A 229522-nucleotide genomic window follows, 5' to 3' on the forward strand; every position below is an offset into this window, starting at 1 on the left:
GCGACCCCGGACCGCAGGGTGGCGCCGGCGCGCTCCCGGGCGGCGATCAGCTCCGCGTCGTCGGCCCGGTACAGCTCGGGCCGGAACATCACCTCGAAGTGCGCGCGGTGCCCGACGGCGAAGTCGACGTACGCGACTCCGGCGGCCAGCAGGTCGTCCCCCGCCGCGCTCAACGTCTGGGCCAGCAGGTCGAAGCCCTGAGTGGCGAGGGCGGTGAGCAGGCCGGCCTTGTCGCCGAAGTGGTGGGCGGGCGCGGCGTGCGAGACACCGGCCCGACGCGCCAGGTCGCGCAGGCTCAACGCGGCCGGCCCGACCTCCTCGATCGCGTCGAGCGCCGCCGCGAGCAGGGTGCGACGGAGGTCGCCGTGGTGGTAGCCGCGCGTCTCGGTCATGCCCGGATCTTATCTTGTCATTGACAAGATGCCAGTCCGTCGCGCAATCTTGTCATCGACAAGATTGCGCTGAGGAGGATTTCGATGGCACCCCTGATCGCGCTCGTGGTCGGCACCACCCTGGCCCGACTGGCCGGCCTGGCCGGCGTCGCCGCACTCGACGGCTGGCACCCCGCGCTGCGGGTCGGGCTGGCACTGCTGTTCCTGGTGACCGGCCTCGCGCACTTCGTCGGCCAGCGCCGCGCCGGCCTGATCGCGATGGTCCCGCCCGGCCTTCCCCGGCCGGATCTGCTGGTCACCGTCACCGGCGTGCTGGAATTGGTCGGCGCCGTCGGGCTGCTGATCCCGGCGATCGCCCGGCTGGCCGCGGCCGGGCTCGGCCTGCTCATGCTCGCGATGTTCCCGGCGAACGTCTCGGCCGCGCGCCGGAGGCTGACCCTCGCCGGACGCCCGGTCACCCCGCTCAGGCAGCGCACCGTCCTGCAACTCGTGTTCGTCGCCACGGCTTTTGCTATTTCGTTTGGCCCCTGACTATCAGGGGGCTAATGTACTCCCGTGGAACTCGTCACCCTTCAAGATGTGCCGCTCGGTCGGCTGCTGGTGGTGGCCGGGCACCTCGTCGGGCAACGGTGGAACCGCTACCTCGCCGAGGAGCACGGCCTCACCCAGGCCGGCATGATCACCCTGATGACGCTCGCCCGACACGGCGAGCTGCCCCACCGCCAGGTCGCCGAGAAGGGGTTCGTCCGCCCGGCGACCCTGACCGGCATCGTCGACACGCTCGAACGTGACGGTCTCGTCGAGCGGCAGCGCGACGACAGCGACCGGCGCAGCATCCGACTCGTTATCACCCCCGCCGGGCGGGAGCGGGTGGCCGCGCTCGGCGCCCTCATGCATTCCGGACGCCCGCTCACCTCGGTCGACGCCGACCCGGCGAAAGCCCAGGTGATCCGGGAGTTCCTGCTCGAGGTCATCAGCAGTGGGGACGACCCACGGATGACCGGACGACCTACCGACGCGAAGGAACCGTCGTGCTGATCAGACTTCTGCGCGGTCAACTGCGCCCGTACCAGAGACCGCTGCTGGCGGTGGTGCTGCTCCAGTTCGTGGGCACCATGGCCTCGCTCTACCTGCCCAGCCTCAACGCCGACATCATCGACAAGGGCGTGGCCCGGGGCGACACCGACTACATCGTGCAGACCGGCGGCTGGATGCTGCTGGTCAGCCTGGTCCAGATCGTCTGCTCGATCGCCGCCGTCTACCTCGGCGCCCGGACCGCGATGGGCTTCGGCCGGGACGTCCGCGCCCGGCTGTTCGCGCACGTCAATCTCTTCTCCGCTCGTGAGGTGGCCCGGTTCGGCGCACCGTCGCTGATCACCCGCAATACCAACGACGTGCAACAGGTGCAGATGCTCGTGCTGATGAGCTGCACCATGCTGGTCGCCGCGCCGATCATGAGCGTCGGCGGCGTCTTCATGGCACTGCGCGAGGACATCGGGCTCTCCTGGCTGATGCTGGTCAGCGTGCCGGTGCTGGCCGTCGCGCTGACCGCGATCATCCGGCGGATGGTGCCGGGCTTCCGGCTGATGCAGACCCGGATCGACACGGTCAACCGGGTGCTACGTGAGCAGATCACCGGCATCCGGGTGGTCCGCGCCTTCGTCCGCGAGCCGTACGAGACGGACCGTTTCGGTGTCGCCAACGCCGACCTGACCGCCACCGCCCTGCGTACCGGACGGTTGTTGGCGTTGATCTTCCCGGTGGTCATGCTGGTGCTGAACGTGTCAAGCGTGGCGGTGCTCTGGTTCGGCGCGCAGCGGGTCGACTCGGGCGCGATCGAGATCGGTGCGCTCACCGCGTTCCTGCAATACCTGATGCAGATCCTGATGGCCGTGATGATGGCCACGTTCATGCTGATGATGGTGCCCCGGGCCGCGGTCTGCGCCGAGCGGATCGTCGAGGTGCTGGACACCGACTCCTCGGTGGTCCCCGCCGCCGCGCCGATCACCGAGCTGCCCAGCCGGGCCGAGCTGGAGCTGCGCGGGGTGCGCTTCCAGTACCCGGGCGCGGTCGAGCCGGTGCTGCGCGACATCTCCTTCACGGCCACCGCGGGCACCACCACCGCGATCATCGGCAGCACCGGCGCGGGCAAGACGACACTGCTGTCGCTCGTACCCCGCCTGGTCGACGTCACCGGCGGCGCGGTGCTGGTCGACGGGGTGGACGTCCGCGAATTGGAACCGGACGAGCTGTGGCGACGCATCGGCCTGGTGCCGCAGCGGCCGTACCTGTTCACCGGCACGGTCGCCAGCAACCTGCGCTACGGCAACCCGGACGCCACCGACGAGGAACTGTGGACGGCGCTGGAAATCGCGCAGGCCCGCGACTTCGTGGCCCAGATGCCCGGCGGCCTGGACGCGCCGATCGCCCAGGGCGGCAGCACCGTCTCCGGTGGACAGCGGCAACGCCTGGCCATCGCCCGGGCCCTGGTCCGGCAGCCGGAGATCTACCTCTTCGACGACTCGTTCTCCGCGCTCGACCTCGGCACCGACGCGCGGCTGCGGGCGGCACTGCGCCCGGTCACCGCGCAGTCGGCAGTGGTGATCGTGGCCCAGCGGGTGTCCACGATCGTCGACGCCGACCAGATCATCGTGCTCGAGAACGGAGGGGTCGTCGGAGTGGGACGACATGCGGAGTTGGTGCAGACCTGCCCGACGTACGCCGAGATCGTGGCTTCCCAGCAGACGACGGAGGTGGCGGCATGAGCGAGCCCGACGAGTCGCGGACCGCGACCGTACCCAGTCAGAAGCCGGGCGGTGACACGCAGCAACCCGGCGGCGGCGCGGCGACGCCGAAGCGGCTGCCGCCCGGCCGGCCGGCTGGCGGCCCGCCCTGGATGAGCGCGGGGATGCCCGCCGAGAAGTCGATGAACTTCGGGCCGTCGGCCCGACGGCTGCTCGGTCGGCTGCGCCCGCACCGGCTGCACCTGACCGCGATCATCACCCTCGCCGTGGTGAGCGTCGGGTTCAGCGTGGCCGGCCCGAAGATCCTCGGCCACGCCACCGACCTGATCTTCAGTGGGGTGATCGGTCGGCGACTGGCCCCGGGCACAACCACCGAACAGGCCGTCGCGGCGGCGCGGGCCAGCGGCAACGAGAGCTTCGCCGACATGCTGGCCCGGATGGACGTGGTGCCCGGAGTGGGCATCGACTTCGGCGCCCTGGGCCGGGTGCTGCTGTTGGCGCTCGGGCTCTACCTGGCGGCGAGCGTGCTGTCGTGGTGGCAGGGCTGGCTGCTCAACGGGGTGGTCCAGCGCACCGTGCTGCGGCTGCGCGCCGAGGTGGAGGAGAAGCTCAACCGGCTGCCGCTGCCCTACTTCGACCGGCAGCCCCGCGGTGAGCTGCTCAGCCGGGTCACCAACGACATCGACAACATCTCGACGAGCCTCCAGCAGACCCTGAGCCAGCTGCTCACCTCGCTGCTGACCGTCATCGGCGTGCTGGCCGTGATGTTCTGGATCTCCCCGCTGCTGGCCCTGGTGGCTCTGGTCGCCGTCCCGCTGTCGGTGCTGGTCACCCAGCGCATCGCCAAGCGCTCGCAGAAGCAGTTCATCGCCCAGTGGAAGCACACCGGCGAGCTGAACGGCCAGATCGAGGAGGCGTACACCGGTCACGAGCTGGTGAAGGTCTTCGGCCGGCAGCGCGAGGTGGAGGCCGAGTTCCACGCGAAGAACGAGGAGCTGTTCCGGGCCAGCTTCGGCGCCCAGTTCATCTCCGGGATCATCATGCCGTCGATGATGTTCATCGGGAACCTGAGCTACGTGGCCATCGCCGTGGTCGGCGGGCTGCGGGTGGCCTCGGGGACGATGAGCCTGGGCGACGTGCAGGCGTTCATCCAGTACTCCCGCCAGTTCACCCAACCGCTGACCCAGCTCGCCTCGATGGCGAACCTGCTCCAGTCCGGGGTGGCGTCGGCCGAGCGGGTCTTCGCGGTGCTCGACGCCGACGAGCAGAGCCCCGACCCGGCTGAGCCGGCCCGGGTCGTCGACCCGCACGGCCGGGTCGAGTTCGAGCACGTCTCCTTCCGGTACACGCCGGACAAGCCGCTGATCGACGACCTGTCGCTGGTCGCCGAGCCCGGGCACACGGTGGCCATCGTCGGCCCGACGGGCGCCGGCAAGACCACCCTGGTCAACCTGATCATGCGGTTCTACGAGCTGGACGCCGGCCGGATCACCCTCGACGGGGTGGACATCACCACGATGCGCCGCGACGACCTGCGCGGACGGATCGGCATGGTGCTCCAGGACACCTGGCTCTTCGGCGGCACCATCCGCGACAACATCGCGTACGGCCGGCCGGGCGCGACCGAGGAGGAGATCATCGCCGCGGCCCGGGCCACCTTCGTGGACCGATTCGTGCGCAGCCTTCCGGACGGCTACGACACGGTCATCGACGAGGAGGGCAGCAATGTCAGCGCCGGTGAGAAGCAGCTCATCACCATCGCCCGGGCGTTCCTCGCCGAGCCGTCCCTGCTGATCCTGGACGAGGCGACCAGCTCGGTGGACACCCGCACGGAGGTGCTGCTCCAGCGGGCGATGGCGGCGCTGCGCTCGGACCGGACCAGCTTCGTCATCGCGCACCGGCTCTCCACCATCCGCGACGCGGACCTGATCCTGATGATGGAGAACGGCCGCATCGTCGAGCAGGGCACCCACGAGCAGTTGCTCGCCGCCCACGGCGCGTACCACCGGCTCTACCGCTCGCAGTTCACCGGTGCCGCGGTCGACGAGGAACCAGCCGCTCCCGCCGGGGCCCAGCCGGCGTCGGTCTGAGGGCGGACCGCCGTGCGCGCCACACGATCGACGACGGTCCACCTCAGCCCGGTGGGCGGATCAGTCCGCCGGGAGCAGGTCGGCGGCGCGGGCGGCGACCTGCCGGCCGATCAGGGCGAGCGCGGCGGCGGCGGGCATCGGGGCCAGGGCGCGACCGTCGCGCAGGCGCAGCGCGAGTGCGCCGCCGGCGGCCTCCCGGGCCCCCAGCACCCCGAGGTACGGGACGCGGCGGCGAACCGCGTCCCGTACCCGGGCACCCAACGAGCCGGCGGTGTCGACCTCGACCCGCAGGCCGGCGTCGACGGCCAGCCGGGCCAGTTCCGCCGCCGCGTCGGCCTGCCCGTCGTCCACCGGCAGCACCACCAACTGGACGGGCGCGTACCAGGCCGGGAACGCGCCCTCGTGCACCTCGATGAGGTACGCGAACAGCCGCTCCATGCTGCCGACCAGGCTGCGGTGCAGCAGGACCGGGCGACGCCGGCTGCCGTCGGAATCGGTGTACGACAGGTCGAACTTCTCCGGTTTGTCGAAGTCCACCTGGATGGTGGAGATGGTCGACTCGCGGCCGGCCGCGTCGACGATCTGAATGTCGATCTTCGGGCCGTAGAAGGCGGCCTCTCCGGGGGCCTCGACGTACTCCACCCCGGCCAGCGCGCCGCGAAGCAGCTCCTCCGCTCGGGCCCACTGGGCGTCGTCGCCGACGTACTTCTCACCCGGCCCGCGCAGCGACAGCCGGAACCCCGCCGGACGGACGCCGAGCGCGGCGTGCGCCGAGCGCATCAGCCGCAGGATCTCGACGACCTCCGCGCCGACCTGGTCCGGGGCGCAGAAGGTGTGCGCGTCGTTGAGCGAGATGGCACGTACCCGGGACAGCCCGCCGAGCACTCCGGAGCGCTCCGAGCGGTACATCCCGCCCAGTTCCGCGATCCGCAGCGGCAACTCCCGGTAGGAGCGGCCCCGGGCGCGGAACACCAGCGCGTGGTGCGGGCAGAGCGCCGGGCGGAGCACGAACTCGTCGTCGGCGCTGAGCCGCATCGGCGGGAACATGTCGTCGGCGAAGTAGCCCAGGTGGCCGGAGAGTTCGAAGAGTTCCCGCTTGCCCAGCGGCGGCGAGTAGACGTGCTGGTGGCCGGAGCTGCGCTCCAGGTCCCGGACGTACTCCTCGACGGCGTGCCGGGCGGCGGCGCCGGCCGGCAGCCAGATGGGCAGGCCGGCGCCGGCCAGCGGATCGGAGACGAACAGCTCCAGCTCACGGCCGAGCTTGCGATGGTCGATCATGTCGGGCTCCTGGATCGGGGACGACCCGGAGGCGACCTGGACACCGAACGCCGCGCGGCCCTCGGGGGCGGATCGCCCCGGGGCCTGGTCGACGGTGGTTACGTCAGAGCGGCACGCCGGGGACACCCGGCGTCGTCGTCATCACTACCGCGCTGCGCATATGGCGACGTTATTCCTCGGGCGGTCGAGGACGCACCCGGATTTGCGGCGGTGCGGGAGGGGACGGGCCGCCGGCGCGGGACCCGCCGGCGGCCCTGGGCGACCCGAATCGTCAGGAACGGGGGACCCGACGTGCTGGGCCGCGCCGCCCACGGTACGCCGAGGGACGCCGATCCGCCGACCGCCTCGGGCTGCCGTGGGACAGCCGCCGAGCCGTCACCCGAGGGCGGTTCGCCTCGTTGGAACGGGGTGGCCCCGTGGTGTCGACGGTCACGACGGGACGGGGCTGTCCACGGTGACGCCGGACACGCCGTCAGGCTCGAGACACCCAATCGGCCGCATCCGGCGAGGTGGCAGGCGTGCCCGAACTACTGACTGACGTCGCGTCGCCGACGTGGGCGTACCTGGTGCTGCTCGGCCTGCTGATCGCGGACGCCTTCGTGCCGGTGATCCCCACCCAGATCGTCATGATCACCAGCGGCGCGCTGACCGTGTACGGCGGCCTCAGCCTGCCGGTCACCATCGCCGTCGGCGCGCTCGGCGTGTTCGCCGGCGACCTCGCCTGCTACCTGCTCGGCCGTGGCGCACCGGACCGGCGGGTGCCCCGGCACGCCGAACCCAGCCGGGCCCGCCGGATGGCGAGCCGGGTCACGCAGGGATTACGCCAACCCGGCCCGCTGGTCATCCTGCTCTGCCGGTTCGTGCCCGGCGGGCGCATGGCGGCCTGCTTCTCGGCCGGTCGCAGCCGATACCCGTACCGGCTGTTCGCGCTCTACGAGACGATCGCCGCGCTGGGCTGGGCCACCTACGGGGCGCTGGTCGGGCACCTGGGCGGCACCGCGCTGACCGAGTCGGCCTGGCGGCTGGCCATCATCGCCACCGCCGCGGCGGCCGGCTTCGCCGCAGCCGGATGGGCGATGACAATGGTCAGCGCCCGCCATGCCCGCACCGCCGCCGGAACCGACATCCCGATCGACCGAACGTCGCCCAGGGCCCATCCACGCGGGCCGACCCGACCAGTGGTCCCGTCACACCACGACGGCGGCCGGCGGTGACCCTCGGTCACCTCCGTGGGGGCGGACGCGGTCGTGAGCGGTATACCTCAGAGTCATATTCATACCTCTGAGGTATACCGCTCAACAGCACATCGAGATGGCGGGCAACCAAAGGGGATGACCGACCGCCTCTAGGGGTGGGTTTTGGGGGGCAAGTCGGTGGCGGTCCCGGATCTGGCTGGGGTGTTCGCGGCGACAGGCTGAGGCATGCCTGGAACCCGGAACACCGGTGTGCTGGCCCTCGGCGGGATCGCCGTGGCGGCGCTGCTCACCGTGATCGGCCACCTGGAAGTCAACGACGACCTCAACCCGTGGGCGCTGACAATCAGCGACTTCGCCGTCTCCGACCGGGGCGGTGTCATCGACGTCGCAATGGTGGTGCTGGCGCTCGCCACCGTGGCCCTGCTGTACGGGCTGCGCCGCACCGGCCCGCCCCGACCCGGCGCCGGTCGGACGGCAGAGCTGCTGCTCGGCGCATGGGTGGCCGGACTGCTGCTCGCCGCGATGGTGCCGACGAACGAGCCGGGCACCGCCATGACGCCGGCCGCCTACGTCCACCGGTACGCCTCGGTGGTCGCCTTCCTGGCACTGCCGGTTGGCGGCTGGCTGCTCGCCCGCCGGCCCGACCTGGACGCGGCCGCCCGGACGCTGCGCGCCCTGGCCCTGCTCAGCCTGACCCTGGCGGCCGCGATGGTCTGGTCCGCCTACCCCGGTGACCGGGTGCTGATCGGCCTGGCCGAACGCCTGCTCATCGTCACCGAGGTCGCCGTCCTCGGCACCGTCGCCGTGATCCAGACCCGGCGGGTCACTCCAGCTCGTGGAGCATGAGCTGGCGGGCTGCCTCGGTGATCGAGCCGGACAGACTCGGGTAGATGGTGATCGTCTGCGCCAACTCGTTGACCGTCAGGTTGTTCTCCACGGCCATGGTGATCGGCAGGATCAGCTCGCTGGCCTTCGGCGCGACCACCACCCCGCCCACCACCTGGCCGCTCGCCGGCCGGCAGAACAGCTTCACGAAGCCGTCGGAGAGGTCGTCCATCTTGGCCCGCGCGTTGCCGGACAGCGGCAGCATCACCTGCCGGGCCGGCACCTTGCCCGCGTCCACCTCGTCCTGCGAGACGCCCACGGTGGCCAGCTCCGGGTCGGTGAAGACGTTCGCCGCGACGGTCCGCAACCGTAGCGGACGGACTGCCTCGCCGAGGGCGTGCCACATCGCGATCCGGCCCTGCATGGCGGCCACGCTCGCCAGCAGCAGCACGCCGGTGCAGTCACCCGCGGCGTAGATGCCGGGCACGTTCGTCCGGGAGACCCGGTCGACCGTGACGTAGCCGCCCCGGCCCAGCTCCACGCCGTACTCGGCCAGGCCCAGGTTCGCGGTGTTGGGGATCGAGCCGACCGCGATCAGCGCGTGCGAGCCGGCGACCTTGCGGCCGTCGGACAGCTCCACCTCCACCCCGTCGGCGGTACGCCGGACCGCGTCGGCGCGGGAATTGTTGAGGATGTTCATGCCCCGGTTGCGGAACACCCGCTCGATGGCCGACGCCGCGTCGGCGTCCTCGTGCGGCATCACCCGGTCCCGGCTGGAGACCAGGGTGACCTCGACCCCCATCGCCAGGTACGCGCTGGCGAACTCGGCGCCGGTCACACCGGAGCCGACCACGATCAGGTGCTCGGGCAGCTCCGGCAGGTCGTACACCTGACGCCAGGTCAGGATGCGCTCGCCGTCGGGCACGGCGGTGGGCAACTGGCGGGGCGTCGAGCCGGTGGCCACCAGGACGGTGGACGCGGCGATCGAGTACTCCTCGCCGCCGTCGGCGGGGGTGACGACGACCCGGTGGGTGTGCCCGAGGGCATCCTCGCCCAGTCGGGCGGTGCCGGCGACGAAGGTGACCCCGGCCTTGAGCAGCTTGGCGTGGATGTCGGCGGACTGCGCCAGCGCCAGGCGCTTGACCCGCTCGTGCACGGCCTGCGCGTCGACGGTGACCGCCTCCAGGCCGTCCGAGTGCACCCCGAACTCCTCCGTGTCCCGGTAACCGGTGACCACCTGAGAGCTGGCGATGAACGTCTTCGACGGTACGCAGTCGGAGAGCACGCAGGCCCCGCCCGCGCCGTCGGCCTCGACCACGGTGACATCGGCGTCCAGTTGGGCGGCGACCAACGCCGCCTCGTACCCGGCCGGCCCACCGCCGATGATCACGATCCGGCTCACAGCGTTCGCCCTTCGTTGATGCTCACAGTGACTTTCTTCCCTCGAACGCGTCCGACACGCACGGTCGTATTCTCCCCCACCGGCCCGCCGGGCTATCGTCATCGCCGTGCGTCATCACGCCGCCTACGGCTCAAACCTCGACCCGGCTCGGATGCGGGCCTACTGCCCGCACTCGCCCATGGTGGGCACCGGCTGGCTGGAGGGGTGGCGGCTGACCTTCGCCGGAGCCGACGTGATCGGCTGGGAGGGCGCGGTGAGCACCGTCGTCGAGTCCCCCGGCGACCGGGTATTCGTGGCGATCTACGACATCCACCCGTACGACGCCGCCCAGCTCGACGAGATCGAGGGGGTGACCGCCGGCACGTACCGCAAGCTGCACGTGCGGATCTCGACCCTCGACGGCGACGTGACCGCGTGGGTCTACGTGTTCGACGGGTACGAGGGCGGCCTGCCGACCTCGTGGTACCTGTCCGAGATCGCGAACGCCGCCGAGAAGGCGGGTGCGCCGGACGACTACGTCACCGAGCTGCGGTCCCGTCCCACCGCCACCGCGTCCCCGTAGCGCGTATCCCACGCCCCCAGTCTGCAACCGTCGCCGACCCGAGTGCCCGTCGGGCCCAGCCGGCGTCGTCAATCACACACCGGCGGCGGGGACGACCCGTTCGTACATGTCGGTCCACAGGGTTTCCCGCAGGCCCACCGACTCGTACAGCGACAGCGGGGTGGTCGGGTTGGTGAGGTCCACCCCCAGACCGGCCGACTCTCGCCCCTTCTGGGCGTAGCGGGCGAACGCGCGGCGCAACAGCGCCGCACCCACACCCCGCCGACGGTACGCGGGCAGCACCGACACACTCTTCACCCAGCCCTGCTGCTGGTCGAGCGCCTGGTCGGAGGACTGCAACGCGCCCGCGAGCACCCCGTCGACCTCGGCGACGAACCACTCGTCCCAGGCGGTCACGTCACCGATCCGGGCCCGCCACCGCTCGTACGACAGCGGCTCGTGATCCGGGGTGTCGCCGAACGCGACGTCGTGGATCCGGTGGAACTCCCGCAGCTCGGCCTCGTCGTCCGGGCGGACCGGCCGCACCGTGACCCCGGGCGGCGACGACGGCTCGGTCGGCAGATCGGCCAGCGGGCGGCGCATCCGGACGTACCGCTTGGCCACGGTGAACCCGGCGGCGCGCAGGTCCCGGGCCCAGTCGCGTTCCGGGGCGAACACCGCGCACCGGACGGTGAGCGCCGGCAGTCGCCGCTCGGCGGCGCGCTCGGCGACCCGGTCGAGCTGACGGGCCAGCAGTGGCGCGCGGAGGGTGGCGGCCCGCTCCGGGTCGACGTAGACCTCCACGAACTCCCGGCCGACCCCGGTCGGGTTGTCCACCGTCGCCCAGGCGACCACGGTGCCGTCCGGGTCGAGCGCCAGCCAGGAGTCCCGGGTCGGGTCGACGTAGGGGGCCGTCAGCGACTGCTCGACGTCCTCGGCGTCGAAGTCGGGGTGGCCGATGGCGAAGGTGTCGGCCGCGTGCACCACCGCGAGGATCGCCGGCACGTCGTCGAGGGTGGGGCGGCGTGTGGTCCAGCCAGCGGGAAGAGTCACGGCAGAAGATCCTGGCAGCCGCCGGCCGACGACGCCGCCCATTTTCGCCCCGGGACGCTCAGCCGGCGAGGTCGGCGCGGGACGCTCAGCCGGCGAGGTCGGCGCGGGTGCGGTGCAGCAGCTCCACCAGCTCGGCGCCGTCGGCGGGGCCGAGCGCCGCGAACGCCGGTGCGGCCAGCCGGTTGGTCACCGCCTCCGCCCAGAGCCGCCGACGCACCAACGGCCCGACCGGCGGGTACGGCGGCGGCCAACCGCACGCTACCGCGCCGGCCTCCCTCTCCGGCCCGGCCAGCACCGCCTCCAGCGGAGTCATGCCGGCGGCGCGCACCGCCAGCAGGTAGGCGCCGGTGAAGAGTTCCCGCAGCAGTCGCAGCCCGGCGGCGCTCCGGGCGCCCGGGGAGAGATCCGGCAGCGGCATGGCCCGCCACGCGGCGAAGAGCGGCATGCCGCTGGTGTCCGCGGCGGCCACCGCCCGCTCGACGAGGCCGGCCAGGCGCTCGGCCTCCGGCAGCACGGCCAGCTGCTGCGTCCCCCACCGGCAGCACTCGACGAGACTCGCGGCGGCCACCTCGGCCGGCCTCAGGACCCGGGCGGCGGCGTCCCAGCCGTCGGCGACGGCGTCCGGTGCGACGAAGCCGATGGCCGCGGCGGCCGTCTCCGCCCGTACGTCACCGAGTGCGCCGGCCCGACCGGTGATGTAGAAGGCCCAGCCGGAGATGCCGAGCTGCCGGGCCCGGCGCAGCGTGCTCGGGCACCTGCTGAACCCGTCGCCGAGATCGAGGATGACGGGCTTGCTGGCGGCGGCGATCTGCTCCGGCGTCATCGAGGCGCCGCCTGCGGGGGTCGCGGCACGGCGGCGGCGCTCCGGTCGGGGACGGTCGGCCCCGGACGGCCCGCCCGCTCGTCGTCGTCCATCGATGGTCAGTCTGCCGCGCCACCGCCCGCGTCCGCATCCCCCTCTTCGGCCGCCAGTGCCTCGACGGCGGCCTCGACCTCGCCCGAGCGCCGCCGGGCCACCGTCACCGCCCGCTCGGCCGCCCGCCGGGCCAGCTTGGCCCGGCTGAGGTCCTGCTCGGCGACCGCCCGCCGTCGCTCCAGCTCGGCCAGCTCGGTCTCGATCCGGTCGAGTACGGCGGCGCCGTCGCGCTCCTGCCCGGTCGCCTCGGTCAACTCGTCCTCGGCCCGCTGCTGGTCGGCTCGGGCGCGGTCCAACTCGCGGTCCAGTGCCCGGCGGCGTCGGGCTCGCTCGGCCCGAGCCGCCCGCTGCGCCGCACGCTCGGCCTGCGCGGCCCGCTCCCCGGCTCGGTCGGGGGCCGGCTCGCGGCCCTCGCGCTGGGCGCCCGGCCGGCGGGCGGGGCGCTTGGCCTCCGGCTCCTCCTCGTCGCCGGTGACCAGCCGCAGCTGCGGTCGGGGCACCTCACCGAAGCCGGCGTAGGTCGCCGAGCGGAGCAGGCGCCCGGTCCGGACCTGCTCGGCGACCTCGGCGTCGGAGAGCGCCGCGTTCAGGGTCGCCTCCACCTCGGCCAGTGGCAGTCGGCCGGCCGGAGGGGCCTCCGGCTCCGCCGCGGCGAGCTTGCGGACCTCGGCGACCAGGGCACCGACCACCGCCCGGCGTTGGGCGGACAGCTCCCGCAGTCGGGGCCCGCGCAGCTCCCGCTGGGCGGCTCGCAGGGCGTCGGCGAGGTGGACCAGGTCGGCGACCAGCTCGGGGCGTCGGATGGCGAGCAGGTTCACCAGCCAGGCGGCGACCGTGGGGCGACGCAGCCGGGCCAGCTCCCGGGCGGTGGTCGGGTCGCCGGCCCGGCGGGCCTCGGCCACCGCGGCGTCCCGGGCGGCCACGAACCGGTCCGGTGGAGTGCGGTAGAGCTGCTGCACCAGCTCCGCGGAGGGGCCCGGCATCGCGTCAGACGTCCACCCGGCTACCGGGCTCCAGGCGCTGGTAGTCGGCGCCGGACAGCGCGGCGTACTGCCGGTCGAGCACGGCCAGCCCGTTGTCGTTGAGCAACGCGTCGTGCAGGGCGTACGCGCGCCGCGGCGCGACCGCGCGGATGAAGTCGACCACCTCGGAGAACTTCGACCAGGGGGCGTGGATCGGCGCGAACAGCGTGTCGACGGGCGTCTCGTCGGGCACCACCAGGGAGTCTCCCGGGTGGTAGACCACGTCATTGATCAGGTAGCCGAGGTTGTCCACCACCGGGATGTCGGGGTGGATGACAGCGTGCCGCCCGCCGTACGCGCGGATGGCGACCCCGGCGGCGGTGAACGACTCACCGGGGCTGACCGGGCGCAACGCCTCGGCCGCGTCGCCCAGGGCCTCGGCGAGCGAGGCGGGCCCGAAGATCGGGAACGGCTGCCGGTCCAGTTGCAGGCGCACCGCGGCGAGGTCGAGGTGGTCGGGGTGTTGGTGGGTGATCAGCACCGCGTCCACACCGTCCAACGCCGTCGCGGGGTCGCTGAACAACCCGGGGTCGACGACGAGCACTCCCCCGTCGTGTTCCACCCGCAGGCAGGAGTGGGCGTACTTGGTGAGCCGCATCGTGACTCCTCGGCTGTCGAATCGTGATGTCCTCAGCGCAGTCTGCCGGAACCAGCCGGCGGGCGCGTCGCGTCCGAGCTATCGCCACTGAAGCTGACGACGATGGGAGCGGGGATGGACGGACGGACAGGACGACGCCGCGGCGCACTACTGGCGGCGGGCACACTCGTGGCGGCGCTGGCCCTGGCGGGATGCGGTGCCGGCGACAGCGGGTCGGCGGACTCGGCGGGCCCGGCGGCCGAGGCCCCGGCCGTGGACAGGGCGGTCGACAAGGGCAGCGGCGCGGACGCGGCGGGGGCGGCCGGCGCCGGCGCTCCGGACCTGCGGGTCGACCAGCGGGCGATCATCTACACCGGATCGATGCGGGTGCAGGTCGCCAATGTGGACGACGCCGCCCGCGAGGTCAGCGCCCTGGTCACCCGGGCCGGTGGTTTCATCGGCGGCGACCAGCGGCGCAGCGCCGACGCCGACGCCGTGGCGGAGTTGCAGCTGCGAGTGCCGGCGGCGAAGTTCGCCGGGGTCGTGGAGGAGGTCGCGAAGCTCGGCCGGCAGGAGAGCCGGGAGATCAACACCCAGGACGTCACCGAGGAGACCGTCGACCTGGAGGCCCGGATCATCACTCAGCGGGCGCGCGTGGACAGCGCACGGCGGCTGCTCGCCCGCGCCAACTCGATCACCGACCTGGTGTCGCTGGAGAACGAGTTGGGTCGCCGGGAGGCGGACCTGGCCTCGCTGGAGGCCAAGAAGCGGCGGCTGGCCGACCTGACCGCGTTGTCCACGATCACGGTGTCACTGGCGGGGCCGGCGGCGAAGACCAGCGAGGAGAAGGCCGAGACCGGCTTCCTGGTCGGGCTCAAGGGGGGCTGGGAGGCGTTCGTCACCTCGATGACGATCCTGCTCACCGTCCTGGGCGCGCTGCTGCCGTGGCTGGTGGCGTTCGGCGTACCGCTGGCGGTCCTGCTGGTGGTGCTGAGCCGGCGACGGAAGACGCCAGCTCTGGTCGCTGGAGTCAGCGCGCCGCCGCCAGTGCCCGCAGCGCGGTCTGCACCATGACGCGTACGCCGGCCGGGATGGCCCGCTCGTCCACGTCGAAGGACGCGCGGTGCAGGTCGACGTTGGGCCCGGTACGGCCCACACCGAGGCGGGCGAGAGCGCCGGGGACGTACTCCAGATACCAGGAGAAGTCCTCGCCGCCCATGCTCTGGGGCGTCTCGGCGATCCCCTCCGGCCCGAGCGCGGCGCCGGTGGCGGCGGTCAGCACCTGGATCGCCCGGGAGTCGTTGCTCACCGGCGGCCGGCCACGCAGGTACTCCAGGTCGACGGTGGCGCCGGTCGGGGCGATCACGTCCCGCACCACCTGAGCCACGATCTTGGGAGCCTGCTCCCAGGTGTCGCGGTCCATGACGCGCAGCGTGCCCGAGGCGGACGCCTCGGAGGGGATGACGTTGTAACGGGTGCCGGCCGAGGCGTGGCCGAACACCAGCAGCAGCCCGCTGTTGGCCGGCACCCGGCGGCTGACCAGGGCCGGCACCTCGGTGATCAGCCGGCCGAGGGCGTCGACCAGGTCGACGGTCAGGTGTGGGCGCGCGGTGTGCCCGCCCGGCCCGGAGAGCCGGACGGTGACGTTGTCGGCGGCCGCCGTGATCGGGCCGACCCGCAGGCCGACCTGGCCCACCGGCAGGTTCGGGTCGCAGTGCAGCGCGAAGATCTGCACGACGTCGTCCAGGCCGCCGGCCTCGATGACCTCCAGCGAACCGCAGGGCAGGATCTCCTCGGCCGGCTGGAAGATGAGCCGGACCCGGCCGTCCAGCTCGCCGAGGTCGGCGAGCTGGGCCAGCAGCATGCCGACGCCGAGCAGGATCGAGGTGTGCACGTCGTGGCCGCAGGCGTGGCAGACGCCCTCGACGGTGGAGCGGTACGGCACGTCCTTGGGGTCGTCGAGCGGCAGGGCGTCGATGTCGGCGCGCAGCGCGATGATCGGGCCGTCGGGACGGCCGTTGACGTCGCAGATCACGCCGTTGCCCTTGGGCAGCAGCCGAGGGTGCAGGCCGGCCAGGGAGAGCTCCCGGGCGATGAGAGCCGCCGTCTCGAATTCCGTACCGGACAACTCGGGGTGCGAGTGGAGGTGACGGCGCGTGGCGATGAGCCCCGGTACCCGAAGGGCGAGGAGGTGGTCCAGGTCGCGGGGCAGGGGCTGGGACCCGGGCGGAGTCTCCGGCCAGGACGACGCCAGCTGGCCGCCCGTGGGCAGCGTCAACGCACTCGTCACGTCGAATTCTCGATCACTAGAGATGGATGGATCATCGGGGACAGCAGACAGCCTAGACCTCCGGCGGTGACGCTGCGCAACCTCGTTACGGTGATGATCGGACCGCGTAGCGTCACGTATGCCCTGCTGAGGGCGTACGTCAAGGTGCGGGACCGCAGGTAGATCGCGTTCGAACGCCGTCATCTGCCCCCTCACCTCCTACAACGCGTAACCATCCCGGGCGGCCACGAATCGCGCTGCGGCGCATGGACCACTCTGCGAATTGTCGCATTAGTCGGGGTGATGAACTGACACTCCGACAATAAGACGACCACGCTCCGCAACGGGCCGGACAAGGACGCTCACATACGTCCGCCCATCCCGACCGCACACCGTGTGCGTTGCGCACGCATCCCGTCGGCGTACCCGCAAAGCCGGGTGGACACACCCGGGGGCGTTTCGGTCAGGACCGGTCGGTCAGAACCGGTCGGTGGGGCGGTACAGCCCCCACACCTCGCGCAGCGTCCCGCAGACCTCGCCCACCGTGGCCCGGGCCCGCAGCGCTTCCTTCATCGGGTACAGCACGTTGTCCGAGCCCTCGGCGGCGGCCCGCAGCTCGGCGAGGGCACGCGTCACCGCGTCGGCGTCCCGCTCGGCGCGCAGCCGGGCCAACTTCTCGGCCTGCGCGGCCTCGATCGCCGGGTCGACCCGGAGCGGCTCGTACGGCTCCTCCTCGTCGATCGTGAACCGGTTGAGCCCCACCACCACCCGCTCGCTGGAGTCGATCTCCTGGGCGATCCGGTACGCGGACTGCTCGATCTCCCGCTTCTGGAACCCGGCCTCGATGGCGTCGACGGCCGAGCCGTGGTCGGCCACCCGCTCCATCAGCTCCACGGCGGCGGCCTCGAGCTCGGCGGTCATCGCCTCCACCACGTACGAGCCGGCGAACGGGTCGACGGTGGCGGTCAGGTCCGTCTCGTACGCCAGCACCTGCTGGGTGCGCAGGGCGAGCCGGGCGGCCTTCTCGGTGGGCAGCGCGATCGCCTCGTCGAAGCTGTTGGTGTGCAGCGACTGGGTGCCGCCGAGCACCGCGGCCAGGCCCTGCACCGCGACGCGGACCAGGTTCACCTCCGGCTGCTGCGCGGTGAGCTGCACACCTGCGGTCTGGGTGTGGAACCGCAGCATCATCGACTTCGGATCCTTGGCGCCGAAGTCGTCACGCATGAGCCGGGCCCAGATCCGCCGGGCGGCGCGGAACTTCGCCACCTCCTCCAGCAGCGTCGTACGGGCCACGAAGAAGAACGACAGCCGAGGCGCGAAGTCGTCCACCGCGAGCCCGGCGGCCAGCGCGGCCCGGACGTACTCCACGCCGTTGGCCAGCGTGAACGCGATCTCCTGCGCGGGCGTCGCGCCGGCCTCCGCCATGTGGTAGCCGGAGATGGAGATCGTGTTCCACTTCGGCACCTCCTTGCGGCAGTACGCGAAGGTGTCGGCCACCAGGCGCAGCGACGGCTTCGGCGGGAAGATGTACGTCCCGCGGGCGATGTACTCCTTGAGGATGTCGTTCTGGATGGTGCCGTTGAGCGCCGAGCCCGGCACCCCGTTCTCCTCGGCGACGATCTGGTAGAGCAGCAGCAGCACCGAGCCGGGAGCGTTGATCGTCATCGAGGTGGACACCTTGTCCAGTGGGATGTCGGCGAAGAGCAGCCGCATGTCCTCGATGGAGTCGATGGCCACCCCGACCTTGCCGACCTCGCCGTGCGCGATCGGGTCGTCGGAGTCGTACCCCATCTGGGTCGGCAGGTCGAAGGCGACCGAGAGACCCATGGTGCCGGCCCGCAACAACTGGTGGTAACGCGCGTTGGACTCGGTGGCGGTGCCGAAGCCGGCGTACTGGCGCATGGTCCACGGGCGGGAGGTGTACATCGTGGGGTAGACCCCTCGGGTGTACGGGAACTCGCCCGGGCCGCCCAGCCGGGAGTCCAGGTCTTCCGGAAGGTCGGCCGCCGTGTAGACGCCCTTGATCGGGAAACCGGATTCGCTTGACCGCCGTTCGCTCATCCCCGGATGGTAGGACGCGCCGGCTCATCCTCGGGTGAGGGATACCGCACAGTGCGTCCCGACACCTCGACGGGAGGTGAACGGTTGGGCACGATCTGTGGACTTCGGTAAACGTCCGCCGCGTCGGCTTTCGCATCGGGCGTCGGAACCAGCAAGATAGGGGGGTTGTGTCCCAGCCCCCCTCGATTTCCCCCGGTGGCTTTTCTGTGACTCAGATCCCGACGTGGAGCGGCGGACAGGTAAGTCCCGCCAGCGGACGAGCAGCGCCCGGCACCACCATCGGTGGCCGGTACTCGCTGCGGTCCGCGGTGGGCAACGGCGGCATGGGCACGGTGTGGCGTGCCACAGACACCCTGCTGCGCCGCGACGTGGCGGTGAAGGAGGTCGTCCTTCCCCCGGGCCTGGCGCCCAGCGACCGCGACGCCATGTACGAACGGACGCTGCGCGAGGCCCGCGCCGCCGCCGCCATCCAGCACCCTGCCGTGGTGCAGGTGTACGACGTGGTCACCGAGGCCGGTCGGCCGTGGATCGTCATGGAGCTGCTGGACGCCCGCAGCCTCGCCGACATGGTCATCGAGGACGGTCCGGTCGCGCCCCGCGCGGTGGCCAAGATCGGCATCGCGCTGCTCGGCGCGCTGGAGGTCGCGCACGCCATCGGTGTGCTGCACCGCGACGTCAAGCCGGCCAATGTGCTGATCTGCTCCGACGGGCGCTGCGTGCTGACCGACTTCGGTGTCGCCCGGATGCCCACCGACGTGCAGCTCACCACCCCCGGCATGGTGCTCGGCTCACCGCACTTCATCTCGCCCGAGCGGGCCATGGGCCAGGAGTTCGGCCCGCCGAGCGACCTCTTCTCGCTGGGTGTGACGCTCTACACGGCCGTCGAGGGGCGGCCGCCGTTCGACAAGGGCGACCCCATCGAGACCATGCACGCCGTCGTCGAGGACCCGCCAGCCCCGCCGCAGCGCAGCGGCGCCCTGACCCGGGTGCTGATGGGTCTGCTGGAGAAGGACCCGGCCCGCCGACTGGACGTGCACACCTCCCGGGCCATGCTCCGCGAACTGCTCGCCGGCCCGCTGGGCAGCACCGCCACCGCCGTGCACTCGGTCACCGACCCGTACGCCGTGGTGCCCGTGCAGCAGCGCCCGGCCCCCGTCCACCCGCCGGCCCAGCCGGAGCCGAAGCCGGAGGACCAGATCGGCGGTCGGGCCATGCTGGCCCCGGGTGAGTCGCTGACCGACCGGCTGGCCGCGCTGCGCCGGGGCGAACGCCCGCAACCGGACAGCGCAGCCGCCACCGCTGCCGCCGCGCTGGACGAGACCAGCGCCGACGCGCTCGCCGGTCCGCTGCACACGCCGACCGGCGCGATGCCCACGTCGGGCCGTCCCGCCGCCGGGCGCACCTACGGCGGCAGCGCGGACGCCACCCAGCGGGTGGACGCCGGCGCGCACCCCGACGCCACCCAGCGGGTCACCTACGGCAGCCGGCCCGACGCCACGCAGCCGGTCGGCTACGGCACGCCGGACGCCACCCAGCGCATCGGCGGCAGCACCTACGGCGGCGGCAACCAGTGGTCGGTGCCGGGCACCGGCCAGCCCTGGACGACGCCGTCCACCGCGGCGAGCGGCGGCGCCCTGGACAAGGTCCGCGCCACCGGGGGCCAGCTCGTCACCACCGTGAAGGGCTGGCCGCGCAAGGTGCAGCTCGCCGCGGCCGGCGGCCTGGCCGTGGTGCTGCTGATCAGCATCGTGGCGCTCTCCGGCGGTGACGACCCCGCCCCGAGCACCCCGCAGGCGCAGCCCACCCCGTCCGCGCCCGCCGCCTCGGGCATCGAGATGCAGGAGCACGCGGCCCGCGGCATCCAGGTCATGGTGCCCAAGGGCTGGAAGAAGGCCACCGGCGGCTCGTACACCGACTACATCGACCCGGAGGACAGCGGCCGCAAGGTGCGCATCATCACCGAGAAGTGGTCCAGCAGCTCCACCCGGTGGGCCGAGACGGCCGAGAACGGCCTGAAGACCCGGAGCACCTCCTGCGTGAAGCCGTACGCGCAGGTCGCCTCGACGGAGACCGAGCTGGCCGACAAGCCGGCCGCCGAATTCGAGTACACCTGCGGCGCGGGCGACACCATGCGGCACGGCATCTGGCGCGGCGTGGCGCAGGACGGCAAGGCGTACTCGTTCTACCTCACCGCGAACGACGCCAAATTCGCCGAGAGCAAGCCGATCTTCGACGAGATGGTGCGCACGTTCCAGCTCACCGGCGACGGCTGAGCCGAGGGAACCGACAGCGGTGATCCGCCGCCGTGCTATCAAGGGGCATGGCGGCGGACACCACTGACATCGACGACATTCGCGAGCAAGCCCGACGTTGGCTGGCCGACGACCCCGACCCCGCCAGCCGGGACGAGCTGACGGCGGTGCTCGACCGGCTGCCGGCGAGCGCGCCGGAGCTGGCCGACCGGTTCGCCGGTCCCCTGACCTTCGGCACCGCCGGCCTGCGCGGCCCACTGCGCGCCGGCCCGAACGGCATGAACCTCGCCGTGGTCACCCAGGCCGCCGCCGGGCTGGTCGGCTGGCTCGCCGCCCAGGGCGGCACCGGCCCCCTGGTGATCGGGTACGACGCCCGGCACGGCTCCCGCCAGTTCGCCGAGCGCACCGCCCAGGTGGCCACCGGCGCCGGCCGACCGGCGCTGCTGCTGCCCCGCCCGCTGCCCACCCCGGTGCTGGCGTATGCGGTGCGTCAGCTCGGCGCGGTGGCCGGTGTCATGGTCACGGCCAGCCACAACCCGCCGCAGGACAACGGCTACAAGGTCTACCTCGGGGCGGAGCTGGGCGGCGAGCTGGGCGCCGGGGCGCAGATCGTGCCGCCGGCCGACGCCGGCATCGAGGCCGCGATCCGGGCGGTCGGTCCGCTGACCCAGGTGCCGCTGGGCCGGCCCGGCGAGGTGCTCGGCGACGACCTCGTCGCCGCGTACGTCGAGCGGGCCACGGCGGTCATCGAACCGGACGGGCCGCGGGACCTGTCGGTGGCGTACACCCCTCTGCACGGGGTGGGTGCGGCGGTGCTCACGGCGGCGTTCGCCCGGGCCGGTTTCCCGATCCCCGGCGTGGTGCCCGACCAGGCCGAGCCGGACCCGGCGTTCCCCACCGTGTCGTTCCCCAACCCGGAGGAGCCGGGGGCGGTGGACCGGCTGATCGCGCTGGCCGACGCCACCGGCGCGGACCTCGCCATCGCCAACGACCCGGACGCGGACCGCTGCGCGGTGGTCGTCCGGGAAGGCGCCGACGGGCAGGGCTGGCGGATGCTGCGCGGCGACGAGGTGGGCGTGCTGCTCGCCGACCACCTGATGCGACGCGGGGTGACCGGGCTCTACGCCACCACCATCGTCTCGTCGTCCCTGCTGCGGGCGATGTGCGCGGCCCGGGGCCTGCCCTACGACGAGACGCTCACCGGGTTCAAGTGGATCGTCCGGGCCGGCGGTGGCAGCGCGCCGCTGGTCTTCGGCTACGAGGAGGCCCTGGGCTACTGCGTCGCCCCGGAGCACGTCCGGGACAAGGACGGCATCACCGCCGCGCTGACCGTGGCCGAGCTGGCCGCCGGCCTCAAGGCGCAGGGTCGTACGCTGACCGACCGGCTGGACGAGCTGGCCGCCGAGTTCGGCGTGCACCACACCGACCAGCTCTCCGCACGGGTGGACGACCTGCGGGAGATCGCCGACGCGATGGCCCGGATCCGGGCGGCCACCCCGACCACGCTGCTGGGACAGCCGGTCGACAGCGTCCGGGACCTGCTGCCCGAGTCGGACGTGGTGATCCTGCGTACCGCGTCGGCCCGGGTGGTGATCCGCCCGTCCGGGACCGAGCCGAAGCTCAAGGCGTACCTCGAGGTGGTGGAGCCGGTGCCCGACGGCGATGTCGCCGCCGCCCGGAGCAGGGCCGGGGCGGCGGTCGCGCGGCTGCGCACGGAGATCGCCGCGGCCCTCGGCATCTGACCGCGATCGACCCCACCCACCTGCCACGCTCCCTTTGCTCTGCTTCAGCGGAGGCAACATTCGGCGGCCGATTGTGTTGCGCGGGTTGAAGCAGAGCAAAGGGCGTCAGGGGGGTGGGCCGCCCCCGACGGTCAGGCGCGCTTGCCGAGCGCCGCGTCGACCGCCGAGGCCAGGGCCGCGACGACCAGACCGACCGACGGGCGGACAACCGAGTCGTCGGTGCTCACCTGACCGGAGAAGCCCGCGCCGGTGGCGATCTCCTCCAACCGCCGGCGGGCGGTGGCGGCCTCCTCGCCGCTCACACCCAGCGCGGACTCCATCCGCAGCACGACGACCAGGGTGGCCAGCGCGGCGGTCCGCTCGTCCGGGGCAGCCGCGCCGGTCAGCGCCTCGGTCAGCCGCCGGCGGGTGTCCGCCTCGACGGAGGCGTCCACCACCGGATACCGGTGTACGTGGATGAAGCCCAACTCGGTCTCGTCGACGTCCTGCACGACGCCCTGGGCGCACAGGTCACCGAGGATGCGGTCGCGCAGGCCGTGCCGCAGGCGCTGCACCCACGAGGCCGGGGTGTGCGGGGTGTCGGCGGCGATCCGGCCGAGCACCTCGTCGGTGACCGGCTCGCCGGTGGGCGTCGAGTCGACGACGGTCAGGTTTCCGTCGGCGTACGCGACCCGGCCGGCCAGCGCCAGCTCGACCAGCACCGCGGCCGCCATGCCCAGGTCCAGGCTGATCCGCGGCATGGTCGCCTTGCCGGTCGAGTCGTCGTAGGCGAGGAGCAGCAGTTCCTCGGCGAGCGCAACACCAGTCATGGCCCGAGACGCTAGCGGGTCCGCGCACCACCGCGCGCGGACCCGCCGTTACCCGGCACCGACCGGGCAACGCCTCAGAAGCGGGGCATGCCGCCGAACTGGCGGTCACCGGCGTCACCGAGCCCGGGAACGATGAACATGCTGTCGTTGAGGCCCTCGTCGATCGCGGCGGTGACCAGGCGCAACGGCAGGCCGGAGCGCTCCAGCCGCTCGATGCCGACCGGCGCGGCGAGCACGCAGAGCACGGTGATGTCGGTGCAGCCCCGATCGGCGAGCAGCCGGCAGCAGTGCTCCAGCGAGCCTCCGGTGGCCAGCATCGGGTCGAGCACCAGCACCGGCAGGCCGGTCAGGTCGCGCGGCAGCGACTCCATGTAGGCGCGCGGCTCGTAGGTCTCCTCGTCGCGGGCCAGGCCGACGAAGCCCATCGAGGACTCGGGCAGCAGGCCGAGCGCGGCGTCCGCCATGCCCAGGCCGGCCCGCAGCACCGGCACCAGCAGCGGCGGGTTCGCCAGCCGGGTGCCCTCGGTGGCGGTGACCGGCGTCTGCACCGGGTACCGCTCGACGGGGAAGGTGCGCGCCGCCTCGTACACCAGCATGGTGGTCAGTTCGTGCAGCGCCGCCCGGAACGTCGAGGAATCGGTGCGCGCGTCCCGCATGGCGGTCAACCTGGACTGGGCCAGCGGGTGGTCAATGACGTGTACGTCCACGATCGCTCAACCTACCGGGCCGTTCGGTGCGCTGGTGCGGGTGCGGTCGGACCGGCGACGCCGCTCACGTCGAGCCCACCGTGACCAAGATCACTCAGCGGTTCCGTGCGTAGACTTCTCGGCATGACGGCGACAACGACGTCGGCCCGGTCGGACCTCTCCGAGCTGGGACGATCCGAGACCGCTCTGCGGACCTTCCTGCACGGCCTGCCCGGCGTGGACCAGGTCGGCGCGGAGCAGCGGGCGGCACAGCTCGGCACCCGATCCATCAAGACCACCGCCAAGGCCCAGGCGATCGACCTGGCGATCCGAATGGTCGACCTGACCACCCTGGAGGGGGCGGACACCCCCGGCAAGGTGCGCGCGCTGGCCGCGAAGGCACTGCGCCCGGACCCGGCCGACCCGTCCTGCCCGCACGTGGGCGCCGTCTGCGTCTACCCCGCGATGGTCCCGTACGTCGCCGAGGTGCTGCGCGGGTCGGGCGTGCACCTGGCCAGCGTGGCGACCGCCTTCCCGTCGGGCCAGGCGCCGCTGGAGATCAAGCTGGCCGACACCCGGGCCGCCGTCGCGGCCGGCGCCGACGAGATCGACATGGTGATCAACCGGGGCGCGTTCCTGGCCGGGCGCTACAAGGAGGTCTACGACGAGATCGTGGCCACCAAGGAGGCTTCCGGGGACGCCCACCTCAAGGTGATCCTGGAGACCGGCGAGCTGGCCACCTACGACAACGTGCGCCGGGCCTCCTGGCTGGCCATGCTGGCCGGCGGCGACTTCATCAAGACCTCCACCGGCAAGGTCCCCGTCGCGGCGACGCTGCCGGTGACGCTGGTGATGCTGGAGGCGGTTCGCGACTTCCGCGCGGCGACCGGGCGGCAGGTCGGCGTGAAGCCGGCCGGTGGCATCAAGACCACCAAGGACGCCATCAAGTACCTGGTGATGGTCAACGAGACCGTCGGCGCGGACTGGCTCGACCCGGACTGGTTCCGCTTCGGCGCGTCCAGCCTGCTCAACGACCTGCTCATGCAGCGCACCAAGCTGACGACCGGGGTCTACTCCGGTCCCGACTACTTCACCCTGGACTGATAGCCGATGTTCGAATACGCCCCCGCCCCCGAGTCCCGCTCGGTGGTGGACCTCAAGCCCTCGTACGGGCTGTTCATCGACGGTAGGTTCGTCGACCCGACCGACGGCGGCAGCTTCAAGTCGATCAACCCCGCCTCCGAGGAGGTGTTGGCCGAGATCGCCGAGGCCGGCGCCCAGGACGTGGAGCGCGCGGTCCGCGCCGCCCGTCAGGCGTACGACAAGGTCTGGGGTCCGATGCCGGGCCGCGACCGGGCGAAGTACCTGTACCGGATCGCGCGGCTCATCCAGGAACGCTCCCGCGAGCTGGCCGTCCTGGAGTCGCTGGACAACGGCAAGCCGATCCGCGAGTCCCGCGATGTCGACCTGCCGCTGGTCGCTGCGCACTTCTTCTACTACGCCGGCTGGGCCGACAAGCTGGAGCACGCCGGCTTCGGGCCCGACCCGCAGCCGATCGGCGTGGCCGCGCAGGTCATCCCGTGGAACTTCCCGCTGCTCATGCTCGCGTGGAAGATCGCCCCGGCGCTCGCCGCGGGCAACACGGTGGTGCTGAAGCCCGCCGAGACCACCCCGCTGACCGCGCTGCTGTTCGCCGAGATCTGCCAGCAGGCCGACCTGCCGGCCGGCGTGGTCAACATCGTCACCGGCGCCGGCGACACCGGCCGCGCCCTGGTCGAGCACCCCGGCGTGGACAAGGTCGCCTTCACCGGCTCCACCGAGGTGGGCCGGGCCATCGCCCGGTCCGTCGCCGGCACCCGCAAGAAGCTCACCCTGGAGCTGGGCGGCAAGGCCGCCAACATCGTCTTCGACGACGCGCCCATCGACCAGGCCGTCGAGGGCATCGTCAACGGCATCTTCTTCAACCAGGGGCACGTCTGCTGCGCCGGCTCTCGCCTGCTCGTTCAGGAGAACGTGGCCGACCGCGTGCTGGAGTCGCTGAAGCGGCGGATGGCCCAGCTCCGCGTCGGCGACCCGCTGGACAAGAACACCGACGTCGGCGCGATCAACTCCGCCGCCCAGTTGGACCGGATCCGCGAGCTGTCCGACGCCGGCTCCGCCGAGGGCGCCGAGCGCTGGTCACCGCCGTGTGAACTGCCCGACCGGGGCTTCTGGTTCGCGCCCACCATCTTCACCGGCGTCACCCAGGCCCACCGCATCGCCCGCGAGGAGATCTTCGGCCCGGTGCTGTCGGTGCTCACCTTCCGCACGCCGGCCGAGGCCGTCGAGAAGGCCAACAACACGCCGTACGGGCTGTCGGCGGGCATCTGGACCGACAAGGGCTCGCGCATCCTGTGGATGGCAGACCGGCTGCGCGCCGGCGTCGTCTGGGCCAACACGTTCAACAAGTTCGACCCCACCTCGCCGTTCGGCGGCTACAAGGAGTCGGGCTACGGTCGCGAGGGCGGCCGGCACGGGCTGGAGGGGTACCTCAATGTCTGAGCGGGTCGCCGTACGCAAGACGTACAAGCTCTTCATCGGCGGGAAGTTCCCGCGCAGCGAGTCGGGACGGTCGTATCTCGTGCAGTCCTCGAATGTGTCACTGGCCTCCCGCAAGGACGCCCGGGACGCGGTGGTCGCCGCCCGCGCCGCCGTCAAGGGCTGGGCCGGCGCGACGGCGTACAACCGGGGTCAGATCCTCTACCGGGTTGCCGAGATGCTGGAGGGCCGCCGCGAGCAGTTCGTCGCCCTTGGCGTCCCCGGCGACGAGGTGGACGCGGCGGTGGACCGCTGGGTCTGGTACGCCGGCTGGGCCGACAAGCTCGCCCAGGTGTACGGCGGCGCCAACCCGGTGGCCGGCCCGTACTTCAACATCTCCGCGCCCGAGCCGACCGGCGTGGTCGCCGTGGTCGCCCCGGAGCGCCCGGCGCTGCTCGGCCTGGTCAGCGTGATCGCCCCGGCGATCGTCACCGGCAACACCGTGGTGGTGGCGGCCTCGCCGTCGGAGCCGCTGGCGGCGGTGACGCTGGCCGAGGTGCTGGCGACCTCCGACCTGCCCGGCGGGGTGGTCAACATCCTCACCGGCGCGATCACCGAGACCGCGCCGGCGCTGGCGGCGCACATGGACGTCAACGCGATCGACCTGACCGGGGTGACCGACGCGTCGCTCGCCACCGAGCTGGAGGTCAAGGCCGCGGAGAACCTCAAGCGGGTGCTCCGACCGGCCGAGGCGGACTGGTCCGCTGATCCGGGCCTCACCCGGATGACCGCGCTGCTGGAGACCAAGACGGTGTGGCACCCCAAGGGGGTGTGATCCTCTGTCCTCGGCCTTGGGGGTTTTCCGGGGGAGCCCGCCCACTCCGGGCGGTCAGGCTTGATCCCTGCGTGGGCGGGCTCCCCCGGAAAACCTGACGTGGGCCAGGCCCGTACGGAGGCTTCGTCTTGCGGGTCCCGCCCGACGTCGGGTCGCCGGTCAGCGGGGCGATCGGGCGCGGGGGCCGGGAGGTCTACTACCGGGGGTAGGATTGGGTTTGTGACTCGGTTGGGCGATCTTGAGCGTGCGGTGATGGACGTGCTGTGGGACGTGGTCCCGGGCACGTCGGACGGTGTGACCGTGCGCGAGGTGGCCGACGCGCTCGACGGCCGCGAGCTGGCGTACACGACGGTGATGACCGTTCTCGACCGGCTCGCCGGCAAGGGCATGGTGCAGCGGGAACGGGAGGGCCGCGCCTGGCGGTACCGGCCGGCGGCCAGTCGTGAGGCGCACATCGCCCAGCTCATGCTCGACGCCCTCGACCTGGGCGGCAGTCGCGACGCCGCGCTGGTGCGCTTCGCCCGCTCGGTGACCGGCACCGAGGCCGAGGTGCTGCGGGCCGCCCTGGGCAGCGAGGCCGGGCTGAGCCCTGCTGGCACCGACACGGGCGGGGCCGACGCCCTGACCGACCGGGTGGATCCGCCGGCGGGCCGGCGGCCGGCCGGCGAGGCAGCGGAGCGGTAGGGCGCGCGCCATGGCCTACGCCGTGCACTTCGCCGCCACCATGCTGGCCTGCTATCTGACCGCGCAGGTGCTGGCCCGCTCCACCTGGACGTGGCGCAGCCCACGGGTGGCGATCGTCTGCTGGCAGGCCGTCGGGCTGGCGTTGGGCCTCTCCGCGATGGGCCTGCCGATGGCTCTCGGACTGACCGCGTACGACCTGCCGACCGGCAGCGCACTGCTCGCCCTGACCACCGACCTCGCCCACGGCAGCCTGCCGATCGGCGTGACCGCGTTCCACCTCGCCGGCGTCGGGGTGGGCTTCGGCATCGGAGCGGTGCTCGTCACCACGACCGTCCGCAGCATCCACGGGACCATCCGCGCCCAGCGCCGGCACCGGGACCTGCTCACCCTGGTGGCCCGGGACGACCCGGCCGCGCCCGGGGCGCTCGTCCTGGACCATCCGAGCGCCGCCGCGTACTGCCTGCCCGGGGTGAAGCCGCAGGTGGTGGTCAGCGCGGGCACGCTGAGCCTGCTGGACCACGCCGAACTGGCCGCCGTGCTCTCCCACGAGCGCGCGCACGCCCACGAGCGACACGATCTGGTGCTGCTGCCGTTCACCGCCCTCTGCCGGGCGCTGCCGTGGTTCGGCTGGGTCCGCGACGCGCACGAGCGGGTCGCCCTGCTGGTCGAGATGCGCGCCGACGACAAGGCACGCGAGCTGCACGCCGATGGGCCGCTGGCGGGCGCGCTTCGTCGTTTCGCCGCCGCCGGGCACCGGGTCACCCCGGCCGGCGCCCTGGGCCTGGGCGACCGCGACCTGGACGTACGCGTACAGCGCCTGCTGGTCGCCGACCGGCCGCCCCGGGCCCTCGGCGCCACGGCCCTCGCGGTGGCCACCACCCTGGTCGCCCTGCCGATCACGCTCTTCCTGAGCTGACGCGCCAACCCGCCCCACTCGCCTGCACTGTCACTGCCCAGGAGTGACGGCGTGGTGTCGCCGGCGGGGTGCCTCCCGACAACCACACCTACTACGTCTCGTCGTAGCATCGTCTACGACGAGGCGTAGTAGTTTTATGTAGCCAGGCTACGTGTAGGGTTGCTACGACAAGGGAGCCAACAGCTAGGGAGAGCCGGCCATGGACACGCTGCTCCTCGCCCGCCTGCAGTTCGCCACCACCACGTCGATTCACTTCCTGTTCGTGGTCGTCACGCTCGGGCTGGTCACGCTGCTGGTCGGGATGCAGACCGCCTGGGTGCTCACCGGCAATCCGAAGTGGGAGCGGCTGACCCGGTTCTGGGGCCAGCTCTACGTGATCAACTACGTGCTCGGCATTGCCACGGGCATCGTGATGGAGTTCCAGTTCGGGCTGAACTGGAGCGGCCTGTCGCGCTACGTCGGCAACGTGTTCGGCGCGCCGCTGGCGATCGAGACGCTGGTGGCGTTCTTCCTGGAGTCCACGTTCCTCGGGATGTGGATCTTCGGTTGGCACCGGCTCGGCAAGGGCGTCCACCTCGCGCTGCTGTGGGGCGTGGCGCTCACCGCGTACGCCTCGGCGTTCTGGATCATGGTGGCCAACTCCTGGCTGCAACACCCGGTCGGGTACGAGGTCCGCGACGGGATCGCCCACCTCACCGACTTCGGAGCGCTGCTCACCAACCCCAGCCTCGGCATGGCGTTCGGGCACGTGGTCTCCGCCGCACTCCTGGTCGGCGGGATGCTGATGGCGGCCGTCAGCGCCTGGCACCTGATCCGGCGTACGCCCGACTTCGCGCTCTTTCGCACCTCGCTGCGGATCGGCCTGGTCACGGCGGCACTGGCGATCACGATGGTGCAGGGCTTCGGCTTCGCCCAGTTCGGCCCGGTCGGCGCGGTGCAGCCGACCAAGTTCGGCGCGGACAGCCCCGAGGCGCAGGCCCTGATCGGCGAGTGGACCACGCGGTTCGGGCCCGGCGACTACACCCCGCCGGTCCTGGCCAGCGTCGGGCTGGGCTTCATGATCCTGGTCGGCTTCACCCTCGGCTGCGTGTGGTTCCTGCTACCCCTGCTCTACCGGGACTGGATCATCCGGCTGCGTTTCCCACTCTGGCTCGTCCTGCTCGCCGTGCCGTTGCCGTTCGTCGCGGTGATCCTCGGCTGGCTCGCCCGCGAGGTCGGCCGCCAGCCCTGGGTGGCGTACGGCCTGCTCCCCACCGAGCGGGCGATCTCCCCCGTCGGCACGCCGGTGATGCTCGCCTCGCTGATCGGCTTCAGCCTGCTGCTGGGCACCCTCGCCGTCACCAACTGGGTGCTGCTCGCCCGGCACGCGGGACGCGGGGCGACCGACCCGGCTCTCGGCCGCCCACCGGCGGCGCCCGGCGAGCCGGCCCACCCCGAACCCGCCCTCGCCTGAGCGACTGAGGAGACTCACCCGTGGATCTCGCCTGGTACGCCCTTCTCGGCCTCTTCTTCGCCTGCTACCTCGTGCTCGCGGGCTACGACTACGGCGTCGGGTTGCTGCTCGCCCGGGGCGGCGCCCCGGCCGGGCGGCGGGCCGCGCTCACCGCCCTCGGCCCGTTCTTCCTCGGCAACGAGGTCTGGCTGGTCGCCGCCGTGGGCATCCTGTTCGGCGCCTTCCCGGTGCTGGAGGGTGAACTGCTCGCCGGCTGCTACCCGGCGGTCGCCGGCGCGCTGGTCGGCGTCGTCCTGGTCACCGCCGGGGTGCAACTGCGCAGCCGGCCGAGCGACGAGCGGGTCCGTGCCCGCTGGGACCGGGTCATCGTGGTCGGCAGCGCGCTCGCCGCGCTGGGCTGGGGCGTGGTGCTGGCCGCCCTGTTGCAGGGCGTGCCCCGCCAGGCCGACGGGCACGTCGCCGGGGTGTCGCACCTGGCCACCCCGTTCGCGGCGACCGCCGGGCTGACCATGGTCGCCCTTGTCGCGGTGCACGGTGCGACCTTCCTCACGCTGCGACTGCCGGCCGACGCCGCCGCCGTGGCCGGCCGCACGGCCCGCCGGCTGGTGCCGGTGGCGCTCTGCGCGGTCGCCGTGGCCACCGTCGTGGGCCTGCTCTCCTCTCGGGTACGCGACGCCATCGAGCGACCGGCGGTGGCCGTACTCCTGCCGGTGTTGCTGGTGGTGGCGTTGCTGGCGGCCCGCGCGGCGCTGGCGCGGCGGCGGCCCGGGTGGGCCCTGATCGCCACCGGCGCGGCAATGGCGCTGCCGGTGGCGCTGGTCGGCGCGGCTCTCTGGCCCTACGTGCTGGTGTCCACGACCGACCCGGGCGCGTCGCTGACGGTGGCCGACGCGGCCGCCAGCGCGCCGACGTTGCGGCTGCTTGGCTGGGTGGCGCTGCCGCTGCTGCCGGCCCTACTAGGCTTCCAGGCGATGTGCTGGTGGGTTTTCCGGGGACGGACCGACGGCAGGGCACCGGTGTACTGGTGAACCGCCGTCCCTTCGACCCGCGTCTGCTGCGTCGGGTCCCCGCGGCCCGGCGCGATCTTGCCGTGCTCGCGCTCCTCGGCGTGCTCGCCGCCGCGTTGATCGTCGCGCAGGCCACCGCGCTGGCGGCCGTGCTGGCCACCGCCTTCGACGGGCAGCTCAACCGGCCGGCGCTGGCGGGTCTCGTGGTCGCGGTCGCCGCCCGGTCGGCGCTGGTCTGGGCACAGGGCACGGTCTCCGCGCGGGTCGCCGCCACGGTCAAGGCCACGCTACGGGCCGACCTGCTCGGCGCGGTGGGGCGGCACGGGCCGGGCTGGGTGGCGGGGCAGCGGGCCGGCGAGCTGGCCACCCTGGCCGGGCGTGGGCTGGACGCGCTGGACGCCTACTTCACCGGGTACCTGCCGCAGTTGGTGCTCAGCGTGACGGTGCCCGTGGCCGTGCTGGCTCGGATCGTGTTCGCCGACTGGAGCTCGGCGCTGATCATCGCGTTGACGCTGCCGCTGATCCCGGTCTTCGGCGCGCTGCTCGGCTGGCAGGCGCAGGCCGCCACCGAGCGGCAGTGGCGTCGGCTGGCCCTGCTGGGTGGCCACTTCCTGGACATGGTGGCCGGTCTGCCCACCCTGCGCGCGTTCGGCCGGGCCCGCGCGCAGACCGAGGTGGTCCGCCGGATGGCCGACGGGCACCGGGTCGCCACCATGAAGACGCTGCGGATCGCGTTCCTCTCGGCGCTGGTGCTGGAGCTGGTCGCCACGCTCTCGGTGGCCCTGGTCGCGGTGCCGGTCGGCATCCGGCTGCTCGGCGGCGGGCTGGCCCTGCACACCGCGCTGCTGGTGCTGCTGCTCACCCCCGAGGCGTACCTGCCGCTGCGGGCCGCCGGCAGCCGCTTCCACGCCAGCATGGAAGGGCTCACCGCGCTGGACGAGGCGCTCACCGTCTCGGCCGCGCCCGCCACCCCCCGCGCCGCCGAGGGCGCGACCATCCCGGACGGTCGCGGTGAGATCCGGTTCGAGGCCGTGACCGTGGCGTACGAGCGGACCACCGCGCTGCGCGACGTGACCCTGACCGTCCGACCCGGCGAACGAATCGCCATCATCGGGCCCAGCGGCGCCGGCAAGAGCACCCTGCTCGGTCTGCTGCTCGGCTTCGTGACCCCGACCAGCGGCCGGATCACCGTCGACGGCGTCGACCTCGCCACCGCCGACCCGGACGCCTGGCGTCGACAGCTCGCCTGGGTGCCGCAGCGCGCCCACCTCTTCGCCACCTCGCTGGCCGACAACATCCGGCTCGGCGCACCGGACACCCCGCCCGAGGCGCTCGCCGCCGCAGTGCGCGCCGCGGCCCTGGACGACGTGGTGGCCGGCCTGCCCGACGGGCTGGACACGCCGCTCGGCGAGCGCGGGCACGGCCTGTCCAGCGGCCAGCGACAGCGGGTCGCACTGGCCCGGGCGTTCCTGCGCGACGCCCCGGTGGTGCTGCTCGACGAGCCCACGGCGCGGCTGGACACGGCCGCGGAGGCGGTGGTGCTCGACGCCACCCGCCGGCTGGTCGCCGGACGGACGGCGCTGCTGGTGGCCCACCGGCCAGCGCTGCTGACCGATGCCGACCGGGTCCTGCGCATCGAGGACGGCCGGGTCACCGAGCTGACGCCCGAACCGATCGGGAAGGCGGCCCGATGAGCGCGGAACACGGGCCGGAGGTCGCGGCCGGGGTGACATCGTCCGGCGAGGCATCGGCCGGGCGGGCCGGCGCTGAGCGGGCGGTGCTGCGGCTGGCCCGCCCGTACCTGGGTCGACTGGCCGGCGCCGGGCTGCTCGCCGCCGCCACCGAGTTCGCCGGGATCGCCCTGATGGCCACCGCGACGTGGCTGCTGATGAGCGCCGCCGGGCGGCCTCCGCTGGACCGGCTCACCGTGGCGATCGTCGCGGTCCGGGCGCTGGCGATCAGCCGGGGCGTGTTCCGCTACACCGAACGGCTCGCCGGGCACGACGCGGTCCTCCGCATGATCACCGACGTGCGGGCCCGGGTCTTCGCCACCCTCACGGCCCGCCGCGACACTCGACACCGCTCGGGGGACGTCCTGAGCCGGCTGGTGTCCGACGTCGAGGCGGTCCAGGATCTGCTGCTGCGGGTGCTGGTGCCCGGCTCGGCGGCGGCCCTGGTCGGGGTGCTGGCGGTGGCCGGGGCGGCGCTGATCTCGCCACCGGCCGCCGGTGTGCTGGCGCTCGGGCTGGTGGTCGCCGGTGTGGCGCTGCCGGCGCTGGCCACCGCGGTCACCCGGCGCAGCGCGGCCGAGGTGGCACCGCTGCGCGGCGCGCTGGCCACCGACGCCGTCGACCTCACCCACGGCGCCGCCGACCTGGCCGCGTTCGGGGCGACCGACGCCGCGCTGCGCGCCGCCGAGCAGCGGGCCGGCCGGCTCGCCCGGCTGGAACGCCGGCTGGCCGCCACCGGCTTCGCGGTGGACGCCGCAGGGGTGTTGACCGCCGGCCTGACCGCCGCCGCGGTGGTGCTGGTCGCGCTGGCCTCCGACGTACCGGGCGTCCTGGTCGGGGTGCTGGCCGTCGGCACCCTGGCCGCCGTGGAGGTGGCGCTGGCCCTGGTCTCGGCCGCCCGGCAGTGGACCCAGCTGCGGCCCGGCCTGGCCCGGGTGGCCGCCCTCCTCGACGTCGACACGCCCGTTGCCCCGCCCGCTCCCCCGGTGACCGACCGGGCCGACCCGCACGACCTGCGCTTCGACGAGGTGAGCGTGCGGTACCGGACCGGCGCCGCACCCGCGCTGGACCGGGTGAGCCTGGACCTGCCCGCCGGCCGGCGCATCGCCGTCGTCGGCCCGAGCGGCGCCGGCAAGAGCACCCTGGCTGCCGTGCTGACCGGGGCGGTCCGACCCACCTCCGGCCAGGTCACCCTGGCCGGCCGCGACCTGGGGACGTACGCCGAGGAGGAGCTGCCCCGCAACGTCGGCGGACTGCTCGCCGAGGCGTACGTCTTCCATGCCACCGTCCGGGAGAACCTGCTGCTCGGGCGGGCCGGAGCCGACGAGGACGAGTTGACCGCCACCATGACGGCCGCGGGCCTGCTGGACTGGGTACGCGCCCAGCCGGCCGGCTGGGACACCCTGGTCGGCGAGGAGGGCGGCCAGCTCTCCGGCGGCCAGCGGCAACGGCTCGCGCTCGCCCGGGCCCTGCTCGCCGCGCCGCCGGTGCTGGTGCTCGACGAGCCCACCGAGGGGCTGGACCCGGCCGCCGCCGACGCGGTGCTCGCCTCCGCCCTCGCGGCCACCCCCGCCGGGCACTCGGTCCTGCTGATCAGCCACCGGCTCAGCGGGCTGGCCGACCTCGACGAGATCGTCGTCCTCGACGGCGGCCGGGTGATCCAGCGCGGCCGGCACGCCGAGTTGGTCGCGACCCCCGGCTGGTACCGGGACCAGTGGCTTCTCCAGGCAGCCGCCGAGCGCGGGTACCTGGCCCTCGCTCCCTGATCCGCTTCGGGGACGGACCAGGGTTCTCCCCGACGTGGGGGCGCTCGCGTCCGTGGCAGGGTGGTGCCATGCGGCATGCCGAGGACTTCCTGGTCGAGGAGCACCTGCGGGCGCTGGAGTCCCGGTTGCAGGGGCCGGCGCGGCTGAAGTCCGACCTGCTCACCGAGGCGCGGCACGACCTGCTGGACGCCGTCGACGCGTACCGCTCCAGCGGTGTGCCGCCCACGGAGGCGCAGCTGCGGGCGGTGGCCGAGTTCGGCTCACCGGCGCAGTTGCTGCCCTCCTGGCAGGCGGAGTTGGCGGTGGCCGCCCTGCGCGGCCTGTCCCTGCGGATGCTCGCCGTGGCCGGGGTTCTGGTGGCCGCCGGCGACCTGACATGGCGCGGGTCGAGCTGGAGTGCGGGTCCGCAGCCGCCGGCGCTCTACCGGCTGCTGTCCGCCTCGGTCGACTGGATCTGGCTCGGCGCGCTGCTGCTGGCCGCGACCGGCCTGCTGGTGGTCTGGGCGAGCGCCCGGTCGTCGCGACCGGGCCTGGCGGCGGCGCAGCGCGCGGTGGGCGCCGCCCTGATCGGCACGCTGGTCCTCGGCATCGTGGCCGGCGGGGCTCTCTTCGTCTGGTCGATCGATCTGTGGAACGCGGCGCTGACGTGGCCGCCGATGATCGTCGGCATGGTGGTGGTGGGTGGGGCGTACTTCTCCCTGACCCGCGCCGCGCGCGGCTGGCTGCGGGCCGCCGTCCGCTGAGCGGGCGTCCAGTGCTCAGGCGGGGGTGACGGGCGGGCTGCCGGGGTCGAGGAACCGGCCGACCGTCGCGCGGAACTCCTGCCAGCCGGCGCGCTCGCCCGCCAACGCGCGGCGGCCGGAGTCGGTGAGCTGGTAGGTCCGCCGCTCCCGGCCGTTGACCGTGCTCCAGGTGCTCGCCACGTGACCGGCGCGCTCCAGCCGACGCAGCGCCGGATAGATCGTGCCGGTGGGCAGGTCGAGATTGCCGTCACTGCGCGCCCGCAGGGACTCGATGATGGCGTACCCGTGCAGCGCGCCCTGTTCGAGAACGGCGAGCAGAAGGGCGTCGAGGTGGCCGTGCAGCGCCTGGGCCTTCATGCGTAGTTACGCTACTTGTCGAACGCCCGGATCGCCACCGTCGCGCCCGCGCAGGCCCGAGACGTTTCTCGGTCGGCCACCGGGGTGCGGGCTCCGGGCTTCCCGAGCCGCCGACTAGGGTATGTGCCCAGAGTCACTCGCCGGTCGGAGACGCCGGCGGGTGGGCAACCCGAAGCACACGGAGGTCAGCGTGGCCCGCCAGTCGCCCCAACGGCCCGACGCCGACGAGCCCGAGCTCGACGACACCACCGGCCCGGCCGAGCCAGACGAGGCCGACGAGGCCGACGACACCCCCCGCGCGTCGGCCGACCGGTCGCTCTGGGACGAGCTGCGGATCGACCCGGTGGAGATCGCCCTGCCCGCCGGCACCGGCTTCACGCTGCGGGCGTACCGGCCCGCCGGGTCACTGACCCCGACCGACGTGACCGAGCGCGACCAGGACGACCCGTTCCTCGCCCGCCGGCAGGTGATCGAGGAGGAGGAGGACGACGAGACCGTCGTCATCCTCGACGAGGAGTTGGCCGAGGAGTTCGCCGACAGCGACGAGGACGAGCCGTCCCGCCGTCGCCGCGACAGCGCCACGGACGCCGACGCGACCGCGGACGACGAGGCCGAGGACGAGGACGCCACCGACGAGGCGGACGACGAGGAGGTGCCGGTCTTCCTCAGCCACCGGGGCAAGCTGCTGCTGTTCAAGACGCCCGAATCGCTTGTCAGTTTCATCCGCTCCGGCGCACCCAACGATCTGTCCCAACTGGACAGCTGGAATGAATTGTCCGAACGGGTGGAGCCGGCCGACATCGCGCCGCTCGACGAGGACACCTACGAACTCGACCTCGTCGTGGAGAACCTGCGCGGCGGTCACGACAGCTGGGATTCGACGCTGCTGATCGAGGCCGGCGAGGTCGCCCGCGACCTGTCGTACGCGTTGCGCCTGCCTGCGGTTCTGGACATGCTCTCCGCCGGCTCCAGCCTCGACGACCTGGACGAGGCGCTGCGGGCCACGGCCAACGGCGGGATCGGCGCCTTCATGGGCCGGCGACGGTTGAAGAAGATCGGGGCACAGACCGCGAGTTTGGGTTGGCGCACCATTGTCGGCAAGATCTCTGCGGTGGTGGACTGGCGCGACTGACCCGTACCGGGGAGCATCAGTTGCTGGCAGTAGGAAGACCTGTCCCGGGAGGAGGACGACGCCGTGGCGCTCGTGCGCGTGTACTGCGGTCTGGCCTCGGCGGATCCGGCTGACCGACCGGCCTCGGCCGGTTCGACGCTGACGTCCGCTGTGGTCGACGACGCAGGCCGTCTGCTGCATGTCAGCGAGATCGGCGACGACGCGGCTGGCTACGCCCAGCTCGTCGCGCTGCTCGTGGAGCGGTCGGGCGGGCCGAGCGGTGCGGCCATCGCCGCCGACAGCGACGACCACACGGTCACCTCGCTGTTGAGCGCGGCGGGTCGTCCCCTGGCGATCGCCGACGACGACTCGGTGGACGACTTCGCCGAGCGGTTCGCCGACGACGACTCTCTGGAGGAGATGCAGTCACCCCCGGCCGAGCGCCGGGCCGTCGGTCTGGCCCGCGCGTTGCAGGCCGGTGCGCTCTCCGCCGTCACGCTGCCGGCTCCCCGGGACCTCGCCGGCTACAAGCAGGTGCTCGCCGCGCACGCCGCCCTGGCCAGTGGCCGGCACTCCGCCGCCGTGGCGCTGCGCGAGGTGCTGCGGGAGCTCTACCCGGCGGCGCTGCGCGCCTATCCGGATCCGGCCGAGCCGGTGTCGCTGGCCGTGCTGGACGCGCTGCCCGAGCCGGGCATGCTCGGCGGCACCATCGCCCGTGGCCGCGAGGTGTCCGTCGCCGCGGACGCCATCGCCGCGCATCTCGCGGCGGACGGGGTCGCCGACGCCGAAGAGATCAACGAGGCGGTCACCGCGCTGCGGGTCGCCATCTCGGAGACGCCGCGCCGCGCCGCCGTCAACCGGGCGCTCACCTCCGCCGTGGCCGAGACCGTCCGGCAGGCCGTCGCCTCCGTACGGGCCTGTGACGCCGGCTGCGAGGCCCTCGTCAGCGCGCTCAGCGCGCGGGTCAGCACGCCCGCCCCGGCCCCCGGCCGACGGGCCGCCGCCCGTCGTGGCGAGTCGGTCGGCGAGCTGACCGGCCTCGCCGGCACCGGCGCCGGCCTGCGCTCCGTCCGACCGAACCCGGTCACCGCCGAGCCCACACCCGTCACCGGCCGACGCAGCCGACCCGAGCCGGCACCGGGCAGCGCTCCGCTGGCATCGCCGCGCCCACTCGGGCCGCCGCCGGTCGCCCCCGCTCCGGTCACCCCTCCGCCGATCGCACCCGCGCCGATCGCACCGGCCGCGGTCGCCGGCCCGCCGGTGTCCGCGCCTCCCGGGCGTGCCGAGCCGATCCCGAGCCGGATCGACGGCCCGACCAACCGGCCGGTCTCGTCGCCGCCGCCCCCGCCGCCGGGGATCACCCCCATCGCGCCGGCTCAGCGGGGCACCGTGCCGCCGGCCGAGGCGGGCGAGCCGTTCCGGCCGACCCTCACCACCGCTGCGATCAACCACGCGCGGGCCGAGCGGCAGCGTACGGTCATTCCGCCCCGCCCGAAGACCAACGGCGAGCGGCAGAGTCACGTGCAGCGGCCGGTCGAGGAGCCGCCCACCGGCGGGTTCAGCGCCACCGACCTCAGCATCCCGGTGCCCGCTCCCCGGCCGGGTCAGGAGCCGGCGGCCCCCCCGGGTTCCCGGGCGAACTGGCCCTTGGTCAACAACCCGGAGGACCCGGCCGACAGCTCGCCGAACAACCCGGTCGCCTACTCGTACGGCGGCAACCGCGTCGACGCCCCGACCGACCCGGGCCGGGCCGATGGGCGGGTCACGCCGCCCTGGCTGGCCGACGACCTGCCCCAGGAGCCGCCCATGCTGCGGCTGGTCGAGCCGCCGCCGCTGGCGGACCGGGCACTGCGGGAAGGGCTCAACCCACCCGCCGGTGACCCCCGCCTGGAGACGCCGCCGCTGCGGCTTGTCGACCGGGAGCAGGCCGCCCGCAACAACCGTCCGGCGCCCCGCGTCGAGCGGGCCGCCGAGCACCGGCCGCCTCCCCCGGTCGAGCACCGGCCGCCGCCGGTCGAGCATCGACCGCCGCCGGTGGCGGACGAGGGCGACGGCGATCTGCTGATCTTCGCGCAGGCCAAGTCGGCGTGGTTCGTCGGGCACACCGAGGAGGAGTCCGACCTGGACTGGTCGACCACGGCCGACACCGGGTGGCAGGCCGCCGAGCAGGCAGCCCGCCCCGCGGTGGGCGCCGAGACCAACGCCGGGCTGCCGAAGCGCGTCCCGCAGGCCAACCTGGTCCCGGGTTCCCCGCTGCGCGAGGAGCGCCCACTGCGGATAGTGCGCGACGCGGCGAGCCTCGCGGAGAACACCACCGGCTACTTCCGCGGCTGGCGTCGTGGGCAGGAGATCGGCGGGTTCGCGGTGGGCGGCCGGCCGGGCCGGGAGGCCGCCGGCGGCTGGGACTTCAGCCGCGACCACGGGGACCGCGACGACGACCGGGAGTACGAGTACCGCTCCGCCGGCTACCAGTCCTGAGCGACTCTCTCCCGTACGCGTTCCTTCCGCCCTCAGCCGTACACCGGCTGGGGGCGGAAGTGCGTTCAGGGGCCAACCAGACCGGCCCGCGCACACGCGGGTAGGGCGGCCCGACCGACCGCACGCCAACGCAAGAGATCTTGGAAGGTGTCCTGCCCTTCGGGGCGGGTTCCTTCCAAGATCTCTTGAGGCGAAACCGTTCCTGCCCGGGCAGCATTCAGCGCCCGGTGGCGGCCAGGGCCACCACCGGGCGCGAGAGCGTCCCGATCAGGCCGGGGCGACGGCGCGCGTACGGCGCATGGTGAGCACGTACTCGACCAGTGAGATCAGCACGTGCTTCGTCGACTCCCGGTTACGGGCGTCGCAGGCCACCACCGGCACGTCGCTCGAGATCGCCAAGGCGTCCCGGACGTCCTGCGGGTCGTGGTACTGCATCCCGTCGAAGCAGTTGATGGCCACCAGGTACGGCAGCCGCCGGTGCTCGAAGAAGTCGATCGCCGCGAAGCAGTCGGCCAGCCGGCGGGTGTCCACCAGCACGACCGCACCGATCGCGCCCCGCACCAGTTCGTCCCACATGAACCAGAATCGGGTCTGTCTGACCCGGCGTACCGAACAGGTACAGGATCAGGTCACGGTCGATCGAGATCCGGCCGAAGTCCATGGCCACCGTGGTCGTCGTCTTGCCCGGCACCTGCCGGGTGTCGTCGACGCCCACGCCAGCGGAGGTCATGATGGCCTCGGTGGTCAGCGGCGTGATCTCCGAGACCGAGCCGACCAGCGTCGTCTTACCGACGCCGAATCCACCGGCGATAACGATCTTCGCCGACGTCACGCGCCCACTCGGGTTCGGTGGGCGGTGCGACATGTCAGAGCCTGCGAAGTCCACTCAGCACCCTCTCCAGCAGTTCAGTGCCCAACGCGTCGTCGGAGTCGTCCAGGATGGTCGGCTCGTGGACCGCGACCAGGCCGTCCGTCGCCATGTCGGCGATGAGCACCCGGGCCACACCGAGCGGGAGCTGCATCCGCGCCGCGATCTCGGCGAGCGATTGCACGCGTCCGTCACACAGCGCGGCGATGTACTGGTGTTCGCGGCCGCCGCCGTTGCCATTGGCAGCGGCCCGACCGCGCACCGTCGTCTCGACGAGCGCCTCCAGCGCGATGTCGAGCCGGGGACGGGTTCGACCACGGGTCACGGCGTATGGACGGACCAACGCACCGGTCGGTTCGTCACGATCGGCCATGTCGCCGCTCACCTCCTTCGCACCCCGTACCGGCTCCCACCGGTGGAACTCGTCGTTCTTGTCGTTTCAGTTGCGCCGACCACACGATCGGCGAGGCGTCAGCCCAGCATGCCCGCGGCCGCACGCGGCTGCGGGGTCAGGGCGTCGCCCACCCGGTCGACCAGTAGTGCCATCTCGTAGCCGACCTGCCCGACGTCGGAGCTGCGGGCCGCCAGCACGGCGAAGGACGAACCATCCGAGATGGACATCAGGAACAGGAAGCCATTGTCCATCTCCACGACGGTCTGGAGCACCGCGCCTCCCTCGAAGCAGCGGGCCGCCCCCTGGGTCAGGCTGACCAGACCGGACGCGATCGCGGCGAGCTGGTCTGCCCGGTCCCGCGGCAGGTCCCGTGACGACGCGAGGAGCAGGCCGTCCGCCGAGACGGCGACCGCATGTGCGACACCGGGCACCCGGTCGGCGAAGTTGGCCAGCAGCCAACCAAGATCCTGCGTAGTTGTCATCCTTCTTGCTCCTTCTGCCCGCTCCCGGCCGCTGGGCCTGAGCCAGACTGCGAGGATTGCTGCCCTCCCGGAGTCGCCTCCGGGCTGGTCGGGTTGTCCGAGGTGCTACGCCCTCGCTGCACGCCCCGATGGTAGGCGGAGAGCAGGCCACGGACCGCCTCCGGGGAACGTCGCTGGACCGAGGTGGTGGGCTTCTCCACCGCGCCCGGCACCAGCTGCGCCATCGGCTTGCGCTTCGGCAGACCGGTCGTGGTGGTCTCGTTGACCGGCACCGCGGTGGCAGCTGCCGAGGCGGCACGCCAGCCGTCGTCGGCGGCGGTCTGCCAGCCGTTGGTCTGCGATTGGGGCCGGCGGTTCGGCAGGCTCTCGGCGAGGCCGGGGCGTGCGCCCCCGTTCGCTGTCGACCCGTTGTCCCGCGGCGCTCCTCCGGCCGTCGGAGTGTCTGCCATCGGCGTGTTACCTGTCGTCCCGGGTGATGTCTTGTGGACTGCCCGACCGGTGGCCTCGACCGCCGCGAACTGCTGGGTCGCGTCACCGCCACCGCCGTTCGCCTTCGGCTTGTCGCCGGCCGCGGCCTCCTCCGGACCCGGACGGCGGGTACGGAACCAGGCGGACTCGAGCTCCCGGAAGATCGGCAGCTCCATGGTCTCGTCCGCGTACCGCTGGCGGTTCTGGGCCTGCGGCTGCTGCGGTGCCGGGCGGTTCTGCGCCGGCGGACGCGACGCCTGGGCCTGGGCCTGCTGAGCCTGGGCCTGCGGAGCCGGAGCCGGCTGAGCCGGGGTCTGCGGGGCTCGGGCCTGCTGAGCCTGGGGCGCCGGAGCCGGCGGCTGGGCCGCGGTGCTCGGCTGGTCGCCGGGGCGCGGCACCCGGGGCAGCTCCGTCGTCATGTCCAGGGCGGCGGCGAGCCGCTCGGGCACCGGCGGGGTCTGCGTGTCCCGCTCGCCGCCGGGCACCGGCGGCCAGGCCGGCGGTGCCGGGGCGCTGGGCGCCGGAGCGGGCGGGGCGGACCGGGGCATGAAGCCGCTGAACGACTGGCCGGAGGCCGGCGGCGCCGAGTACGGCTGGCCGGACGCCGGGGAGGCCGAGACCGGCGACGCGGACACCGGCGGACCGGCGTACGGCTGACCGGAGGCCGGAGCGGCGGACACCGGCGGGCTGCCGTACGGCGCACCCGAGTAGGGCTGGCCGGAGTACGGCTGACCGGACGCCGGCGAGGCGGAGACCGGCGCACCGGAGTAGGGCTGCGCGGAGACCGGCGGCGCGGAGTACGGGTGCACCTCCGGGCTGCTGGGCAACTGCCGGGGAATTGCCGGCTGCTGGCCGGTGGTCGTCGGCTCGTCGCCGGCCCGCCGCTGCGGCAGCGGGTCGATGGGCTGGCCGTTGGCCGTCCGGGGGGTGAACCCGTCGCCGCCGTTGACCCCGTTGCTCGCGCTCGCGCCGGTCAGGTCCGACCAGGCGGGCATCGAACGGTACGCACCGGTGTTGGCGGGCGTGCCGGCGCCGTTGCGCGAGGCCGGGTCGAACGGCCGGCCGCCCAGGGTGACCTGGTTGCCGGACTCGCCGGGGCGGGCTCCGTTGCCCAGCGCGGGCAGCGCGCCGAGGACCGGCGCGGGCCCACCGTGCTGCGGGCCGGCCGCGGGCAGGGCCGGCGGCTGCTGCACCCGGCCGGAGAGCGCGCGGGGCACCAGCACCGAGGTGGGCAGGGTCACGTCGGCGACCGTGCCGCGGTCGGCGCCGGGGCGCAGCTCGACGCGGACGCCGTGCCGCGACGCCAGGCGGGCGACCACGACCAGGCCCATCATCCGGGAGACCGCCACGTCCACCTGCGGCGGCGTCGCGAGCTTGTCGTTGAGCTCGTGCAGCTGCTCGCGGCTGATGCCGATGCCGCGGTCCTCCACGTACAGCGAGGCGCGGTCACCGACCCGGCGGGCCTCGACCATGACCTGCGAGTCCGGAGGAGAGAACGCCGTGGCGTTGTCGAACAGCTCGGCGACGAGGTGCACCAGGTCGTTGACCGCGTGCGCGGCGACCTCGATGTCGCGGTCGATGACCCCGAACTCGATCCGGGTGTAGTGCTCGACCTCGGACTGCGCCGCGCGCAGCACGTCGATGAGCGCGGCCGGCTCGCGCTGCACGCGGGTGGAGTCGGCACCCGCGAGGACGAGCAGGTTCTCGTCGTTGCGGCGCATCCGGGTGGCCAGGTGGTCGAGCTGGAACAGCTCGGCCAGCCGGTCCGGGTCCTCCTCGCCGCGCTCCAGCCGGTCGAGGTGCCCGATGAGGCGGTCGACCAGGATCTGCGAACGACGGGCCAGGTTGACGAACATGGTCGCGACGGAGGCGCGCAGGGCCGCCTGCTCGGCGGCCGTCCGGACGGCTTCCAGGTGGACGGCGTTGAACGCCTCGGTCACCTGGCCGAACTCGTCCTTGCTGCGGACCGGCAGCGGCTCGGCGATCTGGTTTGCCAGCTGCACCGGGGAGAGCTGCCCGACGACCTGCGGGTCACGGAGTCGGGCCACCGCCTGCGGCAGCCCGTACTGGGCGACGGAGAGGGCGCCCTGGCGCAGCTCACGCAGCGAACGGGCCATCGAGCGGGCGACCAGGTACGCGAAGAGGATGGCCAGCAGCAGCATGCTGAGCAGCAGGCCGGTCTCCAGGAACACCTGGCGCTGGACGTCCGAGCGGAGGTTGTCGGCCTCGGCGACCACGTCCCCGTCGAGCTTCGTCTCGACGGCGCGGATCAGCTTGGCGTTGGCCGTCATGGCCGAGTCCCACTGGTCGGGGCCGAACGGGGCGCCACGCATGTCGCCGGTGGTGTTGCCGTCGATCCAGCCGGTGTAGTTCTGCGCCTCGCGGCGGTCACCGCCGGCGACCGTCTGGTCGTGGAACTTCGCCTCGTCAGGGCTCGCGACCGCCTTGAAGCTCTGCAGAGCCTGCTGCTGGCCGGTGCCGCTGGCGATGTAGTCGGTGCGCAGCGCCGGGGTCAGCCTCTGGCCGCCCTGCACGCCCAGCGCGCGGTGGACGACGACCCGGCGGACGGCGAGGAACTCCTTCTCCCGGGCGACCGCCGCGGCGGCGCGCATCCGGTCGCTCAGGTCGTTGTCGCCGGCGAGCTGGGTGGCCGAGTCACGGATGGCGAGCAGGTCGTTGATCAGACCCTCGTACGCCTGGATGGCCTCGGCGAGCTTCAGCTTGCCGTTGAACACCTGACTGCGGACGCCCGGCAGCTCCTGCAGGTTCTGGTCGATGCCGTCGAGCAGACCTTCGAGGCTGCCCGGCAGGTCCTCGATGTCGCCCCGCTGCTGCCGGTACGGGCCCGTCGCCTGGTCGACCCGGGAGTTGACCCGGTTGTAGGCCTCCTGGTACTGCGCCTTCGGCTGCGTCCCCGTGGCCTGCAGCAGCAGCACGGCGGTGGTCCGCTCGTCCTGCAGCGTGTCGACCAGGTCACCCGAATAACTCGACAGGTTGGCCAGGTCGCCGGCTCGGTTGGCATTGTTGAGCGTATCCAGGTGGTCGACCAGACCACTGGTGCCCACAACGACCGTGGCGATGGTCGGCACGATCATGATGAGACCGAGCTTGGACCAGATCGGCATGTCCCGAAGCCGACTGGCCGGCCGGCGCAGCCGCGACAGGAAGGAGCCCGCCGTCTTTGGCCGTTTGCTCACGTCACCGCCCTCGCGATTACAGCTTGAACGCGTTGCCCCGGGCAACGCCCAGCGACCGACCCGGCGGGTCGGACCCCCGAGATTCCATCACGCCGGTCGGCAAGAAGAAAGCCCAGGTTGTCACCGGCTGAAGGTGTGATGAGATGTTGATGCGATTTGATAGCAGTCCGTCTGGCCGGAGTAACTGAAGGTAATGGAACATCCCCACCGCGTTGTCCTGCTCGCCGGCCCCTCAGGCTCTGGAAAGTCGTACATAGCGCAGCAAACCGGGTTGCCGGTGCTGTGTTTGGACGACTTCTACAAGGACGGCGATGACCCTACGTTGCCGCGCCAAAACGGCCAGGTCGATTGGGAATCACCGCAGTCCTGGGACGCCCTGACCGCCGTCGAAACGATTGCTCGACTTGCCCGCGAGGGCCGTGCCGATGTGCCGGTTTATGCGATCGGCGCGGATCGACGGGTGGCCACCCGGCCATTTGATGTCGACGGATCGCCACTTTTCGTGGCCGAAGGGATTTTCGCCGCCGAGATCGTCGAGGAGTGCCGCCGCCGCGGGCTGCTCGCCGGGGCGTACGCGCTGCGCCGTCCGCGCGGGGCGACCTTCCTGCGCCGGCTGGCCCGCGACCTGTCCGAGCAGCGCAAGGCGCCCCGGGTGCTGGTCCGGCGCGGCGTCGCCCTGCTGCGGGCGGAGCCCGCGGTGCTGCGCCGGCAGATGGGGCTGGGCGCCGAGGCGGCCCGCGCCCGGGAGGTGCTGCGCCGGGTGGCCGGCCTGCTCGCCGGCCACCACCCGCACGGCCGCGAAGGCCACCCACAGGGCTGAGGATGCCCCCGCAGAGCCGGGAAGGCCGCCCCCAGGGCGGAGACCCCTCAGGGCAGCAGCTTGGCGTACGCCGGCTTGATCACCTCGTCGATGATCCGCAGTCGCTCGTCGAACGGGATGAAGGCGCTCTTCATCGCGTTGATGGTGAACCACTGCAGCTCGCGCCAGCCGTAGCCGAACGTGTCCACCAGCAGCGACATCTCCCGCGACATCGAGGTGCCGCTCATCAGCCGGTTGTCGGTGTTGACGGTGGCCCGGAACCGCAGGTCGCGCAGGAGCCCGATCGGATGGTCGGCGATCGAGGCCACCGCCCCGGTCTGCACGTTCGACGAGGGGCAGAGCTCCAACGGGATCCGCTTGTCCCGCACGTACGCGGCCAGCCGGCCCAGCGCGCCGTCGGGGGCGATGTCGTCCACGATCCGTACGCCGTGACCGAGCCGGTCCGCGCCGCACCACTGGATCGCCTGCCAGATCGACGGCAGCCCGAACGCCTCGCCGGCGTGGATGGTGAAGTGGAAGTTCTCGCGCTGCAGGTATTCGAAGGCGTCCAGGTGCCGGGTGGGCGGGAAACCCGCCTCGGCGCCGGCGATGTCGAAGCCGACCACCCCCGCGTCGCGGTGCCGCACGGCCAACTCGGCGATCTCCTGTGAGCGCGCCGCGTGCCGCATGGCGGTGAGCAGGGTGCCCACCCGGATGGTCAGGCCGGCCTCGACGGCCTGGGCGGTGCCCTCGGCGAACCCGGCCAGCACGGCCTCGACCACCTCGTCCAGGCTCAGGTCCCGTTCCAGGTGCTGCTCGGGGGCGAACCGCACCTCGGCGTAGACGACCCCGTCGGCGGCCAGGTCCAGCGCGCATTCCCGCGCCACCCGGCGCAGCGCCGGCCCGGTCTGCATGACCGCCACGGTGTGCGCGAACGTTTCCAGGTAACGCTCCAGCGACCCGGAGTCGGCGGCTTCGACGAACCAGCGTCCGAGCGCCTCCGGGTCGGTGGTGGGCAGTTCGTGCCCCACCTCCGCGGCCAGCTCGACGATCGTCGCCGGCCGCAGCCCGCCGTCGAGGTGGTCGTGCAGCAGCGCCTTCGGGACCTTGACGATGTCCTCGTACCGGATAGTTGCGACCATGCTCAGACCCTAGTCAGCGGCCCTGGCCGGGCGAAGCGGGGCGGCTCGCTAGGCTGCCCGGTATGCGCGCACCACCCGAGTTGGCGGCCTGAGGTGGACCCGCGCATCCTCGACCGGCTGCGCTGCCCGGTCTGCGGCGAACCGCTGGCCGAGGCGACCGCCGGCACCGCCCGGGCGCTGCGGTGTCCGCGCGGGCACAGCTTCGACGTGGCCCGGCAGGGGTACGTCAACCTGTTCGCCGGCCGCGCACCGCACTCCGGGGACAGCGCAGAGATGGTGGCCGCCCGCACCGACTTCCTCGCCGCCGGGCACTACGACCCGGTCTCGGACGCCCTGGCCGCCGCCGCGACGCAGGCCGTGCAGCACCTGCGCGACGTGTCGTCGCTCGACGCGTACCCCCTGGTGGTGGATGCCGGCGCGGGCACCGGCCGATACCTCGGCGCGGTGCTGGCGGCGCTGCCGGACGCCGTGGGTCTGGCCCTGGACGTCTCCAAGCCGGCGCTGCGTCGCGCGGCCCGGGCGCACCCCCGGGCGGCCGCGGCGGTCGCCGACACCTGGCAGCGACTGCCCCTCGCGGACGGCTCGACGGCCGTGCTGCTGAACGTGTTCGCCCCACGCAACGGCGCGGAGTTCCACCGGGTGCTCGACCCGGCCGGCACGCTGCTCGTGGTGACGCCCGCCGCCGACCATCTCACCGAGCTGGTGGACGCCCTCGACCTGCTGCGGGTGGACCCGGACAAGGCCGACCGGGTGGTCGCCAGCCTGGGCGGGCACTTCACGCCGGTCAGCTCGACGGTGCACCGCGCGGAGCTGGCCCTGACCCGGCCGGAGGTCGCCACGCTGGTCGGGATGGGTCCGAGCGCCTGGCACACCAACCCGACCGCCCTCGCCGAACGGCTGGCCGCGCTGCCCGAGCCGGTCCGGGTGCGCGTGGCGGTCCGGCTGGACGCCTACCGACGCCGCTGAGGCTCAGGTGGAGAGGTCGACCTCTTCCCAGCCCGGCGGCTCGTCGTGGTACGGCCCGCGCAGGATCACCGCCCACTCCAGCGCCCAGCGTCGCTGCCCGATCGCGTTGGCGTCGACCAGCCCCGGCGCCCGCCGGCCGCTCCGCTCGGTCTCCAGGTAAGCCCAGTCCAGGCAGTAGTGCAGATCGAGCAGGGCCGCCGCGTCGGCCGGGTGCTGCGGCGCGGCGAGGATCCGGGACTGCCAGCGGCCGAAGGTCTCCCCCTCGGCGATGTGCGGCAGCCGCTCGACCAACCGCTCATCCACCGCCAGGGTGGGATCGAGCTGTTTGCTCAGCCCCAGCACCCAGGCCAGCGCGAAGAGCGCGTCGTGGTGCAGCACGAACGACCGGTGGTCGCCCTTGCCGCCCATCACGAACTGCCACTCCGGCGGGGTGACCATCTCGACCAGGTGCGAGCCGAGCAGCCAGCTCATCGCCGCCTGCGGGGGCATCCCGAAGCAGCGCGCCAGGATGAGGTGCAGCACGGCGATGCGCGCCTCGATTTCCGCCCTGGGTCGCAGCTCGATCGCATCACCCGGCTCCCACACGAGCGGGAACGCCGCCGGCGGCAGCGGCAGGCCGAGCCGGGACAGCTCGTCCAGGCTCGCCTCGCGCACCTCGCGCGGGTCGGGGGCAGGTACGGTCACGGGGCAACTTCCTGTCTGCTCGCGACGGCTCAACGCCGGCTGTCCCCCCTTGGCCTGCGAGAATAGCGCTCCCAGGTGACGGGCACCACGCCGCCCCGACCTCCGCCCCGGTCAGCCGATCCGCTCGATGACCAGGGGCGTCGCGGTGGGCGCGATCGGTGCAATGTGCACCGCGCGACTTGCCTCCGCCAGGGCCGCCGGAATCCGCGACGGGTCCTCGGCGCGCAGCTCGTAGAGGGCGTCCCCGGCCCGCACCGGATCGCCCGGCCGCTTGTGCAACACCACCCCGGCCGGCACGCTGACCGGGTCCTCCTTGCGGGCCCGGCCCGCGCCGAGCCGCCAGGCCGCAACCCCCATGGCGTACGCGTCGACGGCCGCGACGTGCCCGTCCTGCTCGGCGCGGACCACCTCGACCTCCGGCGCGGTCGGCATCGGGGCGTCCGGGTCGCCGCCCTGCGCGCGGATCATCGCCCGCCAGGAGTCCATCGCCCGCCCGTCGCGCAGCGCCGCCTCGGGGTCGGCGTCGGGCAGGCCGGCGGCGTCGAGCATCTCCCGGGCCAGGGCGAGCGTCAGCTCCACCACGTCGGCCGGCCCGCCCCCGGCCAGCACCTCGACCGACTCGGTCACCTCGACCGCGTTGCCGATGGCCAGGCCGAGCGGGGTGGACATGTCGGTGAGCAGGGCGACCGTCCGCACTCCGTGCGCACCGCCCAGCTCGACCATCGTGCGGGCCAGCTCGCGGGCCTGGTCGACGGACTTCATGAAGGCGCCCGAGCCGACCTTCACGTCGAGAACCAGCGCCCCGGTCCCCTCGGCGATCTTCTTGCTCATGATCGAGCTGGCGATCAGCGGGATCGCCTCCACGGTGCCGGTCACGTCGCGCAACGCGTACAGCTTGCGGTCGGCGGGGGCGAGCCCGGCGCCGGCCGCGCAGATCACCGCGCCGACGTCACCGAGCTGGGCGATGAACTCGTCGTTGCTCAGCGAGGCCCGCCAGCCCGGGATGGACTCCAGCTTGTCCAGCGTGCCGCCGGTGTGCCCGAGGCCGCGCCCGCTGAGCTGCGGCACCGCGGCACCGCACGCGGCCACCAGCGGGGTGAGCGGCAGGGTGATCTTGTCACCGACGCCGCCGGTGGAGTGCTTGTCGACGGTCGGGCGGCGGACCGACGAGAGGTCGAGCCGCTCACCGCTGGCGATCATCGCGGCGGTCCACCGGGCGATCTCCGGCCCGGTCATGCCGTTGAGCAGGATCGCCATGGCCAGCGCCGCCATCTGCTCGTCGGCGACAACCCCCCGGGTGTACGCGTCCAGCACCCAGTCGATCTGCGCGTCCGACAGCACACCCCCGTCCCGCTTCACCCGAATAACGTCAACAGCAGCAAAACCACTCACCTTGCGGTTCCTTCTCACGTCGTTGTGCAGATCCAGACCGGCGGCCGTGCCCAGGTCGGGGCGGGGGCCGACCGTGCCCGGCGGAGGGATCAAGCCTGACCGCCCGGAGCCGGGCACGGTCGGCCCCCGCCCCCAAGCTCAACCCCAGCGCACCGGGATCTCAGCCGGCGGCTCCCCCTCGCCGGCCCAGAAGATCGTCCCGGTCTCGTCGACCACGACAACGCGGGGCGTGCGGGCCATTCCCCAGGTGATCGCCTCGGCCGGATCGTCCCAGCTCGGGGCCTCCTCCAGCACGCCGGTCTCGGCGCTCGCGTCGTCTCCCGCCGAGCGCTCCCAGTACGCCGTCCAGACCTGCTGCCCGTCCGAGAGGTCCGGATGCACGAAGACGGTGCCGCGTCCACGCCAGGCGGCCAGCCGCTCCGGCACCACCGGCACCGGAGTCTCCCCGGTCACCGCCTCCAGGTCCTCCACGCCGAAGGCGTGCGGCAGCAGTTCCGCCATCCGCAGCGGGCGGGTCTTCGTCTCGATCAGGCACTCCGGCCCGCCGTGCTCCCAGAGCAGCTGCCGGCACCGGCCGCACGGCATCAGCGGCTCACCTGTCGCGTCGACACAGGAGAGCGCGACGAGGCGGCCGCCACCGGTGGCGTGCAGGCTGGAGACGACCCCGCACTCGGCGCAGAGCGTCACCCCGTACGCGGCGTTCTCCACGTTGCAGCCGACCACCACGCGGCCGTCGTCGACAAGCGCGGCCGCGCCGACGGGGAACGTCGAGTACGGGGCGTACGCGTGCCGCATCGCCTCGGTGGCGGCGGCCCGCAACCGCGCCCAGTCAATGTCGGTCATCCCATCATTCTGCCGAAGCAGCCCAGGTCAAAAGCAGGCAGGGCGGCAACCCCACCCACCCCGCCGCCCCAGCGCGGTGATCAAGAGGTTTGCGTCAGGAAAGTCGTCGATCCTGACGCAAACCTCTTGATCACCGAAGGGGTGGGTAGGGGTCAGCCCTTGATGTAGGGCTTGCCGTCGGCGGCGGGTGCCCGGACCCGGCCGACCAGGCCGGCGACGGCCAGGATGGTCGCGAGGTAGGGCAGCATGGCCAGGAACTGGCTCGGGATCACACTGTTGATGGCGCCGAGGTAGGTGGCGAGCTGGTCGGCGAAGCCGAAGAAGAGCGCGGCGAGCAGCGCCCCGGTCGGGTTCCACCGACCGAAGATCAGCGCGGCCAGCGCGATGAAGCCCTTGCCGCCGATCATGTTCTTGGTGAACGAGTAGAGCGCCAGCGTGTACGACGCGCCACCGATACCGGCGACCACACCGGCCAGCAGCACGTTGCGGTAGCGCAACCGGAGCACCTTGACGCCCAACGTGTCGGCGGCGATCGGGTGCTCGCCCACCGACCGGGTCCGCAGCCCCCACCGGGTACGGAAGAGCCCGATGTGGATCACCAGCACCAGCAGCAGGCCGAGGTAGAGGAAGATGTTGCCGCGGAACAGCGCCGGCCCGAGCACCGGGATGTCCTTGAGCAGCGGGATTTCCCAGTTGCTGAAGCGCGGCGCGCTGTTGTACTTCTCCGCGTCGGTCTGCATCAGCCGCTCGTAGAGGAAGCCGGTGACGCCGACCGCCAGCAGGTTCAGCACGATACCCATGACGACCTGGTCGACCAGGTAGCGGATGGCGAAGACGGCCAGCAGCAGCGAGATGAACGCGCCACCGATGGCGGCGGCGACCAGGCCCACCCAGACGCTGCCGGAGATGCTGCCGAACAGCGCGCCGCTGAACGCGCCCATCAGCAACTGCCCCTCGATGGCCACGTTGACCACGCCGGACCGTTCGCAGAGCACGCCGGCGAGCGCACCGAAGATCAACGGCAGGGCCAGGATGAACGTGCCCCGGATGATGTTGACCAGCGGCATGAAGTTCTGCCCGGCGGGCGCGGCGGAGACCTGCCAGCAGAGGAAGGAGAGCACGAAGGCGACCAGCCCGACGCCGAGCACCGGCAGGAACCAGCGCTTCGGCACGCCGGCGAGCAGGGCCGCGCCGGCGGCGATCGCGATGATCCCGAACAGGATCGCGCCGATCGTGCCGTTGATCTCCAGCGCGGCACCGGCCGCGTCGTCGCTCAACGTGAACCGGGCCTCCTGGTCGGTGGCGAGCGCCCCGAACAGCACCGCCGCCAGCAGACCGAGCGCCGTCAGCGTGAGGCCGACCTTGCGGGTCCGGGTCCAGAAACCCTCGTCGACGCCGACCGCGACGTCGGGGACAGCCATGGTGGACATGCGTTACCAGCCCTTCGCCAGGCTCGTCTGCAACCGGGCGGCCCGTGCGGCCCGGAGCTGGAAGATCGCCTTTACCAGGGCGGGTGCGGCGATGAAGATGACGATCAGCGCCTGGAGCACGGTCACCAGCTCCAGCGAGATGCCGGAGTACGACTGCATCCGGTTGCCGCCGGCCTGGAGCGCACCGAACAGCAGCGCGGCGAGCAGCACCCCCCACGGCTTCACCCGGCCGAGCAGCGCCACCAGGATGCCGTCGAAGCCGATCTGCGCCACCACCAGCGGCGTCAGCGCGCTGGCGGTGGAGCCGAGCACCATGTTCGAGCCGCCGAGACCGGCCAGGACCCCGGAGAAGACCATGATCAGGATGTACGTCCGGGTGACGCTGATGCCGGCCGTCCGCGCGGCGTCCGGGTTGGCGCCGACAGCGCGCAGCTCGAAGCCGAGCGTCGACCGGTTGAGCAACCAGGCGACCGCCCAGGTGGCCAGCACGGCGAGCAGGATGCCGGCGTGCACCCGCAGGTTGTCGCCGAGCAGGCGCGGCAGCTGGGCGGAGGTGTCCACCGCCTTGCTGATCGCGTCGGTCCGGGTCGGGTCCTGCACGCCGTTCTGCACGATGAGCCAGGTCAGGAAGTACGTGGCGACGTAGTTGAGCATGATCGTGTTGATCACCTCGTGCGCCCCGGCGCGAGCCTTGAGGATGCCCGGGATGAAGCCCCAGATCGCCCCGCCCAGCGCGCCGGCCAGCACCGCCACCAGCAGGTGCAGGCCGGGAGGCAGCGGCAGCAGGAAGCCGGCCAGCGCGGCCAGGATCACGCCGATGGTGGCCTGACCCTGCGCGCCAATGTTGAACAGGCCGCCACGGAAGGCCAGCGCCACCGCCAGACCGGTGAAGACCAGAGGCGCGGCGTACGTCAGCGTCTCGGAGATCGGCGCGAGCACCGCCTGCCAGCCGTTGCTGCCGTTCACCCAGCCGGAGAACGCCTCGGGGTCGAAGATCGAGCCCTTGAACAGGTTGGCGTACGCCTCGCTCACCAGCGTCCAACTCGAGTTGAGCGCGTCGGCCGGACGGGCGGTGATGTAGGTGTAGGTGTGCAGCACGTCCGGGTCAGAGACGATCATCAACACCGCGCCGACGACGATCGCCAGCACCAGCGACAGCAGGGTCACCGTGAAGGTGTTGGCCGCCCAGAGGTTGTCCAGGAAGAGCCGGCCCAGGGACGGCTTCGGCTGCGGCTCGGGGGCCTTCGGCGTGATGGTCGTGCCGGCCCGCTCGGTGTTGCCGAGCGCGTTCTGCGCCGCCTGCGCCTCGCTCGCCGGCTCCTTGTCCGGAGAGCCCGACTGCGGATTGGGGTTGGTGGTCATGCCTCGTCCTCGCTCGCGGGGCCGTCGGCGCGCGCCGGACCCCCGTCGGCCGTGCCGGCCGCGTCCGGGTGGATGCCGGCCATCAACAGGCCGATCTCCTCACGCGGGGTGTCCGGGCCGACGATGCCGATGATCCGTCCGCGGTACATCACCGCGATCCGGTCGGCCAGCCCGACCACCTCGTCAAGCTCGCTGGACACCACCATGACGGCGGTGCCGATGTCCCGCTCGTGGATGATCTGGCTGTGGATGAACTCGATCGACCCGACGTCCACGCCACGGGTGGGTTGGGCGGCGATGAAGAGCTTCAGCGGCCGGGACAGCTCCCGCGCCACGATCACCTTCTGCTGGTTGCCGCCGGACAGGGTGCCCACCGCCGCGTCCGCCGATGAGGTACGGACGTCGAACTGCTCGATCCGCTCCCGCGCCGACGACGCGATGGCGTCCGGCTTGAGGGCGAGCCCGGCACCGAACGGCGGCCGGTCGTAGATGTCCAGCACCAGGTTCTCGGCGACGCTGAACTCCTTGACCAGGCCGTCCACGCTGCGGTCCTCGGGCACGTAACCGACGCCGGCGCGGAGCACCTTCTTGGTCGTCCAGCCGTCGATCCGGTCGCCGCCCAGGCTGACCGTGCCGGCGAGCACCGGGCGCAGGCCCATGATCGCCTCGATCAGCTCCGTCTGGCCGTTGCCCTGCACGCCCGCCACGCCGAGCACCTCGCCCGCACGGACGGTCAGGTCCACGCCGTCGACCGCCCGGACCTGCCGGTCGTCGTCGACGACCAGCCCGGCCACCTCCAGCACCGGCTCGCCCGGTGTGGCCGGCGACTTGTCGACGGTGAGCCGCACGCTGCGGCCGACCATCAGCGCGGCCAGCTCGTCCCGGCTCGTCTCCGGCGAGGCCGTGCCGACCGTCTTTCCGCGCCGGATCACCGTGATCCGGTCGGCGATCGCCTTGACCTCGCCGAGCTTGTGGGTGATGAAGACGATCGACTTGCCGGCCGCCTTCAGCGACCGCATGACCGTCAGCAGGTCCTCGGTCTCCTGCGGGGTGAGCACCGCGGTCGGCTCGTCCAGGATCAGCAGGTCGACGTCGCGGGTGAGCGCCTTGACGATCTCCACGCGCTGCTGGATGCCGACCGGCAGATCCTCAATCACCGCATCCGGGTCGACTCGCAGGTTGTAGCGCTCGGACACCTCGGTGACCTCGCGCCGGGCCCGCCGCCGGTCCAGGAAGCCGGCGATGCCGCCCCGGACCTGCTCGGCGCCGAGCATGATGTTCTCGGCCACGGTGAAGACCGGCACCAGCATGAAGTGCTGGTGCACCATGCCGATCCCGGCCGCGATGGCATCGGACGGGCCCTTCAGCTTCAGCGGCGTGCCGTCGACCAGGATCTCGCCCTCGTCGGGCTGGTAGAGCCCGTAGAGCACGTTCATCAGGGTCGACTTGCCCGCGCCGTTCTCGCCGAGCAGGGCATGAATCTCTCCAGGCTCCACCGTCAGGTCGATGTGATCGTTGGCGACCAGATCACCGAACCGCTTGGTGATGCCGCGCAGTTCGAGTCTCAGCGCAACCTCCTGGAGTGCGAGCGATGGTGCAGCGTAGCTGCCGGTCGACCGGGCCGGACCAGGCCGGTCACCGTGGCGCGCGATCGGCCGCTCCGGCCCCACGGGTAATCACCCGCGGGCCGGAGCGGCCGGATCGGTCGTACCTGTACCCCGCCGCTCCTGCGATGATCTCACCGGAGGGGCCGGGCGGTTGTCACTTGGTCGGCTGAGCCTGCGAGGTGACGGTGATGGTGCCGGCGGCGATGTCCGCCTTGATCTTGTCGACCTCGGTCTTCAGCTCGGCCGGAACCTTGCCGTCGAAGTCGTGGTACGGGGCGATCGAGACACCGGTGTTGGCCAGGGTGCCGACGAAGCCCGGCTTGGCCTGCAGCTTCTCGCCACCGGCGGCCTTCACCACAGCCTCCTTGACGGCCTCCGGGATGTTCTTGACCACGGTGGTGATGATCGCGGCGCAGTCCGGGGTGCTCTCGCAGCCGTCGACGTCCACCCAGATGGTGTTGTACTTGCCGCCCGAGGCCTTCGCCGCGGCGGTGGTGCCGAGGCCGGAGCCGCCGGCGACCGGCATGATGATGTCCGCGCCCTGGGCGACCAGCGCGTCGGAGACCTTCTTGCCCTCGTCCTGCTTGGCGAAGTCGTTGGTGAAGGAGCCCTTCTGGGTCTCCTTGTTCCAGCCCAGCGCCTGGACGTTCTTGCCCTTGGCGGTGTTGTAGTACTTCACACCGTCGACGAAGCCGTCCATGAAGATCGTCACCGGCGGGATCGGCAGACCACCGTAGGTGCCCACCTTGCCGGTCTTGCTCATCCCGGCGGCCAGGTAGCCGGCCTGGAACGCGGCCTGGGCGGTGTCGAACTGCATCGGGTAGACGTTGGCGTCACCCGGGTTGGCGTCGACGATGCCGAACTGCTGGTTCGGGTTCGCCTTGGCGATCTTCGAGGTCGCGTTGGCCATCAGGCCACCGACGGCCAGGATGAAGTCGCACTTCTGGTTGACGTACTGCGTCAGGTTCGGCTCATAGTCGGCCTCGGCCTTCGACGCGACGTACTTGATGTCGATGTTGTCGTTGGCGGCCTTGGCCTCCTGCAGGCCCTTCCAGGCCGAGGTGTTGAACGACTTGTCGTCGATGCCGCCGACGTCGGTCACCATGCAGGCGCTGTACTTCTTGGCGCCACTGCCGGCGTTCTTGTCACTATCGGGGGCCTCGCCACACGCGGCGGCGCTGAGCACGAGCCCACCTACCGCGAAGATCGAGGCGATCCGCATCCCACGCACCGAGCGCAAGACGTCTCCTTCCCATTGCACACCGCGCCTAGTGCGGTGGCAGCCCATCAGCCGACCTGCGGGTGTGCCGCCGGCTGTCCCACGTTACGGACGGGAGCGTACGCCCGCGCCCACCCACCGGCCGACAATCGTGCACGACTGTTGAGCGCCTGTTACCCGGGTGTAACCCTTGCGTGGGGCACGTCACTCTTCGTGCTGGTAACCGAGCATCGAGGCGTCCCGAACGTCCGGTTCGCGGAGGTCATCCCCTCCGCCGGACGTTACCGCCAAAAGACCGCGACCGCCGCGTTGACCAGGGTCAGGCCGACGATCGCGAGGAAGTGGCCGCGGTTGACCACGTCCCGCTTCCGAGAGAAGAAGACCATGACGAAGATCAGCAGCGCGATCACCAACTTCGTCACAAGTTTTGCCGGGTCCGGCTCGTCGTCACCGCCGCCGCGCAGGGGCGCGGAGAGACCGAGCCCGGTCAGCAACTGGATCACGGCGCCCCAGAGCATGGCGGAGTTGATTCGCAGCTTCCCGCTGACGTACTGAGCGATCGAGCCGCCGAGCAGCAGGGCGAAGCCGATCAGATGGACATAGAGGAGAATGAGTCGCAGTGCTTCCACGCCGCCCATCCTCCCCCATCAACGACAGTTCGTAGTAGGGGGTCGGCCGGTCGGCGCGTCGACGGGCTCACCCCTTCACCGCGCCGGAGGTGAGGCCGGAGACGATGAAGCGCTGGAGGAACTGGAACACCAGTACGGTCGGGATCGCCGTGAGCAGGGTGCCGGCCGCGAAGATCCCGAAGTTGGTGTTCCGCTCGGCGCCCTGCAGCATGCCCCGCATGCCGACCGCGAGGGTCTTGGCGTCCGTGTCGGTGAGGAAGACGCTCGCCATCAGGAACTCGTTGATGGTGTTGATGAAGGCGAGCAGCCCGGTCACCGCGAGGATCGGCGCCACCAACGGCAGCAGGATCCGGAAGAACACCTGGGCGTGCGACGCGCCGTCCATGGTGGCCGACTCGTCCAACTCCCGGGGCAGCGTGTCGAAGAAGCCCTTCATGAGCCACGTGTTCACGCCCAACGCGCCACCCATGTAGAGCAGCATCAGGCCCCACGGAGTGTTGAAGCCGATGGCCGGCCACAGGTCCGTGATGGCGCCGAAGATCAGGAAGATCGCCACGATCGCCAGGAACTGCGGGAACATCTGGATCAACAGCAGCGACAGCAACCCCACCCGTCGCCCCTGGAACCGCATCCGGGAGAAGGCGTACGCCGCGAGCGCCGAGAGGAAGACCGAGGCGAACGCGGCGCCACCGGCGATGAGAAGCGAGTTCAGGAACCAGCTGGCGAACTCGGTGCGGGCGAAGAGGTCCCCGAAGTTCTCGAACGACACCCCGCCGGTCGGCACCAGCTCGGTGGAGGAGAGGGTGCCGAGCGGGTTGAGCGCCGCCGAGACGACGAACACGAGGGGAAAGAGGCTGAACAGCACGCCGAGCAGGCCGACCAGGTGCCGCCAGCCGACCTGGGCGAACCAGCGGTTCCTCCGCCTCCCCGCGTTGCGGTCGACCGCCGTCGGGCGGCTCGCGCCGGTGAGTGTGGTCACGCGTACACATCCTCCTGTTGCCGGGTCCGCCGGAAGCTGACCGCCGAGACCACCGCGACGATGGCGAAGATGAACAACGAGATGGCCGCAGCGAAGCCGAACTGTGCGGCCTGCCCACCGAACGCCAGCCGGTAGGTGTACGTGATGAGCAGGTCAGTGGCCCCGTTGCTGGGGTTGTCCGCCGGGAACGGCGCACCCTCGGTGGTCAGGTAGATCGCGTTGAAGTTGTTGAAGTTGAACGCGAACGACGAGATCAGCAGCGGCGAGAGCGCGACCAGCAGCAGCGGCAGGGTGACCGCCCGGAACGACTGCCAGGGTGAGGCCCCATCGACCGAGGTGGCCTCGGTCAGCTCCCGCGGGATGGCCTGGAGCGCGCCGGTGGCCACCAGGAACATGTACGGGTAGCCGAGCCAGAGCTGCACCAGGATCACCGCGGCGCGGGCCGTCCAGTCCTGACCGAACCAGTCGACGCCGAGCCCGAACAGGTTGTTGATCAGACCGAAGTCGGTGTTGAACATGTCCCGCCAGACCAGCAGCATCGCGAACGACGGCATGGCGTACGGCAGGATCAGCAACATCCGGTAGAGGTTGGTGCCCCGCATCCGGGGCGAGTGCAGCGCGAGCGCGATCAGCATGCCGAGGATGAACGTGCCGCCGGTGGAGCCGATCGCGAAGGCGAAGTTCCAGATCAGCGTGCTGAGGAACGGCCCGGAGATCCGCTCGTCGGTGAGCACCCGGGTGAAGTTGGACAGCCCGACATCCACCTTCCAGCCCTGGGCCAGCCGCTCACCGTCGGTGGCGACGAACGCGCCGACCTCGCCGTCCGCGGTCCAGGTCCGGCCGCTGTCGCTGTCCTTCACGCAGTCGCAGCCTGCGTCGTACGCCCGCACGGCCTTGCCCTCGTACACCCGGGACAGGCCGGACGAGCGCAGCGCGCCGCCGGCGGTCGGCACCACCAGGTCGGTGATGTCCTTGCTGCGGGCGCTGGCCTGGCCGACGTTCAGCACCGTGTAGCCGTCGGCGGCGGTGACCTTCCCGCCCGGGGCGACGGTGGCCGCGCCCGGGTCGAGCGGGCGCAGGCCCCGCGCGTCACCGACGGAGACCGTGCCGGTCTGCGGGTCGGTGATCAGAAAGACCAGGACGCCGGTGGCCGGGTCGCCCTTGGTGGCCACGGACATCGGGTACTGGGCGGAACCCGGGACCTGCTTGACCGAGGAACTCTGGATCGCGACGATCGCGTCGTCCTTGCTGCCGCGGTGTCCGTCGCCGAAGTTGGTGAAGGCCGTGCTCGCGGTGTAGAGCACCGGCAGGACCTGGAAGGCGATCAGGAAGAGCGTGCCCGGGACGAGGTACTTCGCCGGCACGTGGCGACGGCCCAGGTACAGGTAGAACAGCGCGGCGGTGGTCAGCACCAGCACCGTCAGCCAGACCCACTTCTCGGCCTCGACGAGCGGGAAGGCCGCCCAGATCGCGATGCCGGCCACCAGGCCGAGCAGGATCACCTTCGCGGCGAGGCCGGCCGCGGTGATCGGCGCGTGGTTCCGCGCGGTACGGGACGTGCGCGGGGACCCGGTGCCCACGGGCCCCCGGCCCGGGGCCTGCTGGGCAGACCCCGGGCCGGACAGCGGTGTGCTCATTACTTGATCGAGCCGGCGATCGTCTTGCCGGCCGCGGTGACCGTGCTGGTCGGGTCGGCGCCGCCGATGACGGCGGCCTCGGCCTTGCCGAACGGGTCCCAGATCGCGGCCATCGCCGGGATGGCCGGGAGCACCTGGCCGTTCTTGCCGGCCTCGATGAACTTGGCGAGGTCCGGGTCGCTGCCCTTGACCTGGTCCAGCGCGGCGGTCAGCGCCGGTGGGCGCGGGTCGGCCTGGTAGAGAGCCACGGCCAGTTCCGGCTTGGCGACGTAGTTGACGACGAACTCCTGGGCCAGGGCCTTGTTCTTGCCCTTGGCGGCCACGTAGAAGGACTGCACGCCCACGAACGGCGCGGCCGCCTTGCCACCGGCGAAGCCGGGAACGGCGGAGACGTCGTACTTGATGCCGGCCTTCTTCACGTCGGCGGTGGCCCACGGCCCGGAGACCAGGAAGGCGCACTTCTTGCCGGTGAAGGTGGCGGTCGAGTTGGTGTCGGCGATCGAGCGCTTCAGCACGCCCTCGCCCTTCTCACCGAGCGCGGCGATCTTCTTGAACGCGGCGATCGACTCCGGCTTGCCCACGCCGAGGTCCTTCGGGTCGTAGTCGCCGTTCGCGGTGGTGCCGAAGAGGTAACCGCCGGCCGAGGCGTACAGCGGGTAGATGTGGTACGCGTCGCCCTTCTGGCCGACCTGCAGGCACAGCGTCTCGGTGACCTTCTTCTGGGCCTTGAGCTGCTTGCCGGTGGCGACCAGGTCCTCGATCGTCTTCGGCGCCTCGGGGGCCAGGTCGGTGTTGCGGATCAGCGCGAGGTTCTCCTGCGCGTACGGCACGCCATAGAGTTGGCCGTTGAAGGTGACGGCCTTGATGGCGGTCTCGTTGAAGGCGGCCTTCTGCTCGTCGGGCAGCTGCACCGGGTCGATGGCACCGTTCTGCACCAGGTTGCCGATCCAGTCGTGAGCGCCGATCACCACGTCCGGGCCGCCGCCCTGGCTCGACACGGTCACGAAGTTGTTCTGGAGGTCCTCGTTCGGGACGGCCTGGACCTCGACGGTGACGCCGTTCTCCTGGCCGAACTTCTCGGCGAACGGCTTGAGGGCAGCGGTGCGCTTGTCGTCCGCCCAGATCACCAGTTTGCCGCCGGCCGCCTTGGGGGATTCCTTCGCGGCCGGCTTGTCGCTGTCGCCACCACAGCCGGAGGCGGCGAGCGCCAGGGCGAAGAGGGCGACCACACCCGCGGTACGGATGCGCATCGGTACTCCTGTCGTCATGGCGGATCCGCCGGGGGAAGGGACGGTCCGCCAGTGGGAAAGCTGAAAGTTTTTGCTAACCGGCGCAGCGATGCTGCGCCGCTGCTCGCGTATGTTGCGGGGACGTTAGCAAGACGTTGCAGATAATGGAAGGGTTTGCAGAGAGCCCCGCAAGAACTTGCCGGTGGGCTAAAGTGCCGCCATGCGCGCTCGACTGTCCGACATCGCCCAGCAGGCCGAAGTCAGCGAGGCCACGGTGTCGCGGGTGCTCAACGACCGCCCGGGCGTGGCCCCGGAGACCCGACAGGCCGTCCTGACCGCCCTCGACGTCCTGGGCTACGAGCGTCCGGCGCGACTGCGCAAGCGCAGCGCCGGCCTGGTCGGCCTGGTGGTGCCCGAGTTGGACAACCCGATCTTCCCGGCGTTCGCGCAGGTCATCGAGTCGACGCTGGCGCAGAGCGGGTTCACCCCGGTGCTCTGCACCCAGACCGCCGGCGGCGTGACCGAGGACGAATACGTGGAGATGCTGCTGGACCGGCAGGTCTCCGGGATCGTCTTCGTCTCCGGCCTGCACGCCGACACCGCCGCCAACCACGACCGCTACCGGGCGCTGATCGCCCGGCCGCTGCCGGTCGTGATGATCAACGGGTACGTCCCCGGCATCGGCGCCCCCTTCGTCTCCTGCGACGACCGGGAGGCCGCCGACCTCGCCGTGGCCCACCTCGTCGCGCTCGGGCACCGGCGGATCGGCCTGATCACCGGCCCGGACCGGTTCGTGCCGGTGCAGCGCAAGGTGGCCGGCTGGCGGGCGGCGATGACCCGCCTGGCCGGCGTCGCCGAGGCCGACCTCGGCCCGCTGGCCGAGCTGACACTGTTTGGTGTGGAGGGTGGCGAGGCGGCGGCCGGCCGGCTGCTCGACCGGGGCGTCACCGGCCTGGTCTGCGGCTCCGACCTGATGGCGCTCGGTGCGGTGCGGGCGGCTCGGCAACGCGGTCTGACCGTTCCGGGCGACCTCTCCGTGGTCGGCTACGACGACTCACCGCTGATGGCCTTCACCGATCCGCCGCTGACCACGGTGCGGCAGCCCGTCATCGCCATGGCGGTGGCCGCGGTCCGGGCCCTGGTGGACGAGATCAACGGGCACGGCGCCCCGAACTCGGAGTACCTCTTCCGCCCCGAGCTTGTCGCGCGGGGCTCGACAGCGGTCGCCCCGGCCGCCGTGCGGTTTCCTTACGCAAGATCTGCTTGACTCTTGCAAAGGCGGCCGGCATATTGCTCAGACAGCCGCGCCCGAGCCTGAGACAGACGGGGAAACATCACCAATGACCGTCAGCACCATCACCCCGCCCCGCACCGACGACGACTGGTGGCGCTCCGCGGTCGTCTACCAGGTCTACGTGCGCAGCTTCGCCGACAGCAACGGCGACGGCGTCGGCGACCTCGCGGGCATCCGGGAGCGGCTGCCGTACCTGCGCGAACTCGGGGTGGACGCGCTCTGGCTGACCCCCTTCTATACCTCCCCGATGATCGACGGCGGGTACGACGTCGCCGACTACCGCGACGTCGACCCGATGTTCGGCACCCTCGGCGACTTCGACGCGATGATCAGCGACGCGCACGCCCTCGGCCTGCGGATCATCGTCGACCTGGTGCCCAACCACACCTCCAGCGCGCACCGCTGGTTCGTCGACGCCCTCGCCGCCGGCCCCGGCTCGCCCGAGCGGGCCCGCTACCTCTTCGCCGACGGCCGGGGCGAGCACGGCGACCTGCCCCCCAACGACTGGGAGAGCATCTTCGGCGGCCCGGCCTGGACCCGGATCGCCGACGGCCAGTGGTACCTGCACCTGTTCGACCCGGCCCAGCCGGACCTGAACTGGCGGCACCCCGAGGTCCGCGCCGAGTTCGAGGACGTCCTGCGGTTCTGGCTGGACCGGGGCGTGGACGGCTTCCGCGTCGACGTGGCCCACGGCATGATCAAGGCCGAAGGGCTGCCGGACGTCGGCTTCAGCACGGCGACGACCGGCCAGCGCCAGGTCGACCTGCTCGGCAAGGCCCGCCTGCCCTACTTCGACCAGGACGAGGTGCACGAGATCTACCGCGCGTGGCGACCCATCCTGGACAGCTACCCCGGCGGTCGGATGGCGGTCGCCGAGGCGTGGGCCGAGACGCCGCAGCGGCTGGCCCGCTACATCGGTCCGGACGAGCTGCACCAGGCGTTCAGCTTCGACTTCCTCGACGCCACCTGGTCGGCCGACTCGTTCCGCAAGGTGATCGACACCGCCCTCGCCGAGGCGACAGTGGTTGGCGCACCGACCACCTGGGTGCTGTCCAACCACGACAAGCAGCGGCACGTCACCCGCTACGGCGACGGCGCCGAGGGGCTGCGCCGGGCCCGCGCCGCCAGCCTGCTGATGCTCGCCCTCCCCGGCAGCGCCTACCTCTACCAGGGCGAGGAGTTGGGCCTGCCCGAGGTTCTCGACCTCCCCGACGAGCTGCGCCAGGACCCGGCGTTCCTGCGGACCGGCGAGAGCCGCGACGGCTGCCGGGTGCCCATTCCGTGGAGCGGTGAGCTGGCGCCGTACGGCTTCGGCCCGGCCGGCAGCGAACTGAGCTGGCTGCCCGCCCCGGCGACCTGGGACGCCCTGTCGGTCGCCGCGCAGGCCGGTACGCCCGGCTCGACGCTGGAGCTGTACCGGGCCGCCCTGCGCATTCGGCACGAACACCCGGCGCTGGCCGTCGACGCCGGCGAGGTCACCTGGTTGCAGGCCGAACCGGGCGTGCTGGCCTTCTCCCGCACCGCAGGCACCACCACGCTGACCTGCGTCGTCAACCTCAGCGGAGCGCCCGTGGCACTCGACGGGTACGGCGATCCCATCGTCGCGAGCGCGCCGCTCACCGACCACCTGCTGCCCGTCGACGCGGCCGCCTGGTTGGAACGGCGCTGAACGGGTAAGCCCAACTCGACCTGGTCGTCCGTCGTGCCCCGCGCCAACGGGCGACTGGGCTACCGGCCCCTTGTGGTGGGGGGTGAGGTGCACCGGCGTCACGCGGAGTTTGCTCCGCGCGGCGCCGGTGTCCGTGTGCGGCAGGTGGTGTGCCTCGCCGCCGCCGGGGACACCGTCGTGACGGAGGTGACCCCCAATGGTGGTACGGATGGCGCAGTACACGATCGATGTCGAGGACCTGGACGTGATGGTCGCGTTCTGGTCGGCGGCGCTCGGCTACGAGGTCGAGCAGGGCGACGACGGCAGCGCCAAGCTCTGGCCGCCGGAGCAGCCGTCCACCGCCGCGCCCACCATCTGGTTGCAGGGCTCCGGCACCACCAAGCAGGGCAAGAACCGCGTCCACCTCGACCTGGTCGCGGACACCGACCCGCAGGCGGAGGTACGTCGGCTGGTGGGCCTCGGCGCGCGGCACGTCGACGTCGGCCAGACCGGGAACGAGCGGTTCACCGTGCTCGCCGACCCCGAGGGCAACGAGTTCTGCGTGCTGGACGGGCCGCCGACCCGCTGAGCGGTCGCGTCACTTCGCGGTGAGCAGCGCCGCGATCCGGGTGAAGCCGGCGCGCACCTCGGCCTCGTCCGGCGGCTCGGCGGGCTCACCGTGGCCCGCCTCGTCGGCCGCCGCGTCCAACTCCTCGTCGATCACGTCCTCGAAGTCTCCGTACAGGTCCGCCCCCTCGACCTGCCGGGCCTCGTCCTCGGCGGCCACCTGCGCGGCGGCGATCTCGCTGCGGATCTCGTCGGCCGACAGCGCCGGCAGCAGCGGCTCGACCACGGCCATCAACTGCTCATCGGCCACCACCGCCTCGGCCAACGCCAACGCGTGCGGCCGTTCGTACGGCCCGCAGACCACCGGCTCCCACTCGTCGAGGTCGCCCAGCGGCCCGAAGGTGATGATCCACGGCAGGCCGAGCATCGGCGAGTCGGCCGGCAGGTCCAGTGTCATGAGTGCGCCCACGGGCTCATCATGGTCCGCGAACGCGAGCATCGGTGCCGTTCTGTTCAGTTACCGCCCGTCCGGCGCCCGATCGGCGGCCGTTCAGCGGCCCGGCGGCGCACCGCCCCGAATCAACGCGCGTACAGGGTGAGCGCGAAGTTCTCGTCGGAATTGTGGTTGGCGTTCAGTTCGTACTCAGAGGTCCGCCGGAGCTGATAGGTCGGAGCGGAGAAGTCCACGCCGACCAGCCAGTTGAGCACCGCCTTGCGTTCCTCCGCCTTGAGCACCGGACCGATGCAGCCCTCGACCAGCGACTGCAACAACTGCCGCTGCACGGCACCACCCAGCTTGACCATGCAGAGGACCTGTGCCACCTCGTTCTTGCGGTCCTTCGAGGGCTGACCGACCGCGGCCGACAGCTGGCCCTGCTTACCGGGCAGGGTCACCTGGATGATGTGCAGCGCGCCGTCCGCCGTGACCGGGACGCGCCACCGCTCGGCCCAAGCGTCCGTGACCTTGCTCGGTGTCATGCCGGGGAACGCCGCCATCGGTCCGGAAGGAGTGACGGCGGGTGAGCTGTTCACGTCCTCCCCGGGGTTGCCTCTGGTGCCCTGCGAGGCGACGGAAGGCGCTCTCCCATCCTGGTCGCGCGACACCACGACACCCACGAGCGCCGCCAAGATCAGCGCCACCGCAGGCACCACCAGCAGGAGCCAGCGTCTCGATGTCGTTCCACGACCCGTCGGAGGAGATCCAGCTTCCCGTTCGGTAACGCTCACGTCGTGCTCCCCCGTGTCACAGCTGAACGGCTGTGGCGTCGCCGCCCACCGCTGGCCGTCTCGCAGGGTACTCAGAGATGCAACGCCGGTCAATATTGCGTATTCATCGCTGCCTCTGTAAGCCTGTAGCCTGCGGCAACAAACGCAACAACCACGGGGAGGCACATGTGAGGAAACTGCGAACAGCTGCGCTGATCGCGCTGACCTGCGCGAGCATCGTCGGAACCCTGTCGCCGGCGATATCGGCCTCAGCGGCGCCGGCCTGCACCCGCACGGGATGCAACGGAAAGATGGCGTCCGCCAACGGTTGCCTGAGCGGAGCGTACGCCATCTCCACCTTCAGCCGCGTGGACGGCAATGATCCGAACGGCAACGTGGCGCACGGTGACCTCTGGTACTCGCCGGCCTGCGCAGCCATGTGGGGTGAGTACAACACCGCGTACTTCGGAGACGGCTCCACCGTGCGGCTGGACTTTCAGCCCACATATGGGGGCATGAATCAGACCGCGACGTCGGTGCGCGTGAACGGTTCCGGCAATTACATCACCACGATGGTCAGCTGGGAGCATTCCGTGGCATTCTGCGCCTCGTCAGCCACCGGTAATCCCGACGGCAATGACACCTGCAGCACCTGGCGCTGACCGGAACACTGGCACGACAAATTGCGGCACCCATCGGTGTCGATTGTGAACGGGGGAAAATTGAAAAGAACGAGCCTAAAAGCATGCGCGGCGATAGCCGCGCTCATCACACTCACCGGCACCGTCGACGCGATACCGGCGACGGCGAAACCTCGACCGGCGGGCGTCTCCCCGACAGCCCCGTCAGCGGTGCGGGAGCCCGACGCGGCACTGGGCAAGGACTGGTCCGACTCCTCTGACGTCCTGGTCACCGGAGCGGGTGACAGCAACGGCTTCCACCTGTACGTGGCACGGGAGCGGGACGCGTTCGCCTGGTCGACGCTCGCCACCCTGTCCGCCTCGTCGCTCGACATGGGCCCCTGGATGGGCGAGACCTGCGTGACCGGCTCCGGCCGGTACGCGGTGGTCGTGTTCGCGCCGAAGATGGCGGCCAACAAGCCCGCTCTGGTGCGCGGTGGAGGAATCGCCGCGGTGGTCGACATCGCCAGCGGCAAGGCGACGAGGGTGGCGACGGGCCTGCAACTGGCGTACTTCAACCCCGCCTGTGGACCGGACGACCGGGCGCTGCTCACCCGGGCCATCGGCGAGGACATGCAGGCGACGGAACTGCTCACCGTCGACGCGGCCACGCAACGGGTCACCCAGACCCGCCGGATCGCGGCCCAGCTCACGACCCCGACCGCTACTGCGGACGGCGACTACGGCATCGCCCGGGGACGGCTGGTGAAGGTCGGCCCCAGCGGTGGGCTCACCGAAGTCGCCCGGCCGGCCGGACCGGTGTCCACCTTGCGCGGCACCGCGCACAACGGCGTCGACCTGGTGGCCATCAAGGGTGAGCAGGCCGTGGCGCAGCGGTACCGGGCCGGTCGGCTCCAAACCGTCGTCGTCGGCCAGAAGGGCCACCTGCAACTGATGGGTCAGGCCGGAGGCCGGAACGCGCTCGTCGGCACCGCACCGGCCCTCAAGGGGAACTGGCCGGAGCTGGCGACGATCCAGTCAGCCAGATCGGTCCGGGCCGTCTCCGCGCAGGGCCATCTGTTGGCCGAGGAGGTCGTCACCGCTCAGGGCGAGAAGGCGGTCCGCGAGCCGTTGTCGCGCGCCGACCGGGCCGACGCCGGTCAGGTCCGGGTGTCGGTGCAGGCGACCGCCAGCGCCCGCCGCTCCACCGTCACGTTCGAGACGGCGCGGACGGCACCCCGGCTGGACGCGCTGCCGACCAGCGCGGCTGCCGCGCCGACTGTCGGCACGCTGGCGGTCGACCCGAAAATCTCGAACCCGAAGTGCGCGGTACGGCGCAACGACCCGAAGGTGCAGGCGCAGCAGCCGAGCGCCAACATGGTCGAGTGGGCGGTGGACCGGGCGGTGCACGGCACCCTCACCACGTCCCGGCCGGCCAACTACCTGAAGTCCGGTCTGCCCGCGTACAGCCCGCAGGGGCTCTTCAAGAAACTGGATGTGGCCGGTGGCGGTGACGTGCCGGCGCAGCTCATGTTGGGAATCCTGGCGCAGGAGACGAACCTTTCGCAGGCGTCCTGGCACGCCGTCCCCGGCGACCTCGGTAACCCGCTGATCGCCGACTACTACGGCAACGCCGGGGGCAGCGTCGACGTCATCGACTACTCGAAGTCCGACTGTGGCTACGGCGTCGGTCAGGTGACCACCGGGATGAGCGTCGGCGACACGGTCTACAGCCGCAATCAGCAGATCGCAATCTCGATCGACTACGCGGCCAACATCTCCGCCGGGCTCAACATCCTGATCGACAAGTGGAACCAGATCTACAACGAACCACTCGGTCGGAGCACCCTCAACAACAACGACCCGGCCTGGATCGAGAACTGGTTCCTGGCGGTCTGGGCGTACAACAGCGGCTACCACCCGAGCAGCGAGGCCGGGCAGAACAACGGCCGGTGGGGCATCGGCTGGCTGAACAATCCGGCCAACCCGTCCTACAACCCGGCCCGATCGGGTTTCCTGCGGGACACCTACGCCGACGCGGAGACGCCGAACGAGTGGTCGTACCCGGAGCGGATCATGGGGTGGGTGGAGACGCCTCAGTTGAAGGGCTTCCCCATCGCGACGGAGGCGTACTCCCAGCCGACGTACGGCGCCAACTCCCCGGACTACCCGAGTCGCTTCACCAAGGTGCTGTCCCTGCCGGGCGTCTACACGTTCTGCGATCCGAACATCAACAGCTGCACCCCGGACATCTGGTGGCCGTGCCCGGCCGACAGCGAACTCTGCTGGTGGCACGGCAACGCGACCTTCGCCAACTGCCCCGGTGGTGAGTGCGCCAAGGAGAAGCTGACCTACGGTTCGTCCTCCGCCGAGCCGGGGGTGCAACGGATCTACGACCGGGACTGCTCGGTCTTCACCGGCAACTCCGACCCGGACAAGGACGCGACCCGCAAGTCCAGCATCGTCTACACCACGATCGACTCCTCGCAGTACGCACTGGGCTGCGCCAGCGATCCGAACGACGGCAAGTTCACCCTGCGGGCCGGTTATCCCACCGGGAGCACGAACGCGCTCTACGCCGACATCGACCTGCACCAGGTGGGCGCCGGCTACCAGGGGCACATGTGGTTCAGCCACGTCTACCCGACGGTGAACGGAAGCCCCAACCCCAAGCACCACCTGGTTGGCGCCTGGACCCCCAACCTGGACCTCAACCCCGGGGAGCGGATGAATTTCGATGTCGTCGTGCACCTGCCGAGCCACGGCGGCGAGTACGACGACGCGGAGTACGTCATCCGCGGCGGCAACGACGGCAGCGAGTACACCTGCGTGCTGGACCAGAGCACCGGCCAGGCCGGGCTCAACGGCCACGACAAGTGGGTCTACCTGGGCGCGTACAACATGGGCCGCGGATCGCAGGTGCTGCTGAACAACATGGGCAACTCGAACGACAACGGCAGCGTCGACATCGCCTGGGACGCCATGGCGTTCGTCCCGATCGGCAACCGCGGCGGACACGACTGCGACGAAGACTACTAGCGGCAATCCGAGCGCTGGCCTTCCGAAGCGCCCCCTGTCACCGCGCAGTGCGGTGGCGGGGGGCGCTTCCCGTTCTCGGCTCAGTCGTGCCGGGTGGCGTCGACGGCGGCGCGGACGAGAGCGACAGCACGGTCCGGGGCTACGCCCAGCCGCCGGGCCTCGGCGGCGTACTCGACGGCGGCGCGGTGCAGCCGGTCGACGGCGTCGTCGCGGCCGGGCGAGACGAAGGTGCCGTTGCGCCCCCGGGTCTCCAGCAGCCCCGCCCCCTCCAGTTCCCGGTACGCCCGCGCCACCGTGTTCGCGGCCAGCCGCAGGTCGGCGGCGAGCTGTCGGACGGTGGGCAGTCGGCTGCCCACCGGCAACCGGCCGTCGCCGATCAGCTCGGCGAGCTGCACCCGCACCTGCTCGTACGGGGGCACCGGCGAGTCGGGATCGACCGTGATCAGCACGTCAGGCACCTCCGCCATCAGCCCGCACCGCCCGGCACACCGGGATCGGTGTCCTCGTCGAGATCCACCGGAGGGGCGCCCTCCGCCAGATCCACCACCCGCCCGCTCGTACTGGTCGCGAGCAACGCCGCCCCGAACAGCACCAGTTGGTTGAGCAGGTAGAGGTAGAGCAGCAGGCCGACCGCGCCGGCCACCACCGTGTACGCCGGGTTGCGCTCGGTGCGAACCACGTAGTACCGCCCGACGGTGTTGAGCAGCGTGATGCCGATCGCCACCAGCAGCACCACCGGGCGCAGCCGGGACCGGCTCATCCGCAGCCGGGGCACCGCGAGCAGCAGCGCGGTGGCGAGCACCGCGTTGACCAGCACGCTGAGCACCGCGCTGACCGTGGTCAGCCCGACCGATCCGGTGCTGCGCAGCAGGAAGCGCAGCAGTGACTCCAACGCGTCCACCGCCGCCACCGAGAGGCCGAGCAGCACGAAGACGCCGATCATCACCCCCAGGTCGACCAGCCGCCGCACCACGAGGTTGCCGGGTTGCTGGTTGAGCGCGTACATGAGGCGCTGGGAGGAGCGGATCGCCTCCACCCAGCCGATGCCGGTGAAGACCAGGATGACCAGGCCGACCACGCCGACCGTGCCGCTGGAGTTGGCGATCTGCTGCGCGTCCAGGAACGGCAGGTTCTCCTTCAGGAACCCGGCCGCCGCCGTGGAGACCTCGTCGTTGTCCTCCAGGATCGCGCCGAAGATGGAGTACGCGACCAGAGCCAGCGCGAAGACGGCGAAGAAGCCGTAGTAGGCGATCGCCGCGGCGAGCCGCCCGGCCAACACCTCGGCGTAGAGCGCCCCGGCACGCCACACGTGGTCGAACAGGCTCGACCGGCTGCGCGCGGCACCCACCCAGCGGTCGATGCCCGCCTCGATACGGCCGATCACGTTCACGCGATCATCCTCGCCGATCTTTCACCGCCGCCGTCGCAACCGGCGCAAGAGTGCTCGCCGCCCGGCGGGTCGCCGACCGTCAGTCGCCGAGGCGGAAGTCCCGGCGGGGTTGCCACCGGGCCTGCCCGCTGTGCGAGAAGAGGGTGAACCCGTCGACCTCGAACATCGCGGAGAAGTCGGCCAGATCCTCGTACACCTTGTCCAACGCCTCGCCAGGGACGTCCTGCGCCACGGTGACGTGCGGATGGTACGGGAAGCGGGTCTGGCGGTGCAGGCCCGGCGCGGCCGCGATCGCGGCCGCCAGCAGTTCGCATTCGCTGATCCCGGCGGCCACCGCGACGAACACCACCTGCGTCACCGGCCGGAACGTGCCGGTGCCCCGCAGGTGCAGCGTGAACGGCAGATGCGCGGCCGCCACGGCGGCAAGGTGCCGCTCGACGCCCGGCAGGATGGCGGTCGGGATCTCGGTCGGACCGAGCAGCGTCACGTGTGCCGGCACCGCGAGGGGATCGCCCGCCTCGACCCGGCGCCGGGTGAGCTGGGCCCCCCACGGCTCCGGGATGTCCACCGCTATGCCGATCTGGACGGTGTCGCCGGACGGCGGCACCCCGCCACTGCGATCCACGCTCCGTGCCGCCACGTCGGCCACCGACCCGCCCACCTGTCCCGCAGCGCTATTCGCCGCGCACCGGCGGGAAGAAGCCGACCCGCTCGTACGCGGACCGCAGGGTCGCGCCGGCCACCGACCGGGCCTTCTCCGCACCGGCGGCGAGCAGCTTGTCCAGCTGCGCCGGGTCGTCGAGGTAGGTGCGCGTACGCTCCTGGATGGGGCGGACGAACTCCGCCACGACCTCGGCCAACTCCTTCTTGAGGTCTCCGTAGCCGCGGCCGGCGAACGCAGCCACCAGGTCGTCGATGCCACGCCCGCTGAGCGCCGAGTAGATGGTCAGCAGGTTGGACACGCCCGGCTTGGTCTCGGCGTCGAAGACGATCTCCCGACCGGTGTCGGTCACCGCGGAGCGGATCTTCTTGGCCGACCGGGCCGGATCGTCCAGCAGGTCGATGATGCCGGCCGGCGAGGACGACGACTTGGACATCTTCGCCGTCGGGTCCTGCAGGTCGGTGATCTTCGCGGTGTCCTTGACGATGTGCGGTGCGGGCACCGTGAACGTCGCGCCGAACAGCGAGTTGAACCGCTGGGCCAGGTCGCGGGAGAGCTCCAGGTGCTGACGCTGGTCCTCGCCGACCGGCACCGCGTTGGCCTGGTAGAGCAGGATGTCGGCGGCCTGCAGGACCGGGTACGTGAAGAGCCCGACGCTCGCCCGCTCGTTGCCCTGCTTCTGCGACTTGTCCTTGAACTGAGTCATCCGGCTGGCCTCGCCGAAGCCGGTGATGCAGCCGAGCACCCAGGCCAGCTGCGGATGCTCAGGCACCTGCGACTGCACGAACAGGGTGCTGCGCTCCGGGTCGAGACCGACCGCGAAGAGCTGGGCGGCCGCCACCCTGGTCCGCTGGCGCAGCAGCGCCGGGTCGTGACCCGCGGTGATGGCGTGCAGGTCCACCACGCAGTAGAACGCGTCGTGGGTGTCCTGCAGGGCCACCCAGTGCCGCACGGCTCCCAGGTAGTTGCCGAGGTGGAACGAGTCGGCCGTCGGCTGGATGCCGGAGAAGACGCGGGGTCGCTCGGAAACGTCGGGCATGGCGATAATTCTGTCAGCAAGCAGGCGGGGCCGTCATGACGGGCCGGCGCGTCGGCCCCGGCCGGCCGGTGTCGGGGCGCTGACCTCGCGTGGCACGCCCGCGCGCCGCTGCTCCGGCACGCGGAGCGCCGACACCGCGAGCCGGGCGACCCGACGTCCGTCCAGCGCCAGCACCCGCAGCAGCCAACCGTCCGCCGGCTCCACCGGATCGGGACCGCCGTCATCGGGCGGCTCGGCGGGTACGGGCACCTCGTCCCCGGGCAGCGGCAGCCGGCCCAGCACGGCCATCACGTACCCGCCGACCGTCTCGTACGGCCCGGCGGGCAGCGCCACGCCGGTCCGCTCGGCGAAGTCGGCGAGGTTGAGCCGGCCGTCGACCACCGCCGGCAGGCCGGCGTGCGGCGGGTCGGGGGTCGTGTCGTACTCGTCGTGGATCTCCCCGACGAGTTCCTCGATCAGATCCTCCAGGGTGACGATCCCGGCGGTTCCGCCGTACTCGTCGATCACCACCGCCAGGTGGTGACCCTCCCGGCGCATCTCGGTCAGCGCGGCCAGGACCGGCTTGCTGCCGGGCACCTGCTTGACCTCACGGGTCAGCTCACCGACGGTGACGCACGGGTCGGCGTCCGGACGCAGCAGCACGTCCCGCAGGTGCACGAACCCGATCACGTCGTCCTGGGTGCCATCGGTCACCGGGTAACGGGTGTGCGTCTCGACCCGCACAAGCCGGGCGGCCTCGGCGATGGTCAGCCGGGCCGGCAGGAAGACCACCTCGGTGCGGGGCATCATCACCTCGCGGACGAGACGCGCGCCGGCCACCAGCACCTCGTCGATGATCCGCCGCTCGTCCGGGTCGAGCACCGTGTTCACCGCGAGCAGGTCCCGTAGCTCGGCCTCGGAGATGCGTTCCCGCCCGGCCGCCGGGCCGGCCCCGAGCAGGTCGGTGACGAGGCGGGTGGCGCCGTCGGCGGCGCGGACCAGGATCCGGGCGACGGCTCGGGCGAGCGGGCCGGGGTCGCGGCGGGGCTTGCGCCGCACGCGTCGCCGGAGCCCGGAACGGGCCGCTTCCCGCATGACAGAGATGGTAGACACCGGGTGCCCGCCGTACCGGCGATCGCGCGGAGTCACCGGCGATGTGCGGCTCTGTTTAAACGTGAGAGATTATGATGGAATGGGTTGGCGGCGTGCTCGACTCCGGTCTTATCCGCCGCCGTAGGGTGATCACCAAAGGCCACGTCCCGGCGGGCCAGGCAGGAGGCAACGACGTGAAACTGCTCGTCACCGGGGGCGCCGGGTTCATCGGCAGCGTGGTGACCCGGATGCTGCTCGACGCGGGCCACCAGGTCGTCGTCCTGGACGACCTGCGCACCGGTCACCGCGAGGCGCTCGCTCCGGACGCGACCCACGTCGAGGCGTCCATTCACGACGCCGCCCAGATCCTCACCCCCGACGCCGGCTTCGACGGGGTGCTGCACTTCGCCGCCCTCATCGCCGCCGGCGAGTCGATGGTGAAGCCCGAGCTGTACTGGCAGACCAACACCGTCGGCTCGCTCGCCCTGATCAACGCCGTCCGCGCCGCCGGGGTGCCCCGGATGGTCTTCTCCTCCACCGCCGCCGTCTACGGCAACCCCACCGAGCTGCCGATCACGGAGACCGCGGTCAAGGCGCCCACCAACACGTACGGCGCCACCAAGCTCGCCGTCGACATGGCGCTCACCTCCGAGGCCATCGCGCACGGGCTGGCCGCCGTCTCGCTGCGCTACTTCAACGTCGCCGGCGCGCACCTCGCCGGCGACGTCGCGCTCGGCGAACGGCACGACCCGGAGACGCACCTCATCCCGATCGCCCTGGAGGTCGCCGCCGGCCGGCGGGAGAAGCTCCAGCTCTTCGGCGACGACTACCCCACGGCGGACGGCACCTGCGTCCGCGACTACATCCATGTCGCCGACCTGGCCCGCGCCCACCTGTTGGCACTGGACGCCGCCACCGGGGGCCAGCACCGCATCTACAACCTCGGCAACGGCAACGGCTTCACCAACCGGCAGGTGGCCGACGTGGTCCGCGAGGTCACCGGCCACCCGCTGCCGGTCGAGGTGGCGCCGCGCCGCGAGGGCGACCCCGCCGAACTGGTCGCCTCCTCCGCGCTGGCCCGTGACGAGCTGGGCTGGGTGCCGCAGAAGCCCACTCTGCACGACATGGTCGGCGACGCCTGGGCCTTCTACCGCACGCACGTCCTGGAGAAGTCATGACCAGCCCCACCGGCGACGTCGTCGAGCGGGCCGCCGCCGGCTTCACCGACCAGTACGGCGGCCAGGCCGCCGGCCTCTGGGCCGCGCCCGGCCGGGTCAACCTGATCGGCGAGCACACCGACTACAACGACGGGTTCGTGCTGCCCTTCGCGCTGCCACTGCGTACCGTGGTCGCCGCCGACCGGCAGGACGACGAGCGCTGGACGGTCTGGTCCGAGCTCTCCGACGAGACGATCACCTTCGGCGCGGACGACGTGGCCGAGCCCGGCCGGGTGACCGGCTGGGGCGCGTACGTGGCCGGGGTGGTCTGGGCGCTGCGCGACGCCGGCCACGCGGTGCCCGGCGCTCGGCTGGCGATCGCCTCCGACGTGCCGCTGGGTTCCGGGCTCTCCTCGTCGGCCGCGCTGGAGTCGTCCGTGCTCGCCGCCCTGCTCGACCTCGGTGGGGTGGACCTGTCCCCCGAGCGGCAGCCCCGGCTGGCGCAGCGGGCGGAGAACGTCTACGTGGGCGCGCCGACCGGCATCATGGACCAGTCCGCGGTGATCCGCTGCCGCGCCGGGCACGCGCTCTTCCTCGACTGCCGCGACGAGTCCGTCGAGCACATTCCATTCGACCTGGACGCCGCCGGGCTGGCCGTGCTGGTCATCGACAGCCGCGCACCGCACCGGCACGCCGACGGGGAGTACGCCGCCCGCCGCCGGTCCTGCGAGGTTGCCGCCAAGGCGCTCGGCGTCGCCGCGCTGCGCGACGTGGCCGTCGACCAGCTCGACAGCGCACTGGCCCGCCTCGACGACGAGGAGACCCGGCGGCGCGTCCGACACGTGGTCACCGAGGACCAGCGTGTGCTGGACACGGTGGCGCTGCTGCGCGCCGGCCGGGTCCGGGACATCGGCCCGCTGCTCACCGCCTCGCACGTCTCGATGCGCGACGACTTCGAGATCACCGTGCCGGAGATCGACACGGCAGTCGAGGCGGCGCTGTCGGCCGGCGCGCTGGGTGCCCGGATGACCGGCGGCGGGTTCGGCGGCTGCGTCCTCGCCCTGGTGGAGACCGATCGCGTCGAGGCGGTGGCGGCAGCCGTCACGGCCGCGTACGCCGAACGCGGTTTCACCGCCCCCACCACGCTCCCGGTCCTCCCCGCCCCCGGCGCAACCCGCCTGCACTGAACCCCCGGTCGACCATGTTGATCAAGAGGTTTGCGTCAAAATCCGGGCTCGGACTGACGCACACCTCTTGATCACCGGTCGAGGCGGCGGGCGGGGGGTGGGTGGGTTAGCTGGTTTCGACGATCATGGCGGCACCTACTGTGCGGTTGGTGGCCTCGTCGATGATGACGAAGCCGCCGGTGGTGCGGTTGCGGCGGTACTCGTCAGCGAGGAGCGGCACCGTCGTGCGCAGCCGCACCCGGCCGATCTCGTTGAGTCGCAGTTCGTCGGCCGACTCGTCGCGGTGCAGCGAGTTGATGTCCAACCGATAGTGCAGCCCTCGCACGATCGCCCGTGCCGACCGGGTGGTGTGCTTGATCGCGTACCGGCCGCCGACCCGCAGCGGGCTCGTCTCGTCCATCCAGCAGACCATCGCCTCGATGTCCTGGGCGACCGCCGGCGCGTTGTTCGGCCGGCAGATCATGTCGCCCCGGGAGATGTCGATCTCGTCGGCCAGCCGTACCGTCACCGACATCGGCGGGAACGCCTCCGCGACCGGCCCGTCGGCGGTCTCCACGGCGGCGATCCGGCTGGTAAAGCCGGACGGCAGCACCATCACTTCGTCCCCCGGCTTCAGCACACCGGAGGCGACCTGACCGGCGTAGCCCCGGTAGTCGGTGACGGTCGTGGACTGGGGGCGGATCACGTACTGCACGGGGAACCGGACGTCGACCAGGTTGCGGTCGCTCGCGATGTGCACCCGCTCCAGGTGGTGCAGCAGCGACGGACCCTCGTACCACGGCATGTTCTCCGACCGGGTGACGATGTTGTCGCCGCGCAGCGCCGAGATCGGCACCACGGTCAGGTCCGGTACGTCGAGCTTCGCGGCGAACGCGGTGAACTCGTCGGCAATCCGCTCGTAGACCTCCTGCGACCAGTCGACCAGGTCCATCTTGTTGACACACAAAACCAGGTGCGGCACCCGCAGCAGCGAGCAGAGGAAGGCGTGCCGGCGGGACTGCTCGACCAGGCCCTTGCGCGCGTCCACCAGGATCAGCGCCAGGTCGGCCGTCGAGGCGCCGGTGACCATGTTGCGGGTGTACTGGATGTGCCCGGGGGTGTCCGCGATGATGAACTTGCGTCGGGGCGTGGCGAAGTACCGGTACGCCACGTCGATGGTGATGCCCTGCTCCCGCTCGGCGCGCAGGCCGTCGGTGAGCAGCGCCAGGTTGGTGTACTCGTCGCCACGGGCCGCGCTGACCGCCTCCACCGCCGCCAACTGGTCGGTGAAGAGCGACTTGGTGTCGTAGAGCAGCCGGCCGATCAGGGTCGACTTGCCGTCGTCCACGCTGCCGGCGGTGGCGAACCGCAGCAGGTCCATCGCCCGCGTCTCGGTCGGCGGAGCCAGGGTTTCGGTGCTCATCAGAAGTAGCCCTCCCGCTTGCGGTCCTCCATGGCGGCCTCGCTGACCCGGTCGTCACCACGGGTCGCGCCCCGCTCGGTGATCCGCGTGGCCGCCACCTCCTCGATGACCTTCTCCACGGTGTCCGCGTCCGAGCGGACCGCCGCGGTGCAGGAGGCGTCGCCGACGGTGCGGTAGCGCACCTGCGCCTTGAACCGTTCCTCACCCGCGCGGGGACGGAAGAACTCGTTGACCGCGTAGACCATTCCGTCCCGCTCGATCACCTCGCGCTCGTGCGCGTAGTAGATCGACGGTAGCGGGATGCGCTCCCGGGCGATGTAGTGCCACACGTCCAGCTCGGTCCAGTTGGACAGCGGGAAGACCCGGATCGACTCGCCCGGGTGGTGCCGGCCGTTGTAGAGCGACCACAGCTCCGGGCGCTGGTTCTTCGGATCCCACTGGCCGAACTCGTCGCGGAAGCTGAACACCCGCTCCTTGGCCCGCGCCTTCTCCTCGTCGCGGCGGGCGCCACCGAACAGCGCGTCGAAGCGGTGCTTCTCCACCGCGTCCAGCAGCACCGGCGTCTGGATCCGGTTGCGCATCCCGTCACCGGACTCGCGGACCAGCCCGCTGGCCAGGGCCTCCGGCACGCTCGCCACCACGAGGTGCAACCCCAGCTCGGCGACCCGCTGGTCGCGGTATTCGAGCACCTCGGGGAAGTTGTGCCCGGTGTCGACGTGCATGACGGGAAAGGGGATGTTGGCCGGAGCGAACGCCTTCTGCGCCAACCGCAGCATGACGATCGAGTCCTTGCCGCCGGAGAAGAGCAGCACCGGGCGTTCCATCTCGGCGACAACCTCGCGCATCACGAAGATGCTCTCCGCCTCAAGGGCGTCCAGGTGGGAGACCCGGTAGGCCGCGGGGGACGTCATGACACTCGCTCGCTCATCCGATTTCCAGACCTTTCCGGTCGGACATGTCAAGAAGTGCGCTCAGGCTACCCGGAATGCCTCTGCAGCGCTGCAAGCAACCGGTTGGCGAGATCCTTGCGACAGACCAGCAGGTCCGGCAGGCGCGGATCCGCCTCGTTGTATCGAAGCGCAGAACCGTCGATCCGGGAAGCGTGTAGTCCGGTGGCCGTCGCCACAGCCACCGGGGCCGCCGAGTCCCACTCGTACTGCCCACCCGCATGGATGTACGCGTCCACCTCGCCGGTCACCACCGCCGCGATCTTCGCACCGGCCGAACCCATCGGCACCAGGTGCGCGCCGACGTCCTCGGCCAGGTCGGTGAGGAACACCGGCGGTCGGCTCCGGCTCGCCGCCAGGCGGATCTTGCGCTCACCGGCCGTCGCCGCCTCCACAGTCATCGGCGGGTACGCGGGCGGGTAGTCGGTGCCCAGCACCCGGTGCTGCGCCGGCAGTCCCACCGCCCCGGCGACCAGCCCGTGCGGGCTCGGCGCGCTCCGCGCCCAGAGCGCGACGTGCACGGCCCAGTCCGAGCGGCCCTCCTCGGCGAACTCCCGGGTGCCGTCCAACGGATCGATGATCCACACGCGGTCCGCGGTCAGCCGGGACACCGCGCCGGTGTTCACCTCGGCCGCCCAGGCCAACCGCGAGCCCTCGTCCTCCTCGGAGAGCACCGCGTCGCCCGGGCGCCACCGCGCCAACTCCGTGCGGATCAGGTCGTGCGACACCTTGTCCCCGGCCGACTTCAGCGCGCCCGTGTCTGCGAAGCCCAACTCCGCACGCAGGTCGAGCAGCGCCTGACCGGCCCGGGAGGCCAACCACCGGGCGAACGCCCCGTCGATCATCGGAGGACTGCCCATCTGCCCGCTCCCGTCGCCTCGCCGCGGCCCGTGCCCGCACGCACCGATCGGCCGCGACCCGCGTCGCCGGTCACGGCACGCCGAAAGGCGCAGACTACCGGCCAACCATTTCCGATCCGGTACGCCCCGCCCGGCTCAACCGCCGTGATACAGGTTCTGGGTCGGCTCCACGCCCTTGACGATCACCGACTCCACCACATCGGCGGCCCGGTCCACCAGGAAATCGAGTTCCTTACGCTCCGCCGCGCCGAAATCCGACAGCACGTAATCCGCCGGATCCTGCCGCCCCGGCGGCCGACCCACGCCGAACCGCACCCGGACGTAGTCCTTGGTGCCCAACGACTTGGACATCGAACGCAGGCCGTTGTGCCCGCCCTCACCGCCGCCGAACTTGATCCGCACCTGGCCGAAGTCGATGTCCAGCTCGTCGTGCACCGCGATCACCCGCGCCGGGGGCACCTTGTAGAACTGCGACAGCGCCGCGACCGGCCCGCCGGACAGGTTCATGTACGTCAGTGGCTTCACCAGCACCAGCTTCGGACCGCCGAACCCCAGCCGCCCTTCCGCGACCTCGGCCACCGCCCGCTTGTGCCGACCGAACCGCGCGCCCAACCGCCCCGCCAGCAGATCCGCCACCATGAACCCGACGTTGTGCCGGTTACCGGCGTACTCCCGGCCCGGATTGCCCAGGCCGACCACCAGCCACGGCCCCGCCTCGTCCGTCACGACCCGCCCCTCCCGCCGTCTTCACCGACTCCCGATACGCCGGCAGGCGCCCCCGAAACTCGGGGACGCCTGCCGCACGATACGAAACGATCAGGCTTCGGTACGCGCCTCGGTGTTCTCCGCGCCCTCGGCGGCCGGGGCGGCGTCCGCACCCTCGGAGCCCTCGGTGACCTCGCCGGTCTCGGCCTCGGCCTCCTCGGTGGCCTCCTCGACCTCGGGCAGCGTCGCCTCGAGCTGCTCGGCGGTCGGCGCAGCGGTCACCGCGGCGACCGGCAGCGTCGGGTCGACGGCCAGCTCGACACCGCTGGGCAGCTCGACATCGCCGGCGGTCACCGAGGAGCCCGCCTCCAGGCCCTCGATCGACGCCTCGAGGTGGTCCGGCACCTTGGTGGCGTCGGCGGTCACCGAGAGGGTGTCGTGGTCGTGCACGATCAGGGTGTCCCGCGCGGCCTCGCCGGTCAGCTGGACCGGCACCTCGACGGTGACCTTCTCGCCCCGGCGCACCAGGATGAGGTCCACGTGCTCGAAGGTGTCCCGGATCGGGTCACGCTGGATCGCCTTCGGCAGCGCCAGCACCTGGGTGCCGTCGGTGATGTCGATCGCGAAGAGCTGGTTGGCGCCACCCTTGCGAATCGCGGCGGCGAACTCCCGCGACGGCAGCGCGATGTGCTTGGGCTTCTCGCCGTGGCCGTACAGCACGGCGGGCACCTTGCCGGCCCGGCGGGTACGACGGGCACCACCCTTGCCGAACTCGGTGCGGGGCTCGGCGCTGATCTTTACCTCGGACACGGGGAAACTCCTGATGCTTCGCTGCGGCGGCTTGTCGTCTTGCGGTGCTGGGGCGAGGGGCTCGCTGGGGCTCATGCGTCATGAACGACTGCCCGGAGCACCGCGTCGATGACGGTGCCTCCGTGCGGCGCTCTTCAGCGGCCCGCCGGGCACCCTCGCCGTGGCAACCGCACCAGTCTACCCGAGCTGTTTCCCGGGTTACCGGCAGTCCCCGATCACGGCTCCAGGCCGGCCCGCCGGCGGTGTTTCCCGCCGGCGCGCCAGCCCGTTTCGACCAGTTTGTCAGATCCGGCCGGCCGACTCGGCCATCTTCAGCTCAGGCCACCGAAGAGGGTGGTCACCGAACCGTCGTCGAAGACCTCCCGGATCGCCCGCGCCAGCAGCGGCGCGATCGACAGCACGGTCAGCTTGTCCAGCTGCTTCTCCGGCGGCAACGGCAGCGTGTTGGTCACCACGATCTCGCTGATCGAGCTGTTCTTCAGCCGCTCGGTCGCCGGGTCCGACAGGAGCGCGTGGGTGGACGCGACCACGATCTCCGCCGCGCCCGACTCCTTGAGGATGTCCGCGGCCTTGGCGATGGTGCCACCGGTGTCGATCATGTCGTCGACGATCAGGCAGACCCGACCCTCGACCTCGCCGACCACCCGGTTCGCCACGACCTGGTTCGGCTTCATCGGGTCACGGGTCTTGTGGATGAACGCCAGCGGGCAGCCACCCAACCGGTCGGTCCACCGCTCGGCCACCCGCACCCGGCCCGAATCCGGTGCCACCACGGTCATCGGGCGGCCGGCGTACTTGTGCTCCACGTACTCGGCGAGGATGTCCATCGCGAAGAGGTGGTCCACCGGGCCGTCGAAGAAGCCCTGGATCTGCGCGGTGTGCAGGTCGACGGTGAGGATGCGGTTCGCGCCGGCGGTCTTGAGCAGATCCGCGACCAGGCGGGCCGAGATCGGCTCCCGACCCCGGTGCTTCTTGTCCTGGCGCGCGTACGGGTAGAACGGCAGCACGACGGTGATCCGCTTCGCCGACCCCCGCTTCAACGCGTCCACCATGATCAGGGTCTCCATGACCCAGGTGTTCACCCCGTGCGTCACGGACTGCACCACGAAGGCGTCCGAACCACGCACGGAGTCCTTGAACCGTACGAAAATCTCGCCGTTGGCGAACTCGTACGCGTCGGCCGGCGTCGGTGCCACACCGAGCACCTCGCCGATCTCCTTTGCCAGTTCCGGGAAACCCCGTCCGGAGAAGAGCATCAGGCTCTTGCGGTTTTCGGCGACGATGCTGCCCATGGGCCCGTCTGCTCCCGTTTGTCGGCGGTACCCGGCCCGGTGGTGGTGGGTCGGGGACTATTCGGTTGCAGTATCTCCCGCGCCGGACGCACCGCCCACCGTCTCGGCCTGCCCGTGCATTGCCTCACTGTCGCTTGCGGTGCCGCCAGTTTCCGACGCACCCTTCGCGTCGCCGGCGCGCTGCGCGGCCTCGGCCGCCGCCGTACCGGCCCGCCGCTTCACCACCCAGCCCTCGATGTTGCGCTGGCGCGCGCGGGCGACACCCATCGCGCCGGCCGGCACGTCGTCCACGATCACCGAGCCGGCCGCCGTGTACGCGCCGTCACCCACCTCGACCGGCGCGACGAACATGTTGTCCGCCCCGGTCCGGGCGTGGCTGCCGATCACCGTGCGGTGCTTGTTGACCCCGTCGTAGTTCACGAACACCGACGCGGCGCCGATGTTGGTCTGCTCGCCGATCGTCGCGTCACCCACGTACGTCAGGTGCGGCACCTTCGAACCGGGCCCGATCTCGGACTTCTTCACCTCGACGAACGTGCCGACCTTCGCCTTCTCGCCCAGCCGGGCCTCGGGCCGCAGGTACGCGTACGGGCCCACGCTGGCGCCCGCGCCCACCTCGGCGCCCACCGCGTGGCTGCGCACCACCGACGCGGCCGGACCGACGATCGTGTCGATCAGCGTCACGTCCGGCCCGACCAGCGCGCCCGCGCCGACCACCGTGGCCCCGCGCAGCTGGGTGTTCTGGTCGATGACCGCGTCGCGGTCCAGCGCCACCGTCACGTCGATCCAGGTGGTCGCCGGGTCGAGCAGGCTCACACCGGTGCGCATCCACGCCTCGTTGACCCGGTCGCGCAGCAGCCGCCGCAGCGACGCCAACTCCACCCGGTCGTTGCAGCCCAGCGTCTCGACGTGGTCGACGGCCACGTGCACCGCGACCGGCTCGCCGACGGACCGGAGCAGGCCGAACACGTCGGTCAGATACTCCTCGCCCTGGTCGTTGTCGGTGGAGAGCTTGCCCAGCGCGTCGCGCAGCCGCACCGCGTCGAACGCGTAGATCCCGGCGTTGATCTCCCGGATCGCGCGCTGGGTCGCGTCGGCGTCGCGCTCCTCGACGATCTGCTCCAGCCGGCCGTCGGCGTCCCGGACGATCCGCCCGAGCCCGGTCGGGTCGGGCACCTCGGCGGCCAGCACGGTGGCCGCGGCGGCGGCCTCCTCGTGCGCGGTCACCAACGCGCCCACCGTCTCCGGGCGCAGCAACGGCACGTCCCCGTTGATCACCACGACCGTGCCGGCGCCCTCCGGTACGGCGTCCAACGCGATCCGCACGGCATGCCCGGTGCCGAGCTGCTCGGCCTGGAGCACGGGCGTGGCCTCGGGGGCGATCTCGGTCAGGTGGGCCCGGACCTGGTCGGCGCCGTGGCCCACCACGACGACGGTACGGTCGGCGGCCAGCGGCGCGGCCGCGCTCAGCACGTGGCCGAGCAGCGTACGGCCGAGCAGGGGGTGCAACACCTTGGGCAGTGTCGACTTCATCCGCTTGCCCTCACCGGCGGCGAGCACGACGACGGTACGAAGGTGGGGCTGGGGCACGACGTGGCTCCCGTCGGGACGGCGGACACTCTCGCGGCCATGCTAACCACGCGGCCCGGCAGCGGTCCCTCTTACCCCCACCAGAACCCAAAACGGACTTGTTGGGACAGCTCGGCCGCCAGGGTTCGAACCTGAAATACGGGTACCAAAGACCCGGGTGTTGCCAATTACACCACGGCCGATTGCAACGTCAAGAACACCGTCGCCTCAGGACGAGCATCCTGCCGGTACACCTTAACGCCCGACGGCCGCGACGCCAGCACTCATGCCCTTCATGATCCCCTCGACCTCGCCGACCACCGCGCGTGGCTCATGACCGTGGCGGCGGTGACACCCCCGCGCGGGAGACCGGCCGGTTGGCGCACCACGGCGAGTGAAGGGTGGGCCATGAGCAGGGCTTTAGAACGTACGTACGGGACCTTTTTCAAACTTCCCCGTGCGATCTACCGAGCCGTAAGTTACGGTGACGTAGGCGTAGGTTCGTGATCGTTTCCGTCCCCTCTGCGAGGTGCCATGTCCACTACCATGCTCGAACCCAACACCGCCGGCCCCGGCCCGAAGCCGCTCACCGACGGCAGTCAGTCCTCCGGGATCCTGGCCGCCCTGTGGGCCTTCGTCGTGATCCCCTTCGTGGCCCTGCTGGTCGCCGTGCCGATCGCCTGGGGCGGCTGGCTGGGCTGGAGCGACGTGATCATCGGCCTGGTCTGGTACGTGGTTTCCGGGCTCGGCATCACGGTGGGCTTCCACCGCTACTTCACGCACGGCTCGTTCAAGGCCAAGCGTTGGCTGCGGGTGACCCTGGCGGTCGCGGGTTCGCTGGCGGTACAGGGCGAGATCATCCAGTGGGTGGCCGACCACCGGCGGCACCACGCCTTCTCCGACCTGGAGGGTGACCCGCACTCGCCGTGGCGTTTCGGCACCAGTTTCTGGGCGCTGACGCGGGGTCTGTTCCACGCACACGTGGGCTGGCTGTTCCGCCGCGAGCTGTCCAACCGGGAGCGGTTCGCACCGGATCTGATCGCCGACCGCGACATCAGCCGGGTGGACCGACTGTTCCCCGTGCTGGTGGCCGTCTCGCTGCTCGGCCCGGCGCTGATCGGGGGCCTGGTGACCTGGTCGTGGCAGGGCGCGCTCACCGCGTTCTTCTGGGCCGGGCTGGTCCGGATCGGCCTCCTGCACCATGTCACCTGGGCGATCAACTCGGTCTGCCACGTGTACGGCGAGCGCCCGTTCGCGATGCGCCAGGGCGACCGCGCGTCGAACTTCTGGCCGCTGGCGATCCTGTCGTTCGGTGAGAGCTGGCACAACCTGCACCACGCGGACCCGACCAGCGCGCGGCACGGTGTGCTGCGTGGTCAGGTGGACATCTCGGCCCGGGTGATCTGGCTGTTCGAGAAGGTCGGCGCGGCGTCGCAGGTGCGCTGGCCGAAGCCCGAACGCCTCGCGGCCAAGCTCGTGAAGCCGGTCGCACCCCGGTAAACCGGGCGGTGCCGCGGGGTGCCGCCTGGCAGGATGGCCGGATGACCGGGCGGAGCGGGGGAACCGGACGGCTCGGCGGACGGGGGGCCGAGCCCGATCCGGGTACGGTCGGACGGCACGGCAGGCCGGTCGGGCCGCCCGCCAGTGAGGCGACGACGTGAGCGGGCACAGCGGAGGCACCATTCCACGGCAGGGCGTCACCGAGCGCCAGCGAGGCGGCGACATGCCCGAGGTCAGTGACGAAGCCGGCGGCCGGCGTGCAGTGCCGGCTGCGGCGGCGAAACCCAAGCCCCCCTCACGGGTCCGCATGTCGGCCGCGCAGCGGCGGGAGCAGCTGATCGCGATCGGCCGGCAACTGTTCGCCGAGCGAGGCTTCGACGCCACCTCCATCGAGGAGGTGGCGGCCCGCGCCAAGGTCTCCAAGCCCGTGGTGTACGAGCACTTCGGCGGCAAGGAGGGGCTGTACGCGGTCGTGGTCGACCGGGAGGTCCGCGCCCTGCTGGACCGGATCACCACGGCGCTGACGGCGGGGCATCCGCGTGAGTTGCTGGAGCAGGCGGCGATGGCCCTGCTGGGCTACATCGAGGAGGAGACGAGCGGGTTCCGGGTGCTGGTCCGCGAGTCGCCGCTGATGTCCGGCACGGCCACCTTCAGCAGCGTGATGAACGACGTGGCCCACCAGGTCGAGCACATCCTGGGCGCCGAGTTCAAGAGCCGCGGGTACGACCCGAAGCTGGCCGAGCTCTACTCGCAGGCCCTGGTGGGCATGGTCGCGTTGACCGGCCGCTGGTGGCTGGAGGTGCGCAAGCCGCGCAAGGAGACGGTGGCGGCGCACCTGGTCAACATGGCCTGGAACGGGTTGTCGCACCTGGAGGCGAAGCCCACGTTGATCACCGCCCGCCGCCGCTGACCGTTCAGCGGCGGTGCACCTCGGCCACCGGATGTTTGCGGCGTTCCAGCTCCGCCTCGGCGTGCTCCGACGGGCCGATCTTGTCGTAGAGGCCGGTGCCGAGCAGGATCAGGCCGAACAGCATCGACACGATCACGGTCGACATCGAGAAGTTGAGGAAGTTCGCGTCGGTCTGCAGCACGGACATCATGAGGATGCTGGTCACCAGGAACACCGCCCCGGCGGTGAGGTTCATGTAGTGGCCGAGGTTGCTGCGCCGCGACGCTCCGATGATCAGGACGACTCCAAAGACCACCGAGGCGAGCGAGAAGGCCAGGTTGGTGCGGAGCCCGAGGGCCCAGTGGCTGCCCCGGTCAAAGAGCGGGTCGCCGATCGTCTCGGCGACTCCCCAGACGCCGAAGACCAGGATGTAGACGCCGATCAGGCCGGAGAGGACCCGGTAGAGCGGCCGTGCCGGATGGTTCACCGGAAAGTGCGGCATACTCCTGACCCCCTGACGTGACTGGTTCAGGGGAATTGTCGCCCAAAGAAACGGGCATGTCAGGCAAACCACCGATGGCTGCGCGGCCCGCCGCATGGCTGGACCAGGTCAGGTTTTCGCCGGAGCCCGAGCTGCGCAGGGATCAAGCCTGACCGCCCGGAGCAGCTCGGGCTCCGGCGAAAACCCACGACCGCAACCAAAGACCAGACTCAGAGCACGAGACGAGCCTTCTGGAACGCCTCCGCCTCATCCTCCGTGCCGACCTTGCCGTACATGCCGGCCATGAGCAGCACCAGGGCGGCCGTCATCACGACGATCACGGTGAAGATGCTGAAGTTGAAGAAGTTGGCGTCCGTCCGGATGAAGGCCAGGCCGGCCAGGCTGATCACCATCAGGGCGTACGCCAGCCACTGGTTGATCGCCACGTCGATGTTGCGGCCGAGCGCGGTGCCGACCAGCACGACGAGCCCGAGCAGCACGCACAGCAGCGAGAAGCCGAGGTTGGTGCCCTGGCCGAGGACGCGGGTGTCGTCCTGGGCGAGGATCTCGTTGCCGGCGCTCGTGATGATGCCGAGCACGCCGAAGACCACCAGGTACAGACCGGTCAGCCCGCCGATCGCCCGGTAGATCGGCCGCGCGGGGTGGTTGATGGGGGTGTGGGCCATGTCTGGGTCTCCAAGGGTGAGGTGTCGCCGACGATTGTTCCGCATGTGTCGGTGTGACGCCGCACACGGCCCCCGCGCCGGCGTGCCCGGCCCGCTCAGCCCTCGGGCAGCTCCTCGGCGAGGGTCATCCAGGTCTCCTCGATCCGTTCCCGTTCGGCGCGCAGATCCTTGAGCTGGGTGTCCAGGTCGGCGACGCGGGCGTAGTCGGTGGCGTCGGCGGCGAGTTGGTCGAGCAGGGTCACCTCGCGCTGGTCGAGCTTGCCGAGCTGCCGTTCCAGCCGGGTCAGCTCCTTGCGGGCCTGGCGCACTTCCGCGGCGGACATGCCACCCGCGGTGGGCCCGGCCGGCGCGACCGGGCCGGTGCCGCCCACCCGGGAGGCGCCGGCTCGCTCGGCGGTCCGGGCGAGGTATTCGTCGACGCCACCGGGCAGGTGCACGAGCCGGCCGTCGCCGAACATCCCGTACGCCGTGTCGGTGACGCGTTCGATGAGGTAGCGGTCGTGGCTGGCCACGATGATCGTGCCGGGCCACGAGTCGAGCAGGTCCTCCAGCGCGGCCAGGGTGTCGGTGTCCAGGTCGTTGGTGGGCTCGTCGAAGAGCAGCACGTTGGGCTCGCCGGCGAGCAGCCGGAGCATCTGCAACCGCCGACGCTCACCGCCGGACAGGTCGCTGACGGGCGTCCAGAGCCGGCGGTCGTCGAACCCGAAGACCTCGGCGAGCTGGGCGGCGGAGACCTCCCGGTCACCGAGCTGGACCCGGCGGGCGACCTCCTCGACGGCCTCCAGCACCCGCAGGTGCCCGGGCAGCTCGGCGAGTTCCTGGGAGAGGAACGCCGGTCGCACCGTCGAGCCGGTGCCAAGGCGGCCACCGTCGGGGCGGGTGATGCCGGCGAGCATCCGCAGCAGGGTGGTCTTGCCGGCGCCGTTGGCGCCGAGGATGGCGATCCGGTCGCCGGGGCCGACCAGCCACGTGACGTCGCGCAGGATCTCCTTCGGCCCGGCGTGCAGCTCGACGTTCTCCAGCTCGTACACCTGCTTGCCGAGCCGCGAGACGGCCATGCGCTGCAACGACATGGTGTCCCGGGCCGGCGGCACGTCGGCGATCAGCGCGTTCGCGGCGTCGATGCGGAACTGCGGCTTGGAGGTGCGGGCCGGCGGCCCGCGCCGCAGCCAGGCGATCTCCTTGCGGAGCAGGTTCTGCCGGCGGGCCTCGGTGGCGGCGGCGACACGTTCACGCTCGGCGCGGGCGAGGGTCCAGGCGGCGAAGCCACCCTCGTACGCCCGGACGGTCTGGTCGCCGACCTCCCAGGTGGTGGTGCAGACCGCGTCCAGGAACCACCGGTCGTGGGTGACCACGACGAGGGCGCCCTTGCGGCCGACCAGGTGCCGGGCCAGCCAGTCGACACCGCCGACGTCGAGGTGGTTGGTGGGCTCGTCGAGGATCAGCAGGTCCGAGTCGCGGACGAGCAGCGCGGCGAGCGCCACCCGCCGCCGTTCGCCACCGGACATCGGGCCGACCGGCTGGTCGAGGCCGAGGTGCGGCATGCCGAGGCCGTCGAGGATGTTGCGGACGCCGGCGTCGCCGGCCCACTCGTGCTCGGCGCCCATGCCCTCACCGAGCCAGGCGGTGCCGAGCACGACGTCCCGGACGGTGGCGTCCGGGGCGAGGGTGAGCTGCTGCGGTAGCCAGAGCACGCGCAGGTCGCGGCGGTGGGTGACCCGGCCGTCGTCGGGCTCCTCCTGCTTGGTGAGCAGGCGCAGCAGGGTGGACTTGCCGGCGCCGTTGAGGCCGACCACACCGATCCGGTCGGCGTCGTCCAGGCCGAGCGAGACGTCCGTGAGCAGCCGCCCGGCGGCGCCGTACCCCTTGGACACCCGGTCCAGATTGACGATGTTGGCCACGTTCCACCCTTCAAGATCAAGGCGTCCGGGTGCCGGCGGGCACCTCGGGACGCCTGAACCAAGGGTACGCGGACGTTCCGGCCACCCGCGCCGCGCGGGCCGGCCGGGACGCGACGTCAGCCGACGCGCGCGCCCGCCACGGGCCCGTGCGCGACCCGTGCCTCCCGACACACCCCGGCGCTGGTCAGCTCGGCGGCGATCCGCTCGGCGTCGGCGGCGTCCGCGGCGAGGAAGACGCAGGTCGGGCCGGAGCCGGAGACGATGCCGGTGAGCGCGCCGGCCGCCTCGCCGGCCTTGAGGGTGTCGGCCAGCGCGGGCCGCATGGCCAGCGCGGCGTCCTGCAGGTCGTTGCCGAGCGTACTGGCGAGGACCCGGGGGTCTCGTTGACGCAGCGCGCCCAGCAGGGCATCGGTGCTGCCCAGCGGGGCGCCCGCGGCGCCGGAGTCGCGCAGCCGGTCCAGCTCGCGGTAGGCGGCCGGGGTGGACAGGCCGCCGTCGGCGATCGCCACGACCCAGTGCCAGGAGGTGGCTCGGGCCAGCACCGGGCTGACCGCCTCACCCCGGCCGGTGCCCAGCGCGGTGCCGCCGTAGATCAAAAACGGCACGTCGGAGCCCAGGTCGGCGGCGATCCCGGCCAGTTCGTCGCGGGACAGCCCGGTGCCCCACAGCGCGTCACAGGCCACCAGCGCGGCGGCCGCGTCGGCGCTGCCGCCGGCCAGCCCGCCGGCGAGCGGGATCTGCTTGCGCAGGTGCAGGCGGGCGTGCGGCAGCACCCCCGCGTACCCGGCCAGGGCGTGCGCGGCGCGGATCACCAGGTTGGAGTCGTCAAGCGCCAGCTCGCCGGTGCCCTCGCCCTCCATGGTCAACGCGAGCGTGTCGCCCCGGCGGGCGGTCAGCTCGTCGTAGATGGAGATGGCGTGGTAGACGGTGTTCAGCTCGTGGTAGCCGTCGCGGCGCAGCGGGCCCACCCCGAGGTGCAGGTTCACCTTGGCGGGCACCCGGACCTTCACCGGACCGATGGCCCCGCGTCGCTCGTCCTCGTCGTCCGGTCGCCAGGCCTCGGTCACGGGGTGAGGTCCCGCGTGCGCAGGCGAATGTCGAACGGCTTGCTCAAAATCAGCTCCTCGGCGGAGTCGGCGGACACGGCGTCAGCCTACTTCGGGGCCACCGTACCGGCCGGGGCCGACGCGGCGATGGCGGCGAACTGCTCGACGGTCAGTGACTCCCCCCGGGCCCCGGGGTCGACGCCGGCGGCGGTCAGCGCGGCGGCGGCCCGGTCCGGGCCGCCGGCCCAGCCGGCCAGCGCGGCGCGCAGGGTCTTGCGGCGCTGCGCGAACGCCGCGTCCACGACGGCGAAGACCCGCTCGCGCGGCACGTCGGCGCGGGGCGGTTCGTGGCAGGTGAAGGCGACCAGACCGGAGTCGACGTTCGGCACCGGCCAGAACACGTTCGGCGGCACCTTACCGGCGCTTCGGGCGTGGGCGTACCAGGCGAGCTTGACCGACGGGATGCCGTACACCTTCGAGCCGGGACCGGCGACGAGCCGGTCGGCGACCTCCTTCTGCACCATCACCAGACCGTGCCGGAGGGTGGGCAGCTCGGCGAGGAGGTACAGCACCACCGGTACGGCGACGTTGTAGGGCAGGTTCGCGACAAGCGCGGTCGGCGGCGGGTCACCCAGCTCGGCGGCGCTGACCCGGAGCGCGTCGGCGCGGTGCACGGTGAGCCGGGCGGCGTCCGCCCCGGCGTGCCGGGCGACGGTCTCCGGCAGCGCACCGGCGAGCGTCGGGTCGATCTCCACGGCGTGCAGGTGCCCGGCGACCGGCAGCAGCCCCAGGGTGAGTGAGCCGAGCCCTGGGCCCACCTCCAAGGCCACGTCGTCGGGGGTCAGGCCGGCGGCCGTGACGATGCGCCGCACCGTGTTCGGGTCGTGCACGAAGTTCTGGCCGAGCTTCTTGGTGGGCGCGACGCCCAGCCGGGCGGCCAGCTCCCGGATCTCCGCCGGGCCGAGGAGGCTCACCACGGGCCGAAGGCCCGGTCGCCGGTGGCGGAGATGGCCGCGCACAGCTCGTCCAGGTCGCTGCCGGTGGTCGCGGCGAGGGACCGGACGGTGAGCGGGATGAGGTACGAGGCGTTCGGCCGGCCACGGTGCGGGGTCGGGGTGAGGTAGGGGGCGTCGGTCTCCACCAGGATCTGGTCCAGCGGGGTGAGCGCGGCGGCCTCGCGCAGGGCGGTGGCGCTGCCGAAGGTGACGGTGCCGGCGAAGCTGAGCAGGTAGCCCCGGCGCACGCACTCGCGCGCGAACTCGGCGTCACCGGAGAAGCAGTGCAGCACCACCGTGTCCGGTGCGCCCTCGTCGTCGAGGATCCGCAGCACGTCGGCGTGCGCGTCCCGGTCGTGGATGACCAGCGTCCGGCCGTACCGCTTGGCGATGGCGATGTGCGCCCGGAAGCTCGTCTCCTGCGCGGCGCGCCCCTCGTCGCCGGTACGGAAGAAGTCCATGCCGGTCTCGCCGATCCCCCGGACCCGGTCGCGGGCGGCCAACGACTCGATCTCCCGCAGCGCCTCGTCGAGGTCGCCCAGCCGGGGCGCCTCGTTGGGGTGCAGCGCCACGGTGGCCAGCACGGCGGGATACGCCTCGGCGATGTCCGCGCCCCACCGCGAGGAGGCCACGTCCACGCCCACCTGGACCAAGCGGTCCACGCCGACCTTGGTGGCCACCGTGATCGCCGTGGCGACCGGGTCGTCGGACGGCCCGCCACCGGGTACGCCGGCCTCGCTGACGGTGATGTCCAGGTGGGTGTGGCTGTCCAGCACCGGCCGGGGCAGCGGCTCGGGGGCGGGCGGGAACTCTCCGGCCCGCCGGGCGGCACGCTCGCGGCGGGTTTCAGTCGGCTCGCTCATCAGCGACAGCATCACACACCGGGGCCGTCCATCCGCCCGCCACCCGGCGTTCACCTCGACTACGCCGCGCGACTCTACCGTCGCCGGGTGAGCGAGCGCAGCGAGCGAACCATGAGGCACAGCAGCGTGGCGTCTCACGCCGCTGCCGAGCGGAGCGAGGCGGCGGGGTGAGCATCACACCGCACGCGAGCGACGCCGCCGGCGAACGGACCGGCCTGCGCGTGGCGTTCGGCGGCGGCGTCTACCCGGCTGAGGAGATCGCCCGGGGCGCCGCGTACGAGCTGTTCAGCGCCGAGGAGGTGGCCGGCTTCGAGCGGGCGCCGCGTCCGGGCAGCGCCCTGCCGTGGCGTCGGTTCGTGCACGTCACCGAGGTGAGCGCGGTGCACGGCGCCGCCGTGCCGGCCGAGGAGCCGGAGACACCGCTGATGATGCCGGCGCACCGGGAACACGGCTGGTCGCACGTACACCAGCTCAGCCAGCAGCCGTCCGCGGCGGGTGACCCGGTGTTGGCCGCGGTGCGTGCCTCGGCGGTCATCCGGCGCGGCACCCGGATGGTGAAGGTGCTCTCCGCCCGGCAGCTCGCCGGGTATGTGCGGGGCTGGCTGCCGCACGGCTTCTGCTACCGCGAGCACGACGTGGCGCACCTGCGTACGCCGTCGACGACCACCGTGCTGCGCACCGACGGCGACGTCGGGCGGGACGGCTCGGACGTGGCGTACGCGCTGCGCTGGCGGGCCGCCGACCCGGGCGACTACGACGTGCCGGTGGGCGAGGCGCACCGGGGGCTGACGGCGCTGGCGTCCCGGGACCGGCTGGGCCCGCCGGTGCTGGGCACCGGTTTCGTGCCGAGCAACGGCCAGCTCATCCCCGAGTTCATCACCCGGGACTTCGCGGACCTGCCGATGCCGGCGAACGCGACGCTTGTCGCCTATCCCGTCGAGGGCGTCGAGGTGGTGCTCTACAGCTACCAGGCCGAGCAGCGCGCGTGGCTGCGGATGGTGGGCCCGCAGTGGCGACACCTGTTGGCCGCGGTGCCGGGCCTCTCCCCCGACCAGGAGTACGTGCCGACCGGCGACGCCCCGCGATCCACCCAGCTGGTCGGCCTCTATGGCGACACCGAGTACGAGGCGGTGGCCGACCTGCCCGGCGGGTTCCGGGTGCTGGCGATGACCCGGGCGGCCCGCTATCCGGTGGACGCGGTGGCCCGCCGGGTCCGGTTCGCGCAGTGGCGGGGCGTGTCGTGCCTGGTGCTGCGCGAGGAGGCCGGCTGGCTGCGCCTGCGGCTGCGCTTCCCGGACCCGGACGCGGTGATCGCCACCGGCGCGCAGTGCCACGACCGGGGCATCTACGAAACCTGGGCGCCGGGCGCCGAGGTGAGCAACGACCAGGTCATGGACACCCGGTACGTGATGTGACGGCGCACGGCGGTCAGATGGCGCACCGCCGCGCGCCGTTTGCTGATCAGCCGGCCAGTCGGGCCAGCTCCTCGTCGACGATCGACGGGTCGAGCTTGCGGAACACCGGCTTCGGCGAGGCCAGCGGCCGACCGGCCTCCAGTGGCACCGACTCCCAGCGCGCGCCCACCGTGTAGTCCCCGGTCAGCACCGGGTACGCCGGCCCGCCGTCCAGGTCGTCGACCTGCTCGATGACCGGCATCGGCGCGTGCACGCCGGTGCCGCCCAGCAGCTCGTGCACCTGCTGCGCGGAGTGCGGCAGGAACGGGGTGAGCAGCGTGTTGGCGTCGCTGACCACCTGGAGGGCGACGTGCAGGATGGTGCCCTGGCGGGGCTTGTCGGCCTCGGCCTTGAGCTTCCACGGCGCCTGCTCGGAGAGGTACTTGTTGGCCTCGGCGACCACCTTCATCGCCTCGCCGATGGCCTGCTTCTGCCGGTGCCGGCCGATCAGGTCGCCGACCGTGTCGAACCCGGCGCGGGCGACGGCGAGCAGCGCCTCGTCGGCCTCGGTGAGGCCGGCCGGGTCGATCGACGGGATCGCCCCGAAGTTCTTCGCGGCCATCGAGACGCACCGGTTGACCAGGTTGCCCCAGCCGGCGACCAGCTCGTCGTTGTTGCGGCGCAGGAACTCGGCCCAGGTGAAGTCGGTGTCGTTGCTCTCCGGGCCGGCGGCGGCGATGAAGTAGCGCAGCGCGTCGGCGTCGTAGCGCTCCAGGAAGTCGCGGACGTAGATGACCACCTTGCGCGACGAGGAGAACTTGCGCCCCTCCATGGTCAGGTATTCGCTGGAGACCACCTCGGTGGGCAGGTTGAGCCGGCCCAACTCGCCCGGCTCGCCGTCGCGGGCGCCCTCGCCGGAATATCCGGAGAGCAGCGCCGGCCAGATCACCGAGTGGAAGACGATGTTGTCCTTGCCCATGAAGTAGTAGGACCGGGCGTCCTTGCCCTCCCCATCGGCGGACCACCACCTGCGCCATGCCTCCGGGTCGCCGGAGCGGCGGGCCCACTCGATCGAGGCGGACAGGTAGCCGATCACCGCGTCGAACCAGACGTAGATCCGCTTGTCGGAGCGGTCCCGCCAACCGTCCAGCGGGATCGGCACGCCCCACTCCAGATCCCGGGTGATCGCCCGCGGCTGGAGGTCGTCGAGCAGGTTGCGGGAGAACCGCAGCACGTTGGGCCGCCACCCCTCCCGGGTGTCCAGCCACTGGCGCAGCACGTCGGCCAGGGCGGGCAGGTCCAGGAAGAAGTGCTCGGTCTCGACGAACTTCGGGGTCTCCCCGTTGATCCGCGACTTCGGGTCGATCAGGTCGATCGGGTCGAGCTGGTTGCCGCAGTTGTCGCACTGGTCGCCGCGCGCGCTGTCGTACCCGCAGATCGGGCAGGTGCCCTCGATGTACCGGTCGGGCAGGGTGCGCCCGGTGGACGGCGAGATCGCGCCCATGGTGGTCTTCGGCACGATGTAGCCGTTGCGGTACATCCCCTCGAACAACTCCTGCACCACCGCGTAGTGGTTGCGGGTGGTGGTGCGGGTGAACAGGTCGTAGGAGAGCCCGAGGCCGTGCAGGTCCTCGACGATCACCCTGTTGTACCGGTCGGCCAGCTCGCGCGGGGTCACCCCGTCGGCGTCGGCCTGCACCTGGATGGGGGTGCCGTGCTCGTCGGTGCCGGAGACCATGAGCACGTCGTGGCCGGCCATCCGCATGTACCGGGCGAAGACGTCGGAGGGAACGCCGAAACCGGAAACGTGGCCGATGTGGCGGGGGCCGTTGGCGTACGGCCAGGCCACTGCCGCGAGAACGTGACTCATGAGCAGCAAGCCTAGTGACCCGCCCGGGGCGTCCGCGAACCAATGGGGGTGCCGGGCCGCCGGACCGGATCGACCACCCCGCCCATTGGTCCGATTTGTCGTCGACACGCGGTCCAGCTGCCCGATCTGCCTCCGCTACCGGTGTGCAATGAACGTCGTGACTGGCAGAGGAGCGGCCCGGGACCACGACGAGCGTCCCACCGGGCCGACCGGCGGCGACGAGCCCGGCTCGCCCGGCGCACCCCGGGCCGCCGGGGTCGCGCCACAGCCCCGGCCGGTCCCCGCCGCCGAACCCGATCGGCCCGGCCACCAGCGGCCCACGCCGTCCGGGCGGGCGGCCGCGCCACGGCGGGACACCTCGACGGAGCTCGCCGCCACCTCGGCCCGGCCCACGCCGGCCGCACCGGCCCCCACCCCGGCGCGGCCCAGCCCGACGGCGCCCGTGCCCAGCCCGGCCCGCCCGAAGCCGCCGGGCCCGTCGGCCGCCGGCGCGCCGGCGGCGCGCGAATCGACCCGAACGGCGGTCGAGGCGCAGCCGGCAACCGGGGCCCCGGTCGAGGTGGAGCCGACCACCGGTGCGCCGGTGGACGCGGTGCCGCGTCGGGTGCCGGTACGCCAGCAGAGCCGTCGCCGAATTGCTCACCGAGTCGACGGGGACCGGCCACCGGACGACGAGGGCACGTTCTGGGCGCCGATCGAGCAGGTGCACTGGGACGGCACGCCCGTCCGCGAGGTCGCCGCCCCCCAGCGCCGGGCTCGCCGTCCCTCGTCGCGGACGACCGCGTTGCCGGACCCGCTGCCCGGACTGACCGCGCTGGTGCTGCTGAGCCTGGCCGCGGCCTTCTTCGCCTGGGTCAGCGCCGGCCCGTTCTGGCTCGCGGTCGGGCACGCGCGCGACGGCACGGTGGTGATCGACCACTGCACTGGAGGCGGGCTCACCCAGCGGTGCCGGGGCATCTTCACGGCCGACGACGGGCGGTTCCTGGCCCACGGGGTACGGGTCAGCGGCGTACCCGCCGGAGGTGGCGCGCCCGGGGCGGCGCTGCGGGCACGGATGACCGGCCCGGACAGCGACACCGCGTACGCCGACACCGGCGCGGGCCGACACCTGCGCTGGCTGCCCGGACTGCTGGCGGTGCTCGGCTGCGCCGCCGGCATCGTCCGGTGGACGGGGTCGGCCCGGCTGCCCGGCCGGCGACACCGCCGCTGGGCGGTGGCCACGGCTCTCGCCGGCCCGGCGCTGATCACCCTCGGCTTCCTCGCCGCCGCGTGGTGAACGCGCCGGTGGGTCAGCTGTGCACGATCGTGTAGACCTCACGGCGGCGCAGCGAGTATTCGGTGGCGACGTCGGTGATGGCGTCCCGGCGGGACCGGCCGGCGGCCTCCCGCTCGGCGACGGCCGCGCGCAGGGTGTCGTCGTCGGGGCGTTCCGGCGCGGTCACCGGCGAGCCGGCCACCACCAGGGTGATCTCCCCGCGCGGATCACCCTCGGCGGCCCACCGGGCCAACTCGCCGAGGGGGCGGCGGAGCACCTCCTCGTAGGTCTTGGTGAGTTCCCGGCAGAGCGCGGCCGGCCGGTCCGCGCCGAACGTCTCGGCCAGGTCGGCGAGCGACGCGCCGATCCGGTGCGGCGCCTCGAAGAAGACGAGGGTGCGCTCCTCGGCGGCGAGCGCGCGCAGCCGGGACCGGCGGGCACCCCCGCTGCGGGGCAGGAACCCCTCGAAGCAGAACCGGTCGCAGGGCAGCCCGGAGACGGCGAGGGCGGTGGTCACCGCGCTGGGCCCGGGGGCCACGGTGACCGGCGCCCCGACGTCCAACGCGGCCCGGACCAGCCGGTAACCCGGGTCGGAGACGCTCGGCATGCCGCCGTCGGTCACCAGCGCCACCACGTACCCGCCGAGGATGACCTCGACCAGTTCGGGCGTACGCCGTTCCTCGTTGCCCTCGAAGTAGGAGACGATCCGGCCTCCGACGGTGATGTCGAGGTCGCGCGCCAGCCGGGTCAGGCGGCGGGTGTCCTCGGCGGCCACCACGTCGGCGCTGGCCAGCACTTCCCGAAACCGCACCGAGGCGTCGGCGGGGTTGCCGAGCGGGGCACCGAGCAGGATCAGGCGCCCAGCTTCGGACATTTCACCCACGACATCGTCTCCTTCATCGACAGCGAATACCGGTATCAGGGACGACGGGCGCCACAGGACACCCTGGCAGCCTACGATCGCCGGGTGACGAGTGCGTCGACAGCGCAGAGCCCGAGCGCCGACCCGGCAGACACGGTCGAGGTGTCCGGCGAGCCCAGCCCTCACCAGGAACCGACGGCACCACGTGCCGACGGCGGGGGCATATCCGCCGTGGTCCGCCGCCGGTTCGCCACCGTCGACACCCGGATGGACCCGTATTCGTGGCTCGCCACCGCAGTGGTGGTGGTGATCGCGGGGATCCTGCGCTTCGTGGGCCTTTCCAGCCCCAAGGGCAAGATCTTCGACGAGACGTACTACGCCAAGGACGCGTACGGGCTGATCAGCCGGGGCGTCGAGTGGAACTACAAGGACAACGGCCCGTCGTACGTGGTGCACCCGCCGCTGGGCAAGTGGCTGATCGGCGTCGGCGAGTGGGCCTTCGGCTATCAGGACGCGGAGTCGAAGGTCTCCGTCGGTGGGCACCTGTTCACCACCGCGCCGGAGTTCGGCTGGCGGTTCTCGGCGGCCGTGATCGGCACGCTGTCGGTGCTGCTGCTGGTCCGCATCGGTCGCCGGCTGTTCCGCTCGACGGTGCTCGGCTGCGCGGCCGGCCTGCTGCTCGCGCTGGACGGCTTCCACCTGGTGCTGTCGCGCGCGGCGCTGCTCGACATCTTCCTGCTGTTCTTCGTGCTGGCCGCCTTCGGCGCTCTGGTGCTCGACCGGGACGCTCGCCGCCGGCGCTGGGCGCGCGCCCTGGACGACGGGCTCGACCCGAGCCTGCCGGGGCGCGCGGGTCGGCCGCCGACCGGCTGGCGCACGTGGCCGTGGTGGCGGCTCGCCGCCGGGGTACTGATCGGCTGCGCCTGCGCGGTCAAGTGGAGCGCGCTCTACTTCGTGCCGGTGTTCGCCCTGTTCGTGGTCCTCTGGGAGGTCGGGGTCCGCCGCTCGGCGGGCGTCCGCCGGCCCTGGCGGGACACCCTGCTCGACGAGGTCCCCTGGCTGGTGCTGGCCGGCGTGCTGATGGTCGGCACCTACCTCGCCACCTGGTCGGGGTGGCTGCTCAGCGACGACGGCTACTACCGGCTCGCGTCGGCCTACCCGAGCGCCCCGCTCAGCGACACCCCGGTGATCGGTCCGCTGGTCAACCTCTTCGAGTACCACCGCGCCGCGTACGGCTTCCACGCCCAGCTCGACGATCCGCACAAGTACCAGTCGTGGCCGTGGCAGTGGCTGCTGCTCGGGCGGCCGGTGGCGTTCCACTGGTCCGGCGACGGCGCCTGCGGGGCACCGACCTGCGCCTCGGAGATCCTGCTGCTCGGCACCCCGCTGCTGTGGTGGTCGTTCCTGCCCGCGCTGGTGGCGCTGGTCTGGCTGGGCATCGCCCGACGGGACTGGCGGGCCGGCGCGATCCTGCTCACCGTGGCCGCCGGGCTGCTGCCATGGTTCTGGTTCGCCCTCGACGGCCGGACGATGTTCTCGTTCTATGTCGCGCCGGCGCTGCCGTTCCTGGTGCTGGCCGTGGTGTACGTGCTGGGCGCGCTCATCGCTCCGCCCGGCGGTGACGTGGGTGAGACGGCAGCCCTGGTGCCCGGCGACGCGGGCTACGAACGCCGGCTGGTGGGCAGCATCGCGGCCGGGGCGTACGTGCTGCTGGTGGCGTTGTGCTTCGCGTACTTCTATCCGATTTTCGTGGGACGGCTGATCCCGTACTCGGACTGGCTGTCCCGAATGTGGCTCGACGGCCGCTGGATATAAGCGCCGGCAGGCGACGCGCCGCACAGCGCGACGGAAATCGGGCCCGCACGCGTCACGCGTGCGGGCCCGACCTCTTACACGAAGACGCGCGCCCCGATCGCCTGCCACGGGGGAAGCGGGCGATTGGGGCGCGCATGAAGAGCTTAACCACCGCGCACCACCGGCACAACGGGTCAACTTGGGTCAGATTTCCGACGGATTCCACCCGGGCCGACGTCTCCCCTCCGACCGTTGACCGAGGGTGACCTGGCGTGGACCCAGCGCCCCCGAACCGGCCGTCTCGACGCCGACGGAGGCCGCCGCGAGGGCTGCCGGCGACCCGGCCCGACGCACTAGGCTCGCCGTGGTGAGCGTCGCGATCGTGACGGGAGGCGGGGTGCCGTGGAGCTGTTGGAACGGGTCCGGGCGATCTGCGTCGCACTGCCCGAGGTGACCGAGCGCCCCAGCCACGGGTCACCGACCTGGTTCGTCCGGGACAAGAGCGTGTTCGTCACCCTGCACGCCGACGGGCACCACCAGAACGACTTTCCCCACCTCTGGTGCGCCGCGCCGACGGGCGCCCAGGCGGAGCTGACCGCCGCCGACCCGGCCCGCTTCTTCCGCCCGCCCTACGTCGGCGGTCGGGGTTGGGTCGGCGTACGGCTGGACGGCGCCGTCGACTGGGCCGAGATCGACGAGTTGTGCCGGGACGCGTACCGGGAGATCGCGCCGAAGCGCCTGGTCGCACTGCTCGACCCGCCCGCCTGACCCGGCCGCGTCCGCGCGTCCCCGACCATCCGGGACGACCACCACCCCGATGATCATCCAAAGTGGATTTCACTACACTGCCCGCCGTGATCAACTTCAGACGATCGGCGGCCGTCCTCCTTGGACTGCTGGCGACCACCGCGCTGACCGGGCCGGTCCCGGCGGCGGCCGACGAGGAGCAGGCGGCCGAGCCGCCCCGGGTCGAGCTGGTGCTCGACGTCAGCGGCTCGATGCGGGCCGCGGACATCGACGGGCGCAGCCGGATCTCGGTGGCCCAGCAGGCGTTCAACGACGTGGTGGACGCGCTGCCGGAGGAGACCCAGCTCGGCATCCGGGTGCTCGGCGCGACCTACAAGGGCAAGGACAAGAAGGTCGGCTGCCAGGACACCCAGCAGATCGTTCCGGTCGGGCCGGTCGACAGGACCCAGGCCAAGGCGGCGGTCGCGACGCTCCGGCCGACCGGGTTCACACCGGTCGGGCTCGCGCTGCGCTCCGCCGCGCAGGACCTGGGCACCGGCGCCACCACCCGGCGGATCGTGCTGATCACCGACGGGGAGGACACCTGCGCGCCACCGGACCCGTGCCAGGTGGCCCGGGAACTGGCCGCGCAGGGCACCAGCCTGGTCGTCGACACGCTCGGTCTCGCGCCCGACGAGAAGGTACGCCGCCAGCTGCTCTGCATCGCCGGGGCGACCGGAGGCACCTACACCGCGGCGCAGAGCGCCGACGAGCTGACCGGCCGGATCAAACAGCTCGTCGAGCGGGCCGGTGACACCCACACCCGGGCCCCGACCGTGGTCGGCGGCGCGAACGCCTGTGACTCCGCGCCGCTGCTCGCCCCGGGCGTGTACGCCGACCGGGAGGCGTTCTCCGAGCACCGCTACTACCGGGTGCCCGTACGCCCCGGGCAGGAGCTGCGCGCGTCGGTGAGCATGGCGCTGGACCGGCCGGTGAACCGGGACTACGGAGTGCTGCTGCGGGCCACCGCGGCGGATGGCCGGGAACTGGTCCGTGGCGCGGACGCGGGCAGCGGCCGGGCCGACGTGCTCTCCGCCGGTCTTCGCTGGTCGGCCACCGCCGACGACGAGGACGCCGACGACGACGAGAACGCGACCGCCGGGACCTCGACGCCCGTCGTCGAGCCCACCACCGTCTGCCTGGTGGTGAGCAACTCGTTCGCCGCACGCCCGGGCACCGCGGCGACGCCCGGCATGCCTGTGGAGCTGACCATCGACGTGGTCGCCGCCGCGGGGGCCCCGGACGGGCCCGATCTCGGCCGGGGCTGGGTGCTGCTCGCCCTGCTCACCGTGGCTGGCCTGCTCACCGGCCTGATCGCCGGCCTGCTCACCCGCTGGTGGGTCGCCACCTGGAGGGAGAACTGATGCGTACCGCACTGTTCCGGTCGCTGGCGGCGCTGCTCGCCGCCGGTGGGGCCGCGCTGCTGCCCGGGGCGGCCGTGGCCGCCCCCACCCCGTCTCCGGGCGCCACGCCGGTGACCCGGGCCGGCACCTCGTTCCTCACCGCCACCCCGATCACGGCCGGCCAACCGGTGCGGGTGGACGCCTCGGTCGGCGACCACCTCTACTGGTCGTTCCCGGCCACCGCCGGGCAGGTGCACGAGATCAGCGCCACCGTCACCTTCCCGAAGGCACGCAGCGGCGCCTCCACCTGGACGGTCGACGTGTTCGACGGGCTGCGCCGACGGCAGGCGTGCACCGCCGGGGCGCAGACCCCGACGGTGGACGGCAAGGCGTCGAGCGTGGCGCTGGGCTGCACGCTGCGCGAGGTGCGGCCCTGGGCCGAGCCGTGGTCGGCCGACCCGCTGCCCGGCACGTATGTGGTCCGGCTCTCCGTCATCGACCTGCCCGAGCCCGACCTGGGCGCACCCGTCGACGTGGACCTGCTGGTCGACGTCCTCGCGGACCGGGGCGCCTCGGCCGACGACGGTGAGCTGGCCGCGCCGCTGGTGGCGAACACCAGGGCGGGGACGGTGCTCAACGCCGTACCGACGCCCGACCCGGAGGCCGACGACGAGGGCGACTCGCTGACGGACTGGCTGCCGGATCTCGGCTCGCGGTGGATCTGGACCGGCATCGGCGGCGTGCTCGCCGCGGTGGCCGGGGTGTTCGGCTTCGCGCTGACCCGCCGGCCCCGCCGGGCCTGAACCCGCCCGGCCAACCGGTGGCCCCGTCCACGTCGGGCGGGGCCACCGGCGGGCTCAGCGGCGTCGCGCGCCGCGGGGCAGCCAGCCGATGAACCGGTCCTGCAGCGACATCACCGGGGCCGCGCGCAGGTCCTCGGCGGCGGCGGCGAGACACGAGCCCAGGTAGACGCTGAGCATCGCCCGATCATCCCCGTACTCCGCGAGCAGCCGGCTGCGCTTCGTCGCGCACGGCCACTCGTCGCCGCAGGAGCCGCAGCTCCAGCCCGGGGTCGTCGGTGCGTGGTCGTCGGCCCGACCCCCCGGCGGTTCGGTGCCATCGCTCATCGCAGGTCCTCTCAAGATGTTCGCGGGATTGGCCAGGTGTTGATGGTGGTCCCCCCGGAGCCATCCTGGATGGCGCGACGCGTCCCTCCGGTGTTACATCTTTGCGGTACCTTCTCCCGTCGTGGGAGTCGGAAATCTGACGGTCGAGCGGATGCCCCTTCGCTACCCGACGGTAGGTGGCGGCCGTGCGTGACCTCCTGCCGCCGACGGTCGCCGTGGCCGTCGCCGCACCCGACGACTGGACCGGGGAACTCCTCACCGCCGAACAGGCGTGCCTCGGCGAACGGGCGGTGCAGACCCGTCGACGGGACTTCACCGCCGGCCGGGTGTGCGCCCGCCGCGCGATGGTCGACCTCGGCCTGCCGGCGGTGGCCGTGCCGGCCGCCGCCGACCGCGCGCCGATCTGGCCCGCCGGGGTGGTCGGCACCATCACCCACACCACCGGCTACTGCGCCGCCGCGGCGGCGCGCGCCACCGACCTGCGATCGGTCGGCATGGACGCCGAACGGCACCGCGAGATCAATGCGGGAGTACGCCGACTCGTGCTGCTGCCCGAGGAGGAGGAGAGCCTTGCGCGGCTACCCTCCGACATCTCCTGGCCCGTCGTGCTGTTCAGCGCCAAGGAGACCGTCTACAAGGTCTGGCACCCCGTCGTCGGGAGCTGGCTGGACTTCCACGACGCCCACCTCACGCTGGACCCGGACTCCGGTACGTTCACCGCCCGGATCGCACCGGCGCGGGTGGACGCCGCCGAGGTCGCCGATCCCCCGAGCACGATCACCGGCCGGTTCGTGGTCGCCGACGGCCTGGTCCGCACCGCCGCCGTCCTCACGCTGCGCTGACCTCCGCACCGTCCATGCTGGCCGGTGCGTCGACGACTCGCTGGCGGTGGGACACGAGCCGGCGCGGCGACCGGCGGGTCGGCGACGCACGGTAGCGTCGGCGGGTTCCCGAACCGCACGTACGAGGCGTCAAGGAGTACGGTGACCCACCCCCAGCCCTCCGCCGGGCCGCAGGACCCTCAGCAGCCGAACCCGGAACCGCCGACGCCACCGTTCGCGGCGACACCGCAGCCGCAGCGGTCCGCCGCCGACCCGACGGTCCCGCAGGCGCCGGTGCCGCCGAACCCGTGGTCGGCAGCGGCGAACCCGTCGCAGCCGCCGTTCTCGGGCGACGCGTACCCGCAGGCCGGCGGCGCTTACCCGCAACCCGGCGCGGGCGCCTACCCGCCGCCCGGTGGGCCGGGCTACCCGCTCATGCCGCCGCCGCCCGTGCAGACGAAGAACTCCAAGAAGACCGTGGTGGCCATCGCGGTGACCGCGGCCGTGCTCACCCTTTTGTGCTGTGCGGGCGGCATCGTGGCGGTGGTCATCGGCGCGAACCGCGCCGCGAACGAGGTGACCGACGCGCTGCCCACCCCGGCAGTCACCCGTGGTGTCGGGCAGCCGCCGGCCAGCACCGCGCCGTCGCCCCGGGCGTCCGCCGACGGCGAGACCCGCAACATGTCCGCCGGGGACACCCTGGTCATCGACGACAACGGCGGCACCGTCGAGATCACCGTGACGAAGTTCAGCACCGCCACCAAGCCCTGCACGTCGTACGGCCTCAAGCCCGACGAGGGCATGTACGTGATCGCCGACGTGACCGTGGCGGTCACCAAGGGCACCGGCTCGGCGAACCCGCTCTACTTCCAGTGGGTCGCCGCCGACGGCACGGAGACCAACGCGATCGCCGGCGCCTTCTCCGGCTGCGGCAAACCGATGCCGGCCGCCAACGACCTGGCCGCGGGCACCAAGCGCACCGGCAGCGTCGTGTTCGACGTGCACGACACCTCCGGAGTGCTGGAGTACCAGCACAAGTTCGCGACCGCCGGCTCCTGGAAGCCGTGACGTGCCGTGGGGCCGGCCCGATGATCGGGCCGGCCCCACGCACGCGAGATCGAGTGTCAGCAGCCAGTCCAGCGCACCGGCGTCACCCGGTCGGCGTTGCGCCAACCGACGATGGTGCCGGTGTCGGAGATGGCCCGAGCGCCGATGTTGATCCGCTCGCCGCCGCCGGGCAGGACCCGGGAGGTGGCGCCCCGCGCGACCCGGTCACCGCCCACCACGACGCCCTTGGCGTTGACGTCGTCCAGCCCCATCTCCTGGTCGAGGAACGTGTACGAGCCATCCCGGAGGTCCCACCGCACGATGTCCGCCTGGGCGTCGACCATGCTGACCCGGCCGACGGCCCAGTGACCCGCTGCCGCGTAGACCTCGGTGGACCCGCCACCCGGAACCGCGAGCGGCTTGATCCGACCGTTCGGCCGGCGGACCCAACCGGTCCAGTTTGCGAATTCCCCGGCGGAACCCACGATGGTCCCGTTCGGCGTGATCCCGCTCGGCCTGGCGTTGACCGGCGCGTCGAGCACCTCGACAGTGCCCGGCCGGTCGGCCGGCCAGCGCAGCGCGACGTACTCCCCGGACGCGTTGTCCGAGCCGACGCCGACGATGTCGCCTGCCTTGTTGATGGCGCTGACGGAGACGTCGACTGACGGCGGCGACGGCAACTGCACGAACTGACCGTCGCGGTACCGCCAGGCCCGAGGGCTGCCGTTCTCCCAGCCGTTGCCGATCACGATGCCGCTCTCGTTGATGTCGGCGGGATCGAATCCGCTGACGCCCGGGGCCTCGACCTCCGTGAGCCGCTGCCCGTCCCAGAGCAGCATCAGGTACTGGTTGTCGTTCTCCCCGACCCGCAGGGCGGCGCCGGCGACGAAGCGGCCCGACGGGTCGATGGCGTTCGCCTCGGCGCGGTAGGTGTCCGCCGGGTACGGCAGCGTGCTGATCGTGCAGGCGCTGGTGGCCGAGGTCCTGGGCGCGGCGGTCGCCGTCGAGGACAGGGCGACGCCGAGAGAGGCGGCCAGCAGGCCGGCGGCGGTGCCGGCGAGCATCCGGTGTCGAGCGGTGTGCGTCATTCTGTTCTCCCCGTGTGGGCGGCCCGGGTGCTCCCGGGCGTCAACTGATGCCAGAAGCACTCCTGAACATGCCTCTCGGTTGCGGCGGGTCGGATGGGCGACATGATCGACGTCTGCGGGCTCACCGTCTGGTATGGACGGGATCACTGTTGCCCGGTGTGCGGCGTGGCCGGAGGATGGGGCCGGTGAGCACGGATCGGCCCCGCTCGGGGCCTTCGCTGGATTACCACCTGGTCCGGTCCGCGCAGGGCGATCATGAGGTGGAGGGCATCCTCGTCGAGGAGTTCACCCGGCACGACGACTTCACCACGACGGGTCTGCACAGCGCGGGCTGGACGCCGACAGCCGGCTGGTGGAGTTCCGCCTCGCTGAGTCGCGGCCTGCGCACCGATCCGGCCGTGCTCGCCCGAGTCGTTCCCATCGCACGCGCCGAGGCCGTAGCCGCCTACCGCCGCCTCGCAGGCGGGCACCTGCCCCCCGAAACGGTCCTGCGCACACACTTTCGTGACCATCAAGCCTTCGCGACCGCCCCGCCACTGCGGCTCGGCCCGACACAGCCACCGGAGGGCTTCCACGAGCGACGCGTCTACCGCGTCCTCTTCGCCAAGGATCTCCGGCCGGATCAGGTGGCGACCCTGAGAACAGTCTGGCGGACGCCGGACGGCGGCACCGCCGGATCCGCCGCCGGTGGCCACCACGAGCGAGGTGGCCACCAGTTCGTTTGGGACCTGCGACGGGTCGGCCACACAGTCGCCTGGGGCCTCGACGTGACCGTCCTGATGAGAACCGGCGCGGCCGAGGCGGTGCGCTCGACCCTGACCGACCTGACGAACCTGCTGCGGCAGCACGGCCTGATCGCCCTGACGACCGAACGGTTCTGCTAGGGCCTGATTCATAAGGGCGGCCGAGCCGAGGCGGAGTCCGAACGGCGATCCGGCAAGGCGCGGTTCGGTCCGGATACCGGTGTTGTATTCGGACCAAACCGCTACGCCGCCGGGCGTCGTTCGGGCCCGCCGCAGGCCGGGCAGTTCTTATGAAATCCGGCCCTTAATTGTTCAGGAGGTAGAAAAAGAGCGTGTGGTGCTCTACATCGAGGAACACGGCCCTCAGCTCCGCGACGTGACTTCCCACGCTGTACGACGAGCTGTACTGCCACCGGGGTTTGTCGGGCAGATACGACGCGAGCGCCGGCCATACGTCCGCCGGGCTGTTGGACAGAGGCAGCTCAGCCGGCTCCAGAGTCGCGTACGGCACGAAGTCGTACTCGTCGGCCAGCGCCCGTGCGTCCTCCGGGCGCAGGTTGACCACGCCCTGGTACGCCCAGTCAGTCGGCCCCGGCACCAGCGAACAGGGGTTGCTTAACGGCCGCACCTGCCAGTGGATCTCCGGTTCCGTGCCGACGCCCGGAAGGTCCGCCGGTGGGTCCCACGCATCGGTGCGCACCTTCGCCTGCGAAGCGTTCACCGACTCCTGGCAGGTACGTCGGTCGGCCGCGTCTTTTCGGATCAGGAGGAACCCGGCTCCGGCACACACGATGGCCACCACCGGGATCGTCCAGGCCGCCGCGATCAGGAGCTTGCGCAGGTTCACGGACATGAGGGTAGGTGGTCGTCAACCCGCCGGGCAGCACGGACGAGGCGGGCGCTATCCGGTACGGATGGTTCTCGCCCGGGTGCGGTGTCGCCCCGCGCCGGTGAACCGCCCGGGGGTGCCCTCCGGCCCGATCGCGCCGGAGGGCACCGCGCCGAGATGCCAGGGGATCAGACGCTGGCGAATTGCTCGCGGTAATCGTGGACGAACTCGGCAAAGGGCCGCGGCTGCCGACCGAGGATTCGAGCGACATGGTCGTTGGTGAAGTCGCCCCACCCGGAGCCGTAGGCGACCCGGTATTCGGCGAGAACCTCAGCCGACCACTGGTCGAGGCCGGCCTGGAGCAGTCCGTCGCGTGCCTCCTCCGGGCTCTGCGGTACGTAGATGTCCCGGGCGTCGATCAGGCCGACCCGCGCGGCGCCGAAGAGTCCGTAGAGGTGCTCACCGGCCTTGGCAGCGAGCAGGTTCTGCATGAAGTAACCGGGCTGGACGCCGAGCGCCGGCTGGTGGAGTTCCGCCTCGCTGAGTCGCGGCCTGCGCACCGATCCGGCCGTGCTCGCCCGGGTCGTTCCCATCGCACGCGCCGACGCCGTCGCCGCCTACCGCCGCCTCGGAGGCGGGCACCTGCCCTCCGAAGCGGTCCTGCGCACGTACTTCCGTGACCATCAAGCCTTCGCGACCGCCCCGCCACTGCGGCTCGGCCCGACACAGCTACCGGAGGGCTTTCATGAGCGACGCGTGTACCGCGTCCTCTTCGCCAAGGATCTCCGGCCGGATCAGGTGGCGACCCTGAGGACAGTCTGGCGGACGCCGGTCGACGGCACTGTCGGATCCGCCGCCGGCGGCCACCACGAGCGAGGTGGCCACCAGTTCGTTTGGGACCTGCGACGGGTCGGCCACACAGTCGCCTGGGGCCTCGACGTGACCGTCCTGATGAGAACCGGCGCGGCCGAGGCGGTGCGCTCGACCCTGACCGACCTGACGAACCTGCTGCGGCAGCACGGCCTGATCGCCCTGACGACCGAACGGTTCTGCTAGCTCTTCTACCGCACGAAGAAGAGCGTGTGGTGCTCCACGTCGTTGCGGCGCGACGGCGTTCCTGTCGCTGATCGCGGCCCGCCTGCTGCTCGCTCGACGCTTCGCGGCCCAGGGGGACCGGAACTGGGCGCTCTACAGCGCCGTGGCGTTCTCCTGGCGAAGACGCGACGAGGTCGCCTGACCGTTGAGGCGATTCTCGTCGTAGGCAGGTGACAGCATCACGTCATGGCCACAGCGAAGCAGCCGGTAACCGTTCCGACCGCGATCAGCGTCGATGACTTCCTGGCCGGCAACCCCGACGAACGTAGGCGGGCCGACGCGGAGAGGCTCCGCGCGATCATGGCTGAGCTGACCGGGGAGCCGGCGGTTATGTGGGGCCGGAGCATCGTCGGCTTCGGCAGCTACCACTACACATACGAGAGCGGGCGTAGTGGCGACGCGCCCCTGGTGGGGTTCTCGCCGCGCAAACAGAACCTCGTCCTCTACCTCACCAGCGGCGGTTTCGAGGAGCGGGACGACGCGCTCCTCACCCGGCTTGGCCCGCACCGCGCCGGAAAGGGATGCATCTACCTGAGGCGGCTCGACGATGTCGACGAGAGCGTGCTGCGGCAGCTGATCGAACGCACCGTCCAGGTGCACAGGGACGTCGACCGGGCCAGCCGCCGATGAACCGCCAACGTCACTGGCCCTTCGAGACCGCCTTCGCGGAGTCGCCCGTGCGCATCACGTAATACACCGTGACGGCGGCGGCCACCAGCGACAACACCTGCAACGCCAGCGCCAGGGCCACCACCCCAACCCCGCAAACAGACCGGACCGCGACGCGCATCGCCGGGGCACAGGTCCACTGCAACCCCCGCGCTGGGCCACCTGCCGTGGAACTCAGCCGTTCGGCTCAACTTCTGCCGCCCTCTGCTGCGGACTGGGGCTCCGTCCTGCTGACGAGACGCTGACAAATGATCAAGGGCGGGTTCCCGTCATCCGGAAACCCGCCCTTGACCTGCTGTTTCTTGGTGGAGCTGAGGGGATTTGAACCCCTGACCCCCTCGATGCGAACGAGGTGCGCTACCAGTCTGCGCCACAGCCCCCCACCGGCGAACCGGCTTCGGTCCCACCCGGCTTACACCGGGCGGGCCGGCAGCAAGGCTAACAGGTCGCCGGCCTCCACCGCGAATCCGCCCCCGGTGCGGCGCTGTCACCGGCACGGAGATCGACTCGACTTCCAGGAAACCGGGGCATCCCGGACGCCTCGACACCCCGCCTTCCAGGAACTCGAGTCGATCAAGCACCCGCACGCCCTTGATCGACTCGACATCGCCGATGTGGCGGCATCATCTCGCGGCCATACCCCCACTTCGGCGAACCGGAGTCGATCAAGCGCCGCGACACCGGGGCAGCGCGCGGCCAGGCAGCGCGACACCGAGCACCGTGACACGGGCACCGCGAGGCCGGGCGCCGCGACACCGGGCGCCGCGAGGCCGAGGCAGCGCGGGGTCAGGCGCCCCGTCCGGCCTCGTAGGGGCGGCCGCGCAGCCCTCCGGAGCGACGGTACGAGACCGAGCCGCCGTTGACAGCCGCCGGCAGGTCTCCGGGCCGGTCGAGGCCCATGGCTGCTCGGCGTACCCCCTCGCGCTGGGCCGCCAGGCGGCGCTGCGCCTCCCGGCGGGCCGCCGCGCGGCGGGCCTGCTCGCGGCGGACCTCGGCCTGGCGGGCGGCCAGCCATGCCGCCTCCCGGGCGCGGGCGCGGCGGCGACGCCGGCCGGCGAGGGCACGCCCGCGCAGGTGTACGACGTACAGGGCCAGCAGCAGGAAGGTGACCGAGAAGCCGATCCAGAAGCCGGGGCTGACGAAGAGCACGCCGATCAACTCGACGACGTTGAGCAGCAGCAGCGCGGCGAGCACCCGGCGTCGGCGGTACACGGCGGGGGTGTGCTGCCGGCGCGGCGGACGACGGCGGGAGCGCTTCGGTGCCGGCGGTACGGCGCGCAGCCGGCCGGAACGGCGTGCCGCCGGGGGCGCGGAGACCGGCGCAGCCAGCCTCCCTGTAGTCGCGTCCTCACTGAGGGTGACGATCAGCGAGCGGGGCGGGTGCACGGGCTGCCGTCCTGGCACAGTGCGGCGCCGTCGACGGCGTTGGAGCACCCGCGCCGTCGACTGCGCCCGCTCCGCCACCAGCCGCTCGGTGGCGTCGTACCGGCGAACCAGCGCCGGGGCCAGGGCGAGCAGGCCGGCGGCGGCGAGGACGGCGAGGAGCACCGAGGTCGGCACCCTCACCCCTCCCGTCACCGAATTCGGAGCAAACGCTGCCCGACCGCAGGATCTTCCACCGATCGTGCCTGGGTGCGTAGATCGTCCGGGCGGTGAGCGCTTGCCGCAGCTTGCAGTTACTTGAGGTTACGGCGCACCGACCGTGATGCCGCCGCGCCGCGCCGATCCCGTGCGTGGGACGGCTCACCGCGCGGTGGCGCGTACCCGGTGCCAGCGGGCCAGCAGACCGCCCTCGGCGGCGACCTCTTCGCTCGTCATCGCGTATCCGATGTGGTCCCGCCAGGCGCCGTCGATGTGCATGTAGCGCACGTGGTACGACTCCTCGCGGAAGCCCAGCTTCTCCACCACCCGCCGCGACGGTCGGTTCTCCGGCCGGATGTTGACCTCCACCCGGTGCAGCCCACCCGGGCCGAACGCGTGGTCCACGGCGAGCGCGAGCGCCGTCGGGATCACGCCCTGCCCGGCGACCCGGGCGTCGACCCAGTAGCCGACGTAGCCGGAGCAGAAGGCACGGCGCACGATGCTGCCGACGTTGAGATGCCCGACCAACCGGTCCCGGTCGGCCTCCCGCAGGCAGACCGCGAACGGCATCCCCTCGCCCTCGCGGGCCGAACGCCGCTGGTCACGGTGCACCCAGCGGAACGCGGCCGGCGAGTTCAGCTCGTCCCAACTGCCCGGCAGCGACGACTCCCACGGTGCCAGCCAGGCCCGGTTGGCCCGGCGCACCTCCGACCACGCCGCCGCGTCGGAGCGCCGGTAGGGCCGCAGCAGCACCGGGCCGTCGACAAGCACCGCCGGCCAGCCGGGGGCTCGCGCGGGTCCGAAGAGGCTCACCCGCACAGTCTCCCGCGCGGGACCGGATCGTGCGCAAGTGGACCCACCACGCGCACCGTCGAAGAACAGCCGAGCGCACTCACCGGCGCCGGTCGAGCAGCAGGACGTCCACGGTGGAGCCCGCGGCTGCGGTGGTGACCCGCTCGCCGAGAACCAGCAGCCCGTTCGCCTCGGCCAGGCCGGAGAGGGTGAACGGACCGCCGCGCAGCGGCTGCACGGTGTAACCGCCGCCGCGCCGCTCCGCGACGTGCGCGGGCCGGAACTCCCGCAGCCCGCCGGGGGACGACACGGTCTCCAGCAGGTGCGCCCGGACGCTGGGCCGGAACACCGGCTCGGCGCCGGCGAGCAGTTGGATGGCGGGGCGGGCCAGCACCTCGAAACCGATCAGCGCGGCCCCCGGGTCACCGGGCAGGCAGACCACCGGCACCTCCTCGGCGCCGACGGTGCCGAACCCGAGCGCGGTGCCGGGATAGAGCGCGACGTCGGTGAAGGTGACCGGCCCGGCGCGACCGCCCTCGCGGCGGGACAGGATCCGCCGCACCATGTCACCGGGGCCGGTGCCGGTCCCCCCGGTGGTGATGATCAGGTCGGCGCGCAGGGTCTGGTCCTCCAGCAGCCCGCGCAGCCCTTCCGGGTCGTCGTCGCAGATACCGACCCGGTACGCCAGCGCGCCCACCTCGGCGGCGGCGGCGGTCAGCGCGTGCGAGTTCGCGTCGACCACCTGACCGGGCTGGCTGCCCCGGCCCACGTCGACCAACTCGTCGCCGGTGGCCACGATGACCACCCGAGGGCTGGGCCGGACCACCACATGCCCGATGCCGGTCGCGGCGAAGACTGCGACGAGCGCCGGGGAGACGTACGTGCCGGCGCGGGCGAGCAGGGTGCCGGCCGGCAGTTCCTCACCGGCGCGGCGTACCCCGTACCCCCGTTTGGGGGTGCGGAAGATTTCCACGGCGGCCATGCCCTGGTCGGTCCACTCCACCGGGACCACGACGTCGGCGGCGACGGGCAGCGGCGCCCCGGCGGCCACCGAGAAGCACGAGCCCGGTGTGAGCCGCACTGGCCGCCAGCTCGCCGCGCCGAGGTCGCCGACCACATTGAGCCGGATGGTCCGGCCGCCGGGCGTGCCGGAGGGGGCCGGGACGTAGCTCGGGCCCCGGCCCCCTCCGGAAATGTCCTCCCACCGGGCCGCGTACCCGTCCACGGCCGCCTGGTCGAAGGCCGGGAAGGCGTGCGGCGCGACGACGTCCTCGGCGAGGACGTTGCCGTGCGCCTGGGTGAGGTCGAGGTCGAGTGGCGGCAGCGCTCGTAACCTGCGCAGCACGCTGCCCAGGTAGTCGGCGAGCGGCGTCAACTCGTTCGCGGCCGCCTCGGCGTCGGCCGTCGCGGTCATGTACCAGATCCGCCTGCCGCGTCGGCCTTGACGAACTCGGCCAGCCAGGAGCGGAACTCGGCGCCGAGGTCCTCGCGCTCGGCGGCGATCTGTACGACGGTCTGGAGGTACCCCAGCGGCATGCCGGTGTCGTAGCGGGTGCCCCGGTAGACGATCGCGTGCACCGGTGTGCCCTCGGTGCGCAGCAGCTCCATGGCGTCGGTCAGCTGGATCTCGCCACCGCTGCCCGGCTTGGTCCGCCGGATCGCGTCGAAGATCTTGCCGGGCAGCACGTACCGACCCAGTACCGCGAGATTGCTCGGCGCGTCCTCCGGCTGCGGCTTCTCCACCATGCCGGTGACCTTGACGACCTCACCGATGTCGGTCAGCTCCGCCTCGGCCGGCTCGACCGAGGCGATGCCGTACCGCTTGGTGTCGGCCGGGTCGACCTCGAAGAAGGCCAGCACCACGCCACCGGTGCGGGCCTGCAGCTCCAGCATCGCCGGCAGCAGCGGCTCGGACGGCTTGACGAACTCGTCGCCGAGCAGCACCGCGAAGGGCTGGTCGCCGACGTGGGACTCGGCGTACCCGACGGCGTGGCCCAGCCCGAGCTGCTCCGGCTGCCGGACGGTGTAGATCTCGGCCAGTTCACTGGGCCGGCGCACGGCGGCCAGCCGCTCGGCGTCGCCCTTCTCCTCCAGCCTGGTCTCCAGGTCGGGGCGTCGATCGAAGTGGTCCACCATCGACGTCTTACCCCGGCCGGTGATCAGCAACACGTCGCCGATGCCGGCCTGGGTGGCCTCCTCGACGATGTACTGCAGCACCGGCCGGTCCACCACCGGCAACAGTTCCTTCGGCACCGCCTTGGTGGCCGGCAGGAAGCGGGTGGCCAGTCCGGCGGCCGGGATAACGGCCTTGACCGCCACGGGACGGCCGGTTGCGGCGACCGTCGATGAGGGGTTCGCTGAGTGCTCCGACATGCCGCGAGACTATCGGCCACGGCTCTGCCGCGGCGGGTGTGGCCCAGAAGACGCGCCGCCGCCCGACCCCGGCCGGGTGACGTCGGGGCCGGCCCGCGCGGCGTCCGCGGCGGTGGCCGCCGGCTCGTCCGCCGGATCCGGGCGGGCGTGCGCGGGCCCCGACCGGTTCGATTCCGGTACGCCAGCAGTCGACTCCGACCGGGCGTGCCCGCCCGGCTCCCGCGGCGCCTGCACGGGCCGGCCGGCACGCGGCAGCCCGTCGGGTGGGCTGACGGCGCAAGCGGGCACCGGTATCTCCCGCGTCGGCACGTCGGGGCGGGCCTCGGCCACGCGATAGGTGTCCCGGCCGGCCGCCTTGGCCGCGTAGAGGGCGTCGTCGGCGGCCTCCAGCACCTCCCGTCCGGTGCTGCCGTGGTCCGGGTAGACGGCGATGCCCACCGACACGGTGACCACGATCGGCCCCGCGTACGCCTCGACCGCGATCGGTGTCTCGCGCACCGCCGCGCCCAGCCGCTCCGCGACGATCGCCGCACCCCGGGCGTCGGTCTCCGGCAGGAGCAGCACGAACTCCTCGCCGCCCTGCCGGAAGGCCAGGTCGACCTCGCGGATCTCACCGCGTACCCGCCGGGCGAACTCGGCCAGCACGGTGTCCCCCGCCGCGTGCCCGTACGTGTCGTTGACGTCCTTGAAGCGGTCCAGGTCGAGGGCGAGGACGCTGAGCATCCGGCCGAACCGGCTGGCCCGCTCCACCTCCCGCCGGATCGACTCGCGCAGGTAGCGGTAGTTCCACAGCCCGGTGAGCGGGTCGGTGAGGGAGAGCCGCTGCGCCTCCTCGTGCACCCGGACGTTCTCCACCGCCACGGCCGCGTGGCCGGCGAAGGTACGCAGGGTGACCAGGTCGTCGTCGTCGAACTCGTCCGCGCCCACCCGGTCGTAGAGCGCCAGCACACCGAGCGCGGCCGCTGCGGCGCCGGCCTCGTCGAGACTCCTCTCGCCTCCCGTTGTGGTCGTGCCGCCCGCTGTGGTCGTGCCGCTCGGTGTGCTCGTGCCGCCCGGGGTGGCGAAGGGGACCGCGACGTAGGTGCGGCAGCGGGGTTCGTCGGTCGGGGCCTCGGTCGGTTCCACCCGGCCCCGCTGTGGCTCGCCGGTCGCGGCCACCGCGCCGACCACGCCCACGCCCACGGGCACCCGCAGTCCCTGCGACCCGTCCGGGTCCCCCGCCGGCCAGCGCCCGTCCAACCCCTCGCTGCACTGCGCGACGAGCACCCCGCCGGCCTCCACCAGCAGCACCGCGCCGGCCCGCGCCCCGGTGGCCGCGATGGCGCTGTGCAGGATCACCCGCAGGATGCGTTGCAGGTCGTGGGTGCTGGCCAGGGTGTCGCCGAGCACCGCGAGGTGCCCGCGTAGCTGGTCGCGGCTGCTGGTCAGCGCCGCGACGTACGACCCGGTCTCGCGGGTCATCCGGTTGAACGCTGCCGCCAGCCGTCCCAGCTCGTCGCGGCTGCGCACCGGCACCCGGGCGGTCAGGTCGCCGTGCGCCACCCGGTCGACCGCTCCGGCCAACTCCACCAGGGGCCGGGTGGTCACCCGGGCCAGACGCCAGGCGGTGAACACGGCGAGCAGCCCGGCCAGCACGACCACGCCGGCCAGCGTGACGTGCAGCCCGGGCGGCCGCTCGCTCGGCACCGACAACACCAGCGGCAGCGGCTGGCCCGCGGACGGCCCGATCCGGCGCACGTACCGACCCTTGGTGCTCTCGGTGACGCGCTCACCGCTGGTGGCCCCGGCGGCGGCCAGCACCGCGTCGCGTACCTCCCGGGACTCGGTGGTGTGGGTGACCCGGGCGGCGCTCGCGCCGCCGTCGAGCAGGGTGACCGCGACACCGGTCACCGCCGCCAGCCGGGCCACGAAGGCCGGGTCGACCAGTTGCGCGGCGGCCACCGTGCCCAGCAGCGCGCCGGCCGGGTCGCGGCGGTCCACCCGGGCGGCCAGCGCGCGGACCGGGCCGGACGACGCGGTGGCCGGCTCGGAGCAGTCCCGCCAGGGGGTCGGCGGAGCGCCGGGCGAGGCGTACGTGACGCGTCCGTTCACGTCGGTGACCAGCACCGCTGCGGCCAGCCCACGGCCGACGAGCTGGCTGGCGGCGACGGCCGGGTCACCGGTGAGGGCGACCGCGTCGGCGGCGGCGCGCAGTTGCTGGCAGAGCGCGTCGACCGAGGTACGCACCGTGGAGGCCGCCACCGCGAGGCGTTCGGTGGACCGGCTGCGGTCGACGGCCGTGACGGTGGAGGCCACGAAGAACGCCCCGAGCAGGACCGGGCCGAGCACCACCACGAGGAAGGCTGCCGTCAACCGCCCGCGTAGCGTCACTCGGTCCCCCCGGAAGTTCCGCCTCCGTTGCTTGCGATGCTGACACAGAGCAACCGTGGGAGTGGCGTTGCGTCAGGAGTGTTGCGTGCCGGAATTTTCTGATGAAGCGGAAGTGACCCGAGTGGCGAAGCGGGACACCCGCGTCGACCTGCTCGCCCGCCGCCGGGCCCTGACCGCTCCGGCGCGGGCCGAGGCCGCCGGGCGCGTCCAGGCCGAGCTGGTCGCCCTGGTACGCCGGCTACGCCCGCGCCGGATGACGGCGTACGTCCCGGTCGGCTCCGAACCGGGCGGGGCCGACCTGCCGGAGGTGTTGCGGTCGGCGCTGCCGCCCGACGCCGAGTTGCTGCTGCCGGTGCTCCTCCCCGACCTGGACCTGGACTGGGCCGCGTACTCCGGGCCCGATGCTCTAAGCGCGGCCGGTCGGGGTATGCGAGAGCCGATCGGCCCCCGCCTGGGCGTGGCCGCGGTCACCGGAGCGGAGCTGGTGGTCGTGCCGGCGCTCGCCGTCGACCGACGCGGCCGACGGCTGGGCCGGGGCGGCGGCTCGTACGACCGGGCGTTGGCGCGGGTGCCCAGGGCGACCCTGACCGTGGTCCCGCTGCACGACGGGGAGCTGGTCGAGGCGCTGCCGGCGGAGCCGCACGACCGTCCGGTCCGCGCGGTCGTCACTCCCGCCGACGGGATGCGTACGCTTGACGACGGCCCGGGTGCGGCGCAGGGTGTCGCGCCCCACACGTCCGCTGGACGAACCCGGGGCGAATGACGCACCATTGGCACTCGAATACGTCGAGTGCCAACTGACCGAGCCCAGATACCGGAGGAGAACGTGCCCACGTACCAGTACGCCTGCACCGCGTGCGGTCACCAGCTCGAGGCGGTGCAGTCCTTCTCGGACGAGCCGCTGACCGAGTGCCCGGCGTGTCAGGGGCGGCTGCGCAAGGTCTTCAACTCGGTCGGCATCGTCTTCAAGGGCTCGGGCTTCTACCGCACCGACTCCCGCGCGTCCGGCTCCGAGACCTCCGCTGGCGGCACGCCGAGCAAGCCGGCCAAGTCCGAGTCGTCCTCGTCGTCCTCCTCCTCGGGTGGGGATTCCGGATCGTCGTCTTCGTCCTCGTCGTCCGGGTCGTCGTCCGGTGGGTCGTCCGGGTCGTCGTCGTCCGGTGGGTCTTCGTCCGGTGGGTCGGGCGGCGGCAAGGCTCCGGCGGCCAGCTCCGCATCCTGACCTCAGCCTTCCCCAAGCTCGCCAACAGCGCCGCCCGCGATCGCCCGGGCGGCGCTGTCCATCCTTGATCCACTCGGGTTCCCGAAAGTCGGCCGGTCCGGGCCGGATTGATCGCCCGGATTCCTGGAACCCAAGTTGATCGGGGTCTTTCCGTGCCATAGCGGGTCCCGCCGGGTGCGATAGCAGATCCGGCCGGTAGATGGGCGTTATCCACAGGCCGGTCAGTTGTCCACAGGCAGGCACGAGGGGTCCGCAGTGCCGGCCGTTGCCGGCCTAACGTGCCGCTCTACGGGTGTCACCACGCCGGCACCCGGGACGGAGGCGGCAGATGCTCACCCGCAAGTTGGATTCCGCGCGGGCGTTGCGCCCGCTCCGCCGGCCGACCCTGCCCGGCGGTCGCACCCTGCTGCGGGCCGGGCTGGTCGCCGCGCTGCTCGGCCTCGCCGCCGCGATCCTGCACACGCCGACCGGCATGGACTCCCCGACCGGCGGGCGCACCGCGACCGGCTGCCCGGCGACCAACGGCGCGGTCAGGGCCGCGGCGTCGGGGTCAGTCCCAGTGTGGGGGGCGTTGGGCGAGGAGCCAGTCGTCGTTGCCGCTGCTCCGCTCGCCCCAGCCGTGGTCGGTGTCGTCCGTGGTCTGCTCGGGCAGCACCACGAAGTCGTCGCTCAGGTCGACGGTGCGGTCATCATCGCCGCGCGCGCCCTGCGTGCCGGGGTCCTCGGTGCTCACGAGCGGCAAGACTAGCGCAGGCGACAGCTCGCCGACGGTTGGCACATCGACCAGAAGCGACCGGGCCGCCGGCTCCGTTGGTAGCGTCGGACGCCGTGACGACCCCCAGCGGTGGCAGCACCCCGGACGACGACTACTGGCGCCGGCCCGGGACCGGCGACGGCGGAATGGCGGACCAACCCCCACCCGCCACCACACCCACGAGCGGGTACGCGGGGCCACCCCCGAGCGTGCCGCCCCCGGCCGGTTGGCGTCCCCCGGTGCACCTGGAGCCGGCCCCGCCCCGACAGCTCCCGCCACAGGACATGGCCGTCCTGGATGCGGCCGAGCAGCGTTCCCAGCGGGTCACCTACGGCTTCGGCGCCGCAGCCGCCGTGGTGCTGGTGGCTCTTGTCTGCCTGCTCTGCTCGCGCCTCATCTTCTAAAGCGGCGTCGATCGCGCCCACCCGGACCGGCCGTCAGAGGGTGGTGCCCCAGACGGCCTCGGCGCCGGAGTGACCGGTCAGGTAGACGTAGATCAGGGCGGCGATGGCCAGCGCGACGGTCGCCACCGCGAGCACCGGCGTCACCAGTGCCGGCAGCCGCGGCACCCGCGGGTGCCCACTGGTCGCCACGAGCAGCGCGATGGCCACGATCCCCAGGGGCACCACGATCCGGAACAGGATGTCGCCGTAGCGGGAGTGCTCGAAGATCTGGTCGAGAATCTGGCCCTGGTAGCCGCGGGCGACCAGAGCGTCGGTGAAGGCCTCACCGGATTCCACGGCCACGAACGCGGTCACCGGCGCGACCACGGCGAGGATGGCCAGCGCCCAGTCCAGTCGGTGCCGCCAGCGCGGCAGCCCCACGTATCCGATGGCCAGCACCGCCAGCAGTGGGACGATGACGACCACCGCGTGGACCACGAGGACGTGTACCGGTAGACCCAGGATCTCCTCGAACATCGACACCTCCAGGTGGATCACGGTGAGGGATCGCCAGCGTACGGGCCGCCGGTCGTCCCCGAGCTCTCGCCCGGAGACACGCGTGCGGCGGCGATCAGGTTCAGCACGGCGCGACCCCGCAGGTCGGTCCTGCGGCTGTGTCCGTGGCCACCCCCAGCGGGCGACGGTTGTCGCTGCTGGTCGTACGTGCTGTCATTGGCGCATGTCCGGTGGCGAGGAGCTGTTGCGGTCGAGGGGCCTGCGCGTCACCCGACCGCGCCTCGCGGTGCTCGACGTTCTCGCCGACGGCGGTCACCTGGAGGTCGACGAGATCACCCGTCGGGTCCGCGAACGCCTCGACTCGGTCTCCACGCAGGCGGTCTACGACGTGCTGGGGGCGTTGAGCCGGGCCGGGTTGTCCCGCCGGATCGAGCCGGCCGGCAGTCCCGCCCGGTACGAGGCCCGCGCTGGCGACAACCACCACCACGTGGTCTGCCGGGGCTGCGGCGAGATCGCCGACGTCGACTGCACTGTCGGCAGTGCCCCGTGCCTGGAACCGGGCACCGCGCACGGCTTCGAGGTGGACGAGGCAGAGGTGACCTTCTGGGGCCTCTGCCCGAGCTGCCAGTCGCGCCGCGCCGCCGACAGCTGACCGGCCCGCACCACCGGCACCGACCGGTGGGCCGTGGCACGCTTGGTCGGTGGACTCCGATGACCTCGGCCTCTTCGGTCCGGGTTCGGTCACGTGGAAGGTGCACGAGGAGCCGATCCTGATCGTCGCGGGCCTGCGCTCGCTCTACCTCCAGGCGTTGCACCCCCGGGCCATGGCCGGGGTCGCGCAGAACAGCAACTACCGCACCGACGCGTGGGGGCGACTGGTGCGCACCGCCACCTACGTGGCGACCACCGTCTACGGCACCACGGCTGACGCGGAGCAGGCCGGGGCGCGACTGCGTCGCCTGCACGCCCGGCTGCGGGCCACCGACCCCGACACCGGCGAGGACTTCCGGATCGACGACCCGGACCTGCTGCGCTGGGTGCACGTCACCGAGGTCGAATCGTTCCTCAATACGGCCCGGCGGGCGGGTCTGCCGCTCACCGACGACGAGGTGGACGGCTACTACACCGAGCAGCGTCGGTCGGCCGGCCTCGTCGGGCTGGACCCGGCCACGGTGCCGGGCACCGCCGCCGAGGTGGCGGCGTACTACCGCGCGGTGCGGCCGGAGCTGCGGATGACCCGGGAGGCGGCCGAGACGGCGATCTTCCTCACCGCCCCACCGCTGCCGTGGAAGCTCAGCCTGCCGGCTCGGCTGGGCCTCACCCTCGGCCCGCCGCGCTGGGCGTACCTGGGCATCGCCGGCACCGCGCTCGCGCTGCTGCCTCCGTGGGCCCGACGGATGTACGGCGGGTTGGGGCTGCCCACCACCGAGCTGTCGGCGGACCTCACCGTGCGCGCCCTGCGCCTGGCGCTCGCCGCGGTGCCGCGCCGCTACCGGGAGGGGCCGTTGATGCAGGCCGCCAAGGAGCGGGCCGAACGGCACACCGCGACCCCGCTGGCCGGCTGACCAGCCGGACCCGCTCGGGGCGAGGTGCGGACAGACTGCCTGCGGCCTGTCGCGGGCGGGGCGCACTGGGTCAGGTGCGGACAGGCTGCGCAGGGTCAGGCGTCGGCGGACCGGTCCACGGCCGCCCACGGCTCCTGGCCCGGCGTCTGCGCCCCGGTCGGGCAGTGCCGCCGGAAGTCGCACCAACCGCACCGCGCGCCGGGCGCCACCGGGAACGCCTCGTCGGCGTCGCCGCCGTCGGCGACCGCCCGCTCGGCGGCCATGATGTCGCGGGCCGTGTCCTCGGCCCGGGTCAACTGGCGGTTCAGCGACTCGACGGTGTGGTCGTGGCCGGCGACCGTGCCCGTCGGCAGGTGGTGCAGTTCGACCCGGCGACACGGCCGGCGGAACACCCGCTCGGCCGCGTACGCGTAGAGCGCCAGCGCCTGCGAGCCCCGGGCGTCGTCGGTGTCCAGCCCGGTGCGGCCCGTCTTGTAGTCGACGATGACCAGCTCCGGACCCTCCGGCCCGGGGCGCGAGTCGATGCGGTCGGCCCGGCCGTTGAAGGCCAGCACTGCGGTCTTGACCGCCACCACCCGCTCCACACCGAGCGGGTCGGACTCCGGATCCAGCGTCTCGACGTACGCCTCCAGCCAGCTCAACGCTCGCCGGTAGGCGGCCCGCTCCTGCTCGTCGTCGCGGTAGCCCTCACGGACCCAGGTGCCCTTGAGCAGGGTGGCCAGCGCCTCGGGGCGGCGTCGGTCGGCGGGCAGCGCATACCAGTTCTTGAGGGCGGTGTGCACGCTGGCGCCGAGCGAGTTGTGTGCCCACGGCGGGCCCTTCGGCGGTGCGGGCCGGTCGACGTAGGAGTAGCGGTAGCGGCGGGGGCAGTCCAGGTACGCGCCGAGCTTGCTCGGGGTGCAGACGAACAGCCGTTCCGGCATCCCCTCGAAGCCGAGCTGCTCGGCGCCACCGGGGCGCTGCTGAGGGGCCCGACCGCCTGCGGCGGGTCGTCCGGCTGAAGAGGCTCGTCGCACGCCTGCGATCCTGCCATCCACCGCCGACATTCCGGGTGTGCCGGTCAGGCCATGTTCACGTACTGGGTCACGAAGGCCGCCACCGCGTCGGCGATGAGCTGTACGGCGATCGCGGCCAAGAGCAGGCCGGCGATCCGGGTCAACACCTCGATGCCGCCGGGGCGCAGGATCTTCACGATGCCGCCAGAGAAGCGCAGCACGATCCAGACCGCGACCATGACGGCGAGGATGGCCGCGGCGATCGCGGTGAAGTCACCCAGCCCGTCGGCCTGCTGGACGAAGAGCATGGTCGCCACGATGGCGCCCGGGCCGGCCAGCAACGGGGTGCCCAGCGGCACCAGCGCGATGTTCGAGGTGACCTGCTGGCTGGGATCGTCGGCCTTGCCGGTCAACAGCTCCAGAGCGACCAGGACGAGCAGCAGCCCGCCGGCGGCCTGCAACGCGGGCAGGTCGACGTGCAGGTAGTCGAGCAGGGTCTGCCCGGCCACCGCGAAGATCACGATTACGCCGAGAGCCAGCGCGACGGCCTGCCAGGCGGCCCGATTGCGGTCCCGTGCGGGCAACGGCCCGGTCAGCGCCAGGAAGATCGGCATCATGCCCGGCGGGTCGGTGATCACCAGCAGGGTCACGAAAACCTCGCCGAACAGCTTCAGATCCACGTGATCAACCTAGCCGCGTCCAGGTGGGCGAAATACCCGGATCAGCCCGAAGCGACCTCGGTCACCCCGGCGGCGACGATCCGCTCGTACGCCTCGACGCCGGTGGTGAACGCGCCGAGCTGGACGCTCTTGTGGGTGCCGTGGAAGTCGGAGGAGCCGGTGACCAGCAGGCCCAACTCGGCGGCGAGCGCGCGTACGTGCGCCTGCTCGGCCGGGCTGTGGTCCTCGTGGTCGGCTTCCAGGCCGGCCAGCCCGGCGGCGGCCAGCTCGGCGATCAACTCGTCGGGCACCACCCGGCCGCGTCGGGTGGCGCGGGGATGGGCGAAGACCGGCACGCCCCCGGCGGCCCGGACCAGCCGGACCGCACGGAAGACGTCGATGTCGTCCTTCGGCAGCCGGTACCGCTCGCCCAGCCAGTCCGGGCCGAACGCCTCCCGGGTGCTGGCGACCAGACCGGCGCGGATCAGCGCCTGCGCGATGTGCGGGCGACCCACCGTGCCGCCGGCCGCCCCGGAGAGGATGTCCGGCCAGCTCACGTCGATGTCGTCGGCGCGCAGCAGCGCAACGATCCGTTCGCCGCGCGCCTCGCGGGCAGCCCGCACCCGGGTCAGCTCGGCGACCAGCTCCGGGTGGTCCGGGTCGAACAGGTACGCCAGCAGGTGCAGCGGCACCGGCGGCTGCGCGCCCGACCAGTGGCAGGACAGTTCGGCCCCTCGGATCAGGCGCAGACCGGGCGGCAGCGCCCGCACGGCCGGCGCCCAACCGGCGGTGGTGTCGTGGTCGGTGATGGCCAGCACGTCCAGACCCGCGTCGGCACCGGCGCGGACCAGGTCGGCCGGGCTCAGCGTGCCGTCGCTGGCGGTCGAGTGGGCGTGCAGGTCGATCCGCGGCGCGGGGCCGGTGGGCGAAGTCACCTCCCGACGCTACCCAGCAGACCCGAATCCGGCTCGCGTAGGTGCCGGCCAGCCGTAGGGCGCGGCCCTCAGCACGAGTCGGGCCGTGGGCCCGCCCGCGGGCCTGGCCCCCGCGGCGCAGGGACGGGAACGCCGGCGAGGGGGCCGAGGCGGTCGTTCGCAGCGCGGGGACGCCGCGACCACTCCGGGGAGCGACCCGGGTGCGGATCAGGAGCCGGTGACCAGGACGGGCCGGTCACCGGGCTGAAGGCCGGCCACGGGCACCGGTTCGGCCGGTTGCCCGGCACGCACCCGTTCGACGTCGACCTGAACCAGCTTGCCGGCGCTGTCGACGTAGGAGACGTCCGTCCGGGTCGTCCAGGCGACAGCGCCACTCAGCGTCGGGCCGGCCGGCATGGCGTTCAGCGTCGTCCCGAGCCGCTGCAGATCGACCAGGAGGGCCCGGTCGCTCGCGCCGACCTTCCCGTTCACCAGAAGCCACCGCCCGTCGTCGGACACGCCGCCCGCGCCGTCCAGGCTCAACCGTGCGCCGCAGGCGGTGCGTACCGGTTTCAGAGCCCGGTTCGGGTCGAGCGCCGCCAGGCAGGTCCCACCCGGCCCGCTCGCGGACACCTGACCGATCAGCCGCCCGTCGGGCAGCGCACCGTAGACGTTCAGGGTGCCCCGCCCGGACACCGCGGTCAGCTCCCCCGCGCCCGGCCGCCACAGGGCGTGGGCGGGCCCGTCCCGGTCGAGCCGGACGAGCACGCTGTTTCCGACGAACCGGACGGGTTCCGCGCCGTCCGGGACCGGAATGCGCACCGTGCCGATGAGCTGGCTCCCGACCACTCCCGCCACGAGCAGGTCCTTGCCGTCTCGCCAGGCGACCTGGCTGGCGTCCGGCGCGAGAACGATCTGGCCCGCGCCGGCCAGCAGCACCTGCACCAGGCCGTCGTTCTGCGCGACCCAGAGGGAACGGCCGGCGGTGGTCGGGGCACCGACCACCAGCAGACCGGCGCCGCTGGACAGGCTGTGGGCGCGCTCGGCGGGACCGACGCCGGGCAGCGCCAGCCGCTTGCCGTCGGCGTTGATCAGGGTGCCGTCGAGGAGCAGATCGGCGGGTGTTCCGGGCGACGGCGCGGGTGGAGCGACGGCGGCCGAGGGGAGCGGCCGGACCGACAGATCCGGATCGCCGATCACGACGATGGGCGAGCCCTGCCGGCCGGTCTCGTCGGCGAGCTGCGTCATGCCGGCGCCGATCAGCACGGTGGTGACCATTCCGAGCGCGACACCGACACCGGCACGCCGCCGCCGGATCCGCTTGGCCCGGCGGATGGCCTGACCGGCCGGGTCGGCGGTCAGTGGACGGGTGACGGCGACCTGGTGCGAGAGAGTCTCCCGCACCGCACCTTCCAGCTGGTCACGTCGCACCTGGTTAGGACGCTGCGGGCCGCCCGTCAGGTTGTCGGGCCGCCGGGCGAATGCGCTCACTGCTGGTCCCCGGCGCCGGTGCCGACGGGCACGGCCGCCGGAGCGGTGGGCAGCTCGACCGCAGGTGCGATCGGGCGGGGCACGGCCGGCCGGGGTGCGACCGCTTCCGGCCCGGCCCGACCGGCCGCCGGACGCGGCGTCACCGCGGCACGGCCCCCCGAATCCCTCCCGGCCGAGCCAGGTCGGGCAGCGTCGGCACCTCGGCCAGCTCGCGCGGCGTCGCCCCGGCCGGAGCGGGCAGCGCCACGGTCCCGACCCGGGAGAGCGGCGTCGCGGCTCCCGCCGGAGAGGCCAGAAGCGGTGTTGGCGCTCCGGTCCGTACCGGGGGCGTCGGCCAGGTCCGGGGTCGCGGTGCCCATCCGTCGGCGCAGCGTGGCCAGTGCCCGGGATGCCTGGCTCTTCACCGTGCCCGGCGAGATGTCCAGCAGCGCGGCCGTCTGTGCTTCCGACATGTCCTCGTAGTAGCGCAGGACGAGCACCGCCCGCTGCCGGTTGGGCAGCTCCCTGAGGTGCCGCCAGAGCAGGTCGCGGTCGAGCTGCTGCTCGATTTCGTCGACACCGGGCCGTTCGGGCAGCACCTCGGTGGGGCGCTCACCGTGCCAGCGTCGCCGCCACCAGCTCGTCGAGGTGTTGACCATGACACGACGGGCGTACGGCTCGACCGCCTCGATCCCGCCGAGCCGCTTCCAGGCGAGGTAGGTCTTGGTCAGCGCCGTCTGGAGCAGATCCTCGGCTGTCGCCCAGTCGCCGGTGAGCAGATAGGCGGTACGGAGAAGGGCGGCGGAGCGAGCCGCGACGAACTCGCGAAACTCCTCCTCCAACGGGTCCCTGCTCGCCACCGCACACCTCCGCACCCACACCGTCCTGGCAGAGTGCCACGTCAGAGGCGTGCCGGTCCATGACGAAAGGTGCGCACTTGCTCCGATGTTCGGACGAAAACTTTCACGCCCCGTCGTCGGCCTTGGCCTCGTCGGCCTCCTTGCCCAACCGCGCCTCGACCGCCTGCGGCTCGTACATCTCTTCCACAACTCGCAGGTACAGCTCGTTCGGGTTGGGCAGATTCTTGATCTCGCGCAGCGCCTGCTCCTGGCCGGCGGACTCCAGGACGAAGGTGCCGTAGTTGAGTGCGCGGCCGGTCGGCGTCTGCTCGTACTTCATGTCGGTGACCCGGACCAGCGGCATCATGGCCACCTTGCGGGTGACGATGCCATTGACCACCATGACCCGCTTGTTGGTCAGGATGAACCGGTCATACCACCAGTCGGCGACCTTCCAGGCCACCCAGCCCATGACGGCGAACCAGAGCAGCACCGCGATGGTCGTCAGGGCGCCCACGTTGTTGCCGGCGAGGAAGCCGGACAGGTAGCCGAGCACGAACGTCGCCGCGATGCCGATCAGGAGCGGGTTGGTGAGGTGGATCCAGTGCCGCTTCCACTCGCCCCGGTAACGCTCGGTGGGGAAGAGGTAACGGGCGACCAGCGAGCTGGGCTCGTCCTCCAGCGGAAGCACCCGCCGGGGAGTCGCCCCCGTCGCGTCGGCACGCAGCCCCGCGAGCTCGTCCTCGGAGATCTGCGGTGGCTGGTAGGCGGCCTCGGGATCACGGATCCAGCCCCGGCCGGACCGCCCTTCGCCGGCATAGCCGGGCCCTTCGCCATAGCCGACGTCGTCCGAAAGGGACGGCCCGTCGGACAGGCCAGGACCGGCTCCGTAGCCCGGGCCGTCATCCGGCCCGATCCGCGGTATCGGCTCGGTGTCGCGCTCGCGACGTTCCCGGTCGGGGTCGTCCGGGTCGAAGGGTGGACCGGAGGGGCTGCCCATCGACGGTTAGGCGACGAGGCTGGTGAAGAAGTCGCCGAACCCCTGGGCGATGTCCATGATCCCGCCGCCCAGCGACTTGAACACATCAGCCGCAGAGTTTGGCCGATAGGCGACGAAGAAGATCAAGAATGCGATTCCGGCCCAGGTGAGGACCTTCTTGACCATGGCGGGCCATCCTCTCGCGCGGCGCCGGGTCCCATTACCGCAGCGGCACCCAGAGTATCAGTGTGGTGTCGTACAGTGAAGATCTGCGTCCGTTCTCCGTCAAACCCGGAAGGTTGTCAAGCCCTCCCGGACAGGTACGGGGATGGTGCGCCGTACACGAGCTCGGGCGGAGTCCACTCGGTCAGGTCGTGCAACACGACGTCTTCCGCGAGGAGGTGACCCGCACTCGCCGGCCAGGCTATCGCATGCAGCCACATTCCCCGAGCTTCGCCGGCGTACGCGCTTCGATCCGTCGGAGAATTAACCAGCCACAGTGGAGTCGGGTGCCCGCCGACGCGGATCCTGGCCTGCCCCACGTGCTCGGGATGCCCCGGTCCGGGGTCGGTCAGCGCGTCGACGAGTTCCGGTCCGGGATCCGGGCCGGCCAGGCCGGCGAGCCGGGTGCCCAGGCCGACGCCCGGCTCCTCGGCCACGAAGACCAGATCCGCCGGACCGTCGTCGAGCGGCGCCGGCCCCGCGCAGGCCACCGCCGTCGCCCGCACCCCGGTGCGGTCGTCACCGGCGTACGCCACGCCGGTGAGGGTCCAACCTGGTGGCAGCGGCCACGGGCACCACAGCGGCGTCCCCGGTGGACCCGCGGTCGCGGCGATCCGCTCCACCACGCTCGCGACGATCTCCGCTCCGATGTGTTCGGGCACGTGCAGCGGCGGCACGGGACCGCAGCGCAGGCACCTCGACTCGGTGTGCATCAGATCCGGCGCCCGTACCGGGCCCCCGCATCTCGGACAACTCACCGCGACACTCACAACCCCACCGTCACCCGGCATCGCTGGCACGTCAAGCCGGAAACGCCCGATTGCGCCGACGGGGCGAGGGTCAGTCCGGCGGCGGGCCGGCGTGCGTACGGATCCACGCGTGCATGGCGATGCCGCTGGCCACACCCGCGTTGATGGACCGGGTCGAGCCGTACTGGGCGATGGAGTAGAGCGCGGCGCAGGCGGCACGCGCGGGCTCGGACAGGCCGGGCCCCTCCTGGCCGAAGAGCAGCACGCAGTCCCGCGGCAGGACGCCGGCCTCCAGCGGGCGGGAGCCGGGCAGGTTGTCGATGCCGAGCACGGGCAGCCGCCGCCCCGCCGCCCAGTCCACGAACTCCTCGATCGTCGCGTGGTGCCGGACGTGCTGGTAGCGGTCGGTGACCATCGCGCCGCGCCGGTTCCACCGTCGCCGTCCGACGATGTGCACCTCGGCGGCGTTGAAGGCGTTGGCGTTGCGCACCACCGTGCCGATGTTGAAATCGTGCTGCCAGTTCTCGATGGCGACGTGGAAGCCGTGCCGGCGCCGGTCCAGGTCGGCGACGATCGCCTCGTGCCGCCAGTAGCGGTAGCGGTCGACCACGTTGCGCCGGTCGCCCTCGGCCAGCAACTCCGGGTCGTAGCGCGGGTCCTCGGGCGGGTCCCCCGGCCAGGGGCCCACGCCCACCTCAAGCTGGTCGTCGGTCACGGTCATCAGAGGGTACGGGCCACCTCGGCGTCCGCCGCGACGGCCCGCCGACCTCAGCCGAGGCCGAGCGCGTCACCCAGCCGGTCCAGGAAGCGTTGGTCGGCGGGGCTGGCCGGACGTCCGCCGGGGCCGGGCACCGCCCGGCAGACGCGGGCCGCGACCGACTGCACCCACTGGCGGTACGCGGCCGAGTCGGCGGGATCGGCGCGCCGGCGCAGGACCCGAACCGCCGCCCGGCACGCGACCAGCAGGTCCACCAGGTCGGTGAGTCGCTCGACGGGCGCCGGGGCCCCGTCGTGGCGGGCGTAGATCGCGGCGACCACGGCACGGACCAGATCACTGTCGAACCCGCGGCCGGCAGCCACCGCGTCCAGACCCGCGAGGCCCGCCATCACCCCCCGCTCCGGGCGCCCCGCGCCGGGCGCTGCGGCGGCCACGAGCACCCGAGCGGGCAGGCTGGTGAGCAGGTCCCACTCGGCGGCGGAGTAGACGGCGGTGGTCAAGGGTGCGGCGCGGCGGCCGGCAGAGGGCGGCTCTCCGGCGACGGAGTGGCTCATCGGAACCTCCGGCGCCAGCATAAGCCCCGAAACGGGCGACGGGCCCCCTCCCCGGCAGAACCTGCCGTGCGGGATGGAGGCCCGTGCCTCGGCGGCGACTCCTGCTCAGCGCCGCCGGGGGTTCAGCGCGGGTTCGGGAAGCTGGGCCGCTCCGGGTCCACTCCCTCGGCGACGGCGTTGGCCGCGTACTCCCGCTTGGGGACCATGACCTTGCGGCGGAACACGCAGACCATGGTGCCGTCCTGGTTGTAGCCGCGGGTTTCCACCGAAACGACGCCCCGGTCCGGCTTGGAGCCGGACTCGCGCTTGTCCAGCACCGTCGTCTCGCCGTAGATGGTGTCGCCGTGGAAGGTGGGCGCCACGTGCCGCAGCGACTCGACCTCCAGGTTGGCGATGGCCTTGCCGCTGACGTCCGGCACCGACATGCCGAGCAGCAGCGAGTAGATGTAGTTGCCGACCACCACGTTGCGCTTGAACTGGCTGGCCGTCGCGGCGTAGTGCGCGTCCATGTGCAGCGGGTGGTGGTTCATGGTGAGCAGGCAGAAGAGGTGGTCGTCGTACTCGGTGACGGTCTTACCCGGCCAGTGCCGGTAGACCGCGCCGACCTCGAACTCCTCGTAGTAGCGGCCGAACTGCATCCTGGTCCCCTTCGACGGGTGGCGATGGAGTTCGGCACAGCATGCCTTACCGATGGTTAAGGCGACGGCCGGGGCGGGACCCCGGCGGAAAAGTCACACCGGTCACTCACCCGAGGGGAGACGCAATGAGCGGCGGGGCCCTCCCCGGCACCCGCCGCCCACGCTCTGATGTGAGGAATTCTGCCCTACGACGGCGTAGGTTCGACAGAGATCGACGTCACATTTATCTTTTTGTAACATTACCCTGCGTGACGAAGAGCGGGGTGATCAGCGATCTCCGCAGGCCGGATACCTCCTCGTCAGGGCTCAAGTTACCGATTCGTAGCGCTCGATCGGGTGGATCTCCTTGGAACCGCTCCCATCACCGCAGGTCACGCAAGTGCGTCATGCACTTGCGTTCCGCAGGACGGGATGAACTGACGCAGTTCGATGGCCGCCGAGGGCGCCGGGCAGCCCTGCGCACGTTTCGTGCTGGACGGCCCGGGAATTCGATACGGTCAGCCCTGGTTCTACGGGACGCAGACAAACCGCGGTGATCGGAGAGTGCAATGGCAACCGTTGAGCTGACCTCGGCGAACTTCGACGAGGTGACCGGCAACGACGGCATCGTCCTGGTCGACTTCTGGGCCGACTGGTGTGGTCCGTGCAAGCGGTTCGCCCCGGTCTACGAGCGCTCCTCGGAGAAGCACCAGAACATCGTCTTCGGCAAGGTCGACACCGAGGCCCAGCAGGAGCTGGGTGCGAAGTTCGACATCCGGTCGATCCCGACGATCATGGCGATCCGCGACGGCGTCATCGTCTTCGCCCAGCCGGGCGCGCTTCCCGAGTCCGCGCTGGAGAACCTGATCGAGCAGGTCGAGGCGCTGGACATGGACGACGTCCGCAAGCAGCTGGCCGAGCACAACCACTGAGCCGTCCCCGTGACGGCGCGCGAGGGCCGGGCCCGGTTCGGGTCCGGCCCTTCGTCGTACCCGGGCGCCCGCGCATGATCATCGACCTGGGCAGGCGGAACTGACCGTCGGTGGGACCCGGCGCGGCCGGTACATCCCGTATCGTCACGACCCGATGGACACCCTGACCACCCGCGGGCGCGTGACCCGGCTGGGCGCGACCGCCCTCGGTCTCGTCCTGCTGCTGCTCGGCACCTTCTGGGGCAGCGACGACGACTTCCCGTTCGGCCCGTTCCGGATGTACGCCACCTCCAACCCGCCGAACGCACCCGCCCCGGACACCCGCGTGGAGGGGGTGAACAGTGCCGGCGCGGTGGTCGACCTCGACCAGGGCGCCACCGGCATCCGCCGCGCCGAGATCGAGGGCCAGCAGGACCGGTACGCCGCCGACCCGACGCTGCTCGCCGAGGTGGCCGACGCGTACGCCGAACGCCACCCGGACGCCCCGGCGCTGGTCGAGGTCCGCATCGTCATCCGCTGGCACGGCATCCGCGCCGGCCGACCCACCGGGCAGCACACCGACGAGACCGTGGTCCGCTGGCAGGTCCCCCGATGAGCGGCTGGCTGACCGAGGCGGTGCCGCGCGGCCGGATCGCCGCCTTCCGCACCCTGATCTACCTCTTCGTCGCCGCCGACCTGGTGGTCTTCACCCCATGGGTACGCACCAGGGCCAGCGTGCCCGGTGAGCTGTACCAACCCCTGCTGATCGGCCGGCTGCTCCCGCTGCCGACGCCGACTCCGACGGTGGTGGCGGTGATCTTCTGGGCGCTGCTGCTGCTCACCCTGCTCGCCGCGACCGGCCGGGCGCCCCGACTGCTCGGCTGGTCGGTCTGCGCGCTCTACCTCGAGTGGATGATCATCGCGATGAGCTACGGAAAGGTCGACCACGACCGCTTCGGGCTCCTCGTCGCACTGGCCGTGCTGCCCACCGCCGGCCGGGCCCGCCACGGCGACGCCACCCGCACCGAGGCCGGCGGCTGGGCGCTGCGGGTCACCCAGATCGCGGTGATCTGCACGTACTTCCTGGCGGCCTGGGCCAAGCTGCGCTTCGGCGGCCTGGACTGGCTGACCGGCTCGGTGCTGGCGCGGGCAATCATCCGACGTGGCACCGACCTGGCGGACCTCATCGCCCAGGTGCCGTACCTGCTGATCGTCGCCCAGTTCGGCATCGTGGCCTTCGAACTGTTCAGCCCCGTGGTGTTCCTGCTGCCGGCCCGCTGGCGACTGGCCATGGTCGGCTTCTTCTACTCGTTCCACGCGGTGACCATCGCGACCATCACGATCTCGTTCGCACCGCACCTCGCCGCGATGACGAGCTTCCTGCCGCTGGAGCGGGTCCGCCCGCTGCTCTGGGCCCGCCGGCTCGCCGGCCGCGAGACCCCCGGGTCGGCGACGGACGCCCCGGCGCACGTCGACACCGAGTCGACGCCGCCCGACCCGGCTCCGGTGGGAGCCGGTGCGGAGCCGGCACCGCCCGGGGATCAGGCCCCGGCGCTCGGGCGGCCGGCCGGCCCGTAGAGCCGCTCCCGGGCCTCCTGCGGCAGCGAGCACGCCGCCGTGCCACCGGGGAGCCGGTGCCGGTTGCGCGCCACCCAGCGGTACGCGGGCCAGGCCACGGCGCGCGCCGGCGGAAACCGCAGCCCCGCTCCGGCGACCCGCCAGAGCGGACCACTCGCGGCGAGCAGCTTCGCGATGGCGTCCGGCCCGGCGGCGCGTGAGCCGTCCGCGCCGACCCACTGCACGGCCTCCTCGCACTGGGCGGCCGTGAGGCCGAGTGCGTCCAGATCGGCGAACTGCCAGGGCACCACCCGGGCGGCGGTGGGGATGCGGCGTTCGATGAACTCCGCGCAACTCGTGCAGAACGCGCAGTCCCCGTCGTAGACGAAGGTCGACCTCTCCATGGCGTCCATCCTCCCCCGCGCGACCGCCCGGTGGGCTCCGGTGTCCGGCGAGTCACTTGCGCCCACCTCGTACACGTGTTCGAATAGTGGCCATGCGCTGGGACAACCTCACCGCTCCCCCGGCTGAGGGAGACCCCGAGCGGGCAGCGCCAGCGACGCCACCCCTGCCGCTGGCGCTGCCCGGCGCCATCGTGCGCACCTTCGACACCCCCGAGTTCGCCGGGATGACCTTTTACGAGGTGCAGGCCAAGTCCATCCTCAACCGGGTGCCCGGCCAGTCCCGCGTGCCCTTCGAGTGGACCATCAACCCGTACCGGGGCTGCTCCCATGCCTGCCGCTACTGCTTCGCGAGAAATACTCACACCTATCTCGATCTCGACTCCGGTGCGGACTTCGACCGGCAGGTGATCGTCAAGGTCAACGCCGGTGAGCTGGTGCGGCGGGAGCTGGCCGCGCCGAAGTGGCGGGGCGCGCACGTGGCCATGGGCACCAACGTGGACTGCTACCAGCGGGCCGAGGGGCGTTACCGGCTGATGCCGCAGATCATCGCGGCGCTGCGGGACTTCGCCAACCCGTTCTCGATCCTGACCAAGGGCACGCTGATCCTGCGAGACCTGCCGCTGCTGCGCCAGGCCGCCGAGGTGACCAGGGTCGGCATCTCCTACTCGGTGGCCTTCGTCGACGAGCAGCTCTGGCGTGGCGTCGAGCCGGGCACGCCGCACCCGAGCCGCCGGCTGGACGCGGTCCGCCGGCTCACCGACGCCGGCTTCGAGGTCGGGGTGCTGATGGCACCGATCCTGCCCGGGTTGAGCGACGACGACGTGTCGATCGACGCCACCGTGTCGGCGATCGCGGCCGCCGGGGCGACCAGCGTGACTCCATTGGCGCTGCACCTGCGCCCGGGCGCCCGGGAGTGGTACGCGCAGTGGCTCGCTCGGGAGCACCCGCACCTCGCGCCCCGCTACCGGGAGCTCTACCGGGCCGGCGCGTACGCCCCGCAGGCGTACCAGCGGGAGCTGACCGCCCGGGTGCGGATCGCGGCCCGACGGCACGGGCTGCACCGGGGCGAGGTGGGTGACAACCGTCGGCTGCCCGAGCCGCCCCCACCGCCGGCCGCCGAGCAGCTGACCCTGCTCTAGGGCGCAGGCGGCGCTACAGTCGGCGGGTGCGTACCGCCCAGCAGATCCTCGCCGACTCCGCCGTGATCGCCGTCGTGGGCGCGTCGCGCGACCCGCGCAAGGCCGCGCACGGCGTGCCGTTGCAGATGCAGCAGTACGGCTGGCGGATCATCCCGGTCAACCCGACCGTCGACGAACTCTTCGGCGAGCGGGCGTACCCGACGCTGGCCGACATTCCGCACCCGGTGGATCTGGTGGACGTGTTCCGGCCGGCGGCCGACGCCGTGCAGGTCGTGCGGGACGCGGCGGCGATCGGCGCTCCGGCCGTCTGGCTGCAACTGGGCATCGTCTCGGCCGAGGCGCGACGGATCGCCGAGGAGGCCGGGATGGACTACGTCGAGGACCGCTGCCTCATCGTCGAGCGCGCCGCCGCCGGCCTGACCCGGCTCGGCTGACCCGGCTCGGCTGATCCCGCGTCGGTCCGACGGGCTCGCCGTTCGTGCTGGCTGCCGGCCGGACGGACTGGATCCGCCGAGGGTGGCTCGTCGGCCACCACGAGGAAGGCGCAACGAACGTCCGGCTGGCCGCATGCAGTCCGGCGACCGCACTCCCGCGAAGGCGTTCCAGTCCCGGCAGTACTGCTGCGATCGTGGGCCCAGCTCGTGCCACACCCGACGAAGGTCGAAGCCCCGATCTGCCGCGGCCAGTAAGGATTCGAGGAAGCCGGTTGCCACGGCGTCCCTCTCGGACTGGTAGCCGTCGGCTAGTTTCCCGGCGGTCGTACGCTGCGGGCATGGTCATCCCGCGGCGCGGCCGCGTACCGGCGCTGGGCGACGGGCTCTGGCCGCGCCGGATCCTGGCTCTGACGGCCGGGTTGCTGGTGACGGCCGGGGTCGCCGGTGGGCTGCTTGCGCTCCCTCGGATCAACCCGTCCACCGCCAGCCTGGCGGTCTGGTCGGCCATCGGCATGCGGTGGCTGACCGGGCGGTGGTGGCCACGGCGGACCGGGCATCTGCGCTGGCGGGAGCGTGTCTCCGGCCTGGACGCCGTCGAACCGGGCCTGGTGGCACGCCGGTCGCTCGCCGGGTGGGCCGACCTGGCGGCCGGTGCGACCACGCTGATCGCGATCGGCGGGTGGCTGATCACCAGCCTGCCCCCGCACGGCCGGTGGGTCGACCTGACGCGGCCGGTGCTCGCCGTCGGGGTCGCGGCCTGGCTCGGTCGTGGGGTCTACGAGGAGACGCGCTTCACCGGAAGGCTGGCGCTGACCGCCAGCGCGATCCGGCACGGCCGCCAGATCGTCGACTGGACGAACATCGACCGGGTCAGCCCGCACCGGCGCGACGGCCGGCTGAACGGAGTACGACTGCGGCCAGCGGTCTGGCAGTCGCTGCGGCCGGCGCCGGTGGTCGGCGGCCGGGACACGGCGGTGCCGGAGGACCGGCTGGTCGCCGTGCTCGAGGACTACCGGTTCCGACCGCGGGAGCTGGGCGTCGAGCCGGACCAGGGACAGCTCAGAGCTTGTACTCCTTGAGCAGGCCGCGGGAAATGATGGTCTTCTGGATCTCCGAGGTGCCCTCGCCGATGAGCAGGAACGGGGCCTCGCGCATCAGCCGCTCGATCTCGTACTCCTTGGAGTAGCCGTAGCCGCCGTGGATGCGGAACGCCTCCTGCACGACCTCCGCGCAGTACTCCGAAGCGAGCAGCTTGGCCATTCCGGCCTCGACGTCGTTGCGCTGGCCGGCGTCCTTGAGGCGGGCGGCGTTGACCATGAGGGCGTGCGCGGCCTCGATCTTCGTGCCCATCTCGGCGAGCTTGAACGCGATCGCCTGGTGCCTGGCGAGCGGCTGGCCGAAGGTCTTGCGCTGCTGGGCGTACGCGACGGCCAACTCGAAGGCGCGGATGGAGATGCCGCAGGCGCGGGCGGCCACGTTGACGCGGCCCACCTCGATGCCGTCCATCATCTGGTAGAAGCCGCGCCCCACCTTGTCGGCGCCGCCGAGGATGGCCGAATCGGGCACGGTCACCCCGTCGAGCACCATCTCGGTGGTCTCGACGCCCTTGTAACCCATTTTCTCGATCTTGCCGGGGATGGTCAGGCCGGGGGCGGTCTCGCCGAAGCCCGGCTCCTTCTCCAGCAGGAAGGTGCTCATGTTGCCGTACACCGACTCGGCGCCGGTGTCGGTCTTGACCAGGGTGGCCACCACCGAGGAGTACGCCCCGTTGGTCAGCCACATCTTCTGCCCGTTGAGCACGTAGCTGTCGCCGTCGCGAACGGCCCGGGACTTGATCGCCGAGACGTCGGAGCCGGTCTCCGGCTCGGACATCGAGAACGCGCCGCGCACCTCGCCGGTGGCCATCTTCGGCAGGAGGCGGGCCTTCTGCTCGGCCGAGCCGTGCTGGGAGATCAGGTACGCCACGATGAAGTGGGTGTTGACGATGCCGGAGATCGACATCCAGCCCCGGGACAGCTGCTCCACCACGAGGGCGTACGTGAGCAGTGACTCGCCGAGCCCGCCGTACTCCTCGTCGATGGTGAGGCCGAACAGCCCCATCTCGCGCATCCCGTCGAGGATGTCGGTGGGGTACTCGTCGGCGTGCTCCAGCCGCTGGGCGTGCGGGATGATCTCCTTGTCGGCGAACTCCCGGACGGTCTCCAGGATCGATCGCTGCACATCGGTCAGGCCGGGCGTCTGGGCGAGTCGGGCCATCTCAGCCTCCGGGGATCAGCGCACTACTCATGGGTAACTGAACGCTCGGTCAGTATCGGCCTCCGGGTCGGCAAGGCCAAGATGACCAGTCCACACAACCGCTGTGAAAAGGTTCACCGCTGCGGGTACCGTCCGGCAAGAAGGACTTTTCCGGCACCGGCAGGAGGAGGACAGCCGTGAGCTACCCGCCACCGTCGGGCCCCCCGGGGGACGAGCCGCCGCCGTCACCCTACGAGCCACCCCGGGACCAGTCGCCGTACGCGCCACCGCCAGCCGGCCAGTCGCCGTACCCGCCGCCGCCGGACCAGTCGTCGTTCGGGTCGCCGGAACGCTCGCCGTACGGGCCCCCCGCCGACGAGCCGTCGCCGTACGAGCAGCAGAAGCCGCACCCGCCGCACTGGGGGCAGCAGCCGCCGTACCCGCCGCAGGGCCCCTACGGCCAGTACGGCCCGCCGCCGTCCGGCCCCGGTCGGGGCACCAACGTGCTGGCGATCCTGTCGCTGGTGTTCGCCTTCGTGTTCCCCCCGGCCGGCGCTGTGCTCGGCCACGTGGCCAAGCGACAGATCCGCACCAGCGGCGAGGACGGCGACCAGCTCGCCACCTGGGGGCTGATCCTCGGCTACGCCTTCACCGCGCTGACCCTGCTGGCCTGCTGCGGCTGGCTGGCGCTTGTCATTTTCAGCAACACCGGCGACAGCGGCGGCTACTGACCCGCCCGGCCGATCAGCGGAAGCGCGCCTCCCGGACGCTGTTGCCGCCGTCCACCACCAGCATCTGGCCGGTGATGTACGAGGCGGCCGGCGAGCAGAGGAAGCTGATGGCCGCGGCGACCTCGTCCGGGGTGCCCGGTCGACCGACCGGTGTGCCCAGGCCCTGCTTGATCTCGGCCATCGTGGACGCCGCCGTGTAGATGGTGCCGGGCGCGACCGCGTTCACGGTTACCCCGTCGGCGATCATCTCCATGGCCAGCGCACGGGTCAGCCCGACGACACCGGCCTTCGCGGCGGCGTACGCGGCCTCGGTGGGCAGGGCGTTGACCGGCCCGGCGGTGGCCGCCAGGTTGACGATCCGCCCCCAGCCCCGCTCGGCCATCCCGCCGATGAACGCGCGACTGCACAGGAACGCGGTGGACAGGTTGCGGTCGATCTCGCCGCGCCACTCGTCGTAGGTCAGCTGCGCGACGGGACGCAGCACCCCCTGACTGGCCCGGCTGGCCAGCCCGGCGTTGTTGACCAGCACCTCGACGTCACCCAACTGCTCGGCGACCGCGTCCGCCAGCGCGCCGACCTCGGACTCGTCGGTCAGGTCCGCGACGAACCCGGTCGCCCCCAGCTCACCGGCCCGCTCGTGGATGCGCCGGGTGGTGCTGACGATGGCCACCCGCGCCCCCAGGTCGGCGAGCCGCCGGGCGGTGGCGTAGCCGATGCCGTCCGGGCTGCCGGCCCCGGTCACCAGGGCGACCCGACCGTCGAGCCGCATGGTCACCGGGTCCGCGAGTGCGACCGGTTCGTCGGGGCCGGGTGCGCCGGCCGGCGTGGCCGCCCGACCGCGGCGGCCCGCACCCGGACGGCTCACGTCCCGTCGCGGTCGGCTGCCGGAACGGTCCGCGGCGCGCGCGTCTATTGCCATGCCAGGGATCCTGCCCGTTACGACCGGCCCGAGCAACGCGGCACCCGGGAGCGGGGGCATCGGGTTTGGGCACCCCTGGCTACTCTGACGGCGCACCCGAGCCGACGGAGAGTTCGCATGACCAATCCCCCACCCCCCGGCGGTTGGACCGACCCCACCTGGTCGGCTCAACCGTCGAGCGCGCCGCCGGACCCGACCCTGGTGGCCGGCCAGCCGATACCGACCCAACCCGGCCCCGCAAACCCGTACGCGCCGGTCGACCCGTACGCGGGTGGGCAGCTGCCGCCGGGCGCGTACGCGCCACCCGGCTACCCGCCGCACCCCGGTTACGGGTACCCGCCACCGCCGAAGACCAACGGGCTGGCCATCGCGGCGCTCGTGCTGGCCCTGGCCGGCCTGACCACCTGCGGCATCACCGCGCCGATCGGGGCGATCCTCGGCCATGTGGCGCAGAAGCAGATCCGGGTCAGCGGCGAGGGCGGCGAGGGAATGGCGAAGGCCGGCATCATCGTCGGCTGGATCGTCACCGCGCTGATGGTGCTGGGGATCGCGTTCTACGTCGTCGCGATCGTCTTCGCGGTCACGACGGGCGCCGGCAGCGACAGCAGCTACTGACTCGGTCGTCGGGTCCGCGTACCGCCGGCTGGTGGGCCGGGTCGGCAGCCGGCGGCGACCGACCCGGCCCGAGGCGTCACTGCGCCGGTGGGGTGAACGAGGAGGTACGGCTCATCCCGGCGGCCCGGCCCTTCGCGGCGATGACCAGCGCCATCTTGCGGGACGCTTCGTCGATCATCTCGTCGCCGAGCATCACCGCACCGAGCTTGCCGCCGGCCTCCGAGGTGTAGTGCTCGTACGCGTCGAGGATCAGCTCGGCGTGGTCGTAGTCGGCCTGGGCCGGCTGGTAGATCTCGTTGGCGGCGTCGATCTGGCCCGGGTGCAGCACCCACTTGCCGTCGAAGCCCAGCGCCGCCGAGCGCTTGGCCACCTCGCGGAACGCGTCGACGTCGCGGATCTGCAGGAAGGGGCCATCGATCGCCTGCTTGTCGTGCATCCGCGCGGCCATCAGGATCCGCATGAGGATGTAGTGGTACGGGTCGCCCGGGTAGTCCGGGATCAGGCCACCGACCACCAGCGACCTCATGTTGATCGACGCCATGAAGTCGGCCGGGCCGAAGATGATGGTCTCCACGCGCGGCGAGGCGGCCGCGATGGCGTCCACGTTGACCAGACCCGCCGCGTTCTCGATCTGCGCCTCAATGCCGATCCGGCCGACCTCGAGGCCGATCGTCTTCTCGATCTGGGTGAGCGTCAGGTCCAGCCACTGCACCTGGGCGGCGTTCTGCACCTTCGGCAGCATGATGCAGTCCAGGTTCGCGCCGGCGCCCTCGACCACCTCGATGACGTCCCGGTAGGTCCACGGGGTCGTCAGGTCGTTGACCCGGACCACCCGGGTCTTGCCGGCCCAGTCACCGTCGTTGAGGGCGGCCACGATGTTCTTGCGCGCATCCGGCTTGGCCAGCGGCGCCACGGCGTCCTCCAGATCGAGGAAGACCTGGTCGGCGGGGAGACCCTGCGCCTTGCCGAGCATCTTGACGCTGGAACCCGGCACGGCGAGGCAGGACCGGCGGGGACGACCGACTGCGGCCATGAATGCGCTCCTCTTCCAGCGATCGGCGAGCACGCCGACGCCACCTGACTCCGAAGAAAACTTAACGATCCCAAAGGGCGTGGTGACGTCACGGTAACCTCGCGCCATGACCGGGGTGAATGGACCTGTGGAAGATCTCACTGGGCGTCGGCTGGTGGTGGTGACCGGAGCCAGCTCGGGCATCGGGTTGGCCGCCGCGGTGAGCTTCGCGTGCCGCGGCGACGAGGTGGTGCTGGTCGGACGGGATCCGGCCCGTCTGCAGGCCGCGGCGGAACGGGTACGGGAGACCTCGGGCGCGCGTCCCGAGCTGTTCCGGGCCGACTTCGCGGTGCTCGACGACGTACGCGGGCTCGCCGAGCGGCTGCGCGACGCGTACGACCGGATCGACGTGCTGGCCAACAACGCCGGGGCCATCGCGCTCCAACCCCTCACCACCGTCGACGGCTTCGAGCTGTCGATCCAGGCCAACCACCTGGCCCCCTTCCTGCTGACCAACCTGCTCGCCGACCGGGTGGGCCGGATAGTGGTGACCGCCTCGGGCGCGCACCGCTACGGCGGGCTCGACCCGGCCGACCTCAACAAGCCGCTGCGCCGTTACCGGTCGATGGCCGCGTACGGCACCAGCAAGCAGGCCAACATTCTGTTCGCCGCCGAGGCGGCCCTCCGCTGGTCGCACATCCCCACGCACAGCTTCCACCCCGGCGTGGTGCGTACGCGGTTCGCCAACGACAGCCGGATGGTCGCGTTCGGTATGCGGTTCCTGCCGTTCCGCAGCCCCGAGAAGGGCGCCGAGACGCTGGTCTGGCTGGCCAACCAGGATCCGGCCCGGCTCATCAACGGGGCGTACTACTACAACCGCCGGCCACGCCGGCCGTACCGCAAGGCAGCCGACCCGCGGCTCGCGGCCCGGCTCTGGGAAGCCAGCGCCACGGCCGTCGGCATCGACGGATAGCGTGGCGTCATGCTGACCCTTGTCGCAGTCGTCGAGTATGCGGCCGGGGCCGAGGCCGCTGGGCAGCGCTACGAGGACAATGTGCTGGCGCTGCTCGACCGGCACGGTGGCCGGCTGGAACGACGGCTGCGCGGCACCGACGGGCGGGCCGAGGTGCACGTGATCCGGTTCGACGGGCGGGCCGGCTACGAGTCGTTCCTGGTTGACCCGGAGCGGGCGGCCCTGCGCACCGCCCTCGGCGAGGCCGCCCCCACCACCCGCGTCATCGAGGTGCACGAGGGCTAGGCCGGCGACGGCGGCCGCGCCACCACCGCAGCCACGCCAGCACGGGCCGCGCCACCAGGACCACCAGCACGAACCCCGCCGCGAGCGCCCAGAACGGCAGCGGCCCGTAGTCGGGGCGACCGGATTCGCGTACCGCCCCGTCGATCGCCAGGTCGGCGGCGACCGACAGCTCAGTGATGCCCTCCGGGGTGCGGAAGAGCACCTCCGGCGCGAGCGCGCCCCGGCGCAGCGCCACGAGTTCCACCGCCTCCGTTCCGGGCTCGTGATACGGCCCCCAGGCCACGTCGTGCTCGTCCGGGCGGTCCACCGCCGCCGGACCCGGCACCCCGACCAACGCGACCGCCTCCTCCGCCGAGCGCCACCCGAGCAGTTGCACGAACGTGCGGGAAGGCAGCGGGGGGAACGCCGCACCGGCCAAGGGCGAACCGTCGACGGTGGACCGCAACGCCAGCGTCCAGGTGCGCCGGTAGGACGGCACCGGGCAGTCGTCGCAGGTGGACCGATCCAGGACCGCCACCGATCCGCCGTCCGGCGACCAGGATCCGGCCCCGGCGAGCCGGCCACCGGCGAGCGGCAGCTTCCGGTACGGCTCGGCGACCCGATCGGCGCCCGCGTCCGCCACCCGAGTGAGCCAGACCTCGTCGCGGACCTGGAGGGCCAACTCCCCGCCGTCGGGCGAGAGCGCGGCTGTGCGTCCGGGCGGAATCCAGGCCGTCCCGACCCGCACCCGCAGCACATCCGCGCCGAGTTTGCGGTCGTAAACACCGACGTACGGGGTGCCGTAGCTGTTGGGCGGGGTGAACGTCGTGTCGTCCTCGGCGTAGACGAGACGCTCCCCGTTCGGCGCGAACGCGAGCGGGTAGCCGCCCGTGCGATCCGGGGTGAGCTTCCCGGTCCGCAGGTCGAGCAGCGTCGCACCGATCGAGGCGTACCGGCCGTCCGGGGACAGCATCGCCTCGAAGCCCGCGACGGCCGAACCGGCGTCCAGCACCCGGTAGCGGTCGGCGTCCGCGGCGAGCACACCCATCCGGTTCTCGGACCAATCGGTGCGCACGGCTGGACCGCCGAAGAGCATCGCCGCCGAGCCAGGTGCCGAGGCCCGCACCGAGGCGGTTCGCAGCGGCGGGTCGACGAGTCTGGTGGGCAGGCCAGGGGCGTCGTGCCTCGGGCCGGCGGGGATCGGCAGGGCGACCGGGTGCAGCGCGTACCCGGTGCCCAGGAGCAGGACCAGGACGGCGAGCGCTCCCGCGACGGCGGCCCGGCGACGGCGGTGCCGGGTCCGCGCCGCGTCGAAGAAGCCCGCCGGTACGCGCGCGGGCGGCACATCGTCGGCGAGGCGCCGCAGCGCTTCGGAGAGCCGGGCGGTCACCGTGCCACCTCCTGCGGGTCACGGCCGACAAGTTCGGCCAGTTCGGGGGCGAGTACGCGGAGTCGGCCGAGGGCGTGGCGGGTCTGGCTCTTCACGGTGCCGACCCGGCAGCCGAGCAGTTCAGCCGTCTCCGTCTCGGTGCGGTCCTCGTAGTAGCGCAACACGAGGACCGCGCGCTGCCGCACGGTCAGCCGAGCCAACGCCGCCGACAGCATCAGCCGTAGATCGGCGTCGTCACTTGGACCGGATCGTTCCGGCAACGCCCCGCCCAGCTGCTCCGCCGGACGGGCCCGCCGCCAGCGCCACCAACTGGCGGCCTGGGTGCAGAGCACTCGGCGCAGATAGGCGGGAGGATCCTCGATCCGCTCCCAGCGCACCGCGACGCGAGCCAGCGCCACCTGGACCAGGTCCTCCGCATGGTGCCGGTCACCGGTCAGCAGGTATGCAAACCGGGTCAGCCCGGCGGTCTCGGCCCGGACGAAGTCGGCGAAGCCGTCCCGGGCGCGGTCCTCAGTCGTCAACGGATCGCCCTCCTCACCCGGACAGACGCCGGGCGACCCCGCCGCGGAGGGAACCCGTGTCCATGTTCCTCACGTCGTCGCGGCACGGTCTCCGGGATCAGTCGGCCAGCGGTGTCGGGTCGGCCGGCAGCGCGGTGGGTTCGCTGCGCCGGCCGCCGAGCACCACCACCGCGACCCCGACCAGCAGCAGCGCCATCCCGAGCAGCGCGTACGGTCGGGGCAGTTGACCCAGCCAGGCCCATCCGAGCAGGGCCGCGCCGGGCGCCTCCAGCAGGATCAGCACGCTCACCGTGGTCGCCGGGATCTTCTGCAGGGCGTAGTTGAACATCGAGTGCCCGAGCAGTTGGGCGCCGGCCACCAGGGCCAGGATGGCCAACCACGTACGCCCGTCGAACCCGGTCAGCCGAACGCCGCCGACCAGGCAGATGGCCAGCAGGATCAGCGCGCAGATCCCGTAGCAGATGGTGGTGTAGGTGGTGGTGCTGATGCTGGTCCGCGCGCGCTCGCCGAAGGCGGTGTAGACGGCAGCGAACAGGGCGCCGGCCAACGCCAACACGTCGCCGAGGACGGCCCGGCCCGAGACGCCCACGTCCACCCCGGTGGCGACCGCCGCGCCGCCGACCGCCACCGCGATGCCGATCCAGACCACCCGGGGCAGCGGACGCCCCTGGGCGCGGGCGATCAGCCCCTGCCAGACCGGCTGGGTGGCGACCAGGGCGGTGGACGTGGCGACCGAGGTGAGCTGGGCGCTCGGCACCCAGGTCGCGAAGTGCCCGGCCAACGCGACCCCGGACAGTACGCAGAACAGCCCCTCCCGCCGGCCCGCGCCCACGGTCAGCCTGCGGAACTCGGCGCGCCGCCGGGCCAGCGAGAAGGGGCTCAGCACGGCCACCGCGAGCAGGTTGCGCCAGAACGCGATGGCCAACGCGGGAGCGGCGGCGTACGCGATCAGCGGCGCGGACGACGACACGGCGACCACGGCCAGCCCGACCGCGCCGGTGGTCAGCGGATCCAGGGTCGGCCGATGTGAAGGTGGGGGCACGGGACGTAATCCTCACACGTATGACGGTCAGCACCGAGGGTCATCACTCCGTTACGATCACGCGGTTCCGCGCCGGCGAACCTCGACCGCCCGGAGGCGTTCCCCCATGTCCAGCTACCAGGCGGTGCTGTTCGACTTCTTCGGCACCCTGACCCGTTCGGTGCAACGCGGAGTCGCGCACGTCGACACCGCCGAGTTGCTCGGCTGTCACACCGACACGTTGACCGAGGTGCTGGACCGCACCTACTACGAACGGGCCAGCGGCCGGCTCGGCAACGCGGAGGCGACCCTGCGGTGGGTGTGCGCCCAGGCCGGCGTACACCCCAGTGACCGTGCGCTGCGGGCGGCGGTGGCGTCCCGGCACCGGGCGATCCGCGCGGACACCCGGCTGCGGGCCGACGCGGTGCCCGTCCTGGCGGCGCTGCGCCAGCGGGGCCTGCGCACCGGCGTGGTCAGCGACTGTACGCACGAACTGCCGGCCTTCCTGCCGCAGCTCGCGATCGCGCCCCTGCTCGACGTGCGGGTCTTCTCCGTGCAGGTCGGACGTTGCAAGCCGGACGCGGCGCTCTACCTGACCGCGTGCCGTCGGCTCGGGCTCGCGCCGGACGAATGCCTGTACGTCGGCGACGGCGGCAGCCAGGAGCTGACCGGCGCCGAACGGGCCGGGATGACCGCCGTGCGGCTGGCCGCGGCCGACCTGGCCGAGCACATGGTGTTCAACGCGGACCGGGAATGGCGCGGCCGCACGCTCGGCGCCCTGCGCGAGGTGCTCGACCTCGCGGGCACCGCCGTCGGGATCGCTGCCGTCGGGGTGGGTGGTCCGACGGGCTGACCGGCCGGGCGGCGGTCAGCGACGGCGGACCCGGTGCAGGCGGAACGGCTTGCGGGTGGCGCGGACCGCCGGTGTCTCCCGAGGCTGCTCGGCCTGCGCGTCGGACGGCAGGCTGGCGCCGGTCAGCGGCTCGCCGGCCGGGGCGATTCGGTTCACCGCGCAACCCTCGGCGGCCCAGCGGGCCACCAGATCGGCGGTCGGGCCGGGCGCGTTCAGGCGCTTGGCCGCCACCAGCGGCGCCGTGGTGTCCCACGCGTCGGTGCCCGGTGCCAGCCGGGTCACCCGGGCCGGCCAGGTGACGATCCGTCCTCCGTGGTCGCCGCGCAGGGTGACCTGCGCCTCGGTCGCGTCGGCCAGCCCCGGCGCGGCCTGCTCGCCCGGCCCGCTCACCACGAAGAGCGCGCTCTCCAGCGGCGCGCACCAGAGCGCGAGCGCCGGGCCACCGGACACGCTGACCCAGGCCACCGCGGCCTTCTTCATCGCCTCGTCGACAAGCGGCGTGCCACCGGAGGCATCCTCGTCCCTCACACCCGCATTCTCCCCCATCGGCACCGTCACTCAGCCCACGAACGGCGGCACGGCGATCTCGCCCCGGGCCACCGGCATCACCTGACCGGCGACGGTCGCGCCGACGGCCACACCGTTCGCCGCGGTCACCGTGCAGGCCAGCGCGGACGGGCGGTTCATCTCGATGCCCTGGCGCACCGCGTAGTGCGCCAGACCCTCGCCCGGCAGCAGGCCGGTCGCCACCAGCCAGACTCCGAGCCCGAGCGCCGCCGAGCCGGTCGCCGGGTCCTCCGGAACGCCGAGCCCTGGCACGAAGACCCGGGCGTGCGCGGTTTGCGTGCCGGCGTCCCAGGAGAAGACGCTGACGTGCGCCACCCCGTACCGCTCCGCTGCCGCCGGGTTCACCCGTGCCCTGGCCACCGCATCCGGACGGACCGGCAGGTAGGGAAACTCCAGCCCGCAGCCGGCCACCCGAGGGGCGGGCCCGGCATGGTCATGGTCGTCCGCGACCAGCCCGGCGATCTCCAGCAACGGCTCCGGGTCCAGCTCGGGGCCGAGGGTGGGGCTGCCTCCGGTGAGCGTCGCCCCGGTCGCGGTCACCTCGACCGGCAGCACACCCGCGCCGCACTCCTGGGTGACCTGCCCCACACCGAACATTCCGCGCCGACTCGCGGTGACCGCCGCGCCGACACTCGGGTGCCCGGCGAACGGCAACTCCTCGGCCGGCGTGAAGATGCGGGCTCGGTAGGTGGCCCCCACCTGGGTCGGTGGCAGCACGAACACCGTCTCGGAGAGGTTGAACTCCAGCGCGAGCGTCTGCATCTGCTCGGTGGCCAACGCCTCCGCGCCGAACACCACGGCCAGCGGGTTGCCGGCGAACGGGCGGTCGGTGAAGACGTCCACGATCTCGTAGGCCAAGGTCGACATGTTGATAAACACTAGGCGCTTAGGCTGGTGCCCGTGAGCACGCCGACCCGGGTCTACATCGCCCGCCTCGCCGGAGTCGCCGTCTTCGATCCGAACGGCGACCAGGTGGGGCGGGTCCGTGACGCCGTGGCACGGCTGCGGGCGACCAAGCGGCCCCCCGAGGTGGTGGGTCTGGTCGCCGAGATGCCGATGCGCCGACGGATCTTCCTGTCCATCAACCGCATCACCTCGATCGACGCGGACGCGGTGGTCCTCGGCTCCGGCACCCTCAACCTGCGGCGCTTCGAGAAGCGCCCGAACGAGCTGCTGGTGCTCCAGGAGCTGCTGGACCGGCGCGTACAGCTCGAACCGGGCGGCCAGCCCGGCGCGGTGGTGGACGTCGCGATGGAGTGCACGCGCGGCGGCGAATGGTCGCTCAGCCGGGTCGCGGTCCGCGAGCAGACCGGCCGGCTCAGCCGCCGCGGCCACCTGCACCAGGTCGAGTGGGACCGGGTGCGCGGGCTCAGCGGCATCGCCGACAACCGGGGTACGGCGAACCTGCTCGCCGTCCTGGAGGACATGCGCCCGGCCGACCTGGCCAACGCGCTACAGGACCTGCCCGACGCGCGGCGCAACGAGGTCGCGGCGGCGTTGAACGACGAGCGGCTGGCCGACGTGCTCAGCGAGCTGCCGGAGCACGACCAGGTCGAGATCCTCGCCGCGCTGGACCGGGAACGGGCCGCGGACGTGCTGGAGGAGATGGACCCGGACGACGCGGCGGACCTGCTCAACGAGCTGCCCCCACCGGAGCAGGACGTGCTGCTGGACCTGATGGAGCCGGACGAGGCCGACCCGGTACGGCAGCTGCTCAAGTACACCCCGGGCACGGCGGGCAGCGTGATGACCTCGGAGCCGGTCATCCTGCCGCCGGACGCCACCGTCGCCGAGGCGCTGGCGCGGATCCGGGAGCCGCAGCTCTCCCCCGCCATCGCCGCCCAGGTCTTCGTGACCCGGGCCCCGCAGAACACCCCGACCGGCCGCTATCTGGGCATGGTGCACTTCCAGGCGTTGCTGCGTGAACCGCCGGCCGACCTGCTGGGCAAGGTGGTGGTCAACGACATCGACCCGCTGCGTCCCACCACCCCACTGCCGGAGATCACCCGCCGGATGGCCACCTACGACCTGGTCGCCATGCCGGTGATCGACCGCAGCAACCGGCTGGTCGGCGCCGTGACGGTCGACGACGTTCTGGACCACTCGCTGCCCCGGGACTGGCGCGACCGGGACGCCCTGGCCGCCCCGGGCACCTCCGACGCGGCGCTGGACGGCGACGGTGGCTGAGCAGCGGCGCACGGAGCGGCTCGACCAGCCCCGCGAGCCCCGGGGCATCAAACTCCCCCGGTTCGACGCGGAGGCGTTCGGTCGCTGGTCGGAGGGCATCGCCCGGGGCATGGGCACCGCGAACTTCATCGTCGTCATGACGGTGGTGATCGCGATCTGGTTCGGCTGGAACACCCTCGCCCCGGCCGAGCTGCGCTTCGACCCGTACACCTTCACGTTTCTCACGCTGGTGTTGTCGTTGCAGGCCAGCTACGCCGCGCCGCTGATCCTGCTGGCCCAGAACCGGCAGGCCGACCGGGACCGGTTGGCGCTGGAGGAGGACCGGCGGCGGGCCACCGCCCAGAAGGCGGACACCGAGTACCTGGCACGGGAGATCGCCGCGCTGCGGATCGCCCTCGGCGAGGTGGCCACCCGTGACTTCCTCCGTTCCGAGCTGACCCGGCTGGCCGAGGAGCTGGACGAGGCGGGGCAGCGCCGGCAACGCCTGGAGCGCCGGCAGCAGGAGAAGGACAGCCAGCAGGAGCGGCGCGCGCAGCGGGCGACCGACGGCCAGGGTCTGGACGAGCCGCGCGACGACCTGGACGGGGACTTCGCCCGCGACGCCCGACCGGACCGCTGATCAGCGGTTCGGGTTCGCTCATCGTTTGGCTCACACCACTGTCGGCCAGCGGTCGGATCGGATGCCCCGCGACGTAGCATTGCGGGCATGTCAGCACCCGTGAGCACCGTCGAGGACGCGATCCAGGCCGCCCTGGCCACCGTCAACGACCCGGAGATCCGCCGGCCCATCACCGAGCTGGGCATGGTCCGCTCCGCCACGATCGGCGCCGACGGCGTCGTACGCGTCGAGCTGCTGCTCACCGTCGCCGGCTGCCCGCTCAAGGACAAGCTGCGCACGGACATCACCGCCGCCGTCGCGGCGGTGCCCAGCGTGACCGGCGTGGAGATCGACTTCGGTGTGATGAGCCCCGAGCAGCGGCAGTCGCTGCAGTCGCAGCTGCGCGGCGGTGGCGCCAGCGAGGAGCCGGTGATCCCGTTCGCCCAGCCCGGCTCGCGCACCCGGGTGTACGCGGTGGCCAGCGGCAAGGGTGGTGTCGGCAAGTCCAGCGTGACGGTCAACCTGGCGGCGGCGCTCGCCGCCCGCGGGCTCTCCGTGGGCGTGGTCGACGCGGACATCTACGGCCACTCGGTGCCCCGGATGCTCGGCGCGGACGGCCGACCGACCCGCGTCGAAGACATGATCATGCCGCCGCAGTCGCACGGCGTGAAGGTCATCTCGATCGGCATGTTCACCTCGGGCAACGCGGCAGTGGTGTGGCGCGGGCCGATGCTGCACCGGGCGTTGCAGCAGTTCCTGGCCGACGTCTACTGGGGCGACCTGGACGTGCTCCTGCTCGACCTGCCCCCGGGCACCGGCGACGTGGCCATCTCGCTGGCCCAGTTGCTGCCCAACTCGGAGATCCTGATCGTGACCACCCCGCAGACCGCCGCCGCCGAGGTGGCGGAACGAGCGGGCGCGATCGCCCTGCAGACCCACCAGCGGGTGGTCGGCGTCATCGAGAACATGTCCTGGCTGGAGCTGCCGGACGGCTCCCGGATGGAGATCTTCGGCGCCGGCGGTGGCACGGCTGTCGCCGAGTCGCTGAGCCGGACCATCGGCGCCCAGGTGCCGCTGCTCGGTCAGATCCCGCTGGACACCCGGGTCCGCGAGGCCGGCGACGCCGGCAACCCGGTCGTGCTGGCCGAGCCGGAGTCCCCGGCCGCGCAGGCGCTCGGCACGATCGCCGACCGGCTCGCGCTGCGCCGCGAGTCACTGCTCGGCAAGCCGCTCGGCCTCAAGCCGGCCGGGCGCTGACCCCCTGATCGACGACGCCCCGCCGGCCCACTCGGGCCTGCGGGGCGCTTTCGTCTCGGTGCCGTACCCGCTCAGGTGGCGTCGTCGTAGCTGGCCCGGGGAGCCGGTGCCGGCGAGGCGCCGGTGGCCGTGCCGGACCGGGAACCGTTCGACCGCGGGTCCGCGGCGTTGGCCACGTCCTTCAGCTCGTCGTGCACGCCGCTGACGTCCGCGCGCAGGTTGTCGTAGACGCCCTGCAGCGGCTTGCGGATCGCCGCCTCGTCCTCCTCGCTGAGGAGGTGCTTGCGGATGAAGGCCTTCGGGTGCAGATCCTCAAGCTGGATGTCGGTGCCCAGCTCGCGGCTGAGGTCGCCGGTGGCGTTGCGGGCCATGTTGCGCAGATTGCGCACCATCCGCAGGCCGTCGTTGATCACGGTAGGCAGCCGGTCACCAAAGATCAACAGCGCCAGGAGCAGCAGCGCACCGATCTCCCACCAGTTCAGGTTGTCGAGCATCCCGCGGGCCTCCTCTCGGCGTCAGCAGCAAGACTACGCACGTCGGAGGGTTTTCCGGCAGGGGGTGACCCGCTGTTCACTTGGCATCCGCGGCGAGGGTCACCGACGTGTTCTGCCGAGCGGCCCCCCGCCGGAACTCGACGGTCACCACCGAACCCGGAGCGAACTTGCGGACCAGGGCGATCAGGTCGGTCGGCTCGGTCATCGGCCGGCCGTTGAGCTTCAAAATCACGTCGCCGACCTTCAGCCCCGCCCCGGCGGCCGGCCCGGAGGGCTCCACGGCGGCCAGCCGTACGCCGCCGTTGGCACCCGCGCCCGGGCCGCCGACCTGGGCGCCGATCACCGTACGCCGGGCCTTGCCGGTGCCGATGATGTCCTGGGTGACCCGCTTGGCCTGGTTGATCGGGATGGCGAAGGCGAGCCCGATGTTGCCGGCCTCCTGCCCCTCGGCCACCAGCGACTTGATGGTGGAGTTGACCCCGACCACCCGCCCGGCGCCGTCGACAAGTGGGCCGCCGGAGTTGCCGTGGTTGACCGCCGCGTCGGTCTGGATGGCCGCGTAGTAGCGCACCGGGCCACCCGGCTCACCGGCCTGCATCGTCCGGTCCAGGGCGCTCACGATGCCGGCGGTGACCGTGTTGGCCAGCGACAGGGGTGAGCCGATGGCGAGCACCGGGTCGCCGACGGCCAGCGCGTCGGAGTCGCCGAACTCCACCGGTCGCAGCCCTGTCCGGTTCACCTTGATCACCGCGATGTCGGACTCCGGGTCCTGACCGACGACTGTCGCCGGAGCGGAGGTGCCGTCGTTGAAGATCACCGAAGCCTTGCCGTTGCTGCCGGCCACCACGTGGTCGTTGGTGATCACGTGACCGTCGGCGCTGGCGATGAAGCCGGAGCCCTCGCTGGTCCCGCCCAGGCTGCTCACCCGGACGGTGACCACGCTGGGCAGGACACGTTCGGCGACTCCAGCCAGTGACTCCGGCTTGCGCTGGGCCAGCACCGGCGGCTCCGCGGCCTGCGCGCCGAGCACGGTGCCGGCGGCGCCACCACGCACCGCGAACGCGTAGCCCAGCGCTCCACCGAGGGTGCCCGCCAGCAGCGCGGTGATCACCGGAATGAGCAGCAGGTGACGCAGCGTCGGTCGGCCCGGCGCGTCCGGGTCGGTGACCGGCTCGGGCTCGGTGCCGGCCGCCACCACCCCGGGCACCACCACCGCGGCGGGCGCCGCCGGGTCACGCCACGGGTCGCCGAGCGCGTCCGACCACCAGGGCGAGGCACCGGCCGCAGCCGCAGGCGCGGTGTCGCTCCCCGGCGTGGTCGGCGACCCTGCCGGTGGGGCTCCTGCCCCGGGCGGGCTCGCCGGAGCCGGAGTCTCACCGCCCCGGCGCCAATCCCAGCCGTCGGTCACGTCGGTGCCTCCCAGTCCGTCCCCGGATCCCGCGCGGCGTCGCCCGGCCACGGTTCGGCGCGGTCGAGGCTGACGGAATACCGCTTCCAGGATTGCACGGATGCGCGCGGTGGAGTCAGCGGTTGCCTCCGGCGATCGCGAGGGGACGGAGGCGCGGCTGCGCCTCGCGCCGGTCGCCTCTACGCTCACAGTGCCAACCCGCCCCCGCACCACGCACCGCCCGGAGGTGCCCCATCGCCACGGTCGCCGGTTCCGGCAGTTCGACGACCCAGGCTCAGCAGTTCGCCGAGTCGTACGTGACCGAGGATCTCGTCCTACGGACCGCCCGCAGCCTGGCCCACGAGGTGGGCCTCGACGCGGTCACCCCCGGAGCGGGGGCGGCGCTGCGGCTGCTGGCCGCGGCCGGCAACGCCCGCGCGGTGGTGGAGATCGGCACCGGCACGGGCGTGAGCGGCGTCTGGCTGCTGCGGGGCATGCGCGCCGACGGCGTGCTCACCACCATCGACGTGGAGGTGGAGCACCAGCGGATCGCCCGGCGGATCTTCACCGAGGCGGGCTTCGCCGCCGGCCGTACCCGGATCATCACCGGCCGTGCCCTGGACGTGCTGCCGCGGCTCGCCGACGGGGCGTACGACCTGGTCTTCGTCGACGCCGAGGCGACCGGGTTCCACGCCTGCGTGGAAGCGGCGCTGCGGTTGCTGCGCCCGGGCGGCGTGCTCGCGCTCAACGGCATGCTGGCGCACGGTCGGATCGCTGACCCGGCCGCCCGGGACGCGGAGACGGTGACGGTCCGCGAAACGATCAAGGCGGTCCGGGAGTCGGAGCACTGGATTCCCGCGCTGCTCCCGGTCGGGCACGGGGTGCTCGCCGCCGTGAAGTGCTGACGGTCAGTCGACACCGGCCAGCCAGCGCAGCAGCGAGCGGACGCCCCAGCCGGTCGCACCGCGGGTGAGCTCGGCCTGGTCGCCGTCCGCCCAGGACGGGGCGGACATGTCCAGGTGCAGCCAGCGATCCCGCAGATCGCCGGTGAACTCGCGCAGGTAGAGCGCGGCCGTCACCGATCCGGCGCCCTGCGCGGGCGCGCTGTAGAGATCGGCGATCTCGCTGCCCAGGTACTCGACGTAGTCGGTGTGCAGCGGCATCCGCCAGGCCGCCTCGCCGGCCGCCTCGATCGCGGCCAGCAGGTCGGCGGCGAGCTCGTCGTTCTCGCTGTAGAGGGCCGCGGTGCGCTTGCCCAGCGCCACGGCGTTGGCGCCGGTGAGGGTGGCCAGGTCGATCAGCAGATCGGGCTTGAGCTGCTGTACCGCGTAGGCGAGCGCGTCGGCGAGGACCAGCCGGCCCTCGGCGTCGGAGTTGGTCGTCTCGCTGGTCGTCCCGCCGTAGTGCCGGATCACGTCGCCGGGGCGGAACGCCGAGCCGCTGACCATGTTCTCGGCGAGCGGGGCCAGGGTGGTGACGCGGACCGGCAGGCGCAGCGCCGCCGCGCCGAGCGTGGCGGCGACGACCGCAGCAGCACCGGCCATGTCCTTGCGCATCAGCTTCATCGCCGGCACCGGTTTGATCGAGATGCCGCCGGTGTCGAAGGTGATGCCCTTGCCGATCAGCACCACGTGGGTGCGCGCGTTCGCGGGATGCCAGTCCACCTCGACCAACCGGGGGCCACTGGCCGAGCCGCCGCCCACGGCGAGGATCCCACCGAAGCCCTCCGCGGCCAGCTCGGCCGGGCCACGCACCGTCAGGCGCAGGTCCGGCAGGTTGGCGGCGGCGGAGGCCACCTGGTCGGCGAACCACTGCGGGGTCTTCACCGAGGAGGGGGTGTTGGTCAGATCGCGGGCGAGGCGGGTCATCGCGGCGGTGGTCCGCGCCGTGGCCACGGTGCTTTCGTACGCCGTCGGGTCGGCGAGCAGCAGATCGACGTCGGCGAGCGCGGGCGGGTCGCCGGCGTCGGTCAGCCGGAACCGGTACGAGGCGAGCAGCAGCCCCTCGGTCAATCCACGGACCGCGTCGGGGGTCACCTCGGCCGGCAGCGCGATAGTGATCTGCGTCTCATCTGCCGCGGCGCGGGCCAGTGCAGCGCCGGCAGCCCGCCAGGACGACTCCCCGCCGTCGCCGATACCGAGCAGCACCAGCCGACCAGGGCTGCGCCCGGGACGCAGGTGGGTACGGATCTCGCCGGCCCGGCCGTTCAGTCGGGCGACCGGCACCAGCGCGGCAGCCTCCTCGGCGGTGCCGTCCGGCAGCGTCACGGCGGCGGGCGCCAGTTCCGCCGGGGCGTCACCTCCCGCCGCCGGATCGGTGGGGCGGACGGGCAGGACGAGGACGTCGAGCCGGTCGGGCTCGGCGAGCGGGCGGATGGCGAGCACGCGGGACCGTACCTCCAGGAAATGTCGCAGAGTGGGGCCGAGCCATCGCCCGCCCACGCCGATGAAGACCCTGAGCCACCGGCGAATCCGGTGGCTCAGGGTCCAAGAAACGCTCCGAGCGGCGTACGCCGTCCGGGTCGCTCCTCACTCAGCCGGCGGCTGCCTTCAACGCGTCACCGAGCGCGTTGGCCTCGTCGGGAGTCATCTCGACGACGAGCCGGCCACCGCCCTCCAGCGGGACTCGCATGACGATGCCCCGACCCTCCTTGGTGACTTCCAGCGGACCGTCGCCCGTCCGCGGCTTCATCGCCGCCATGTTGTCTCCCCTCAGACCTACACCAGGGTCGGTGGGTTGCCCCACAGCCACTTCGTCACGACCTCCCGCAACTCTCGCGGGGGTGTCGACAGACGATTTTCCCTGATGAACACCGCCGGACCCAAACCGGAGCAGCATTGATGTAACAGCATCTAGCTTATCTTGAGAAGGCCTGTCACAATGTGCGGTCATGCAGGCACGGTCGGCTCTCTTCGACCTGTACGGCGACCACCTCCGACCGAGGGGTGGCCGGGCACCGGTCGCCGCCCTGGTCAAGCTACTGGCGCCGTTGGGAATCGCGCCGCCCGCCGTTCGCACCGCCGTGTCCCGGATGGTGCGTCAAGGCTGGCTCGACCCGCTCCGGCTGGCCTCCGGACCGGGATATTCGATCACACCAAAAGCCGCCCGACGACTCGACGAGGCGGCTGCCCGGATCTACCGAACCGGCAGGGTCACCTGGGATGGCCGGTTCGATCTGCTCGTCCTCGATGCCCCGGGTTCCCGACGGGACCGGCAGCGACTCGCCGCCACCCTCAGCTTCCTCGGCTACGGCACGCTCGACGAGCAGACCTGGGTGGCGACCCGGCCCGCCGAGGACGTCGACCTGTTGCTGGCCGAGGCCGGCATCCGGTTCGAGCGGTTCACGGCCTCGCACTTCTCCGGCACCCCCGGCGCGATGGGCGTCGTCCGCCGCGCCTGGGACCTGGCCGAGATCGGCCGCGCGTACGAGCGGTTCGTCGCCGACCAGCGCCCCCTCCTCGGCGCGGTCACCGTGCGCAGCAGCGACGAGGAGGCGTACGCGGCCCGTTTCCGGCTGGTGCACGCGTGGCGTACCTTCCTGTTCCGGGACCCGCAGCTGCCCCCGGCGCTGCTGCCCGAGCGCTGGCCCGGCACCGCCGCGGCCAGCTTCTTCGACCGGCACGCGGCCCGCCTGCGTCCGGCCGCCGACCGGTACGTCGAGCAGTGCCTCGACGCCGGCAACCGCATCGTTCGACAGAAGGGTCGTTAGACACGTGACCGAGCCGTTGCTCGTCGACCGGACCGACGCCGTCGTCACCCTCACCCTGAACCGGCCGCAGGCGATGAACGCGCTCGACCTGGCGCTGAAGGAGGCGCTGCGGGACACGCTGGCCGAGCTGGAGACCGACCGGTCCTGCCGGGCGGTCGTGCTGGCCGGGGCCGGTGGAGCGTTCAGCGCCGGGCAGGACCTGCGCGAGCACGTGGCGACCCTGGGCAACTCCTCCGCCCCGCCGCTGGACACCGTGCGGGCGCACTACAACCCGATCGCCGCCCGGCTGGCCAACCTGCCCAAGCCGGTGGTGGCCGCGGTCCGCGGGATGGCCGCCGGCGCCGGCGCGTCGTTGGCCTTCCTCGCCGACATCCGGATCGGCGGCCCGAGCACCAGCTTCCTGATGGCCTTCGCCAAGGTCGGTCTCGCCGCCGACACCGGCGCCTCCTGGACGCTGCCCCGGCTGGTCGGCCACGCCAAGGCCGTGGAGCTGCTGATGCTGGCCGAGCCGGTCCGCGCCGAGGAGGCCTGTCGGCTGGGGCTGATCACCCGACTGACCGACGACGACGAGCAGGTGTTGCCTGTCGCGCAGGACCTGGCGGCCCGGCTCGCCGCCGGCCCCACCGTCGCGTACGGGGCCATCAAGCGGCAGCTCTCGATCGCCGACGCCGGCACGCTCGCCGACGCCCTCTCGGCCGAGGCGCAGGCTCAGGCGATCTGCGGCGCCACCGCCGACCACCGGGCGGCCACCCTCGCGTTCGTCGCCAAGCAGAAACCGGTCTTCGAGGGACACTGAACGCGATTCGCACCCCGCCCTTACCGTCCTCGTACGCGGGCCGCCTAGCGTCGGACCGCATGAGCGATCGTGAAGCGGTGGCGCACCTGCTGCGTCGGGCCACCTTCGGGCCGACCGCCGACGAGGTGGACGCGGCCGAGCGGGCCGGGCCGGCGGCGACCCTGGACAACCTGCTCGCCCCGGGACGGGCCGACCGGGGCGCGGCGGCCACCCCGCCGCCGACGCTGCCCGCGGACCCGTACGCCGCGCTGACCAAGGAATCCAGTCGCGAAGAGCGGCAGAAGGCCAACGCCCAGCGCCGGGAGCAACTCCAGCAGGTGACCCTCTGGTGGCTGGACCGGATGGTCGCCGCCGAGGACGGGCTGACCGAGAAGCTGCTCTTCTTTTGGCACGGGCACTGGGCGACCAGCGCGCAGAAGGTCAAGTCGGCGCGGGTGATGCTGGGCCAGCTGGAGACACTGCGCCGCCACGGGCGCGGGCCGCTGGCCCCGCTGGTCGCCGCGATGGTGCGCGACCCGGCCCTGATCATCTGGCTGGACGGGCAGAAGAACACCCGCAAGGCGCCGAACGAGAACCTGGCGCGCGAGCTGATGGAGCTGTTCACCCTCGGCATCGGCGCCTACACCGAGGCCGACGTGAAGGCCGGCGCGCGAGCGTTGACCGGCTGGGTGGTGGACCGGCGCACCGGCGTGGCCCGTCTCGAGGCCAAACGGCACGACCCCGGGGAGAAGACGATCCTGGGACAGACCGGCCGCTTCGACGCCGAGGCGTACGCCGGGCTGCTGGCCGCCCAGCCGGCGGCGGCGACGTTCGTGGCCGGACGGCTCTGGTTCCGCTACGCCGGCACCGACGTCCCGGCCCCGGACGGCCTGGCCGGCGCGGACACCGTCGCCACCCTGCGCGCGCTGTTCTCCTCGCCGGCCTTCGCCCAGACCCGGGGCACCCTCGTGAAGCAGCCGGTGGAGTGGATGGTCGGCGCGCTGCGACAGCTCGGCGTCCGGCCCTCCGCCCTGCCGGAGCAGCAGCGCAAACAACTGATCTCCGGCCTGAACGCACTGGACCAGGTGCCGCTGCGGCCGCCCAGCGTGGGCGGCTGGCCGGCCGGCACCGCGTGGCTGACCACCTCGTCGTTGCAGGCTCGGCTCCGGATGGCCGGGATGCTGGCCACCGCGGCCACCCCGGCGGTGCTGGCCCGGCTGACCGCCGCGCCCGTCGCCGGCCGGCCGGACGCTCTGGCCCGGCTGCTGGTCGTCGACGGCTGGGGCGCCCGCACCCGGGCCGCCCTCACACCGTTGGCCGGCGAGCCGCGCAAGCTGCTGGCCGCCGGCCTGGTCAGCCCCGAATACACCGTCAGCTGAGCGGAGGAGTCGAGAAGTGGACGCCCTGACCCGACGCAAGTTCCTGCTCACCAGCGGGGTGGTCGGCGCGGGCGCGCTGGCCGCCGGCGCCGGCGCGTACGGCCTGCGGGACCTGCTGGACACCGCCGGAGACCGTGACCCGCAGTCGCGCACGCTGGTGCTGGTCACCCTCTACGGCGGCAACGACGGCCTGAACACCGTCATCCCGTACGGCGACCCGGCCTACCGGGCGGCCCGCCCGGAGCTGGCGTACCCCGACGGCGAGGTGCGGCGCCTCGACGACGACTTCGCCCTCAACCCGGCGCTGGCCGGGCTGCACCAGCGCTGGTCGGGCGGCGGGCTCGCGATCGTGCGCGGGGTCGGCTACCCGAAGCCGGACCGCAGCCACTTCCGGTCGATGGACATTTGGCACACGGCGCAGCCGGACCGGCCGGGCAACACCGGTTGGCTCGGCCGCTGGCTGGACGGGGCGGGCGGCGACCCCCGGCTGGCCGTCTCGTTCGAGCCGGCGCTGCCGCCGCTGCTGGCCGGAGCGCACAGCGCGGGCGCCGCCGTGCCGGTGACCGACCGCAAGGCCGCCAAAGGGCTGTCGGCGGAGACGCTGAAGGCGTTCTCCGCCGCCGAGGCGGGTGAGTCGGCGGCCCGGGGCCGCGCCGCCGCCTGCTTCGCCGATCTGCGGTCGGTGGACGAGATGATCCGCCAGGTACGCGACTCCGCCGCCGCGGAGGCGGACGACCCGGACGGCGAGCAGGCGCCCGCCACGGCCACCGGCGGGGCACGAACCCCGCTGGACGCCCAACTGGACCTGGTCGCGCAGTGTGTGGAGGCGAACGTGTCCACCCGGGTCTTCTCGGTGTCGCTGGGCGGCTTCGACACGCACGCCGACGAGAAGCAGTTGCAGGCCGTCCTGCTGGGGCAGCTGGACCGGGCGTTGACCGCGTTCGCCGACCGGATGAGTCGCAGCGAGGCCGGCCGGAAGGTGGTGGTGGCGGTCTACTCCGAGTTCGGCCGCCGGGTCCGGGCCAACGCCTCGGACGGCACCGACCACGGCACCGCCTCCGACATGCTGCTGCTCGGCGCGGGGGTGCGCGGCGGCTGGCACGGGGACGCGCCCAGCCTCACCGATCTCGACGATGGCGACCTGAAATACACCACCGACTTCCGGGACGTCTACGCCACGCTGCTGGAGCGGGTCCTGGACACCGACCCGGGCCCGGTGCTGGCCGACTGGCGGGGACGACTCGACAAGCTGTTCTAGTCGTCCTCTTCCGGGTCCTGGTTGGCCTCCGCGCCCAGCACGAACGCCTGCATGGCCAGTTCGTCGCCGGCCGGTGACACGAAGGCCGGCAACTCGCGCGGCCCCAACTCCTGCACGTACGACCAGAACAGGCGCACCGCCTCGGCCGGCGTGCCGGCCTCGATCGGCAGGTCGAGGCTGACCAGCCAGGTGCGCCGCGCCGGGGGCGGGCCGAGCTGGTCGGCCAACGCCCGGAAGGCGGCCGGCTCCAGTGCGGTGACCGGCCCGTCGAGGGTGAGCAGGTCGGTGGGCACCGGCTCGTCGAAGGCCCGCCGGGTGTACGTCACGACGAGCGTTTCCGGCTCGATGTCGGACTGCGGATCGTCCGGATCCTCGGAGTGCCGCTGCGTCGGCGCGGTGACCCGACCGAGGGCCACCAGTCGCGGCGGCGCGTCGGCCAGCACCGCCACCCGGTCACCGGGGCCGGGACGCCCGACGTCGGTCAGCCCGGTCAGCTCCAGCGAGTCGTGGTGCACGAGCCGCTCGGCCTCGTAACGCTCCGGGGGCAGCAGCACGGCCCAGGTGCCCGGCCCGTCGGCGTTGCCGGCCGCACCGGCCCGGTACGCGGTCTCGGTCGTCATGCCTGCCATCCCATCACGCCGCCGTTCAGCGGGTGACGTGACAGCCGACGATGTGATCGTCGACCATCCCGGTGGCCTGCATGAGGGCGTACGCGGTGGTCGGGCCGACGAACCGGAAGCCGCGCTTCTTGAGTGCCTTGGCCATCGCCGTCGACTCCCCAGTGATCGGCGCCAGCTCGGCGAACGAGGCGGGGCGGGCCGGCCGGCGCTCCGGCGCGAATGACCAGAGCAGCGTGGAGAGCCCCTCGGGCAGCTCCAGAGCGGCGCGGGCGTTGGCGATCGCCGCCTCGATCTTGGCCCGGTTGCGGACGATGCCGGCATCGGCGAGCAGCCGGTTCACGTCGGCCTCGCCGTAGTCGGCCACGGTCGCGATGTGGAACTCGTCGAAGGCCAACCGGAACGCCGGGCGTTTGCGCAGGATGGTCAACCAGGACAGGCCGGACTGGAACGCCTCCAAGGTCATCCGCTCGTAGAGCGCGTCGTCGCCGTGCAGCGGCCGCCCCCACTCGGTGTCGTGGTAGACGACGTAGTCCGGGGTGCTCGCCCCCCAGGCGCAGCGGGCCAGCCCGTCGGCGCCGATCACCAGGTCACTCACGTCGCACACGCTAGGCCATCGCACCGACAGCCCATTGCCACCGGCCACTTCGCTGCCTATCGTGCTTGTTACCGACCGGTAGGTCAGGGTCACCCAGCGGGGCGTCCCCGGCCGACGACGGCGAGTGGAGGCGGCGCGATGAAGGAATTTCCGGACGTCATCGCCTGGTCGATCCCGGCCTTCCTGCTGCTCATCGTGCTGGAACGGGTCTCCTACCTGTTGCACCGCGACGACGACGAGGTCGGCTACGGCGGCGCGGACACCGCGACGAGCCTGGCGATGGGGCTCGGCAGCGTCTTCACGGACCTGCTCTGGAAGGTGCCGATCGCCGCCGCGTACGCGCTGCTCTACGCGCTCACCCCGCTGCGGATCGCCGAGGCCTGGTGGAGTTGGCCGCTGATCCTGCTGGCGCAGGACTTCTGCTACTACTGGTCACACCGGGGCCACCACGTCATCCGGATCCTCTGGGCCTCGCACGTGGTGCACCACTCGTCGCAGCGGTTCAACCTCTCCACGGCGCTCCGGCAGCCGTGGACCGGGCTGACCAGCTGGGTCTTCTACATCCCGCTGATCCTGGCCGGCGTACACCCGGCGGTCGTCGCGTTCTGCGGCTCGGTCAACCTGCTCTACCAGTTCTGGATCCACACCGAGCGCATCGACAAGATGCCTCGCTGGTACGAGTTCGTCTTCAACACCCCGTCGCACCATCGGGTCCACCACGCTTCCCAGGGCGGCTACCTGGACCGCAACTTCGGGGGCATCCTGATCGTCTGGGACCGGCTGTTCGGCTCGTTCGCGGCCGAGCGGGAGCGCTGCGTCTACGGCCTGACCAAGAACGTGGGCAGTTACAACCCGGTACGGGTGGCCTTCCACGAGTACCTCTCGATCGCCCGGGACCTGCGCGCCGCCGTGACGTGGCGGCACCGCGTGGGGCATCTCCTGCGAGCGCCGGGCTGGCAGCCGACGCCGGGCGTGGTCAGGGCAGCCGGCCCTGCTCGACCAGACGGCCGAACCTCTTCAGCGCCTGGGTGAGGCCCAGCTTGGAGCCGGGCCAGAGCACCGGCCACGCCAGCCGGCCGGCCCGGCCACCCGGCAGGTGGAACCACTCGTGCCAGACGACCTGGGTGCGGGCCTCGCCGAGTGCGGTGCAGCGCAGGACACCCGGGCCGCGCAGCACCTGGCCGTGGTGCACCACGCCGATCTCGTACGGCTCGTCGACCCGGACCACCCGCATCTCGTCGCGCAGTGTCGCCCGGCCGAGCGCGGTCACCGCCTCGATCCGGCTGCCCTCGCGCCCGTCGCCCTCGACGACCCGCACCTGAGTGAACGGGATCCAGTCCGACTGCCGTTCCCAGGCGAGCAACGCGGCGAAGACCCGGGCCGCCGGGGCGTTGACGATGACCGTGGCGGTCACCTCACCGGCGCCGGGTTGCGCCGCCTCCTGAAGATCGTCGACGCCCTCCGGACCGGTCACGCCGACTCCGACCGGACCACCGCGCCGTGCTGCCCGACCCCACCGGCCGGCTCGTCCTCGGCCGGCTCGACGTTCGCCGGTGCTACGCCGTCGGAATCGGCCGCCGAGGAGGTGGGAGCGGGCAGGGCGTCGGTCGGCGTGCGGGCGGTCGGCTCGCTGCCGGCCGGCTTGTGGTTGGTCGGCTCGCCGTCGGCCGGTGCCACGCCGTCGGAGTCGGCCGCCGAGGAGGTGGGAGCGGGCAGGGCGTCGGCCGGCGACACGTCCGCGTCCGACTCCGCCGTGGGCGCGCCCGGCACCGCCCCGGCGGCTTGCTCGCGGGCCTGGCGCAGCACGTCCGCGTCGTCGGTGCGGCCCTCGCGCAACGCGATGACCTCCGCCTCCAGAACGCCGATCAGCTCGGACTTGTAGCCGATGTCGTAGGCCGCACGGCGCATCGCCTGGTCGACCTGGGCCATCCGGTACCCGCGCAACCCAGTGTCGAAACGGACCGCGCCCACATCGGATTCCCGCAGTGGCCGGGTGCCCGGCAGGGGGATGGCCTGCGAATCCGGTTCGGTCGGCGCGAGGCCGGGATCCCGGCCACTGACCAACACCGTCACGCCGAAAACCACCGCCGCGACGGTCAACGCCACGACCAGGAGGAGCAGAAGCTGACCCATGCACTGATCGTGGCACGACAGCCGGCTGGGAGCGACCCCACCACCCCGATCGCGATCGACGCCCACGCCCGCCCCGCGCACCGGCCGACCGACCGGCTAGCGTCGGTAGCGGCCGGAGCGGCGGCGACGGTGCGGACAGTCGGGAGGCGTCATGGCCGGGGCACTTCGGCTTGGTGGGCGGACGTTCGCCCCCGGTGAGCTGGTGGTGATGGCCATCGTCAACCGCACACCGGACTCGTTCTTCGACCGGGGCGCCACCTTCGCCGCCGACAGCGCGCTGCGGGCCGTCGAGCGGGCGGTCGACGAGGGCGCGGCGATCATCGACATCGGCGGGGTCAAGGCGGGGCCGGGCACCGAGGTGGACGTGGCCGAGGAGATCCGGCGCACGGTGGACACCATCGCCGCCGTACGAGCCGCGTTCCCGGAAGTGGTGATCTCCATCGACACCTGGCGTGCCGAGGTGGCGACGGAGGCCGTGGCGGCGGGTGCGGACCTGCTCAACGACACCTGGTCGGGCGCCGACCCGGCGCTCGCCCGGGTCGCGGCGAGCACCGGTGCCGGCCTGGTCTGCTCGCACGCCGGCGGGCTGGTCCCCCGGACCCGGCCGCACCGGGCCGCCTTCGACGACGTGGTCGCCGACGTGGTCGTGACAGTGACCGGGCTCGCCGAGCGCGCGGTGGCGGCCGGGGTACGCCCCGACGGCATCCTCATCGACCCGGCGCACGACTTCGGCAAGAACACCCGGCACTCCCTGGAGATCACCCGCCGGCTGGACGAGCTCACCGCGACCGGCTGGCCGGTGCTGGTGGCGCTCTCCAACAAGGATTTCGTCGGCGAGACGCTGGACCTGCCGGTGGCCGAGCGGCTGGAGGGCACGCTCGCCGCGACCGCGGTCTCCGCCTGGTTGGGCGCTCGGGTGTTCCGGGCCCACCAGGTCGGGCCCACGCGTCGGGTGCTGGACATGGTCGCCTCGATCCGCGGCGACCGCCCGCCCGCAGCGACCCGGCGGGGTCTGGCCTGAGTCGTCCGGTCGGTGCGGCGACCGACGTGAACGGTCGGCGGAGCGGCACGATCGCCGGAGGTCGGGGCGCTCAGGTCCAGCGCAGGATGTTCCTACGCCAGGCGTAGAGGATGCCGAGGGCGAGCACCGCCACGAACACCGCCATCTCCACCACCGTGACCAGGCCGAAGCCGGGTCGATCGAAGACCACCGCCCACGGGAAGAGGAACACCGCCTCGACCGCGAACAGTACGTACAGATAGGCATACACGTAGTAGCGGATCTGCATCTGCGCCCAGTCGGCGCCGACCGGGTCGAGCCCGCACTCGTAGCTGGTCCGCTTGCCGAACGGGTCAGCCGGACGGGCGGGACGTAACACCCGGTTGGCCGAGAACGCCGTCACAAAGAACAGGACACTGGCGAGCAGCAAGAGCCCGAGCGTCGCGTACGAGCCCAGGTAACCGGTCACATCGGGAGTCTACCGCCCACCCGGACAGGCCGTCCCAAACACGTTACGGATTTGTTTCCAGGTGGGACTAGTGCACCGTGGCAACTATTAAGAACATTGGACTTCCACCCATGGCACCGGAGGACAGATGGCCCGCGTGAAGGTATCGCCCGAACGCCGGGCTGTGGGGCGGCCTCCCACGCCCCTGCTGGCGGCCTCGCTCGCGCTCGGGCTGCTCGCGGCACTCGCGGCCGCTCCGGCCCTCGCCAGCGCGGCGATGCCGGGCATTCACCCGATCGCCGCCGTGACGGAGTCGGCGCCCGAACCCGATCCGGACCCGGAGACCACTCCGGCCCAGGAGCCGACCCCGACCGAGGATCCGGGCGGCGATCCCGTGCCGACCGACCCGGCCCCGGAGACCACCGCGCCGCCGCCGGAGACGACGCCGCCGGCGCCTCCGCAGACCACCGCGCCGAACGTGCCGCCGCCGACCACCACCGCTCCCGCGCCGGGGGGCAGCACCCGGCCGCCGACGGCCGGGCCGCCGGCTCCCCCGGTGCCCCCGGTTCGCCCGCCCGCGCCGGGTGGCACGCCGCCGGCGGCGCCGAGCCCGCTCGGCGTGCAGGTGACCACCGAGGACGTCACCCTGCCCGCGGCGTACTGGAACGCGGCCAGCACCACCACCACGCTGCGGGTCACCGTGGCGAACACCGGCACCGCCCCGCAGCGGGTCCGGCTCTCGTACACACTGCCGGCCGGGCTGACCGACGCCGGAACGAAGGGGTGCGTCGCCGCGGGCGGTGGCGCGTACCACTGCGGGGCCTGGACGGCCGAGGCGGGCGTCCGATTCAGCAGCCTGATCCAGCTACGGGTCGCCGGCAACGCCTGGAAGCGGATGCCGCTCAGCGGCTCCGTGCAGGTCGTCGCGGACGCGCCGGGGGTGCCCGGCGAGGTGGCCGACGACCAGGGCTTCGCAGTGCTGTTTCCGCCCGGCCCGCCGGTGCCCGGGATCTCGCTGGCCGCCGACGAGGTCGCGTTCGACATCAGCGGCGCGGCGAGCACCCTCGCGGTGCGGCTGGTCAACACCGGCACGGTGGACGCCGCCGGCCTGGTGGAGGTGATCCTGCCGGCCGGGGTGAGCGTGCCGACCCCACCGGCGGGTTGCCTGCCGGTCGAGGCGTCCCGCACCCGGTGCGACGCGGGTCTACTGTCGGCCGGCGAGACCCGCGAGCTGCGGCTGCCGGTGGAGGCGACCCCGCAGGCCCAGCGGGAGGCGCCGCTGTCCGGAGCGGTGATCGGTCAACTCGACCCGCGCAACGGCGCGACCCGGCGGGTGCAGATGAGCTTCCGCATCACCGCGGCGGCGGCGCTGGCCACGCCGGTCGTCTCGCCGCCCGCGCCGACCGGCTCCCAGGGCGTACTCCCGGCGGGCGCCACCACCGACGACGACGGCGGCGGCGGCGGCATGACCTCGGTGCAGCGCACGGCGGTCATCCTGATCGCGGTCTCCGCGCTGCTGGTGGTGCTGGCCCTCACGCTGGCGACCACCTCGCTGCGCCGCCGCCTCGGCGGGCCGACGGCCGAGCCCACGCCTCCGCCCACCGACTGACCGATCGACGACCCTGGCCGTCCCCGACCAGGGTCGCGGCCGGCCGGGGACGGTGATCTGAATTACGGCGGGCGGGGCGAAACCCCGCAATCAGGGGCGAATATCACGTTGATCAGGTCTCAGTCGGCGGACCTCCGGGGAGGGTCGGGGGTCCGTTCGACGTAGGCTCTCGGTGAGGAACGACAGCGGACCGGACCAGCCTGGGGCGGTGCGGTGCAGCGTTGCGTCAAGGAGGTCCCGTGGCCGGGCAAGGCGAGGTCACCATGATGTTCAGCCGGCCGCGCGACCGCGCGCAGCGAACGAAGGTGGCACAGTGACCAAGCAGATCCGTCAACTCGACCGGGTGGTCATCCGGTTCGCCGGTGACTCCGGCGACGGCATGCAGTTGACCGGCGACCGGTTCACCTCGGAGACGGCGCAGCTCGGCAACGACATCTCCACGCTGCCGAACTTCCCCGCCGAGATCCGGGCTCCCGCCGGCACCCTGCCCGGCGTGTCGAGCTTCCAGGTGCACTTCGCCGACTACGACATCCTCACGCCGGGCGACGCGCCCAACGTGCTGGTGGCGATGAACCCGGCCGCGCTCAAGGCCAACCTGGCCGACCTGCCGCGCGGCGCGGACATCATCGTCAACACCGACGAGTTCACCCGGCGCAACCTGGCCAAGGTCGGCTACCAGACCAGCCCGTTGGACGACGACTCGTTGGCCGGCTACGTGGTGCACCCGGTGGCGCTGACGTCGATGACGGTCGGGGCGCTCGCCGCGCACGAGGTGTCCAAGAAGGACGCCGAGCGTTCGAAGAACATGTTCGCCCTCGGTCTGCTCTCCTGGATGTACTCCCGGCCGTACGAGTCGACCCTGCGCTTCCTGGAGCGCAAGTTCGCGGCCCGCCCCGAACTGGTCGCCGCGAACGTGGCCGCCTTCAAGGCCGGCTGGAACTTCGGCGAGACCACCGAGGATTTCGCGGTCCGCTACGAGGTCAAGCCGGCGAAGATGCAGCCGGGCACCTACCGCAACATCACCGGCAACGCCGCGCTCTCGCTGGGCCTGGTCGCCGCCGGGGTCCGCTCCGGGCTGCCGGTCTTCCTCGGGGCGTACCCGATCACTCCGGCGTCGGACATCCTGCACGAGCTGAGCAAGCACAAGCGCTTCGGCGTGCTGACCATGCAGGCGGAGGACGAGATCGCGGCGGTCGGCGCGGCGTTGGGCGCGTCGTACGGCGGGTCGCTCGGGGTGACCACCACCAGCGGTCCGGGTGTGGCGCTCAAGAGCGAGACGATCTCCCTGGCGGTGGCGCTGGAGCTGCCGCTGGTGATCGTGGACGTGCAGCGGGCCGGGCCGTCGACGGGCATGCCGACCAAGACCGAACAGGCCGACCTCAACATGGCGTTGTTCGGTCGGCACGGCGAGGCGCCGGTCGCGGTGATCGCGCCGAAGTCGCCGTCGGACTGTTTCTTCGCGGCGTTGGAGGCGGCGCGGATCGCGTTGACCTACCGCACGCCGGTGATCCTGTTGTCGGACAACTACGTGGCCAACGGCTCCGAGCCATGGCTGCTGCCCGACGTCGAATCGCTGCCCGACCTGCGGGTCGAGTTCGCCACCAAGCCCAACGGCGAGGACGGCACCACCTTCCTGCCGTACCTGCGCGATCCGGAGACCCTGGCCCGGCCGTGGGCGATTCCCGGCACGGCGGGGCTGGAGCACCGCATCGGTGGGCTGGAGAAGGCCGACAAGACCGGTGACATCTCGTACGACCCGGCGAACCACGACTTCATGGTGCGCACCCGGGCGGCCCGCATCGAGACCATCCCGGTGCCGGACATCGAGGTGGAGGACCCGGACGGCGATGCCCGGGTGCTGGTGCTCGGCTGGGGCTCGACGTACGGCCCGATCGGCGCCGCCTGCCGCGGGGTACGCCAACGCGGGCTGTCCATCGCCCAGGCGCACCTGCGGCACCTCGCGCCGATGCCGGCCAACCTCGGTGAGGTGCTGCGCTCCTACGACAAGGTCGTCATCCCGGAGATGAACCTGGGTCAGCTGGCCCACGTCATCCGGGCCCGCTACCTGGTCGACGCGATCAGCTACAACCAGGTCCGCGGTCTGCCCTTCACGGCCGCCGAGCTGGAGACGACGCTGGAAGAGGTCCTGAAGAATGTCTGAGCCTGTCGCCCTGAAGCTCACCGCGAAGGACTTCAAGTCCGACCAGGAGGTGCGCTGGTGCCCCGGGTGTGGTGACTACGCGATCCTGGCGGCCATCCAGCAGTTCATGCCGGAGTTGAACATCCCTCGCGAGCGGACCGTGTTCGTCTCGGGGATCGGCTGCTCGTCGCGTTTTCCGTACTACATGAACACCTACGGGATGCACTCGATCCATGGTCGGGCCCCGGCGATCGCGACCGGCCTGTCGGTGTCGCGGCCGGACCTGTCGGTGTGGGTGGTCACCGGCGACGGTGACGCGCTCTCCATCGGCGGCAACCACCTGATCCACGCGCTGCGACGCAACGTCAACCTCAAGATCCTGCTGTTCAACAACCGGATCTACGGCCTGACCAAGGGCCAGTACTCGCCCACGTCCGAGGTCGGCAAGGTCACCAAGTCGACGCCGGCCGGCTCGGCCGACGCGCCGTTCAACCCGCTCTCGCTCGCCCTCGGCGCGGAGGCCAGCTTCGTCGGTCGCACCATCGACTCCGACCGCAAGCACCTGCAGTCGGTGCTGCGCGCCGCCGCCGAGCACGAGGGTTCGGCGTTCGTGGAGATCTACCAGAACTGCAACATCTTCAACGACGGCGCGTTCGACCAGCTCAAGGACCCATCCACCCGGGACGACTACCTGATCCGCCTCGAGCACGGGCAGCCGATCACCTTCGGCGCGGACGGGCAGTTCTGCGTGGTGCATCCGCCGGGCGCGTTCGGCCTGGAGGTCCGGGAGACCGGCTCGGTCCGCCCGGAGGAGATCGTCGTGCACGACGCGACGGTGACCGACCCGGCGTACGCCTTCGCGCTGTCCCGGCTGCCCGGCCTGGACCTGCGCAACACCCCGATCGGGGTGTTCCGGTCCGTGGACCGGCCGTCCTACGACAGCGTGGTCCAGGGCCAGCTCGCGGCAGCCAAGGCGACCGTCACCGAGACCCCCGAGCAGCAGCTCGCCGGCCTGCTGGGCAGCGGCGACACCTGGACGATCCTCTGACCCGTCAGACCTGAACGAGAGCGGCCGTCCCCGGTTCCGGGGGCGGCCGCTTCGTCGTACCAGTGCTGGTCAGCGCTGGGCGGAGGCCGGGGTCCAGAGGTTGTCGATCTCCTTCTCGGTCGCCGCGAGGCTGGCCTCGTGCAGCGGGATCAGCTCGGCCATCGCCGGCACCGCGGGCGCGAGGGTCAGTTCGGTGCTGATGAAGCGCGGCTGCATGCCGGTCGCCGACAGACCGTGCGGGAGCCACGGCTCCGCGTGGTCCCAGCCGTAGCGAGGGGTGCCCTCGCCGTACCCGCCGCCCCGGGTCGCCAGCACCACGAACTCGCGGCCGCCGAGCAGGCCCTCCTGGGTCGTCGGGTCGTGCGACAGGCCGGGAACGATCAGGTGGTCGACCCAGGACTTGACACTGCTGGGGGCGCCGTAGTTGTAGAGCGGCAGCCCGAGCAGCACCACGTCGGCCTGCTTCACCTCGTCGACCAGCCGCTCGCTGAGCTCCCAGGACTCGCGCTGGGCCGGAGTGTGCTGGTCCGGCGGCGTCATTCGCGCCAGCCCGGTCTCCGAGTTCAGGTGCGGCAGCGGCTCGGCGCCCAGGTCACGGTAGGTCACCGTGCCGTCGGGGTGTGCCGCGCGCCAGGCCGCAGCGGCACGAGCGGTGAGCCGCCGGCTGACCGACCAGTCGCCCCGGATGCTCGAATCGATATGCAGCAGGTTCATGATTCCTCCTCCAAGGATCGTCTGTGTAGCACCAACTATTTATAGCAGGCAGATATTGCGGCGCGTCGGTAGACTGGGTCACATGTCCGCCCTGCCCCTGGATCCGCCGGAGCACCGCTCGGGCCCCCTGCTGGACCACCTGGCGCGGCGGATGCGACTGCGGGCGGAGTCGGTGCTGGCGCCGCTGGGCCTGCGACCACGGCACCTGGTCGCGCTCACGGTGTTGCGCGCGGGCGGCGGCACCAGTCAGCAGGCGCTCGCCACCACCCTCGAGATGGACAGCACCAACGTCGTCGGGCTACTCAACGACCTCGAAGCGAAAGACCTGGTCGAGCGCCGACGGTCACCCCAGGACCGCCGACGACATGTCGTCGAGCTCACCGAAGACGGTGCGAAACGCCTCAACGAGGCGGAATGCGCTCTCGCGGGCGCCGAGGACGAGGTGCTGGCGGCGCTGGAGCCAGCCGAGCGGGAGACGCTCTACGAGCTGCTCAGGCGGGCCGCCACCACGACACCGATCAGCTGCGGCGAAGCGCTCATCGACGAGCCCGACGCCTGCTGACGCACCAGCGTCAGACCGTCGCCGCGGATTGCGGTCGGTCGTCGCGGACGTGCACCAGCATGTCGCCGGTCTCGATCACCGCACCGGCCCGGTCGGCCAGAGTGACCACCTTGCCCCGCCGGACCAGGGCGATCACCAGTGAATCCAACTCACGCGGTGAGCGACCGACCTCGTCCCGCTCCGCCGAGCGCATCGCCAGCGCCATGCCCTGCCCCGGCGTGAGCAGGTCCTCCACCACGTCGATCAGCGGCGGCGCAGAGGTGGACAGGCCGAGCAGGCGGCCAGCGGTCGCCGAGGAGACGATCACATGATGCGCGCCGCTCTGCTTGAGCAGCGGGGCGTTCTCCGCCTCCCGCGCCGCCGCGATGATCCGGACCTGCCCGGCGGTGAGCTGCCGTACGGTAAGCGCCACCAGCACCGAGGCATCGTCACTGTCGGTCGCGATGATCACTGCCTTCGCGTTGCGCACGTGCGCCTCGTTCAGCACGGACGACCGGGTCGCCGACCCCTCGATCGCCACCAGCCCGGCCGACGTGGCCTGCCGCAGGGCGGCGCTGCTGCGCTCCACCACCACGATCCTCGACCGGTCCAGGCCGTTCTCCATCAGGGCGTTGACCGCACTGCGGCCCTTGGTGCCGTAGCCGCAGATGATGACGTGGTCCTTCACGGTTCTCCTCCACCGCGACAGGCGACGGCCGGTCCGGTACTGCTCGGTCAGGACTTCCAGGGTGGTGCCGACCAGGATGATCAGGAAGACAATCCGGGCTGGGGTGACGAACAGGACGTTGACCAGCCGGGCCGACGGCGCGGCCGGGGTGATGTCCCCGTAGCCGGTCGTGGAGAGCGAGACGACCGCGTAGTAGAAGCAGTCGAGCAGGGTGAGGCCGTCCTCGTTGACGTCGCGGTAGCCGTCCCGGTCCAGGTAGACCGCCGCCACCACGGCGAAGACCAGGCCCAGGGCGGCCGCGAGCCGGAGGCTCAGCGCGCTCAGCGGGCCCCGGCGCTGCGCGGGAAAATGGATCACCGTCGAACCTGCTCCGCCGCCGTCGCCTGCACGACCACAACATAGCGGGTACGCCACACGCCGCACGCCCGGGTCGCGCAGCGGACAACCCGTACCGGCCCCCGCACCCGTCTATCGGACGACAACGAGCGGCAGACGGCGGCGGCGCGGGCCCGCTCGGGACCGCCGACGGATCCGACAACCGGCATGATGGGGGTGTTCCTCCGACGACGACCGCGAGAGTGAGGTCCGCATGTCGTTGCTGCGACGAGTGATCGGCGGGGTGCTGCGCCGACTGCGCCAGAGCCAGGGCCGCACACTCCGCGAGGTGGCCGGGGCCGCCGGGGTCTCCGTGCCCTACCTGTCCGAGGTCGAGCGCGGGCGCAAGGAGGCCTCGTCGGAGGTCCTCGCGGCGATCTGCCGGGCGCTCGGCATCCAGCTCTCCGACCTGCTCGAAGAGGCCCGCGACGACCTGCGCCGAGTCGAACGTCGCATCCCCGCCGCACCCCGGGCGGCGCTGGCCCGGCTGGAGCGGGTTCCGTCGGCGCGCACCGAGACCGGTTCAGCCTTCCGGATCGGCTTCCAGCCGAGTGGGTCGACGCCACCCGTGGCCGCCGTCAGGGCCCCCGTCCGGCAGCCGGCCGGGCCGGTGCTGCGGTTGGGCGGGCCGATCCTGCACGTCGGCGGTCCGACATCGCCGGCCGGGTCGACCGTCGGCGGGGCGGGGCTGCGGGTCCGGCTGATCGCCTCTGCGCCGACCGGGCGTCCCGGCCCGCGTACCTCCAAGATGCTGGCCTGCCGCCGGGCCGGGGCGGGCCGGCGGCGGCTGACCCTGGTGTAGGCCCGCCGGGTTCTGCCGTCGGCGGATCTGCCGGCGGCAGAATCCCTGGCCGGCCGCCGGTCACCGCCGCAGGCTGGAGGGGCCGGTCCCCCGGGCGGTTCCCCCGCCCGCCGGCACGGTGGAGGGCGGCGACGGATGATCGGGTACGGCGTGCAGATGCGGGACAGCGGGCAACCAACCTTCGGTGACCAGGTGTTCGAGCGGCTGCTGCGGGAGCGGATCGTCTTCCTCGGCACCGAGGTGACCGAGGAGTCGGCCAACCAGATCTGCGGGCAGATCCTGCTGCTCGCCGCCGAGGACGCCGACCGGGACATCTACCTCTACATCAACTCGCCGGGCGGCTCGGTGAGCGCCGGAATGGCGGTCTACGACACGATGCGCTACGTCCGCAACGACGTGGCCACGCTGGCGCTCGGGTTCGCCGGCTCGATGGGGCAGTTCCTGCTCTGCGCCGGCGCGGCGGGCAAGCGGTACGCGCTGCCGCACTCGCGGATCATGATGCACCAGCCCTCCGGCGGGATGGGCGGCACCGCCTCGGACATCACCATCCAGGCGGAGAACATGCTGCACGTGAAGCGGACCATGCAGGAGCTGATCGCTCAGCACAGCGGACGGACACTCGACGAGATCCAGCGGGACTGGGACCGCGACCGCTGGTTCACCGCCGAGCAGGCCCGGGAGTACGGCCTCGTCGACCGGGTGCTCACCCGGGCCGATCAACTGCCGGCGGACTGACCTGCGGGTGGCCATGGTGCACCGGAGGTGGTGCCCATTGGTTAGGGTCGCGTCTATGCGTCGACTGATCCCTACCCTTTCGATTGCCCTCGCCGCCGCCCTCGTGGCCGGCTGCGGCACCACCTCCGGCGACAGCACCGGAGGGGCGGGCCCCTCCGCCGCCCCCGCCACGTCCAAGGTGGAACCGGTCGCCGCCGTCCGGCAGGCCATGGACCGCAGCCTCGCTGGCACGGTCACCATGGACGCCTCGGTCAAGGCCGGCAACCAGTCGATCACCCTCAGCGGCAAGATGGACCCCGCCGCCAAGGCGATCCACGTCACCGGCAACGCCCCGGAGCCGATCGAGGCCCGGCTGATCGGCGATGCCGCCTACATCAAGTCCGACTCGCTCGAGGGCGAGAAGCCCTGGATGAAGATCGACCTCAACAAGCTCCGACCGACCAGCTCGTTGCGCCAGTCGTTCGACCTCAAGGCGCAGACCGGCATCATCGGCGGCATCGTGACCGCCCAGGAGGTGAGCCCCGGCCGCTACAGCGGCACCGCCGACCTGAACAAGGCCGCGGAGGCTGCCGGCACCGACGGCGGAATGCGCGACGGCCTCAAGTCCACCGCCAAGCTGGCGAAGGACCCGACGGCGGTCCCCTTCGAGGCGACCGTCGACGCCGACGGCCGGCTCAGCGCACTGTCCTACACGATCGCCACGAAGAGCGTCGGTGACCTCGTCACCGACATGAAGATGAGCGGCTTCGGCGAAAAGGTCTCGGTGGCCGCGCCGCCCGTCGGCGACACCGAGCCGGCCTCCGCCGAGATGTACAAGTTCCTCTGACCCTGCGACGACGCGGTGCCCTCCGGGACGACCCGGAGGGCACCGCTTTCTGCTGGGCGCGCCACGCCCGTAACGTTCCGCGGAGCTGCCCCGTCCCTGAGGTGACAACCACAGGGAGGGTTCATGTTCGCCGCTTACGTGACAGTCACCATCATCGCCTCGGTGTTCACCGGCATCGCCGCGGTCACCTACCTCATCGGCCACGACTATCCCAAGGTCCAGGCGGACATGAAGCGGGTGCCACGGTCCTGGCTGCCGGTGCTGGGCCTGCTGTTGGCGGCAGGCTCCGTGGGGCTCCTGGCCGGTTTCGCCGTACCGCTGCTGGGGACGCTCGCCGCGGCGGGGCTGGTGCTGTACTTCGTCGGCGCGCTCATCGCGCACCTTCGGGTGAGGTCACGCCAGCTCGTGGGATGGGCCGTCTTCTTCGTCACCGTGCTGGCCGCGCTCGCCGTGAACCTGGCCTACCGCTGGTGAGCCCCTGCGGTCGGTGCTGGCGCCTCCGCGGCCCTCTCAGGGGAGTTCGTCGAATCGGGCTCGGGCTTCGAACACCCGGTCCATGTGAGACTCCGCCCAGTCCTTGATGGAGATCATGACCGGGAACAGTTCATGGCCCAGCGGGGTGAGTTCGTAGTCGACGCGGACCGGCACCGACGCGGTGACCGTGCGGGTGACCAGGCCGTCGCGCTCCAGCGTCCGCAGGGTCTGCGTGAGCATCTTCTGACTGATGCCGGCGATGCGGCGGGCGAGTTCGCCGTGCCGCTGCGGGCCGTCCGCAAGCGCCGGGATCACCAGCGCCACCCACTTGTCGGTGAGCCTGCTCAGCAGCTCCCGTGTCGGGCAGCGCTCCAGGAACGCGTCGTAATCACGTTTTGCCTGCTCGCGGCGTTGCGCTGCGGTTGTCGTCGCCATCTCGCTCTCCCACGGTTCCCTAGGCACTTCAAGGTACCTACTTTCTCACGGTGCCCGTCGCTTCGTACGGTCGTGGTGATCACGACGGCTACGAAGGGGACGACGATGCGCGCAGTTCGTTACGAAGAGTTCGGAGGGCCGGAGGTCCTGCACGTGGCCGACGTGCCGACGCCCGAACCCGGACCGGGACAGGTGCGGGTACGGGTCGCCGCGTCTGTCGTCCACCCGGTCGACCTGATGGTCCGCTCCGGCCGGTTCCCGGCGCCGCTGCCGACCGGCCTGCCGTACACGCCCGGCTGGGACGTGGTCGGCACCGTCGACGCCGTCGGGCCATCGGTCGAGGAGTACACGATCGGCGATGAGGTCATCGGCTTCTCGCCGTGGCTGCAAACCACTGCCGGAGCCCACGCGGAGTACGTGGTGCTCGACGCCACCTCGCTGACCGCCGCACCCACCGGCGTCCCCGCCACCGAGGCGGCGACCTTGCCGACCAACGGACTCGCCGCCGCCCAAGCCCTCGACCTGCTCGCGCTCGCGGCGGGCTCGACCGTGCTCGTCACCGGCGCCGCCGGGCAGGTCGGAGGGTTCGTCCTGGCCCTGGCGCGGGCGGCCGGCCTGCACGCCACCGGCCTCGCCGGCGCCGACGACCGCCAGTTCGTCGAGTCGCTGGGCGCGGCGTTCCTGTCGCGCTCCGACGAACCGACGGGGACGTACGACGCGGTCATCGACCTGGCGGTGATCGGTTCCTCGCTGCTGGACCACGTCCGGGACGGCGGCGGCTACGTGGCCGCGTCACCTCCGCTGCGCCCGGAGCCGGTACGGGGCATCCGGACCTTCGCGCTGGAGGTGGAGTCGGACGGATCCCGGCTGGCAGAACTGGTCAAACTCGTCACCAGCGGCGACATCCCGCTGCGGGTCGCCGGTGTGTACCCCTTCGCCGCCGCGGCCGCCGCCCACGAACGGCTTGCCCAGGGCGGCGTACGCGGCGGCGTGGTCATCGTCCCCTGACCGGCAGAATCACCCAACCAGGTTGATCCAGTAACGTCTCACCGGGCCATGTTCGGAGTCGCGAATGCCCTCAAGAACACCGCCATTGCATTCGACGGTTCGTGCCGAGGCAAGGTTCTCCGCGAGGCAGGTAACAAGGACACGGTCCAGGCCCAGGTCAGCCCGGGCCTCCTTGAGCATCTCGCCCAGCGCCCAACTCGCCACGCCGCGTCCACGCGCGGACGGACGTACGCCGTAGCCAATCTGCCCGAGGGCGTCGTCGAATGTGTGCCGCAGGGCCACCCCGCCGAGTACCTGGCCGTTTTCGACAATCCACCGAGGCGAGCTGTGCTTCTCGTCCGGGCACGGCGTCCCCGTGGGATGGGCCAGCCGGACCTGCCGATGCACGAAATCAGCGAAGCCATCCGGCGAATCCACGTCGTCGTCAGCGCCCAGGCCGAAGCCGTCCTCGTGCACACCGGGGCCCCAGTCATCACGGCAATCCAGAAATGCCGCGTGCAGGTCGACGGTCGGCAGTATCAATTCGGGCATGCGGCCGACGGTAATGCCGGCCCCACGGCTGGGCCAGCGTGCCTACACCCGACGACAACAGCACTCAGAGGGCGATCCAGCCACGACGATGGCCATTCCTAGGCGAGGTAGGGGCGGCCGTCCTGGCGCAGTCCAGAGCCGCTTGGAAGTCCGCAAGGGGATCTCAGTACTGGGAACGGGTCAGTCAGACGTGGCGTGAAATCTTACGGCTCGTGATGTGCGCCACGCTTATCTGCCGACTCCGCCTGCCAGTGGCAAATCCCTTGCTGGACGGACTGCGAGCTGCAACGCTCCGTCGATGTTCGACAAGCCTGGCGTCGACGAGCGGTTGCTCGCGGCTGAGGTGGCCGCCGCTTGGACCGTGGACGTGGCCGATCTCGTATTCATGCCGGTCGGGCTCGACGGGCAGGCATGGGCGTACCGGGTGGACACGTCTGACGGCGAGCGCTACTTCCTGAAGACGCGCCGCGGTGAGTTCACTCAGGCGGCCGTCCTGCTGCCACGCTTCCTTCGAGCGCAGGGCGTCAGCCAGGTCGTAGCGCCGATCGACCTTCCAGGGGGCGGAGCCGTTCGCGGTTTCGGGGACTACCAGTTGCTGCTCTATCCGTTCCACGACGGCGGCAGCATGTGGGGCCGCGGCCTCACCAACGGTCAGTGGGTTGAGTACGGGGAGTTCCTGGGTCGATTGCACGCGGTCCGGCCGAGCGCCGAGCTCGCCGCGATCCTGCCGGTCGAGACCTACCGATCGAGCGCGGGCGAGCGGCTGCGAATCCTCGGGCAGCAGGCTGCGGCGAGCGAGACCCTCGGCGCTTTCTGGGACCGGTACGGCGCAGCGCTACATCGGTTGTCCGCAACCGTCGATGACCTCGCCTCCCGAGTGACGCAAGCTCACCACGTGATCTGCCACGCCGACATCCACCCCGGCAACCTGCTCGCTGACGGCGACGGTCCGCTGAACGTCGTGGACTGGGATGCACCGATCCTGGCGCCGCGCGAGCGGGACCTGATGTTCGTCTACAGCCAAGACTTCGGCGACCACCCGGTCAACGCGCACCGGGCCGAGCTCTTCCGTCGAGGCTATGGGCCGCTGGAACCGGACCAGACCATGCTGAGCTACTACCGTGCTGACCGGCAGCTCGACGACGTCGCCCTATTTCTCGGCAGCATCCTCAACCCCGAGTCCAGTCCAGAATCGCAAGCCAACGACCTGCACTGGCTGACCCGCATCGCCGAGGCCGTCGCCGCCCCCACCTACACACCCTGATCTCTTCCCGGTCTGCCACGGTGAGGCGCTGGCTGTCGACGTTTCACGATGTCTCGCGCCCCATCTGAGCCTCGCCCTCATCGATGGACTTCCTACGCGACTCGTCGTGGGGAAGCCTTGCCAGGGTGGCGGCGAGGTAGGCGTTGCGGCGCGCGATGAGTCGTTGCAGGTATGGGCGCAGGATGAGGCTGGCCACGAGTCCGCCGACGGGTCCCAGGGGCGCCGTGAAGTCGATGACGTCACGCATGACGGTGGCCGACGGATTGGCAGGGTCAGACATGAAGCGGTGTTCGTGGTGCCATCGACCGAACGGGCCGCGGATCTGCTCGTCGGTGAAGGCGTACGGCCGCCTACAGTCTGTGATCCGGACGGTCATCCGCCAGGGGAGGCCGAAGTGCCTCGCCTCCCACGTCACGACGTCTCCGGCCTGCAAGCGGCCGGCCGTTACGCCGCCGACCGCCCGCTCGGCGCTCGTACCCATGGAATCGGTGTGCATACCGACATCGAGGCAGGCGTCGAAGACGACTTCCGCGACCGCCTCTACGTCCGTAGTCAGCTCGATGCGGGGCACCCCGCCACAGTAGGCGCTGGTCGCGACGCGAGCCGCAACAGAAGGACTCCTCGACTCCGAGGCTGCTCTGTCGGTAATCCGGTGACGTGTGTTTTGCCTGGTGCCCCCGGCAGGATTCGAACCTGCGACACACGGTTTAGGAAACCGATGCTCTATCCCCTGAGCTACGAGGGCGCGAGGCCCTAGGGTACCTGCCAGCGGTTAGCCACGAGTGCCCAGGACTCCCCAGCCGCGCCGACCGCTGTCACCCGCCGTTGCTCCGACCGGTGGAGCACACACCGAGCACCGATCACTGCCCAGCAACCCGCCCACAACCCGCCGCCGCCCGACCATGACCAGAACTGCCCTCGCCTGCCCTGGACTCACCGAGCACATTCCGAGGGTTACCGCCGATGCAGCAGCCCGGCGAACGGGGGATATCGGAGAAGGGGCGCCCTTCGGACTACGGATCAGAAGGTTAGGGGTTCGAGTCCCTTCGGGCGCACAAGATCAAGAGGCGTTTGACCTGCCAAAACGGGGGTCAGACGCCTCTCGTCGTTCCTTCCCATGGTTGGCATGTTGCTCGAATGGTGCTCGTACGACGAACGTGGCCTACGTCCCGGCCCGTCCCGCTCGGTTCGTAAGGTCCCGTCTCATGTGATCAAGCGAGATGCTCCCCCCGCACGAACTGGTGCCGTCGTCCGCGACTGCCCGTGCTTACGTCTTCCCCTCGATGATCGTTGAATGCCGATTCACCAAATGAAAGCGGCCTAGATGTCTGTCATCCGCCGGTGATCAGACCAGAGATCACTTTGATGTCCGTCCCGACCACCGGCGGCCAGGTAGTCCCGGGAACTGGCAAGGCAACCTCGCCTTCTCAGGGTCGTTCTCCTGCTCGGCACCAGGCACCTTGATCAGTTCTTCGAGCTTGCCCTCAGCCTTCGGCCAAGCCCGTACCGTCCGTTGCGCGTGGACGCGACCGGCCAGGGCCGGTGCCGGCGACGATGGAGAGGCCAAAGAAGGGGCAGGCAACGCGGCCAGATCCGTAGGGAGTCACCCGGGTACGCCGACATGATCCCGCTGGCAGTCCACCCAGAACCGCCACAGTGACACTCACAGATCCTTAGGAACGTCCGGTGTCCACCAGCACCCGGCTCGCCTCGCCGCCAGGTCCTGGCCGGCGTTCAGACGATGGCGGCTGTTGGCGGCGCGCTCGTGTCAGGCTGGGGTTAGTTACCAACAGCTTGGGAATCGCACAAGATCGACTGCGTCGGCCCTGGGCGCTAGTCCAGCGGCACTGAATGGCCTGGAGTGACCGCCAGCTGCCTGCCGTAATGGCCCGTTAATGGCCCGCCAGCCCGGCCTCGCCCCGCCGGTAGGCCAGGTTGGCGAGGGCGGTGAGGGGTGTGGCATCCGGCCTCTGGGTGGCCGTTAGCCTTCTTGGCATGACGGGCCCGCTCCCCAGCCTCCCCAGCACGCCGTCCACGCCGTTCCCCGCAGAAGGGCTTCATCGACACGGAAGTTTGGCGTGGGCCCCTTTGCGCGGTTGGGTGGATGTGACTCACAAGCCGGAGGAAGTCGTACGGCAGCACTGGGTTCGACGTCTCCACCTCGACGGCGGGTTCTCGCTGGAGCAGATGGATCAGGAGCGTCGCACGCACTCCGGCAGGCGCTCCCCGCGTGCCGACATCGTGGTCTGGCGAAACGCGGCCGACAAGCAGGCTGGGAGCGAGCCAGTGTTGGTCGTCGAGACCAAGGCCGACGAGGGTGTCGTGCGGCCCGTGGACTTCTGGCAGGGCGAGTCTTACGCACGGTCGGCCGGAGCACGGTTCCTTGTGCTCGCTAACGCCAGCAGTCACGTCGTCTTCGAGCTGCGCAAGGGTATCCCTGGGCGCGCTCGTCAGATCAACGATTGGCCGAAGGCCGTCGACATTGGAGACGAAAAGCGTCTCGGAGCACTAGTGAACCGGCTTGAGGTGTTCGACCGCGAGCAGTTTCAGCGGCTGCTATTCGAGTGCCACAGTCTGCTGCGGGACAACCACGCGATGACGCCAGACCGCGCCTTTGACACGATTTCGAAGGTGCTGTTCATTAAGCTGCACGTCGAACGGAGTCGCACACACGAGACGTTCACGACGAAGTACCTGGACGACGCAGCCCGGTTTCTGAACAATCCGAGGCTCGCTCTACATGAGCAGATGTTTGACCAGACGAAGGGCGCCTATTCGGCTGACGACCTCTTCGCGAAGGACGACCGCCTGGACATCTCGGCGGACACTTTCCGCGCCCTGGTTGGCAAGCTTGAGCGTTTCAATCTGTCCAAAACCGGTGAGGACATTAAAGGTATCGCATTCGAGAAGTTCCTCGGGCGCACATTCCGAGGCGAGCTCGGCCAGTTCTTCACGCCCCGGCCTGTCGTGGAATTCATCGTCAATGTCCTCGACCCCAAGGAGAATGAGGTCGTCTGCGACCCGGCTGCTGGCTCGGGCGGGTTCCTTATCCGGGTGTTCGACCACGTACGCGACCAGATCGCTGCGGACGTCGCCGCCCAACGACAGCGGGTCATCGACACGATCAACGCCGAGTACCCCGACGATGCCGCTGACACGGCTCTCGACGAGCGTGACAAGCGAATCGAATCCGCCGTCGAGGAGCTGAATAAGCAGCTCGCGCCGAGCGCCCCGGAGGGCACCCCGACGGATACCCGGGTCGGACGACTGGCTTGGGGATGTATCTACGGCACCGACAAGGAACCGCGTGCCGCTCGCACCGCCAAGATGAACATGATCATGCATGGCGACGGGCATGGTGGGATCCACTGGCACGACGGCCTTGTCGACATCAACGGCATCTTCGAGGGCCGGTTCCGCGTCGTTGTCACCAACCCGCCCTTCGGCGCCACCGTCACCTCCTCACAGCGCATCGGCTCTAGCCCCGAGGCGGATGTGCCGAACGACCTTGACTACCGCCGGCGCCAGCAACAGCGATACGGCAAGGATTGGCTAGACGCGCACAATCGTGTGCTCAACGCAAGGGGGCAGAAGATCCTTGACCAGTTCGAGATCGGCAAGGTCACTACCTCCCGCAAGACGGAGCAGATGTTCCTCGAGCGATGCCTCCGCCTGCTCGAGCCGGAAGGGCGGCTGGGCATCGTCCTGCCCAATGGAAACCTGAACGCCTCGTCGCAAGCGTGGCTGCGTCGCTGGGCCGAGGGGAAGGCGTTTCTCCGGGCCGTCGTCGCGTTGCCGCCGGAGACCTTCAAGTTCTCGGGAGCCTCTGTCACAGCGTCGGTCGTGTTCATGCAGAAATTCACCGAGGATGACGCCCAGCGGTGGGAACAGTGCTGGAGTCACGCCTTCAAGGCCACCGAGCTGGAGTTCGGGCCGCGACGCGAAGCTCTGCTTAACAGCGCGACTGATGCACTGTTGCACAGCGACGACCCTGAGCTTCGCGACCTGCTCGATCGGCTTGCCGCGCTCGGCGTCACCCGAGTTCTTTCGGAGGCCACACGGGCGCGGAAGGACGGCCTTGTGCGAGGCGCGCCTACTACTACCCTGCGAGGCTTCAGCTGGCAGGGCGGTGCAACGGCGGCCGCGCGAGACCTTAAGAAGGCGTACATCGAGCGTGCCGCGAAGGTCCCCGGCCTGAAGAAGGCTCTGGCGTCACTCAAGGCCGCGCTGAAGGACCTCGACGAGCAGCAGAGTGTCGCCATGTGGAAGCACGTCCGCGAGGCGTTCGACTACCCGGTGTTCATGGCGACGCCGAAGGCGGTTGGGATCACAGCTACAGGAGAAACAGGGGAGAGCGTGCCCAACGACCTTCCGGCCGTCCTCGCCGCCTGGCAGCAGTTCAAGGCGGAGAACCTCCGTGAGGGAATCTGGTGACCGCCACGATGACAAGCGTCGTGCGCTTCGCCGCGCTCGATCGTTGGGACCCTCCGCAGATCTCTGGCGCTCCGGCATCGTACGCATGGCCGGTGGTGACACTCGGTGAAGTGGCTCAGGTGCGGCTTGGCGTGCAAGTGCCGCGGAAGGGATCGACGCTCAATGGAGTGGCTCGCCGCTACCTAAGGGCAATGAACGTCCGTCGAGCCGACCTCGATTTGACCGACGTCAAGACCATGCACCTGGCCGAGGCGCAGGCCATCGAGTTGACACTGCAGTCCGGCGATCTGCTCTTCGTCGAGGGTTCTGGCTCGGTGACCGAGGTCGGGCGCGTTGCGCTCTGGGACGGCAGCATCCCCGAAGTCGTCCACCAGAACAGCGTAGTCCGCGCCCGCCTGCACGACGATCGCCTCGACCCCGAGTACGTCATCACCTGGTTCAACTCACGTGCGGGCAACGCCTACATTCGTGAGCAGGCCACCACAACGAGCGGGCTCTATCACATCGGTGCCGGCAAGCTCGTAGGCGCTCCGATCCCCGTTCCGCCGATCGACATCCAGCGCCAGATCGTCGCTACCTACCGGGAGACGCTGCAGCGCGCTGAGGAAGCCAAACGCAGGTCCGCCGACCTCACCAATGCCGCTTGGGACCGCTTCGGCTCTCAACTGATCGACGCACCGGAAACGGCCGCAGCCGCGGGCATAGTGACCGTGACCAGGTTCTCCGCGCTCGACCGCTGGGATACCGACGTCACTCCCATCGGGACTACCAGTCCCTACCCGCTGGTTCGCCTCGACGCGGTCGCCGACGTACGGCTTGGCGTGCAGCTGCAGCGATCGAACACCGGAGGGCAGGACGCGCCCTACCTCCGGGTCGCCAATGTTCAGCGCGGCTATCTCGACCTCACCGACGTGAAGACGATGAACGTCAGTGCCGACACCGTCGCCCGACTCGCGCTGAAGCGCCACGACTTGCTGTTCCTCGAAGCGAACTCGCTCGAGGAAGTCGGACGCTGCGCACGCTGGGACGGACAGATTCCCTTGTGCATCCACCAGAACCACGTAATCCGGGCTCGTCTGGGCACAGCGGACCTGTTGCCTGAATACGTGGAAGCCTGGTTCAACTCCCCACCGGGCGGATCTCACGTCCGCGCCCGTGCTCGCACGACCAGCGGGACGCTCTACACCATCCCCGTAAGTGTCCTCGCGACCGCGCCTGTCCCCGTTCCGCCTCTCGAGGACCAAACTCGACTCATTGCGGAACTGCAAAAGGGCATCGCTGAGGCTCGTTCAGTCCTGGTTGACGCCGGACGACTGCGGAAGCAGGCCGAGACCCACCTCATCGCGGCACTGACCTCGTCCCTGTGACGAGGCCCGAGCGACCACGCCTCCGGCACGTCTCGGGCCGGCGAGCAGTACCGGAATTCCCCAACGCCGGTGGACTGAGTGCTGAGAGCCAGCCGGATCGCGATGGCCGACAGGCGGTGCCAGTCACCGCCGTGGTACCAGCAGCAGCCTGGGCCTCCACGGCGCGGCGGGATCTCACGCGTCACACCCTCAGCACTATGCGCTCAACCCACCACTCGTGGCTGAAGGTCTCAATGTAGGCTCGTGCAGCCATCGAGAACTCTGCGCTTGGCTTCATCAACTCTAGAAGGTCACGAATGACATCCTTGAAGGCGGCGCTGTTGTGTCCGCCAGGCGTGGGAGCTTCTCGTGAACCGCGATCGACCAGCCGTTCAACCTTGTTATAGAGCTCAATCCTAGCGTCGACGAAGTCCGGCCAGTCGATATGCAAGCCTATGCGACTCTCGTCCCACCTTTTCATCGAGACCGGATCGCCGCGGTAGGGCGGCGACACCGCCGACTCGCCATTCGGCCAAAAGGTAAGCTGCGGCGGATCTTCCGGGTCGCAGGGATCCAGATAGAGTGGCATCTCTGCCTCTAGGTTGTCTTCCTCCGAAAACGCCCGTTTGGATTCGTCAAGGAGAGGAAACCTCGCCCCCTTACCGCCGGTCAACGAGGAACCGCGCGCGCGTCGTGGCCGATTCGCGTGGTGGCAGCTCAGTCGGAAGTTCTTCCAGTCGAACGCCAGCCAATAGTAACCGGGATGGTCAGGGATGCCCTGCACGCCACCCTTAGGACGAAAATGGTCTATGTCGTCATCGGCACCTAGATTCTTGCTTTCCGTGTACCAACACTTCCCGTGGGACAGCCTCGACATCTCCTCGCGAAGCGCAACCCACGCTGGCTGATAACGCCTGATCACGTCTTTCCGTTTAATTGGGTCGGTCTCGGCTGTAACGGCTGCGGCCGCCTCGGCAAGTGCGGGCAGCAGATCAGCTATCTTTGGCCTCAGCTCCTCCCGGTTTATGAACCTCATGACCTACGTACCTCCTCGCGGAGCTCGGCCACAATGGCATCGGCGAGCCTCTCGCGCGCCTCGCGCTCATCGGGGCTCAACTCCGGAGTCTCCAGCCACGCGGGATCCTCGCTCCGGGTCCAGGCCCGGACGAAGAGCTCATACAACGGGTCGCGAGCCGCCATGGTCAGTCCGAGCCGCCGTAGACGGGCGTTAAGTTCGCGGAGCTCATCGTTCTCCGCCGGCGTACGGTCTGACATAGCCAGTGATCGCTGTCGATCTAGGTCGTGCTGAGTCTCTGGATCCAGAGTCGACCGTAGGCGGAACAAGTCGCTCGTTAGGATGGCGCCGACACCCATGCCCTTCGGCGATTGATCCGGCACCGACGCCCGTGCTACTCCGGTTTCGTCTCGCGTCATGATAACAACCTCCGACCGATCAAGCCGCGAGAAGACCAAGGGGTCGTGTGTGTTCATGACGATGTGGCACGAGTCTGCTCGTTCTCGCATTGCCATGAAGTGGTTTAGGAAGTCGAGATACTCCACGCTCCATGCAGGATTAAGGTGGGTGTCCGGCTCGTCGAGCAGAAATAGCGCTTCGTCCCGCGCCGTGAACTTCAGCAGGCCCAATACGAGCAAGAGTTGTTGCTCGCCCTCACTGAGGTCTCGGTAATTAACCTCTCCACCGCCGGCTTCGGCGGTCATTCGAACCCGCGTGCGAACCTCTAAAAGTAGCCGTGAGAGGTGTGTACTCTCAAGTGCGGTAAAGAAACGATACTGATCGCCGTATTGCTGGTAGACATCCGCTAGGGAGGGCGCGTCCTTCAGAAACAGATACAGGTGCTCGACGGATTGCGCCTTTGTCAACCCCGTCACATAGCGCCGATCCATACGTAAGGGGAGGTATGCAGAGTCATAGAGCCGGCCCAAGAACTCCTGGACCTCTCCTTCCGCCCCCCAGAAGCGCTCGTCGCCTCGCGACTTGCGAGCCCAGTTTGGCTGATGAAGCACAAACAAGACGCTGTCTAGGCCATCAATTTGCATGCGCTCCTTAATGAAGGAGCGGTCGGCGTCGCCGTCTGACTCCTGATTCATGAAGAAGGAAAGGAGTGCGAACTGTCCGTGGAGATTTTGCGCGTAGAACAGTCGCCGCAACTCGTTAGGATCGCGCCTCGTCGACCTTCCCGACTTGTCAAGGGGCTTGATTATCGCGCTGTAGAACCGCTCTTGGTGCTTCTCGAATACCCGCTTCAACCTGTCGCTGGGTCCTGAGTAGTAGCCGAAGACAAAGGCCGGACGGTAACGCGGTCTTCCGTTGGCATCAAGCTCCATAAATGTACGCCGACTGGTGGCCTTGAACGCCGCCCCGTCGTCTTCGGGGAAAAGGCCGTCGTTCGCGGCGAGGTCTTTAAGATAGAACTCTGGCCACCTACCCTTAACGGCGTGGACTCGGACTTGGACTTCGCGGACCTCGTACTCGATCGTGTATGTTAGAGCGCTTTTCTCGTCTAAGTCGAGATTCCGGAAGATTGTCGCTATCGCTTCTATAAGGTTGGACTTACCCGCTCCATTTTCGCCTACAAGCACCGTGTAGGGCGAATCTTCCTGGAAGTCAATACGCAGGTCACGCAGATTTTTGAAATGCTCGATCCACAGTTCACGCAGGCGCATCGGGCCTCGCTTCAATCGGGGCGTTCTCTGTGGCGCCACCTGCCTGAATGCTTCCAGCCGGCTGCGACCTAATTGCCACGTAAAGGCTTTCCACATCCTCCACGCTGTTCTTGTCGAGGCCGAGTCGTGGCAGCAATTCGACCATCGTAAAACCGCCCCTCGCCCCAGCCAAGACCTCTACTAGACGGTCCGCCAGAGGCTTGTCTTCTTCGCCGGCATTTCGCTCGTTCCTGGAATTCCTTCTAGAGGTGACAGGCTTGCGTGCGGTCGACTGCGCTTGCTGTTCCAGTTGGCGGGCGGCCTCTTGTTCTTGCAACAGACTCGCCGCTGTGCCACCCACTTCATTCGGCTCAGCTAAGTTCCCGGTTGCGGCCATGGCATACAGGTCTTTCTCGAGTCCGGGCAAGCCCGCCAAGGATTGCTGCACCGCTAAACGTTCCTCTGCGAGTACCGATAGCTGTGTGTGAGCCTCGTCGGCGATGGACCTCTGTAGGTCTTTTTCAGGTAGCGAAATCGGCAGAGCCGAGAACGCGGGGAGTGTAAAGTGGGCAATATTCGTGGTCCCCCTAGCGAGATCACGAAAGACGCCGTTTCTGAAGTAGTGCCTCAGAACGAGTAACGCGAATCTTGGGTCGAGCAGCTCCGAACACCGGTAGCGAAGTATGTGGTTCTGGAAGGAGATGTCGCCATCATAGCCTTCAAACAATGCTGGCCGACCCAGAAGCTCCGGACTTTGCCCCTGCGTTAAAAGGATGTCGCCTGGCCGCAAAGTGAAGGCCTCGCGCCGGTCGGGCGGCAGATTAATCAGGCGTAGGTCGTCGAAGTCGATGCGACTTTCGTACACATTTGCAACACGGAGATACGGGACCATGAAGTCCCCACTAGAATTCTTTGGACTTCTGGCCAATCCAGACCTTAGTTCTCCCGCTTTCCCAAACGTGGTTTTTCTCCACGGCGATTTGGTCGCGCCTGCCAAGAGTTCGCCTGTCAAAGCTAGTTGCAAGACCTCATCTTCTTGTAGACCGGTCGCTACCAGCGCCGCGTTTAGGCGCTCACGCGCTTGTGCGAGGTGGTCGAGGCGCGCATGCAGATTCTCGACGATATCAACTTGTTCCGCCGGGGGCGGGACCGGGATCTCCAAATTCCTTAGCTTCCGCAGGCCTAGGTGCTGGATCCCAATTCCCCTTGCCTCGTCAGCAAGTCGTCCCTGCAGCCTGTGGTGCTCCAGCATCATGTGCAGGAAATTGGGCTCCATGACGGATGAGCGCACACGAATTACCGTATTCTGAAAGACGCAGGGCGAAACCTCGCCTTGCCAAACCGCGGAGCGACCAACGAGCTCAGCGCTTCCCGATGCTTCTGCGACTAGCACGTCCCCCGCTTTAAGCTCGTAGGTTGAGAGCTCCGACGCTGAAACGTCCATCGTGTTGACGTCACTAATATCGAGGACGCGACCGACTATGTTGGCCGCCCTTACATATGGGGTCCCGCCCGTGCTCCTCGCTGGCGTCAGCTGCAATCCCAAACGGGCGTCCGCAAGTTCAGCGACGCTCCGCGTCTCCCAGTGGCGGGGAACAGTGTCCTCTCCGGATGCAACCTCAGGCATCGGCGACCTCGTCCTCCTTGCGGACGCAACGAAGACCCTCGTTAGGTCGAGGACCCCGCGTCAGCCTAGTCCGACTGTGGCCGCGGTAGGTGGGGCGAGTTCGGGCACCAGGTCGACGAAGGTCGTGACCTGCGACCAGCCGTCCTCGGTCCCGGCAGCGGAGGCGAGGACCGTGCCGAATCACGACACCCCCCGTAGGCGGCAGAGAGGCAGCAAACTCGCCGGTACGACCAAGCAACGGACGGGATTGAAACCGCAGACAACCGCACGAACGAAAAGCCGACAGCGACAGATCGCAACGGTGCCCACACTGTCAAGGCAGCCAGGTCAGCAGGCCGATCCATCTGATCGGATACGACCAACCCTGCTCCACAGGGGTTCAGGGCCGAAGTCGGTACCTCTATTGTCTCGACCTGTCCCCTGAGTAGCGGGGCAGCACCGAACCTGCCGCCTACGGGCGAAACGCGTCGACACCAGGCAGGGCGGCCAACCCTTCCGATGGTCAGCGAACGGGATGGCTGAAGGTCAGGCGACGCTCGCGCTGGAGCCGTTGGTCTCTGCCCAGTCATCTATGAGCCGGTTGACCAGGTAGTCGTACACGGGCTTCAGCGCCTCGGGGGGCAGATCAGGGTCTGCAAACTTGGTGTATATGGCTCGGATACGAGCCTCGCGTACCTCACGAGGATCGTCGTTGGCGGGGCCTGCGAGATACCGACGAAGGTCATGGGCGTCCCTGACGGCGTCGAGGAGCTGACTAATACTGGATGAACGAGTCAGGCCCTTAGCCGTCAGGACCACCATGGGTGTCATCGTTCGAACCTGGTGAGCCTCTGCATAGGCGACGAACAGCTCGTACGGCACTCCGTCAGCTCGGGCGATTGCGCCGGCGACCAGGCCGACGCAAGCATCAGCCAGACGAACGGGTGAGCGGCGCGTCCAGGGGTCCGAGGGACGCTCGGAGAGAGCCCGATCGGGCTTGACATGTCGCAACAAGGATGCCGGGTTGGCGTGTACAAAGTAGGTCGAGGCTGGCACGTACAGCCGCTCATAGAGATCCCTGACCGCAGATCCGCTGGTCTCGGTGTCAACCCTCTCTGCCATCTGCGGGATGGTTGGGGCCCCAGTTCCCGGAGAGCCCAGGGCCGAGAGCGCTTCTTTGACTACCTCGTGAGGAACAACCCCAGCCCTATCCAGGAAGGCTAGAAGCTTGCTGCCTGCCCTGAGGTGCTCCGTCTTCAAGCGGGCGACTACGTCGGGGCTGTGCAGGCAGTACAGCGCGAGGATGCAAGCTTCTAGTGAAGATCTACCCAACAGGGCCGCTGCCTCGCGGTGACGACCACGTACGGCCCGCCGGGTCTGCTTTTGTAGCCAGAGTAAGCGCAGCAGAGCGAGCCGCGACACGTCATTAGCGGTGGTTGCGTCATCTGTCGGCCATGGTTCGCGAGTTGCCAGGCGACGAGCCGCTTTGCGAACGCGCCAGCGCCGCACCGGGTCTGGATAGGGCAGCAGGCCACGGATGACGGACGCCAAGAGAGCACGCATGATCGGACTCACACGTCGAGGGTGCCAGGTCCGAGCATCACCTGGCACGCCATATTGGCCCGGCACGTGCGCTCCTACAGCTCGTGCCGTTGAGCGAGTTCCGGCGACAGCAACGCTGACGGACATCACATACGGTGACGCGACCGAACATGTGGCTTTGTGCCCAGGCCGGCATCCCACAGCCCTGATCTCGCACCAACCTGCAGTCGACGCGCACCTGCGCCGCAGCGGGCGACACCGACCCAAGGCCCGTCCCCATGCTCAGGCGGCATCACCAGCCAGTCGCCACAGGTTAAAGATCAAGCTAGGCCGGCGCCCGCGAACTGGCGGGCCTCTGTTGCCCCTGTCTCCCGATGGTGGGTGCCGGGCGACGCACAGCGCGGCCTTCATCACGTACACCTCTCGCTTGTTGACCGCCTCGCCGCGCTTGTTCTGGACATACCCCGTGAGCCAAATCCACCCGTGGTAGGTCGGGCTCCAGTCGACGGACACCACCCGCATCCGGAGCGCCCCGATCTCCCGCGAACTGCACCGAGCGCTCCCAGGCGATGTAGACCACGTCACCGGGGCGGGGTGTGGTCATCTCAGCCACCCGAGAAACCTGCGGTGGAGGGTGCCTGCCGGTGCCCAGCTCATGTCCTGCGTCGCGGCCACCAGGTGCGAGCCCATGTAGATGCTCAGGGATACCGGAGCGCCGGCGTACTCGGCGAGCAACTCTTGGCGACGAGTACGGCAGGGCCAGGAGGCACCACACCCGCCGCAGGTCCAGATCGGCAGCACCGGCCCGTGCGTGGTCATCGGTCCTCACCCGGCCAGTGCCCCCGGCTGATCGGCAGGCGGTGCCTCGCCCGACAGGGCAGGTCAGTCCCGCAGCGGCAGATCCGCCTCCACCTCCGCCACGACCACACCGGCCGGTGCCGGCGGGCCAGGGTGAGGGCAGCGGCTATCACGTACTCCTCGTACCGGACCATCGGAGTCCCCTCCTGCAACCTACGTTACCCAGTACTCTGGGTATACCGACGATACCCCGTGTCGGCTCATGAATCCCCCTGCGTGTTCTCTTGATGCAGGGAGGACGACCGATGGCTCAGCCGCTGTATCAACAGATTGCCGACGACATCACGCGGCAGATTGAGTCAGGCGTATTGAAGCCCGGGGACCGCCTGCCCAGCACCCGTCAGCTCTGTGAGCAGTACGAGGTCAGCGAGACGGTCATCCGATTCGTCATGATCCAACTCAAGGCGCGGGGCCTGGTCTACGGCCAGCCGGGTCGAGGTGTGTACGTCAGCACGAAGGACTGACCCAGTCGCGGCTGGTCACTTGCTCATCGTGGACGCCCGGTGCTCACATAATCCGCATTGCGCGTGCACCCGGATCACTGCCGAGGGGCAGCCGGGCCGTGAGTAGGAGGTGGGGTCGGCCGTTGACGGAGGCGTCTCTTCGTGACGTGGATGAGCGGTGAGAGCAAGCCGGTGATGAGAAGACAGCTAACGCCCGAGCCGCCTCCCGACCTCCCGCGGGCCGCCGTCTCAACGGCCGAGCGGTTCGTGTCGGTCAACGGCAGCGTCTAGGCCGCCGAACGAAAGATCCAAGTCGGAAAGGCCCTCGCCCCGCATCTTGGTGCTTTCGCCAGCAGACCTGCGACCGACTGTCACCACCAGCCATGCGGGCAGCAGCGAAGTGGTACCACTTCGGCCCGCTCATCACGTCGAAAGCCTGATCCACCAACACGACTCCACGGAACCCGGGACGCATCGGGGCAAGTAAGGGCCCGGCCCGGTCAGGCGGGCGCGTTGTACCGTCTAGGCATCGAAGTTCTTGGGCAGAAGCCGCGCGAGCGCTCGAACGGCCCTGTACTCCAGTGCCTTGATGGCCCCCTCGTTCTTGCCCATCGCGCGGGCCGTCTCGGCCACCGAGAAGCCCTGCAGGAAGCGGAGCACGATGCACTCCTGCTGCTCCGGGTTGAGCTGTTTGATGGCGGTGAGCAGCGCGACGTTGGTGATGTGCTCGACCACCGCCGCCTCCGGGCTGCCCTCCGGGCTGCGGTCCTCCCGGTCGGCGTCGAGCACGTCGCCGGTGGTGACCTCCAGCCGGTAGCGACCGGACTTCAAGTGGTCGGCCACCAGGTTGCGCGCGATGGTCACCAGCCAGGCGCCGAGGTCGCGGCCCTGCCAGGTGAAGCTGCCGATCCGCTTAAGGGCCCGCAGGAAGGTATCCGCGGTGAGGTCCTCGGCGAGCTGGCGATCGCCGACCCGGAAGTAGACGAAGCGGAAGACCGTGTCGACGTACCGGTCGTAGATCAGCCCGAACGCCTCGGCCTCGCCGGCCTGCGCGCGCTCCACCAACGCCCAGACCTCGGTGGCCGGGTCGGACGGGTCGGGTCGGCTGGGGTACCCGGTCGCCGGCACCGCGGGAAGCACGGCAATGCCGGCTGAAGGCGACCAGTCCGAGCTGTTCAACAGGCGTTGCCCGGCGAGTTCGAACGAGGAGTAGTTCTCATCGCCGTGATCCCGCCGCGTTTTTTGCCGTACCCGTGTTGTGACGCCGCCAAGCGCCGTTGCCTTGCCAGATGGCAGGTCGGGTTCGGTGCACATTCGCAGTTGCTGCCGTAGCACAAGCGTGGCCGGGTGGTTCTCGCCAAGCCCCTGGACACACGCAGCTATCGTGGTCGCGAGAGTGGTTGCGGCCAGCTCCAAGGCGGGTTCCGTTGCCGTCTTCAGGGCCAACTCGAGCTGGGCGGAGGCCAGGTTGGCCCGGCTTGTGAGGGTTTGTTCGTGGGTCGACCCCAGTAGAGACGACTGCCGTTCTACCAAGTGGTCCAACCGTCGGACGCACTCGGAGAACCAGGACCAGGACTGACGCAGGCGGGCAACCTCCAGCTGAGCTACGACCGTGTTCGCCTGGAGCGCCAGGGTTCGTGGATCGTCCAGGCCGATCGCGTCTCGAAGGCGTTCGGCGAGGTCCGCGAGCCGCCGCGTGGCCCACTCCATGTCCTCCGCGGCGCCGAGCCGCGCGAGCTCGAACTCGCCGACCGTCGCGTTGGCGCTGGCCGTGAGCCTGTGGGGGTCGTTGACGTCGTAGATCGAGCCGATCACTTGGGCGAGCAGGTCAAGCGTGTCACGGCTGCGTCGCACCAGCCCCGCGTCATCGTTCAGGCGCCCTGCCTCAAGCGCGATCCGCGCCACCTCCGCCGCCGAAACCGCGTCCAGGTTCGGTGCTGCTTCTGAGCCAGCCCGAACCCTACTGACGATCTGGTTAAGCGCCCGGGTGGTGCCCGGACCGTCGATCGCACCGGCGGCCATGGCAGCGCGCACGAGAGGCTCCCACAACCGCGTCGGCGTGGGAGCGGAGGCTTCCTGGGAATATCGGCTGCACCGCTCCAGCCACTTCGCTGCGGTGGCGACGTCGCCCTTCATCCTATGGGCGGCGGCGAGATTGATGGCGATGGTGCCGAGCACCTCGGCTCTGCAGATGCTGGCCTCAAGGAAGGCGTCCTCGAGCTGATGAATCCCCTTGCTCAGATCGCCATGCCGAATGGTCAGCAGGGCGTGCAGGTTGTTGGCCTCGGCCGCGACGGCAAGGCCGTTCGCAACGTCGGCGACTCGCTGCAGCAGGAGTTCGGCAAGACCGGGGAGCCCGCCTCGGTCCAGCAAGGCTGCCAGATACCTGTTCCGCGGCCAGTCACGGGTAGCCGAGGGTCGGTCGAGTTCCTCTACGGCGCGCCGGACCTGATCCGCTAGGCGAGTACGCAGCGAGGGTTCGTCGGTTGCCGGCACGCCGAGGACAAGCCGTTCGGCGCTACGGACAAGGTCCTCCGTTCCGGCGCTCACGAGAGCCCACGATCGATGACGTTGCTTGCGACGCGCAGCCTCAGCAAGGCCAGCTGGCCATCATCCAGGATTCCCCGTGCCGCCCACTCGTCAAGCGCGTTGAGCAGCAGATCTGCCTCCTTCACCACCCTGGTCGCCTGGCTCGGCACGGCTGACTCCGAGGAGTGGCGATCCTCCGGTGAGGTGTTGTTGTCGGCAGTTTGCGTAAGGACAGAGACGAGGTGGCAGACGTCGAAGTGGTCGAAGCAGGACAACGCTTGTGCCAGGGTGCTGGCGAACAACACGTTGGACGCCGTCGGGCGCCGGTGGAGGGACCCGTCACGTCGCCACACCTGTTCGAGCAGCAGGCCCGCGAGGGTGGGGTGAGCAGCGTCTGTCACGCGCTCAACCGGCGCCCCTGAGTAACCCGAGAAATCCCCGAGATCAAGCCGTGACACGAGTTCCAGCGCGAGCATCACCTCACCACCCTGACACTGATACGTGATGTCTACGGCCTCTACTGATCCGGTCAGTTCCGGCTCGGTCGGCGCTGGACGGTAGGGCGAATTCCAGTCATCCCGGGGCTGACAGCGGCCGGCCTCCGGCGTTCGGACCTTGCGATGGACGTCGCTCACCAGTTCGATCAATGCGACGTCGAACCGGCTCGTCCGCTGAGCGACACGGCCTTGCAGACGCCGCCCCTCGTGCACGATCTCCACGAAGCGATGGTCGGGTGCGAGGTGGTGCAGGACATGTGCGGCGGTGAGCAGGAATCGGGGTGTCACGAAAAAGCCTGCACCGAGAAGGTTGCCCTCGCTGAAGAGCTGCACCACGTAACACTGGCCGCGCGGGCCGGTGTTTCCCTCGGAATTTGCCGGCGCCTGAGTCGTGCTCATCCCGTCTACGATAAGCGCCCCACCGATGGAAACTCGTCACCCATTCGGCTGGTCCCGTCGATTGACATGGATGACCGTGGTCGCCCGTCGACCTAGTACTCCAGCAGCGTAAGCGAATCGTGTTCGGATCGCGTTGCTTGACCTGCCGGTTACGGATGTTGATATTGGCCGCTGGCACGGAGAGTTGGACGGCTGCACACGCGCAGCCAGCCTCGATCCGCCGGTCGGAGCCGCGGCGGCAGGTGCGTCAGTACCTACGGGGCTGGTCTCGGGCATGGGTCGCAAGGGCTCCTGGACACGGGCTGGGCAGGCCGGGATGTGTCGCCGGATGGGGTGCAGCGGCTGCTGCGATGGGCAGATTGGGACGTCGAGGCGCTCCATGGGCGATGTGCGGGACCGCGTGGTTGAGCACCTCGGCGATCCGACAGGTGTGCTTGTCGACGACACCGGAGTAGCTAATCAGGGCATGCAGTTCCACGCCGCGCATCGCCAGTACTCCGGCACCGTGGGACGGCCGCGAGAACTGCCAGGAGGGATATTCGTAGCCCACGGCGCGGCGAAGCGCCCTGACTTGATCGACCCGGCAGCTCTAGCCTCTCGACGCAGTGGATTGATGATCGGGACTGGTGTCGGGCCGCCACTCGCCGCAACGATTACATGATCACCACCACGTTGGGGACCGCTCGCGCCGACCACCCCATCGCGGCTCTGCCTACCGCGCGTGATGCCGGCTATCCGCTAGTGGCGGCGCCACCGCCCCGCGAACACTGGTAGCGCGGGAGCCGGCGCGCATCATCGGAGGCCAGCTGCAGCGAGCCGCGCTTCGCTGTCCCGGATGGCTGCGGGGTCGATATGCTGGCCGTTCCTTTTGTGGGCAGCAGAACGGCCAGTGACGAGTGAGAGGGTCTTCCTGATGGCCAATCCCAAGCTTCTTATTGAGACGATCGAAATCGGTTCGGGTGATCGTCAGATTGGCCCTTACCGTCGCGGCACCGTAGCGGTCAATGACCGTCGCGCCGAGCTGCAGGCGGCGCTGACCGAGATCGTGACGATGGCACAGGCCGCAGCCGCTGCTACCGATGACTCTTCAGCATGGAGTGTTGAGGCATTTGAGGCGACATTCGGTGTGAATGTCCTAGAGTCCGGCGGCGTGCTCATCGGTGGAGCACACGGCGACGCCGCGATCGAGATCAAACTGACCTTGAAGCCCGGTGAGTAAGATCCGCTGCTCACCCCATCAGCCGGCTGATGAGCCGTCGGCTGCCTGGGGCTGGACAGCCTCGTTCTCCGTTGGCATCGGCTTAGACACTGCGGAAGCCGACGAGCCGTAACCACGCCACTCACCGTCATTGCCCTCCACGGAGTGCTTCCGCACGCCGAGCTCGGCGCGAGCCGCTCGGCGAAACGCCGCCTCGGCGACGTGACAGGCGTGGTCCACGTCGGGCCACGAACGGTCGTCACGGGTCCACAGCGCCTGAGCGGCGACATGCAGCCGATGAAGTGATCCGTCGGTCGAGCGGTCCCTAGTTAGCAGGCAGGCTCGAGAATAGGCGGCTAGGAGCGCCAGACCCGCCTTCTGCTCTTCCGCGACGGTCGTGCACCGTACTCCGGCTTCGTCGTACAAACCCCAAGCGGCGTGAAATCGCTGCAACACTTCGGCATACGCCTCGTGCCGGAGTTCCACCCACTGCCTACGCCGCTGGCCACCGGAACCGACCCACTGGCCCACGATATTTGCGATCAGGCCGCCGATGACCGCACCGGTCGCGCCGACCAACCCAGCAAGGACAACGGCTTGGGGCTGCGTCAGGTTTGCCCACATGACCATGATGGTGTCGTCCGACTACTCGGTCCGCAAGGACTGCGACTTCCCCGATCGTCCTCGCCTAGGTTCGCGCCTTCTGCCAAGACCGGTGGTGGGTCTGTCAGGGCGAGGTCGGCGCCAGGCAGCGTGCCGGGGTCACCAGTAACGAGTCGGTGTAGTTGCGCCGGGTGTGGCGCGAAAACGCGGAACTGCGCGGCCGAATGAGATTTGGAGGCCGACCCTAGTCCTTCGCAGTCAAGCTCGACCGACCACAGGGGCCGGCTCGCGCTTGGACGCAGCGGCACGGGCCGTCCCGGCGGCCCTCACAGGCGCCGGGACGACTCAAGCGTTACGGCGCCGCGTGTTCTTAATCCTGTCGGCGACGGCGGTGGCGGCTTCGTGGTGCAGCCGCTTGACGACGCTTTGGTAGGTGTCGCGGGTAAGTGTGGTGGTGGAGTGACCGAGTTGGTCAGAGACGACTTTGATGTCGACGCCGGCGTCGAGGGCGAGGGTGGCGGCACCGTGGCGTAGGTCGTGCAGTCGGATGGGTGGCAGTCCGGCTTGTTTGACGAGGCGGCGGAAGCGTTGGGTGACCGCGTTGGGGTGCCATGGGCGGCCGTCGGGGCGGACAAAGAACAGGCCGGTGTCGGGCCAGTCTTTTCCGGCGGCGAGGCGCCAGGCGGCGCGGCGGGCCTTGTAGGCGGTGAGGACGGCGATGGTGTCGGGGTCGAGGATGACTTCGCGGTTGCCGGCGTGGCTCTTGGGTCGTTTCTGGTGGGTTTCGTAGCCGTGGGTGGCGATTTGGTTGACGATGCTGACCTCGCCTTTGGCGAGGCGAACTTCGGCGTCGAGGAGTCCGCAGGCTTCGCCGCGGCGGGGTCCGCGGTAGGCCATGAGATGCAGTAGAGGGTGCAGGTCGGGGGCGTGCTCGGCGGCGTAGTCCAGGAACTGGACGAGGAGGTCGTCGGTCCAGACCATGACGGGGCCGGGGACTTCACCGGTGGCCTTCCACCTGGCGACGCGTTCCGGTTCCCACACGATCGGCTTGGCCCGAGCGTTGTGGGTCTTGACGAGGGTGGCGGGGTTCGTGACGCCGCTGACCACCTCTCGGGCGAGGGCGTCGTTGAACGCCTTGCGCAGGGTGGCGCGGATGCGGGCGATGGTTGCGGGCCCGGTGGGTCGCACCCCTCGGACGCTGGCGCGGGTATCTGGGTCGGGGCTGGCTTTCGCGGTGGCGATGTCGGCGTTGCGTTCCTTGATTTTGTCGATGAGGTCCTCGACATGGTGGGGGCGCAGCTTGTCCAGGACGACGTCGCCGATGTGCGGGATGAGGTGCACGCGGACGTGAGATTCGTAGCCGCGGCGGGTGTTGTCATCGACGGTGAGCCGACGCAGCCAGGTGGTCAGCCAGTCGGCGAGGGTGGGCACCCCGAGCAGTGGGGTGTCGGCGCGGAGCCGGTTGCGGACGGTGTCGACGTGGGGCAGGGTCCCGCCGGCGCGGAGGGTGGCTTGCAGCAGATCGCCGATCTCCGTGCGGTGGCGGCGGTTACGGCCGGCGAGATCGAGCAACTGTCGGGCGTGGTCGAGTTCGTCGGCGGCTTCTTTGTGGGTGTCGAAGCCGGTGGGGCGTAGTTGTCGGCGGCGGCCGTCGGCGGTGAGTGGGAGTTCGAGTTGGTAGGCCCAGTGGCCGTGGTCGGGGTTCCAGGACCGGTTGGCGCGTCGGAGTTTCGGGCAGTGGTTGCCGAGTGGTTTGCGGGTGCGCGGGTCTCGGCATCCGCAGCGTTTGAAGATCGTTCCGTGCGACATGGGCGGGCTTCTCCGGGTGGGTTGGCTGGTGGCTGTCGGGGCAGCGGTTTTGTCGATCGACATGCACGCTCGACTGCCCGCGACGATCAAGTCGTCGCCGGCAGTCAGTGCGTGGTAGGGATCTACGGTGCGGGTGGGTGCGGGTCGTCGCCGTCGGGTGTTGCCGGGGTGGTGAGGTGCAGGGCGGCGAGGAGCCCGGCGACGGGTATCCGGTACTGGTGGCCGGCCTGGATGACCGGGACGGGAAAGGTTCCGGCGCGGGCGAGGCGGTAGGCGGTGTTGCGGGACAGTCCGAGGATCTGTCCGGCGGTGACGATGTCGGTGGTCACGCCCAGCGCGCGAACGTCGTCTTCGGTCCAGCGGCGTGTGACCGCGGGCTCGGCTGGTGGTCGGTTGTATGAGGCGATACGGGTGCGTCGCCGGTCGCTCATGCCGGGGCACCCTTCGTGGCGGCGTGACCAGTCCTGCTCGCCGGTGAGGGCCAGTGGCGCTGCCGGGGGTGGCACGGTGGGATGCGGCTGGTCATGTCGTCACCTGCCAGCGTCTGGGGCAGAGCAGTAGCTGGAGCGCTGCCGCTGCTTGTTGGGGAAGGACGCCGTTGTCGAGTACGCCGAGTGCGGCGGTGCGGGGCAGGTCGAGTCGGTGACCCAGCCCGCGCAGGCCATGAGCCATTGCACGAATGGTGGTACGAGGAGCGGTTGCCGTTGCGGCCGGTCTGGGCCGGTTTGGGGGGCGGGCTGGGTGAGCAGGAGTTCCTATGGGCGATAGCGGCGGCATAGGGCCCCCATCGGCTGTCGTCGGGCACTCCGAGTTCGGCGGGGAGCCGGGCGATGGTGGTGCGCAGGTCCGCGCCGCCGGGGCCGTGGGCGCCGGAACCTCGCCGTCGGTGTCGGCGGTGACGGCGACGAGGTGCTGCAGGTAGCCCAGTCCGACGCCGGCGGCGGCCTGGACCACGCCGGAGAAGTCCTCCGGACCGGCGGTGGTGCCGGCCCGGACGGCGACGACGAGGATCAGGCAGCCACCCGGTTGCAGCAACGCGGCGCAGGCGGTCAGCAGCCACGCTAGCCGCACCCGGTTGGCGGCGTGCTCGTGCAGGGGCCAGCAGGTGACCACGAGACCGGTCGCTGCCTGCAGAGAGCCGCCGGGTGGCAGGTCGGCCACCGTGTCGGCCGCTGGGTGCAGTTCCGGGTCGGTGAGATCGTCACCGAACCAGGCGCTCATCTCGGGCAGGTCGTCCTGTCCCTCCAGTTCCACGCCGCCGGTGGTGCCGGCGGGCGGCACCGGGGTGGCGGGACCGATGATCAGGCTGGACGCGTCGGAGAACCACGCCGGGTGGTGACGGCGCGCCCCGGCCGCGCAGCCGTGGATGAGGGCGTGGTCGGTGGTGAGGCCGACGACCGCCTCGCCGGGGCGGCTGTAGGCGGCGATGAGGCGGCCGGCGAGTCGGGTGCCGATGCTGCGGCCCGCGTCACCTGGGATGCGGGCGGTGTCCCAGACGGTGAGCGGTACCGGTGGGTCGCCGGCGACCAGGTCAGTCGGTGTCGGATCGAGCTCGGGGTTAGGGCCGGTGTCGCCGGTGGGATCGGGATGCGGGTTGTGGTGCTGCGGCGTGCGTGAGCTCATGTGGTGTCGGCTCCGCGCCGCGCCGTGCTGCGCTGACACCCTCAAACCGGTGTTTGTCAGCTGTGGCGAACACCTATCGATCTCACAGTGATCTCACGCAAGTTCGTTGACTGGTACGACGCCAACGGCCCTTTCGCCGCCGACGAGTAACCATCTGGGCCCGGCCGCAGCGCGCAGGGCCCAGCCCTCCATCCCTGATGTCGGAGAGCAATGCTCGGAGTGAAGTTGTGGCAGGCCGGCGAGGTGGTCGTGACCCTGGGTGTCTGACAGACCTCAGTTGATCGCGGGCACCTGAGCCTGGCAGCAGACCCTGACAGCCACATGCGTCGATGACAGGGGGTGCTGACTGACATTGTCAGACCGCTGTCTGGCTTTTCGGACGGCAGCGGTGTCACCGAGGTCACGGGCTCCGGGTCTGTCATTCGGACTGCGGCTTGTCAGACCGTCTCGGCCCGCCGGACGGACGCTGTCAGCTGGCACGCCGACGCGGCGGCGCCCGGTGGACGCCGAAAGTCGGCGGGGGTGTCCAGCGGGTCGCGGTCTGACACCGCTGCGCTGTCAGGCGCTGTGAGACCGGTCGGGACCTGTCGTCATGCCCGCGCGACGGTCCGCGTCCTCACCGGCCGGCCACCGCCGCAAACCGCGTCCGCCGTCTCTGGTGGTGTCAGCGCGCAGGTCAACGTGGCTTTGCCAGAACGATGACGCACGTCGACGTCGATCGCCCGTGAGCGGTGGCCGCGGGGCGACTGACGCCGTCGATCCGGTGTCCATGCCTGGCCGGCCTGCGCTTTCAGGGGTCCGTGAGACGGGGGGGTGGCGCAATGGCGTTCAGGCGCGCCGGCTGCACGACTCCGGCACCCGTCATCGACATTTGCCTCCGACATGGGAGCTCGTGACATGACAGCCTCCGCAAAGGACTGGCCGACTCGCCGCTGGACGCCGTGGACACCGCCATCGCCTAGCTGACCTACAACCCCGACCCGTTGTCCCTGGACCTCGAACCACTGACCGGCCGGCTCGGCTATGACACCGGTCTGCCCGGCGGTGTCATCGCGCTGCCGGCGTTGCGGCAGTGGTTGCTGGCCATCCCCGCGCCTACACGGTGCGTGACGTGGTGTGGCGGGAGCTTGTCCGCCGCCCGCCTCGACGGGCCGGCCTGGGTCATCGCCGTCCGGACGCGGCCCTACAGGCATCCAGACCTCCTCGTACGCTGGGCGGTCAATTTGGGCATCGTCGACGATTGCGATGAGCAGCCCTACATCGACCTGCGGCTGGGCCACCGGGCCATCGAACCCATCGCCGCCCGCCTCGGCGTGGAGGTCGACACGCTGCGGCGGCGCGTCACGCGCATCGACGTCCGCATCGCCGAGGCGCTCGCCGCCAGGTTTCTCACCGAGGTGACCTCACCGCGGGTGCGGGAACATCTTGCGGCGGCGGCCGAGCGACGCCAGCACATCCCGGCCGCCCGCGTCGGCAGCGCACGACCGGCCGCGGCGCAGGTGAGGCTGGCAGCCACCTGACCGCCGACCATCCCGCCGGCTGTCCGGCGCGGGCCCGACCGTCTGGTCGAGTCCGCGACCGCGTGCGCCAGACCCGTCCGCTTCCCACCGCAGCATCCGGCTCCCACCCCTGGCGCGGGAAGGGTCGTCGCGCTCACTGTCGGGTAGCCCGTCGGAGCCCTCACGGACCTTGACAGCGACGCTCACGGGACGACGTTCGGCAGCTGTGAGAACTCCCGCGCCGACGCCCACAGCAGGTCCGCCCCGAACAGCATCATCGTCGAGTCGGGTCGCTGGCCATGGCTGTCGGACGCCGGTGAGGCCGTGTCGGAACGCTGTGAGACCGGCAGGTGTTCGCCACAGCTCACAAACGCCGGTTTGAGCGTGCGGAACTCCTCCGGCGCTACCACGGCGTCACGCAAGGGGCTGGTTCCGCCCGCTGCCGGGCCGGGACATCTGGCCGACGCGGGACCGGCGCCTCGGATGCCGCGCCACGTTGATGCACTGACACCTCATCGATCCCCGCCAACCCCAACGGGAGGACAGGCTCCCCCCGAGGTCCGCCGCAGTCCCCGTTCGACACGTGTCTCCCGAGCCCGGCAGCGGCTCCCTGACCACCATTTCGACGAATAGACCCGGCGCGAGCCGAGGCGGGAGGTGCAGCACCCTGTCCCCACACTGCGGGCACGTTCCCGCGCCCTCACCACCGCGCTGTCCACGTCCGGCACGCTTCGACGCATCGCCCGAGTCGCCGCGCCCGCCGCCTGCGGCGACGGGCCTTCAACGCTGTCAGCCCACCTGGTGGCCGCGCATGATCAGACCGCAGATCTGCTGTTCGTCGTCTGCCTGGCGATCATCGTTTTCCTGCTCGCTGTCATCTCCTGCAGTGTGATCGTCCGCTACCCACCCGCGCTCCGGATGGAGAGCAGCGTGGCGCTGACTCCACGGGACATCAGCACCGTGCCCGGCTCGGTTGGGGTTGCTGTCCGTGTTGCGGTCCGCGCTGCCCAGCAGTTTGGGGTCCAGCTTCAGGTGGACGGCGACACGGACACTCACCGGCGTCTGTCAGCGCGGCACCCGGCCGGTGTGACAGTCCCGGCCCGCTGCTCAGAGACACCACCGGTGTCATCTCTGCCCTACCGCGAATCCGAAGGAGACCCTCGTGCCTGACCACGTCCTGCGCGTGCAGTCCGTACTCACCGCCCGTGACCATCTCCTCCTCGAATGGCTAACCGACCACGGCGTGTTCACCACACCGCAGCTCGCCCACGCGCTGTTTCCGTCCCTGGACTTCGCCCAACACCGACTCGCCCGACTTACCGCCCTACGGGTCGTGGACCGGTTCCGGCCCTTCCGCCCAGACGGCGGCTCGTTCCCGTTCCACTACGTCATCGACCAGCTCGGCGCGGAAGTCGTCGCCGCCCAACGCGACCAACCCCCACCTCGCCCCGGCCATGCCAAAACGAACCGGCGGCGGTGGACCGCCGCCCGCACTCTCGGACACCGACTCGGCGTCAACGGCTTCTTCACCGACCTCGCCGGCCACGCCCGCACCCACCCCGCACACACCCTCACCCGCTGGTGGCCCGAATCCCGCTGCGCACAAACCGGCGCGTTCGCCCGACCAGGCGACCCCGTGGCCCTGCACGCCCTGACCGCGCCGATCCGCCCCGACGGCCACGGCATCTGGACTACCCCCGGCGCCCAGGTGCCGTTCTTCCTCGAATACGACACCGGCACCGAACCCCTGACCGAACTGATGCGCAAACTCATCGGCTACACACAGCTCGTCGCGGCCGGCGGCCCCCGCTGGCCGGTGCTGTTCTGGCTCCACTCCGCCACCCGCGCCCACCACCTCCACCAACACCTCGCCGCCACCCCCGTCACTGCTCCCGTGGCCACCGCCAGCCGCGACCACGCCACCCATACCGGCCACAGCCCCGCCGGGCCGCTCTGGCAACTCCACGGCCACCCCGGCCCACTCACCCTCGCCGACCTCGCCACCGCCATCTCCACCCCGCAGACGCCACCCGGGCTGGCCGTGCCGGCGGCGGCCTTTCCCGGCGACTTGACCTTCGGCCAGAGGTGAGCGTGGATGGCTTCCGCCAGAGCCGACGCGCGGCGACACCGTGACCACCGCGCATCAGGCGCCCGCCCATGAGCCTGACCCTCGACGAAAGGCCTACCGATGCCACAGCCTCAGCGCGAACGACCCGGACGCCTCGCCGCAGTGCCCGACGACATCACCGATCCCCTGCTGTGGCGCCTCGCCATCGACGTCCTCGCCGCCCACCAACCCGGACACGACGGCAACTGCCGCAACCTGCAGTGCGCCGGACAAACCGGCATCTGCACCGCGGCATCCAACGCCCGCCGAACGCTCACACTCGCCCGAACAGCCACACGCCCCGCCAACCCCGCACCCCTCCCGGTACCCCGCGAAGCGGCACCAAGACCACCCGCGCCACGCAACAGGGAATTCATCGGCTGGTTCACGGCCCCAAAGCCAGCCACAACGACCGAACTGCCTGACCGTGGATCGCGACGGAGACCGACCACATCACTGCGACCCGCCGCATAGCACCGACACCCCACAGGCCGTCCCCTAACGACCAGCGCCTGGCTGATACTGCAACGCCTGGGTTGCGTCCAGGGAAGTGGTGTACGACTTGCCCATGATGGGCGTGTTGCGTAGATAGGAGACGGCCACCGCGCGATCCTTCGAGACGGCTAAGAGCTCCTAACTCTTTGAGCGTTGGAGTCGTCGCCAGCAGATGATGGCGCAGGCGAGAGTGAGGAAGGCTTCGTGGATGTCGTCGCGGACCTCCCAGCGGATGCGTAGGCGACGGAACCAGTGCAGCAGGGCGATGGTCTGCTCGATGACCCACCGTCGGGTGCCGAGGCCGGAGCCGTGATCGACGCCGCGTCGGGCGATGACCGGGGTGATGCCCTTGGCTCGCAGGTCCCGGCGGTAGCAGTCGTAGTCGTAGCCGCGGTCGGCGTAGAGCCGCTTCGGTCGTTGTCGGGGTCGACCGCGGATGCCTCTGATGGGTGGGATCTTGTCGACCAGGGGCATCAGTTGAGTGACGTCGTGGCGGTTGCCGCCGGTCAGGCTGACGGCGAGGGGGATGCCGCCCGCGTCGGTGATGACGTGGTGTTTCGAGCCCGAGCGGCGGCGGTCGACCGGGCTCGGACCGGTTTTGGGCCGCCCTTGAGCGCCCGGACGTGGGAGCCGTCGATCACCGCCCGGGACATGTCCAGCTGGTCCGCGGCCCGTAGTTTGCCGAGCAGGACTTCGTGCAGTCGCTGCCACACGCCGGCGTCGTTCCAGTCCCGCAACCGGCGCCAACAGGTCATCCCCGACCCGAAGCCGAGTTCCTGAGGCAGGTACTCCCACGGGATCCCGGTATAGAGCACGAACAAGATCCCGCACAACACCGTGCGGTCATCGAGGGGCTTACGGCCCGGGAACCGGCGCCTGCGCGGTGGACGGGGCGGCAGCAGCGGCTCGATCTCTGCCCACAACTCGTCCGAGACGATCCACGGCGGCTGTTCGCCCTTCCTCACGGCCGAGCACTCTAATCGATCGTCCATCAAGGACAAGATTCCTAGTGCCTCGTCATGCAGCCTTGAACGGGTAATCCGGGTGGCGGATCTTGGAGTCGGTGGCGAATCCGGATTTCGGTTTGGCTCGCTGGTTGCGCCAGCGGATGTAGTCGCCGATGGCGGCGTCCTGTTCGGCGTGGCTGCGGTGGTCGGTGCCGTTGAGAGCGAAGTACCGCACGGCGGCGAACTCGGCTTCGATCCAGTTCAGCCAGGACGCGTAGGTCGGCAGGAACACCAGCTCCACGCGGTTGGCCGCGCACCAGGCGCGGACCTCGGGGTGCTTGTGCGGGGAGAAGTTGTCCAGGATCAGGTAGAGGCGTCGGTCGGGCCAGCGGCGGCGCAAGGTCTTGAGGAAGGCCAGGAATTCGCGCCAGCGTTTGCGGTGGCGGATGCGGTAGTGCATGCGGCCGGTGGCCAGGTCGAGGGCGGCGATCATGTGCCGCACGCCCTGGTCACGGGTATAGGTGGCCCTCAGCCGCACCGGCTGTCCGTGAGGTCGCCAGGCCCGGCCGGGGCGGGGTTGCAGGTTCAGCGGCCCGAACTCGTCGACGCAGAGCACCCTGCCGTCGGCGGGCGGGTGGTCGTAGAGGTCCAGGATCCGGTGCATCTTCGACGTGAAGTCCGGGTCGGTACTGGCCTTCCACGTCTTGGTGGCCTGCCACGACACCCCTCGCTCGTGCAGGATCCGCCGGACGGTCTCGACGCTGACCGCCGCGACGTAGCCCGCGTCGATCAGGTAGTCGCGCAGCTTGGCCAGGGACCAGCAGGAGAACGGCCGGCCGAGGAAACGGGGGTCGCACCGGGCGATGACGCAGATCCAGTCACGGGTCTGCTCATCAATCCGTCTCGGTGCGCTCCCGCTCCATTTTGGGTCCAGCGCGTCGAACCCCCGCCCGTTGAACGCGTGGATCACGTCCCGCACGTAGTCCTCGGTGACCTTCAGCAGGTGGGCGATGTCCGGCGCCGGCTGGCCCTGGGCGGACATCAGCACCACGATCGCCCGCCGCAGCTTCACCGGGTCCTTCGCCGTCCGAGTGATCCGCTGCAACCGCTGCCCCTCGGCCATCGACACCTGCCGGACGAACACTTCCGGGGGTCTGCCCACCGGCCACCACCTCCCACACAGTGATGGGAGACAGCCTGCCCGACGGGTCCTCAGAACCGACGGATTACACGATCAACGTTCCAAGACGAGGCACTAGGCCGTGTTTCGTAGGGCGTCGATGTTGGGGCGTGGCGGTGGTCGCTAATTGAAGAGGTCTCCGGTAGTTGGTTCAGCGACCAAGCTAGAACTTCACACCGGAGACCTCGTGCCGAGCGTAACGGCAGTGAGGCGACATGACCTGACCGACGTGCAGTGGGCGGTGTTGGAGCCGTTGCTGCCTGCCGGAACGGGTCATGCTCGGCCGCGCAGATGGACCATGAGACTGATCATCGACGGGATCCGGTGGCGGGTCCGGACCGGATCGCCGTGGCGTGACGTGCCTGCGGAGTACCCGCCGTGGCAGACCTTGTATCGATGGTTTCGGCGGTGGCAACGTGACTGTGTCTGGGCGCAGATCCTCACCTCGTTGCAGGCCCGAGCGGACGCGGCGGGGCTGGTCGGCTGGACGGTGAGCGTGGACTCGACCATCAGCCGCGCCCACCAGCACGCGGCGGGAGCCCGCCGCGACGGCCAGGCGCAGAAGGAGACTCCTGGTGGTGTGCAGGCCGAGCCGGCAGATCACGGGCTCGGCCGATCGAGGGGCGGCTGGACCACCAAGACCCATCTGGCCTGCGAGCAGGGCCGCAAACTGATGGCCCTGTTGGTGACCGCCGGACAGCGCGGCGACAGCCCACAGTTCATCCCCGTGCTGGCCAAGGTCCGCATCCCCCGAGCCGGTGGCGGCCGGCCACGCACCCGCCCCGACACCGTGCTGGCCGACAAGGCGTACACGTCCAAGGCCAACCGCGCCCACCTACGATCCCGGGGCATCCGCGCGTGCATCCCGAGCAAGGCCGACCAGGACGCCCACCGCAAAGCCAAAGGCTCCCAAGGCGGACGCCCGCCCGCCTTCGACCCCGACGTCTACCGCCTGCGCCACGCCGTGGAATGCGGCATCAACCAACTCAAACAACACCGCGCCATGGCCACCAGATACGACAAACTCGCCGTGCGCTACGAAGCCACCCTCACCATCGCCGCTATCAACCAATGGCTTCGTGCCTTACGAAACACGGCCTAGACGCGCCACCGCGCTGGCGAACCCGATCGACGTCGGGACTCGCCGGCAGTGTCTCTCCCGCCGCTGGTGTATTAGATTCATTGCCATGCCGGAGCCGACCTTCGACGAGGCAACACTCCAGCGGCGCTTCGTCGGCGACCTCGATGGCCACTTCTTCGTTCCCGGATACCAACGCGGCTATCGGTGGGGTAAGCACGAGGTCGGTCGACTGCTCGACGACATTCAGCAGAGCGGCAACGAGCCGTACTATCTTCAGCCCATCGTGGTGAAGAGGCTGGCCAACGGCAGGTGGGAGCTTGTCGACGGGCAACAGCGCCTGACCACGCTCTTCCTCATCCTCCAGTACATCCGGCTCAACGCCCTTCCGACTGCACATCCACGCTATCTACTGGAATATGAGACAAGGCCTGACAGTCAAGCCTATTTGTCGGAGCTGAACCCCGACGACCACACTCGCAACATTGACTTCTTCCACATCTACAAGGCTTATGTGTGTATTCGTGAGTGGTTCGAACGTCAAGACAACGAGCTTCAGGCAGCGATCGACTTTTACACCGCCATGTCCAAGTCCGTCCAGATCATCTGGTACGAAGCGCCCGCGCAGATGGACTCGAAGGAACTCTTCCGGCGACTCAATGTCGGACGGATCCCGCTGACCGACGCCGAGCTTGTAAAGGCGCTTCTCCTCGCGAGGGTACGGGACACGCCCGGACAGACCGACCAAGCTCACCAAGTGGCGGCCCAGTGGGATGTGATCGAACGGGATCTGCGCGCACCCGAGGTCTGGGCGTTCGTTACCAAGAAGGCCCACGGAGAGGCGACCCACATCCGCCTGATCCTCGACACGCTCGCAGACGCCATTTCGAGGCCGCCGGTCCTGGGATCGCGACCCCTCTTCCATACCTTTGAGACCTTGCGCCCGCGCATCGAGAAGTCGGCACGCTCGGTCTGGAACGACGTCCAAGAGATGCATTCCCTGCTCCTCGGCTGGTACGAGGACCGAGATCTCTACCATCGGATCGGTTTTCTAGTGGCGATGGGTGAGCCTTTCGAGAACGTTGTGACCCTCGCCCGAGACCGGGCAAGGTCCGAACTCGAGGTCCTCCTCACCACGAGGATTCGCGCACGACTCGCTCGGACCGCGGACCAGATCAGAGAGCTGACCTACCCCTCCGAGAAATGCACCGAGGTTCTTCTCCTGATGAACGTGGAGTCCATCCGTCGGCGCACCAGCTCCTCCGAACGGTACTCATTTCAGGCCCACGCATCAGGGGCATGGTCGCTGGAACACATTCACGCTCAGAACGCAGAGCCCCTCCGCAGGGCCGAGCAATGGACGGAATGGCTCCGGCTGCATCGCGAGGCGTTGTCCGCCGTTCCGACGGACAACGAGGCTGAGCGCGACATGCTGCTCGCAGACATTGACTGCGCGCTGGCGACAAGCCCGCTACCCGAAAATAAGTTTCGTGAGCTGGAGGAGCGTGTTGTCCGTAGCCTCTCCGTCGATGGCGAGACTGAGGACGAGGTTCACTCGATCTCGAATCTCGCCCTGCTGGCAAGCGGCGACAACAGCGCGCTGAGCAACTCCGTCTTCGAGGTCAAACGACAGGAGATCATCCGACGGGATAAGGCCGGTGCCTACATCCCGGGGTGCACTCGCGACGCCTTCCTGAAGTACTACACCGACGCGCACGCCCAGCAGACGCACTTCTGGGGTACCAAAGATCGTGAAGGCTACCTTGCCGAGATGCTTCGCCTGCTCGACCCGTATCTCACCGCTTCGAGTGCCGCATGAGTGGCATCGTCACGAGCTACGTCGGCCTCTTTCGTCCTCGCGGTGACGAGGCCGCCACCATCGAACGTATCGAGATCCCGTTGATCCAACGGGACTACGCCCAAGGGCGGGTGGACGCGGCAGTCGCCGACATACGATCCGACTTCCTAGATGTCCTACTCGGGGCGGCTGTCGGAGAAACCCGAGTTGGTTTGGATTTCGTCTATGGCGACGTCCAGGGCGGAACACTTCGGCCGCTGGACGGTCAGCAGCGGCTCACGACGTTGTTCCTGCTCCACTGGTACCTGGCGTTCCGGACGGGTCGGCTCGAGGTCGGGCTGGACTGGACCCGCTTCTCGTACGCGACCAGGGCCAGCGCAGGGCTCTTCTGCGAACGGCTCACCGAGAACCCGCCGCCGCGCGCAGTGGGGGAACCGTCCATCTGGATCAAGGATCAGTTCTGGTACTTGCACGTGTGGCGGCACGATCCGACGATTCAATCCATGCTCGTGATGATCGACGCCATCGACAGCCGCTTCCGGGGCATCGACATGGAGGCCGCGTGGTCACGGTTGACCGACGAGGTCGACCCCGCGATCTCGTTCCACCTGCTTCCGATCGAGGAGATGGGGGCGGGCGACGAGCTCTACATCAAGATGAACTCGCGTGGTAAACCGCTCACGCCGTTCGAGAACTTCAAGGCGAGGTTCGAGAAGACTCTCGAAGGCTCGCCACGTGCGGCGGAGTTCGCTGAGTGTGTCGATGGTGCCTGGTCCGATGTCTTCTGGGCCTACCGCGGCACGGACGACATCGTTGACGACAAACTGATCCGCTACTTCACCTTCGTCACACAGATCGCCGAGTGGCAGAACGGAACGATTTCCCGAAAACGGCTGGAGACACGAGCGGAGGAAGTCTTCGGCCCGGGCCGGCCGAACGGACCGCAGAACCTCGATTTCCTTTTCGACGCGTTCAACGCGTGGCGGGACATGGAGGTCGCCACCTTCTTCGCTGGTCTCCTGACGACGAGTGCCTCGCAGAGCGGGGAGAAGGTTCTACTGTTCGGCTCAAAGCCGATCGATCACTTCCGAGCTTGTTGCGAGAGCTACGCCTTTGGCGGGAGCCGCATGTTCGGCTGGGCGGAGACGCTCACGCTCTACGCCGTTCTAATCCACCGGATCTACCAGACCGACGACTTTCCCCGCCGGCTCCGCATGCTGCGCAACCTGCTCGAAGCTTCGGGCAACGAGCTTCGCCTGGAGAACATGCCCGCGCTTGTCCGGGAGGTCGCGTCCCTCGTGCGCGGTGCCTCACCTCAGGAGGCGCTGGTTGGTCTGTCAGCGTTCAACGAAGCTCAGATCGAGGATGAAAGAGCGAAGGCCGCGTTTCTGACGGCGCATCCCGAGCTGACCGGCGTCGTGTTCGCCCTTGAGGATCACCGGCTTTTACGCGGATCCCTTGTCGCCATCGAGCTCGATGCCGATCGACTCGCCGCCCGTGCCGCGTCCTTCAGGAAGGTCATGGCGGCTCGGAGTCTCTGGCCGGCCTTGACAGGTGCCCTGCTGGCGAAAGGTGACTACTCCCGGCACCCGAATCCCCGTTCCTTCAGATTTGGATCCCCTGAGGATGATCTTTGGTGGCGTGGTCTGCTCACCGGCACGAGGCGCTCGAACCTGAGCCGCACGTCGAACGTTCTTGCCGAACTGCTCGACGCCATCTCCGAGGCGGACGGAAACCTGCGCGACGTGCTGCGGGAAATCCGCCAACAGTGGATCGACGAACAGGATGCCTTCGACTGGCGGTATTACCTCGTGAAGTACGACGCCATGCGCTCGGGCAAGTCCGGGATCTACTTCACCGTTGGCGGTGAGATGGGCTTCCAGCTGTGCATGCTGGACAAGACTCAGTTGAACAGCTGGTACCGCGACCCATTCCTGCTAGCTGTCCGGAACGCGACCGAGAAGAAAGAAGCTGTCGAGGATTCGTGGTTTAGGGGCTACGAAACCGCCGCACGATGGATGGGCTTACGTGCCAGTAACACGAGGGTCAGATGCGTCAAACAGGGCTTCCAGCTCATGCCACCGCCCGGCGAGGCAGATCGAGAAGCCTTCGACGCGGTTTGCGAGGCTTCAGGAATCGGGAAGGACCACCTGCTTCGGATCCCGCAACTACAACGCGACGGCCGGCCGTTCGACACCGAGGACCGCGTCGAGCGAGGGGCCAAGCTGCTCACGGAACTCATCGCCGCCGGGCTGTGACGCTGGCCGGCACGAAGCCCCGTCCCCGGCGCCGGGAACGGCCTCGTTGCTGAACAGCTGCTCCTGCGAGGCCAGCGGCCATCTCGCACCGGCTGCCCGACGCTGATACCCCGAAGGCGAGGGGCTTACCGGTGCACAATCACGATCAGGCTGGCCAGCACCACCGCCGATACTTCGGCGACCACGGTTACCGGCAGGCTGACCTTGGCCAGGTAGACGCCACCGACACCAGCCAGAACACCGTTGGTTTCCGATCTCCTGCTGGCCGCGCACGCAGAAGCCGACCTCACCGGCTGGGGTAACGCGCCGGCTCTGCTGCTCATCCACGATCAGCCGCTCGACCCGGCCCGCGCCAGCCACCGGCGCAGCATGCGCAGCGTCGAGTTCCCGCTGCACCCCGACCACCGGCACACCGACCCCACTGCGCTACCCGGCCTCCTGCGCCGCCTCGCCGCTGACCTCGACCAATCCCGCGGCGCGGCCGCCGGGTACCGGGCAACGCTCGACGCGATCGTCACGCCGACCAGACACAGACCCGCAACGGCCATCCCCGACCCGCCGCGGCGGCGGCACACTCGGTCCCGGAAGTTGACGGGTGCACAGGGATCCTTTGGCCGCAGCAACTACAGTTCGGCGGCATGGGGCGCATCAGGGGGCACTACGAGTGGGACGACGACGACCTCACCCCTGGGCAGAAGAAGGAAGGCGGCCTCCACCAGAACCTCTTCGACAGCGAGGGCAACCTCAAGGGCAGCGCCCGGTTCATCCCCGACGACGGAGGCGAGCCCGAGCCTCTAGTCGTCACTGAGACGGTCTACGTCCCCGTCGAACGGCGCCGCCGAACTCGCGAAGAGGAAGAACTCAATCAGGCCATCGCTGACCTGGTCTCCCACTTGATCGACCGTGGGATCGCCAAAGCCAAGCCCCTCGCAGAGCAATGGTGGCGGGAAACGGCTCGTCCAGCCATCGACGCCCAGCGGGTCAAGATGCTTGAGCGTCGCTCGCGGCGCAAGGCGCAGAAGAATGCCCCTGTTTTGGAGGGGACCGATGTCGAGCCGTCTCAGAAACTGACTGAGGCGTCGGAAGAAGACCGCCCCAACATGTCGAGGGCAGAGGCGCAGGCCCGCTACCTAGCGGCCCTCGCTGCCCGGGCATATAGCGACGAGCAGGTGAGGCTCGTGACTAGCGCCAACATCGTCGACGGCGAAGGCCTTGCGGAGCTGAAGCACTCGCTGGCAGAACTCCCGTCCGATCAGGTCAAGAGCTTGCTCGAGGCAATGGCGACCAACCCCTCCATGCTGGGCGAGGACACCCTGGCAGAGCTGGCAAGCATCCTCGGGCAACGAGACCGCTCGGGATCTGACAAGTTGCGTCAACTTCGCTGAGAGGGATCGCTGCCCGCAGCAGCAGCCGACCGAGGCGACGCACTCGCTGGCGCAGTTGCGCAGCCCGCGTCTGGCAGGCGCGGCGCGACGCGGTCACCGAAAACGACATCGACATCGACGCCGCCAACCGCGTCCTGGACGCCGTCGACCTGCCGCTGCTGCCACGCCGCTGGCAGGTTCGCCCCATCCCGCCCGTCCTCATCGAGCTCACCGCCACCAGCTGCGACGACGCCTTCGACACCGCCCTTACCAGCAGAGGGCTCGAGGGGCGCATCGAGTGGGACGGACACGAACGCGATGACGCCGAGCCGAGCGACCTCGACCCCCATGCCGCCAAACACCAGCCCGGCCGATGACGACCCCACCCAAGGTCCAGACGCCCGAGCAGGAGAGCGCGCGGCGTTGGGCATACGGCGGAAGACTCGTTAGCACCCAGACAGGCAGCACGATCTGCCGGGCCGTGGCGGAAGGTTAGGTGATGCCGGGATTGCTGCCGGCACCGCCGGTGTCCTCTCGTCCCGTCCGCGCTATGGCCGCCACCCACCGCGGGGGCGCGGACGTGACGGCGCCTACGGGCAGAACGCTATTTCACGGACGCGGCTCCAGCGTCCGCAGCGACAGGGGCGGGCGACCACCTTCGCTGCCTGCTCAGCGCGGGGACAACATACCGGTCCATGTCGCGCAGGGGTGTCACCACCAGCGGCGCCTGACCTTGATCTCGCGTACGGGTATCTCGGAGGGGTGTAGGGGACGTTCGACGACGGGCCGGATCGTGTGGGGTGTGATGCGGTCGCGTTCGTGTTCCTCGGCGAACCGGGCGGCCTGTTCGTGTTCGCCGAGAGTGTCCAGGGCCTTGAGGAGGTCGGTTACCAGGATGTCGAGGCGGTGGGTTTCGGCTTCGGCGGCGAGGAACCGTTCGTGGTGGGTGACTGCCCGGTGACCGCACCACTGGCGTAGTAGTTCGTGACGGGGCCGGTCGTGGCGGCGGTACCAGTCGTACTCCCATTCCGGTGTCGTCGACCGGCTGTCGCGGCCGACACGGTAGTCGTCGCCGAACTTGCATTTGTGGCGGGACTGGGCTTCCTGCTCGATGACGAGGGCGAGGACCTGGGTCGGATGGGCACGGCACGCGGCCTCGACCAGCTGGAGGGTGCCGGCCGGTGACAGGATGGTCCGGCCGTCGTGGTCGAACCATTCAGCCGAGGCGAGGATTTCGTCGACCGGGCCGCCGATAATCTCGCCCAGCCGGGCCCTGTCGCGGATGTCGGTGGCGCATGACACCGGGGACCAGAGCAGCTCGGCTACGTCATCGCCGATCAAGAGGCCGAAGATCTCCTCAACGCAGGCTTCCTCTGTGCGATCGAGGCTCAGATCGTCGATGCGTTGCCAGTTCGCCATCAGCGCGTCGAAGGGTCCGACCTCGTTCCACGGCACCCGCAGCCGCGACCCGGGGACCTTCTCCACCCGTTCGTCGGGGTCGTCGAGGAATCTGATCTCGAGGCGGGCGCTGGTCTTCTTCGGCTCGACGGCCAGAATGCGGACGCGTTCGGACGGTCCGTGGTCCGACTGCCGGTACGCCCATTCGTCGCCGACGGTGAAGCGGGAGGGGTCGATTCTCATCCAGCCGTCCTTCGGGTAAGCGTCGCTTGTTGCGTGGTACCGGGTCGGGCTGGCGGTTCGCGCCGCGATGGCGGCAGGTCCCGGCGCAGGCCCGTGCGCATCCGGCCGGAGTGTGGTGGCGGTTGAGGTGTCGACGCACTTCAGGCGCCGCGGTCGAGCAGCCCGTGGTGCCACGATTCGGCCCGTCGGCGGGTGCCGGCGTGGGCCTGCCGGTCGTGATTAGGGCGTGCTCCTTGCGTGGCCCGTGGGGGCTCCAGTCACCGAGGAACGGGCGCAGGTCGTCGGGTCCGGGTTCGGGGTTGTAGTCGATGTCAGCCAGCACGCGGGGATTGTGGATGGGGTCGATCCGGTCGGCGGCGGCCCTGCCCCACGCGACCCAGCTGGCGAGGTACCCGCCGGCGCCGGTCCGCCCCGCGGCCGCTTGTTCAAGGGCGGTGCAGAACGCGCGGATGTCAGCTGCGGTGGTCCACGCCTGGTAGGCGTTGCGGAAGGTTTCCACGCGGATGTTGTCCGTGGCCCGGACGCGGGCGTCGGCCATCGCGGCGTGCCATTGCGCGAGGGTGGCCTCCTCCTGCCGTCTGCGCTCGGCCGCGGCTTCCTCCTGCCGCCGCCGGTGTTCGGCCGCGGCCTTCTCCCGCGCGACTTCGGCTGCCCGCCGTTGCTGTTCGTCGGCGGTGACGCCAGCCTCGAACCCTTGGATGATCTGCGTGACGCGCTGTTCCAGACGTACGCGTGGGGTGTCGGTCCAGGTGTCCCGGTTGTCGTGGCTGGCCCGGGTGATCTCCAAGCGGAGCCTGCCGGAGTCGACGACGTCGAACTCCGCGGGTTTCATCCACGGCCGCAGGCGCAGCACCTTCAGCTCCTCGGCGGTGGGTTCGTGCGGGACCTGGTCGCGTTCCTCGGTCAGGGTGACTGTGCGTCGGACCTGCCCGGCCTGGAGGAACATCCGCGGGTGTTTCGCCTTGGTGTTGACCCCGAGCCGGTGCCCACGTCGGGCTGCCTCGCCGGCGAGCTGCCGGATCAGCAGTAATGCTCGGGGCAGTAGGTCGGAGCTGACGGCGAGGTTGGTCGGATCGGCCTCGAGGGCGCTGAACGCCAGATGCGGGTCGGTGGTGACACGTCGGGTGTTGAGCCGGATCCGGTTCCAGTCGGTCTCGTCCGGGCCGGCGTCGGTGTACAGGCGGATGACGATGTCGCCGGCGTCACGGCCAGTGTGGCGCAGATGGTGACCCGATGGCACAAGTCCCTCCTGCTTGAGCGCGTGAATGATCCGGCGGTACCGGGCCCGCGTTCCACTGTCGGGACTCTCGATACGGACCATGCCGCCCTCGTGCTGTAGACGGTCAAGCAGTTCACGAGCCGATCCCAGCAGGTCCTCCGACGAAGCGCCGCCGGCGATGCCGCCGGATGCCGGCGTCTCGGACCGCGGGAGGGAAGCACGGTGGTCGGGATGATCCGGATGGTGGCCATGCTCAAGGTAGAAGCGACCGGCATCAGTCGAGCACGCCCTCCACACCCCTGCCTTGCGTGTCACCGTCACCAGGTTCCGGTCCTGGAGCGCACGCGCCGACCGGCGGTACTCGACGCCGTCCGGGCCACTGAGGTCATCGCCGCCGTGGATCCGGCGAAGCAGGTCAAGCTGCCGCTCATTGAGCGAATCCCATCGCTGCACCACCCGACAGTAAGGGGCACCGCGTACTCGATGGAGCTGGACACGGCCGTATATAGCAGCCCGGTCCGAAGAACGATCCGAACTGTCGGCTCCGCCTGAAACTGACCCGTGGTTTCGGCACCGCCCGAACAGAGGGGCCAAGGTTGAACCCGTGTTGACACCGACCAGGATCGGGCTGTCTGCGAACTACGAGCCTGTCGGCGGGTGGCCCCTCGACTCTCTTGGCCGGGAGAAGCGGCCGGGCTCGTCGTGCGCGATCAAGCTGTGCGGTGTGATGAGCGGTGCAACACTGGTTGCGAGTGCAACGCAGACTTCTGCAGTGGACGTGGTCCGAAGTAGAGCACGAGCGCCTTAGTGCCGCGGCATCTAGACACTCCGGACAGCCGGTCGAGTTAAGCTGCTGCATCGCTGCTCGACGCTTGCTGCCGCCGGGACTTGGCGGCGGAGCCCGCCCGGCCGGCCGGAGCTGCTGTCAATCGTCGGGTCCGAGGAACCCGAACCCGGACGCCAGGTAACGCAGTGTGTGCTCGACGAGGTCGTCGACCTCGGCGACGGTGAGGTCCAACGGCGTGGTCACCGTCGCCGACATCCACGGACTGAGCTGCTCGGGTGGGCTGCCCCAGTCGGCGAGATCAAGCATGTCGAGCAACCCGACGACCCGTCCGCCAGGCGGCGACGCCCACGGCCGTTCAGTGCCCAGGTGCACTTCGACACGGCTCGGTCCGGCGGGAGTGGCGGCCTCGGGATGCGGGGTGGCAGCGAGCGGCAGAGACTGGGACGCGGCCAGCCACGCAGCGGTCAGGTAGCGGTGCAGGTCGGCCGGGTTTAGCCGGTGAGGCAGGTCGACCGGCGGGGCGTCCGGGCCGGTGACGTGCTCGGGTAGGGCGGTGAAGTCGATCCGCAGGTCGACGATGCTCACGACGGTGTCACGCAGCCCGTCTGGCAGCTGAAACCGCGCCCACACTCCGAGCGCTGGACGGCCCTCGGTACCAGGGACGAGCCGGCGGTAGCTGGCGAAGCGCCGGTTGTTGTAGCCCTCGGCCTCGGGCGTCCGGTCCCAGTCACCGCCGGCGTCGAGCCCGAACCGGGCGGCGAGCGCGGCGATGACCTCGTTGAGCGGTCCTTCGCGCAGCGCGGCGCGCAGCCGCCGCCGTCCATCGCCGTCGATCGCGAGCGCTGCGTTGTCGGCCCAGCGCATTGTGGCGGCGCACCGGAGCCGCAGGTCCATCATGTCGCCGCCGGCCGTGTACCAATCGCGGGTCATGCCGACGTCGAAACTGGACGCCGTTTGCGGCTTCCACCGCCAGCCGCCGCCGGGGTCACGGACCAGGCGGCCAGCCTTCCAGTCGCCGCCGTCGAGGAGCACCTCGTCGGCGTCGGTGGATAACAGCGGCGGAGTGTCCGCGGTGACGACCGGGTAGCCGACCGAGGACAGCTGCCCGGCACCGGCAGCGGCGCGGATGGTGTCCCACAGTGCGGCGGTGACCGCGACCGCCGGTCGGCCGCGCCCGGCGCAGATCACCGCCTCGCCGCCGACCGGTACGTCAGATTTCCTGCTGGTTGGGGCGGTGAAGTGCTGTACCCAGCCGGGTCCGTCGTCGTACACCTCGCTGCTCGGCTCGCCCAGCACGGCCGCACCACCGGCGGCCCGGTACGCCGCCTCGAACGCCCGACGACAGCCGGGCTCGCCTTGGCCGACCGTGAACCGGCCGCCGGCCAGGGCGGCGTGGACATCATCGAGCGTATCGATCGCCTTGACCAGCACCTGACCCGGCGAAATGAACTCGGCGAAGCGTGCCGCGACATCGGGATAGGCGTCGAGGAACGCGGAGAGCTTGTTGGCGTCCCACAGGTCCCAGCCCTTCAGGCCGAGTCGGTCGGCGTAGCCGGCCAGCAGAGTCCGGACCCGGTCGATGCCGCCGCGCCGCGCGACGCTGGTCAGCCGCACGTTCGTCGTGACGATCAGGTACTGCGGGACGCGGCCGTCGCTGACCCGTTTACGGGCGGGATCGGCCCACAGGTCCAGCTCGCGGATGATCGTGCGGCTCAGCCAGTCCGCGTCGTTGCGCCCGACGTCGTGCTGGCGGCACTTGGCCTGCAGGATGCCGTAGCCGTCCCAGCCGCTGCTGCTGGTCCGGTACGGCACCGGGCCGTCGAACGCGGCTTCCCGGCCGCCGTCCGGTCCAGGACCGAAGACCTGCAGGCCAGGCCCAAGCACGTGCACTGCCAACGCCCGGCACAGGTCCTCGAACCGCCGTTCGTCGATCCGGGTCAGGTCGTATGTCACCGCACCATCATCCGGCACAGATGCGGCAGCTCGTGAGGGCGACGCGGGTAGCACCGCGCCGCAGGCAAGCGCGCCACTGACAGCCGCCGCACCGGATCGGGTGAACACCGGCCCGGGCCGACGGGGTCCGCACGTTGCTGCCGATGGCCCGAGCGGCGGCGCTCATTCCGGTGCGCTGCGGGAATACCGGTGGCGTCGACGACGGGTTGGATGCGTCCGAGCCAGAAAGTCAGCGGCGACATCCCGGGTTAGTGCGGCAAGATAGAGCGGCTCCAGACGGTCCATGGACACGTCCTGTTGAGCGAGGCAATAATCCGGCGAGCTGCGATCGGAACGGCTCGACCGACCCGACAGAGAGCATCAGTTTCGAAAGGTGGACGGCGTCGTGCGCGCACTCAGGGTTCGCTTGCAGCGCTTCCGCGGCTTCATCGACCTGGAGCTGTTCCCGGCCGAGCACGCCGTGGTGGTAGGGGAACCGAGGGCAGGTCGCACCGATTTGATCACTGCGTTGCGGCGGGTGCTCGACCCGCGTAGCACCAACGCCCGCCCCAACTTGCTCGACGTGCACCGACCGGTCCCGACGCCGGACGCGGAGGATGAGCTGACCGAAGTCGAGGTCACGCTGGTCGAGCTCGACAATGCCGTCGCCCAGGAGCTCGACGACCGGCTGGAGCTGATCGATCCGGACACCGGTCTGCCGGCGGAGGAGGCCCGTGCCGACGAGGCGGTCATGGGGCTGCGGTTGTGCTACCGGCTGCGCGTCGACCAAGCCAGCGAGACCGCCGAGCACTGGGTGGAGTATCCGAAGAGCGGCCTGCGGACGCCTCGCGCCGAGCGGGATCTCGTCGCGGCGATCGTGCTCGACCGGCGTGCTCCGCTGCAGCTGCGCCCGGACGGGACGTTCCGGCGCCTGGTCTCCGACGCCGACGAGCCGGACCTGCTCGCGGCGCTGGCGGCGTTGAACACGGATGTGGCCGCCGCGACCGACCGGCTGACCGGCAGCAACAGCATCCGAAAGACGATCGAGGAGGTTCTCGGAGCCGGGGCGGCGCAGTTGCTGCAGATGACCAGCGCCGCCCCGGCCGACGACATCGGCTTCGCCGCCGATGACGGCTCCGTCTCGGCGATTCTGCGGGCTCTACAACCCACGCTGGCCCTCGACACCGCTGGCGCGCTGCCGCTCGCGGCGCACGGATCGACCACGGCTGGGGTTCTGGCCGCTGCTGAAGCGGTGGTTTCGGCATCGGAGCCTGGCGCGATTGTGCTCGCTGACGACTTCGGCGATGACCTCGACGCGGCGTCTGCGGAGTATCTGGCCTGCTTGCTGAGGCGTAAGGCCGGGCAAGTGTGGCTGTCCACCCGCCGCCCCGACGTGGTCCGGGCGTTCACACCTGAGGAAATGATCCGGCTAACCCGCAGCCACGGTCACCGTCAGGTCCATCAGTTGGCGCCCACCACCGGCCGCAAGGAACGCTCGGCCCGCCGCCAACTGCACCTGCTGTTGCTGCCGGCGATGACCGCCCGAACCGTGGCGCTGCTGGAAGGCGCGCACGACTTGGACGGCTACACCGCCGTCGCCGACCGCAGGCTGCGCCGGAGTGGCGTGGCGCCGCCGGCCGCGTCCGGTGTGCGGATGGTCGCCCCGGCCAACGGCGACGGCGGCAAGGATGAACTGCCCAAGCTGGCCCGCCTCGCGAGCGAACTCGGCTTCCACGTGCGCGTGGTGCTCGACAACGACAAGCCCGGCGCCGACGCCGCCCTCATCGCCGAACTCACCGGGGTGGCCGAGCAGGTGATCCAACTGCCCGAACGCACCTCGGTCGAACGGGCATTGACCCACGGCGTCGAACCGGCCCGGCTGCGGACAGCGCTGCGCCAGCTCGTTGATGACCACGACTTGACCGGCATCGACGTTGACACGATCGACGACAAGGATCTCGAGGCCAAGACCATCAAGCAGTTGAAGGCGAAGGGTGGGCTGCACCAGCCGTTCATGGAGGCGCTGCCGCCAGGTCAGGTTCCGCACCTGGCCAGAAAGGTCCTCAACACGCTGTGCAAGCCGGTCGGCGCGGTCGGACTGGTGGAGTTGACGCTGCCATGACCTATCAGCCTGACCCGACGCAGCGGCAGGTCGTCGACGCCGACGATCCTGTCCTGCTGGTGTGCGGCGGTGCCGGCACGGGCAAGACCACAACGGCCGCGGCAGCTGTCCGAGCACACCTGCAACGCGTCGACGACCATCACGCCGCCACGGCCGTCCCGCGCCAGCGCACCCGCCGGCCGGCGGCTCGGGCGCTGTTCCTGTCGTTCTCCCGCTCGTCGGTGGCACAAATACTCGACCGCACCGCTGAGGTCCTCGGCCCGTACCAGCCGCGAGTTGAGACCACCACCTTCCATGCTTTCGCCTGGCGGATGCTCGCCCGCTGGGGTGGGACGATCGGGCTGGCCGAACCGAGGATGCTCAGCGAGACCGAAGCCAAGCTGTTCCGCGTCCGCGACACGGTCCGCTACCGGGACATGCTGCCCCGCGCCCTAGAGCTGTGCGCCGTTCCTGCCGTCCGCGAACACCTTCAGGCCCGCTGGTCGATCATCGTCTGCGACGAGTTCCAGGACACCGACGACCGGCAGTTGGAATTGCTGACCAGCATCCGCGGCGACGCCCGGCTGTTGCTGCTGGGCGACCCCAACCAATGCATCTACAGCGAACTGCCCGACGCCGTCGGCGTCGGGCCGGAACGGCTCGACACTACCCTCGAGCTGCCCGGTGCCCGGCGCATCGACCTGCCCGACGTGTCCCACCGCGACCCCAGCAACATCCTGCCGGCCGCGGCAGCCGCGATCCGTCGCCGCGAGTTCGACCATGACGCCGTCACCGCCGCCCTGGATACCGGACGACTACACATCCGGGCGGGCCTGCCGACCGATCGGGAGGCGGAGGTGGTCGCCGGCGTCGTCGAGCAGCTGCGGGCCGAAGGGCACACCGTCGGGGTGTTCAGCCATCACGTCGACGCCACCACCGGCCTGTCCGACCAGCTCACCGGACTCGACATCGCCCACGAGGCCATCGGCCTGCCGGAATGCCTGAGCTCGGCCCTCGACGCGCAGCACGCGATGGTCCAGTTCGCAGGCGATGTCGCCTCCTGGACGCGGGTGCTGCAACGTCTCGCGGTCTTCGTGACCAGCTCGGTACGTGGCAAACAGGTTCCGGACCTGGCTCGGATACTCCTTGGCCAAGTCCCTGCGCCCGCGACCCTTGAGCGGCGTCTGAACAACCTCCGCCAACACCTGGACGGTGCCGGACCGTCCGCCGCTGTGGTCCTCGCCGCCGAGGCGCACGACACTCTTGGACTGCCCCGCGGCGGCCGTCACTGGCAACGCGCCGCTCAGCTGCTGCAGCCGCAAGTCGTACGTCACCTGCGTCGGCACAGCGAGCCGGCCGAGGCGTTGGGAGCCCTCGACACCGCCATCGCCGCGTACCGCACCGACCTGCTCACTCACGTCACCGGTGAGCCGGCCGCACCGGTGCAGCTTATGGGGCTGTACCAGACGAAGGGACGCGAAGCCGACGCCACCGTCGTCGTCCTGCGCAGCAACGACTTCTACGGACCGGAGCGCCACGAGCCCTTCGAAACCGGCTCTCGCCTGCTGTACGTGGTGCTAACCCGCGCCCGCCACAAGACCATCGTTCTGCTCTTCGGTGACGACCCAAAGCCGCTCGTGGCACCACTGGTCAAGCTGGCCCGCTGAGCCGCGTCCGCGCCCAACCGATCGAGTGATGCCGGTCCGGGGACCAGACCGGCCCGACGAGTGGGCTGACCTCATTCGTAGCGCCCACCCGGACTGCACCGGATCAACAAGCCGGCTATGGGGCTGGCCTAGGTATCGGCTCGACCTGTCTGGCCGGTTCTTTATCCCCCGAGCGCCCTGGTATCCCTTGTCCGCGAAGGTAATCACGTCCGCGTTGGTCAGCGCGTCGATGATGCCATGGATGCGGGCGGCGGTGAGTTCGTGTGCCGAGCCGGGTAGCGCCGCTGAGGCCCACACGAGCCGACCGGCGGCGTCGGTGAGGACCTGGACGTTGACGCCATGGCTTGTGTTTGCCTGAGGAGTACGGCTTCTGGTCCGCCACGCGGCCGATCGGAATCAGCGTGCCGTCCGATCACGTACGCCAGGCGGCGGATGCGCCTCATCGCGGTGGCCAGGTCCTCGGCGCCTGCGGCGAGCAGCATGATCGCCTCCCGGACGTAGCACCAGGCGGTGGCGACATCGACGGCCATCCCGGCGGTGAGCCGGGCGTAGGTGTCGCCGTTGCGCAGGTGCGCCAGGGCGAGCAGCGCCTGCCGGCCCGGGCCGAGGCGCCGCCACCGGCTTCGGTGCTGGGTGCGGTGCGCTCGGATGCGTTCGGCGAGGTGGTTCAGGGTGCGGCTGGACAGCGGGATCGTGGAGAGGTAAGACAGCACAGGCGAGGCTCTCAGTCGGGGCATCTAATCTTGGTCGACTGCTGTCTTACCTAGCGCCTCACCCTCATCGATCTCCGAGCTCGCCGCACCCGCCCTGAGCTGCAAGATCAGCTTGGAAAGGCTCCAATGGTTGATCATTCCGGCCTGGTGTGAGTCGCTGGGCGTGCGGTAGCCGCCGATCGGTGGTCGGCTTGCTCCCGTAGCGGCGACGGGGACACTACGGATCAGATGGTTAGGGGTTCCAGCCCCTTTGGGCCGCCCCACACGATCAAAGCCGTGACGAGCGGAGACGCGGGCGGGTCACTGTCTGCACGTGGGCGATGCCACCCTGGTTTAAGCAGTCAAGCACCAGGTCGTACACCTGCTGGTAAAAGTCTGCCGACTCCGCGTCTGCTCGTACCGTCACCTCGATGGGCGTGTACTGGGCGAGGGGAATGGTGCTGCCCGCGTACGAGAAGTTCATCCCGTCGGTGGTCCAGATCTGGAGCCGCTCGGTCTTGTTCCACTCGAACCGGACCCTGACCTCGTACTCACCGAGTCCCAGACGGTCGCTTGCCTCACGGATCAGGCCCATAAAGTCTGCGATCGCCACCTCGACGTCTCGCGACTCGACGACGTGGTCATCGTTGTACTCCGTGCTCGAACGCCGGTGACCGCCGACCGCTGCCGCGAGGCTCACTGAGCCGTTGTCGTGGATGCTGATCCAGGCTTCCTTCCAGCGTTGGCTGTCGCCGTCGATCATGGGTCTAGCCGTCCATCGGCGGAGCCCGGGGCGGGGGTTGTTCCGGTCGACGTTCTCAATCGGGTGCAGGCTGCCTCGCCCGACGTAGACGAGGGCGTTCTTGCTCGCCTCCTCGAACGCCATCCTGGCTGCCGTCTGATCTGGCCGGTTCGTGAGCGCCGACGGCAGTCGCGGGTGCGCTACTGCCACGATCCAGGCGGGGCTGTCGGGTGAGCGCATGGCGGCCGACTCGGCGTAGAGCTTGTCGAGCACCTCGGTGGATCGCCGGCGTTCGTCGAAGCGCGCTCGGTACATCGCCTCGATCTGACGCTCTTTCATCCAGACGGTGTCTGCGTCGTTGCGGATGGGTGCGCCGAAGTACTCCTTCTTGTAGATCAGATGCGGGCCGTCGATACTGGGTGGGATCACGACCACTACGCACTGGTTGCCCGGTTCGCCGAGCTGAAGTACCTCGAGCCCGAAGACCGGCGGGCTGATCGCCGTCACGGCGGCGCTGCGCAGGCCGCGCTCATAGACCTCAGTCAGCTCGCCGGTGTCCTTGCGTCCGGTGGCTGTCTTCTGTGCTTCGGTGACGCCGAAGACCAGTGTGCCGCCACCGCTGTTGGCCATGGCAGCAACGTCCTTGGGGAAGTCGGAGTTCGGGATCGCGCCGAGCGGCGGCAGCTCGGATTTCCAGTCCAGGTCGTCCGTTTCGCGGAGGCCCTGAGCGATGGCGCGGTCGATCATCTCGCCTGTGAGCGGACCGGACGGATCGCCGAGGTAGCGATGGAGCGATGTGAAGGTCATCGAGGTACACCTACCAATTGCGGCTGGTCAGGTAATCCGAGTCCGGTGTGGTCACCAGCGACCTCTGCGACGTTTCGAACTTGTCGAGGATCTTCTTAAGCCTCTCGATGGTGTGCTCGGACTTGGACTGTCGGGCGTACGCGAGCACCAGCTCGCGGTCGTAGGCACCAGCTGCTGCGAGATCCTTGAGGAAGCTGAGGGTCACGAGCTCATCGGTGCCCTTGGTCCAGCCGTTGTATCCCTCGGACACGATGCCCTCCAACACCTTCGAGATCTCGGCGCTCAGACCCGCGTCCATGACCTCGCCAGTGACGACGTTGTACGCGCCACGAAGCCTCGCCCAAGCGTCAAACTCGCTAGGGATCCACTCGACGAGCACCACCACGCTCCGATCCAGGCGCTGGATCTTCTCCATAACCTTGTAGGTCGGGCACCAGGCAAGGACCACGCCGCCATCTTGTGGGTGGCCGCTCCGCTCGGTCACGATGTCGAGCTTGGCGAGTTCGGGGTGGTGAGTCGCCGAGTTCTTGTCGGGCGCTACGACCGTCAGATGGGCGCTGCGCTCGCGCGCTACAGCAAGGCCGAGCCGCTTGCCAGGCTGGATCGTGTCCGTTTCGGTGCCACGCGGCACGTAGATGTAGCGATGCCTGAGCACCTCTTCCAGCTGGCCCGACACAGCAGCTCCCTCCAGGTCGTTCTGCTCAGGGAGGCTAGACGGCACCTCCGACAGTTCCAGCACAGCCCCGAACAGGCCCGGAAACCGTCACCGACCAGCCGCCTTGGTCGTCCACCTCAACGGACTCGCCGTCAACGCCGCCCTCACTGAGCTCGTCGCCTGGCTCGCCGGTGCGCGCCCGCCCGCCGCCTGGCTCGACATCGACCTGCTCGGCACCACCAAGCGGCCCGGCATGCAGATCGGCCCGCGGCACACCGGCGATCGCGACCCTCGATGCGTCGACTGCGGCGGTTCAACCACATGAAGACCGCCGTCGCGAAGCTCAATGACACACCCACATCGTGACCCGGCACGACGCCATCATCGACGGACATCAAGGTGGCCGTCATCAGCCGACTCACGTCGGCCAGGCAAGCGCGAAGCCGCCGGTCGAGCAAGACGGACATTGGAAGGAGGTGAGAGACATGGCGAAGAACACCGGACGCGGACACCGCGTCGGCGCGGTCAAGAAGCGTAGTGAGTTCAAGGTCGGCACGACCTGGTTCAAACACGACACCACCACCGGCCGCATCCTCAACGGCAGCGCGAAGCAGCACAAGGGCGTCCGCAACGAGAAGTGACAGGCCGCCGGCGGCGCTTCCGGGTGCCGTCGGCTGCCTATCCGCCGACGGCACCGCGCCGCCACCTGCACCGATCGACTCTCTCTACAGATCGGGGGACGGGCGAGTCCGGCGATGAGCCCGAGCACGAGACCCAGCACCAGTAACGAAGACCACTTCAACTCGAGACCCGGTTATCCCAGGTGCAGCCGTTATGCCACGCCAGCGCAGCAGAACTTGTACTTGCGACCGCTGGCACATGCGCACGGCCGGTACGGTCCCTCCTGGTACGTCGAGGCGTTCCCGTCCACCGATGGCCCGCCGGGGACGAAGTCGACCAGCATCGAGCCGGAACTGACGACAACGTTCATGCCGGCCTCCGCCGGGATGCCCCAGTTCCGGTCACCCGGTTGGTCCGGCCCGGGGATGGCCGGCTGGTCACGGGCGGGCAGTTCGCGCGCTGCCCGGCGACCGTGCCGCGCCAGTGTCGTCCAAACGGTGGCGGAGGTCTGGTTCTGGCCGGCTTCGAGTTTCCGCTTGACCATTTCGATGATCGTGGTGGTGGCGACGGCAGCCGCGCCGCCGGTGGGAAACATCGTCTCCGCGACGATGCCGGCACCGAGGGCGAAGGCGTCTCCGCCGTACCGGACGCCGATGCGCGACAGCGCTCCCCGGTCGGCGTCCCGGCGGGCGGCGTCGACCAGTGGCCGCAACGTCGCATCCTCGCGGTCGCGCAGGTACGTCGTGCGTTCCTGCGGCGGGGCGGCGGGCAGCTCGCCGTACGTCTCGTAGAGCTGGCGGCGGAACTCGCCGAAGTTGTCGTCGTCGTGGACGGCGGCAACCACCTTCGCGTTCAGACCGTGGAAGATCGGGACGTCCGAGGCGATCAGCAACTGGGCCACCCGTGCTTCAGCGGGGGCGAGGCCGGCACCCACCCGATCGCAGAGGAACTCCTCGAACGGGAATGGGGCACAGTACGTCGCACCGGTCTGCGACGCGAACATAAACTCCCGTGCGAAGTAACGCACGCCGTGCTTGATGGCGGCACGTAGCTGCGTCTCCCGGTCACCTCCGGCGAAGACGAACGTTCCTCGCAGGTTGTCCGCCGTCGCCACGTCAGCTGGGGAGAAGCGGCTCGTTACGGCGTAGGGATCGGTGATCTGCTCCATGATCGCGGCGATCAGATCGCGCACCTGCGCGTCCTCGCGTCGGTGCAGCGCAGCGGCCGGGACGATGCTGACGATGCCGCGCTCGACCAGCGGCTTGAGAGCGAGCAATCCCGGTACGGCATTGCCGAGGAAGGCGCGCGTCTCCGCGACGTTCGCCCGGCCGTCCTCGCTCAGGTATCCCGGCCGCCCGGCCATCGGACGCTCCAGGTAGTACTGGTCGGCCGAGAACCAGTCCGAGATCGGATCACGGACGACGACGTGCCGGGCGTAGAGCAGAGACGTCAGGATCAGATCGCTGGACTCGACGTAGAACGGGTTAGCCGACGGCCATCCGCCAAGGTAGGTGGCCTCACGCGCCGGTGCGGCGACGGCCGCGTCGCAGTAGCGGCGGACCTCCTCGCCGAACGCCATCAGCTCGGTGCCGGGTACCCGGGAGAAGTCCACGCGGCCGTCGCGGCCCGCGTAGTTCTCCACCACATCGATGATCGAGACCACGATGACGAACATACGTTTGATCACGGGGTTCAACCAATACCAGGTACGGCATCGCATACTCACGGGTGATCGCCAACCGGAACGGCGACGCGCACCGGCGACCACGAGCAGCGTCGAGAATCGGCGGCCGCGCCGACGCTGCTCTCCGGTGCCCTCGGGCGGCTCACGGCGTATGCCGCCACCATCTGGTCGGCCGTCACGGCGGGCGCGGGCCGGGCGACGACGCCAGGCGAAGTCGCAGAAGGGTCGACCCGAGTAACTCGCAACGGCAGTTACCCAGCGCGATGGTGCTCCGATGGTGCTCCGATGGTGCTCGGATGTTCAGCACCTGACTGGTACGGAGCGAGAAGAATCAGCACGCCCCCAATCAGGCGCTCGTGCTCGGGACACGCTTCAACACGCGTCACATCCGCATGCCGCTGACCAGGCATAACTCTACGGCCCTCATCAGCACGAACAACCGCCAAACAACACCCACGACCGGACGAGTCACGGAAAGTAAGAGCATCTGATCCGTGCGGACTACGGATCAGAATGCTCGAGTCAGAGTTCCATCGCATGGTCAGGGGCAACGAGGCACTGTCCACCGTGGTCCTCCGCTCGCGGTTAGACCATGGCGAACGACGCCTTACTGATCTTTAGCAAGCGATCACAGCAAGGCCCCGCTGCGACCGGCAAACGCAGGCAGAAGACGGAAAGCCGCAGGTCATGACCCTGCGGCCACAAGCGAAGCCTCGGGTTAGGAAACCGATGCTCTATCCCCTGAGCTACGAGGGCGCGAGGGCCCAGTCTAGCGACCGGGGGGTTCACCGGGGGTGGCAGGGACTGGCCCACGTTCACCCACGTTCCCCGGACCCCTGTTCTTCCAGCCCAGGACCACACCCGGAGTCTCCCGATACGGTCTGCTCGTGCACCCGGGCGCCGGCCGGGGCGCCGACCGGGTCCGCGAGCGGGCTGCTCGCCGTCATGGCCACCCTGCCACGACATCTCAAACGGTCGCTGACCTGAGACCAAGGCATCGAAATGGTGATGCGTCACCAGCCCAGCATCACCGCGGACATGCCGGTCTACACCGCGGTCGCCGCCGAACTCAACGGCCGCCCACGCAAAACGCTCGGCTGGGATACCCCAGCCGAGCGCCTCGCTGCACGGCCTCGGTCAGCCGAGTCGCCGTTCTATCGGCAGGCGGGACCGGGTCAGCAGACCGGCACCGAGCATTGCCACCAGCGGCACCACGGCCAGTACGCCGAGGATGGACCACGGGACGACGATTGGGTAGGGGTCCGGCCCCGGCCAGGCCCGCAGGTACGCCTGGTTGACCGCCGTGAGGATGGCGACGATCGCCACCAGGCCGACGGTCATGCCGAGCAGCGATCCGAGTCCGGCGATCAGGCCGGACTGGCTCAGCGACAGCTTTCGGCGTATGAGTGGGCTGGCGCCGACGGCGGCCAGGGTCGACAGGTCCGGCCGGCTGTCGGCGGCGGTGAGCCCGGTGGCGATCCCGGCCGCGCCGAGGGTGATCAGCCCGGCCGCCACCGTCAGGACGAGCATGATCGGATCGCCCGACGTGTCGGGGCCCCGCTCCACGCTGACGCTCAGGCCGGCGGAGAGAGCGCCGACCTCGGCCCGCAGGCGGTCCTCGGCCGCCAGGTCGGGAACCCGGGCGGTGGCGATCACGAAACCCCGTTGATGGGCGATCAGCCCGGTGCGAGCCAGCGCCGCCGGCGAGAAAATCGTCCGGTCCGACCGGATCCCGGTGGCGAGGACGTACCCCGGCAGTGTGAGGGCAGCGGGCTTGTCGCCCCCTTTCAGGGGACCTCCGGGCCTCGACACTGCGGGCGGCTGCACGGTCACCTTCCCGTCCACCACGTATCGGGGGTCGGTGACGACCACACCGCCGGCTCGCAGCGTGGCGGCGGCCCGGGTGAGGTCGTCGCCGGAGGCCCCGGTGAGCGGCGCCAACGCGCTGCCGTCGTCAACCACGAGCCCGATGTAGCTGCGCGGATAGGTCTCCTGGGCTCGTTGACAGCGGGCGTCGGCGCGGGCCTGGCGCTGCTCGTCCGGAGTGAGGGGCCGTCGCATCGCGAAGAAGGGGCACTGCTGCGGCGGCGGAAGCACCAACTCGGGGATGGGATTCGGGCACGTGCCGGGATCCCAGCCGCGGCAGTCCGGGACACGTATCGAGGCCACCTCGCTCCCGGGCAGGGCACGGTGGGCGATCGCCGCGATCCGGTCGAGCGGAACCGCCCGTTGACCCGATGTCAGGGGACGCACCAGGGTCACGTGACCGATCGGCGTGCTCGGGCGGTACGCCGCTTCCGACCGTGCGTCGCTGCTGTACTGATAGACCCCCAGGCAGATGGTGCCGGCGACGGCTGCCATCACAGCGGAGATCGCCGGAGCGGCCGCCGCCCGGTTGCGGCTGGCGTCACGGAGCGCGATCCGTGGCGCCAGCGGCAGGTGCCCGCCCAGTCGGGTGAGCAGGCCGAGCAGGGCCGGGGTGCAGAGCACCAGTCCGAGCTGGGTCAGCACCAGGCCGGCCAGCACCAGGTTCGTCGACACCCGGACGGCGGCGTACGCCGCCAACCCCGTACCGCCGCCGGCCAGCACCACGCCGGCGACCACCCACCGCCGCCGGGAACTCGCCGCGCCGCGCCGTCCGGTCAGCGCGACGACCACGTCCTGCCGGGCCGCCGTGACCGCGGGCACCAGCGCCGCCATCAGCCCGGTGAAGACTGCCAGCCCGGCGACGGCGAGCAGGGCGGATGGAAAGAAGCGGTAGCCGCCGGCCCGTGCGTGGGCCAGATGCTCCTCGACGAGCGGCCGCCCGGCGAACGCCAGGATCGCGCCCAGCAGGATCCCGGCGACGGCCCCGACCAGGCCCAGCACCACGCCGTCCGCGAGCACGATCCGGCGCAGGTGGGCGGGGCTGCCGCCGTTGGCGGCCACCAGAGCGAGGTCGCGCCGGCGCCGCCGCGCACCGATGGCGAACGCCGGCCCGGCCAGCAGCACGACCTGCACGGCGACGAGACCACCGAGCAGTACGCCGAGGCCGACGGACCGAGCGTCCACCTCGGAGCGGGACGGACGCGGCACCGGCGGCGGGTCGAGCATCACCGCCCGGGAGATCACGAGAACGCCCTCGGTGTTCAGCCGTCTCACCTGCTCCCAGCCGACCGGGGCCGGTGCGTCGACCAACCATGCGCTCGGCGGGTCGGTGCGGGCGGCCGACGGCAGCACGATCACCTCTCCGAGGTGGTCCGGGATCTCCACGATCCCGACCACGGTGAACCGCCGCGAGCCCTCGGCCAGTTCGATGGTCCCGCCGAGGTTCGCGTCGAGCCGGCGCAGCGCAGCCTCGCTGGCGGCGACCTCGGTTGCGCCGGTCGGCGCCCGACCCGCTTGTAGGCGCGTCATACCCGCGGTGACCGGGTCCGCCAGATCCAGCCCGTACGACGGGACGGGGCCGTTACCGTCGGCGGTCCGCCAGTTCCAGTCCTGTTCGTCCCAAACCGGAACGACCCGGCTGCCGGCCGGCAGGAGGGCCGTCACCTCGGCGGTGGTCGCCGGCTCTGGGTGGTCGGTGGCGTACCGGTGCAGGCCGACAGCGGTGAGCAGACCACCGTCGGGGCTCTGCTCGACGGCGCCGACGTAGTCCCAGGTCACCCTGGCGTCGGCGGCGCCGAGCGTACGTTGCAGCCGTTCGCCGTCGGTGAGCTGGAGCATGTCGTAGGACGTGGCGGCGAAGGTGAGCGCCAGGACGGGCGTCGCGATCATCGCCGCCACCAGGGCGCTGCGCCCCTTGGCCCGGCGGGTCTCGCGCCAGGAGATGCGCAGCGCGGTACGCCAGGAGACCAGGGCGTCCGACAGGCGATGCCGTTGCCTGGTCATCGGGTCATGCCTTGAATCTGCTCGGACCGGTTCAGTGGCCCGGAGGTGCCGGTGACCGTCCCGTCCCGCATGAAAACCACCCGATCGGCCCAGGCCGCGTGCCGGGCCTCGTGGGTGACCAGGATGGCGGCGGCCCCGGCGTCCACCCGCGAGCGCAGCACCCGCAGCACCGACTCGCCAGTCTGTGAGTCGAGCGCCCCGGTCGGCTCGTCGGCGAGGACCAACCGGCGCCGACCGATCAGGGCCCGCGCGATCGCCACCCGCTGCTGCTGGCCGCCGGAGAGTTCATCGGGGAAGCGTTGGGCGAGGTCGGCCATGCCCACCTCGTCGAGCGCACCGGCGGCGCGTCGGCGGGCCCGCCGGATCGGGGTGCCGTCCAACTCGAGCGGCAGCGCCACGTTCTCCACGGTGGTGAGGGCGGGCAGCAGGTTGAGGTGTTGGAAGACGTAACCGATCGAGCGCCGGCGCTGCGCGGACAGCTGCGCCCGGTTGAGCGTGTCCAGCCGTTCGCCCTCGATCCACACCTCGCCCCGGGTCGGCCGGTCCAGTCCGCCGGCAAGGTTGAGCAGGGTCGACTTGCCCGAACCAGAGGGCCCCATGACGCCGACGAGTTCGCCGGGTCGCACGACCAGGCTGACCCCGCCCAACGCGGTCACCGCCGTCTCGCCGGTGCCGTGCAGCCGGTATGCATCGCGGATCTCCAGCACGCTCACCGGGCCGCGCCCCATCGCCGCGTCGGTGCCGGCGCACATGCGGGAGGGCGCCGTCGGCGGGCTCCCTGAGCGGAAAGCTCACAGCAGATGATCATAGATACGGAGTATGCATATCGAGTATGCAGTCCGCAAGGGCGACGCCCCGCCCCGACCCTGGCCGGCTTCCGTTGAGAGAGCCGACACGCCGTCGTCAACGCGGCGAATCAGTCGGACTCGACTAGGAGCCGGGCGTAGTTGGCCATCGACCGCTGGTAGCGGGGCAGGTGCTTGGCCAGCGCCCCGACGGCAATCGCGACTGCCTCCCGCTCCCGGCCGACGCTGGTCAGCGCCAGGGCGAGTGTCGCGCTGACCGCGTCGTCGAGTTCGTCGGAGCCGCGTTCGCGCTCCTCGGTCAGCAGCCGGACGCTCTCCTCGGGGTGCCCGACGTTTCGCAGCGAGCTGGACATCTGGATCACCGAGCGCCGCCGGCGGATGCCGTCGAGGCCCAGCTCCAGCGCCCTGCGGTAGAGCGGGACGGCTTTGTCCGAATGACCTGTCGAGTCCCAGGCGCAGGCGCGCTCGAACGCCGCCACCGGATGATCCGGCCCCAACTCGTCGGCGAGGACGCCGACCCGCGCGCGGAACTCCTCCTCGTCCCAGCCGTCGGGTGCCGCGTTGAAGGCCGCCCACAGGTCCGCGCTGCGCTGCTCCCAGTCGGCGCTCGGGTTCATCGTCGTTCTCCTCGCGATCGTCGGTTCACTCGAAGACACTCTGCGATCGCTGGTACCGTCGCCGCGAGTGATTCGGCGAAGGCCGAATCTCCTGCTCCGGAAGGTGGAGCGAATGGCGGTCACGCTGCGGTTCAGCTCTGCCGACCTGCTGCGCTGCCGCTTCGCCATCTCGCCCATGTTCGAGACGCTGTCCGCGGTGCGCCTGCTCTCCCCGCGCGAAGGCGGTGGC

Annotated in this window: 211 protein-coding genes, 3 tRNA genes and 4 pseudogenes (2 of these 218 running past the window's edge); 95 read left to right on the plus strand and 123 right to left on the minus strand. The window is 70.9% G+C overall.

From position 1 onward, the window contains the following. On the minus strand, positions 1-392 hold the 5' portion of the coding sequence (locus ACGGAQ_RS02295) for a TetR/AcrR family transcriptional regulator (RefSeq protein WP_393043824.1). Its footprint begins 160 nt before the window's first position; the window shows 392 of its 552 coding nt (coding positions 1-392); its start codon is at positions 390-392; the stop codon falls past the left edge of the window. 84 nt (positions 393-476) lie between these two features. Between ACGGAQ_RS02295 and ACGGAQ_RS02300 the strand changes: the two genes are divergently transcribed. The 4 genes from ACGGAQ_RS02300 to ACGGAQ_RS02315 are packed head-to-tail and all read left to right on the plus strand — an operon-like array spanning position 477 to position 5226. Next, positions 477-923, plus strand: a complete 447-nt coding sequence (locus tag ACGGAQ_RS02300; protein ID WP_393043826.1) for a DoxX family membrane protein — start codon at positions 477-479, stop codon at positions 921-923. Between the two features lie 24 nt (positions 924-947). Further along, on the plus strand, positions 948-1430 hold the full coding sequence (locus ACGGAQ_RS02305) for a MarR family winged helix-turn-helix transcriptional regulator (protein WP_393043828.1): 483 nt from the start codon (positions 948-950) through the stop codon (positions 1428-1430). Then, on the plus strand, positions 1424-3157 hold the full coding sequence (locus ACGGAQ_RS02310) for an ABC transporter ATP-binding protein (RefSeq protein WP_393043830.1): 1734 nt from the start codon (positions 1424-1426) through the stop codon (positions 3155-3157). The genes ACGGAQ_RS02305 and ACGGAQ_RS02310 overlap by 7 nt, the downstream gene beginning before the upstream one ends. After that, positions 3154-5226 carry an ABC transporter ATP-binding protein gene (locus ACGGAQ_RS02315; RefSeq protein ID WP_393043832.1) on the plus strand — a complete coding sequence of 691 codons (2073 nt, stop codon included), beginning with the start codon at positions 3154-3156 and terminating at the stop codon, positions 5224-5226. Before ACGGAQ_RS02310 ends, ACGGAQ_RS02315 begins: the two co-directional genes overlap by 4 nt. A gap of 60 nt (positions 5227-5286) precedes the next feature. Here the strand turns inward: ACGGAQ_RS02315 and thrS are convergent, their stop codons facing one another. Next, positions 5287-6504: a threonine--tRNA ligase gene (gene thrS / locus ACGGAQ_RS02320; RefSeq protein ID WP_393043834.1), complete on the minus strand. Its 1218-nt coding sequence runs from the start codon at positions 6502-6504 to the stop codon at positions 5287-5289. 518 nt (positions 6505-7022) lie between these two features. On the opposite strand from thrS, the gene ACGGAQ_RS02325 reads away from it, so the two are divergent. Together ACGGAQ_RS02325 and ACGGAQ_RS02330 are read left to right on the plus strand one after the other, a co-directional pair. Continuing rightward, on the plus strand, positions 7023-7718 hold the full coding sequence (locus ACGGAQ_RS02325; RefSeq protein WP_393043836.1) for a DedA family protein: 696 nt from the start codon (positions 7023-7025) through the stop codon (positions 7716-7718). 207 nt (positions 7719-7925) lie between these two features. Then, positions 7926-8546: a DUF998 domain-containing protein gene (locus ACGGAQ_RS02330; protein ID WP_393043838.1), complete on the plus strand. Its 621-nt coding sequence runs from the start codon at positions 7926-7928 to the stop codon at positions 8544-8546. On the opposite strand, the gene ACGGAQ_RS02335 is transcribed toward ACGGAQ_RS02330, so the two are convergent. Further along, entirely contained in the window at positions 8524-9927 is a 1404-nt protein-coding gene (locus ACGGAQ_RS02335; RefSeq protein ID WP_393043840.1) for an NAD(P)H-quinone dehydrogenase, read from the minus strand. The genes ACGGAQ_RS02330 and ACGGAQ_RS02335 overlap by 23 nt on opposite strands. 106 nt (positions 9928-10033) lie before the next feature. On the opposite strand from ACGGAQ_RS02335, the gene ACGGAQ_RS02340 reads away from it, so the two are divergent. Beyond that, a complete protein-coding gene (locus ACGGAQ_RS02340) occupies positions 10034-10489 on the plus strand; it encodes a gamma-glutamylcyclotransferase (protein WP_354853990.1) in 456 nt (151 codons plus the stop codon). Between the two features lie 72 nt (positions 10490-10561). On the opposite strand, the gene ACGGAQ_RS02345 is transcribed toward ACGGAQ_RS02340, so the two are convergent. The 4 genes from ACGGAQ_RS02345 to ACGGAQ_RS02360 all read right to left on the minus strand — a co-directional run bounded on the left by ACGGAQ_RS02345 (position 10562) and on the right by ACGGAQ_RS02360 (position 14057). Beyond that, positions 10562-11521 (minus strand): GNAT family N-acetyltransferase, encoded by a 960-nt coding sequence (locus tag ACGGAQ_RS02345; RefSeq protein ID WP_393043843.1) that lies wholly within the window; start codon positions 11519-11521, stop codon positions 10562-10564. A gap of 85 nt (positions 11522-11606) precedes the next feature. Beyond that, entirely contained in the window at positions 11607-12344 is a 738-nt protein-coding gene (locus ACGGAQ_RS02350) for a hypothetical protein (RefSeq protein ID WP_393043845.1), read from the minus strand. A gap of 98 nt (positions 12345-12442) precedes the next feature. Further along, a complete protein-coding gene (locus ACGGAQ_RS02355) occupies positions 12443-13420 on the minus strand; it encodes a hypothetical protein (RefSeq protein ID WP_393043847.1) in 978 nt (325 codons plus the stop codon). A 4-nt stretch (positions 13421-13424) separates the two neighbouring features. Further along, positions 13425-14057, minus strand: coding sequence for an MBL fold metallo-hydrolase (locus ACGGAQ_RS02360; RefSeq protein ID WP_393043849.1), 633 nt, complete (start codon positions 14055-14057; stop codon positions 13425-13427). A 93-nt stretch (positions 14058-14150) separates the two neighbouring features. On the opposite strand from ACGGAQ_RS02360, the gene ACGGAQ_RS02365 reads away from it, so the two are divergent. Continuing rightward, positions 14151-15110 carry a DUF4349 domain-containing protein gene (locus ACGGAQ_RS02365; RefSeq protein WP_393045627.1) on the plus strand — a complete coding sequence of 320 codons (960 nt, stop codon included), beginning with the start codon at positions 14151-14153 and terminating at the stop codon, positions 15108-15110. Here the strand turns inward: ACGGAQ_RS02365 and ACGGAQ_RS02370 are convergent. Beyond that, the gene (locus ACGGAQ_RS02370; RefSeq protein WP_354853975.1) at positions 15067-16326 is read right to left on the minus strand and encodes an amidohydrolase; all 1260 of its coding nucleotides are present in this window, start codon (positions 16324-16326) and stop codon (positions 15067-15069) included. The two genes, ACGGAQ_RS02365 and ACGGAQ_RS02370, sit on opposite strands and share 44 nt — an antisense overlap. Before the next feature lie 456 nt (positions 16327-16782). Beyond that, positions 16783-18366: a methylmalonyl-CoA mutase gene (locus ACGGAQ_RS02375; RefSeq protein WP_393043851.1), complete on the minus strand. Its 1584-nt coding sequence runs from the start codon at positions 18364-18366 to the stop codon at positions 16783-16785. A gap of 206 nt (positions 18367-18572) precedes the next feature. Between ACGGAQ_RS02375 and ACGGAQ_RS02380 the strand changes: the two genes are divergently transcribed. Then, entirely contained in the window at positions 18573-20639 is a 2067-nt protein-coding gene (locus ACGGAQ_RS02380; RefSeq protein ID WP_393043853.1) for a serine/threonine-protein kinase, read from the plus strand. A 47-nt stretch (positions 20640-20686) separates the two neighbouring features. Continuing rightward, on the plus strand, positions 20687-22360 hold the full coding sequence (locus tag ACGGAQ_RS02385) for a phospho-sugar mutase (protein ID WP_393043855.1): 1674 nt from the start codon (positions 20687-20689) through the stop codon (positions 22358-22360). 131 nt (positions 22361-22491) lie between these two features. Here the strand turns inward: ACGGAQ_RS02385 and ACGGAQ_RS02390 are convergent, their stop codons facing one another. Together ACGGAQ_RS02390 and upp are read right to left on the minus strand one after the other, a co-directional pair. Further along, a complete protein-coding gene (locus tag ACGGAQ_RS02390) occupies positions 22492-23169 on the minus strand; it encodes a GPP34 family phosphoprotein (protein ID WP_393043857.1) in 678 nt (225 codons plus the stop codon). A 74-nt stretch (positions 23170-23243) separates the two neighbouring features. Further along, positions 23244-23876: a uracil phosphoribosyltransferase gene (gene upp, locus ACGGAQ_RS02395; protein ID WP_393043859.1), complete on the minus strand. Its 633-nt coding sequence runs from the start codon at positions 23874-23876 to the stop codon at positions 23244-23246. A gap of 123 nt (positions 23877-23999) precedes the next feature. Between upp and deoC the strand changes: the two genes are divergently transcribed. The 10 genes from deoC to ACGGAQ_RS02445 all read left to right on the plus strand — a co-directional run bounded on the left by deoC (position 24000) and on the right by ACGGAQ_RS02445 (position 35506). Beyond that, positions 24000-24959 (plus strand): deoxyribose-phosphate aldolase, encoded by a 960-nt coding sequence (gene deoC, locus ACGGAQ_RS02400; protein ID WP_354853959.1) that lies wholly within the window; start codon positions 24000-24002, stop codon positions 24957-24959. Between the two features lie 6 nt (positions 24960-24965). Further along, the gene (locus ACGGAQ_RS02405) at positions 24966-26396 is read left to right on the plus strand and encodes an aldehyde dehydrogenase family protein (protein WP_393043860.1); all 1431 of its coding nucleotides are present in this window, start codon (positions 24966-24968) and stop codon (positions 26394-26396) included. Next, positions 26389-27207, plus strand: a complete 819-nt coding sequence (locus ACGGAQ_RS02410) for an aldehyde dehydrogenase family protein (RefSeq protein WP_393043862.1) — start codon at positions 26389-26391, stop codon at positions 27205-27207. Before ACGGAQ_RS02405 ends, ACGGAQ_RS02410 begins: the two co-directional genes overlap by 8 nt. A gap of 219 nt (positions 27208-27426) precedes the next feature. After that, on the plus strand, positions 27427-27891 hold the full coding sequence (locus ACGGAQ_RS02415) for a BlaI/MecI/CopY family transcriptional regulator (protein WP_393043864.1): 465 nt from the start codon (positions 27427-27429) through the stop codon (positions 27889-27891). Positions 27892-27901: 10 nt separating this feature from the next. After that, the gene (locus ACGGAQ_RS02420; protein WP_393043866.1) at positions 27902-28807 is read left to right on the plus strand and encodes a M56 family metallopeptidase; all 906 of its coding nucleotides are present in this window, start codon (positions 27902-27904) and stop codon (positions 28805-28807) included. 199 nt (positions 28808-29006) lie between these two features. After that, positions 29007-30260 carry a cytochrome ubiquinol oxidase subunit I gene (locus ACGGAQ_RS02425; protein ID WP_393043868.1) on the plus strand — a complete coding sequence of 418 codons (1254 nt, stop codon included), beginning with the start codon at positions 29007-29009 and terminating at the stop codon, positions 30258-30260. A 20-nt stretch (positions 30261-30280) separates the two neighbouring features. Then, positions 30281-31288 carry a cytochrome d ubiquinol oxidase subunit II gene (locus tag ACGGAQ_RS02430; protein WP_393043870.1) on the plus strand — a complete coding sequence of 336 codons (1008 nt, stop codon included), beginning with the start codon at positions 30281-30283 and terminating at the stop codon, positions 31286-31288. Then, complete coding sequence (gene cydD / locus ACGGAQ_RS02435; RefSeq protein WP_393043871.1) at positions 31285-32961, plus strand: thiol reductant ABC exporter subunit CydD; 1677 nt, start codon at positions 31285-31287, stop codon at positions 32959-32961. The genes ACGGAQ_RS02430 and cydD overlap by 4 nt, the downstream gene beginning before the upstream one ends. Continuing rightward, positions 32958-34763, plus strand: coding sequence for a thiol reductant ABC exporter subunit CydC (gene cydC / locus ACGGAQ_RS02440; protein ID WP_393043873.1), 1806 nt, complete (start codon positions 32958-32960; stop codon positions 34761-34763). The genes cydD and cydC overlap by 4 nt, the downstream gene beginning before the upstream one ends. Positions 34764-34831: 68 nt before the next feature. Then, complete coding sequence (locus ACGGAQ_RS02445) at positions 34832-35506, plus strand: permease prefix domain 1-containing protein (protein WP_393043875.1); 675 nt, start codon at positions 34832-34834, stop codon at positions 35504-35506. Between the two features lie 15 nt (positions 35507-35521). On the opposite strand, the gene ACGGAQ_RS02450 is transcribed toward ACGGAQ_RS02445, so the two are convergent. Next, on the minus strand, positions 35522-35863 hold the full coding sequence (locus ACGGAQ_RS02450) for a PadR family transcriptional regulator (protein ID WP_393043877.1): 342 nt from the start codon (positions 35861-35863) through the stop codon (positions 35522-35524). A gap of 160 nt (positions 35864-36023) precedes the next feature. On the opposite strand from ACGGAQ_RS02450, the gene ACGGAQ_RS02455 reads away from it, so the two are divergent. Both ACGGAQ_RS02455 and ACGGAQ_RS02460 read left to right on the plus strand, forming a co-directional pair. After that, a complete protein-coding gene (locus tag ACGGAQ_RS02455; protein ID WP_393043879.1) occupies positions 36024-36995 on the plus strand; it encodes a DNA primase in 972 nt (323 codons plus the stop codon). A gap of 39 nt (positions 36996-37034) precedes the next feature. Continuing rightward, positions 37035-39452, plus strand: a complete 2418-nt coding sequence (locus ACGGAQ_RS02460; protein ID WP_393045629.1) for a transposase — start codon at positions 37035-37037, stop codon at positions 39450-39452. Between the two features lie 267 nt (positions 39453-39719). On the opposite strand, the pseudogene ACGGAQ_RS02465 reads toward ACGGAQ_RS02460, so the two are convergent. The 4 genes and pseudogenes from ACGGAQ_RS02465 to ACGGAQ_RS02480 form a co-directional block, all read right to left on the minus strand. Then, positions 39720-40317, minus strand: a pseudogene (locus ACGGAQ_RS02465) (ATP/GTP-binding protein). Position 40318: 1 nt separating this feature from the next. Continuing rightward, complete coding sequence (locus ACGGAQ_RS02470; RefSeq protein ID WP_393043881.1) at positions 40319-40693, minus strand: DUF742 domain-containing protein; 375 nt, start codon at positions 40691-40693, stop codon at positions 40319-40321. Between the two features lie 98 nt (positions 40694-40791). Next, the gene (locus tag ACGGAQ_RS02475; RefSeq protein ID WP_007455462.1) at positions 40792-41196 is read right to left on the minus strand and encodes a roadblock/LC7 domain-containing protein; all 405 of its coding nucleotides are present in this window, start codon (positions 41194-41196) and stop codon (positions 40792-40794) included. Beyond that, on the minus strand, positions 41193-44861 hold the full coding sequence (locus tag ACGGAQ_RS02480; protein WP_393043883.1) for a nitrate- and nitrite sensing domain-containing protein: 3669 nt from the start codon (positions 44859-44861) through the stop codon (positions 41193-41195). The genes ACGGAQ_RS02475 and ACGGAQ_RS02480 overlap by 4 nt, the downstream gene beginning before the upstream one ends. Positions 44862-45363: 502 nt before the next feature. Between ACGGAQ_RS02480 and ACGGAQ_RS02485 the strand changes: the two genes are divergently transcribed. Then, the gene (locus ACGGAQ_RS02485) at positions 45364-45681 is read left to right on the plus strand and encodes a hypothetical protein (protein ID WP_393043885.1); all 318 of its coding nucleotides are present in this window, start codon (positions 45364-45366) and stop codon (positions 45679-45681) included. Between the two features lie 47 nt (positions 45682-45728). Here the strand turns inward: ACGGAQ_RS02485 and ACGGAQ_RS02490 are convergent, their stop codons facing one another. Then, a complete protein-coding gene (locus ACGGAQ_RS02490) occupies positions 45729-46802 on the minus strand; it encodes an adenosine deaminase (RefSeq protein ID WP_393043887.1) in 1074 nt (357 codons plus the stop codon). Positions 46803-46895: 93 nt separating this feature from the next. On the opposite strand from ACGGAQ_RS02490, the gene ACGGAQ_RS02495 reads away from it, so the two are divergent. Further along, positions 46896-47768, plus strand: a complete 873-nt coding sequence (locus ACGGAQ_RS02495) for a putative RNA methyltransferase (protein ID WP_393043889.1) — start codon at positions 46896-46898, stop codon at positions 47766-47768. 3 nt (positions 47769-47771) lie between these two features. On the opposite strand, the gene ACGGAQ_RS02500 is transcribed toward ACGGAQ_RS02495, so the two are convergent. The 11 genes from ACGGAQ_RS02500 to ACGGAQ_RS02550 all read right to left on the minus strand — a co-directional run bounded on the left by ACGGAQ_RS02500 (position 47772) and on the right by ACGGAQ_RS02550 (position 60800). Then, on the minus strand, positions 47772-48452 hold the full coding sequence (locus ACGGAQ_RS02500) for a DUF4272 domain-containing protein (RefSeq protein WP_393043891.1): 681 nt from the start codon (positions 48450-48452) through the stop codon (positions 47772-47774). 111 nt (positions 48453-48563) lie between these two features. Further along, positions 48564-49844, minus strand: coding sequence for a thymidine phosphorylase (locus tag ACGGAQ_RS02505; protein ID WP_393043893.1), 1281 nt, complete (start codon positions 49842-49844; stop codon positions 48564-48566). Between the two features lie 138 nt (positions 49845-49982). Next, positions 49983-50687, minus strand: coding sequence for a cytidine deaminase (locus ACGGAQ_RS02510; RefSeq protein ID WP_393043895.1), 705 nt, complete (start codon positions 50685-50687; stop codon positions 49983-49985). Positions 50688-50839: 152 nt separating this feature from the next. Further along, complete coding sequence (locus ACGGAQ_RS02515; RefSeq protein WP_393043897.1) at positions 50840-52117, minus strand: ABC transporter permease; 1278 nt, start codon at positions 52115-52117, stop codon at positions 50840-50842. A 3-nt stretch (positions 52118-52120) separates the two neighbouring features. After that, on the minus strand, positions 52121-53479 hold the full coding sequence (locus ACGGAQ_RS02520; RefSeq protein WP_393043899.1) for an ABC transporter permease: 1359 nt from the start codon (positions 53477-53479) through the stop codon (positions 52121-52123). Next, positions 53476-55149, minus strand: coding sequence for an ABC transporter ATP-binding protein (locus ACGGAQ_RS02525; protein ID WP_393043901.1), 1674 nt, complete (start codon positions 55147-55149; stop codon positions 53476-53478). The genes ACGGAQ_RS02520 and ACGGAQ_RS02525 overlap by 4 nt, the downstream gene beginning before the upstream one ends. A 91-nt stretch (positions 55150-55240) precedes the next feature. Then, complete coding sequence (locus ACGGAQ_RS02530) at positions 55241-56308, minus strand: BMP family protein (RefSeq protein WP_393045631.1); 1068 nt, start codon at positions 56306-56308, stop codon at positions 55241-55243. Positions 56309-56586: 278 nt separating this feature from the next. Next, complete coding sequence (locus ACGGAQ_RS02535) at positions 56587-56934, minus strand: hypothetical protein (protein ID WP_234585695.1); 348 nt, start codon at positions 56932-56934, stop codon at positions 56587-56589. Between the two features lie 67 nt (positions 56935-57001). Then, the gene (locus ACGGAQ_RS02540; protein ID WP_393043904.1) at positions 57002-57913 is read right to left on the minus strand and encodes a sugar ABC transporter permease; all 912 of its coding nucleotides are present in this window, start codon (positions 57911-57913) and stop codon (positions 57002-57004) included. Beyond that, positions 57910-59550, minus strand: a complete 1641-nt coding sequence (locus tag ACGGAQ_RS02545) for an ABC transporter permease subunit (RefSeq protein WP_393043906.1) — start codon at positions 59548-59550, stop codon at positions 57910-57912. The genes ACGGAQ_RS02540 and ACGGAQ_RS02545 overlap by 4 nt, the downstream gene beginning before the upstream one ends. Further along, on the minus strand, positions 59550-60800 hold the full coding sequence (locus ACGGAQ_RS02550; RefSeq protein ID WP_393043908.1) for an extracellular solute-binding protein: 1251 nt from the start codon (positions 60798-60800) through the stop codon (positions 59550-59552). The genes ACGGAQ_RS02545 and ACGGAQ_RS02550 overlap by 1 nt, the downstream gene beginning before the upstream one ends. Before the next feature lie 199 nt (positions 60801-60999). On the opposite strand from ACGGAQ_RS02550, the gene ACGGAQ_RS02555 reads away from it, so the two are divergent. The 3 genes from ACGGAQ_RS02555 (at position 61000) to ACGGAQ_RS02565 (ending at position 64310) form a co-directional block, all read left to right on the plus strand. Continuing rightward, the gene (locus ACGGAQ_RS02555; RefSeq protein WP_393043910.1) at positions 61000-62046 is read left to right on the plus strand and encodes a LacI family DNA-binding transcriptional regulator; all 1047 of its coding nucleotides are present in this window, start codon (positions 61000-61002) and stop codon (positions 62044-62046) included. Positions 62047-62119: 73 nt separating this feature from the next. Then, positions 62120-63742, plus strand: a complete 1623-nt coding sequence (locus ACGGAQ_RS02560) for a glycoside hydrolase family 13 protein (RefSeq protein WP_393043912.1) — start codon at positions 62120-62122, stop codon at positions 63740-63742. 208 nt (positions 63743-63950) lie between these two features. Next, positions 63951-64310 carry a VOC family protein gene (locus ACGGAQ_RS02565; protein WP_393043914.1) on the plus strand — a complete coding sequence of 120 codons (360 nt, stop codon included), beginning with the start codon at positions 63951-63953 and terminating at the stop codon, positions 64308-64310. A gap of 9 nt (positions 64311-64319) precedes the next feature. Here the strand turns inward: ACGGAQ_RS02565 and ACGGAQ_RS02570 are convergent, their stop codons facing one another. Both ACGGAQ_RS02570 and ACGGAQ_RS02575 read right to left on the minus strand, forming a co-directional pair. After that, positions 64320-64757 carry a hypothetical protein gene (locus tag ACGGAQ_RS02570; RefSeq protein ID WP_354860498.1) on the minus strand — a complete coding sequence of 146 codons (438 nt, stop codon included), beginning with the start codon at positions 64755-64757 and terminating at the stop codon, positions 64320-64322. A gap of 110 nt (positions 64758-64867) precedes the next feature. Then, positions 64868-65428, minus strand: coding sequence for a hypothetical protein (locus ACGGAQ_RS02575; RefSeq protein ID WP_393043916.1), 561 nt, complete (start codon positions 65426-65428; stop codon positions 64868-64870). Positions 65429-65682: 254 nt separating this feature from the next. Between ACGGAQ_RS02575 and ACGGAQ_RS02580 the strand changes: the two genes are divergently transcribed. Beyond that, entirely contained in the window at positions 65683-66156 is a 474-nt protein-coding gene (locus ACGGAQ_RS02580) for a hypothetical protein (RefSeq protein WP_393043918.1), read from the plus strand. 189 nt (positions 66157-66345) lie between these two features. Continuing rightward, complete coding sequence (locus tag ACGGAQ_RS02585) at positions 66346-69153, plus strand: hypothetical protein (RefSeq protein WP_393043919.1); 2808 nt, start codon at positions 66346-66348, stop codon at positions 69151-69153. 80 nt (positions 69154-69233) lie between these two features. On the opposite strand, the gene ACGGAQ_RS02590 is transcribed toward ACGGAQ_RS02585, so the two are convergent. From ACGGAQ_RS02590 to ACGGAQ_RS02610, 5 genes are all read right to left on the minus strand, one after another. Next, the gene (locus ACGGAQ_RS02590) at positions 69234-69620 is read right to left on the minus strand and encodes a GntR family transcriptional regulator (protein ID WP_393043921.1); all 387 of its coding nucleotides are present in this window, start codon (positions 69618-69620) and stop codon (positions 69234-69236) included. Then, positions 69620-70543 carry a YhjD/YihY/BrkB family envelope integrity protein gene (locus ACGGAQ_RS02595; RefSeq protein WP_393043923.1) on the minus strand — a complete coding sequence of 308 codons (924 nt, stop codon included), beginning with the start codon at positions 70541-70543 and terminating at the stop codon, positions 69620-69622. Before ACGGAQ_RS02595 ends, ACGGAQ_RS02590 begins: the two co-directional genes overlap by 1 nt. A 79-nt stretch (positions 70544-70622) precedes the next feature. Continuing rightward, on the minus strand, positions 70623-71192 hold the full coding sequence (locus ACGGAQ_RS02600; RefSeq protein WP_393043925.1) for a 2'-5' RNA ligase family protein: 570 nt from the start codon (positions 71190-71192) through the stop codon (positions 70623-70625). A 25-nt stretch (positions 71193-71217) separates the two neighbouring features. Continuing rightward, complete coding sequence (trpS, locus tag ACGGAQ_RS02605) at positions 71218-72243, minus strand: tryptophan--tRNA ligase (protein ID WP_266248757.1); 1026 nt, start codon at positions 72241-72243, stop codon at positions 71218-71220. 33 nt (positions 72244-72276) lie between these two features. After that, positions 72277-73317: a hemolysin family protein gene (locus ACGGAQ_RS02610; protein WP_393043927.1), complete on the minus strand. Its 1041-nt coding sequence runs from the start codon at positions 73315-73317 to the stop codon at positions 72277-72279. A gap of 191 nt (positions 73318-73508) precedes the next feature. Between ACGGAQ_RS02610 and galE the strand changes: the two genes are divergently transcribed. Beyond that, the gene (galE, locus tag ACGGAQ_RS02615; RefSeq protein WP_393043929.1) at positions 73509-74492 is read left to right on the plus strand and encodes a UDP-glucose 4-epimerase GalE; all 984 of its coding nucleotides are present in this window, start codon (positions 73509-73511) and stop codon (positions 74490-74492) included. After that, positions 74489-75658 carry a galactokinase gene (galK, locus tag ACGGAQ_RS02620; protein WP_393043931.1) on the plus strand — a complete coding sequence of 390 codons (1170 nt, stop codon included), beginning with the start codon at positions 74489-74491 and terminating at the stop codon, positions 75656-75658. The genes galE and galK overlap by 4 nt, the downstream gene beginning before the upstream one ends. Positions 75659-75764: 106 nt before the next feature. Here the strand turns inward: galK and ACGGAQ_RS02625 are convergent, their stop codons facing one another. The 8 genes from ACGGAQ_RS02625 to ACGGAQ_RS02660 form a co-directional block, all read right to left on the minus strand. Beyond that, entirely contained in the window at positions 75765-77060 is a 1296-nt protein-coding gene (locus ACGGAQ_RS02625; protein ID WP_393043933.1) for a sulfate adenylyltransferase subunit 1, read from the minus strand. After that, entirely contained in the window at positions 77060-77971 is a 912-nt protein-coding gene (gene cysD, locus ACGGAQ_RS02630; protein WP_393043935.1) for a sulfate adenylyltransferase subunit CysD, read from the minus strand. Before cysD ends, ACGGAQ_RS02625 begins: the two co-directional genes overlap by 1 nt. Positions 77972-78036: 65 nt before the next feature. After that, on the minus strand, positions 78037-78867 hold the full coding sequence (locus tag ACGGAQ_RS02635; protein ID WP_354860513.1) for an inositol monophosphatase family protein: 831 nt from the start codon (positions 78865-78867) through the stop codon (positions 78037-78039). A gap of 135 nt (positions 78868-79002) precedes the next feature. After that, positions 79003-79593, minus strand: a complete 591-nt coding sequence (pth, locus tag ACGGAQ_RS02640) for an aminoacyl-tRNA hydrolase (protein WP_393043937.1) — start codon at positions 79591-79593, stop codon at positions 79003-79005. Positions 79594-79683: 90 nt separating this feature from the next. After that, positions 79684-80382, minus strand: coding sequence for a 50S ribosomal protein L25/general stress protein Ctc (locus ACGGAQ_RS02645; protein WP_393043939.1), 699 nt, complete (start codon positions 80380-80382; stop codon positions 79684-79686). A gap of 311 nt (positions 80383-80693) precedes the next feature. Then, positions 80694-81674: a ribose-phosphate diphosphokinase gene (locus tag ACGGAQ_RS02650; protein ID WP_030329105.1), complete on the minus strand. Its 981-nt coding sequence runs from the start codon at positions 81672-81674 to the stop codon at positions 80694-80696. Between the two features lie 57 nt (positions 81675-81731). Beyond that, on the minus strand, positions 81732-83264 hold the full coding sequence (gene glmU, locus ACGGAQ_RS02655) for a bifunctional UDP-N-acetylglucosamine diphosphorylase/glucosamine-1-phosphate N-acetyltransferase GlmU (protein WP_393043942.1): 1533 nt from the start codon (positions 83262-83264) through the stop codon (positions 81732-81734). Positions 83265-83374: 110 nt separating this feature from the next. After that, positions 83375-83446 (minus strand) — tRNA-Gln (locus ACGGAQ_RS02660). 331 nt (positions 83447-83777) lie between these two features. On the opposite strand from ACGGAQ_RS02660, the gene ACGGAQ_RS02665 reads away from it, so the two are divergent. After that, positions 83778-84743, plus strand: a complete 966-nt coding sequence (locus tag ACGGAQ_RS02665; protein WP_393043944.1) for an acyl-CoA desaturase — start codon at positions 83778-83780, stop codon at positions 84741-84743. A gap of 223 nt (positions 84744-84966) precedes the next feature. After that, positions 84967-85653, plus strand: a complete 687-nt coding sequence (locus ACGGAQ_RS02670; protein WP_393045633.1) for a TetR family transcriptional regulator — start codon at positions 84967-84969, stop codon at positions 85651-85653. Between the two features lie 4 nt (positions 85654-85657). Here ACGGAQ_RS02670 and ACGGAQ_RS02675 read toward each other — a convergent pair whose 3' ends face one another. From ACGGAQ_RS02675 to ACGGAQ_RS02700, 6 genes are all read right to left on the minus strand, one after another. After that, positions 85658-86134 carry a DUF4383 domain-containing protein gene (locus tag ACGGAQ_RS02675; protein ID WP_393043946.1) on the minus strand — a complete coding sequence of 159 codons (477 nt, stop codon included), beginning with the start codon at positions 86132-86134 and terminating at the stop codon, positions 85658-85660. Between the two features lie 209 nt (positions 86135-86343). Next, a complete protein-coding gene (locus ACGGAQ_RS02680; protein WP_393043948.1) occupies positions 86344-86799 on the minus strand; it encodes a DUF4383 domain-containing protein in 456 nt (151 codons plus the stop codon). 95 nt (positions 86800-86894) lie between these two features. Next, positions 86895-88700 carry an ABC-F family ATP-binding cassette domain-containing protein gene (locus ACGGAQ_RS02685; protein ID WP_393043950.1) on the minus strand — a complete coding sequence of 602 codons (1806 nt, stop codon included), beginning with the start codon at positions 88698-88700 and terminating at the stop codon, positions 86895-86897. A 116-nt stretch (positions 88701-88816) separates the two neighbouring features. Then, positions 88817-89767, minus strand: coding sequence for a 4-(cytidine 5'-diphospho)-2-C-methyl-D-erythritol kinase (locus tag ACGGAQ_RS02690; RefSeq protein ID WP_393043952.1), 951 nt, complete (start codon positions 89765-89767; stop codon positions 88817-88819). An 86-nt stretch (positions 89768-89853) separates the two neighbouring features. Next, entirely contained in the window at positions 89854-90723 is an 870-nt protein-coding gene (rsmA, locus tag ACGGAQ_RS02695; RefSeq protein WP_393043954.1) for a 16S rRNA (adenine(1518)-N(6)/adenine(1519)-N(6))-dimethyltransferase RsmA, read from the minus strand. Next, positions 90717-91616, minus strand: a complete 900-nt coding sequence (locus ACGGAQ_RS02700) for a TatD family hydrolase (protein WP_393043956.1) — start codon at positions 91614-91616, stop codon at positions 90717-90719. Before ACGGAQ_RS02700 ends, rsmA begins: the two co-directional genes overlap by 7 nt. A gap of 155 nt (positions 91617-91771) precedes the next feature. On the opposite strand from ACGGAQ_RS02700, the gene ACGGAQ_RS02705 reads away from it, so the two are divergent. Next, a complete protein-coding gene (locus ACGGAQ_RS02705) occupies positions 91772-93019 on the plus strand; it encodes a hypothetical protein (protein ID WP_393043958.1) in 1248 nt (415 codons plus the stop codon). A gap of 46 nt (positions 93020-93065) precedes the next feature. Here the strand turns inward: ACGGAQ_RS02705 and metG are convergent, their stop codons facing one another. Beyond that, a complete protein-coding gene (gene metG, locus ACGGAQ_RS02710; protein WP_393043960.1) occupies positions 93066-94868 on the minus strand; it encodes a methionine--tRNA ligase in 1803 nt (600 codons plus the stop codon). A gap of 148 nt (positions 94869-95016) precedes the next feature. Between metG and ACGGAQ_RS02715 the strand changes: the two genes are divergently transcribed. Next, positions 95017-96144 carry a hypothetical protein gene (locus ACGGAQ_RS02715; RefSeq protein ID WP_393043962.1) on the plus strand — a complete coding sequence of 376 codons (1128 nt, stop codon included), beginning with the start codon at positions 95017-95019 and terminating at the stop codon, positions 96142-96144. A 13-nt stretch (positions 96145-96157) separates the two neighbouring features. Here the strand turns inward: ACGGAQ_RS02715 and rsmI are convergent, their stop codons facing one another. Further along, complete coding sequence (gene rsmI, locus ACGGAQ_RS02720) at positions 96158-96997, minus strand: 16S rRNA (cytidine(1402)-2'-O)-methyltransferase (RefSeq protein ID WP_393045635.1); 840 nt, start codon at positions 96995-96997, stop codon at positions 96158-96160. A 255-nt stretch (positions 96998-97252) separates the two neighbouring features. Here rsmI and ACGGAQ_RS02725 point away from each other — a divergent pair, with 255 nt between their 5' ends. From ACGGAQ_RS02725 to ACGGAQ_RS02740, 4 genes are all read left to right on the plus strand, one after another. Next, positions 97253-98800, plus strand: a complete 1548-nt coding sequence (locus ACGGAQ_RS02725) for a dolichyl-phosphate-mannose--protein mannosyltransferase (protein WP_393045637.1) — start codon at positions 97253-97255, stop codon at positions 98798-98800. Between the two features lie 381 nt (positions 98801-99181). Then, entirely contained in the window at positions 99182-99547 is a 366-nt protein-coding gene (locus ACGGAQ_RS02730) for an MmcQ/YjbR family DNA-binding protein (RefSeq protein WP_393043964.1), read from the plus strand. An 86-nt stretch (positions 99548-99633) separates the two neighbouring features. Then, entirely contained in the window at positions 99634-100929 is a 1296-nt protein-coding gene (locus ACGGAQ_RS02735) for a VWA domain-containing protein (RefSeq protein WP_393043966.1), read from the plus strand. Further along, the gene (locus tag ACGGAQ_RS02740; RefSeq protein WP_393043968.1) at positions 100929-101711 is read left to right on the plus strand and encodes a peptidase; all 783 of its coding nucleotides are present in this window, start codon (positions 100929-100931) and stop codon (positions 101709-101711) included. The genes ACGGAQ_RS02735 and ACGGAQ_RS02740 overlap by 1 nt, the downstream gene beginning before the upstream one ends. Positions 101712-101765: 54 nt before the next feature. On the opposite strand, the gene ACGGAQ_RS02745 is transcribed toward ACGGAQ_RS02740, so the two are convergent. Further along, a complete protein-coding gene (locus tag ACGGAQ_RS02745) occupies positions 101766-102035 on the minus strand; it encodes a hypothetical protein (protein ID WP_393043970.1) in 270 nt (89 codons plus the stop codon). Between the two features lie 185 nt (positions 102036-102220). Here ACGGAQ_RS02745 and ACGGAQ_RS02750 point away from each other — a divergent pair, with 185 nt between their 5' ends. Both ACGGAQ_RS02750 and ACGGAQ_RS02755 read left to right on the plus strand, forming a co-directional pair. Beyond that, positions 102221-102877 (plus strand): 4'-phosphopantetheinyl transferase, encoded by a 657-nt coding sequence (locus ACGGAQ_RS02750; RefSeq protein ID WP_393043972.1) that lies wholly within the window; start codon positions 102221-102223, stop codon positions 102875-102877. Between the two features lie 141 nt (positions 102878-103018). Then, the gene (locus ACGGAQ_RS02755) at positions 103019-103924 is read left to right on the plus strand and encodes a hypothetical protein (protein ID WP_393043974.1); all 906 of its coding nucleotides are present in this window, start codon (positions 103019-103021) and stop codon (positions 103922-103924) included. A 56-nt stretch (positions 103925-103980) separates the two neighbouring features. Here the strand turns inward: ACGGAQ_RS02755 and ACGGAQ_RS02760 are convergent, their stop codons facing one another. After that, positions 103981-104991, minus strand: a complete 1011-nt coding sequence (locus ACGGAQ_RS02760) for a hypothetical protein (protein WP_393043975.1) — start codon at positions 104989-104991, stop codon at positions 103981-103983. 185 nt (positions 104992-105176) lie between these two features. On the opposite strand from ACGGAQ_RS02760, the gene ACGGAQ_RS02765 reads away from it, so the two are divergent. Then, positions 105177-105875 carry a hypothetical protein gene (locus ACGGAQ_RS02765; RefSeq protein ID WP_393043977.1) on the plus strand — a complete coding sequence of 233 codons (699 nt, stop codon included), beginning with the start codon at positions 105177-105179 and terminating at the stop codon, positions 105873-105875. A gap of 163 nt (positions 105876-106038) precedes the next feature. Here ACGGAQ_RS02765 and ACGGAQ_RS02770 read toward each other — a convergent pair whose 3' ends face one another. Together ACGGAQ_RS02770 and ACGGAQ_RS02775 are read right to left on the minus strand one after the other, a co-directional pair. Continuing rightward, positions 106039-106581, minus strand: a complete 543-nt coding sequence (locus ACGGAQ_RS02770) for a hypothetical protein (protein WP_393043979.1) — start codon at positions 106579-106581, stop codon at positions 106039-106041. Positions 106582-106751: 170 nt separating this feature from the next. Continuing rightward, on the minus strand, positions 106752-107123 hold the full coding sequence (locus tag ACGGAQ_RS02775; RefSeq protein WP_393043980.1) for a hypothetical protein: 372 nt from the start codon (positions 107121-107123) through the stop codon (positions 106752-106754). A 10-nt stretch (positions 107124-107133) separates the two neighbouring features. On the opposite strand from ACGGAQ_RS02775, the gene ACGGAQ_RS02780 reads away from it, so the two are divergent. Further along, a complete protein-coding gene (locus ACGGAQ_RS02780) occupies positions 107134-107619 on the plus strand; it encodes a hypothetical protein (RefSeq protein WP_393043982.1) in 486 nt (161 codons plus the stop codon). Positions 107620-107844: 225 nt separating this feature from the next. Beyond that, positions 107845-108288, plus strand: coding sequence for a DUF1801 domain-containing protein (locus tag ACGGAQ_RS02785; RefSeq protein ID WP_393043984.1), 444 nt, complete (start codon positions 107845-107847; stop codon positions 108286-108288). 342 nt (positions 108289-108630) lie between these two features. On the opposite strand, the gene ACGGAQ_RS02790 is transcribed toward ACGGAQ_RS02785, so the two are convergent. The 6 genes from ACGGAQ_RS02790 to ACGGAQ_RS02815 form a co-directional block, all read right to left on the minus strand. Next, positions 108631-108707 (minus strand) — tRNA-Ala (locus tag ACGGAQ_RS02790). Positions 108708-109113: 406 nt separating this feature from the next. Then, a complete protein-coding gene (locus ACGGAQ_RS02795; RefSeq protein WP_393043986.1) occupies positions 109114-109893 on the minus strand; it encodes a hypothetical protein in 780 nt (259 codons plus the stop codon). A 177-nt stretch (positions 109894-110070) separates the two neighbouring features. Then, positions 110071-110721, minus strand: coding sequence for a GNAT family N-acetyltransferase (locus ACGGAQ_RS02800; RefSeq protein ID WP_234584369.1), 651 nt, complete (start codon positions 110719-110721; stop codon positions 110071-110073). A gap of 79 nt (positions 110722-110800) precedes the next feature. Further along, the gene (glp, locus tag ACGGAQ_RS02805; protein ID WP_139582488.1) at positions 110801-112114 is read right to left on the minus strand and encodes a gephyrin-like molybdotransferase Glp; all 1314 of its coding nucleotides are present in this window, start codon (positions 112112-112114) and stop codon (positions 110801-110803) included. Beyond that, positions 112111-113073: a UTP--glucose-1-phosphate uridylyltransferase gene (locus ACGGAQ_RS02810; protein WP_393043989.1), complete on the minus strand. Its 963-nt coding sequence runs from the start codon at positions 113071-113073 to the stop codon at positions 112111-112113. Before ACGGAQ_RS02810 ends, glp begins: the two co-directional genes overlap by 4 nt. 9 nt (positions 113074-113082) lie before the next feature. Beyond that, a complete protein-coding gene (locus ACGGAQ_RS02815; protein WP_393043991.1) occupies positions 113083-115443 on the minus strand; it encodes a diguanylate cyclase in 2361 nt (786 codons plus the stop codon). Between the two features lie 85 nt (positions 115444-115528). On the opposite strand from ACGGAQ_RS02815, the gene ACGGAQ_RS02820 reads away from it, so the two are divergent. After that, positions 115529-116206 (plus strand): 5-formyltetrahydrofolate cyclo-ligase, encoded by a 678-nt coding sequence (locus ACGGAQ_RS02820; protein WP_393043993.1) that lies wholly within the window; start codon positions 115529-115531, stop codon positions 116204-116206. 27 nt (positions 116207-116233) lie between these two features. Beyond that, complete coding sequence (locus ACGGAQ_RS02825; protein WP_393043995.1) at positions 116234-116665, plus strand: FmdB family zinc ribbon protein; 432 nt, start codon at positions 116234-116236, stop codon at positions 116663-116665. 550 nt (positions 116666-117215) lie between these two features. Here the strand turns inward: ACGGAQ_RS02825 and ACGGAQ_RS02830 are convergent. Continuing rightward, complete coding sequence (locus ACGGAQ_RS02830) at positions 117216-117398, minus strand: hypothetical protein (RefSeq protein ID WP_354855904.1); 183 nt, start codon at positions 117396-117398, stop codon at positions 117216-117218. A gap of 95 nt (positions 117399-117493) precedes the next feature. On the opposite strand from ACGGAQ_RS02830, the gene ACGGAQ_RS02835 reads away from it, so the two are divergent. Beyond that, the gene (locus tag ACGGAQ_RS02835; RefSeq protein WP_355066739.1) at positions 117494-117823 is read left to right on the plus strand and encodes a hypothetical protein; all 330 of its coding nucleotides are present in this window, start codon (positions 117494-117496) and stop codon (positions 117821-117823) included. Between the two features lie 33 nt (positions 117824-117856). Here the strand turns inward: ACGGAQ_RS02835 and ACGGAQ_RS02840 are convergent, their stop codons facing one another. Then, positions 117857-118339 (minus strand): DUF2231 domain-containing protein, encoded by a 483-nt coding sequence (locus tag ACGGAQ_RS02840; RefSeq protein WP_355066756.1) that lies wholly within the window; start codon positions 118337-118339, stop codon positions 117857-117859. 202 nt (positions 118340-118541) lie between these two features. Between ACGGAQ_RS02840 and ACGGAQ_RS02845 the strand changes: the two genes are divergently transcribed. Together ACGGAQ_RS02845 and ACGGAQ_RS02850 are read left to right on the plus strand one after the other, a co-directional pair. After that, the gene (locus ACGGAQ_RS02845) at positions 118542-118970 is read left to right on the plus strand and encodes a Fur family transcriptional regulator (RefSeq protein WP_234584363.1); all 429 of its coding nucleotides are present in this window, start codon (positions 118542-118544) and stop codon (positions 118968-118970) included. Positions 118971-119019: 49 nt separating this feature from the next. Further along, a complete protein-coding gene (locus tag ACGGAQ_RS02850; RefSeq protein WP_393043998.1) occupies positions 119020-119883 on the plus strand; it encodes an oxygenase MpaB family protein in 864 nt (287 codons plus the stop codon). Between the two features lie 95 nt (positions 119884-119978). Here the strand turns inward: ACGGAQ_RS02850 and ACGGAQ_RS02855 are convergent, their stop codons facing one another. From ACGGAQ_RS02855 to ACGGAQ_RS02905, 11 genes are all read right to left on the minus strand, one after another. Further along, positions 119979-120806, minus strand: a complete 828-nt coding sequence (locus tag ACGGAQ_RS02855; protein WP_393045639.1) for a RecB family exonuclease — start codon at positions 120804-120806, stop codon at positions 119979-119981. 137 nt (positions 120807-120943) lie between these two features. Next, positions 120944-121558, minus strand: coding sequence for a MarC family protein (locus tag ACGGAQ_RS02860; RefSeq protein WP_354855908.1), 615 nt, complete (start codon positions 121556-121558; stop codon positions 120944-120946). Between the two features lie 41 nt (positions 121559-121599). Then, a complete protein-coding gene (locus ACGGAQ_RS02865; protein ID WP_393044000.1) occupies positions 121600-122472 on the minus strand; it encodes a PHP domain-containing protein in 873 nt (290 codons plus the stop codon). A 207-nt stretch (positions 122473-122679) separates the two neighbouring features. Next, positions 122680-123882, minus strand: a complete 1203-nt coding sequence (locus ACGGAQ_RS02870) for a hypothetical protein (RefSeq protein ID WP_393044002.1) — start codon at positions 123880-123882, stop codon at positions 122680-122682. Positions 123883-123938: 56 nt separating this feature from the next. Beyond that, on the minus strand, positions 123939-124781 hold the full coding sequence (locus tag ACGGAQ_RS02875; protein ID WP_393044004.1) for a SigE family RNA polymerase sigma factor: 843 nt from the start codon (positions 124779-124781) through the stop codon (positions 123939-123941). A 103-nt stretch (positions 124782-124884) separates the two neighbouring features. Further along, positions 124885-125760 carry a PH domain-containing protein gene (locus ACGGAQ_RS02880; RefSeq protein WP_393044006.1) on the minus strand — a complete coding sequence of 292 codons (876 nt, stop codon included), beginning with the start codon at positions 125758-125760 and terminating at the stop codon, positions 124885-124887. A gap of 6 nt (positions 125761-125766) precedes the next feature. Beyond that, the gene (locus ACGGAQ_RS02885; RefSeq protein WP_007455302.1) at positions 125767-125925 is read right to left on the minus strand and encodes a hypothetical protein; all 159 of its coding nucleotides are present in this window, start codon (positions 125923-125925) and stop codon (positions 125767-125769) included. Between the two features lie 116 nt (positions 125926-126041). Next, complete coding sequence (locus tag ACGGAQ_RS02890) at positions 126042-126752, minus strand: DUF6758 family protein (protein WP_354855913.1); 711 nt, start codon at positions 126750-126752, stop codon at positions 126042-126044. 49 nt (positions 126753-126801) lie between these two features. Then, positions 126802-127425: a TrmH family RNA methyltransferase gene (locus ACGGAQ_RS02895; protein ID WP_393044008.1), complete on the minus strand. Its 624-nt coding sequence runs from the start codon at positions 127423-127425 to the stop codon at positions 126802-126804. A 53-nt stretch (positions 127426-127478) separates the two neighbouring features. Beyond that, a complete protein-coding gene (locus ACGGAQ_RS02900) occupies positions 127479-128003 on the minus strand; it encodes a hypothetical protein (protein ID WP_354855914.1) in 525 nt (174 codons plus the stop codon). Positions 128004-128104: 101 nt separating this feature from the next. After that, complete coding sequence (locus tag ACGGAQ_RS02905) at positions 128105-128620, minus strand: MaoC family dehydratase (RefSeq protein ID WP_393044010.1); 516 nt, start codon at positions 128618-128620, stop codon at positions 128105-128107. A 548-nt stretch (positions 128621-129168) separates the two neighbouring features. Between ACGGAQ_RS02905 and trxA the strand changes: the two genes are divergently transcribed. The 3 genes from trxA (at position 129169) to ACGGAQ_RS02920 (ending at position 131088) form a co-directional block, all read left to right on the plus strand. Then, positions 129169-129531: a thioredoxin gene (gene trxA, locus ACGGAQ_RS02910; protein ID WP_030329190.1), complete on the plus strand. Its 363-nt coding sequence runs from the start codon at positions 129169-129171 to the stop codon at positions 129529-129531. 154 nt (positions 129532-129685) lie between these two features. Beyond that, the gene (locus ACGGAQ_RS02915) at positions 129686-130126 is read left to right on the plus strand and encodes a hypothetical protein (RefSeq protein WP_393044013.1); all 441 of its coding nucleotides are present in this window, start codon (positions 129686-129688) and stop codon (positions 130124-130126) included. Beyond that, entirely contained in the window at positions 130123-131088 is a 966-nt protein-coding gene (locus tag ACGGAQ_RS02920) for an MFS transporter permease (protein WP_393044015.1), read from the plus strand. The genes ACGGAQ_RS02915 and ACGGAQ_RS02920 overlap by 4 nt, the downstream gene beginning before the upstream one ends. Here the strand turns inward: ACGGAQ_RS02920 and ACGGAQ_RS02925 are convergent. Then, positions 131052-131471: a DUF393 domain-containing protein gene (locus ACGGAQ_RS02925; RefSeq protein WP_354855918.1), complete on the minus strand. Its 420-nt coding sequence runs from the start codon at positions 131469-131471 to the stop codon at positions 131052-131054. The genes ACGGAQ_RS02920 and ACGGAQ_RS02925 overlap by 37 nt on opposite strands. 92 nt (positions 131472-131563) lie before the next feature. Between ACGGAQ_RS02925 and ACGGAQ_RS02930 the strand changes: the two genes are divergently transcribed. The 3 genes from ACGGAQ_RS02930 to ACGGAQ_RS02940 all read left to right on the plus strand — a co-directional run bounded on the left by ACGGAQ_RS02930 (position 131564) and on the right by ACGGAQ_RS02940 (position 134123). After that, positions 131564-132610 carry an Rv2578c family radical SAM protein gene (locus tag ACGGAQ_RS02930; protein ID WP_393044017.1) on the plus strand — a complete coding sequence of 349 codons (1047 nt, stop codon included), beginning with the start codon at positions 131564-131566 and terminating at the stop codon, positions 132608-132610. A gap of 26 nt (positions 132611-132636) precedes the next feature. Further along, on the plus strand, positions 132637-133044 hold the full coding sequence (locus tag ACGGAQ_RS02935) for a CoA-binding protein (RefSeq protein ID WP_139582456.1): 408 nt from the start codon (positions 132637-132639) through the stop codon (positions 133042-133044). A 338-nt stretch (positions 133045-133382) separates the two neighbouring features. Continuing rightward, entirely contained in the window at positions 133383-134123 is a 741-nt protein-coding gene (locus ACGGAQ_RS02940; protein WP_393044019.1) for a hypothetical protein, read from the plus strand. Here ACGGAQ_RS02940 and ACGGAQ_RS02945 read toward each other — a convergent pair. Then, positions 134104-135300, minus strand: coding sequence for an acyl-CoA dehydrogenase family protein (locus ACGGAQ_RS02945; protein ID WP_354855922.1), 1197 nt, complete (start codon positions 135298-135300; stop codon positions 134104-134106). The two genes, ACGGAQ_RS02940 and ACGGAQ_RS02945, sit on opposite strands and share 20 nt — an antisense overlap. Positions 135301-135476: 176 nt before the next feature. Here ACGGAQ_RS02945 and ACGGAQ_RS02950 point away from each other — a divergent pair, with 176 nt between their 5' ends. Continuing rightward, complete coding sequence (locus tag ACGGAQ_RS02950) at positions 135477-136010, plus strand: DUF4190 domain-containing protein (RefSeq protein ID WP_393044021.1); 534 nt, start codon at positions 135477-135479, stop codon at positions 136008-136010. A gap of 13 nt (positions 136011-136023) precedes the next feature. Here ACGGAQ_RS02950 and ACGGAQ_RS02955 read toward each other — a convergent pair whose 3' ends face one another. Beyond that, complete coding sequence (locus ACGGAQ_RS02955) at positions 136024-136929, minus strand: SDR family NAD(P)-dependent oxidoreductase (protein ID WP_363936685.1); 906 nt, start codon at positions 136927-136929, stop codon at positions 136024-136026. Positions 136930-137046: 117 nt separating this feature from the next. Here ACGGAQ_RS02955 and ACGGAQ_RS02960 point away from each other — a divergent pair, with 117 nt between their 5' ends. Further along, positions 137047-137544: a DUF4190 domain-containing protein gene (locus ACGGAQ_RS02960; RefSeq protein ID WP_393044023.1), complete on the plus strand. Its 498-nt coding sequence runs from the start codon at positions 137047-137049 to the stop codon at positions 137542-137544. A gap of 76 nt (positions 137545-137620) precedes the next feature. Here the strand turns inward: ACGGAQ_RS02960 and ACGGAQ_RS02965 are convergent, their stop codons facing one another. Continuing rightward, complete coding sequence (locus tag ACGGAQ_RS02965) at positions 137621-138577, minus strand: CoA ester lyase (RefSeq protein ID WP_354855926.1); 957 nt, start codon at positions 138575-138577, stop codon at positions 137621-137623. Positions 138578-138704: 127 nt separating this feature from the next. Here ACGGAQ_RS02965 and ACGGAQ_RS02970 point away from each other — a divergent pair, with 127 nt between their 5' ends. Both ACGGAQ_RS02970 and ACGGAQ_RS02975 read left to right on the plus strand, forming a co-directional pair. Continuing rightward, positions 138705-139529 (plus strand): SDR family NAD(P)-dependent oxidoreductase, encoded by an 825-nt coding sequence (locus tag ACGGAQ_RS02970; RefSeq protein ID WP_393044025.1) that lies wholly within the window; start codon positions 138705-138707, stop codon positions 139527-139529. A gap of 9 nt (positions 139530-139538) precedes the next feature. Further along, on the plus strand, positions 139539-139814 hold the full coding sequence (locus tag ACGGAQ_RS02975; protein WP_393044027.1) for a hypothetical protein: 276 nt from the start codon (positions 139539-139541) through the stop codon (positions 139812-139814). Here ACGGAQ_RS02975 and ACGGAQ_RS02980 read toward each other — a convergent pair. From ACGGAQ_RS02980 to ACGGAQ_RS02990, 3 genes are all read right to left on the minus strand, one after another. Then, positions 139792-141183 (minus strand): hypothetical protein, encoded by a 1392-nt coding sequence (locus tag ACGGAQ_RS02980; protein ID WP_393044029.1) that lies wholly within the window; start codon positions 141181-141183, stop codon positions 139792-139794. The genes ACGGAQ_RS02975 and ACGGAQ_RS02980 overlap by 23 nt on opposite strands. Continuing rightward, positions 141180-141704 carry a SigE family RNA polymerase sigma factor gene (locus tag ACGGAQ_RS02985; RefSeq protein ID WP_393044031.1) on the minus strand — a complete coding sequence of 175 codons (525 nt, stop codon included), beginning with the start codon at positions 141702-141704 and terminating at the stop codon, positions 141180-141182. The genes ACGGAQ_RS02980 and ACGGAQ_RS02985 overlap by 4 nt, the downstream gene beginning before the upstream one ends. Before the next feature lie 97 nt (positions 141705-141801). Further along, on the minus strand, positions 141802-142746 hold the full coding sequence (locus ACGGAQ_RS02990) for a DMT family transporter (RefSeq protein ID WP_393044033.1): 945 nt from the start codon (positions 142744-142746) through the stop codon (positions 141802-141804). 106 nt (positions 142747-142852) lie between these two features. Here ACGGAQ_RS02990 and ACGGAQ_RS02995 point away from each other — a divergent pair, with 106 nt between their 5' ends. After that, positions 142853-143578: an HAD family hydrolase gene (locus ACGGAQ_RS02995; protein WP_393044035.1), complete on the plus strand. Its 726-nt coding sequence runs from the start codon at positions 142853-142855 to the stop codon at positions 143576-143578. 15 nt (positions 143579-143593) lie between these two features. Here ACGGAQ_RS02995 and ACGGAQ_RS03000 read toward each other — a convergent pair whose 3' ends face one another. Together ACGGAQ_RS03000 and ACGGAQ_RS03005 are read right to left on the minus strand one after the other, a co-directional pair. Further along, entirely contained in the window at positions 143594-144124 is a 531-nt protein-coding gene (locus ACGGAQ_RS03000; protein WP_393044037.1) for a hypothetical protein, read from the minus strand. A gap of 12 nt (positions 144125-144136) precedes the next feature. After that, on the minus strand, positions 144137-145012 hold the full coding sequence (locus ACGGAQ_RS03005) for a PhzF family phenazine biosynthesis protein (RefSeq protein WP_393044039.1): 876 nt from the start codon (positions 145010-145012) through the stop codon (positions 144137-144139). A gap of 33 nt (positions 145013-145045) precedes the next feature. Between ACGGAQ_RS03005 and ACGGAQ_RS03010 the strand changes: the two genes are divergently transcribed. From ACGGAQ_RS03010 to ACGGAQ_RS03020, 3 genes are all read left to right on the plus strand, one after another. Next, entirely contained in the window at positions 145046-146332 is a 1287-nt protein-coding gene (locus ACGGAQ_RS03010; protein WP_393044041.1) for a magnesium transporter MgtE N-terminal domain-containing protein, read from the plus strand. Continuing rightward, positions 146325-146951 (plus strand): DUF1003 domain-containing protein, encoded by a 627-nt coding sequence (locus ACGGAQ_RS03015; RefSeq protein ID WP_393044043.1) that lies wholly within the window; start codon positions 146325-146327, stop codon positions 146949-146951. Before ACGGAQ_RS03010 ends, ACGGAQ_RS03015 begins: the two co-directional genes overlap by 8 nt. 87 nt (positions 146952-147038) lie before the next feature. Beyond that, positions 147039-148187: an Mrp/NBP35 family ATP-binding protein gene (locus tag ACGGAQ_RS03020; RefSeq protein WP_393044045.1), complete on the plus strand. Its 1149-nt coding sequence runs from the start codon at positions 147039-147041 to the stop codon at positions 148185-148187. A 71-nt stretch (positions 148188-148258) separates the two neighbouring features. Here ACGGAQ_RS03020 and ACGGAQ_RS03025 read toward each other — a convergent pair whose 3' ends face one another. Next, positions 148259-148681, minus strand: a complete 423-nt coding sequence (locus ACGGAQ_RS03025; protein WP_393044047.1) for a preprotein translocase subunit TatB — start codon at positions 148679-148681, stop codon at positions 148259-148261. Between the two features lie 76 nt (positions 148682-148757). Continuing rightward, positions 148758-150089, minus strand: a complete 1332-nt coding sequence (locus ACGGAQ_RS03030; RefSeq protein ID WP_393044049.1) for a S1C family serine protease — start codon at positions 150087-150089, stop codon at positions 148758-148760. A gap of 296 nt (positions 150090-150385) precedes the next feature. Here ACGGAQ_RS03030 and ACGGAQ_RS03035 point away from each other — a divergent pair, with 296 nt between their 5' ends. Continuing rightward, a complete protein-coding gene (locus ACGGAQ_RS03035) occupies positions 150386-150973 on the plus strand; it encodes an O-methyltransferase (RefSeq protein ID WP_393044051.1) in 588 nt (195 codons plus the stop codon). Between the two features lie 3 nt (positions 150974-150976). Here ACGGAQ_RS03035 and ACGGAQ_RS03040 read toward each other — a convergent pair whose 3' ends face one another. Continuing rightward, complete coding sequence (locus ACGGAQ_RS03040) at positions 150977-152452, minus strand: leucyl aminopeptidase family protein (protein ID WP_393045641.1); 1476 nt, start codon at positions 152450-152452, stop codon at positions 150977-150979. Positions 152453-152600: 148 nt separating this feature from the next. Then, positions 152601-152768, minus strand: coding sequence for a DUF3117 domain-containing protein (locus ACGGAQ_RS03045; protein ID WP_007455245.1), 168 nt, complete (start codon positions 152766-152768; stop codon positions 152601-152603). Positions 152769-152958: 190 nt separating this feature from the next. Here ACGGAQ_RS03045 and ACGGAQ_RS03050 point away from each other — a divergent pair, with 190 nt between their 5' ends. The 4 genes from ACGGAQ_RS03050 to ACGGAQ_RS03065 are packed head-to-tail and all read left to right on the plus strand — an operon-like array spanning position 152959 to position 157189. Then, positions 152959-153777 carry a PaaX family transcriptional regulator C-terminal domain-containing protein gene (locus ACGGAQ_RS03050; protein WP_007455243.1) on the plus strand — a complete coding sequence of 273 codons (819 nt, stop codon included), beginning with the start codon at positions 152959-152961 and terminating at the stop codon, positions 153775-153777. A gap of 4 nt (positions 153778-153781) precedes the next feature. Further along, positions 153782-154573 (plus strand): enoyl-CoA hydratase-related protein, encoded by a 792-nt coding sequence (locus ACGGAQ_RS03055; protein ID WP_393044053.1) that lies wholly within the window; start codon positions 153782-153784, stop codon positions 154571-154573. A 59-nt stretch (positions 154574-154632) separates the two neighbouring features. Then, on the plus strand, positions 154633-155931 hold the full coding sequence (locus ACGGAQ_RS03060; RefSeq protein ID WP_393044057.1) for a DUF1800 family protein: 1299 nt from the start codon (positions 154633-154635) through the stop codon (positions 155929-155931). A gap of 16 nt (positions 155932-155947) precedes the next feature. Further along, on the plus strand, positions 155948-157189 hold the full coding sequence (locus ACGGAQ_RS03065; RefSeq protein ID WP_393044059.1) for a DUF1501 domain-containing protein: 1242 nt from the start codon (positions 155948-155950) through the stop codon (positions 157187-157189). On the opposite strand, the gene ACGGAQ_RS03070 is transcribed toward ACGGAQ_RS03065, so the two are convergent. Further along, positions 157186-157809, minus strand: a complete 624-nt coding sequence (locus ACGGAQ_RS03070) for a hypothetical protein (protein ID WP_393044061.1) — start codon at positions 157807-157809, stop codon at positions 157186-157188. The two genes, ACGGAQ_RS03065 and ACGGAQ_RS03070, sit on opposite strands and share 4 nt — an antisense overlap. A 25-nt stretch (positions 157810-157834) precedes the next feature. After that, positions 157835-158404 carry a DNA-3-methyladenine glycosylase I gene (locus tag ACGGAQ_RS03075; RefSeq protein ID WP_393044063.1) on the minus strand — a complete coding sequence of 190 codons (570 nt, stop codon included), beginning with the start codon at positions 158402-158404 and terminating at the stop codon, positions 157835-157837. A gap of 138 nt (positions 158405-158542) precedes the next feature. Here ACGGAQ_RS03075 and ACGGAQ_RS03080 point away from each other — a divergent pair, with 138 nt between their 5' ends. Beyond that, positions 158543-159436 carry a sterol desaturase family protein gene (locus ACGGAQ_RS03080; RefSeq protein ID WP_393044065.1) on the plus strand — a complete coding sequence of 298 codons (894 nt, stop codon included), beginning with the start codon at positions 158543-158545 and terminating at the stop codon, positions 159434-159436. Here the strand turns inward: ACGGAQ_RS03080 and ACGGAQ_RS03085 are convergent. After that, a complete protein-coding gene (locus ACGGAQ_RS03085) occupies positions 159381-159878 on the minus strand; it encodes an SRPBCC family protein (protein WP_393044067.1) in 498 nt (165 codons plus the stop codon). The genes ACGGAQ_RS03080 and ACGGAQ_RS03085 overlap by 56 nt on opposite strands. Further along, positions 159875-160537, minus strand: coding sequence for a DivIVA domain-containing protein (locus ACGGAQ_RS03090; protein ID WP_393044069.1), 663 nt, complete (start codon positions 160535-160537; stop codon positions 159875-159877). The genes ACGGAQ_RS03085 and ACGGAQ_RS03090 overlap by 4 nt, the downstream gene beginning before the upstream one ends. Positions 160538-160688: 151 nt before the next feature. Between ACGGAQ_RS03090 and folP the strand changes: the two genes are divergently transcribed. Continuing rightward, positions 160689-161558, plus strand: coding sequence for a dihydropteroate synthase (gene folP / locus ACGGAQ_RS03095; protein ID WP_393044071.1), 870 nt, complete (start codon positions 160689-160691; stop codon positions 161556-161558). Positions 161559-161628: 70 nt separating this feature from the next. Here the strand turns inward: folP and ndhC are convergent, their stop codons facing one another. Beyond that, positions 161629-162006, minus strand: coding sequence for an NADH-quinone oxidoreductase subunit A (gene ndhC / locus ACGGAQ_RS03100; protein ID WP_234584320.1), 378 nt, complete (start codon positions 162004-162006; stop codon positions 161629-161631). Positions 162007-162133: 127 nt separating this feature from the next. Here ndhC and ACGGAQ_RS03105 point away from each other — a divergent pair, with 127 nt between their 5' ends. The 3 genes from ACGGAQ_RS03105 to ACGGAQ_RS03115 all read left to right on the plus strand — a co-directional run bounded on the left by ACGGAQ_RS03105 (position 162134) and on the right by ACGGAQ_RS03115 (position 166782). Continuing rightward, positions 162134-163594 carry a hypothetical protein gene (locus ACGGAQ_RS03105; protein ID WP_393044074.1) on the plus strand — a complete coding sequence of 487 codons (1461 nt, stop codon included), beginning with the start codon at positions 162134-162136 and terminating at the stop codon, positions 163592-163594. Between the two features lie 313 nt (positions 163595-163907). Beyond that, a complete protein-coding gene (locus tag ACGGAQ_RS03110) occupies positions 163908-165755 on the plus strand; it encodes a 2-oxoacid:acceptor oxidoreductase subunit alpha (RefSeq protein ID WP_355066715.1) in 1848 nt (615 codons plus the stop codon). Then, complete coding sequence (locus tag ACGGAQ_RS03115) at positions 165748-166782, plus strand: 2-oxoacid:ferredoxin oxidoreductase subunit beta (RefSeq protein ID WP_393044076.1); 1035 nt, start codon at positions 165748-165750, stop codon at positions 166780-166782. The genes ACGGAQ_RS03110 and ACGGAQ_RS03115 overlap by 8 nt, the downstream gene beginning before the upstream one ends. A gap of 69 nt (positions 166783-166851) precedes the next feature. Here the strand turns inward: ACGGAQ_RS03115 and ACGGAQ_RS03120 are convergent, their stop codons facing one another. Next, on the minus strand, positions 166852-167496 hold the full coding sequence (locus ACGGAQ_RS03120) for an FMN-dependent NADH-azoreductase (RefSeq protein WP_393044078.1): 645 nt from the start codon (positions 167494-167496) through the stop codon (positions 166852-166854). 82 nt (positions 167497-167578) lie between these two features. Here ACGGAQ_RS03120 and ACGGAQ_RS03125 point away from each other — a divergent pair, with 82 nt between their 5' ends. Then, positions 167579-168058 carry a MarR family winged helix-turn-helix transcriptional regulator gene (locus ACGGAQ_RS03125; RefSeq protein ID WP_393044080.1) on the plus strand — a complete coding sequence of 160 codons (480 nt, stop codon included), beginning with the start codon at positions 167579-167581 and terminating at the stop codon, positions 168056-168058. A gap of 10 nt (positions 168059-168068) precedes the next feature. Here ACGGAQ_RS03125 and ACGGAQ_RS03130 read toward each other — a convergent pair whose 3' ends face one another. Then, positions 168069-169082 (minus strand): potassium channel family protein, encoded by a 1014-nt coding sequence (locus tag ACGGAQ_RS03130; RefSeq protein WP_393044082.1) that lies wholly within the window; start codon positions 169080-169082, stop codon positions 168069-168071. A gap of 232 nt (positions 169083-169314) precedes the next feature. Here ACGGAQ_RS03130 and ACGGAQ_RS03135 point away from each other — a divergent pair, with 232 nt between their 5' ends. From ACGGAQ_RS03135 to ACGGAQ_RS03150, 4 genes are all read left to right on the plus strand, one after another. Then, positions 169315-169902, plus strand: coding sequence for a helix-turn-helix domain-containing protein (locus tag ACGGAQ_RS03135; RefSeq protein WP_393044084.1), 588 nt, complete (start codon positions 169315-169317; stop codon positions 169900-169902). A gap of 135 nt (positions 169903-170037) precedes the next feature. Continuing rightward, complete coding sequence (locus tag ACGGAQ_RS03140) at positions 170038-170637, plus strand: ClpP family protease (protein ID WP_393044086.1); 600 nt, start codon at positions 170038-170040, stop codon at positions 170635-170637. 55 nt (positions 170638-170692) lie between these two features. Next, positions 170693-171463 (plus strand): hypothetical protein, encoded by a 771-nt coding sequence (locus ACGGAQ_RS03145; RefSeq protein ID WP_393044088.1) that lies wholly within the window; start codon positions 170693-170695, stop codon positions 171461-171463. A 123-nt stretch (positions 171464-171586) separates the two neighbouring features. After that, positions 171587-171937 (plus strand): DoxX family protein, encoded by a 351-nt coding sequence (locus ACGGAQ_RS03150; protein WP_393044089.1) that lies wholly within the window; start codon positions 171587-171589, stop codon positions 171935-171937. Positions 171938-171973: 36 nt separating this feature from the next. Here the strand turns inward: ACGGAQ_RS03150 and ACGGAQ_RS03155 are convergent, their stop codons facing one another. Next, positions 171974-172372, minus strand: a complete 399-nt coding sequence (locus ACGGAQ_RS03155) for a winged helix-turn-helix transcriptional regulator (RefSeq protein WP_393044091.1) — start codon at positions 172370-172372, stop codon at positions 171974-171976. Positions 172373-172477: 105 nt separating this feature from the next. Here ACGGAQ_RS03155 and ACGGAQ_RS03160 point away from each other — a divergent pair, with 105 nt between their 5' ends. Next, positions 172478-173380, plus strand: coding sequence for an NADP-dependent oxidoreductase (locus ACGGAQ_RS03160; protein ID WP_393044092.1), 903 nt, complete (start codon positions 172478-172480; stop codon positions 173378-173380). A 9-nt stretch (positions 173381-173389) separates the two neighbouring features. Here the strand turns inward: ACGGAQ_RS03160 and ACGGAQ_RS03165 are convergent, their stop codons facing one another. Then, the gene (locus tag ACGGAQ_RS03165) at positions 173390-173911 is read right to left on the minus strand and encodes a GNAT family N-acetyltransferase (protein WP_393044094.1); all 522 of its coding nucleotides are present in this window, start codon (positions 173909-173911) and stop codon (positions 173390-173392) included. A 298-nt stretch (positions 173912-174209) separates the two neighbouring features. Here ACGGAQ_RS03165 and ACGGAQ_RS03170 point away from each other — a divergent pair, with 298 nt between their 5' ends. Continuing rightward, positions 174210-175175 (plus strand): phosphotransferase enzyme family protein, encoded by a 966-nt coding sequence (locus tag ACGGAQ_RS03170; protein WP_393044096.1) that lies wholly within the window; start codon positions 174210-174212, stop codon positions 175173-175175. A 43-nt stretch (positions 175176-175218) separates the two neighbouring features. Here the strand turns inward: ACGGAQ_RS03170 and ACGGAQ_RS03175 are convergent, their stop codons facing one another. Together ACGGAQ_RS03175 and ACGGAQ_RS03180 are read right to left on the minus strand one after the other, a co-directional pair. Further along, on the minus strand, positions 175219-175746 hold the full coding sequence (locus ACGGAQ_RS03175; protein WP_393044098.1) for a cyclase: 528 nt from the start codon (positions 175744-175746) through the stop codon (positions 175219-175221). Positions 175747-175844: 98 nt separating this feature from the next. Further along, a tRNA-Arg gene (locus tag ACGGAQ_RS03180) sits at positions 175845-175920 on the minus strand. A gap of 1355 nt (positions 175921-177275) precedes the next feature. Between ACGGAQ_RS03180 and ACGGAQ_RS03185 the strand changes: the two genes are divergently transcribed. Continuing rightward, positions 177276-179609 (plus strand): N-6 DNA methylase, encoded by a 2334-nt coding sequence (locus ACGGAQ_RS03185; protein WP_393044100.1) that lies wholly within the window; start codon positions 177276-177278, stop codon positions 179607-179609. After that, entirely contained in the window at positions 179606-180976 is a 1371-nt protein-coding gene (locus ACGGAQ_RS03190; protein ID WP_393044102.1) for a hypothetical protein, read from the plus strand. The genes ACGGAQ_RS03185 and ACGGAQ_RS03190 overlap by 4 nt, the downstream gene beginning before the upstream one ends. Before the next feature lie 181 nt (positions 180977-181157). Here ACGGAQ_RS03190 and ACGGAQ_RS03195 read toward each other — a convergent pair whose 3' ends face one another. From ACGGAQ_RS03195 to ACGGAQ_RS03210, 4 genes are all read right to left on the minus strand, one after another. Beyond that, positions 181158-181991 carry a hypothetical protein gene (locus tag ACGGAQ_RS03195; protein ID WP_393044104.1) on the minus strand — a complete coding sequence of 278 codons (834 nt, stop codon included), beginning with the start codon at positions 181989-181991 and terminating at the stop codon, positions 181158-181160. Then, positions 181988-183640 (minus strand): AAA family ATPase, encoded by a 1653-nt coding sequence (locus ACGGAQ_RS03200; RefSeq protein WP_393044106.1) that lies wholly within the window; start codon positions 183638-183640, stop codon positions 181988-181990. The genes ACGGAQ_RS03195 and ACGGAQ_RS03200 overlap by 4 nt, the downstream gene beginning before the upstream one ends. Beyond that, on the minus strand, positions 183627-185246 hold the full coding sequence (locus ACGGAQ_RS03205; protein ID WP_393044108.1) for a restriction endonuclease subunit S: 1620 nt from the start codon (positions 185244-185246) through the stop codon (positions 183627-183629). The genes ACGGAQ_RS03200 and ACGGAQ_RS03205 overlap by 14 nt, the downstream gene beginning before the upstream one ends. 525 nt (positions 185247-185771) lie before the next feature. Then, positions 185772-186485, minus strand: a complete 714-nt coding sequence (locus ACGGAQ_RS03210) for a hypothetical protein (protein ID WP_393044110.1) — start codon at positions 186483-186485, stop codon at positions 185772-185774. A gap of 1385 nt (positions 186486-187870) precedes the next feature. On the opposite strand from ACGGAQ_RS03210, the gene ACGGAQ_RS03215 reads away from it, so the two are divergent. Then, positions 187871-188089: a winged helix-turn-helix domain-containing protein gene (locus ACGGAQ_RS03215; protein WP_387328309.1), complete on the plus strand. Its 219-nt coding sequence runs from the start codon at positions 187871-187873 to the stop codon at positions 188087-188089. 501 nt (positions 188090-188590) lie between these two features. Here the strand turns inward: ACGGAQ_RS03215 and ACGGAQ_RS03220 are convergent. After that, positions 188591-189211: pseudogene (locus ACGGAQ_RS03220) on the minus strand (ECF subfamily RNA polymerase sigma factor, BldN family); the annotation flags it as partial. A 1403-nt stretch (positions 189212-190614) separates the two neighbouring features. After that, on the minus strand, positions 190615-191493 hold the full coding sequence (locus tag ACGGAQ_RS03225) for a hypothetical protein (protein WP_393044112.1): 879 nt from the start codon (positions 191491-191493) through the stop codon (positions 190615-190617). A gap of 913 nt (positions 191494-192406) precedes the next feature. On the opposite strand from ACGGAQ_RS03225, the gene ACGGAQ_RS03230 reads away from it, so the two are divergent. Further along, on the plus strand, positions 192407-192712 hold the full coding sequence (locus ACGGAQ_RS03230; RefSeq protein WP_393044114.1) for a CU044_2847 family protein: 306 nt from the start codon (positions 192407-192409) through the stop codon (positions 192710-192712). An 18-nt stretch (positions 192713-192730) separates the two neighbouring features. Here the strand turns inward: ACGGAQ_RS03230 and ACGGAQ_RS03235 are convergent, their stop codons facing one another. The 4 genes and pseudogenes from ACGGAQ_RS03235 to ACGGAQ_RS03250 form a co-directional block, all read right to left on the minus strand. After that, positions 192731-193315, minus strand: a complete 585-nt coding sequence (locus ACGGAQ_RS03235; RefSeq protein ID WP_393044116.1) for a hypothetical protein — start codon at positions 193313-193315, stop codon at positions 192731-192733. Between the two features lie 324 nt (positions 193316-193639). Next, positions 193640-195193, minus strand: a complete 1554-nt coding sequence (locus ACGGAQ_RS03240; protein ID WP_393044118.1) for a tyrosine-type recombinase/integrase — start codon at positions 195191-195193, stop codon at positions 193640-193642. Positions 195194-195225: 32 nt separating this feature from the next. Then, positions 195226-195534, minus strand: coding sequence for a helix-turn-helix domain-containing protein (locus ACGGAQ_RS03245; RefSeq protein ID WP_393044120.1), 309 nt, complete (start codon positions 195532-195534; stop codon positions 195226-195228). Between the two features lie 445 nt (positions 195535-195979). Next, positions 195980-196726, minus strand: a pseudogene (locus ACGGAQ_RS03250) (hypothetical protein); the annotation flags it as partial. Between the two features lie 983 nt (positions 196727-197709). Between ACGGAQ_RS03250 and ACGGAQ_RS03255 the strand changes: the two are divergent. Continuing rightward, positions 197710-198246, plus strand: coding sequence for a hypothetical protein (locus ACGGAQ_RS03255; protein WP_393044122.1), 537 nt, complete (start codon positions 197710-197712; stop codon positions 198244-198246). A 182-nt stretch (positions 198247-198428) separates the two neighbouring features. On the opposite strand, the gene ACGGAQ_RS03260 is transcribed toward ACGGAQ_RS03255, so the two are convergent. Together ACGGAQ_RS03260 and ACGGAQ_RS03265 are read right to left on the minus strand one after the other, a co-directional pair. Beyond that, the gene (locus ACGGAQ_RS03260; protein WP_393044124.1) at positions 198429-198635 is read right to left on the minus strand and encodes a hypothetical protein; all 207 of its coding nucleotides are present in this window, start codon (positions 198633-198635) and stop codon (positions 198429-198431) included. 379 nt (positions 198636-199014) lie between these two features. Then, positions 199015-199281, minus strand: coding sequence for a hypothetical protein (locus tag ACGGAQ_RS03265; protein WP_393044126.1), 267 nt, complete (start codon positions 199279-199281; stop codon positions 199015-199017). A gap of 106 nt (positions 199282-199387) precedes the next feature. Here ACGGAQ_RS03265 and ACGGAQ_RS03270 point away from each other — a divergent pair, with 106 nt between their 5' ends. Then, positions 199388-200314 carry a replication-relaxation family protein gene (locus tag ACGGAQ_RS03270; protein ID WP_393044128.1) on the plus strand — a complete coding sequence of 309 codons (927 nt, stop codon included), beginning with the start codon at positions 199388-199390 and terminating at the stop codon, positions 200312-200314. A gap of 651 nt (positions 200315-200965) precedes the next feature. Here the strand turns inward: ACGGAQ_RS03270 and ACGGAQ_RS03275 are convergent. Next, positions 200966-201819, minus strand: a protein-coding gene (locus ACGGAQ_RS03275; RefSeq protein WP_393044130.1) for an IS5 family transposase whose coding sequence is annotated in 2 segments (ribosomal slippage) — positions 200966-201429 and positions 201429-201819 — 855 coding nt in all. Because the reading frame shifts where the segments join, the coding sequence is not laid out codon by codon here. Positions 201820-201844: 25 nt separating this feature from the next. Further along, positions 201845-202936 carry an IS630 family transposase gene (locus tag ACGGAQ_RS03280; protein WP_393044132.1) on the minus strand — a complete coding sequence of 364 codons (1092 nt, stop codon included), beginning with the start codon at positions 202934-202936 and terminating at the stop codon, positions 201845-201847. A 223-nt stretch (positions 202937-203159) separates the two neighbouring features. Between ACGGAQ_RS03280 and ACGGAQ_RS03285 the strand changes: the two genes are divergently transcribed. From ACGGAQ_RS03285 to ACGGAQ_RS03295, 3 genes are all read left to right on the plus strand, one after another. Then, positions 203160-204056 (plus strand): IS5 family transposase, encoded by an 897-nt coding sequence (locus tag ACGGAQ_RS03285; protein ID WP_393045643.1) that lies wholly within the window; start codon positions 203160-203162, stop codon positions 204054-204056. 85 nt (positions 204057-204141) lie between these two features. Further along, a complete protein-coding gene (locus ACGGAQ_RS03290) occupies positions 204142-205851 on the plus strand; it encodes a DUF262 domain-containing protein (protein WP_393044134.1) in 1710 nt (569 codons plus the stop codon). Further along, complete coding sequence (locus ACGGAQ_RS03295; RefSeq protein ID WP_393044136.1) at positions 205848-208088, plus strand: DUF262 domain-containing protein; 2241 nt, start codon at positions 205848-205850, stop codon at positions 208086-208088. The genes ACGGAQ_RS03290 and ACGGAQ_RS03295 overlap by 4 nt, the downstream gene beginning before the upstream one ends. A 125-nt stretch (positions 208089-208213) precedes the next feature. Here the strand turns inward: ACGGAQ_RS03295 and ACGGAQ_RS03300 are convergent, their stop codons facing one another. Beyond that, positions 208214-208411 (minus strand): hypothetical protein, encoded by a 198-nt coding sequence (locus ACGGAQ_RS03300; RefSeq protein WP_393044138.1) that lies wholly within the window; start codon positions 208409-208411, stop codon positions 208214-208216. Between the two features lie 315 nt (positions 208412-208726). Between ACGGAQ_RS03300 and ACGGAQ_RS03305 the strand changes: the two genes are divergently transcribed. Then, entirely contained in the window at positions 208727-209473 is a 747-nt protein-coding gene (locus ACGGAQ_RS03305; RefSeq protein ID WP_393044139.1) for a hypothetical protein, read from the plus strand. A gap of 690 nt (positions 209474-210163) precedes the next feature. Here the strand turns inward: ACGGAQ_RS03305 and ACGGAQ_RS03310 are convergent. The 3 genes from ACGGAQ_RS03310 to ACGGAQ_RS03320 form a co-directional block, all read right to left on the minus strand. Beyond that, positions 210164-210871 carry a hypothetical protein gene (locus ACGGAQ_RS03310; protein WP_393044141.1) on the minus strand — a complete coding sequence of 236 codons (708 nt, stop codon included), beginning with the start codon at positions 210869-210871 and terminating at the stop codon, positions 210164-210166. Further along, a complete protein-coding gene (locus ACGGAQ_RS03315) occupies positions 210810-212765 on the minus strand; it encodes a hypothetical protein (RefSeq protein WP_393044143.1) in 1956 nt (651 codons plus the stop codon). The genes ACGGAQ_RS03310 and ACGGAQ_RS03315 overlap by 62 nt, the downstream gene beginning before the upstream one ends. A 472-nt stretch (positions 212766-213237) precedes the next feature. After that, complete coding sequence (locus tag ACGGAQ_RS03320) at positions 213238-215052, minus strand: hypothetical protein (protein WP_393044145.1); 1815 nt, start codon at positions 215050-215052, stop codon at positions 213238-213240. Between the two features lie 373 nt (positions 215053-215425). Between ACGGAQ_RS03320 and ACGGAQ_RS03325 the strand changes: the two genes are divergently transcribed. Both ACGGAQ_RS03325 and ACGGAQ_RS03330 read left to right on the plus strand, forming a co-directional pair. Then, the gene (locus tag ACGGAQ_RS03325) at positions 215426-217153 is read left to right on the plus strand and encodes a hypothetical protein (protein ID WP_393044147.1); all 1728 of its coding nucleotides are present in this window, start codon (positions 215426-215428) and stop codon (positions 217151-217153) included. Beyond that, entirely contained in the window at positions 217150-218799 is a 1650-nt protein-coding gene (locus ACGGAQ_RS03330) for a UvrD-helicase domain-containing protein (protein ID WP_393044149.1), read from the plus strand. The genes ACGGAQ_RS03325 and ACGGAQ_RS03330 overlap by 4 nt, the downstream gene beginning before the upstream one ends. A gap of 132 nt (positions 218800-218931) precedes the next feature. On the opposite strand, the pseudogene ACGGAQ_RS03335 reads toward ACGGAQ_RS03330, so the two are convergent. From ACGGAQ_RS03335 to ACGGAQ_RS03345, 3 genes and pseudogenes are all read right to left on the minus strand, one after another. Continuing rightward, a pseudogene (locus ACGGAQ_RS03335) lies at positions 218932-219512 on the minus strand (transposase family protein); the annotation flags it as partial. 268 nt (positions 219513-219780) lie between these two features. Next, the gene (locus ACGGAQ_RS03340; RefSeq protein WP_393044151.1) at positions 219781-221040 is read right to left on the minus strand and encodes a helix-turn-helix domain-containing protein; all 1260 of its coding nucleotides are present in this window, start codon (positions 221038-221040) and stop codon (positions 219781-219783) included. 10 nt (positions 221041-221050) lie between these two features. Then, entirely contained in the window at positions 221051-221716 is a 666-nt protein-coding gene (locus ACGGAQ_RS03345; RefSeq protein ID WP_393044153.1) for a hypothetical protein, read from the minus strand. A gap of 103 nt (positions 221717-221819) precedes the next feature. On the opposite strand from ACGGAQ_RS03345, the gene ACGGAQ_RS03350 reads away from it, so the two are divergent. Together ACGGAQ_RS03350 and ACGGAQ_RS03355 are read left to right on the plus strand one after the other, a co-directional pair. Beyond that, positions 221820-222020 (plus strand): hypothetical protein, encoded by a 201-nt coding sequence (locus tag ACGGAQ_RS03350; RefSeq protein WP_393044155.1) that lies wholly within the window; start codon positions 221820-221822, stop codon positions 222018-222020. Positions 222021-222057: 37 nt separating this feature from the next. Continuing rightward, entirely contained in the window at positions 222058-222336 is a 279-nt protein-coding gene (locus tag ACGGAQ_RS03355) for a hypothetical protein (RefSeq protein WP_357195081.1), read from the plus strand. 191 nt (positions 222337-222527) lie between these two features. Here the strand turns inward: ACGGAQ_RS03355 and ACGGAQ_RS03360 are convergent, their stop codons facing one another. From ACGGAQ_RS03360 to ACGGAQ_RS03375, 4 genes are all read right to left on the minus strand, one after another. Then, positions 222528-224003 carry a hypothetical protein gene (locus ACGGAQ_RS03360; RefSeq protein WP_357195079.1) on the minus strand — a complete coding sequence of 492 codons (1476 nt, stop codon included), beginning with the start codon at positions 224001-224003 and terminating at the stop codon, positions 222528-222530. A gap of 1134 nt (positions 224004-225137) precedes the next feature. Next, positions 225138-227870 (minus strand): FtsX-like permease family protein, encoded by a 2733-nt coding sequence (locus ACGGAQ_RS03365; protein WP_393044158.1) that lies wholly within the window; start codon positions 227868-227870, stop codon positions 225138-225140. Continuing rightward, positions 227867-228622, minus strand: a complete 756-nt coding sequence (locus ACGGAQ_RS03370; RefSeq protein WP_393044160.1) for an ABC transporter ATP-binding protein — start codon at positions 228620-228622, stop codon at positions 227867-227869. Before ACGGAQ_RS03370 ends, ACGGAQ_RS03365 begins: the two co-directional genes overlap by 4 nt. A 164-nt stretch (positions 228623-228786) precedes the next feature. Further along, the gene (locus ACGGAQ_RS03375) at positions 228787-229293 is read right to left on the minus strand and encodes a tetratricopeptide repeat protein (RefSeq protein ID WP_393044162.1); all 507 of its coding nucleotides are present in this window, start codon (positions 229291-229293) and stop codon (positions 228787-228789) included. A 112-nt stretch (positions 229294-229405) separates the two neighbouring features. Between ACGGAQ_RS03375 and ACGGAQ_RS03380 the strand changes: the two genes are divergently transcribed. Continuing rightward, positions 229406-229522 carry the 5' end (the start) of a DUF5937 family protein gene (locus tag ACGGAQ_RS03380; RefSeq protein ID WP_393044164.1) on the plus strand. 852 nt of this gene lie beyond the right edge of the window, so only the first 117 of its 969 coding nucleotides appear in the window; its start codon is at positions 229406-229408; its stop codon lies beyond the right edge, outside the window.

This window comes from Micromonospora sp. NPDC047557 (assembly GCF_043205095.1).
In the GTDB taxonomy this organism is placed as follows: domain Bacteria; phylum Actinomycetota; class Actinomycetes; order Mycobacteriales; family Micromonosporaceae; genus Micromonospora.

Bases quoted from the DNA above. Each gene is read 5' to 3' on its own strand.
- ACGGAQ_RS02650 (WP_030329105.1), bottom strand. From the start codon at position 81,674: ATGGGCAGCATCGTCGCCGAAAACCGCAAGAGCCTGATGCTCTTCTCC.
- ACGGAQ_RS02840 (WP_355066756.1), bottom strand. From the start codon at position 118,339: ATGTTCGAGGAGATCCTGGGTCTACCGGTACACGTCCTCGTGGTCCAC.
- ACGGAQ_RS02490 (WP_393043887.1), bottom strand. From the start codon at position 46,802: ATGGTCGCAACTATCCGGTACGAGGACATCGTCAAGGTCCCGAAGGCG.
- ACGGAQ_RS03225 (WP_393044112.1), bottom strand. From the start codon at position 191,493: ATGAGCACGACTCAGGCGCCGGCAAATTCCGAGGGAAACACCGGCCCG.
- ACGGAQ_RS02760 (WP_393043975.1), bottom strand. From the start codon at position 104,991: ATGACGCACACCGCTCGACACCGGATGCTCGCCGGCACCGCCGCCGGC.
- ACGGAQ_RS03235 (WP_393044116.1), bottom strand. From the start codon at position 193,315: ATGTGGGCAAACCTGACGCAGCCCCAAGCCGTTGTCCTTGCTGGGTTG.
- ACGGAQ_RS02520 (WP_393043899.1), bottom strand. From the start codon at position 53,479: ATGACCACCAACCCCAATCCGCAGTCGGGCTCTCCGGACAAGGAGCCG.
- ACGGAQ_RS02360 (WP_393043849.1), bottom strand. From the start codon at position 14,057: ATGCGGCTCACCAAGTACGCCCACTCCTGCCTGCGGGTGGAACACGAC.
- ACGGAQ_RS02855 (WP_393045639.1), bottom strand. From the start codon at position 120,806: ATGCCGGAACGGCTGTTCGTCTGCACCCCGAGCAAGCTCGGCGCGTAC.
- galK (WP_393043931.1), top strand. From the start codon at position 74,489: ATGACCAGCCCCACCGGCGACGTCGTCGAGCGGGCCGCCGCCGGCTTC.
- ACGGAQ_RS03310 (WP_393044141.1), bottom strand. From the start codon at position 210,871: ATGGCGAACTGGCAACGCATCGACGATCTGAGCCTCGATCGCACAGAG.
- ACGGAQ_RS02785 (WP_393043984.1), top strand. From the start codon at position 107,845: ATGGCCACAGCGAAGCAGCCGGTAACCGTTCCGACCGCGATCAGCGTC.
- ACGGAQ_RS02330 (WP_393043838.1), top strand. From the start codon at position 7,926: ATGCCTGGAACCCGGAACACCGGTGTGCTGGCCCTCGGCGGGATCGCC.
- ACGGAQ_RS03125 (WP_393044080.1), top strand. From the start codon at position 167,579: ATGTCCGCCCTGCCCCTGGATCCGCCGGAGCACCGCTCGGGCCCCCTG.
- ACGGAQ_RS02350 (WP_393043845.1), bottom strand. From the start codon at position 12,344: ATGACGCCGGAGCAGATCGCCGCCGCCAGCAAGCCCGTCATCCTCGAT.
- ACGGAQ_RS02680 (WP_393043948.1), bottom strand. From the start codon at position 86,799: ATGGCCCACACCCCCATCAACCACCCCGCGCGGCCGATCTACCGGGCG.
- ACGGAQ_RS02925 (WP_354855918.1), bottom strand. From the start codon at position 131,471: ATGGAGAGGTCGACCTTCGTCTACGACGGGGACTGCGCGTTCTGCACG.
- ACGGAQ_RS02610 (WP_393043927.1), bottom strand. From the start codon at position 73,317: ATGCGGGAAGCGGCCCGTTCCGGGCTCCGGCGACGCGTGCGGCGCAAG.
- ACGGAQ_RS03135 (WP_393044084.1), top strand. From the start codon at position 169,315: ATGTCGTTGCTGCGACGAGTGATCGGCGGGGTGCTGCGCCGACTGCGC.
- ACGGAQ_RS02445 (WP_393043875.1), top strand. From the start codon at position 34,832: ATGCGGCATGCCGAGGACTTCCTGGTCGAGGAGCACCTGCGGGCGCTG.
- ACGGAQ_RS03300 (WP_393044138.1), bottom strand. From the start codon at position 208,411: ATGAGCAGCAGAGCCGGCGCGTTACCCCAGCCGGTGAGGTCGGCTTCT.
- ACGGAQ_RS02315 (WP_393043832.1), top strand. From the start codon at position 3,154: ATGAGCGAGCCCGACGAGTCGCGGACCGCGACCGTACCCAGTCAGAAG.
- ACGGAQ_RS03115 (WP_393044076.1), top strand. From the start codon at position 165,748: ATGTCTGAGCCTGTCGCCCTGAAGCTCACCGCGAAGGACTTCAAGTCC.
- ACGGAQ_RS03020 (WP_393044045.1), top strand. From the start codon at position 147,039: ATGTCAGCACCCGTGAGCACCGTCGAGGACGCGATCCAGGCCGCCCTG.
- ACGGAQ_RS03230 (WP_393044114.1), top strand. From the start codon at position 192,407: ATGGCCAATCCCAAGCTTCTTATTGAGACGATCGAAATCGGTTCGGGT.
- ACGGAQ_RS02470 (WP_393043881.1), bottom strand. From the start codon at position 40,693: ATGGCCGATCGTGACGAACCGACCGGTGCGTTGGTCCGTCCATACGCC.
- ACGGAQ_RS02475 (WP_007455462.1), bottom strand. From the start codon at position 41,196: ATGACAACTACGCAGGATCTTGGTTGGCTGCTGGCCAACTTCGCCGAC.
- ACGGAQ_RS03160 (WP_393044092.1), top strand. From the start codon at position 172,478: ATGCGCGCAGTTCGTTACGAAGAGTTCGGAGGGCCGGAGGTCCTGCAC.
- ACGGAQ_RS02965 (WP_354855926.1), bottom strand. From the start codon at position 138,577: ATGGCCGCAGTCGGTCGTCCCCGCCGGTCCTGCCTCGCCGTGCCGGGT.
- folP (WP_393044071.1), top strand. From the start codon at position 160,689: ATGGCCGGGGCACTTCGGCTTGGTGGGCGGACGTTCGCCCCCGGTGAG.
- ACGGAQ_RS03305 (WP_393044139.1), top strand. From the start codon at position 208,727: ATGGGGCGCATCAGGGGGCACTACGAGTGGGACGACGACGACCTCACC.
- ACGGAQ_RS02960 (WP_393044023.1), top strand. From the start codon at position 137,047: ATGACCAATCCCCCACCCCCCGGCGGTTGGACCGACCCCACCTGGTCG.
- ACGGAQ_RS02530 (WP_393045631.1), bottom strand. From the start codon at position 56,308: ATGCGGATCGCCTCGATCTTCGCGGTAGGTGGGCTCGTGCTCAGCGCC.
- ACGGAQ_RS03330 (WP_393044149.1), top strand. From the start codon at position 217,150: ATGACCTATCAGCCTGACCCGACGCAGCGGCAGGTCGTCGACGCCGAC.
- ACGGAQ_RS03105 (WP_393044074.1), top strand. From the start codon at position 162,134: ATGGCCCGCGTGAAGGTATCGCCCGAACGCCGGGCTGTGGGGCGGCCT.
- glp (WP_139582488.1), bottom strand. From the start codon at position 112,114: ATGACCGCGACGGCCGACGCCGAGGCGGCCGCGAACGAGTTGACGCCG.
- ACGGAQ_RS03120 (WP_393044078.1), bottom strand. From the start codon at position 167,496: ATGAACCTGCTGCATATCGATTCGAGCATCCGGGGCGACTGGTCGGTC.
- ACGGAQ_RS03370 (WP_393044160.1), bottom strand. From the start codon at position 228,622: ATGTGCGCCGGCACCGACGCGGCGATGGGGCGCGGCCCGGTGAGCGTG.
- ACGGAQ_RS03170 (WP_393044096.1), top strand. From the start codon at position 174,210: ATGTTCGACAAGCCTGGCGTCGACGAGCGGTTGCTCGCGGCTGAGGTG.
- ACGGAQ_RS03340 (WP_393044151.1), bottom strand. From the start codon at position 221,040: ATGACCTTCACATCGCTCCATCGCTACCTCGGCGATCCGTCCGGTCCG.
- ACGGAQ_RS02565 (WP_393043914.1), top strand. From the start codon at position 63,951: ATGGCGCAGTACACGATCGATGTCGAGGACCTGGACGTGATGGTCGCG.
- ACGGAQ_RS03045 (WP_007455245.1), bottom strand. From the start codon at position 152,768: ATGGCGGCGATGAAGCCGCGGACGGGCGACGGTCCGCTGGAAGTCACC.
- ACGGAQ_RS02975 (WP_393044027.1), top strand. From the start codon at position 139,539: ATGCTGACCCTTGTCGCAGTCGTCGAGTATGCGGCCGGGGCCGAGGCC.
- metG (WP_393043960.1), bottom strand. From the start codon at position 94,868: ATGAGTCACGTTCTCGCGGCAGTGGCCTGGCCGTACGCCAACGGCCCC.
- ACGGAQ_RS03205 (WP_393044108.1), bottom strand. From the start codon at position 185,246: ATGCCTGAGGTTGCATCCGGAGAGGACACTGTTCCCCGCCACTGGGAG.
- ACGGAQ_RS02670 (WP_393045633.1), top strand. From the start codon at position 84,967: ATGCCCGAGGTCAGTGACGAAGCCGGCGGCCGGCGTGCAGTGCCGGCT.
- ACGGAQ_RS02955 (WP_363936685.1), bottom strand. From the start codon at position 136,929: ATGGCAATAGACGCGCGCGCCGCGGACCGTTCCGGCAGCCGACCGCGA.
- ACGGAQ_RS03080 (WP_393044065.1), top strand. From the start codon at position 158,543: ATGAAGGAATTTCCGGACGTCATCGCCTGGTCGATCCCGGCCTTCCTG.
- ACGGAQ_RS02845 (WP_234584363.1), top strand. From the start codon at position 118,542: ATGTCCGGTGGCGAGGAGCTGTTGCGGTCGAGGGGCCTGCGCGTCACC.
- ACGGAQ_RS02385 (WP_393043855.1), top strand. From the start codon at position 20,687: ATGGCGGCGGACACCACTGACATCGACGACATTCGCGAGCAAGCCCGA.
- ACGGAQ_RS03295 (WP_393044136.1), top strand. From the start codon at position 205,848: ATGAGTGGCATCGTCACGAGCTACGTCGGCCTCTTTCGTCCTCGCGGT.
- ACGGAQ_RS02550 (WP_393043908.1), bottom strand. From the start codon at position 60,800: ATGCGCATCCGTACCGCGGGTGTGGTCGCCCTCTTCGCCCTGGCGCTC.
- ACGGAQ_RS03165 (WP_393044094.1), bottom strand. From the start codon at position 173,911: ATGCCCGAATTGATACTGCCGACCGTCGACCTGCACGCGGCATTTCTG.
- ACGGAQ_RS02890 (WP_354855913.1), bottom strand. From the start codon at position 126,752: ATGCCGGGTGACGGTGGGGTTGTGAGTGTCGCGGTGAGTTGTCCGAGA.
- ACGGAQ_RS02420 (WP_393043866.1), top strand. From the start codon at position 27,902: ATGGCCTACGCCGTGCACTTCGCCGCCACCATGCTGGCCTGCTATCTG.
- ACGGAQ_RS03000 (WP_393044037.1), bottom strand. From the start codon at position 144,124: ATGGGGGAGAATGCGGGTGTGAGGGACGAGGATGCCTCCGGTGGCACG.
- ACGGAQ_RS02915 (WP_393044013.1), top strand. From the start codon at position 129,686: ATGGACACCCTGACCACCCGCGGGCGCGTGACCCGGCTGGGCGCGACC.
- ACGGAQ_RS03195 (WP_393044104.1), bottom strand. From the start codon at position 181,991: ATGAGGTTCATAAACCGGGAGGAGCTGAGGCCAAAGATAGCTGATCTG.
- thrS (WP_393043834.1), bottom strand. From the start codon at position 6,504: ATGATCGACCATCGCAAGCTCGGCCGTGAGCTGGAGCTGTTCGTCTCC.
- ACGGAQ_RS03215 (WP_387328309.1), top strand. From the start codon at position 187,871: ATGGCTCAGCCGCTGTATCAACAGATTGCCGACGACATCACGCGGCAG.
- ACGGAQ_RS03060 (WP_393044057.1), top strand. From the start codon at position 154,633: ATGAGCGATCGTGAAGCGGTGGCGCACCTGCTGCGTCGGGCCACCTTC.
- ACGGAQ_RS03290 (WP_393044134.1), top strand. From the start codon at position 204,142: ATGCCGGAGCCGACCTTCGACGAGGCAACACTCCAGCGGCGCTTCGTC.
- ACGGAQ_RS02930 (WP_393044017.1), top strand. From the start codon at position 131,564: ATGCGCTGGGACAACCTCACCGCTCCCCCGGCTGAGGGAGACCCCGAG.
- ACGGAQ_RS02995 (WP_393044035.1), top strand. From the start codon at position 142,853: ATGTCCAGCTACCAGGCGGTGCTGTTCGACTTCTTCGGCACCCTGACC.
- ACGGAQ_RS02900 (WP_354855914.1), bottom strand. From the start codon at position 128,003: ATGCTGGCGCCGGAGGTTCCGATGAGCCACTCCGTCGCCGGAGAGCCG.
- deoC (WP_354853959.1), top strand. From the start codon at position 24,000: ATGACGGCGACAACGACGTCGGCCCGGTCGGACCTCTCCGAGCTGGGA.
- ACGGAQ_RS03155 (WP_393044091.1), bottom strand. From the start codon at position 172,372: ATGGCGACGACAACCGCAGCGCAACGCCGCGAGCAGGCAAAACGTGAT.
- ACGGAQ_RS03005 (WP_393044039.1), bottom strand. From the start codon at position 145,012: ATGTCGACCTTGGCCTACGAGATCGTGGACGTCTTCACCGACCGCCCG.
- ACGGAQ_RS02355 (WP_393043847.1), bottom strand. From the start codon at position 13,420: ATGCCGGGCCCCTCCGCGGAGCTGGTGCAGCAGCTCTACCGCACTCCA.
- ACGGAQ_RS02450 (WP_393043877.1), bottom strand. From the start codon at position 35,863: ATGAAGGCCCAGGCGCTGCACGGCCACCTCGACGCCCTTCTGCTCGCC.
- ACGGAQ_RS02745 (WP_393043970.1), bottom strand. From the start codon at position 102,035: ATGAGCGATGGCACCGAACCGCCGGGGGGTCGGGCCGACGACCACGCA.
- ACGGAQ_RS03050 (WP_007455243.1), top strand. From the start codon at position 152,959: ATGCAGGCACGGTCGGCTCTCTTCGACCTGTACGGCGACCACCTCCGA.
- ACGGAQ_RS02740 (WP_393043968.1), top strand. From the start codon at position 100,929: ATGCGTACCGCACTGTTCCGGTCGCTGGCGGCGCTGCTCGCCGCCGGT.
- rsmI (WP_393045635.1), bottom strand. From the start codon at position 96,997: ATGTCCGAAGCTGGGCGCCTGATCCTGCTCGGTGCCCCGCTCGGCAAC.
- ACGGAQ_RS02905 (WP_393044010.1), bottom strand. From the start codon at position 128,620: ATGCAGTTCGGCCGCTACTACGAGGAGTTCGAGGTCGGCGCGGTCTAC.
- ACGGAQ_RS02940 (WP_393044019.1), top strand. From the start codon at position 133,383: ATGGTCATCCCGCGGCGCGGCCGCGTACCGGCGCTGGGCGACGGGCTC.
- ACGGAQ_RS02920 (WP_393044015.1), top strand. From the start codon at position 130,123: ATGAGCGGCTGGCTGACCGAGGCGGTGCCGCGCGGCCGGATCGCCGCC.
- ACGGAQ_RS02625 (WP_393043933.1), bottom strand. From the start codon at position 77,060: ATGAGCACCGAAACCCTGGCTCCGCCGACCGAGACGCGGGCGATGGAC.
- ACGGAQ_RS02510 (WP_393043895.1), bottom strand. From the start codon at position 50,687: ATGACCGACATTGACTGGGCGCGGTTGCGGGCCGCCGCCACCGAGGCG.
- trxA (WP_030329190.1), top strand. From the start codon at position 129,169: ATGGCAACCGTTGAGCTGACCTCGGCGAACTTCGACGAGGTGACCGGC.
- ACGGAQ_RS03150 (WP_393044089.1), top strand. From the start codon at position 171,587: ATGTTCGCCGCTTACGTGACAGTCACCATCATCGCCTCGGTGTTCACC.
- ACGGAQ_RS02665 (WP_393043944.1), top strand. From the start codon at position 83,778: ATGTCCACTACCATGCTCGAACCCAACACCGCCGGCCCCGGCCCGAAG.
- ACGGAQ_RS02635 (WP_354860513.1), bottom strand. From the start codon at position 78,867: ATGGGCAGTCCTCCGATGATCGACGGGGCGTTCGCCCGGTGGTTGGCC.
- ACGGAQ_RS03140 (WP_393044086.1), top strand. From the start codon at position 170,038: ATGATCGGGTACGGCGTGCAGATGCGGGACAGCGGGCAACCAACCTTC.
- ACGGAQ_RS02885 (WP_007455302.1), bottom strand. From the start codon at position 125,925: ATGGTCAAGAAGGTCCTCACCTGGGCCGGAATCGCATTCTTGATCTTC.
- ACGGAQ_RS02590 (WP_393043921.1), bottom strand. From the start codon at position 69,620: ATGGCGGAGGTGCCTGACGTGCTGATCACGGTCGATCCCGACTCGCCG.
- ACGGAQ_RS02410 (WP_393043862.1), top strand. From the start codon at position 26,389: ATGTCTGAGCGGGTCGCCGTACGCAAGACGTACAAGCTCTTCATCGGC.
- ACGGAQ_RS02375 (WP_393043851.1), bottom strand. From the start codon at position 18,366: ATGAGCGAACGGCGGTCAAGCGAATCCGGTTTCCCGATCAAGGGCGTC.
- ACGGAQ_RS02555 (WP_393043910.1), top strand. From the start codon at position 61,000: ATGCGCGCTCGACTGTCCGACATCGCCCAGCAGGCCGAAGTCAGCGAG.
- ACGGAQ_RS03375 (WP_393044162.1), bottom strand. From the start codon at position 229,293: ATGAACCCGAGCGCCGACTGGGAGCAGCGCAGCGCGGACCTGTGGGCG.
- ACGGAQ_RS02810 (WP_393043989.1), bottom strand. From the start codon at position 113,073: ATGTCGGAGCACTCAGCGAACCCCTCATCGACGGTCGCCGCAACCGGC.
- ACGGAQ_RS02425 (WP_393043868.1), top strand. From the start codon at position 29,007: ATGGACACGCTGCTCCTCGCCCGCCTGCAGTTCGCCACCACCACGTCG.
- ACGGAQ_RS02700 (WP_393043956.1), bottom strand. From the start codon at position 91,616: ATGCTGTCGCTGATGAGCGAGCCGACTGAAACCCGCCGCGAGCGTGCC.
- ACGGAQ_RS03025 (WP_393044047.1), bottom strand. From the start codon at position 148,681: ATGCTCGACAACCTGAACTGGTGGGAGATCGGTGCGCTGCTGCTCCTG.
- ACGGAQ_RS02560 (WP_393043912.1), top strand. From the start codon at position 62,120: ATGACCGTCAGCACCATCACCCCGCCCCGCACCGACGACGACTGGTGG.
- ACGGAQ_RS02880 (WP_393044006.1), bottom strand. From the start codon at position 125,760: ATGGGCAGCCCCTCCGGTCCACCCTTCGACCCGGACGACCCCGACCGG.
- ACGGAQ_RS03090 (WP_393044069.1), bottom strand. From the start codon at position 160,537: ATGGGTCAGCTTCTGCTCCTCCTGGTCGTGGCGTTGACCGTCGCGGCG.
- ACGGAQ_RS02715 (WP_393043962.1), top strand. From the start codon at position 95,017: ATGAACGTCGTGACTGGCAGAGGAGCGGCCCGGGACCACGACGAGCGT.
- ACGGAQ_RS03200 (WP_393044106.1), bottom strand. From the start codon at position 183,640: ATGCGCCTGCGTGAACTGTGGATCGAGCATTTCAAAAATCTGCGTGAC.
- ACGGAQ_RS02405 (WP_393043860.1), top strand. From the start codon at position 24,966: ATGTTCGAATACGCCCCCGCCCCCGAGTCCCGCTCGGTGGTGGACCTC.
- ACGGAQ_RS02675 (WP_393043946.1), bottom strand. From the start codon at position 86,134: ATGCCGCACTTTCCGGTGAACCATCCGGCACGGCCGCTCTACCGGGTC.
- ACGGAQ_RS03070 (WP_393044061.1), bottom strand. From the start codon at position 157,809: ATGACGACCGAGACCGCGTACCGGGCCGGTGCGGCCGGCAACGCCGAC.
- ACGGAQ_RS02545 (WP_393043906.1), bottom strand. From the start codon at position 59,550: ATGAGCACACCGCTGTCCGGCCCGGGGTCTGCCCAGCAGGCCCCGGGC.
- ACGGAQ_RS03145 (WP_393044088.1), top strand. From the start codon at position 170,693: ATGCGTCGACTGATCCCTACCCTTTCGATTGCCCTCGCCGCCGCCCTC.
- ACGGAQ_RS02300 (WP_393043826.1), top strand. From the start codon at position 477: ATGGCACCCCTGATCGCGCTCGTGGTCGGCACCACCCTGGCCCGACTG.
- ACGGAQ_RS02515 (WP_393043897.1), bottom strand. From the start codon at position 52,117: ATGTCCACCATGGCTGTCCCCGACGTCGCGGTCGGCGTCGACGAGGGT.
- cydC (WP_393043873.1), top strand. From the start codon at position 32,958: ATGAGCGCGGAACACGGGCCGGAGGTCGCGGCCGGGGTGACATCGTCC.
- ACGGAQ_RS03365 (WP_393044158.1), bottom strand. From the start codon at position 227,870: ATGACCAGGCAACGGCATCGCCTGTCGGACGCCCTGGTCTCCTGGCGT.
- cysD (WP_393043935.1), bottom strand. From the start codon at position 77,971: ATGACGTCCCCCGCGGCCTACCGGGTCTCCCACCTGGACGCCCTTGAG.
- trpS (WP_266248757.1), bottom strand. From the start codon at position 72,243: ATGCCCGACGTTTCCGAGCGACCCCGCGTCTTCTCCGGCATCCAGCCG.
- ACGGAQ_RS03245 (WP_393044120.1), bottom strand. From the start codon at position 195,534: ATGAGCGACCGGCGACGCACCCGTATCGCCTCATACAACCGACCACCA.
- ACGGAQ_RS02390 (WP_393043857.1), bottom strand. From the start codon at position 23,169: ATGACTGGTGTTGCGCTCGCCGAGGAACTGCTGCTCCTCGCCTACGAC.
- ACGGAQ_RS02945 (WP_354855922.1), bottom strand. From the start codon at position 135,300: ATGGCCCGACTCGCCCAGACGCCCGGCCTGACCGATGTGCAGCGATCG.
- ACGGAQ_RS02725 (WP_393045637.1), top strand. From the start codon at position 97,253: ATGGACCCGTATTCGTGGCTCGCCACCGCAGTGGTGGTGGTGATCGCG.